This is a genomic window from Corynebacterium sp. NML130628, from assembly GCF_001875665.1.
In the GTDB taxonomy this organism is placed as follows: domain Bacteria; phylum Actinomycetota; class Actinomycetes; order Mycobacteriales; family Mycobacteriaceae; genus Corynebacterium.
This window is the reverse complement of record NZ_MLAL01000028.1, coordinates 1-187,425: the sequence shown is the minus strand read 5'-3', so window position 1 is coordinate 187,425 and position 187,425 is coordinate 1. Positions and strand designations below refer to the sequence as shown.

At 59.0% G+C, this 187,425-nt stretch carries 176 protein-coding genes, 2 tRNA genes, 1 pseudogene and 1 riboswitch; of the genes and pseudogenes, 99 read left to right on the top strand and 80 right to left on the bottom strand.

The genetic code is table 11. The features are described 5' to 3' along the window. Positions 1 to 320 precede the first annotated feature (320 nt). Positions 321 to 614: a hypothetical protein gene (locus BJP07_RS08390; RefSeq protein WP_071567025.1), complete on the top strand. Its 294-nt coding sequence runs from the start codon at positions 321 to 323 to the stop codon at positions 612 to 614. Positions 615 to 823: 209 nt separating this feature from the next. After that, positions 824 to 1,432: a cation transporter gene (locus BJP07_RS08385; RefSeq protein WP_071567024.1), complete on the top strand. Its 609-nt coding sequence runs from the start codon at positions 824 to 826 to the stop codon at positions 1,430 to 1,432. Here BJP07_RS08385 and BJP07_RS08380 read toward each other — a convergent pair. Continuing rightward, positions 1,429 to 2,034, bottom strand: a complete 606-nt coding sequence (locus tag BJP07_RS08380; RefSeq protein WP_071567023.1) for a DNA-3-methyladenine glycosylase I — start codon at positions 2,032 to 2,034, stop codon at positions 1,429 to 1,431. The genes BJP07_RS08385 and BJP07_RS08380 overlap by 4 nt on opposite strands. 53 nt (positions 2,035 to 2,087) lie before the next feature. On the opposite strand from BJP07_RS08380, the gene BJP07_RS08375 reads away from it, so the two are divergent. Together BJP07_RS08375 and BJP07_RS08370 are read left to right on the top strand one after the other, a co-directional pair. Further along, complete coding sequence (locus BJP07_RS08375) at positions 2,088 to 2,495, top strand: DoxX family protein (protein WP_071567022.1); 408 nt, start codon at positions 2,088 to 2,090, stop codon at positions 2,493 to 2,495. Beyond that, a complete protein-coding gene (locus BJP07_RS08370) occupies positions 2,488 to 3,156 on the top strand; it encodes a zf-HC2 domain-containing protein (RefSeq protein ID WP_071567021.1) in 669 nt (222 codons plus the stop codon). Before BJP07_RS08375 ends, BJP07_RS08370 begins: the two co-directional genes overlap by 8 nt. Before the next feature lie 4 nt (positions 3,157 to 3,160). On the opposite strand, the gene BJP07_RS08365 is transcribed toward BJP07_RS08370, so the two are convergent. Beyond that, a complete protein-coding gene (locus tag BJP07_RS08365; protein WP_071567042.1) occupies positions 3,161 to 4,720 on the bottom strand; it encodes a dolichyl-phosphate-mannose--protein mannosyltransferase in 1,560 nt (519 codons plus the stop codon). Positions 4,721 to 4,835: 115 nt separating this feature from the next. Here BJP07_RS08365 and rsmI point away from each other — a divergent pair, with 115 nt between their 5' ends. The 4 genes from rsmI to BJP07_RS08345 all read left to right on the top strand — a co-directional run bounded on the left by rsmI (position 4,836) and on the right by BJP07_RS08345 (position 10,801). Then, positions 4,836 to 5,711 carry a 16S rRNA (cytidine(1402)-2'-O)-methyltransferase gene (gene rsmI, locus BJP07_RS08360; protein WP_071567020.1) on the top strand — a complete coding sequence of 292 codons (876 nt, stop codon included), beginning with the start codon at positions 4,836 to 4,838 and terminating at the stop codon, positions 5,709 to 5,711. A 117-nt stretch (positions 5,712 to 5,828) separates the two neighbouring features. After that, positions 5,829 to 7,646, top strand: a complete 1,818-nt coding sequence (locus tag BJP07_RS08355) for a BCCT family transporter (RefSeq protein ID WP_083584164.1) — start codon at positions 5,829 to 5,831, stop codon at positions 7,644 to 7,646. Between the two features lie 89 nt (positions 7,647 to 7,735). Beyond that, a complete protein-coding gene (gene metG / locus BJP07_RS08350) occupies positions 7,736 to 9,580 on the top strand; it encodes a methionine--tRNA ligase (protein WP_071567040.1) in 1,845 nt (614 codons plus the stop codon). A 27-nt stretch (positions 9,581 to 9,607) separates the two neighbouring features. Continuing rightward, entirely contained in the window at positions 9,608 to 10,801 is a 1,194-nt protein-coding gene (locus BJP07_RS08345) for an MFS transporter (RefSeq protein ID WP_071567019.1), read from the top strand. Here the strand turns inward: BJP07_RS08345 and BJP07_RS08340 are convergent. Beyond that, positions 10,782 to 11,192, bottom strand: a complete 411-nt coding sequence (locus BJP07_RS08340) for a DUF3806 domain-containing protein (protein ID WP_071567018.1) — start codon at positions 11,190 to 11,192, stop codon at positions 10,782 to 10,784. The two genes, BJP07_RS08345 and BJP07_RS08340, sit on opposite strands and share 20 nt — an antisense overlap. A 12-nt stretch (positions 11,193 to 11,204) precedes the next feature. On the opposite strand from BJP07_RS08340, the gene BJP07_RS08335 reads away from it, so the two are divergent. From BJP07_RS08335 to BJP07_RS08315, 5 genes are all read left to right on the top strand, one after another. Beyond that, the gene (locus tag BJP07_RS08335; protein ID WP_071567017.1) at positions 11,205 to 12,041 is read left to right on the top strand and encodes a TatD family hydrolase; all 837 of its coding nucleotides are present in this window, start codon (positions 11,205 to 11,207) and stop codon (positions 12,039 to 12,041) included. Positions 12,042 to 12,232: 191 nt separating this feature from the next. Further along, a complete protein-coding gene (locus tag BJP07_RS08330; RefSeq protein ID WP_071567016.1) occupies positions 12,233 to 13,351 on the top strand; it encodes a resuscitation-promoting factor in 1,119 nt (372 codons plus the stop codon). A gap of 11 nt (positions 13,352 to 13,362) precedes the next feature. Beyond that, on the top strand, positions 13,363 to 14,208 hold the full coding sequence (rsmA, locus tag BJP07_RS08325) for a 16S rRNA (adenine(1518)-N(6)/adenine(1519)-N(6))-dimethyltransferase RsmA (RefSeq protein ID WP_071567015.1): 846 nt from the start codon (positions 13,363 to 13,365) through the stop codon (positions 14,206 to 14,208). Further along, positions 14,205 to 15,197 carry a 4-(cytidine 5'-diphospho)-2-C-methyl-D-erythritol kinase gene (locus tag BJP07_RS08320; protein WP_071567014.1) on the top strand — a complete coding sequence of 331 codons (993 nt, stop codon included), beginning with the start codon at positions 14,205 to 14,207 and terminating at the stop codon, positions 15,195 to 15,197. The genes rsmA and BJP07_RS08320 overlap by 4 nt, the downstream gene beginning before the upstream one ends. A gap of 17 nt (positions 15,198 to 15,214) precedes the next feature. Beyond that, complete coding sequence (locus tag BJP07_RS08315) at positions 15,215 to 17,029, top strand: ABC-F family ATP-binding cassette domain-containing protein (RefSeq protein ID WP_071567013.1); 1,815 nt, start codon at positions 15,215 to 15,217, stop codon at positions 17,027 to 17,029. On the opposite strand, the gene BJP07_RS08310 is transcribed toward BJP07_RS08315, so the two are convergent. Continuing rightward, positions 17,026 to 17,667, bottom strand: coding sequence for a GntR family transcriptional regulator (locus BJP07_RS08310; protein ID WP_071567012.1), 642 nt, complete (start codon positions 17,665 to 17,667; stop codon positions 17,026 to 17,028). The two genes, BJP07_RS08315 and BJP07_RS08310, sit on opposite strands and share 4 nt — an antisense overlap. A gap of 170 nt (positions 17,668 to 17,837) precedes the next feature. Between BJP07_RS08310 and BJP07_RS08305 the strand changes: the two genes are divergently transcribed. Continuing rightward, positions 17,838 to 18,161: a putative quinol monooxygenase gene (locus BJP07_RS08305; RefSeq protein WP_071567011.1), complete on the top strand. Its 324-nt coding sequence runs from the start codon at positions 17,838 to 17,840 to the stop codon at positions 18,159 to 18,161. A gap of 47 nt (positions 18,162 to 18,208) precedes the next feature. Further along, positions 18,209 to 19,075: a polyphosphate kinase 2 gene (gene ppk2 / locus BJP07_RS08300; RefSeq protein WP_071567010.1), complete on the top strand. Its 867-nt coding sequence runs from the start codon at positions 18,209 to 18,211 to the stop codon at positions 19,073 to 19,075. 151 nt (positions 19,076 to 19,226) lie between these two features. Here the strand turns inward: ppk2 and BJP07_RS08295 are convergent, their stop codons facing one another. Then, positions 19,227 to 19,787 carry a DNA-3-methyladenine glycosylase gene (locus BJP07_RS08295; RefSeq protein WP_071567039.1) on the bottom strand — a complete coding sequence of 187 codons (561 nt, stop codon included), beginning with the start codon at positions 19,785 to 19,787 and terminating at the stop codon, positions 19,227 to 19,229. Positions 19,788 to 19,943: 156 nt separating this feature from the next. Between BJP07_RS08295 and BJP07_RS08290 the strand changes: the two genes are divergently transcribed. Beyond that, a complete protein-coding gene (locus BJP07_RS08290; protein WP_071567009.1) occupies positions 19,944 to 21,482 on the top strand; it encodes an FMN-binding glutamate synthase family protein in 1,539 nt (512 codons plus the stop codon). A 39-nt stretch (positions 21,483 to 21,521) separates the two neighbouring features. Then, entirely contained in the window at positions 21,522 to 21,698 is a 177-nt protein-coding gene (locus BJP07_RS11240; RefSeq protein ID WP_177221731.1) for a hypothetical protein, read from the top strand. 13 nt (positions 21,699 to 21,711) lie between these two features. Here BJP07_RS11240 and BJP07_RS08285 read toward each other — a convergent pair whose 3' ends face one another. Continuing rightward, positions 21,712 to 22,512 (bottom strand): Cof-type HAD-IIB family hydrolase, encoded by an 801-nt coding sequence (locus BJP07_RS08285; protein WP_071567008.1) that lies wholly within the window; start codon positions 22,510 to 22,512, stop codon positions 21,712 to 21,714. Between the two features lie 409 nt (positions 22,513 to 22,921). Between BJP07_RS08285 and BJP07_RS08280 the strand changes: the two genes are divergently transcribed. The 7 genes from BJP07_RS08280 to BJP07_RS08250 all read left to right on the top strand — a co-directional run bounded on the left by BJP07_RS08280 (position 22,922) and on the right by BJP07_RS08250 (position 32,617). Beyond that, positions 22,922 to 24,316, top strand: coding sequence for a glyceraldehyde-3-phosphate dehydrogenase (locus tag BJP07_RS08280; RefSeq protein ID WP_369822344.1), 1,395 nt, complete (start codon positions 22,922 to 22,924; stop codon positions 24,314 to 24,316). 248 nt (positions 24,317 to 24,564) lie between these two features. Further along, the gene (locus tag BJP07_RS08275) at positions 24,565 to 26,502 is read left to right on the top strand and encodes a Rib/alpha-like domain-containing protein (protein ID WP_071567006.1); all 1,938 of its coding nucleotides are present in this window, start codon (positions 24,565 to 24,567) and stop codon (positions 26,500 to 26,502) included. A gap of 17 nt (positions 26,503 to 26,519) precedes the next feature. Further along, positions 26,520 to 28,886, top strand: coding sequence for a zinc-dependent metalloprotease (locus BJP07_RS08270; protein ID WP_143111756.1), 2,367 nt, complete (start codon positions 26,520 to 26,522; stop codon positions 28,884 to 28,886). Between the two features lie 160 nt (positions 28,887 to 29,046). Then, a complete protein-coding gene (locus BJP07_RS08265; protein WP_071567004.1) occupies positions 29,047 to 30,003 on the top strand; it encodes a metal ABC transporter substrate-binding protein in 957 nt (318 codons plus the stop codon). 3 nt (positions 30,004 to 30,006) lie between these two features. Then, positions 30,007 to 30,756 carry a metal ABC transporter ATP-binding protein gene (locus tag BJP07_RS08260; RefSeq protein WP_071567003.1) on the top strand — a complete coding sequence of 250 codons (750 nt, stop codon included), beginning with the start codon at positions 30,007 to 30,009 and terminating at the stop codon, positions 30,754 to 30,756. Positions 30,757 to 30,806: 50 nt separating this feature from the next. Beyond that, positions 30,807 to 31,709: a metal ABC transporter permease gene (locus tag BJP07_RS08255; RefSeq protein ID WP_255365956.1), complete on the top strand. Its 903-nt coding sequence runs from the start codon at positions 30,807 to 30,809 to the stop codon at positions 31,707 to 31,709. Next, entirely contained in the window at positions 31,706 to 32,617 is a 912-nt protein-coding gene (locus BJP07_RS08250) for a metal ABC transporter permease (RefSeq protein ID WP_071567001.1), read from the top strand. The genes BJP07_RS08255 and BJP07_RS08250 overlap by 4 nt, the downstream gene beginning before the upstream one ends. On the opposite strand, the gene BJP07_RS08245 is transcribed toward BJP07_RS08250, so the two are convergent. Both BJP07_RS08245 and BJP07_RS08240 read right to left on the bottom strand, forming a co-directional pair. After that, positions 32,511 to 33,221: a metal-dependent transcriptional regulator gene (locus BJP07_RS08245; RefSeq protein WP_071567000.1), complete on the bottom strand. Its 711-nt coding sequence runs from the start codon at positions 33,219 to 33,221 to the stop codon at positions 32,511 to 32,513. The genes BJP07_RS08250 and BJP07_RS08245 overlap by 107 nt on opposite strands. Before the next feature lie 5 nt (positions 33,222 to 33,226). After that, on the bottom strand, positions 33,227 to 33,670 hold the full coding sequence (locus BJP07_RS08240; RefSeq protein WP_071566999.1) for a hypothetical protein: 444 nt from the start codon (positions 33,668 to 33,670) through the stop codon (positions 33,227 to 33,229). On the opposite strand from BJP07_RS08240, the gene BJP07_RS08235 reads away from it, so the two are divergent. Then, a complete protein-coding gene (locus BJP07_RS08235) occupies positions 33,669 to 34,811 on the top strand; it encodes a YihY/virulence factor BrkB family protein (RefSeq protein WP_071566998.1) in 1,143 nt (380 codons plus the stop codon). The genes BJP07_RS08240 and BJP07_RS08235 overlap by 2 nt on opposite strands. Here BJP07_RS08235 and BJP07_RS08230 read toward each other — a convergent pair. Continuing rightward, the gene (locus tag BJP07_RS08230; RefSeq protein WP_071566997.1) at positions 34,808 to 36,454 is read right to left on the bottom strand and encodes a peptide chain release factor 3; all 1,647 of its coding nucleotides are present in this window, start codon (positions 36,452 to 36,454) and stop codon (positions 34,808 to 34,810) included. The genes BJP07_RS08235 and BJP07_RS08230 overlap by 4 nt on opposite strands. A 129-nt stretch (positions 36,455 to 36,583) precedes the next feature. Here BJP07_RS08230 and BJP07_RS08225 point away from each other — a divergent pair, with 129 nt between their 5' ends. Continuing rightward, positions 36,584 to 37,138 (top strand): NADPH-dependent FMN reductase, encoded by a 555-nt coding sequence (locus BJP07_RS08225; RefSeq protein ID WP_071566996.1) that lies wholly within the window; start codon positions 36,584 to 36,586, stop codon positions 37,136 to 37,138. A 9-nt stretch (positions 37,139 to 37,147) separates the two neighbouring features. On the opposite strand, the gene pth (BJP07_RS08220) is transcribed toward BJP07_RS08225, so the two are convergent. From pth (BJP07_RS08220) to BJP07_RS08185, 8 genes are all read right to left on the bottom strand, one after another. Further along, complete coding sequence (gene pth, locus BJP07_RS08220; protein ID WP_143111755.1) at positions 37,148 to 37,759, bottom strand: aminoacyl-tRNA hydrolase; 612 nt, start codon at positions 37,757 to 37,759, stop codon at positions 37,148 to 37,150. 63 nt (positions 37,760 to 37,822) lie between these two features. Further along, on the bottom strand, positions 37,823 to 38,398 hold the full coding sequence (gene pth / locus BJP07_RS08215; RefSeq protein WP_071566995.1) for an aminoacyl-tRNA hydrolase: 576 nt from the start codon (positions 38,396 to 38,398) through the stop codon (positions 37,823 to 37,825). Positions 38,399 to 38,482: 84 nt separating this feature from the next. Next, entirely contained in the window at positions 38,483 to 39,115 is a 633-nt protein-coding gene (locus BJP07_RS08210; RefSeq protein WP_071566994.1) for a 50S ribosomal protein L25/general stress protein Ctc, read from the bottom strand. Between the two features lie 140 nt (positions 39,116 to 39,255). Next, positions 39,256 to 40,320, bottom strand: a complete 1,065-nt coding sequence (gene hisC, locus BJP07_RS08205; RefSeq protein ID WP_071566993.1) for a histidinol-phosphate transaminase — start codon at positions 40,318 to 40,320, stop codon at positions 39,256 to 39,258. A gap of 23 nt (positions 40,321 to 40,343) precedes the next feature. Further along, on the bottom strand, positions 40,344 to 41,720 hold the full coding sequence (locus BJP07_RS08200; RefSeq protein ID WP_071566992.1) for an amino acid permease: 1,377 nt from the start codon (positions 41,718 to 41,720) through the stop codon (positions 40,344 to 40,346). A 161-nt stretch (positions 41,721 to 41,881) separates the two neighbouring features. After that, a complete protein-coding gene (locus BJP07_RS08195; RefSeq protein ID WP_071566991.1) occupies positions 41,882 to 42,859 on the bottom strand; it encodes a ribose-phosphate diphosphokinase in 978 nt (325 codons plus the stop codon). 9 nt (positions 42,860 to 42,868) lie between these two features. After that, positions 42,869 to 44,308: a bifunctional UDP-N-acetylglucosamine diphosphorylase/glucosamine-1-phosphate N-acetyltransferase GlmU gene (gene glmU / locus BJP07_RS08190; RefSeq protein WP_071566990.1), complete on the bottom strand. Its 1,440-nt coding sequence runs from the start codon at positions 44,306 to 44,308 to the stop codon at positions 42,869 to 42,871. 66 nt (positions 44,309 to 44,374) lie between these two features. Further along, a complete protein-coding gene (locus BJP07_RS08185) occupies positions 44,375 to 45,601 on the bottom strand; it encodes an MFS transporter (RefSeq protein WP_071566989.1) in 1,227 nt (408 codons plus the stop codon). A 54-nt stretch (positions 45,602 to 45,655) separates the two neighbouring features. On the opposite strand from BJP07_RS08185, the gene BJP07_RS08180 reads away from it, so the two are divergent. From BJP07_RS08180 to BJP07_RS08165, 4 genes are all read left to right on the top strand, one after another. Beyond that, positions 45,656 to 47,188 carry a multicopper oxidase family protein gene (locus BJP07_RS08180; RefSeq protein WP_071566988.1) on the top strand — a complete coding sequence of 511 codons (1,533 nt, stop codon included), beginning with the start codon at positions 45,656 to 45,658 and terminating at the stop codon, positions 47,186 to 47,188. 248 nt (positions 47,189 to 47,436) lie between these two features. Continuing rightward, a complete protein-coding gene (locus tag BJP07_RS08175; protein ID WP_071566987.1) occupies positions 47,437 to 48,069 on the top strand; it encodes a TetR/AcrR family transcriptional regulator in 633 nt (210 codons plus the stop codon). 47 nt (positions 48,070 to 48,116) lie between these two features. Then, positions 48,117 to 51,701 carry a transcription-repair coupling factor gene (gene mfd / locus BJP07_RS08170; protein ID WP_083584171.1) on the top strand — a complete coding sequence of 1,195 codons (3,585 nt, stop codon included), beginning with the start codon at positions 48,117 to 48,119 and terminating at the stop codon, positions 51,699 to 51,701. Between the two features lie 74 nt (positions 51,702 to 51,775). Further along, a tRNA-Leu gene (locus BJP07_RS08165) sits at positions 51,776 to 51,849 on the top strand. Between the two features lie 168 nt (positions 51,850 to 52,017). On the opposite strand, the gene BJP07_RS08160 is transcribed toward BJP07_RS08165, so the two are convergent. From BJP07_RS08160 to BJP07_RS08145, 4 genes are all read right to left on the bottom strand, one after another. Beyond that, on the bottom strand, positions 52,018 to 52,644 hold the full coding sequence (locus tag BJP07_RS08160; protein ID WP_071566985.1) for a class I SAM-dependent methyltransferase: 627 nt from the start codon (positions 52,642 to 52,644) through the stop codon (positions 52,018 to 52,020). 58 nt (positions 52,645 to 52,702) lie between these two features. Next, positions 52,703 to 53,356 (bottom strand): hypothetical protein, encoded by a 654-nt coding sequence (locus BJP07_RS08155; RefSeq protein WP_071566984.1) that lies wholly within the window; start codon positions 53,354 to 53,356, stop codon positions 52,703 to 52,705. Then, complete coding sequence (locus BJP07_RS08150; protein WP_071566983.1) at positions 53,353 to 53,592, bottom strand: hypothetical protein; 240 nt, start codon at positions 53,590 to 53,592, stop codon at positions 53,353 to 53,355. The genes BJP07_RS08155 and BJP07_RS08150 overlap by 4 nt, the downstream gene beginning before the upstream one ends. Positions 53,593 to 54,055: 463 nt before the next feature. Continuing rightward, positions 54,056 to 54,238 carry a hypothetical protein gene (locus BJP07_RS08145; RefSeq protein ID WP_071566982.1) on the bottom strand — a complete coding sequence of 61 codons (183 nt, stop codon included), beginning with the start codon at positions 54,236 to 54,238 and terminating at the stop codon, positions 54,056 to 54,058. 263 nt (positions 54,239 to 54,501) lie between these two features. Between BJP07_RS08145 and BJP07_RS08140 the strand changes: the two genes are divergently transcribed. Next, complete coding sequence (locus tag BJP07_RS08140) at positions 54,502 to 55,332, top strand: Bax inhibitor-1/YccA family protein (RefSeq protein WP_071566981.1); 831 nt, start codon at positions 54,502 to 54,504, stop codon at positions 55,330 to 55,332. A gap of 162 nt (positions 55,333 to 55,494) precedes the next feature. On the opposite strand, the gene BJP07_RS08135 is transcribed toward BJP07_RS08140, so the two are convergent. From BJP07_RS08135 to BJP07_RS08125, 3 genes are all read right to left on the bottom strand, one after another. Then, complete coding sequence (locus BJP07_RS08135; RefSeq protein WP_071566980.1) at positions 55,495 to 56,025, bottom strand: hypothetical protein; 531 nt, start codon at positions 56,023 to 56,025, stop codon at positions 55,495 to 55,497. 52 nt (positions 56,026 to 56,077) lie between these two features. After that, the gene (gene greA, locus BJP07_RS08130; RefSeq protein ID WP_071566979.1) at positions 56,078 to 56,599 is read right to left on the bottom strand and encodes a transcription elongation factor GreA; all 522 of its coding nucleotides are present in this window, start codon (positions 56,597 to 56,599) and stop codon (positions 56,078 to 56,080) included. Between the two features lie 107 nt (positions 56,600 to 56,706). After that, a complete protein-coding gene (locus BJP07_RS08125) occupies positions 56,707 to 57,171 on the bottom strand; it encodes a DUF4307 domain-containing protein (RefSeq protein ID WP_071566978.1) in 465 nt (154 codons plus the stop codon). Between the two features lie 105 nt (positions 57,172 to 57,276). Here BJP07_RS08125 and mca point away from each other — a divergent pair, with 105 nt between their 5' ends. Genes mca through BJP07_RS08110 form a run of 3 tightly spaced genes read left to right on the top strand, consistent with a single transcriptional unit; the run spans position 57,277 to position 59,334 of the window. Continuing rightward, complete coding sequence (gene mca, locus BJP07_RS08120) at positions 57,277 to 58,185, top strand: mycothiol conjugate amidase Mca (protein ID WP_071566977.1); 909 nt, start codon at positions 57,277 to 57,279, stop codon at positions 58,183 to 58,185. A 30-nt stretch (positions 58,186 to 58,215) separates the two neighbouring features. Beyond that, complete coding sequence (locus BJP07_RS08115) at positions 58,216 to 58,518, top strand: hypothetical protein (protein ID WP_143111754.1); 303 nt, start codon at positions 58,216 to 58,218, stop codon at positions 58,516 to 58,518. Between the two features lie 45 nt (positions 58,519 to 58,563). Then, on the top strand, positions 58,564 to 59,334 hold the full coding sequence (locus tag BJP07_RS08110) for an isoprenyl transferase (protein WP_071567036.1): 771 nt from the start codon (positions 58,564 to 58,566) through the stop codon (positions 59,332 to 59,334). A gap of 30 nt (positions 59,335 to 59,364) precedes the next feature. Here BJP07_RS08110 and coaA read toward each other — a convergent pair whose 3' ends face one another. After that, entirely contained in the window at positions 59,365 to 60,300 is a 936-nt protein-coding gene (coaA, locus tag BJP07_RS08105) for a type I pantothenate kinase (RefSeq protein ID WP_071566976.1), read from the bottom strand. A 187-nt stretch (positions 60,301 to 60,487) separates the two neighbouring features. Here coaA and glyA point away from each other — a divergent pair, with 187 nt between their 5' ends. Continuing rightward, positions 60,488 to 61,780, top strand: a complete 1,293-nt coding sequence (gene glyA, locus BJP07_RS08100; RefSeq protein WP_071567035.1) for a serine hydroxymethyltransferase — start codon at positions 60,488 to 60,490, stop codon at positions 61,778 to 61,780. Positions 61,781 to 61,783: 3 nt separating this feature from the next. On the opposite strand, the gene BJP07_RS08095 is transcribed toward glyA, so the two are convergent. After that, the gene (locus BJP07_RS08095; RefSeq protein WP_071566975.1) at positions 61,784 to 62,143 is read right to left on the bottom strand and encodes a DUF5997 family protein; all 360 of its coding nucleotides are present in this window, start codon (positions 62,141 to 62,143) and stop codon (positions 61,784 to 61,786) included. 22 nt (positions 62,144 to 62,165) lie between these two features. Between BJP07_RS08095 and BJP07_RS08090 the strand changes: the two genes are divergently transcribed. From BJP07_RS08090 to BJP07_RS08080, 3 genes are all read left to right on the top strand, one after another. Next, entirely contained in the window at positions 62,166 to 62,876 is a 711-nt protein-coding gene (locus BJP07_RS08090) for a LysR family transcriptional regulator substrate-binding protein (RefSeq protein WP_071566974.1), read from the top strand. Between the two features lie 49 nt (positions 62,877 to 62,925). Next, the gene (locus BJP07_RS08085; protein WP_071566973.1) at positions 62,926 to 63,522 is read left to right on the top strand and encodes an LGFP repeat-containing protein; all 597 of its coding nucleotides are present in this window, start codon (positions 62,926 to 62,928) and stop codon (positions 63,520 to 63,522) included. Positions 63,523 to 63,592: 70 nt separating this feature from the next. Continuing rightward, the gene (locus tag BJP07_RS08080) at positions 63,593 to 64,129 is read left to right on the top strand and encodes a GNAT family N-acetyltransferase (protein WP_071567034.1); all 537 of its coding nucleotides are present in this window, start codon (positions 63,593 to 63,595) and stop codon (positions 64,127 to 64,129) included. On the opposite strand, the gene BJP07_RS08075 is transcribed toward BJP07_RS08080, so the two are convergent. The 5 genes from BJP07_RS08075 to glpX all read right to left on the bottom strand — a co-directional run bounded on the left by BJP07_RS08075 (position 64,126) and on the right by glpX (position 69,364). Then, a complete protein-coding gene (locus tag BJP07_RS08075; protein ID WP_369822343.1) occupies positions 64,126 to 65,607 on the bottom strand; it encodes an MDR family MFS transporter in 1,482 nt (493 codons plus the stop codon). The genes BJP07_RS08080 and BJP07_RS08075 overlap by 4 nt on opposite strands. A gap of 50 nt (positions 65,608 to 65,657) precedes the next feature. Then, the gene (locus BJP07_RS08070; protein WP_071566971.1) at positions 65,658 to 66,284 is read right to left on the bottom strand and encodes a TetR/AcrR family transcriptional regulator; all 627 of its coding nucleotides are present in this window, start codon (positions 66,282 to 66,284) and stop codon (positions 65,658 to 65,660) included. A gap of 41 nt (positions 66,285 to 66,325) precedes the next feature. Then, the gene (locus tag BJP07_RS08065; protein ID WP_071566970.1) at positions 66,326 to 66,841 is read right to left on the bottom strand and encodes a hypothetical protein; all 516 of its coding nucleotides are present in this window, start codon (positions 66,839 to 66,841) and stop codon (positions 66,326 to 66,328) included. Between the two features lie 62 nt (positions 66,842 to 66,903). Continuing rightward, positions 66,904 to 68,304 (bottom strand): class II fumarate hydratase, encoded by a 1,401-nt coding sequence (locus tag BJP07_RS08060; protein ID WP_071566969.1) that lies wholly within the window; start codon positions 68,302 to 68,304, stop codon positions 66,904 to 66,906. A gap of 46 nt (positions 68,305 to 68,350) precedes the next feature. Further along, positions 68,351 to 69,364 carry a class II fructose-bisphosphatase gene (glpX, locus tag BJP07_RS08055; protein ID WP_071566968.1) on the bottom strand — a complete coding sequence of 338 codons (1,014 nt, stop codon included), beginning with the start codon at positions 69,362 to 69,364 and terminating at the stop codon, positions 68,351 to 68,353. A 260-nt stretch (positions 69,365 to 69,624) separates the two neighbouring features. Between glpX and BJP07_RS08050 the strand changes: the two genes are divergently transcribed. Continuing rightward, positions 69,625 to 70,197: a DUF4245 domain-containing protein gene (locus BJP07_RS08050; RefSeq protein ID WP_071566967.1), complete on the top strand. Its 573-nt coding sequence runs from the start codon at positions 69,625 to 69,627 to the stop codon at positions 70,195 to 70,197. A gap of 8 nt (positions 70,198 to 70,205) precedes the next feature. Here BJP07_RS08050 and BJP07_RS08045 read toward each other — a convergent pair whose 3' ends face one another. Both BJP07_RS08045 and xseA read right to left on the bottom strand, forming a co-directional pair. Beyond that, the gene (locus BJP07_RS08045; protein WP_071566966.1) at positions 70,206 to 70,478 is read right to left on the bottom strand and encodes an exodeoxyribonuclease VII small subunit; all 273 of its coding nucleotides are present in this window, start codon (positions 70,476 to 70,478) and stop codon (positions 70,206 to 70,208) included. Between the two features lie 39 nt (positions 70,479 to 70,517). After that, positions 70,518 to 71,780 carry an exodeoxyribonuclease VII large subunit gene (gene xseA, locus BJP07_RS08040; RefSeq protein WP_071566965.1) on the bottom strand — a complete coding sequence of 421 codons (1,263 nt, stop codon included), beginning with the start codon at positions 71,778 to 71,780 and terminating at the stop codon, positions 70,518 to 70,520. 112 nt (positions 71,781 to 71,892) lie between these two features. Here xseA and BJP07_RS08035 point away from each other — a divergent pair, with 112 nt between their 5' ends. Continuing rightward, a complete protein-coding gene (locus tag BJP07_RS08035) occupies positions 71,893 to 72,852 on the top strand; it encodes a 4-hydroxy-3-methylbut-2-enyl diphosphate reductase (RefSeq protein ID WP_071566964.1) in 960 nt (319 codons plus the stop codon). Between the two features lie 18 nt (positions 72,853 to 72,870). On the opposite strand, the gene BJP07_RS08030 is transcribed toward BJP07_RS08035, so the two are convergent. The 3 genes from BJP07_RS08030 to BJP07_RS08020 form a co-directional block, all read right to left on the bottom strand. Then, complete coding sequence (locus BJP07_RS08030) at positions 72,871 to 73,530, bottom strand: DUF6542 domain-containing protein (protein WP_143111753.1); 660 nt, start codon at positions 73,528 to 73,530, stop codon at positions 72,871 to 72,873. A 69-nt stretch (positions 73,531 to 73,599) separates the two neighbouring features. After that, positions 73,600 to 74,640: a DNA recombination protein RmuC gene (locus BJP07_RS08025; RefSeq protein ID WP_071566962.1), complete on the bottom strand. Its 1,041-nt coding sequence runs from the start codon at positions 74,638 to 74,640 to the stop codon at positions 73,600 to 73,602. A gap of 31 nt (positions 74,641 to 74,671) precedes the next feature. Further along, positions 74,672 to 76,027 carry an AI-2E family transporter gene (locus BJP07_RS08020; protein ID WP_255365955.1) on the bottom strand — a complete coding sequence of 452 codons (1,356 nt, stop codon included), beginning with the start codon at positions 76,025 to 76,027 and terminating at the stop codon, positions 74,672 to 74,674. Between the two features lie 101 nt (positions 76,028 to 76,128). Here BJP07_RS08020 and ychF point away from each other — a divergent pair, with 101 nt between their 5' ends. Both ychF and BJP07_RS08010 read left to right on the top strand, forming a co-directional pair. Further along, positions 76,129 to 77,214, top strand: coding sequence for a redox-regulated ATPase YchF (ychF, locus tag BJP07_RS08015; RefSeq protein ID WP_071566961.1), 1,086 nt, complete (start codon positions 76,129 to 76,131; stop codon positions 77,212 to 77,214). Between the two features lie 174 nt (positions 77,215 to 77,388). Beyond that, entirely contained in the window at positions 77,389 to 81,849 is a 4,461-nt protein-coding gene (locus tag BJP07_RS08010; protein ID WP_071566960.1) for a hypothetical protein, read from the top strand. A 588-nt stretch (positions 81,850 to 82,437) separates the two neighbouring features. On the opposite strand, the gene BJP07_RS08000 is transcribed toward BJP07_RS08010, so the two are convergent. Continuing rightward, a complete protein-coding gene (locus BJP07_RS08000; protein ID WP_071567033.1) occupies positions 82,438 to 82,683 on the bottom strand; it encodes a ribbon-helix-helix domain-containing protein in 246 nt (81 codons plus the stop codon). Between the two features lie 129 nt (positions 82,684 to 82,812). Here BJP07_RS08000 and BJP07_RS07995 point away from each other — a divergent pair, with 129 nt between their 5' ends. Together BJP07_RS07995 and BJP07_RS07990 are read left to right on the top strand one after the other, a co-directional pair. Next, complete coding sequence (locus tag BJP07_RS07995) at positions 82,813 to 83,094, top strand: type II toxin-antitoxin system RelE/ParE family toxin (protein ID WP_071566959.1); 282 nt, start codon at positions 82,813 to 82,815, stop codon at positions 83,092 to 83,094. A 34-nt stretch (positions 83,095 to 83,128) separates the two neighbouring features. Beyond that, positions 83,129 to 83,389 carry a HigA family addiction module antitoxin gene (locus tag BJP07_RS07990; RefSeq protein ID WP_255365959.1) on the top strand — a complete coding sequence of 87 codons (261 nt, stop codon included), beginning with the start codon at positions 83,129 to 83,131 and terminating at the stop codon, positions 83,387 to 83,389. A 54-nt stretch (positions 83,390 to 83,443) separates the two neighbouring features. Here BJP07_RS07990 and arfB read toward each other — a convergent pair whose 3' ends face one another. Then, the gene (arfB, locus tag BJP07_RS07985) at positions 83,444 to 83,887 is read right to left on the bottom strand and encodes an alternative ribosome rescue aminoacyl-tRNA hydrolase ArfB (RefSeq protein ID WP_071567032.1); all 444 of its coding nucleotides are present in this window, start codon (positions 83,885 to 83,887) and stop codon (positions 83,444 to 83,446) included. Between the two features lie 70 nt (positions 83,888 to 83,957). Continuing rightward, on the bottom strand, positions 83,958 to 84,269 hold the full coding sequence (locus BJP07_RS07980; RefSeq protein ID WP_255365954.1) for a putative glycolipid-binding domain-containing protein: 312 nt from the start codon (positions 84,267 to 84,269) through the stop codon (positions 83,958 to 83,960). A 359-nt stretch (positions 84,270 to 84,628) separates the two neighbouring features. Here BJP07_RS07980 and BJP07_RS07975 point away from each other — a divergent pair, with 359 nt between their 5' ends. Beyond that, positions 84,629 to 85,609, top strand: coding sequence for an NAD(P)-binding domain-containing protein (locus BJP07_RS07975; RefSeq protein WP_071566957.1), 981 nt, complete (start codon positions 84,629 to 84,631; stop codon positions 85,607 to 85,609). Between the two features lie 78 nt (positions 85,610 to 85,687). Here BJP07_RS07975 and BJP07_RS07970 read toward each other — a convergent pair whose 3' ends face one another. The 4 genes from BJP07_RS07970 to BJP07_RS07955 form a co-directional block, all read right to left on the bottom strand. Continuing rightward, positions 85,688 to 87,580, bottom strand: a complete 1,893-nt coding sequence (locus BJP07_RS07970; RefSeq protein WP_071566956.1) for a cation-translocating P-type ATPase — start codon at positions 87,578 to 87,580, stop codon at positions 85,688 to 85,690. Further along, positions 87,577 to 87,936 (bottom strand): helix-turn-helix transcriptional regulator, encoded by a 360-nt coding sequence (locus BJP07_RS07965; RefSeq protein ID WP_071566955.1) that lies wholly within the window; start codon positions 87,934 to 87,936, stop codon positions 87,577 to 87,579. The genes BJP07_RS07970 and BJP07_RS07965 overlap by 4 nt, the downstream gene beginning before the upstream one ends. A 187-nt stretch (positions 87,937 to 88,123) precedes the next feature. Then, positions 88,124 to 88,672, bottom strand: a complete 549-nt coding sequence (locus BJP07_RS07960) for a DUF488 family protein (RefSeq protein WP_071566954.1) — start codon at positions 88,670 to 88,672, stop codon at positions 88,124 to 88,126. Between the two features lie 10 nt (positions 88,673 to 88,682). Further along, a complete protein-coding gene (locus tag BJP07_RS07955; protein WP_083584155.1) occupies positions 88,683 to 90,173 on the bottom strand; it encodes an HNH endonuclease signature motif containing protein in 1,491 nt (496 codons plus the stop codon). 146 nt (positions 90,174 to 90,319) lie between these two features. On the opposite strand from BJP07_RS07955, the gene BJP07_RS07950 reads away from it, so the two are divergent. Both BJP07_RS07950 and BJP07_RS07945 read left to right on the top strand, forming a co-directional pair. Next, positions 90,320 to 90,712: a hypothetical protein gene (locus BJP07_RS07950; RefSeq protein ID WP_071566953.1), complete on the top strand. Its 393-nt coding sequence runs from the start codon at positions 90,320 to 90,322 to the stop codon at positions 90,710 to 90,712. A gap of 6 nt (positions 90,713 to 90,718) precedes the next feature. After that, positions 90,719 to 91,216: a 2'-5' RNA ligase family protein gene (locus BJP07_RS07945; RefSeq protein WP_071566952.1), complete on the top strand. Its 498-nt coding sequence runs from the start codon at positions 90,719 to 90,721 to the stop codon at positions 91,214 to 91,216. Here BJP07_RS07945 and BJP07_RS07940 read toward each other — a convergent pair. Together BJP07_RS07940 and BJP07_RS07935 are read right to left on the bottom strand one after the other, a co-directional pair. Beyond that, complete coding sequence (locus BJP07_RS07940; protein WP_177222545.1) at positions 91,143 to 92,252, bottom strand: FUSC family protein; 1,110 nt, start codon at positions 92,250 to 92,252, stop codon at positions 91,143 to 91,145. The genes BJP07_RS07945 and BJP07_RS07940 overlap by 74 nt on opposite strands. A gap of 123 nt (positions 92,253 to 92,375) precedes the next feature. Beyond that, positions 92,376 to 93,173 carry a spermidine synthase gene (locus tag BJP07_RS07935; protein ID WP_071566950.1) on the bottom strand — a complete coding sequence of 266 codons (798 nt, stop codon included), beginning with the start codon at positions 93,171 to 93,173 and terminating at the stop codon, positions 92,376 to 92,378. 37 nt (positions 93,174 to 93,210) lie between these two features. Between BJP07_RS07935 and BJP07_RS07930 the strand changes: the two genes are divergently transcribed. Beyond that, entirely contained in the window at positions 93,211 to 93,630 is a 420-nt protein-coding gene (locus BJP07_RS07930) for a GNAT family N-acetyltransferase (protein ID WP_071566949.1), read from the top strand. Here the strand turns inward: BJP07_RS07930 and BJP07_RS07925 are convergent. Further along, complete coding sequence (locus BJP07_RS07925; RefSeq protein WP_255365953.1) at positions 93,627 to 95,069, bottom strand: DHA2 family efflux MFS transporter permease subunit; 1,443 nt, start codon at positions 95,067 to 95,069, stop codon at positions 93,627 to 93,629. The genes BJP07_RS07930 and BJP07_RS07925 overlap by 4 nt on opposite strands. A gap of 63 nt (positions 95,070 to 95,132) precedes the next feature. Here BJP07_RS07925 and BJP07_RS07920 point away from each other — a divergent pair, with 63 nt between their 5' ends. Then, complete coding sequence (locus tag BJP07_RS07920; RefSeq protein WP_143111752.1) at positions 95,133 to 96,086, top strand: Dyp-type peroxidase; 954 nt, start codon at positions 95,133 to 95,135, stop codon at positions 96,084 to 96,086. Here the strand turns inward: BJP07_RS07920 and BJP07_RS07915 are convergent. Together BJP07_RS07915 and BJP07_RS07910 are read right to left on the bottom strand one after the other, a co-directional pair. Further along, positions 96,083 to 97,489 carry a DUF4185 domain-containing protein gene (locus BJP07_RS07915; protein WP_255365952.1) on the bottom strand — a complete coding sequence of 469 codons (1,407 nt, stop codon included), beginning with the start codon at positions 97,487 to 97,489 and terminating at the stop codon, positions 96,083 to 96,085. The two genes, BJP07_RS07920 and BJP07_RS07915, sit on opposite strands and share 4 nt — an antisense overlap. Before the next feature lie 105 nt (positions 97,490 to 97,594). Further along, the gene (locus tag BJP07_RS07910) at positions 97,595 to 98,092 is read right to left on the bottom strand and encodes a ferritin (protein WP_071566945.1); all 498 of its coding nucleotides are present in this window, start codon (positions 98,090 to 98,092) and stop codon (positions 97,595 to 97,597) included. Positions 98,093 to 98,246: 154 nt separating this feature from the next. On the opposite strand from BJP07_RS07910, the gene fdnG reads away from it, so the two are divergent. From fdnG to nrfD, 3 genes are read left to right on the top strand one after another with little or no spacing between them, the layout of a single operon-like run. Continuing rightward, a complete protein-coding gene (fdnG, locus tag BJP07_RS07900) occupies positions 98,247 to 101,516 on the top strand; it encodes a formate dehydrogenase-N subunit alpha (RefSeq protein WP_177222544.1) in 3,270 nt (1,089 codons plus the stop codon). Between the two features lie 9 nt (positions 101,517 to 101,525). After that, positions 101,526 to 102,524, top strand: coding sequence for a 4Fe-4S dicluster domain-containing protein (locus tag BJP07_RS07895; protein ID WP_369822342.1), 999 nt, complete (start codon positions 101,526 to 101,528; stop codon positions 102,522 to 102,524). Further along, positions 102,525 to 103,619, top strand: a complete 1,095-nt coding sequence (gene nrfD / locus BJP07_RS07890; RefSeq protein ID WP_071566942.1) for an NrfD/PsrC family molybdoenzyme membrane anchor subunit — start codon at positions 102,525 to 102,527, stop codon at positions 103,617 to 103,619. It begins immediately after the preceding gene. 81 nt (positions 103,620 to 103,700) lie between these two features. On the opposite strand, the gene selD is transcribed toward nrfD, so the two are convergent. After that, positions 103,701 to 104,690 (bottom strand): selenide, water dikinase SelD, encoded by a 990-nt coding sequence (selD, locus tag BJP07_RS07885; RefSeq protein WP_071566941.1) that lies wholly within the window; start codon positions 104,688 to 104,690, stop codon positions 103,701 to 103,703. A gap of 24 nt (positions 104,691 to 104,714) precedes the next feature. Here selD and BJP07_RS07880 point away from each other — a divergent pair. The 3 genes from BJP07_RS07880 to selB all read left to right on the top strand — a co-directional run bounded on the left by BJP07_RS07880 (position 104,715) and on the right by selB (position 107,908). Further along, positions 104,715 to 104,809, top strand: a tRNA-Sec gene (locus tag BJP07_RS07880). Positions 104,810 to 104,838: 29 nt separating this feature from the next. After that, positions 104,839 to 106,128 (top strand): L-seryl-tRNA(Sec) selenium transferase, encoded by a 1,290-nt coding sequence (gene selA / locus BJP07_RS07875; RefSeq protein ID WP_071566940.1) that lies wholly within the window; start codon positions 104,839 to 104,841, stop codon positions 106,126 to 106,128. Between the two features lie 7 nt (positions 106,129 to 106,135). After that, positions 106,136 to 107,908: a selenocysteine-specific translation elongation factor gene (gene selB / locus BJP07_RS07870; RefSeq protein WP_071566939.1), complete on the top strand. Its 1,773-nt coding sequence runs from the start codon at positions 106,136 to 106,138 to the stop codon at positions 107,906 to 107,908. Between the two features lie 19 nt (positions 107,909 to 107,927). Here the strand turns inward: selB and BJP07_RS07865 are convergent, their stop codons facing one another. From BJP07_RS07865 to BJP07_RS07850, 4 genes are read right to left on the bottom strand one after another with little or no spacing between them, the layout of a single operon-like run. Further along, complete coding sequence (locus tag BJP07_RS07865) at positions 107,928 to 108,353, bottom strand: cupin domain-containing protein (protein WP_071566938.1); 426 nt, start codon at positions 108,351 to 108,353, stop codon at positions 107,928 to 107,930. A gap of 46 nt (positions 108,354 to 108,399) precedes the next feature. Further along, entirely contained in the window at positions 108,400 to 109,410 is a 1,011-nt protein-coding gene (locus BJP07_RS07860) for a hypothetical protein (RefSeq protein ID WP_071566937.1), read from the bottom strand. A gap of 36 nt (positions 109,411 to 109,446) precedes the next feature. Continuing rightward, positions 109,447 to 110,334 carry a DMT family transporter gene (locus BJP07_RS07855; RefSeq protein ID WP_071566936.1) on the bottom strand — a complete coding sequence of 296 codons (888 nt, stop codon included), beginning with the start codon at positions 110,332 to 110,334 and terminating at the stop codon, positions 109,447 to 109,449. A gap of 10 nt (positions 110,335 to 110,344) precedes the next feature. Then, positions 110,345 to 111,262, bottom strand: coding sequence for a DUF808 domain-containing protein (locus tag BJP07_RS07850; protein ID WP_071566935.1), 918 nt, complete (start codon positions 111,260 to 111,262; stop codon positions 110,345 to 110,347). 267 nt (positions 111,263 to 111,529) lie between these two features. Here BJP07_RS07850 and BJP07_RS07845 point away from each other — a divergent pair, with 267 nt between their 5' ends. The 8 genes from BJP07_RS07845 to BJP07_RS07810 all read left to right on the top strand — a co-directional run bounded on the left by BJP07_RS07845 (position 111,530) and on the right by BJP07_RS07810 (position 120,230). After that, complete coding sequence (locus BJP07_RS07845; RefSeq protein WP_071566934.1) at positions 111,530 to 113,137, top strand: ABC transporter substrate-binding protein; 1,608 nt, start codon at positions 111,530 to 111,532, stop codon at positions 113,135 to 113,137. A 118-nt stretch (positions 113,138 to 113,255) separates the two neighbouring features. Next, positions 113,256 to 114,182 (top strand): ABC transporter permease, encoded by a 927-nt coding sequence (locus BJP07_RS07840; RefSeq protein WP_071566933.1) that lies wholly within the window; start codon positions 113,256 to 113,258, stop codon positions 114,180 to 114,182. Continuing rightward, positions 114,175 to 115,140, top strand: a complete 966-nt coding sequence (locus BJP07_RS07835) for an ABC transporter permease (RefSeq protein WP_071566932.1) — start codon at positions 114,175 to 114,177, stop codon at positions 115,138 to 115,140. The genes BJP07_RS07840 and BJP07_RS07835 overlap by 8 nt, the downstream gene beginning before the upstream one ends. Next, a complete protein-coding gene (locus tag BJP07_RS07830; RefSeq protein WP_071566931.1) occupies positions 115,137 to 116,816 on the top strand; it encodes an ABC transporter ATP-binding protein in 1,680 nt (559 codons plus the stop codon). Before BJP07_RS07835 ends, BJP07_RS07830 begins: the two co-directional genes overlap by 4 nt. A gap of 98 nt (positions 116,817 to 116,914) precedes the next feature. After that, a riboswitch (TPP riboswitch) is annotated at positions 116,915 to 117,030 on the top strand. After that, a complete protein-coding gene (locus BJP07_RS07825) occupies positions 117,026 to 117,625 on the top strand; it encodes an ECF transporter S component (protein WP_071566930.1) in 600 nt (199 codons plus the stop codon). It overlaps the preceding riboswitch by 5 nt. An 11-nt stretch (positions 117,626 to 117,636) precedes the next feature. Further along, entirely contained in the window at positions 117,637 to 118,989 is a 1,353-nt protein-coding gene (locus BJP07_RS07820) for an ABC transporter ATP-binding protein (protein ID WP_071566929.1), read from the top strand. Then, positions 118,986 to 119,747 carry an energy-coupling factor transporter transmembrane protein EcfT gene (locus tag BJP07_RS07815; RefSeq protein ID WP_071566928.1) on the top strand — a complete coding sequence of 254 codons (762 nt, stop codon included), beginning with the start codon at positions 118,986 to 118,988 and terminating at the stop codon, positions 119,745 to 119,747. The genes BJP07_RS07820 and BJP07_RS07815 overlap by 4 nt, the downstream gene beginning before the upstream one ends. A 3-nt stretch (positions 119,748 to 119,750) precedes the next feature. Next, a complete protein-coding gene (locus BJP07_RS07810; protein WP_071566927.1) occupies positions 119,751 to 120,230 on the top strand; it encodes a hypothetical protein in 480 nt (159 codons plus the stop codon). Here BJP07_RS07810 and BJP07_RS07805 read toward each other — a convergent pair. After that, positions 120,227 to 120,763: a DUF402 domain-containing protein gene (locus tag BJP07_RS07805; RefSeq protein ID WP_071566926.1), complete on the bottom strand. Its 537-nt coding sequence runs from the start codon at positions 120,761 to 120,763 to the stop codon at positions 120,227 to 120,229. The two genes, BJP07_RS07810 and BJP07_RS07805, sit on opposite strands and share 4 nt — an antisense overlap. A 7-nt stretch (positions 120,764 to 120,770) precedes the next feature. Continuing rightward, positions 120,771 to 121,460, bottom strand: a complete 690-nt coding sequence (locus tag BJP07_RS07800) for a hypothetical protein (protein ID WP_071566925.1) — start codon at positions 121,458 to 121,460, stop codon at positions 120,771 to 120,773. 182 nt (positions 121,461 to 121,642) lie between these two features. Between BJP07_RS07800 and typA the strand changes: the two genes are divergently transcribed. Genes typA through BJP07_RS07765 form a run of 7 tightly spaced genes read left to right on the top strand, consistent with a single transcriptional unit; the run spans position 121,643 to position 128,524 of the window. After that, on the top strand, positions 121,643 to 123,559 hold the full coding sequence (gene typA / locus BJP07_RS07795) for a translational GTPase TypA (RefSeq protein WP_071566924.1): 1,917 nt from the start codon (positions 121,643 to 121,645) through the stop codon (positions 123,557 to 123,559). A gap of 30 nt (positions 123,560 to 123,589) precedes the next feature. Further along, the gene (locus BJP07_RS07790; protein ID WP_071566923.1) at positions 123,590 to 125,269 is read left to right on the top strand and encodes an ABC transporter family substrate-binding protein; all 1,680 of its coding nucleotides are present in this window, start codon (positions 123,590 to 123,592) and stop codon (positions 125,267 to 125,269) included. Further along, positions 125,253 to 126,128, top strand: coding sequence for an N-acetyl-1-D-myo-inositol-2-amino-2-deoxy-alpha-D-glucopyranoside deacetylase (mshB, locus tag BJP07_RS07785; RefSeq protein WP_071566922.1), 876 nt, complete (start codon positions 125,253 to 125,255; stop codon positions 126,126 to 126,128). The genes BJP07_RS07790 and mshB overlap by 17 nt, the downstream gene beginning before the upstream one ends. Then, the gene (locus BJP07_RS07780; protein WP_071566921.1) at positions 126,125 to 126,502 is read left to right on the top strand and encodes a hypothetical protein; all 378 of its coding nucleotides are present in this window, start codon (positions 126,125 to 126,127) and stop codon (positions 126,500 to 126,502) included. Before mshB ends, BJP07_RS07780 begins: the two co-directional genes overlap by 4 nt. A gap of 13 nt (positions 126,503 to 126,515) precedes the next feature. Next, positions 126,516 to 126,842 (top strand): ferredoxin, encoded by a 327-nt coding sequence (gene fdxA, locus BJP07_RS07775; RefSeq protein ID WP_070362691.1) that lies wholly within the window; start codon positions 126,516 to 126,518, stop codon positions 126,840 to 126,842. 12 nt (positions 126,843 to 126,854) lie between these two features. After that, positions 126,855 to 127,955 (top strand): succinyldiaminopimelate transaminase, encoded by a 1,101-nt coding sequence (gene dapC / locus BJP07_RS07770; RefSeq protein WP_071567030.1) that lies wholly within the window; start codon positions 126,855 to 126,857, stop codon positions 127,953 to 127,955. Positions 127,956 to 127,960: 5 nt separating this feature from the next. Further along, the gene (locus BJP07_RS07765) at positions 127,961 to 128,524 is read left to right on the top strand and encodes a GtrA family protein (RefSeq protein WP_071566920.1); all 564 of its coding nucleotides are present in this window, start codon (positions 127,961 to 127,963) and stop codon (positions 128,522 to 128,524) included. Positions 128,525 to 128,538: 14 nt separating this feature from the next. Here the strand turns inward: BJP07_RS07765 and BJP07_RS07760 are convergent, their stop codons facing one another. From BJP07_RS07760 to BJP07_RS07750, 3 genes are all read right to left on the bottom strand, one after another. Then, positions 128,539 to 129,909, bottom strand: a complete 1,371-nt coding sequence (locus tag BJP07_RS07760) for an amino acid permease (RefSeq protein ID WP_071566919.1) — start codon at positions 129,907 to 129,909, stop codon at positions 128,539 to 128,541. Next, positions 129,906 to 131,336, bottom strand: a complete 1,431-nt coding sequence (locus tag BJP07_RS07755) for an amino acid permease (protein WP_071566918.1) — start codon at positions 131,334 to 131,336, stop codon at positions 129,906 to 129,908. Before BJP07_RS07755 ends, BJP07_RS07760 begins: the two co-directional genes overlap by 4 nt. Positions 131,337 to 131,429: 93 nt before the next feature. Continuing rightward, entirely contained in the window at positions 131,430 to 132,368 is a 939-nt protein-coding gene (locus BJP07_RS07750) for a succinyltransferase (protein WP_071566917.1), read from the bottom strand. A 116-nt stretch (positions 132,369 to 132,484) separates the two neighbouring features. Between BJP07_RS07750 and BJP07_RS07745 the strand changes: the two genes are divergently transcribed. Genes BJP07_RS07745 through BJP07_RS07720 form a run of 6 tightly spaced genes read left to right on the top strand, consistent with a single transcriptional unit; the run spans position 132,485 to position 136,308 of the window. Further along, positions 132,485 to 133,288, top strand: coding sequence for a TIGR00730 family Rossman fold protein (locus BJP07_RS07745; protein ID WP_071566916.1), 804 nt, complete (start codon positions 132,485 to 132,487; stop codon positions 133,286 to 133,288). Positions 133,289 to 133,291: 3 nt separating this feature from the next. Next, complete coding sequence (gene folP, locus BJP07_RS07740) at positions 133,292 to 134,128, top strand: dihydropteroate synthase (protein ID WP_255365951.1); 837 nt, start codon at positions 133,292 to 133,294, stop codon at positions 134,126 to 134,128. Beyond that, positions 134,128 to 134,901: a glucosyl-3-phosphoglycerate synthase gene (locus BJP07_RS07735; RefSeq protein WP_071566915.1), complete on the top strand. Its 774-nt coding sequence runs from the start codon at positions 134,128 to 134,130 to the stop codon at positions 134,899 to 134,901. The genes folP and BJP07_RS07735 overlap by 1 nt, the downstream gene beginning before the upstream one ends. Positions 134,902 to 134,910: 9 nt before the next feature. Then, complete coding sequence (locus tag BJP07_RS07730) at positions 134,911 to 135,267, top strand: hypothetical protein (protein ID WP_071566914.1); 357 nt, start codon at positions 134,911 to 134,913, stop codon at positions 135,265 to 135,267. Then, positions 135,239 to 135,406 carry a DUF3117 domain-containing protein gene (locus BJP07_RS07725; RefSeq protein WP_071566913.1) on the top strand — a complete coding sequence of 56 codons (168 nt, stop codon included), beginning with the start codon at positions 135,239 to 135,241 and terminating at the stop codon, positions 135,404 to 135,406. The genes BJP07_RS07730 and BJP07_RS07725 overlap by 29 nt, the downstream gene beginning before the upstream one ends. Positions 135,407 to 135,438: 32 nt before the next feature. Further along, on the top strand, positions 135,439 to 136,308 hold the full coding sequence (locus tag BJP07_RS07720; protein WP_071566912.1) for a methyltransferase domain-containing protein: 870 nt from the start codon (positions 135,439 to 135,441) through the stop codon (positions 136,306 to 136,308). A gap of 7 nt (positions 136,309 to 136,315) precedes the next feature. Here BJP07_RS07720 and BJP07_RS07715 read toward each other — a convergent pair whose 3' ends face one another. Then, a complete protein-coding gene (locus BJP07_RS07715; RefSeq protein ID WP_071566911.1) occupies positions 136,316 to 137,704 on the bottom strand; it encodes a GH32 C-terminal domain-containing protein in 1,389 nt (462 codons plus the stop codon). 24 nt (positions 137,705 to 137,728) lie between these two features. Continuing rightward, entirely contained in the window at positions 137,729 to 138,886 is a 1,158-nt protein-coding gene (gene glgA / locus BJP07_RS07710) for a glycogen synthase (RefSeq protein ID WP_071566910.1), read from the bottom strand. 121 nt (positions 138,887 to 139,007) lie between these two features. Between glgA and glgC the strand changes: the two genes are divergently transcribed. Then, entirely contained in the window at positions 139,008 to 140,231 is a 1,224-nt protein-coding gene (gene glgC, locus BJP07_RS07705; protein WP_071566909.1) for a glucose-1-phosphate adenylyltransferase, read from the top strand. A 77-nt stretch (positions 140,232 to 140,308) separates the two neighbouring features. Here glgC and BJP07_RS07700 read toward each other — a convergent pair whose 3' ends face one another. Continuing rightward, on the bottom strand, positions 140,309 to 141,001 hold the full coding sequence (locus BJP07_RS07700; protein ID WP_255365958.1) for an O-methyltransferase: 693 nt from the start codon (positions 140,999 to 141,001) through the stop codon (positions 140,309 to 140,311). Between the two features lie 101 nt (positions 141,002 to 141,102). Here BJP07_RS07700 and sigE point away from each other — a divergent pair, with 101 nt between their 5' ends. From sigE to tatB, 3 genes are read left to right on the top strand one after another with little or no spacing between them, the layout of a single operon-like run. Then, positions 141,103 to 141,726: an RNA polymerase sigma factor SigE gene (gene sigE, locus BJP07_RS07695; protein ID WP_071566908.1), complete on the top strand. Its 624-nt coding sequence runs from the start codon at positions 141,103 to 141,105 to the stop codon at positions 141,724 to 141,726. Between the two features lie 44 nt (positions 141,727 to 141,770). After that, positions 141,771 to 142,112, top strand: coding sequence for a zf-HC2 domain-containing protein (locus tag BJP07_RS11070; RefSeq protein ID WP_071566907.1), 342 nt, complete (start codon positions 141,771 to 141,773; stop codon positions 142,110 to 142,112). A 10-nt stretch (positions 142,113 to 142,122) separates the two neighbouring features. Continuing rightward, the gene (gene tatB, locus BJP07_RS07685) at positions 142,123 to 142,533 is read left to right on the top strand and encodes a Sec-independent protein translocase protein TatB (RefSeq protein WP_071566906.1); all 411 of its coding nucleotides are present in this window, start codon (positions 142,123 to 142,125) and stop codon (positions 142,531 to 142,533) included. A 17-nt stretch (positions 142,534 to 142,550) separates the two neighbouring features. On the opposite strand, the gene BJP07_RS07680 is transcribed toward tatB, so the two are convergent. Beyond that, positions 142,551 to 143,699, bottom strand: coding sequence for an Mrp/NBP35 family ATP-binding protein (locus BJP07_RS07680; protein WP_071566905.1), 1,149 nt, complete (start codon positions 143,697 to 143,699; stop codon positions 142,551 to 142,553). Between the two features lie 60 nt (positions 143,700 to 143,759). Between BJP07_RS07680 and BJP07_RS07675 the strand changes: the two genes are divergently transcribed. Beyond that, complete coding sequence (locus BJP07_RS07675; RefSeq protein WP_255365950.1) at positions 143,760 to 144,386, top strand: general stress protein; 627 nt, start codon at positions 143,760 to 143,762, stop codon at positions 144,384 to 144,386. Beyond that, the gene (locus tag BJP07_RS07670; protein ID WP_071566903.1) at positions 144,367 to 145,110 is read left to right on the top strand and encodes a hypothetical protein; all 744 of its coding nucleotides are present in this window, start codon (positions 144,367 to 144,369) and stop codon (positions 145,108 to 145,110) included. The genes BJP07_RS07675 and BJP07_RS07670 overlap by 20 nt, the downstream gene beginning before the upstream one ends. 99 nt (positions 145,111 to 145,209) lie before the next feature. Here BJP07_RS07670 and BJP07_RS07665 read toward each other — a convergent pair whose 3' ends face one another. Together BJP07_RS07665 and BJP07_RS07660 are read right to left on the bottom strand one after the other, a co-directional pair. Next, entirely contained in the window at positions 145,210 to 148,923 is a 3,714-nt protein-coding gene (locus tag BJP07_RS07665) for a multifunctional oxoglutarate decarboxylase/oxoglutarate dehydrogenase thiamine pyrophosphate-binding subunit/dihydrolipoyllysine-residue succinyltransferase subunit (protein WP_071566902.1), read from the bottom strand. A 598-nt stretch (positions 148,924 to 149,521) separates the two neighbouring features. Beyond that, positions 149,522 to 150,445, bottom strand: a complete 924-nt coding sequence (locus BJP07_RS07660; protein ID WP_071566901.1) for a hypothetical protein — start codon at positions 150,443 to 150,445, stop codon at positions 149,522 to 149,524. 96 nt (positions 150,446 to 150,541) lie between these two features. Here BJP07_RS07660 and BJP07_RS07655 point away from each other — a divergent pair, with 96 nt between their 5' ends. Together BJP07_RS07655 and BJP07_RS07650 are read left to right on the top strand one after the other, a co-directional pair. Next, positions 150,542 to 152,107, top strand: coding sequence for a carboxylesterase/lipase family protein (locus BJP07_RS07655; protein ID WP_071566900.1), 1,566 nt, complete (start codon positions 150,542 to 150,544; stop codon positions 152,105 to 152,107). Positions 152,108 to 152,161: 54 nt separating this feature from the next. Continuing rightward, positions 152,162 to 152,761: a hypothetical protein gene (locus BJP07_RS07650; protein WP_071566899.1), complete on the top strand. Its 600-nt coding sequence runs from the start codon at positions 152,162 to 152,164 to the stop codon at positions 152,759 to 152,761. Positions 152,762 to 152,770: 9 nt separating this feature from the next. Here the strand turns inward: BJP07_RS07650 and BJP07_RS07645 are convergent, their stop codons facing one another. After that, positions 152,771 to 153,232 (bottom strand): hypothetical protein, encoded by a 462-nt coding sequence (locus BJP07_RS07645; RefSeq protein ID WP_071566898.1) that lies wholly within the window; start codon positions 153,230 to 153,232, stop codon positions 152,771 to 152,773. A gap of 123 nt (positions 153,233 to 153,355) precedes the next feature. On the opposite strand from BJP07_RS07645, the gene BJP07_RS07640 reads away from it, so the two are divergent. Together BJP07_RS07640 and BJP07_RS07635 are read left to right on the top strand one after the other, a co-directional pair. After that, a complete protein-coding gene (locus BJP07_RS07640; protein ID WP_071566897.1) occupies positions 153,356 to 154,564 on the top strand; it encodes an MFS transporter in 1,209 nt (402 codons plus the stop codon). 9 nt (positions 154,565 to 154,573) lie between these two features. Further along, positions 154,574 to 155,386, top strand: coding sequence for a nucleoside hydrolase (locus BJP07_RS07635; RefSeq protein ID WP_071566896.1), 813 nt, complete (start codon positions 154,574 to 154,576; stop codon positions 155,384 to 155,386). Positions 155,387 to 155,450: 64 nt separating this feature from the next. Here the strand turns inward: BJP07_RS07635 and BJP07_RS07630 are convergent, their stop codons facing one another. The 6 genes and pseudogenes from BJP07_RS07630 to BJP07_RS07605 all read right to left on the bottom strand — a co-directional run bounded on the left by BJP07_RS07630 (position 155,451) and on the right by BJP07_RS07605 (position 161,994). Continuing rightward, positions 155,451 to 156,449: an L-lactate dehydrogenase gene (locus BJP07_RS07630; protein WP_071566895.1), complete on the bottom strand. Its 999-nt coding sequence runs from the start codon at positions 156,447 to 156,449 to the stop codon at positions 155,451 to 155,453. Positions 156,450 to 156,590: 141 nt separating this feature from the next. Continuing rightward, a pseudogene (locus BJP07_RS07625) lies at positions 156,591 to 157,426 on the bottom strand (NaeI family type II restriction endonuclease). Positions 157,427 to 157,512: 86 nt separating this feature from the next. Beyond that, positions 157,513 to 158,562, bottom strand: coding sequence for a DNA cytosine methyltransferase (locus BJP07_RS07620; protein WP_071566894.1), 1,050 nt, complete (start codon positions 158,560 to 158,562; stop codon positions 157,513 to 157,515). An 89-nt stretch (positions 158,563 to 158,651) separates the two neighbouring features. Next, the gene (locus BJP07_RS07615) at positions 158,652 to 160,034 is read right to left on the bottom strand and encodes an amino acid permease (RefSeq protein WP_369822335.1); all 1,383 of its coding nucleotides are present in this window, start codon (positions 160,032 to 160,034) and stop codon (positions 158,652 to 158,654) included. 84 nt (positions 160,035 to 160,118) lie between these two features. Continuing rightward, positions 160,119 to 161,003 (bottom strand): trypsin-like serine protease, encoded by an 885-nt coding sequence (locus tag BJP07_RS07610; protein WP_071566893.1) that lies wholly within the window; start codon positions 161,001 to 161,003, stop codon positions 160,119 to 160,121. 19 nt (positions 161,004 to 161,022) lie between these two features. Further along, positions 161,023 to 161,994 carry a hypothetical protein gene (locus BJP07_RS07605; RefSeq protein WP_143111747.1) on the bottom strand — a complete coding sequence of 324 codons (972 nt, stop codon included), beginning with the start codon at positions 161,992 to 161,994 and terminating at the stop codon, positions 161,023 to 161,025. A 116-nt stretch (positions 161,995 to 162,110) separates the two neighbouring features. Here BJP07_RS07605 and BJP07_RS07600 point away from each other — a divergent pair, with 116 nt between their 5' ends. The 5 genes from BJP07_RS07600 (at position 162,111) to BJP07_RS07580 (ending at position 167,335) form a co-directional block, all read left to right on the top strand. Continuing rightward, positions 162,111 to 162,794, top strand: coding sequence for a response regulator transcription factor (locus BJP07_RS07600; RefSeq protein WP_071566891.1), 684 nt, complete (start codon positions 162,111 to 162,113; stop codon positions 162,792 to 162,794). Continuing rightward, positions 162,791 to 163,933, top strand: a complete 1,143-nt coding sequence (locus BJP07_RS07595; protein WP_071566890.1) for a HAMP domain-containing sensor histidine kinase — start codon at positions 162,791 to 162,793, stop codon at positions 163,931 to 163,933. Before BJP07_RS07600 ends, BJP07_RS07595 begins: the two co-directional genes overlap by 4 nt. Then, positions 163,930 to 166,038, top strand: coding sequence for a DEAD/DEAH box helicase (locus BJP07_RS07590; RefSeq protein WP_071566889.1), 2,109 nt, complete (start codon positions 163,930 to 163,932; stop codon positions 166,036 to 166,038). Before BJP07_RS07595 ends, BJP07_RS07590 begins: the two co-directional genes overlap by 4 nt. A gap of 89 nt (positions 166,039 to 166,127) precedes the next feature. Further along, positions 166,128 to 166,946, top strand: coding sequence for a trypsin-like serine protease (locus BJP07_RS07585; protein ID WP_071566888.1), 819 nt, complete (start codon positions 166,128 to 166,130; stop codon positions 166,944 to 166,946). Positions 166,947 to 167,119: 173 nt separating this feature from the next. Beyond that, a complete protein-coding gene (locus BJP07_RS07580) occupies positions 167,120 to 167,335 on the top strand; it encodes a hypothetical protein (protein WP_071566887.1) in 216 nt (71 codons plus the stop codon). Between the two features lie 4 nt (positions 167,336 to 167,339). Here the strand turns inward: BJP07_RS07580 and BJP07_RS07575 are convergent, their stop codons facing one another. The 3 genes from BJP07_RS07575 to putP are packed head-to-tail and all read right to left on the bottom strand — an operon-like array spanning position 167,340 to position 170,080. Further along, entirely contained in the window at positions 167,340 to 167,825 is a 486-nt protein-coding gene (locus BJP07_RS07575; protein WP_071566886.1) for a DUF2269 domain-containing protein, read from the bottom strand. 30 nt (positions 167,826 to 167,855) lie between these two features. Beyond that, positions 167,856 to 168,491, bottom strand: a complete 636-nt coding sequence (locus BJP07_RS07570; RefSeq protein ID WP_071566885.1) for an HNH endonuclease family protein — start codon at positions 168,489 to 168,491, stop codon at positions 167,856 to 167,858. A 2-nt stretch (positions 168,492 to 168,493) separates the two neighbouring features. Then, positions 168,494 to 170,080 carry a sodium/proline symporter PutP gene (gene putP / locus BJP07_RS07565; RefSeq protein ID WP_071566884.1) on the bottom strand — a complete coding sequence of 529 codons (1,587 nt, stop codon included), beginning with the start codon at positions 170,078 to 170,080 and terminating at the stop codon, positions 168,494 to 168,496. Between the two features lie 105 nt (positions 170,081 to 170,185). On the opposite strand from putP, the gene BJP07_RS07560 reads away from it, so the two are divergent. From BJP07_RS07560 to BJP07_RS11235, 7 genes are all read left to right on the top strand, one after another. Then, the gene (locus BJP07_RS07560) at positions 170,186 to 173,311 is read left to right on the top strand and encodes a DEAD/DEAH box helicase (RefSeq protein ID WP_071567026.1); all 3,126 of its coding nucleotides are present in this window, start codon (positions 170,186 to 170,188) and stop codon (positions 173,309 to 173,311) included. Continuing rightward, the gene (locus BJP07_RS07555; RefSeq protein WP_071566883.1) at positions 173,308 to 174,171 is read left to right on the top strand and encodes a hypothetical protein; all 864 of its coding nucleotides are present in this window, start codon (positions 173,308 to 173,310) and stop codon (positions 174,169 to 174,171) included. Before BJP07_RS07560 ends, BJP07_RS07555 begins: the two co-directional genes overlap by 4 nt. Continuing rightward, positions 174,171 to 175,376 (top strand): metallophosphoesterase, encoded by a 1,206-nt coding sequence (locus BJP07_RS07550; RefSeq protein ID WP_071566882.1) that lies wholly within the window; start codon positions 174,171 to 174,173, stop codon positions 175,374 to 175,376. The genes BJP07_RS07555 and BJP07_RS07550 overlap by 1 nt, the downstream gene beginning before the upstream one ends. Then, positions 175,377 to 178,013 (top strand): AAA family ATPase, encoded by a 2,637-nt coding sequence (locus BJP07_RS07545; protein WP_071566881.1) that lies wholly within the window; start codon positions 175,377 to 175,379, stop codon positions 178,011 to 178,013. Between the two features lie 54 nt (positions 178,014 to 178,067). Beyond that, complete coding sequence (locus tag BJP07_RS07540) at positions 178,068 to 178,541, top strand: MarR family winged helix-turn-helix transcriptional regulator (protein ID WP_071566880.1); 474 nt, start codon at positions 178,068 to 178,070, stop codon at positions 178,539 to 178,541. Between the two features lie 21 nt (positions 178,542 to 178,562). Beyond that, positions 178,563 to 178,796, top strand: a complete 234-nt coding sequence (locus BJP07_RS07535) for a PspC domain-containing protein (protein ID WP_071566879.1) — start codon at positions 178,563 to 178,565, stop codon at positions 178,794 to 178,796. Positions 178,797 to 178,884: 88 nt separating this feature from the next. After that, complete coding sequence (locus BJP07_RS11235) at positions 178,885 to 179,043, top strand: hypothetical protein (protein WP_177222543.1); 159 nt, start codon at positions 178,885 to 178,887, stop codon at positions 179,041 to 179,043. Positions 179,044 to 179,252: 209 nt separating this feature from the next. Here the strand turns inward: BJP07_RS11235 and BJP07_RS07530 are convergent, their stop codons facing one another. The 5 genes from BJP07_RS07530 to BJP07_RS07510 are packed head-to-tail and all read right to left on the bottom strand — an operon-like array spanning position 179,253 to position 185,103. Then, positions 179,253 to 179,738, bottom strand: coding sequence for a hypothetical protein (locus BJP07_RS07530; RefSeq protein ID WP_071566878.1), 486 nt, complete (start codon positions 179,736 to 179,738; stop codon positions 179,253 to 179,255). Next, entirely contained in the window at positions 179,735 to 180,181 is a 447-nt protein-coding gene (locus BJP07_RS07525) for an HIT family protein (protein WP_071566877.1), read from the bottom strand. Before BJP07_RS07525 ends, BJP07_RS07530 begins: the two co-directional genes overlap by 4 nt. Then, complete coding sequence (locus BJP07_RS07520) at positions 180,162 to 180,650, bottom strand: TIR domain-containing protein (protein WP_071566876.1); 489 nt, start codon at positions 180,648 to 180,650, stop codon at positions 180,162 to 180,164. The genes BJP07_RS07525 and BJP07_RS07520 overlap by 20 nt, the downstream gene beginning before the upstream one ends. 23 nt (positions 180,651 to 180,673) lie before the next feature. After that, a complete protein-coding gene (locus BJP07_RS07515; protein WP_071566875.1) occupies positions 180,674 to 183,271 on the bottom strand; it encodes a DEAD/DEAH box helicase in 2,598 nt (865 codons plus the stop codon). Between the two features lie 2 nt (positions 183,272 to 183,273). After that, positions 183,274 to 185,103, bottom strand: a complete 1,830-nt coding sequence (locus tag BJP07_RS07510; RefSeq protein WP_071566874.1) for a site-specific DNA-methyltransferase — start codon at positions 185,101 to 185,103, stop codon at positions 183,274 to 183,276. Positions 185,104 to 185,361: 258 nt separating this feature from the next. Between BJP07_RS07510 and BJP07_RS07505 the strand changes: the two genes are divergently transcribed. Beyond that, positions 185,362 to 186,060, top strand: a complete 699-nt coding sequence (locus BJP07_RS07505) for a hypothetical protein (RefSeq protein WP_071566873.1) — start codon at positions 185,362 to 185,364, stop codon at positions 186,058 to 186,060. Here the strand turns inward: BJP07_RS07505 and BJP07_RS07500 are convergent. Beyond that, a complete protein-coding gene (locus tag BJP07_RS07500; protein ID WP_071566872.1) occupies positions 186,057 to 186,899 on the bottom strand; it encodes a TIGR02391 family protein in 843 nt (280 codons plus the stop codon). The genes BJP07_RS07505 and BJP07_RS07500 overlap by 4 nt on opposite strands. Positions 186,900 to 187,425: the final 526 nt, after the last annotated feature.

Below are 187,425 nucleotides of genomic sequence, written 5' to 3'. Positions count from 1 at the left end.
CAGCCTATAAGGCCCCACCGCAGTTGGTGGGGATTAATATAGGGCGTGATCTTGCTGTTTACCAGCGGGTATAGTAAGTTTTATTCAAACGAGTCGACGGGGGTTCACAACTCAACGGCGGGCGGCGGGCTGGGAACTTTTCGAGGTGCAGCTCGCCAGAGGCAGGAGCGCCACGAGAGCCGAGGCTCATCCTTAGCCCCGACGATTCGTATGGCAAGCGTGGCTACTGGGATCAGCCGTTTCAGCGACACTCTGGGTGCGACTGCACACAGATCGCTGCGCCCGAGGACTTCACAGACCGTATTCGCCCGTGGGTACGAATGTTTGCCGCACAGGCAGACGGCGGCGAACCCACCAGCACCGAGCAGGGCAGTGCCTTAAGCCAGCCTGCGCCCCAAGAATCTACCGGCGTCAAGGAAGAGGAAGCGGGCGTCGACAAGCCGCCAGAGGCCGAGTCGGACGATGACGATAACCTCGACGGGCGTGGCAGTAAACGCGCTGTGCTGAAAGACCTCGCAGAAGCAGCCCGCGACGAGTTCCGTAAAAGCTCCGGCATTCTCGACAACCTCATCTTCGACACCGCCGTAAACCTGCCGCTGGTGGCGCAGCGCTGACCTACTCCTACCGCTGACTCGCAACGCAGTGCGAAGCAGCATTCCGTGAGTGCATTCGATGTGTTTGGTGAGGATACATTCCCTAGCATTGGTTGCTTGCCATGCATTGTGGTACACGGTGAACAGTGAACATCCAGGGACGTTTAGTGCAGAGCAGTAGCCGTCGCTAGGGTGTTACACGCAAGACAGCTGAAGAAAAGGAGAACACCGTGGCCGCGCAGCAGATCCGCCGAGCAGTGCTGGTTGTTGCGCTGCTGAACCTTGCGTACTTTTTCGTCGAGTTTATCGCCGCGCTGGTGATTGGCTCTGCCTCGCTCGCAGCGGATTCCGCCGACTTTTTCGAGGACACGGCGATTAACTTCCTGGTGTTCTTCGCGGTTGCATGGCCTGCGGCGCGGCGTCGCACGGCGGGCAGTGTGTTGGCGACGTTGATCCTGATTCCGGCGATCGCGGCGGTTGTCATGGTGGTGACCAAGATTCTCAACCCGGTCCCACCTTCGCCGGAGGGACTCACGGGTGTGGCTCTGGGCGCGTTGGCGGTCAACCTCATCTGCGCGGTGATCTTGCTCAAGCTGCGTGACCAGGGTTCGTCGTTGGCGAAGGGTGCGTGGCTCGCCGCGCGTAACGACGCGCTGGCGAACGTGCTCATCATCGTTGCCGGTTTGCTCACGTTTGTTTGGCCGACTGCCTGGTTCGACATCGTTGTTGGCGTCATTATCGCGGCAGTGAACTTCTCAGCAGCGAAAGAGGTCTGGGAGGCTTCCCGCGAGGAGTATGACTCCGTGGAGGAAGCCTTCGCAGAGATGGACGACGATTAACTCCACACCCCGGATGCGCCGCGTCGCCAAGTGCCGATCAGGTTCGTGTCGATAATGCCGGTTGATTCCATGAGCGCGTACATCGTGACGGGGCCGACGAAAGTGAACCCGCGTTTCTTTAGGTCTCGGGCGAGGCGACGTGATTCGTCGGACTGGGTCGGTACTTCCTCCATGCTGCGGGGTGCAGGTGTGGTTTCTGGCTGGTAGGACCAGATAAAGGATGCGAGGTCCGTACCGGTTTCTCGTAACTCGCGGGTGGCGGCCGCGTTGGTGAGCACCGCTTGGAGTTTGCGGCGGTTGCGGATCAGGGAAGCGTCGTCAAGAAGGTGTTCGATTGAGCCCATGCGCGCGAGGACGTCGGGGTCGAACCCGTGGAACGCTTCGCGCAGGGCGTCGCGCTTTTGCAGGATCAGCCTCCACGACAGGCCAACTTGGAACCCCTCGAGGCAGAGGCGTTCGAACATGCCTGCTTCGTCGCGGATGGGCATGCCCCATTCGGTGTCGTAGTAGTGGCGCAGGAGTGGATCGTTTGCGGCCCAGGGTGGACGGCTGAGTCCGTCGTCGCCGGTGATTGGGAATTGTTGCTTTGTTTCGTTATCCATACGTAGTTCGACGTTTTTCGGCGTGGTTTGGTTCCTTGAGTACTCTAGTGTGCATGAACAGGCCAGCAGTTCGAGATTTTGCGCTCTTAGTCATCCGCGCGGTGCTCGGGATCGTGTTCGTTGCGCGTGGTTACCAGCGCTGGTTTGAGCTGGGCATGCGACGCACCGCGGAAGACTTCGCGGCGATTGGAGTCCCGCAGCCGACGCTGTCCGCGTACCTTGCGGGCTTCGTTGAGCTGGTTGGGGGAGCGTTCCTCGTCATTGGCTTGCTGACCACGATTGTCGCGTCAGTGCTCGCGTTATTGGTGCTGGCAGCGACCTATTTCGTGCACCTGAGCAATGGGTTCTTCATCGCCGATGGCGGCGTTGAATACACGATGGTGCTCGCCGCGGCGTTGTTCGTGGTCATCGTGTTCGGGCCGGGGCGCGCAAGTTTGGACGGGGTGCTCACACGTGATTAGCCACGATGAGATTCAGGCCTGTCTGTCCGCGCGGCTCGACGGTGAGCAAGCATCGCTTGACGACGCCGTCGTGGATGCCCACCTCGCGCAGTGCGAGGAATGTGCGGCGTTTTGGGAGCAGGCTCTTTCCTTGTCGCAAAGAGTACGTTTTGCTGAGGTCGACGGGCACGTGGCGCCACCGAGCGATCTTGCCGACGCTATCCTCGCCGGCGTCAATGACCCTTGGCACGCAATGATGCAGCGCCGCCAAGTCAACGTGATGATTGGCCGTGCCGCGCTGTGCGTGATTGCGGTGTGCTGGATCGTGTGGGCGGTCGTGGGGGTTGTCGGTGTTGGTGAGGCGTTGGCGCAAACGCCTGAGGCGGCCGCCGCCACACTGATGGGAGTTGCGGTCCGTTTCGGAGTGGGCCTGTCGTTGGGGCTCGCGTCGTGGAAGCCAGCCCAGATCCCGGGGATCGTGCTGATCGTGGGGACGATGTTCACTTTTACCCTCGGGTTCGCGGTGCTGGACGCGGTGCAGCGCATCGGCGTGGTCGAACCGATAGCGGTGATTGCGCCGGGAATTGCGCTGGTGGCGCTCGCCTGGACGTGGATCGCGGACAAGGGCGTGGCCATGCGTCGCGCTTGGCACCTGCTCAACGCAGACCCGACTGGCCTCTAGCGGGCTACTTCCAGCTTGGGAACCACATGAGGGAGTCGTAGTAGCCGTCGGTGACTCGCAAGCCGTACAGGATTGGGCCCCAGTAGACGAAGCTTGCCGCCACAACGGCGAGGTACACAATTACCGCGATTTGGCCGGTCCGAATTGGGGCGCCGGTGAGTTTCATGAGCCACGCAGGCTCGCGCAGCGCGCCCTTCTTCGCGATGTTGCCGAGCGCGAGTGCCAGCAGCACCGCGGTAAACGGGACCAGGGCAGTTGCGTAGAAAAAGTACATCTGGCGGTCGAACGCTGCGAGCCATGGTAGGAAGCCTGCTGCAAAGCCGATGACTGGCACGATGACGCGGAAGTCGCGGCGAGTGATCCAGACCCACGCCGCCCACAGCAACACCGGGATGGTCAGCCACCAGATAACAGGGGTGCCGAAGAGGGAAATCATTTCGCGGCAGGTGTTGCCGTCGCCGCACTCGATGTCAGTGGAGGAGTAGTAGAGGATCGGACGCGCCGCGACGAGCCACGCCCACGGCTTGGAGTCCCACGGGTGCGAGTGTCCGCTGGAGCTCGTGAGGGAGCCGTGGAATTCAAGCACCGAGAAGTGGTAGTACAGCCATCCAGCAGCTGCGTCTGGCAGGTTGGCGAGCCACGGCCAGTCGGAGCCAGCAATAGTGCCGTCTGCTAGAGAGTGGCGGTAGACGGAGGTTTCGGAAGCGAACCATGCGCGCCACGACCAGATATAGAGGAGCGCGGGCAGCAGCACGATTGAGGCGAGCGCCGAAGGCACGTCACGCAATAGCGCGCCAGCGAGGGGCTTTTCGACGCCATAACGCTTGCGCAGCCACAAATCCCAAAACGCAGACATCAGGCCGTAGAACGCGATGTAGTACAGCCCCGACCACTTAACGCCCAGTGCGAGGCCGAGCAGCACACCGGTAGCGAAGCGCCACCAGCGGAATCCGAGTCTTGGCCCGTACGGCCCGGCTGCCTGCACTGCGCCTGACAACCAGGCGTCGTGCCAACGCTGGTGTACCTGGCGCATGTCGCCTGCGATCGTCCACGCTGCGGCGACGATGAACAGCACTTGGAAAATGTCCAGCATGCCGAATTTGGCTGCGACCAGCAGCACGCCGTCGAAAAGCGCGATGACACCCGCGATTGCTGCGATGGACGTCGACTGGCTCACGCGGCGCGCCAACAGGAACGTGAACACGATGACTGCGGTACCAAACAACGCCGTCATGATGCGCCAGCCCATCGGGGTGTAGCCGAAGATCGTCTCACCAAGCGCGAGGAGCTGCTTCCCCAGCGGCGGGTGCACGACGAGCCCGTAGCCGGGGTTGGACTCGATCCCGCCGAGGATCGGGTTGAAAGAGCTGCGCACCATGTCCCAGCCCTGCGGCACGTAGTGCTTCTCGTCGAATACCGGGGTGCCGGAGGACGTTGGCTGCACCAGCCCGATGAAGCGCGTGAACAGCGCGAGAGCGGTAAGTACCCCCAGTGTGATTGTGTCCCGGCGGTGCCATGGCACGGAGACCGGCGCTCCCGGCTGGGGCCTGCCAGGCTTGATCATCGCGGACGTCGGCGACGCCTCGCTCTGGACGGTATCGATGGGCGCATTGGTATTCACGTGAATGGATACTACTGTGTTCGCTGCATTATCTGTAGCTACACCTAGTATCTATTGCATGGATAGTGCAGACACTTCAGCGACGTTGCAGCACCAGTTCCCTTCACGTGGGGTTGTGTTGGCTGCAACTCCACTCGGCAATATTGACGACGCCTCGCAGCGGCTGGCGTACGCGCTGGCGCATGCGGATGTGATCGCGGCGGAGGATACGCGGCGCACACGCGCACTGGCGGCGGCCCTTGGTGTGGAGCCGCGTGGTCGGGTGGTCTCAAACTTTGACCACAACGAAGATCAGCGACGAGGTGAGCTGCTTGCCGCTGCCCGCAACGGCGTTGTGCTCGTGGTGACGGATGCTGGCATGCCGATCGTTTCAGACCCCGGCCTCTCCCTGGTGGCTGCGGCACACGATGCTGGTGTTCCCGTAACGTGCTTGCCTGGCCCTTCCGCGGTGACGACGGCACTTGCACTCTCGGGGCTGCGCGTGGGGCATTTCATCTTCGACGGGTTCGCTCCACGTAAGGCAGGGGCGCGGGAGGCCTGGCTGAAGGAACTTGTGCACCAGCCCCGCGCCGTCTGCTTCTTCGAATCACCACACCGCTTGGCACAGACACTTGACGACGCCGCTTCGATCCTCGGGCGCGATCGGCGGGCCGCGGTATGCCGCGAACTGACAAAAACTTATGAAGAAGTGAAGCGCGGCCCACTTGGCGAGCTTGCCGAGTGGGCCGAGGACGGCGTGAAGGGCGAAGTGACCGTCGTGATCGAAGGCGGCGACGCTGCAGCGGCAGAGCCGGAAGAGCTCGTGGAAAACGTATTAGAACTGGTCAATGGTGGGATGCGGATGAAGGACGCCGTGAAGACAGTCGCGAAGCAATATGGGGTGAAATCGAGCGAGTTGTACGACTTGGCTCAGGAAGCGCGCAGCACGGAATGATCGCACTTTTCGGCCAAAAATGCGCACTACGTGGACGAATTGGATTAGATATAGCAGCCGAATTCAGTTAACCTGCTAACGCTTTCTTATTTTCTATGGAATTGAGGAGAATTTTTCATGTCTCAGGGAGACCTGACCCAGGATCCACACGATCCTGATGCAGAAACTCGGAGTACTGAACTGACAAATTCCGATGAAGTCGGCCCCGCAGCGCCATCTGCGACGAGTCAGCTCGCGGAGCTCATCGTTGCTGAGCGGCGAGGGGAGCGAAAGGAATCGGTCGGCGCAGAGGAGCAAGTTGAGCTCGCTGCGGAAGACGAGAATGCAAAGATTGACTGGAGCATCGTTGTTCCGCTTCTCGTCGTGGTGACGGCCGTTGTCGCTTGGGGCCTGTTGGCGAAGGATAGTTTCTCGAGCTTCGCAGATACTTCCTTCAGCTGGGTGATTAACAACCTTGGCTGGGCGTTCGTGCTTTTCGGCACGATTTTTGTGTTCTTCGTGCTCGTGATAGCGTTTTCGAACTTCGGGACGATCCGACTCGGCAAGGCGGACGAGCAGCCTGAGTTTAGGACGTCGTCGTGGATTGCAATGATGTTTGCAGCAGGCATGGGCATTGGTCTGATGTTCTACGGTGCGTCTGAGCCATTGTCGATGTACCGCGATGGTGTTCCTGGCCACCAGCCGCACGAGGTTGGCACTGCGCTCGCGCAGACGATGTTCCACTGGAGCCTGCACCCATGGGCGATTTACGCGATCTTGGGCCTTGCGATTGCCTACTCGACGTTCCGCCTCGGTCGCAAGCAGTTGCTCTCTAGCGCCTTCATTCCGCTGATTGGTGAAAAGGGCGTGAACGGTTTCTGGGGCAAGCTGATTGATGGTTTTGCAATTTTTGCAACGATTTTCGGTACCGCATGTTCGCTAGGCTTGGGCGCGATGCAGATTAGCTCGGGCCTGAACGCTTCGGGCTTTGTGGACTCGCCGTCGACGAAGCTGACGATCGGCATTGTGTCTGTCCTTACTCTTGCGTTCCTGCTGTCCGCGATGTCGGGCGTCGGCAAGGGTATTCAGTGGTTGTCGAACTTCAACATGGCGATTGCCGCGCTGCTGGCGATCTTCGTGTTCGTCTTCGGCCCAACCGTGAGCACCTTGAACTTCTTGCCGACGGGCGTCGGCGCGTACCTGTCACAGTTCTTCGAGATGGCTGGCCGTACCGCTGAGAACCAGAACGGTGAGGCTGGCGACTTCCTGTCCGGTTGGACCATCTTCTACTGGGCATGGTGGATCTCCTGGTCACCATTCGTTGGTACATTCCTGGCGCGTATTTCCCGTGGCCGCACCATCCGTGAGTTCTGCCTCGGTGTCATGCTGATCCCGGCCGGTCTGTCCACCGTGTGGTTTGCAATTTTCGGTGGTACTGCCATCAAATTCGAACAGGAAGGCCACTCCATCTACGGTGAGGGTACCGCTGAGGAGCAGCTGTTTAACCTGCTGCACGCACTGCCTGGCGGCTTCTACATTGGTATCTTCGCGGTGATTTTGCTGGGTACGTTCTTCATTACCTCGGCCGACTCGGCTTCGACCGTGATGGCATCCATGTCGCAGAACGGCAAGTCGGATGCGAACCCGTGGATCGCAGCAGTGTGGGGCCTTGGCACCGCATTCGTTGGTCTGACGCTCCTGATCGCCGGTGGCTCTGACGCGCTGGGCGCGCTGCAGTCCGTGACGATTGTCGCGGCGACACCGTTCTTGCTCATCCTGATCTTGCTGATGTTCGCGATTGTTAAGGACGTGTCGAATGACACGATTTACCTGGACAAGAAGGAGCAGGATCGCTTCAACCGCCAGCTGGCTATCGAGCGCCGTATGCACCGCGACCAGGTCGAGCTTGAGCAGAAGAAGGAACAGGTCAAGCGCATGCTGCGTCCTCGCAACTAGACGCTGATTCCCTGCGGATTGCTTCGCGTGTGGCCCCGATATGACCCGGAACATGGGTTGTGGCGGGGCCATAACTTATGCTTAAGGGCATGACTTCTGCGAAGACTCAAAAAGATATCCTTGTGTGCGTTGCGTGGCCGTATGCCAACGGCCCCCGCCACATTGGCCACGTTGCTGGTTTCGGGGTGCCGTCCGACGTGTTTGCGCGCTATCAGCGTATGGCTGGCAACAATGTCCTGATGGTCTCCGGTACTGACGAGCACGGGACTCCGCTGTTGGTGCAGGCGGACAAGGAAGGCGTGAGCGTCAAGGAGCTCGCAGACCGCTATAACGAGCAGATTGTGCACGACCTGGCAGGGCTGGGCCTGTCCTACGACCTGTTTACTCGTACGTCGACTCGGAACCACTATGCCGTCGTGCAGCAGCTCTTCAAGGGACTGTACGACAACGGTTACATGATCAAAGAGACGACGCAGGGCGCAATCTCTCCCTCAAACGGTCGGACCTTGCCGGACCGCTACATCGAGGGCACCTGCCCGATCTGTGGTGCGACTGACGCACGCGGTGATCAGTGCGATACGTGTGGTAACCAGCTGGATCCGGCAGATCTGATTAATCCTGTGTCCAAGATTAATGGTGAGACGCCAGAATTCGTCGAGACCGAGCACTTCATGCTGGACCTTCCGGCGCTGCACGACGCGCTGCAGTCGTGGCTGAGCACGCGCGAGAAGTGGCGCCCGAATGTGCTGAAGTTCTCGCTGAATCTCTTGGAGGATATGCGTCCGCGTGCCATGACACGTGACATCGACTGGGGTATTCCAATCCCCGTAGAGGGGTGGCAAGATAACCCTTCGAAGAAGCTCTATGTGTGGTTCGATGCGGTAGTCGGGTACTTGTCTGCTTCGATTGAGTGGGCGGAGCGCAGTGGCGACCCAGATGCATGGAAGACCTTCTGGCAGGATCCAGCCACGCCGAGCTACTACTTCATGGGCAAGGACAACATCACGTTCCACTCACAGATTTGGCCGGCAGAACTGCTCGGCTACGCGGGCAAGGGATCTCACGGTGGCGACGAACATGAGCTTGGCACCCTGAATCTTCCGACTGAGGTCGTGTCCTCTGAATTTTTGACCATGTCCGGTTCGAAATTCTCATCCTCGAAGGGTGTTGTCATCTACGTCAAGGACTTCTTGGAGGAGTTCGGTCCGGATCCGCTGCGGTACTTCATCGCGGTGGCCGGCCCGGAGAACAATGACACTGACTTCACCTGGGACGAGTTCGTGCGTCGAGTGAACAACGAGTTGGCGAACGGCTGGGGCAACCTGGTGAACCGCACCGTGTCGATGGCGTACAAGAACTTTGGTGAGGTTCCCGAGCCTGGGGAGCTCACCGAGGTGGACGAGAAGATTCTCGCGCTGGCGGAATCGACCTTCGTATCCGCAGGCAAGGACCTGGCCGAGGCACACTTCAAGAACGCGATCACCAAGATTATGCACGTGGTTGGGGAGACTAATGCGTACATTGCGGACCAGGAGCCATGGAAGCTGGCGAAGGATCCAGAGCAGCGCACCCGTTTGGCGACGGTGCTGTGCACCGCGCTGCAGATGGTCAGTGACTGCAACGCGATGTTGACCCCGTTCCTGCCGCACACAGCACAGAAAGTGCATGAAACCCTTGGCCGAACCGGGGTGTGGGCGGCAACGCCGTCCATCGTTGAAGTCAGCGATGACAAGGACTTTGATCTCGTTGGCGTGGGCCTGCCAGAGCGCGGCCAGACCTACCTCACGATTACCGGTGACTACTCCGAGCAGCAGGCGATCTGGCAGCGTGTGCCGATGGAGCCAGGTGTCGAACTGTCGAAGCCGAAGCCGCTGGTGGCAAAGCTCGACCCGGAGCTTGGGGAGACCGGTCCGGAGTGGGCGCCTGTGCAGTAACGCTGCGGCAGCGCTAGAGTGCTTTGAGTGTTTGCTCTTGTACTTTTCGTCGCTGTCATTAGTGCCTCACTCAACTTGCGTGCGGGCATTGCCTCCGTCGGGTCAGTACTTGATCAAGTCATTGCCCATTACGACGCCCCCGCGTGGATCGGGGGCGTGGTCACGGCGATTCCTGGCACGCTCTTCTTCCTGATCGGCATCTGTGCGGTGCCTATTGCTCGAAAGGCCGGCCTCACACCAGTGATCTTGGCTGCCGCGGGGCTTTTGACTGCTGGGTTGGGCTTGCGCCCTTTCGCGCCCGATATCGCGTTGTTTCTGCTGGCAACGGTGGGCGCCGCTGGAGCCATCGCGTTGATGAACGTGTTGTTGCCCGCATGGATCAAGCAGCATGGTGGACGCTACATCGTTGCCCTCACCACGGTGTACTCCGTAACGCTGGGTCTATCTTCGGCGGCCGGCCCGTTGAGCGCATTGGTGACCTCTTCGTGGCAGTCGGCGCTCGGTTTGTGGGCAGTTGCAGCGGTTGTGCAGGTAGCTGTTTGGGTTGTTGTGCTCTTCAAATTCGGGAAGGACGTGCCCGGGAGCAAGGCTTCGACACCGCAGGGCAACGAGGACACAGGGGCGTCGGCTCCGGTCTGGAAGTCGCTGACTGCGGTGGCTTTGATGCTGTTCTTCGGGCTTCAGTCGACTAGCGCGTACATCCAGATGGGGTGGTTGCCCGCCATATTTATCGACGCCGGCGTCGCCCCATCAACCGCAGCAGGAGGCCTCGGACTGCTGGGCTCGGTCGGCATGGTTGGTGGGCTTGTGCTGCCGACGATCATTTCTCGTGCGAGGACGCTGACGCCGCTGGTGGTGCTCTTCGCCCTTTCGACGGCGGCGGGGTATCTAGGTCTGTACTTCGCCCCGGCAGCGTCTCCACTTGGGTGGAGCCTCCTGTTGGGGTTCGGCGGGTGCTGCTTCCCTCTGGCGATTGCGCTGATTCCAGCGCGAACACGCGACCCGTTGGTCACTGCGCGGTTGTCTGGTTTCGTGCAGCCGGTCGGGTACGTGCTCGCGGCGACGGGTCCGCTACTCGTGGGCGTAGCCTATGACCGAATCGGCGCGTTCCAACCGATCCTGATTGCGCTGGTGGTCATGGCGCTGGTGATGGGGGTAGTCGGTATCGTTGCAGCGCGCCACGTCATCATTGACGACGAGCTCAGCGCTGCAGGCCGCTGAGGAACTGCTCCAAAAACGTGGTGAGTTTGCCGGTTGCGTCGTCGTCGAAGCGGGCGTCGACAACCATGATGGGCGCGGTGTATTTGGGGGAGTTGCTGTCGGGGTCGCGTGCGACGACGAGGTCTGTGCCGTAGTCATCCTTCAATAGCTTCCAGGCAAAGCCGTAGTCGCGTACGAAGGCGTCGCCGAGCGCGGTGCCGACAACGCGTGCAGTATCGCCGCGCGGGTAGCTGCGTTGTGTGTCACGCGGCAGTGCGAGAAAATCCTCGAGTATTCCCTCGAACCGTTCGACGATTACTCGCGCAGGGCCGTTGAGCCCCTGCGCTGCGGCTTCGGTGAGCGCGTTGTCGATGCTGGTTTGGGTTTGTGCGTCAATCGCGTGGAATGTCATAGGCTCTATCGTATGAGCAAAAAGAAACCTCGCCCGACACCAGTACCCGCAAGCCCGATACCAGGGCTTATCGACGCCCACACGCACCTGGCATCTACCGGGGCCACCACGCCAGTGGATATCGATGCGATCATGGGCCGCGCGGTGAGCGCCGGCGTGGAGCGAGTATGCACCGTGGGTGATGGGCTCGCGGAAGCAGAACAAGCGCTGGAGGCCGCGCATATGCACGAGCGCGTGTTCGCCGCGTGCGCGATTCACCCGACGCGAGCGGCGGAACTCGACGACGTGGCAAGGCAGCGGCTCACGCAGATGGCGGCGGACCCGCGCTGTGTCGCGGTGGGGGAGACCGGCATCGATACCTATTGGATCCGCCACGATGCCGAAAACACCGCTGACCTTGCTACGCAGGAGGAGGCATTCCGATGGCACATCGACCTTGCCTGTACGACAGGTAAAGCGCTGATGATTCACAACCGCGAGGGGGATGCGGACATGCTACGAATCCTTGCCGACGCGCCGAAACCGGAGCACGTTATCTTGCACTGCTTCTCCTCGCCGCTTGATGTGGCGAGGGAGGCGATTGAGCGTGGCTACGTGTTGTCTTTTGCAGGCAACGTGACGTTCAAGCGCAACGAGGAATTGCGAGAGGCTGCGGCCTTGGCGCCGGAGGGCCAACTGCTCATTGAGACCGACGCGCCGTACATGACGCCGGAGCCGTTCCGGGGATCGCGCAACGAGCCGTCGCTGATCGGACATACGGCGCATGTCGTCGCGGAGGCTCGGGGGATGGACGTCGAAACACTGGCGAGCGAGGTGTCCGCCACCTTCGATCGTGTCTATGGGCTGTGATGATTGCGGGCACGTGTCCGGAAACACAACGGAGACGGCTCTGCGTTGTCCCAGGTGGGCTGTAAGAGGTGTGAACCGCGTGGCGTGAGTGACTGTGTCCACCATGGTGTGCAAACATGTGCTGGTAAAACAGCAGAAGTTACCGTATTGTTATCGAAGTATTATTTCGTGACGAAGGGGAATGACGCTCTATGGGCTCGCGCATCCAGCACACCAACACCGCAACGAAGCGATTCGCCGTTGGCACGCTTGCAGGTGTTGTCATTGCGGCAGGCACCACGACGGCGCTCGCCGCGCAGAAGGACATCACCGTCGACGTGAACGGCGAGGCGACCTCACTGAAGACCTTCTCGGGGGATGTTGCTGGCGCGCTGCAAGCCGCGGGCGTTGAGGTGAAGGACAGCGACGTTGTCTACCCTGCGCCCACCGAGAAGCTCTCGAACGGCGACACGGTGACCGTTCGCACTGCAAAGCCGGTTGCAGTCGTCGTGGACGGCGTGGCGAAGGAGATCACCTCCACCGCGCTGACTGTTGGCGAGGTTATGGATGAGGTGGGGGTGTCCCCGGCGTCCTCGTCAGACTTGGACAAGGACACCAAGCTTGTCGACGGCCTCAACGTTGACGTGACCACCCCGAAGATCATCGCGATCAATGACGGTGGGAACGTCACCTACGCCTCGGTTGCGAAGAAGACCGTCGGCGAGCTCCTCGAAGAACGAGGCATCACGTTCGATTCTGATGACCGTCTCAACCACCCGCTTGATGCTGCCGTGTACCCGAACATGGAAATCGTGCTCGATCGCGTCAACGTGGTGAAGCGCGCGGAAGTCCTCCCGATTGAGGCCCCAGTGGAGTATGTCGACGACGCGGAGCTGGAGGCCGGGAACGAAGAGGTACTCGAGGAAGGCAAGGACGGGGAGAAAGAAGTACTTCACGAGACTGTCCTGGTCAACGGCAAGGTCGAGTCGGAGGGCGTCGCTGGGGAGCGTGAGCTTCGCGCGCCGAAGGCTGCGAAGGTGCGTCGCGGTACCAAGGAGTCGGCGAACGCTCCCGCTGTTGCGGCTGGGTCCGTGTGGGACACGCTGGCGCAGTGCGAGTCGGGCGGTAACTGGTCAATCAATACCGGCAACGGTTACCACGGCGGTTTGCAGTTCTCCGCGTCGACGTGGGCGGCGTACGGCGGTACCCAGTACGCACCAACCGCTGACCAGGCGACCCGCGAGCAACAGATTGCCATTGCGCAGAAAACCCAGGCGTCCCAGGGGTGGGGTGCGTGGCCTGCATGTACCGCACGGATGGGGTTGCGCTAACCTCGTCAGGTATGAGCGAATCCCAACTGCTTGGCCCGGTAGAAATCCGTGAGCTTGCGGCTGCACTCGATGTCACCCCGACGAAACGGTTGGGGCAGAACTTCGTGCACGACCCGAACACTGTGCGGCGCATCGTTGCTGCTGCCGAACTTTCCCCCGACGACCGCGTGATCGAGGTAGGGCCGGGGCTTGGCTCGCTCACGCTTGGCCTGCTCGATGAGGCAGCGCACGTGACCGCGCTCGAGATCGACGACAGGCTGGCCCAACAGTTAGGGAAGACGGTGGGGCTGCGAGCGCCTGCAGCTGCGCACAAGCTCGACATCGTGCACATGGACGCGCTGAAAACCACGCAGCGTGACGTGCCGGGGGAGCCAACGGCGCTGGTCGCGAACCTGCCGTACAACGTTTCGGTTCCGGTGCTGCTCCACCTGTTGGCGGAGTTCCCCTCCATCCGTCGTGTGCTCGTGATGGTGCAGAAAGAAGTCGCTGACCGTCTTGCCGCGAAGCCGGGCACAAAGATCTACGGTGTGCCAAGCGTGAAGGCTGCGTTCTACGGCGAGGTGTCGCAGGCGGGCACCATCGGCAAGCATGTCTTCTGGCCGACACCGAATATCGAGTCCGGCCTTGTGCGTATCGACGTCGATCCGCAGCGCGACCGAAGCGTGCGCGACAAAGTCTTCCCACTTATCGACGCTGCATTCGCCCAACGACGCAAGACCCTGCGCTCAACGCTGGCGTCAGTGTACGGTTCCTCGGCTGAGGCCGAGGCAGCCCTGCGTGAAGCAGGGATTGACCCCGGTCTGCGCGGCGAGAAGCTTGGCGTGGAGGACTTCGTCAGGCTAGGGGAGGCCCGATGAGCCGCAGTCCACGTGAGTTCGTTGCTTCCGCGCCGGGCAAGGTGAACCTGCACCTTGGCGTTGGAAACGCGCGTTCTGATGGCTACCACGAGCTGGTGACGGTCTTCCAAGCCGTCGAGCGCCGCGAACGCGTCAGCATTGTCGTCGAGGACGAGACGCAGCGTGTCCAGTCCGGTTCCGTCGTGGCCAGCATGCAGACGCGCTTTCACGTGGATGTGCCGGACGAGGACATTGATACGCCGCGCAACCTGACGTGGCGGGCGATCGACGCAGTCGTTGACGCCGTCCGGGCCCGCAGCGGCGCACAAGAGCTGGCGCTCCCAGAGGCGAAGCTGGTCGTCGATAAGTATGTGTTTGTGGCAGGCGGCATGGCTGGTGGCTCCGCCGACGCCGCGGCGGGCCTCGTGGCGGCGAACGCTTATGTCGAGCATTATTGCGGTGAGCGGCTTAGTACCGAGGAGCTCCACGACCTTGCCGTCGGCCTGGGCGCGGATGTGCCGTTCGCACTCCACGGCCATACCGCGCTGGGCACCGGGCGCGGCGACACGCTGGTGGAGGTCCTCGGGCGTGGTACGTACTGGTGGGTGTTTTGTAACCCGAAGGTTGGGATCTCGACGGGCAAAGCCTTCGAAACACTCGATGATCTGCGCCACGACAACCCGGCGCTCGTGCCGCATTTGGACACGGCGGCACTGTCGCAGGCACTCATGACGGGCGCCCCGCGCGAGCTAGCGAAACACCTACACAACGACCTGGAGGCAGCGGCGGTGACGATGCGCCCGCGCATCGCAGCGCTCATCCGACGCATCGAGGAAGAATCCGACCTGGTCGCCCGCGCGATTGTCTCCGGATCGGGGCCGACGATCGCCGCGCTGTGCTTCGACGAAGATGCCGCGAGGGCGCTGGAAACGGTGCTGTGCGACAACGTCGAGGGCGTCGAGGTGTTCTGTACTTCCGGCCCGTCAGCGGGAGCGCAACTCGAGGCGTAGGCTACGATGGGTTTGCTATGGCGAACCTGATCAACCTCGAAAACGTATCCAAAACCTGGGGCCTCAAAACGCTGCTCGACGGCGTTTCCCTCGGGATCCAGACCGGTGACCGCATCGGTATCGTAGGCGTCAACGGAGGCGGGAAAACCACGTTGCTTGAGGTGCTCACCGGCATCGAAACCCCGGACAGCGGGCGCGTGTCGCACAATTCCGACCTGCGAATGGCGGTGGTGACCCAACGTTTCGAAATTCACGACGACGCCACCGTCGGTGATGTCGTGGTCAAGCCCTTAGGCATGGAGACGTACGAGTGGGCGTCGAACAGCAAGGTGCGCGAAGTACTCCAGGGCACGGGAGTGGCTGAGCTTGGCCTGGACACTCCCGTGGGCGAGCTTTCGGGTGGCGAGCGGCGCCGCGTGAGCCTCGCCGCGGCTCTCGTGCAGGACTTGGATCTTGTGGTGCTCGACGAGCCGACGAACCACCTTGACGTCGAGGGCGTGCAGTGGCTGGCTTCCCACCTGATGCAGCGCAAGCTCGCCGTCGTGGTGGTCACGCACGACCGCTGGTTCCTCGACACCGTCGCGACACTGACCTGGGAGGTCCACGACGGCACCGTCGACGTCTACGAAGGTGGGTACAACGATTGGACATTCGCCCGCGCCGAGCGCGCCCGGCAAGCAGACGCCATCGAGCAGCGCCGCCAAAATCTCGCTCGCAAGGAGCTCGCCTGGCTACGTCGGGGTGCTCCTGCGCGCACCTCGAAACCGCGCTACCGCATTGAAGCAGCCGAAGCGCTCATCGCGAATGTCCCGCCGCCACGCGACAAAGTCGAGCTGATGGCGTTTTCCAAGCAGCGTCAGGGCAACGTCGTCATCGAGTTCGAAGACGCCCGCATCGACGCTCCCGATGGGCGCACACTCGTCGACCACCTGACGTGGCGGCTCGCGCCGGGCGAACGCATCGGCCTGGTCGGCGTGAACGGCTCCGGAAAAACAACGCTGCTGCGGGCGCTTGCCGGAGACTATCCGCTCGCTGCCGGAAAACGCATCGAGGGCCTGACCACTCGGATTGGGTGGCTGCGCCAGGAACTCGACGACCTCGACCCAGCCAGGACTGTGCTTGACTCCGTGGAGGACGTCGCGCACTACATCACATTAGGCAAGAAGGAGGTGTCGGCCTCGCAGCTCGCGGAGCGCCTCGGGTTTAGCCCGAAGCGCCAGCGCACCCCAGTGGGCGATCTCTCCGGCGGTGAGCGTCGCCGCCTTCAGCTCACTCGAGTGCTCATGAGCGAGCCCAACGTATTGCTTCTCGACGAGCCCACCAACGACCTTGACATCGACACACTGCAGGAACTCGAAGACTTACTCGATGGGTGGCCGGGAACGTTGGTTGTGATCTCACACGACCGCTACCTGATCGAACGCATCGCTGACTCTACCTACGCGCTGTTCGGCGACGGCACGCTGAGCAACCTGCCCGGCGGGATTTCGCAATACCTCGAGCAGCGAGCTGCAATGGACACCCAAACGGGCCCACTCGATTTGGGGGAGAAGTCTGAGGACACCGAGGGCGCTGTGCCTGCGAAGCAGCCTGGCTTGTCGTCGCAGGAGCAGCGTGAGATTCGCAAACAGATGAAAGCGCTGGAACGCAAGATTGCGACGGCGGAAAAACGCGCTTCGGAGCTGGAATCAGAGATTGCCACTATGTCTGGTGAGGCCACGCCGGACTTCGAAGCAATCGGTGCGAAGACGCAGGAACTTCAGCGAACCAACGATGGCCGCGATGAGCTAGAGATGGACTGGCTGGAGCTTGGTGAGAAGCTAGAGCACTAAATCGGGTACCCGTTGTTAATCTTCTCGATCAGGTCGTTGACAATACGGCCCTGCTCGAGAAGTGCTTCCTGCAGGTAGTCAGAAGCTTCGTGGCGCTTCTCCTCGCGCAACAGTTCTACAATGTGCTCGTTGACAGAAATGAACTGACGGTTGAACGATGGCTGCTGCTGAATAATCGGAAGCGTCGCCAAGCGCATGAAGGCGTCGAGCTGGTCCATGGTGTCACCGAGCGTCTTCGAGCCCATTGCGGAAAGCACCACGTGGTGGAATGCCTGGTTTACAGCAGTCAGCAGGTCATCATCGTCTTGTGCGATTGCTTCGCGCGCTTCGGTATTGAGTTCTTCAAGCCGGTCAACGTCGAGTTCATCGCCCCAAAGCAGTGCAGCAGGTTCGATGGCTGCGCGGGCGCGGTAGGTATCAGTAACGAAGTCCGCGGACGGGGTTGCGAGGAATACGCCACGGTTCGGGATACGCTCGCAGAGGCCTTCCGAGGTGAGCATCGCAAACGCTTCTCGGAGGGTGTTTCTGGATACCTCGAAACGCTCAGCGAGGGCAACCTCGTTGAGCTTCTGGCCTGGGGAGAACTCGCCGCGCGAAATCGCGCGGCGGACCTCAGAGGCAACGTTTTGAGCAAGCATGGTATCCGTAAGTGTAGAATTATTAATTTAAGCTAGTCAGCGATGGTAATTAGTACCATCACCGGACGGCTGTTACGAGTATAACGCATTCATTGTTGAACAATTAACTGGGCAGCTTCGAGGACAAAGTGGCGCCTGACAAATGGGGGAGATGTGCGTAGTGTGGTGGCATGATTTTGATTAACGTTCGTTTCAAGCCATTGCCCGAATACGTCGAGACATTCCGTCAAGAGGTAGAGGAGTTCACGAATGCAAGCCGTGCTGAACCGGGCTGCATCTTCTTTGACTGGTACCGCAGCGAAGAGAATAAGGATGAGTATCTACTCATTGAGGCATTCCACGATGACGCTGCGGAGGCGCACGTGAACTCCGATCACTTCCGAGCTGCCCAGGAGCTGTTCCCGAAGATCTTGAAGGAAACCCCAACCATCATCAACACCCTGATCGAGGGGAAGACGGAGTGGGACACCATGGCTGAATTTAAGGTGGACTAGCCGAATTAGCCCAAATTTTCCCCACTTTACGGGTACGGTGAGTACCTATGAGTGAAGAGAAGAATTCCACCAAACCCCCGAAACTCTCCAAGAAGGCGTACGAGAAAGAACTCGTACGCCTTCAGGCTGAGTTAGTAGCGATGCAGCAGTGGGTTGTGAAGACCGGGGCGCGCGTCGTTATCGTGATGGAAGGTCGCGACGCTGCGGGCAAGGGGTCCGCGATCAAGCGCATCACCCAATACCTTAACCCGCGTACGTGCCGCATTGAGGCGCTGCCGAAGCCCACAGAGCGCGAACAGACACAGTGGTACTTCCAACGCTATGTTGAAAAGCTTCCAGCCGCGGGTGAAATCGTCATCTTTGACCGCTCCTGGTACAACCGTGCGGGTGTTGAGCGCGTGATGGGGTTCTGCACTACGGAAGAATATCGTAGGTTCCTGCACCAGACGCCGATCTTTGAACGCCTCCTCGTTGAGGACGGCATTATGCTGCGTAAGTACTGGTTCTCTGTATCGGATGAAGAGCAGTACAAGCGATTCCAATCGCGCCGGAATGACCCGCTGCGCCAGTGGAAGCTCTCGCCGATGGACCTGGAGTCCATTACGAAATGGGAGGACTACTCCCGTGCGAAGGACGAGATGTTTATTCACACGGACATTCCAGCTGCGCCGTGGTACACAGTCGAGTCGGAGGACAAGAAGCGCTCACGCATTAACGTGATCTCTCACCTCTTGTCGACGATCCCCTACGAACACGTCGACCCGGACCTGCCTGAGATTCCGGAACGCCCAGCGATCATTGATTATGAGCGTCCACCGCGCGACGAGTTCCGCTACGTCCCCGATGCGGCCGCAAAGCTTGAACGCGCCAAGGTGAACGACAAGAAAAAGAAGAAGGGCAAGAAGCGCTCCTAATTCGGTGATTTTTCCAAACAAAGAAACCCAGCCATGACGTAAGCAGGCTGGGTTTTCATCTTGCAGCCTCTATATCAAGGGGCCGTAGGTGGCTGAATCTGAACTTGCCCCTGCGGTTCCAAGGCTCGCCGAATGTAAGACGCCCAAAGATTTAGGGTTTATAACCCCGTGGCGTGGAAACACTTCTGTCTCCGGGGATCCAAAACCGCCACGGTGCGTCAGTATTCTTTGAGATGCCAATGCGAGGGCCACAAACCCACTCTGGGGGAGTGGTAGGGGCTGTCAACGAGATACTTTTATGGTTGTCGGTGAGCTCGAACCCCAACGCTTCGCCCAGGTTCCCGGGGCCGCGCGCCAGGTTGTCCTCGGCGACGGGAAGGCGGTCTGGTTTTTGACGGCGTCGATACGCAATGTCGTGTCCCTCGATGACCCTGCCGCCCCGCAGCAGGCACCCCTGACCGATACCCTCCGGTGCGCACACAATATTGACGTTGTGGTGAATGCCATACGAAAGATAAACGTAGAAGCGGCCGGGAGGGCCAAACATCGCAGCATTGCGCTGTGTTTTGCCTCGATAGGTGTGCGCGGCAGCGTCCTTCTCACCGAGATACGCCTCTACCTCGGTGAGAACAATGCTGACTCCACCATGCGTCAATACGCACCCCAGTAGCTCTGGTGCGACGATGTTTGCAGGGCGAGAAAAGTCAATCACGGATCCAAGCCTAACTGGAGATCCCCGATGGTGGTCGAACGAAAGGGTGAAATACCACACGAAGCGCGGGTGGAGTTTGTTTTGATAATTTTTTGCGTACGGTGAACGGTGAACACAGAAACGCTTTTCTTTGGGCCTCGTAACATAAGGAGCATCATGGCAGGCAAGCGCAACTGGGCAGCAACAGCATCGATCGCGGCAGCGCTGGGCGTGGGGACCGTCGCAGCTGTTGATCTGACTCAGAAGAAACACTCAATTCGCAGGATTTACCCAGTGCTAGGGCGTGCGAGGTGGGCGCTCGAAAAAGTTCGTCCTGAACTCCAGCAATACTTTATTGAGCGCGATTGGGACGGTCGCCCATTTGACCGCCGTACCCGTAGCCTCATCTACTCGCGTGCGAAGGGGCAGACCTCGACCACCGCGTTCGGCACCCAAGAAAACGTCTACGAACAGGGCCACCGCTCCCTGGTGCACTCCATGCGTCCTGTGCCCATGCCTGAAGAACCACCTCGTGTGCTCATTGGCGGTCCGCAGTGCTCCCAGCCGTATAGCGCCGCGCTGCTGAACATTTCCGCGATGAGCTTCGGTTCCCTGTCCGGTCGTGCCGTGGAAGCGATGAACAAGGGCGCGAAAATGGGCGGGTTCTACCAGGACACCGGTGAAGGTGGCCTGTCCCCGCACCATGAAAAGTATGGTGGTGACCTGGTTTGGGAAATCGGTACCGGTTACTTCGGGGCGCGCACCCCACTGGGCGGCTTTGATCCGGACACGTTCGCTGAAAAGTCAAAGCGTCCGCAGGTGAAGATGACACTGCTGAAGCTGTCGCAGGGCGCGAAGCCGGGTCTTGGTGGCGAGCTCCCAGCTGCGAAGGCCACGAAGGAAGTTGCGGAAATCCGTGGCATCGAAGAGGGGAAGGCGTTTACATCCCCGGGGGCGCACTCGGAGTTTGATACCCCAATCGGCCTCCTGCAATTCATCGATCAGATGCGCACACTTTCCGGTGGCAAGCCGGTCGGGTTCAAACTGTGCATTGGTTCCCGACAGGAGTTCCTCTCCGTATGCAAGGCCATGCTCGAGACTGGAATTTTGCCGGACTACATCGTGGTCGATGGCTCTGAGGGCGGTACCGGATCGGCACCGAAGGAGTTCGAAGACCATGTGGGTCTGCCGCTCACGGAGGGGCTAACGTTCGTGAATAACGCATTGGTCGGCTGCGGTCTTCGCGACAAGATCAAGATCGGCGCTGCAGGCAAGATCGCCGCGGGCAACGACCTCGTCCGCCGTATGGTGCAGGGCGCGGACTTCCTGTTGAGCGCACGCGCAATGATGATGGCTGTCGGCTGTGTGCAAGCTATGGAGTGCCACCTCGGTACTTGCCCGGCGGGTGTTGCGACGCAGGACCCATGGCGTGAGCGCGGATTGGATGTCGAGGATAAATCGATGCGCGTGATGCGGTACCAAAAGGCCACCGTGGCTTCCGCACTGCGCCTCATGGCCGCGATGGGAGTACAGGATCCCAAGGACCTGCGCCCTGAAATGATTCGCTGTAACGATGACTATGGCAAGCCGCAGACGTATCGCGAACGCTACGAGTGGTTACGTGACGGTCAGCTCGTTGAGGGCGACATCCCATCGAACTGGGCAGACGACTGGGAAGCGGCGACTGCTGAGTCGTTTCTAGCGAAAGGAAGGTAGCGCTTAGCGTAGGCAGGGAAAATTTGCCACAATGGTGGCATGACCCTAGATGAATCACAACGCGCGAAAGAACTGGCCGAGCTAGAGGAGCGCCTCGAGCTCGGTCGAAAGCATCACGAAGAACTCATGGCGCAGATGAAGGCGAAAGTCCAGGAGTTCGAAGAACGTCAAGCTGAGCTTGAGCGAGCAATTGCGGAGCGTAAGTCCGCAGAATAAGCGGCCATAAGAGCTACTCCTCGTTGAGCCATGCAGCAAGTCGATGTACTGCTGCATGCTCAGCGTTTCTACCAATGACTTCGTCTGCAATCGCCTTGAGGTCTGGGTGTGCGTTGCCCATCGCAACAGCTGTGCCGGCCTGCTTGAGCATTGTGTAGTCATTAAGAAAGTCACCGATCGCTGCAGTAGCCGAGTGCGAGATGCCTAAGACATCAGCGATGGCGAGCAGCGCCTTGCCCTTATCTGCCTCCGGGCTCATGATGTCGATCCAGTGTTGGCCACTCACAACGTGGTGCAGCCCAGGGGCATGCTCCTGCACCCACGCCAGCGCGTCCCGCTCTGCATTCCCGTCCACGTAAAGAGCAACTTTCACCGGTGTATCGAAGGGGACGTCGACAAGTGAATCGACGAGCGTGTGTGCGTGATAGTACTTTGCGATTTCCCGCTCCACCTCCTCGGACGCTCCACGGACGGAGTAGGACTGTTCAGGTGTGCACAAGACAGCCGTTGCTGAAAACGGGGCTGATTGAAACGCATGGAGAAAATCCCGCACTGGCTGCTCCGGCATGGCAGTCACATCGATGATGCGGCCGTCGTGAAACACAACGGACCCGTTCTCGGCAATGAAGGTGTGAGGTTCGTGCGCTGTGAACATGTCTCGAAGCGTCGCTAGCTGGCGCCCGGATGCCGGTGTGATGAAAACGTTGTGTTCGTCGGCACGTCGAAGCAGGTCCCAAAACGCGTCGGGGATGTGTCCGTGCACGTCGAGCAGCGTGCCATCCATATCGAGAGCGATAATCTTCGGGCAAGGCATCAGTTCGTATTCCTCCAAAAACGTTGACGTACGTGCACAGGTTACCGAAGGGGAGTCAACGGCCGCTTGTTGACGCCACGCTGGACAAATACGACAATCCCGCTCCGGGGGTATGGTGTGGGGGTGAAAGGTGAACGGGTGTGGGTTTACACTATAAAGCCCACCTAAAGCGAATAATCGGACCTGTCCCGGTGGCGGTGCTTGGTCTAGCTGGCGAATTCGAGACAAAGATGGACCAATACACGCTACGATAAGTCTTTGGTTGGGGGTACAGCTGCTTGCGCTGTGCACCCCCAAGTCAAAGGTTTATCTATCGTTCAATTACCGCATGAAGAGGATGACTGTGTCTACGCCTACGAATACAACGCCCCAGAATGACTGGAATCACAAGCTGACGCTCGCGCAGGAAATGCTGCCGCTCATCAGCCAGCTGCACCGTGAAAACAACGTTGTTACCTCGATCTTTGGGCGCCTGCTAGTGGGCGTGACAGACATCGACATTATTAAGGCGCACCGATACGCGCGCCGCATCGTCGAGAAGGAGCTTCCGCTTGAAGATACGCTTCCGGTGCTCCGCGAGCTGGTCGAGATGAACTTGGGCACTGCCTCCATTGACCTAGGTCGACTCGCTAGCGACTACAAGAAAGCCGGAGCCAGCGACCTGCGGGCGTACCTCAACGAGGCACTCGCTGAAGTTGTAGACACTGATTCGGAGCTGGAACCACGTGATGTGGTGCTCTACGGCTTCGGCCGTATCGGTCGCCTGCTGGCTCGCATTCTTATTGCGCGCGAGGCGATGTACGGTGGCGCGCGCCTGCGCGCTGTGGTTGTGCGGAAAAAGGGCGACGATGACATCGTGAAGCGTGCATCGCTTCTGCGCCGCGATTCGGTGCATGGACCATTCGACGGCACCATCACAGTGGATCACGAGAAAGAGCTCATCTGGGCGAATGGCACTCCGATCCAGATGATCTACGCGAACGACCCTGCGGCTATCGACTACACCGAGTACGGCATCAATGATGCAATCGTCGTCGATAACACGGGTGTTTGGCGCGACGAGGCTGGCCTGGGCCAACACCTAAAGTCCAAGGGCGTCTCCCGAGTTCTGCTCACGGCGCCGGGCAAGGGTGATATCAAAAACATCGTCTACGGCATCAATCAGGCGGATATTACCGACGGCGACCAGATCCTGTCGGCGGCGTCGTGCACCACGAACGGCATCACGCCGGTGCTGAAGGTTATCAATGACCGCTACGGCGTGGTTCACGGACACGTTGAGACGGTGCACTCCTACACGAACGACCAGAATCTGGCCGACAACTTCCACAAGGGTGACCGTCGTGGGCGTGCTGCAGGCCTCAATATGGTGCTCACGGAGACGGGCGCGGCAAAGGCTGTTTCTAAGGCACTTCCAGAGTTTGAAGGCAAGCTGACCGGCAACGCGATTCGTGTACCGACGCCGGACGTGTCCATGGCTGTGCTCAACCTGGAGTTGGAAACCGAGACGACGAAGGAGGAAGTCAACAACTTCTTGCGCAAGGTTTCGACGGACTCGAACCTTCGCCAGCAGATTGACTACATCCAATCCCCAGAGGTGGTCTCGACTGATTTGCTCGGCACCACACACGCCGGTGTCGTTGACGGGCTCGCGACTATCTCCTCCGGTAAGCACCTTGTGCTTTACGTCTGGTACGACAACGAGTATGGCTACTCCCACCAAGTAGTGCGTGTTGTTGAAGAGATTGCGGGTGTTCGTCCACGTATTTACCCAGCGCGTTCGAACCCAGAGGATCTAAAGTAGTCATTTCATCCCGCGCCCCATGCTGTGTATGGCAGTCCCCGGGGCGCGGTGCACTTTTTGGGTGGACGTTTTGTGCTGGAAGTTCGCAAATTGACGTTCATACACTAAGTTAGAAGCGTACGTCATTCGGTTTGGGCGATTCGAAGAAGTGTAAGGCAGAGGCAATAGTGCGTCGAGGTAAGTGTAAAACTGGGCTCGCAGCCGCGACGGCGGCTTCAATCACGCTTGCTTCAGTAGGTGCAGTCCCTATGCGCGTTCATGCGCAGCATTTAGGCCCGGAAGTTATTCAAGAACATGCCGTCGACACTTCCAATGGCCTTGGGTTTGAAGAGTTGCCCGCGGGGAAAGCGAAGCGCTCCTATCTATTCCTTGATACAGATGGCTCTCCGCTGGCGAACACGGAAGTACGCTTCGTTAGCCAAGATGGAAAGACATCGCATGTGGGGCGCACTAATGAAAATGGTGCGGTCGCGTTTATTGTTGACCCGGGCTCGTATCGCTATCAAATCTATGGCGGCCGTGAAACGGGAAAACCACGGTTTGTGTCTCAGTGGATTACTGTCAAAGAAGACACTTTCATTATTACTTCGTTGAAGTTGCCGGCTGAGCAGACAATCTTCTACACGTGGCCGAGGATTGACTTAAAGCCCGGTGAGCACAAAGTTGTTACTCCGAACGAAGGAAACGAGACAGGTACTGAGTTCGAGAAGATCGGTGGTACTCCGGAATGGGTAACTGTCTACCGCGATGGCACGGTGGAGGTTTCTCCACTTGAAACGACCAAGCCTGGCGTGTACACCGTCAAGATCCGTGCTTCGAACGCGCCCGATTTCGCCGTCAGAATCGAATTGCAGGACGCAGCAACCGGTGCTGATCGGTATACGTTTACGTACCCTACAAGCTATGTCCGCCCGGGTTCTGTCGGTTCGAGTTTTAAACCCATCTTGACGCTGCGTAAAGATGGCTACGACTTCGTAAACCAGCCGGTGCCACCTGGGACCACGTTTGAGACCTCATCCTCAGAAGCGACGATCGACAAGAACACAGGTGAGGTCAAATACGTCGCTCCGAGAAATGCCAAGGTTGGAGGGGAGCCTGCTAAAATCCCCGTGGCTATCACAATGCCCGACGGCAGCCGTCTGGAGACGGAGGCCACATTTGAAGTGATTCCGCCACTGCTCAAGACAGTAGCGCAACTTTCTTATGATGAAGCGCGCGTCGCGCCTCGGGGAAAGTTCGTTGCGGATCTCAATGTTAAGGGGAAGCTACCGGTAGGGACGGAGTTCCGCTGGGATGCAAGAAAAAATGAAGACCTCCGTGGATGGAATGTCGCGGTCGACAGTACAACTGGAACTGTCGAAGCCGTGGTGCCAGAGGGGGTTGAGGAAGAATACAACTTACATATCCTGGCTAGCTACACGGATGGGTCGAGGGAGTATGTAACGTTGCCTGTCCGTATTGTGGAGCGGCTCAGTTCGGAAGAACTCGAGGCGCACAAGTTACGTTACACACAGCAGATTGTGACTCCCGGCAAGGCGTTTACTGCTGATCCCGTGGGTAAACCAGTCTATGGCAGCGTCTTCTCCATCGAAAACGACGGCGGTATTTCGATCACCATCGATCGCACGACAGGGCGCATCACCGCAAAAATCCCAGCCGACACCGAAGCGGACAGTACATACACCGCAAGGCTGCGTGTCGACTTTCCCGGTGGGCACCAAATCATCGAGTTGAAAGCAACTGCGAACTCATTGGCCAGGACGAACACAGTGAATTACGCTGTGCGAGAGGGATTTGCTAAGCCGAAAGATCAGTATTCTGGTGCCCGTTACGGGTTGCCTAAGAGCTATAAAAATCACGACGCCAAGGTCGAAATTAACCCCGAGACGGGTGAAGTTCGAGCAACAGTGCCACGCAGCCAAAAGCCTAAGGAGATCAACGTTCCCGTCGTTGTAACGTGGGAGGATGGTTCACAGCAACTTGTGGACCTGCACGTTGTGCCGAAACAGACAGCCAGTAAAAAGGAACTGACCTGGGAGCGTGTGTGGTGGATTGTGCCATTTATGATCGCAGCAGAGGGTTTTGGTATTTTGCTGTTTTGGATATGGGACAGCAATAAACACGTCGCACCGTTTACTGTAATGACGAATGCATTGAAGAACGCCGGATTTAACGTTTCGGGATAAAGGACGAGAAAGTGAAGATGAAACGAACTCTTGCTATCGTGCTGTGCGCGGGCCTAACTTTTGGTGGGGTCGAGCCCGTCGCGGATGCGTCCGTTCAAAAGAACCCCGGGGGAATCTGGATCGAAAATGAGTCGAAGACTGAGGGCTTCGCTACGGTAAACCTAGCATACGGGTCGAAACTGAATGCGACGTTCCAAAACCCTCAGTCAGTCGGTGGCCTGTTGGAGTGTGGCCTGGAGACTGTTTTGACTGTTGACGGGCAGAGCGTTGCGTTCTTGCCGACGGAGACAAAGGCGGTCGATGAACCGAGCGAGATCGGTTATAAAACTACGTTGACGCACTATGATGCGAACACCCAAATTGAGATTAAGCGCACAGTCGAAATCGGTACGAACTCGATGGATGTGACGGTTGAGGCCACGGACAAGTCGAAGAGAGACCGGCAGATCAAGGTTGAGATGTATTCCGCTGTGCCAAAATACGCAAAGGAAAGTGGCACATACCGGGGCAGCAGATTCAGCTTCGGCCCAAATGAACTCGGCTACGACGTGTCTGTGAACTTCCGTGGTGCTGATGCATCGAAGGCTGCGGGGCACGCCATCGAGACCGGTGAAGCGACCAGGGTCGGTGAGGTTGCCGGTGACGGTGCTGGTTATCAGTACGCAGTGTGGGATAAGAAGCTACCCGCTCAGAAATCGGTTTCTGTCACCGCAAACCTTTTTATCCAGACGCAGCCTACAGCCAAAGATACTGACCGCGATGGATTGCCGGATGAGTGGGAGCGCTACGGGTTTACTACTTCTGATGGCACCCCGCTGCCGCTAAATAGGTGGGGTGCGGATCCAGATAAGCCGGATCTGTTCCTACAGCTGAACTGGATGAAGTCCGAGTGGGAGACGCTGAACTGCAACGAAGTGAACAAGTTTGGTGCAAACATAGAGGATTTCCAAAAGTTTGCGAAGTGTGCTGAGGCAAACGCAAATGTGTACCGGCCGTCCCGAGAGTCTCTGATCGAGTTGGAAGAGAAGTTCGCGGCGCATGGTATCAATCTGCATATTGATGCAGGGGACCTCTATTCTTCCGTGTCGAGTTACGAAAAAAAGCATGGCGGCCCGACAGAGGACTACACGCCGCTTTATTTTGCAGATGGCATATCGAAGCGAGACAAGCTCGGGCAAAAACGCCAGGAGTTGCTGGGCGCGCGTGAATCAGTGTTCCGAGTAGGCATTATTGGTGACCAAATGGAGAAAGGCGATTGGTCGACAGGTACTGGCCTGGTCAATGACTCTGCGTTCTACGTGTCTTACCACGAGAACGTGACGAACCAGGAGCAGCTCCGCAACACGATCTTGCACGAGTTTGGCCACAACCTAGGCCTGACGCACAACGGTGCGCTGTCGACGAACCCTGTGAATACCGAGGAGTACCTGCCGACGTATAAGTCTGTCATGAACTACCTCTACCAGTGGTCGCACTTCGACTACTCAGACCAGCTTTATGAGTCGATTCCTAAGACGGACAAGAAGTACCCGAAGGAAAAATGCGAGCAGGACGGCGTGGTCTGCTACCAGGGCAAGTATTCTGTGCCCGCGGACTGGGAGAACCTGAACCTCAAGGGTAAGTACATTGGATCGGGTGAAGGCACGATTGGTGCTGAAGAGGCTCCTGAGCCGAACCATAACATTACCGCGCGCGAACTTGAAGTTATTGCGGCGGATCAAAATCCTGGCAAGGCTGGTTTCCGCTTGGCAGGTGGCGAAGACGCTGCAGTTGTCACCAACCGTTCGACCGATGTGCTTCACGGCGAGATTCGCAACCTTGGCCTGGACCTTCACAAGTTCACTGTGTACGCCAAATACCCAACGATCACAGGCGCGGAACCGATCGAAGTCACCGTGCCGGGGCAGATCAACGCGAACGGTGTGGAGCCCTCTGCACGAGTTGAAATACCGATTAAGAACGCAACCTCATTGCGTGACTCGACAATGCCGCTTGAAATTCGCATTGTAAATGCGGAGGGGAAGGAAGTATTCAAAGAGGAGTATCAGGTTTCTGTCCTCGACTACACGGCAGAAGAAATGGAGCGTATCCGTGAGGAGATCGAAAAGAATCCTGATGCCAGTGATCGCTTGAAAGAATCAGCACGTCGCATTTTGGATCCAAAGGCCGGTCGGCAGGCGCCGGAGGAACCGGACCGTATTGACGTGGCGACACCGACGCCGCAGAAGCCACCGAGCAATACGGGTAAGAACACGGTTGGCCAGTCGGAGAAGTCGTCCGCGTCTGACAACGTGGGGATGATCGTCGGCATTATTGCTGCGGTCGGTGGTGTGTTGGCTGCGGCGTACGCTGCGGCGTGGGCTTCAGGTCTGTTGAAGCTCTAAGCCTGTTGGCAAAGGCCCTGTGGGAATGCTCCCGCGGGGCCTTTTCTATTAGTGCAGTTTCATGGCGCAAAATCGTGAGTTTGCACACACCAAGTTGGAAGTTCGGCAAGGCGAACTTTAGAGTTAGTGGGGTACACCTGAGTTTGAAAGGAAACACTTCATGTCACGCACATCCAGGATCCTCACCGCATGCGCACTTGCCTTGGGCGTAGGGCTTGCAGGCTGCTCGTCTGCCGATGACCACCAGGCGGCACAAGACGGCATCAGCACCGACGGTGCGCTGCAGGTCTACGCAACGACGGGCTACCTGGCTGACGCGATCGCCAACATTGCTCCAGAGGCTGAAGTCACAACGATGGTTGGGCCCGGCGGGGACCCGCACACCTACCAGCCTTCAACGAAGGACATCGATAAGATTCAGTCCTCCGATGTGGTGTTCTGGAACGGGCTGCACCTGGAAGCCCAGATGATCAAACAGCTAGAGAGCCTCGGGGAACGCCAGCTGGCGGTAGGGGACCAGCTGCCGAACAACTTGCTGCTGGACTGGCCAGAAACCGATGCCGAGGGTAACCCGCTGCACGACCCGCACGTGTGGAACAGCCCAGAGGCGTGGAGCCTGGTCGTTGGCGAAGTAGCGGACAAGCTTGCAGAGGTCGACCCTTCCAAGGCTGACGAGTACCACGAGAATGCTGCGAAGTACCAGGCAGAGATCGCCGAGGCGAACGAAAAGGCAGCAGCGATGCTGGCGAAGATCACTGGGCCTCGAATCTTGATTACTGGCCACGATGCCTTTAACTACTTCGGTAAGACGTACGGGTTGGAGGTCCACGCCACGGACTTTGTTTCCACAGAGGCGAAGCTGTCGGCCGCGGAACTCTCGGACCTCGCCGACCTCATCGCGGACAACAAGGTGCCGACGATCTTCCAAGACAATCAGGCGAACCCCCAGGCGATCAAGAGCCTGCAGGAGGCTGTGCACGCTCGCGGATGGGACGTCACCATTTCTGACGAGGAGCTCTTCGCCGACACGCTTGGCCCTACAGCGCCGACGGATACGTACATCGGGGCGTTCCTGCATAACGCTGAGGCTGTCGCTGCAGCGCTTGGAGGTAAGTAACCCATGACTACACAGTCGTTCGCGTGCGCCACGCATAACCTGTCCGTTGCCTACCACCTCGATCCGGTCCTGGAACAGGTGAATGTGCGGGTCCCCAAGGGCGTCATCATGGGGATCGTCGGGCCGAATGGTGCCGGCAAGTCAACCCTGATCAAGGCGATGCTGGGGCTTATCCCGACGCTGACCGGGGAGACCGAGTTCTTCGGCCAGCCGCTCAAGGCAGTGCGCCACCGCGTGGGGTACATGCCACAACACGCGAGCGTCGACTGGGACTTTCCTACGACGGTGCTCGACGTGGTGACGATGGGTACATACGGGAAGCTGGGTTGGTTCCGCAGGGCGGGGAAGCGCGAACGCGCCGCCGCATACGGCGCCTTGGAACGCGTAGGGATGCAGGATTTCGCTGGCCGCCAGATCGGTGCACTCTCAGGCGGGCAGCGCCAGCGCGTCTTTCTCGCACGCGGGCTAGTACAGGACCCGGACTTGTTCTTCCTCGACGAGCCGTTTCAAGGCATTGACGCGAAAAGTGAGGCGACAATTATCGACGTGCTCCGCACCATGCGCGAGAATGGCACAACTATCGTGATGGTGCACCACGACCTTTCGACGGTGCCGACGTACTGCGATGCGGTGACGCTGCTGGATAAGACAGTGATTGCATCGGGGCCAGTCTCCTCCACGTTTACGCCGGAAACGATTGCGCAGGCGTACGGGTTAGGCGCGGACTCGATGGGATTGTTGGGTGTGCTGTGATGGGGACGTCGATAAGCCTTGGTGCGTTCTTTGCGAACCATACCTATGCCATGGTGTTTTGGGGGACCACCATCATTGGCGCAGTGGCAGGGATGCTTGGGACGTTCGCGTACCTGCGGAAGCAGTCGCTGACCAGTGATGTGATTTCGCACTCCGCACTACCGGGCACGTTGCTGGCGTTTTTGCTGTGCGTCGGGCTGGGAGTCGACGGCCGTAACATGGTTGCGCTACTGGTTGGAGCCGTAGTCACTGGTACGTGCGCGGTGATGGTGGCGAACATGATTACTGCCCGGACGCGGACGTCGATTGACGCGGCGATGGCGATCAGCCTGTCGTTCTTCTTTGGGTTCGGGATGCTGTTGCTGGACGTGATCACGAACAATCCGTTCCCAGGCAAAGGTGGGATTCAGGACTACCTGTTCGGCAACGCGTCAGTGATTACCAGGGCGGACCTGCGAATCAGTATCATCGTCGGGGTGCTCGCGGTCTGCGTGATGTGCGTGTTGTTTAAGGAGTTCGAGCTGCGCTCCTTCGACCCCGTGCAGTCCACGATGCTTGGGTTTCGCCCGAGGGTCATCGACACGGTGATGTTCATGACGATCGCGCTTGCGACGGTGATCGGCGTCAAATCTGTCGGGTTGGTGTTGATGGTGGCATTCGTCGTAACTCCGCCTGCCGCGGCGCGGCAGTGGGTGCAAACGGTGCCAGCGATGGTCGTGCTCGCGGGCGTGTTTGGAGCCGTCGGCAGTGGTGCTGGATCCTACTTGTCCATCGCGCTTGGCAACGTGCCGACCGGCCCCGTTATCGTGCTTGTCCTGTTCGCGATGTTTCTGGTGTCGTTCATCTTCGCCCCGAAGCGAAGCGTCATCGCCCGGGCCCGTTCGCAGCGGCGCGCGACGGCAGCGCTGCGTGCCCGGCTGGAAACAACAGCTTCGGCGGAGGTGGCGTCGTGAGTTTCATCGTCGGAACACTTTTGCTCGCGGTGGTCACGGCGTGCGCATGCGCAGTGCCGGGAGCATTCGTTGTGCTGCGGAAGCACTCCATGCTCATAGATGCTATCGGGCATGCGATCTTGCCGGGCATTGCCCTGGGGTACTTGTTTACGAACAACCTGAACTCACCGGTGGTGATCGTGTGCGCGGCGCTGGCCGGTGTGGCGGTGGTCCTCGGCGCACAGTGGCTCGGGGATTCGGGACTCGTGACTGGAGACGCCCCGCAGGGGTTGATCTTTCCGGCTTTGTTCAGCGTGGGCGTCATCCTGATTACTTCGCACTTTTCAAACGTGCACCTGGATACGCACGCAGTGCTCGTTGGCGACTTGAACCTGGCCGCGTGGCACCAGCTCACAGTCGGCGGTGTGCAGCTCGGGCCGGTGTATCTCTACATCATGCTCGCCGTGCTCGTACTCAACGTGGTTGTGATTAGTCTTTTCTACCCGCAACTTTTGGCGTCCACGTTTGATGGCCAGTTCGCACGCAGCATCGGTGTACCAGTGGGGGCCCTGTCCATCGCGTTTATGTTCTTGGTGTCGTTGACCGTCACGGCAGCGTTCAACGCGGTCGGGGCGATCCTGGTCATTGCGCTGGTGGTCATCCCTGCGGCAGCAGCCAAACAGTTGGCCACGACGGTACCGCGCATGATCGCACTGACGGTGCTGCTCGCCGCGGTTGGGGCAATCGCAGGCTTCGGCGTCGCCTACCTTCTCGACGCCCCTACGTCCGCCACAATGACCGTCATCTACGGGCTTGAGTTCCTCAGTTGTGCCCTGTGGGCTCAGCGGGCTCAGCGGGCTCAGCGGTCACCCAGACGGCGTCCGCTGCGCGTTTCCCGAGCACAAGTGGTGGATGCTGGCCGTCGATAAGCACCTCGACGGTGTCGGAAAATGGAGCTGCTTGCTGGGTGCGCAAGCGCGTGCCCACCGTGATCCCGGAGGTATCGAAGAACTGCAGCAGGCTCGGATCACCGTCAGAGACGCGCTGGACCACGACGCGGGTGTCCGGCGCAATCGTACTCAGCTGCTCAGCATGGAACTGTGGCACGGTGCCGTCGGCGGTGGGAATGGGGTCGCCGTGCGGGTCGCGCGCAGGGTAGTTGAGGTGTGCGTCGAGGCGCTGCAGCATAAATTCCGAAACGGCGTGCTCGAGGATTTCGGCGTCGTCATGGACCTGGTCCCACGTGTAACCGAGCGTTTCCACGAGGAACGTTTCGATGAGGCGGTGACGGCGGATCATCGCGACGGCGTGCGCGCGGCCTTCTTCCGTGAGCGTGATGGGCGCGTAAGGCTTATGGTGCACATACCCTTGCTGCGCTAGCTTTTTGACGGCATCCGAAACGCTTGAGAGCCGAAGTCCCATGTAATCCGCCAGCACCTTAGTGGTCACTTTCGTGTCTGACCATTCGGTCAGTGCCCAGAGCGACTTGAGGTAGTCCTGTGTACTGGTGGAGAGCTGGGAAACGGAATCCATGGTGCTCACTGTACAGACTCGAGAATGAAGGCGAGGCGCATGGTCTGCAGCTCGAGCTCGCCTTCGATCGCCGACAACGAAGCGATTTCCTTCCGTGCCTCGGCGGTCAGCGGTATGACCCATCCAGTGTTTGGGTCGAGTACGGGAACAGCGGACTTTTTGACGGGAACCCAGGTCACGGTACGCGATCCGGGGCAGATCATCTGGAGTGGGCCGTCGATACGTTGGAGCTCCGCGAGCGCTGCTGGTGTAGAGGTCACGACGACTAGTCGTTCGTCCGAACCTGGGGAGACTGCTGCGGTGGTCACCTTTAGCACCGGAAGTTCCACACGCTCGTACTCCGTCGGGTACTCAGCGAGCGCAGGAGAAGCGCCCGCCCCGAACCATTGCTTAATCTGACCCAACACGCTCATGGTGCACACGATACCCTGTACTAGGGTAAACGCCATGGAACACAGCCAATCGCCTCCGGCGACAGACTACGTCGTGCCCTACGGTCCGGGCGAACTCGTGCACGTGCCGCAACACAGTGACGGACCTGACGTATTCACAAAAGACAACCGGGTAACGCCACAGGGCTGGATGTACGTTGCCAAGCGCGTCATCGTGGACTTCTCGGTTGATGCAATGCTTGACCGTGCAGCTGCGCTGACCTACTACGCCGTGTTGTCTATCGCCCCGATGATTTTGGCGGTCTACTCAATCGCGACGCTGCTGCTGCCACGTGATGAGGCCGCAGTCAATGACATCATTGATGAATTCATTGCCCTCTACGTGCCCGAAGCACTGGAAGATGAGGCCTTGCGCTTCCTGCTGACGGTGATCGGCACTCCGGCGCAAAGCACGGTTGCGCTGGTGGTATCGATTGTGGTCTCGCTTCTTTCCGCATCCGCGTACGTGCGATCATTTTCACGTAACGCGAACGTCATGTACGGCCGCATGGAGGGACGTAACCTGCTTCGTACGTGGTTCACGATGTGGGTCACCACGCTAGTCATGGTGCTCGGAGTGATCGTGATCATCGTCGGCACGTTCCTGCGCGAGTCAATCGTGAACGGTCTACTGCAACCGGTCGCAGAACCACTAGGGATGACGGAGACCGTTGATTACCTCACAAAGATCTTCCTGCCTGTCTGGGACTACGCCCGCTTCCCGGTGATCATCGTGACTGCGATTGCGTTGATCTCCGTGCTTTACTACGTTTCGCCCAACGTACGGCCGGAGAAGTTCCGCCTACTCACCCTCGGATCCTCGATGGCGTTGACGGCGATTTTCATTATCTGGCTTGGCTTTTCGTGGCTCATCGGCACAATCGGGATTTCGAGCGCGTACGGTGCCTTCGGTACAGTAGGTGCCGTTCTTATCCTGGTGTGGGTGATGAACGTCGTGCTCCTTGAAGGCGTCAAGATCGACGCGGAAGTGCTTCGCGTCAAGCAATTGCAGGCAGGCTACGACGCCGAAGCAACAATTCAGGTCCCGCCGAGAAGCACGAAAGCGGTCGATTTCTGGCTGAAAGTGCAGCAGCGGATCGACCGCAGCGCTTCCGCGCTGAAAGCGCAGGAGGACGTCCAGGAAACGCCGGAGGCCTAGTCGGCCACGAGTGGTTCCATCGTCAGGCTCGGGTGCTCCTTCTGGATGAAAGCCAGGCGCCACTTATCGCCGAAGAGGGCGATCAGCTCGCCGTCGGAGCGCGTGAAGATTTCGACGCCACGCTGGCGCCCGAGCGTCTCCGCGGATTCGGCGTCGGTTCGGCGGGCCACCGAATAGGGGATCGGTTCCGTGATAGTTTCCACGTTGTACTCGAGCTCCATGCGGGCCTGCATCACTTCGAACTGCATCGGGCCGACCGCAGCCATGACTGGAGCGGCGTCACCACGCAGATCATTGCGCAGGATCTGCACCACGCCTTCCGCATCCAGCTGGTCGAGGGCCTTACGGAACTGCTTGTATTTGCCCAAAGACTTGGCGCGAAGCGTCTGGAAGTGCTCCGGCGCGAACTGCGGCATCGGCGGGTACTGCACCTTCTTGCCAGCGTAGATGGTGTCGCCCGGCGCAAGCGACCCGGCGTTGACCAAACCAATGATGTCGCCCGGGTAGGCAGTTTCCACGGTGTCGCGGTTTCGCCCGAAGACGGTCAGCGCGTACTTGGTGGAGAAAGTGCGCCCACTTTGAGCGTGGGTGACCTGCATGCCGCGGTCAAATTCGCCGGAGACGACTCGCATGAACGCCAGCGTGTCGCGGTGGTGCTTATCCATGCCAGCCTGCACCTTGAACACCACGCCAGAGAAGTCGTCGTCGAGTTCGCGCCGGGTATCCATCGCGGTGGTGGAAGCCTCAACAGCCTTCGGGTCCGCGTCGCGGCCCTGAGGAGCCGGCGCGATCGCGCACAGGGTGTCCAGGATTTGGTGGACGCCGAAGTTCAACATCGCGGAGGCGAAGATGATCGGTGAGGTTACGCACTGCTCGAACAGGGTCTGGTCGTGCACGGCGCCGTCGGCGGCGAGCAGCTCAGCTTCCTCGACGGCGACCTCCCAGGTTTCGCCCTCGCGGTCAGCGGCCTCACCAGGGGAGTAGTGCTCCTCTGGCGCGATGGTGGATCCGCCGGCTGTACGAATGAAGTGGACGTAGTTGTCTGCTTCGCCGTCGGCGTTGATGTGGGCGAGGCCGCGGAAGTCGCCAGCCTCACCGACAGGCCAGTACAACGGTGTCGGCTGCAGGTCGATCTCCTGGACAATCTCGTCGACCAGCTCGAGCGGCTCGCGGCCGATGCGGTCCCACTTGTTGACCACCGTGACGATCGGCAGGCCACGCGCCTTGCAGACGCGGAAGAGCTTGAGGGTTTGCGGCTCGAGGCCCTTGGCGGCGTCGATAAGCATGACAGCGGCATCGACGGCGGACAGCACGCGGTAGGTGTCTTCCGAGAAGTCGGCGTGACCAGGTGTATCAACCAGGTTGATCATGTACGGTGTGGTCGCTTCCGAGCCTTCGGGGAGGTACTCGAACTGGAGCGCGGAGGAAGCTACGGAGATGCCGCGTTCCTTTTCCATATCCATCCAGTCGGAGACCGTCGACTTGCGGTTGCCCTTGCCGTGCACCGCACCTGCCTCCGAAATAACGTGCGCGTGCAACGCGAGTGCTTCTGTCAGCGTGGATTTACCAGCATCGGGGTGGGCAATGACTGCAAACGTGCGGCGACGGTGGGCCTCTGCGCGGGTACCAGTAGACGTGCTCATAAGTGCTCAAGCGTAGTCGCAAGGTGGGGGAGATGGACAACCAGCAGCGGGTAGGGTGAGTAGCGCGGTGGTATAGTCGCCGAGTTTGTACACAGTAAGTTAACGCAACGCAACAATGTGAGGTTTGTGATGAAAGTCGGAATCGTGCTCGGGTCCATTCGCCAAGGTCGCTTTGGCGAGCAGGTTGCGAACTGGGTCGCTGACGCCGCGGCCAATAGCCCTGATGTCACCTATGAGATCCTTGACCTCCAGGAGTTTCAGGTGCCGCTGCTCGATACAGCGACGCTGCCTGGCGGCGCAAACAAGCAGTACGCCGACGAGCGCGTCGCCGCCTGGTCTCGCGCGGTCGACAGCTGCGACGGCTACGTTTTCGTCACCCCCGAGCACAACCACTCTGTGCCTGGTGCGATGAAGAACGCCTACGACAGCCTCAGTGGTGAGTGGGCCATGAAGCCGGTCGCATTCGTCGGATACAGCGCCGACGGCGCAATCCGCGCGGTGGAGCACTGGCGCCAGATCGTAGCTAACTTCTCCATGTTCGACGTCCGCAACCAGGTCGCACTTTCACTTTTCGACGACGCCACCAACGGCACCCTCACCCCGCGCCCTCAGAAAAACACTGACCTGACGAAGATGCTGAATGCGCTGGAACAGTTCCTGCGCCACCACCACACTGCTCAGTAGGCGCAGGGGCTAGCTGCGCGGGTGGATCTGGTTTTGCGCCTGCCCTAACCCTGATGTGGTGATCGCCCGGACAGCGTCGGCGGCGAGAGCGACTGCGTCGCTAGGATCGGAGGCGAACTCCGTGAGCACCCAGTCGGGGATTGCGATGCCACTTACCTTCGGTGGCCTGCCGATGCCGACGCGCACCCGCACGTAGTCGCGCGTCCCGAGTTCCTGCGTAAGCGACTTCAAGCCGTTGTGGCCGTTTTCGTTGCCACCCTGCTTCAGACGTACCTTCCCGGGAGGCAGGTCCAGTTCGTCGTGGACGATCACAATCCGCTCCGGAGGAAGACTGTAGCGTGCCGCCAGCGGGGCGATAGCCTTGCCGGACTCATTCATGTAGGTGTGTGCGCGGGCGTAGGCCACGCCGTCCTTGGCCGCGAAAGAATATTCACGGCCTGCGACGACAGGGAGTGCGTCCGCGAGTGCGTCCACAACCAGGTAGCCGATGTTGTGCCGTGTGTGCTCGTACTGAGCCCCCGGGTTGCCCAGCCCAACCACGAGCCAATCAATGTTCTCGGGGATCTCTGGGCTCTCTGCAGCAGAGTTCGTGCGCTTGCGGCGGCGGAAGAAGTTAAACACGGAGGCCAGTCTAAGGCAGAACCCCTCGATTCTCACGGCGAAGGCGTGGAGGGCAGGGGAGTGTTAACTCTGCGCGTGGGCGATGAACGCGTCGGCCGCATCAGCAACGGCAATCGCGACATCGATTTGCTCTTTCGCCGCGAACTGGCGCAGCACATAGTCCGCGGGTGGCATCTTGCCGGGCGGACGCCCAATCCCCACCGCGAGCTTGTGATACTGCTTACCGTTTTTCAGCTTCGACAGTGATTGGGTGACTGATTTCAACCCGTTGTGCCCATGATCGCCTCCGCCGGTGCGCAACTTCACGTCCCCCAGCGGCAGGTCCAGCTCGTCGTGGATCACGTACAGATCTGACGGGGAAGCGTCGAAGTAATCCAGCAGTGCCTTGACGGGACCCCCGGACACGTTCATATAGCTCTGTGTACGCGCCAGGACCACCCGGCGATCGGGGAGAAGCCTTCCCGCGGCAAGCTCCGCCACCTGAGTGTTGGTGCGCTTGTGTAGCGCCAGCGTCGCGCGGGATATCGTCGCTCGGCCCGCGAGCTCCTCGATAACATGCACGCCAACGTTGTGGCGCGTTCCCTCATATTTCGGGCCAGGGTTTCCAAGGCCTACGACGATGATTGGTGAAGCAGTCATTCCCACATCATAGGCACAAACGGCAAAACGCCCCGCTCACATGTGGAACGGGGCGTCGAAACGCTGTGATCAGCGGCGGGAGATTTACTCCTCAACCTCGGTGGACTCAGCGCCAGCCTCAGCGCCGCCCTCTTCTGCTTCCTCAGCTGCGGCCTCGAGCTCCTCGTCAACCTGCTCGTAGGTGAAGTTCACCAGCAGGTGATCCGGAGCGGAGACCAGCTCAGCGCCCTCAGGCAGCTTGACGTCGGCAGCGGTGATGAGGTCGCCGATCTCCTTGCCCTCGATGCTGACCTCGATCTCGTCTGGGATGTTCAGCGCGTCGATCTCGATCTCGATCAGGTCGGACTCGACCAGGACGACTGCGTCTGGGTGAGCCTCGCCAACGGTGACAACCGGAACCTCGACGACAACCTTCTCGCCGCGCTTAATGCCGAGCAAGTCGATGTGGTCGATGTCGAGGGTCAGCACATTCTGGTCGATGTGCTTGACCATGGCAAGCAGCTTCTCGCCGTCGAGCTCCAGCTCAACAATGGCGTTGACGCCCTCGTTGCGCACGATGGAGGTCATCTCGATGCGGTCGACGGAGAAGTGAATGTTGTCGATGCCGGCTTCGTAGAGAACGCCTGGGATGCGGCCGTCGCGACGCAGGCGACGTGCAGCGCCCTTACCGAACTCTTCACGCTTCTGACCTGGGACAACAATTGGGGTAATAGCCATGTTTGTGACTCCTTTGTAATCGGGCCACAAAAAACCTGTGACCACTGAACGGACAAGTTGCTCGTCGAGTGATCACAGGCCAAAGTCTGAGATACATATCGCGTCGATAACGGCCAAAATCAGCCCTCGCCGAGACTCAGCTAGCTTAGGTTTCGACGCCCACCATTGTCAAGCGCCTGCCAAGCAGCAATGCACGTGTCGGTTTCTGTCTCATTCGTGACCGTAATCCGGATGCCCTCATCGAATGCGCGAACAAGCACCCCATGCGACGCAAGCTGCGCTGCCAGTTCCTGCGGTGACGCGTTGAGGCTTTCCGCAGGCACCCACACGAAGTTTGCTTCGGAGTGCGGTGTGCCATACGCGGTGAAAAAATCCACCAGACGCTGGCGTTGCGCGCGAGTACGTGCGACACGCTCGTGGAGCTCGTCGTGCGCCGAAAGCGATGCGAGCGCACCGACCTGCGCTACCGAGCTCACGCTAAACGGAACCGCAACCTTATTGAGCGCATCGATCGTCTCCTCCTGGCCGAACGCGTAGCCTACGCGCGCGCCGGCCAGGCCGTACGCCTTGGAGAACGTCCTAAGGCACACGACATTTGGGTAGACCTGGATTTCATCCACGCCGCGCGGGGAATCCTCCGCAGCGTTGTACTCGAAGTACGCCTCGTCAAGTGCCACGATGACATCCTCAGGTACGCGAGCCATAAAATCTGCCCACTCGCGCTCCGAGATAGTGGTGCCCGTCGGATTATTCGGGTTGCACACAAACACCAGCGAAGTCCGTGGGGTGATAACATCCGCCATCGCCGACAGGTCCATTCGATGATCTGCGGTCAGGGGCACTGCAACAGGAGTAGCCCCGGCGATCTGGGCGAAAATTGGGTAGGCCTCGAACGAGCGCCACGGGAAGACCACCTCGTTGCCCGGCTGCGAGGTCATCGTGACAAGCTGCTGGCAGAGCGCCGACGAGCCGGTGCCGACAGCGACCTGTGCGGGGCGCACGCCGAGCGAAGCTGCAATCGCTTCGCGCAGCTCCATCGCGCCCATGTCGGGGTAGCGGTTCACCGTGCGCAGCGACTGCGCCATCGCCTCCTCAACTGCTGGCAGCGGGCCCTCAGCAATCTCGTTGGAAGAAAGCTTCACCGCACGCTCGTTCCTCTGCCCGGGGACGTAGGACGGCAGGCTATCAAGGTCTTTGCGAATCAACTTGGATGCTCCTTGCTTATTGCTTAGGAAATGGGATGGGATGAGGCACGCGACTTCGGCTTGAGCGCCCAGATAATGGTAAGTGCGATCACCCATCCGATCAGGGCGAATAGGCCGGTGCGGTAGTCAGGCAGGAACGCCATTAAGACCAGCACCAGGATGAAGAACCCAGCGCAGATCCAGTTTGCCACCGGGTACCACGGGGCGCGGAACGACACATCGGGGTGCGTCTTCCGGAAGTTCAGGTGCGCGAAGCACACCGCCGCCCAGGTGATGAGCTCAGAGCCTACAATGATGGCCAACAGGATGGCGAATACGCGGCCCTCAAAGAAGTAGTTCATGAAGACGACGATGCCCATGAGAGCGCCGTTGAAGAGCAGCGCGCGAAGCGGCAGGCCTTTCTTCGTCGTCGCAGCAAAGAACGGGGATGCCTGTCCGTTGCGCGCGAGATCGCGCAGCATTCGGCTTCCCGAGTACGTCATCGTGTTGCACACGGAAGCAACCGCCACCAAGATGACAAGGTTAAGCACATGCGCGGCGCCGTCGATGCCTACGGAGGAGAGCACCCTGACAAACGGGCTGGCGGAGATATCCTGCTCATCCCACGGCGCGAGGAGCAAGATGACGCTCATGCCACCGATGTAGAAGACCAGAATGCGCCAAATGACAGAGTTCACCGCGCGCGGAATGGTCTTTTCCGGGTGTTCCGTCTCGCCGGCGGCGGTACCGATCGACATGATGCCACCGAACGTAAAAGTCACCGCAACCAGGGAGAACAGCACGCCTGATGCACCGTTCGGGAAGAAGCCACCATGGACGAACAAATTCCCGAAGCCAACCGCTGGCTCCGGTCCTAGGCCAAGGACGAGCACAACGCCCAAAATGATCATCAAGATCAGCGCGATGACCTTAAACAAAGAAAGCCAGTACTCGGCCTCCGCGAACACACTGACACGTGCTGCGTTGATAAGCATCACAATGATGAGCGTGACAAGGGCGGTGAGCCAGTGCGGAATGTCCGGGAACCAGAAGTCAAGAAAGGTTCCCATCGCGGTGAGCTCAATCATGCCCACCACAATGGTCGTAAACCACCAGTTCCACCCCGTGATAAAGCCGGCGCGCGGCCCGATGAACTCACGCGCGTAGGCCGCAAATGAACCCGATACCGGGTGCGCAACTGCCATCTCGCCGAGCATGCGCATCAGCAGATAGACAATGAACCCGACAACCAAAAATGTCAGCAGGACCGCTGGGCCCGCATAGCTGATTGATTCCGCAGAACCAAGAAATAGGCCAGTTCCGATACAGGAACCGAATGCGATCATCTGCAGCTGACGGTTTTTCACCTTGCGCTGCAGACCACCATCGCTGGTGGCTTGGTGTTGTTCATCGCCGCTCATTGGCGTACTCCTTGCGATAAAGGTTGCCGGAAAGCCGGAGGTTCCTTCACACATTAATCAATTACTTGTGTTAGACAACCGTTGGGTGCGTACAAAGAACCCCCTTGACGCCGCTTCGCAGGGAAGCGCGCAAGGGGGGAAGCCGAAAACGAGGCGCGTGGTTATGCCTGGCCCTCAAAAAGGGTGGTCACTGAGCCGTTTTCGAAAATCTCGCGAATCGTCTTCGCCAGCAGTGGCGCGATGGAAAGCACGGTGAGGTTCTTCCAGCCCTCGGTGCTCTGCGGAAGCGTATCGGTGGTGATTACTTCCTCGGCGCCGCAGTCGCTGAGACGCTCGCGCGCAGGATCCGAGAACACGCCGTGGGTACACGCGATGACGACGGACTTCGCACCAGCCTCTTTCAGCACGCCGACTGCGCCTGCGATGGTGCCGCCGGTGTCAATCATGTCGTCCATGAGGATGCAGTCCTTGCCGTCGACGTCGCCGACAACGCGGTTGGAGACGACCTTGTTCGCGGCGTCGATGTCGCGAGTCTTATGCACGAACGCCATCGGCGCGTCGCCCAGCATGTTGGCCCACTTCTCTGCAGACTTCACGCGACCTGCATCAGGCGAGACGACCACGAGGTTATCCAGCGAGTACTTGGACTTGATGTAGTCCACCAGAATTGGCTGTGCGTGCATGTGGTCGACCGGGCCGTCGAAGAAGCCCTGGATCTGATCCGTGTGCAGGTCCACGGACACGATGCGGTCCGCACCAGCAGCGGTGAGCAGGTCAGCAACCAGACGAGCGGAGATAGGCTCGCGGCCACGGTGCTTCTTGTCCTGGCGTGCGTACGGGTAGAACGGCAGAATCGCGGTAATTCGCTTCGCGGAACCACGCTTGAGCGCATCGATCATGATGAGCTGCTCCATTAGCCACTTATTCAGGGGCTGCGCGTGTGACTGCATCACGAAGCAGTCCGAGCCACGCACGGACTCTTCGAAGCGAACAAAGATTTCACCATTCGCAAAATCGCGGGCGGTGGTTGGTACCAACTCGATGTTGAGGGACTTTGCGACGGCCTCCGCAAGCTCAGGGTGGGCGCGTCCAGTAAATAGCTTGAGGTCTTTTTGGCTTTCCGTGGAGTATCCAGTCATGGTGATCCTTTAGTTCTCGCGTGCTTTCTTTGCAGCATTCGCTGCGTCCGTACCCGGGCGGTTGGCCTCAACCCAACCTTCGATGTTGCGCTGATGGCCTTCCTTGATGGCCAGCGCACCCGCCGGCACATCTTTCGTTACCACCGTACCTGCGCCAGTGTACGCGCCATCGCCTACGGTTACTGGCGCTACGAACATCGTGTCTGAGCCGGTGCGGCAGTAGTCGCCGATCGTGGTGTGGTGCTTCTGTACGCCGTCGTAGTTCGCGAACACCGAAGAGGCTCCGATGTTGGACTCGCGGCCGACGGTGGCGTCGCCAATGTAGGTCAGGTGTGGCACCTTGGAGCCTTCCCCGATCTTCGCGTTCTTGGCCTCGACGAAGCCGCCGAGCTTGCCGTTCGCGCCAAGTTCGGTTCCTGGGCGGATGAACGTGAACGGGCCGACGTTGGCGTTCGCGCCGATGACGGAGAGGGAGCCCTGCGTGCGGACAACCTGTGCGCCCTCGCCAACCTCCATATCGGTCAACGTGGTGTCAGGGCCAATTGTGGCGCCGTCACCGATCACCGTTGAGCCCCACAGTTGCGTGTTCGGATGGATGATGACGTCCTGGCCGATCTCGACGTCCACCCCGATCCAGGTCGTAGCAGGGTCGACGACGGTAGCGCCGGCGCGCATGGCGCGCTCGACCAGGCGGCGGTTGAGCTCCTTGCCGGCTTCGGCGAGCTGCACGCGATCGTTCACGCCAGCCAGCTCACGGGGATCCTTCGCGACGTACGCGCTTACGGCCTTGCCGTCGCCGCGCGCGATGCCGAGTACGTCGGTGATGTAGAGCTCACCCTGCGCGTTGTTGGCGTCGATGCGGGTCAGCGCGTCGCGCAGTACGGCGGCGTCGAAGGCAAATACACCGGAGTTGACCTCGCGGACCTTCTTTTGTTCCTCGTTGGCGTCCTTTTCCTCCACGATTTCCAGCACGTTGCCGGAAGCATCGCGGATGATGCGGCCGTAGCCGGTCGGGTCGTCGAACTCGAGCGAGAGGACGGTGACGGCAGCGCTGGTGGTCTTGTGGGCGTCGATAAGCTCGGTGATTGTAGCTGGCTGCAACAGTGGCACATCACCGTTCGTGACAACGACAGTGCCCTCGAAGTCTGGGATGACCTCGAGCCCGCACTGTACCGCGTGCCCCGTGCCGTTTTGCTCCTCCTGAACTGCCTGTTTGATGCTGCGTCCCATCTCTTCGGCGATGGCATCAACAGCGGGGGAGACTTGATCGCGTTGGTGACCGACGACAGCGACGAGCTCCTGTGGCCCAACCGCATTAGCTGCGTGCAGTGAGTGCGCGAGCAGGCTGCGTCCGCCGATCTTGTGCAGTGTTTTCTGGATGCTGGACTTCATGCGCGTGCCCGCACCTGCTGCGAGGACAACGACTGCGCATTCAGGATGATTTACCACTGAACGGGTACTCCTTAATTCATCGGTGAATGAGGTATTAAACCAACTGCACAACAGCATAACGCGCTACGCGCGTGAGTTTGCAGACACATCCTTCAAACCTGCCGCGCGCCACACACCGACCGCACCGACTGCAGCTAAGAACAGCAGCGTCGCCTCAGATCCAAGGACCGAAACTGCCGAGGAAACAGCGCCAACAATCAGCAGCACGACGCCCATCGCAGTGTTCGCGGCCCCCGTGATCATTGTGCGTCGATCGCCTTCGGCCATGTCCACGAGGTAGGTCTTTCGGGCCACACGCACCGTGGTGTGCGCCAGGTTGACCAGGAAGAACCCGATCGGCATGACCCAGCGGTTCACATCGGGGGAAAGCCAATGCGCGGACATCACCAAGAGCACAAGCACGCCGGATGCGGCGGCAGCGGCCCACGCCATCGCGTTTTTCGACGACTTATCCGCCCACAAGCCTGAGACCTTTCCGCCGACGAGTGCGGCACCACCCGAGGCCAGGATGAAGCCGCCGAGGGAAGAAAGATTCGTGCCTTCATGCTGGGCGAGTACGACAATAAAAGGCGTCGAAAGGGCAGTGACCAGCATGAGCGATCGAACGATGAGGAATCTCTGGAGGTCTTTGTCGTCTTTGATGAGGTCCCAGGTTTGCCGGGCCCATCCCTTGCTGGAGGCCTTTGAAGGTTCCTCTTCCGGCTCCTTGATGGTTCCGAATACCAATGAGGCGAACGCCCAGGTTGAAGCGCCTACCGCGAGGAGCGTCACGAGCAACCATCGAGGCAGATCATTCGGCAGAATTGCGAACAGCACACCGATTGCGAGGGTGACTGCACCGGACAGTGCGGTCGCTTGTCCCGTGATGAGTCCGCGTCGGCCCTTCGAGATAGTTCGGCCCTGCACATCTTTGCCGGAGATTGAGCACAATGCGCGGAACAGAGACAGCGCCGCGAGCAGAACCACAACCGCAACGCCCAAGGCTGCACCGCTGAGTAGCGCTGCAGAGAGTGCAATGAGCCCAGCTGATGCAGCCTGGCCCCACGAACCAACCAACCACACCCACTTTCGTGAGCGCTGCGATGTGACCCAGGGGCTCAACGCGGCTTGCGGCAACATCGAGCCCGATTCGCGGATCGGCACCAAAAACGCAGTAAACAGGGCTGGAACCCCGGCAGCAGTGAACAGCCACGGCAGGACCGTCTTCGCGGCGACGATTTGGTCGCCGATGCCCTGCAGACCGTTGGACCATACGAAGCGGCGTGCGTTGTACTCCTCGTGAGACGTCATACCAAAGATAGTAGGGTCGGCAGCAGGGTTTATACATTCGGACGAGGAGAAGCAATGGCTTTGGCACGTGCCAACCGTAACGTCATCAGCAGAAGGACATTCTTCAAAGGGGCACTGTTAACGCAGGTAGCAGTGCTGGCAGCGTGCGCCGGGGAAGGGTCAGGCGGGGTACGGTCCGGCCAGGTGGCGCCCGCTGGCGCCGAGGCTGCGGCCCGGCCGCTGCCCATCCCGCCGCTCGAGCAGGGCACACTCAACGGCACCACGCGTAGTTTTGAGCTGACGGCGCAGCAAGGCGAGTACGAAATCGTGCCCGGCACCATCACGAAGACGTGGGGCTTCAACGGCCCCTGGCTTGGACCTACGCTGTACATGCGTCAAGGCGAAACGATCGAGATGAAGGTGAACAACGAGCTCGACGAGCCAACGGTGGTCCACTGGCACGGTCTACACCTACCCGCGGCGGCCGACGGCGGGCCAGCCCTCATCTTTGACCCCGGAACGAGCTGGGAACCGACCTGGCAGGTCGAACAGGCGGCGTCTACCTGCTGGTACCACCCGCATCCGCACGAGATTTCTGCGCTGCACGCGTACCGCGGTCTCGCCGGCGGCATCGTTATAGCCGACGAAGCAGCCGATGCACTCGGTCTACCGCAGGAGTATGGCGTCGACGACATCCCCGTCATCATCACGGATGCGAAGTTCACCGAGGACGGCCAGCTCGACGAAACCATCGACCCGACCTACGGTCTTCTCGGGACTACGCCACTGATTAACGGCATCACGAAGCCGCGCTTTGAGGCGTCGACAAGCCGTGTGCGACTTCGCATTTTCAACGGTGCAACGATGCGCTTCCACCACCTCAGCCTCGGCGTGCCGTTCAACGTCATCGCGACAGATCAGGGGCTTCTCGACGCCCCCATCGAAGCCGACGCAGTACTCCTGAGCCCGGGCGAGCGGGTAGAGATCATTGTTGACCTTGAGGCGGGCAAGGACCTGATGTTGCGCAGCGACGGCGTCCCGAACGGGGGAGGCCTGCCCGATGAAGAAGTCGCCAACGGGTTTGGTCTGCAAGACACCTTCGACCTGCTTGAGATCGCAGCCCCGACACACGACACTCCGCTCGACGCGCTACCGACGCAACTTATCCCCGTGGTGCGCCCCGATGTCAGCGGCGCGCCGACGCGTGAATTCCGACTCAACGGCTTCCAAATCAACGAGCAATCCATGGACATGGAACGCGTCGACTTCGTCATCGACCACAACGGGCCGGAAATCTGGCGCGTCACCAACGAGAACTCCGACTGGCCACACAACTTCCACGTCCACAACGCCAGGTTCCTGGTGGACAAGGTGGACAACGGCGACGTCGCATTCACCGAAGGCTGGCACGACACGATCTACGTACCGCCACTGTCAACCGTCACCCTCATCGTGGAGTTCGGCTGGCACCCGGATCCGACCCTGGCGTACATGTACCACTGCCACATGCTCTTCCACGAAGATGAAGGGATGATGGGGCAGTTCGTCATGGTTGAGCCTGGGCAGGAGGCGAGCCTGCGGCCGATGCCCGAGGGGCATCACCACTAGACAGTGTGAACATGCAACAAGCCCCCGTGACCAAGCGAAAGGCCAGGTGACGGGGGCTATAAAAAGCTTCCCCACCAGGACTCGAACCTAGAATGACGGTACCAAAAACCGTAGTGTTGCCGATTACACCATGGGGAATTGCTTGACCTAGTGTAACCGAAACCTCATGAAATGTTAAAAAGTGTGATGAGCTGGCAGTTTCGTGGGCTGTCGGGGTGATGTCCGGGGTGGGCTCTAAGCTAGAACGCATGGCTCGGCAACGAATGACAAGAATGCAGCGCAGGGACCAGTTGCTCGCAATTGGTCGCGCTGCCTTTGCGGAACGCGGGTTCGATGGAATCTCTATGGAGGAGATTGCGCTGCGCGCGGATGTGTCGAAGCCCGTCGTGTACGAACACTTCGGGAGTAAGACCGGGCTGTACGACGCCGTGGTGTCACAGGAGATGGCGCGGTTTGAACGCACGATTGTCGAGGTGATCCAAAACGGACGCTGGCGAGAGCGCATTGATAACGGCGTGCTGGCGCTGCTGACCTACATCGAAGAAGAGACCGATGGGTTCATCATCCTGGTGCACGGTAGGATCCTTGGGCGTGAACGGACGTACTCGACCGTGTTGAACCGGGTGACTGCGGAAGTGTCCTACCTACTCGAGCGCGCGTTTGAGCACCGCGGCCTTGATGCTTCCGTCGCGGCGTTGTACGGGCAGGCGTTGGTTGGGACGGTGTCGAATACGGCGTTGTGGTGGTTGGACCAGCGTGGCGTCGATACGCGGTTGGATAAGGCGACGGTGGCAGCGCACATTTCGAACCTGTGCTGGAACGGGTTGAAGGGGTTGGAGGAGCAACCCCGCATTAAGACGAACGAAGTGGAGGAACAGTAGTGGAAGAACAGACGGCTCAGGCGCCTGCGTTGGGTGGTTTGCTCACCATGGCGCTCACCGACCCAAAGCTGAAGGGGCTGGTGGGCAACATTGGCGTCGATTCGCTGCATGTGACTGGTATTGATCAGGTTCGTTCGTGGGCCGCCGGTGCGCTGGCACGCCAGGTGCCAGTGCTGCTGGTAACTGCGACGAGCCACGAAGCTGAGGACTTGACTGCTGAGTTGCAGGCGATGCTCGGCAAGAGCAAGGTCGCGAACTTCCCAGCATTCGAGACGCTGCCACACGAGCGATTGTCGCCAGCGCCTGACGTTGTGGGCGCCCGCGCGAAGGTGCTGTGGGAGATGCCACAGGTCATCGTGGCGTCAGCGCGTGCGTTCTGCCAGCCGGTGCTGCCTGCGGTGGAGCCGATCACGGTCAAGGTCGACACTGAGTGGGACTTCACGGAGCTGACCGAACAAGTCGTCAATTTTGCCTACGAGCACGTTGACATGGTGGCAAAACGCGGCGAGTTCGCCACGCGCGGCGGCATCATTGATATCTTTCCGACGACTGCCGAATACCCAGTGCGCCTCGAGTTTTGGGGCGACGAAGTCACCGACATTCGTAGCTTCGCAGTCGCCGACCAGCGTACCATTGAGGAGCTCACATCCGTCGAGCTCTTCCCGGCGCGTCAATTAATTATCGACGACAGCGTTGCCAAACGAGCCGACGAGCTCGCCCGCACGAATCCATCGAACTCTACGCTGGTGCAGCTGCTGACGCGGATCTCTGAGCGCACACACGCGGATGGGGAAGAAGTGCTTATCCCGGTGCTCAGCAACGCAAAGTTCTCGGTGCTGCCGGAACTCATGCCACCGGGCAGTATTGTGCTCGTCTCCGGTCCTGAGAAGGTGCGCACCCGTATCGCGGACCTTGAAGCGACCGACCAGGAGTTCCTGGAGGCTGGGTGGGAAGCCGCAGCGATGGGCGCGGAGGGCCCGCTCGCTGTGGAGGGTTTGGACGTATCGGCGTCCTCGTTCCGTTCGTTCGAATCCCTGGAGCGATCAGCGCGAAACGCGGGCAACGCGTGGTGGACGTTCGCGCCTCCTGGGATGTTTGCTGCTGACGACGCGATGACGCTGCCGCTGGAGTTCGAGGCGGCACCGGCACCGAAGGGGGAGCCGAAGGCGATCGAGCAGCTCTACGCGACGCTCAAGCTGCACGTGCAGACTAATGGCGGCAGGGTGGCGTTCGTGGCGCCCGCGAAGGGCACCGTTGAGCGCATGGCGGAGCGACTGAGGGAGCACGGCATTTCGGCGCGCATCGCTACGCCGGGCCTGGAGCCCGTCGACGGCGCTGTGACGGTGTACCAGTCCTTGTCACACGCAGGACTTATATTCCCCGGACCAAACCTGGTGGTAGTGACAGAAACCGACGTGACCGGCAACCGCGTCGGTGACATCGCGGGCGCGAAACGGCGTCGCCCGCGCCGCCGGAACCGGGTTGATCCACTTGCCTTGACTCCGGGTGATTTCGTTGTGCATGACACGCACGGCATCGGCAAGTTCATCAAGATGGCTGAACGCACCGTCAAAACCGGTGATGAAGACTCCCGGCGCGAATACATTGTGTTGGAATATCAGCCTGCAAAGCGCGGCCAGCCCGGCGACCAGCTCTGGGTACCGATGGAATCCCTCGACCTGCTGAGCAAGTACACCGGCGGCGAGAAGCCGTCACTGTCCAAGATGGGCGGCTCCGACTGGAAGAACACCAAGCGCAAGGCGCGCGCCGCTGTCCGCGAAATCGCCGGCGAGCTCATCGAGCTTTACGCCAAGCGCCAGGCCGCGCCGGGCCACGCCTTCGGCCCGGATACGCCGTGGCAGCACGAGATGGAAGATGCGTTCCCGTTTGTGGAAACTGAAGACCAGCTCGCCGCTATCGAAGCTGTCAAGGAAGACATGGAGAAACCCACACCGATGGACCGTGTGATCGTCGGCGACGTGGGCTTTGGCAAAACTGAGGTGGCGGTGCGTGCCGCGTTTAAGGCGGTGCAGGACGGGCAGCAGGTCGCGGTGCTTGTGCCGACGACGCTGCTTGCCCAGCAGCATTACTCCACGTTCAACGAACGTATGGACGGCTTCGGGGTGACGGTGCGCGAGCTGTCGCGCTTTACTTCGGCGAAGGAAGCCAAGGAAATCACGGCTGGGTTGGCCGATGGTTCCGTCGACATCGTGATCGGCACGCACCGCCTGCTACAAACAGGGGTGTTTTGGAAGAAGCTCGGCCTCATCATCGTGGATGAGGAGCAGCGTTTCGGCGTGGAACACAAGGAACACATCAAGGCTCTCAAGAGCCATGTCGACGTGCTCACTATGACGGCGACGCCGATCCCTCGCACCCTTGAGATGAGCCTGACGGGCATCCGTGAGATGACTTCGATTACGACTCCTCCGGAGGACCGCCATCCGGTGCTGACCTACGTTGGGCCCCAGGAAGAGAAGCAGGTTGCGGCAGCTATTCGACGCGAGCTGCTCCGCGACGGCCAGGTGTTTTACATTCACAACCGCGTCTCCGATATCGAGAAGACTGCGCGTTCGCTGCGGCAGCTCGTACCTGAGGCGCGCGTCGTTGTGGCGCATGGTCAGATGGGTGAGCAGCAGCTTGAGCAAACCGTCCAAGGTTTTTGGAACCGCGACTACGACGTGCTGGTTTGCACTACGATCGTCGAGACCGGCTTGGACATCGCCAACGCCAACACCCTGATCGTGGAGAACGCGCAGAACATGGGCCTGAGCCAGTTGCACCAGTTGCGCGGACGTGTCGGGCGCTCCCGCGAACGCGGCTACGCGTACTTCCTGTACCCGAAAGAGAAAACACTCACCGAAACGTCCTACGACCGCCTTGCGACCATCGCGCAGAACAACGATCTTGGTGCCGGCATCGCAGTCGCGCAGAAGGACTTGGAGATGCGCGGCGCCGGCAACGTGCTCGGCGCGGAGCAGTCGGGTCACATCGCAGGCGTTGGCTTCGACATGTACGTCCGCCTGGTCGGAGAGGCCGTCGAAACGTACAAGGCGCTCATGAGCGGGGACGTCGTCGACGCAACAGAGCAGGGCCCGAAGGAAATCCGTGTCGATCTGCCTGTCGACGCCCACATCCCCGAAAGCTACATCAACGCTGAGCGCCTACGCCTCGACGTGTACCGCAAGCTTGCTGAGGCCCGTGACGAACAGGACCTGCGCAAGGTAGCCGAGGAAATGATCGACCGCTTCGGTACGCTTCCGACCGAGGTTTTGCGCCTCTTCGCGGTCGCACGCGTGCGGCACCTTGCCCGCACTGCTGGGATCTCGGACATTTTGACCCAGGGCACAAGGATCAAATTCCACCCTGTAGAGCTGCCGGACTCGAAGCAGGTCAGGCTGAAGCGGCTGTACTCTGGAGCGAATTACCGAGCCGCAGCAAAGACGCTGCAGGTACCCATGCCACGCGAAGGCAAAGGTATCAACCAGCCGAACCTGCGCGACATGGAGCTGTTGCAATGGGTCGCCGACTTCATTGCAGGCATCTTCGATACCGAGAAGATTTCCGTCACGGGTCAGTCTGACGGTGATGCTGGTCGAAAAAAGAAGCGCATCATCAGCGTGAGCCAGTAGCGAGTTCTACCGGGTTCTGTCAGGCGGGGCCCATTGGGAGTTTTCCGGGTACTGCCTGTACTATGAGCCCGTGCGCCCCCATAGCCCAATCGGCAGAGGCAGTTGACTTAAAATCAATTCAGTGTGGGTTCGAGTCCCACTGGGGGCACAACGCAGCACCCCGCATACCCACAGGTAGCGGGGCCTTTTGCTTTTATCGACTATGTTTTTGCGCATCCCTTGTCGCCGAAGTCCGAGAGGATGCACGGTGCAGTTCTATCCGCCTGACTGGGATCACGCGGTGTCGAGGCGCGCGCGTAGCCCAGTAAGCACGCTGTTAGAGCAGGTTGGTCAACGAGCGCACGGCCTGCTCATCAACTTTTGGCTTTTGCAGAATAGCGACCAAAAACCCGGATTCCGCCGTGAACGGTTCCAAGTCCCAGCTCGCAAACTGGTGCTGAGGCCGGAACCCGACTTCGCGGCACATGGTGAGGAAGTCGTCGAACTCCCAGCCGCGCCCGCGCCCGAAGCCGACAACGAACCGTCCGCCTGGGCGCAACGTCCGGAAGATGTTCTCGAGCGCTGATTTACGCCCGTCGACGGCAAGGAAGCCCATGACGTTGCCCGCTGAGACCGCGATATCGATGTCGCGGGTTTCAATCGGGTCGGTGGAGAGGTCACCCACGGACCAGTTCGCGTCGGGGAAGTCCTGGTGCGCGTACCCGATCAGCACCGGGTCGATGTCCACACCGAAGACGGTGTGCCCGCGTTTTGCCAGATAACCGCCAAGGCGGCCGGTTCCGCAGCCCGCATCTAGGATGCGGGCGTGGCGGGCGGAGAGGGCGTCGATAAGCCGGGCCTCCCCGTCGATATCCTTGCCCTGCTGCACAAAGTTGCGCCACCGCTGGGCGTAGTTTTCGGAATGATCAGGGTTTGCAGAGACGATTTCTTTCCAAGTTGCCATGCCAAAAACTATAGCTTTGGCCCCTTGGAAGTGACTTCTGCGTCCATCGGGATGCTGTCTACCGGGACGTCCTTCGGGAACGAGTGAGCCAGTGCGGCTGCGAAGTGCTTGCCGCGGATGTCGTTGCCGGTGGCGGTGTAGTGCGACCTTGTCGCCTGCGAGGAATCAGTCTAGGTTGGCGCGGGCCTCGCTTGTCCAGTCGTAGACAACTACGTCTCGACGCTCCTTCGCAACCTTGCGCAACGCAACATTGAGTTGCCGCCGTCGGCCACATTACGCGGTAGCCCTCGAGCAGATCGAGCATCTTGCGGATGTTCGCCTCCAACTCGCCGGTCGGGGCATAGCCGTAGGAGCGGGCAGCATCCGCATTGACAGCATCATTCACACCGGTGGCGATGCCCCAGCAGGTGTCGTCGTCAGCCGCGCCCTGGGCGAGCAGCTGCTGTACAGATTCAATCGCTGACGCGTAGTTCTCCCCGTTGCCGTTGAAGCCCTGGTTCGTCGCGCGGGCACCAAACACACTCGTATCCACCTCGGCTGCACCGGCATCCAAGTAACGATCGATCGCGGTGACCGACCCCTCATGCAGCTGGTTGACATCGAACATGCCAATAGATGTCGAATCGCCGACGTGGATGACTTTCTCACAGCTCATCTTCACATCCGAAGGCTGGTCCTTCCACGTGGCTTTGTCAGAAGCGGACGTCGTCAAGCTTTCCGGAGCTTCCGCGGCGTTGTCCTTCTCCTTGCTGCGGTCGCGAGAACCGCGCGTGGTGCATTCTCTGGCAGCGACATGGTGGTGCTCGCCGCATCCATGGCGAATACTGCTGGGAGACCAATCGCGATGAGGGCAGCGAGCGTAATCGGCCGCATCGCCTCCAAGGGGTGCGCGCGGAACTGTTTCATCGGGCCGAATACACCGCTGCGGCGGATCGGATTCTCAAACATGGTTGACAGGGGGAGGAGCCCGTCGTCTTGCTTGCGTGCTTGCGTGTAGAAATTACGATCACCAACACCGCGCCAAGAAGCAGCCCGCCTGCGCGAGTATCGGTACCTTCGTAAACGCGGGTCGCATCAATGGTGGGGTCTGCGAGCACCTACATCCATGCAAAAGGAAATGTCGGCGAACACCGTGGTCACGACCGCTACGAGCTAGTCACGACGAAACACCTTCAACAGCACCCACAGCAGCAGTGGCCACAAGAGATAAAAATGCTCCTCGATAGCCAGCGACCACAGTGATCCAGCGGTCCTGGGCCATTGAACTGGTCAAAGTAGGAGGATCCGGCGGCGATGTTGTGCCAGTTGTTCACATTGAAGGTCGAACTCAACGCTTCAAACCAGCGGTCGCGAAGGTTGCCTGCATCGAACGTGACGGAAAGAATCACCACCGCCAACACTATGGTCAGCATTACTGGAATGAGGCGTCGGAAGCGCCTCCCCCAACAGTCTTCAGGTGCAGTGAGTTACCCCGATAGTGCCCGCGCATGAGGTTGAGCGTGACCAAGTACCCCGAGAGCGTGAAGAACACATCCACACCGAGCAGGCCGCCGCTGAACGCTGGGAGGTTGAGGTAATAGGCGATAACCAACATGACCGTGAGTGTCCGGATCCCGTCGATGGCGGGGACGTAACGGTGAGAACCTGATATAGGGGGCGACCATCCTGGTGAGCGACAACTGTCCAGGAGTATCGTCGCAGCTTAAAACACGCATACATTGCGCTGAGCATTTTCCACGCCCAGGGACGAGATTTAGGGAGGTTCCTTCGTGCGCATCTCTGTGCATGGAACTAAAACAGGTGCTGGTGCGTTGGAGTAGATGAACGATTGTTCTCAAAAGAAAGGATCAGGGGTCCGTGAGTAGCAACAACCCTGTATTGAAAACTCTGCCGGGAGTAGATTCCCAACGTGGCACTGGATACCAGGGGTACGGTGCCTCGAACCCATACGGGCAAACACCGATGGGTACATCGGTGGGCGCCGTGCCTGAAGACCGTCCGATGACGGTCGACGACGTGGTCACCAAAACCGGCATTACCCTCGCCGTGATCGTCGCGTTTGCGGTGATCAACTTCGGTCTTTTCGTTGGCGGGTACGGTTCCATCGCCGGCATCCTTACGTTGGTTGGTGCAGTAGCCGGTTTCGTCTTGGTAATGATCCATGCATTCGGCAAGAAGTACGGTTCTCCGGCTATCACCTTGGCGTACGCGGCTGCTGAGGGACTGTTCCTCGGCGGTTTTTCGTTCGCCGTTACCGGGCATTTCAGCGTTGCGGGTGCGGACGCCGGCGCACTGATCTTCCAGGCCATCCTTGGTACGTTCGGTGTGTTCGCGGGCATGCTCGTGGTCTACCGCACCGGCGCGATCCGCGTTACCCCGCGTTTCAACCGAATCCTCACGGCGGCCATCTTCGGCGTGCTGATTCTTGTTGTTGGCAACCTCTTGCTGAGCATCTTTGCCGGCATGAACCCGCTTCGTGGTGGTGGCACCATCGCCATCGTGTTCAGCCTGCTCTGCATTGTATTGGGGGCGCTCGCGTTCCTGCAGGACTTTGATGTCGCTGACAAGCTGGTCCGCATGGGTGCTCCATCTCAGGCAGCCTGGGGCGTTGCGCTTGGCCTGGCAGTGACCCTGGTATGGCTCTACACCGAGATCCTGCGCCTGCTGTCTTACTTCCAGCAGCGTTAACCTACCCGTAGCCTTAGCGAACACACACTAACGCAAGCACCCGGTCCCACAACAGTGAGGCCGGGTGCTTGTTTTGCTCATTGAGGAACAATGAGGAAGAACAAAACCCCGGTTCAACAACACAATGCGGAACCGGGGCTAAAGAGTAGGTGCACGCTACCGTTAGCGCTCACTCTCCGGGTTAATGGACGTGCCATCAACAGTGATCGTGTTAAACACCAGCACGCCATCGACGATGTCCGGGTTGCCCAGGACAACCTGTACATCTTCGATCTCGCGGTTCGGGTTCACCGTGGTGCGAGTAGCGGTGCCTTGTGCGAGCTGCTCAGACCAGGTGTCCCACACGATGTCCTGGAGGAAATCGTTCTGGTCGCTGCAGTTGAGGGTCAGCGAAGCTGGCCGCTCAAGGCCGATGCTGCCACAGTTGTTGACCAGTGGAGTTTTGTCCGAAGCGCCCATGGCGGTGACGGTCTCGGTGACTGCAGCCTCAGAGGTAGCACCTGCTGCCTCCGTCACGTTGGTCGGAGTTGCCTTTGCGCGCTCACCAGGAAGAGAGGTTGGGTCCTGGCTTTGAGCGGTGTCGACCTTTATGTCCGACGGGTTTTGATGAGGTGGGTGGCAGGCGGCCAGCCCAACCGCACCGAGTGCGACCACGCTGGTGAGGACAAGCTTGCGGGAAAAGAACGTATTCACAGAAATTCCTTCAATGTCAGCGATTACTGATAACGCCGATGGCGGCGGCAGGCTACTTCGCTCGTGGCGTGGAAGCCTTAACAGAATCATACGGCTCTGCGGTAACGATTGTTACCGAAATCTCACGGCCGTTTGGTGCGTTGTAGGTGCGCGTTTCGCCTTCGGATGCGCCGACAACGGCAGCGCCGAGTGGGGAGTTTTCGGAATAGGTCTCCAGATCCTCGTTGTCCGTGGATGCCGCACGGGTACCGATCAGGAACGTTTCCTTATCGTTTTCGTCATTGTTGTAGTAGACGTGTACAACGGAACCGACGTGGGCCACGCCCTCAACGATGCCGGAGCGCTCCGTCGTGGAGTTAGCGAGCAGCTCGGAAATCTGCTTAATGCGAGCTTCTTCCTGATCCTGCTGTTCACGAGCGGCGTCGTAGCCGGCGTTTTCCTTCAAGTCGCCTTCTTCACGGCGCTCGTTGATTTCGGCTGCGATCACAGGGCGATTGTCGATGAGCTGCTGAAGCTCAGCTTCAAGCTTGGCCTTCATCTCCGGGGTGATGTACTGCTGCTGAGTTTGCGCCATCAGGTAAAAACCTTCCCTATATATGTCAAACGAGCCCGCCGACCGGCGGGCAACTTTACCAGGCGGATAATAGCACAGCCATCACGCAGGTGGTGCACTGGTGAGGCTTAGCGGGCGTCGTAAAAGGTGCTGGTTGGGTCCATGTAGAAGGGGAGGTTGTCCGAACAGCCGTAGACGCGCCCCGATACAGCAGGCTCGCGCACGGGAAGCTCGACGGCGATGCGCTCGAGCCCTTGACCGCCAGCAGGGAGCACGACTTCGCGACGGCCAACTTCGGCATGCGCGTAGTCCACCGCGGTAACGATGCAGTAAGAAGGGGTTTCGACATTCTTGCGTGTTACATCGATCCACATGCGTGTGGTGGTGTCATCGACGGCTTCTAGCGAGATGAAGTCAGCGGTGACGGTGCGGGACTCCTGCTTTTTGAAGTAGTCGAAGACGCTGTAGAGGAGAACAACAACGAGCCCGATGGCGATCAGCGCGACGATCCGCCCGGTGGCGTTGCTGCGTTTCGTAGCTGTCGGGGTGGCGCTGGAGCCGTACCGGGATGATGGGCGACTGGGGGACGTCACGGTTACTTACCTCGCTGAATGACTCTAAAGCTGCAATCCGTTCCAATGGTACTAAGATGGCGCGGAGTTACGGAATCAGACCCCAGATACGTTCTAGGAGGAATAGTGGCCGGCTTGCGCTTGATGGCGATCCACGCACACCCTGACGACGAATCCTCAAAAGGTGCGGCAACGACGGCAAAATACGCTGCTGAGGGGAACCGGGTGCTCGTCGTCACTTGTACTGATGGGCGACGAGGCGACATCCTCAACCCTGCAATGGACCGCCCTGGCGTGCTGGAAAACCTCCTTGAGGTCCGCGAACAGGAAATGGCGGAGGCAGCTGAGGCACTCGGCGTAGAGCACCAGTGGATGGGGTATGAAGATTCGGGGCTACCGCAGGGTGACCCCCTACCGCCGCTGCCAGAGGGCTCATTCGCAACCCAAGACCCGGAGGCTGTGACAGCGCATCTCGTGGCGTCGATCCGGGAGTTTCGCCCCCACGTCATCATTACCTATGACGAAAACGGCGGTTACCCGCACCCCGACCACTTGATGGTGCACGAAATCTCGATGTTGGCGTGGGATAAAGCGGGCGATGCATCCTTTGCTCCAGAGGCGGGACCTGCGTGGACACCACTGAAGCTTTACTACAGCCATGGGTTTATCTTGCAGCGGATGCGCCTTCTGCAGGAGCGCCTATATGCGCAGGGGAAGAAGAGCCCGTATGAGCTGATGATTCAGCGGTGGGAGGAAAACAAGGCCGATGTGATGAGCCGTGTCACCACAAGAGTGGAGTGCGCGGAGTACTTCCCGCAGCGTGCAGCCGCACTGACGGCGCATGCGACGCAGATCGATCCTGCTGGTGCATTCTTGGCGAGCCCGGTCGAGGACCAACAGGAAGTGTGGCCGACCGAGGAGTTTGAGTTAGCCAAGACTCGCGTAGCATCAACGTTGCCGGAAGATGATCTCTTCACCGGCATTGACCCGGAGACCGCAGACGCGCTGGCCGAGGGTTACGGACAAGAGCGCTAATTTTCTCAGCACAAGGAAGACGAATTGAACATGATGACCACGGCACACGCGGCGATTATCAACACCTCTGCATATTTGGTGGCGCAGGCTCCGAAAGAGAACCCCGTCGGGCCGGACTTCGGCAAGGCCTCACCATTCGGTTTGTTGCTGCTTGTGATGCTGGCGGTGGTTGTTCTCTCGCTCGGCTTTGCGTTCCATCGTCGGTACTCTCGGTTCCGCCGCCGCAGCATTTTTGCGGAGAAGCATGGGATCGATCCTTTTGATCAAGAAGCGCTGGATAAGGCGATGGCTGAGGCAGGAGTGCTTGACCAGCGGAAGAAGCGGTGGATCTAAAACAGCTAACATACATACCGTTGATTGGTGAGTAAGGTTGGGTCCGTGAGTAGCCTCCAAAAGATTCTGTATCCGCTGTACGAAGCGCGCCTGAAGCGTGAGCTGAGAGGCAAGAAGCGTCCGAAGCACATCGCAGTGATGGCTGACGGCAATCGGCGTTGGGCGCGTGAGGCCGGATTTACTGATATTTCGCATGGTCACCGCGTGGGTGGAGCGAAAATTGGTGAGCTTGTGCGGTGGTCGGCAGAGATGGACGTCGACGTCGTTACGATCTACCTGCTGTCGACGGAGAACCTGCAACGGACATCAGAAGAAGTCGAGCTGCTGTTTGACATTATTTCCGAGGTCATTGAGGACCTAGCGACGCAGTCTTACTCCTGCAAGGTCCGTCTCGTGGGCCACCTTGAACTTCTTCCAGACGAGGTCGCAGAACGGATGCGCCGCTCCGCTGATACCACCACAGGCAAGGCGGGTCTCACCGTCAACATTGCGGTTGGGTACGGCGGTAGACAAGAAATTGTCGACGCCGTTCGCAGCCTCATTAGCGACGCCGCCGCCAGAGGCTGCAGCGTTGACGAACTCGTCAACGCGGTGACGGTTGAATCCGTCTCACAGCACCTGTACACGTCGGGGCAACCTGATCCTGACCTTGTAATTCGAACGTCGGGGGAGCAGCGTTTGTCGGGCTTCTTGCTGTGGCAGGCTGCTTATTCCGAAATTTGGTTTACGGACACGTACTGGCCAGCGTTCCGCAAGATCGATTTTTTCCGCGCGCTGCGGGAGTATTCGCAGCGCTCGCGTCGCTTTGGCAAATAGGTGGCTTGCCATGCCAGCCACGGCCTGGCGCTACATTTTGCGCATCCGGACCCATTGCACGGAATGATCAGGTCCCTTGCGTAGCACCAGCGATGCTCGGATACGCGTCGGTGCAATGTTCTCTACTAGGTTCGGCAGGTTGATGGACTGCCAAATATCTCGCGCCTCGTGTCGCGCTTGTGCGTCATCGATGTTGGCGTAATGCGCGAAGTGCGCGCCTGGCTCTCGAAAAGCGGTGTTGCGCAGCTTCAAGAAGCGGTCGATGTACCAGCGCTCAATGTCGGTGGCGACGGCATCGACATAGATGGAGAAATCGAAGAGGTCGGACACCATGAGCGTCGGGCCGGTTTGCAGCACATTGAGGCCTTCCAGAATGAGGATATCCGGTTGACGGACCTCGATGTACTCACCCGGGACGATGTCGTAGGCAAAGTGGGAGTAAATCGGCGCTTTCACCAGCGGCTGGCCTGACTTCACCTCGGTGACGAAGCGCATGAGGTCACGCCTGTTATATGACTCAGGGAACCCCTTGCGGTCCATCAAGTTGCGCTCTTGGAGCACCTTGCTGGGGTAGAGGAACCCATCGGTAGTAATGAGATCTACGCGAGGATGCGAGTCCCACCGTTGCAATAGCACCTGCAACACGCGGGCTGTTGTCGACTTGCCGACGGCCACCGATCCCGCAATACCGATAATGAAGGGCACATGGCCAGGATCGTCGCCAATAAATGTCTCGGTGGCTTTTGTGAGCTTTTGGCGTGCTCTTACTTGCAGGTGAATGAGACGAGAGATCGGAAGGTAGATGTCTTCGACTTCCTGCATGTCGAGGTTTTCGCCAATACCGCTGAGTTTAGATACTTCGTCTTCCGTCAACACTTGTGGCATTTGCGCACGACGTTGCCGCCAGTCGTCGCGGTGAAAGTCCAAGTAAGGGCTTGAATCTGAGGTGCGGGAAGATTTAGCCATGCGTCATATTCTTGCATTTGTTGGCGCGGTGCGGGGAACTGAGGAGTCGATACCTGGAAGTTCCTGAATAAAGTGGACTTCTATCCTAGCGTTGATGCTTATACTGCATAGCAGTGCCGGGCGAATGTGTGCCCGGGCATGAGCCAAAACATGATTGACTGTCTGATCTTGAAAGGACCCGGTGCACGTGTCTGAAGACCTCCGCTACCAGGATCTCGCTACTTTTGACCCCGAAGTGCATGAAGCGATCGTTCAGGAGTTGTCACGCCAGCGAAATACGCTGGAGATGATTGCTTCCGAGAACTTCGTTCCGCGAGCTGTGCTGCAAGCACAGGGGTCGGTGTTTACGAATAAATATGCAGAAGGCTACCCCGGCCGTCGCTACTACGGTGGCTGTGAACACGCCGACGTCGTCGAGGACTTGGCACGTGACCGCGCGAAGGAGCTGTTCGGCGCGAAGTACGCTAACGTGCAACCTCACTCCGGTGCGCAGGCAAACGCGGCCGTATTGATGGCGCTGTGCGAGCCGGGCGATACCATCTTGGGCCTGAGCCTCGCGCACGGTGGCCACCTGACGCACGGTATGAAGATCAACTTTTCTGGCAAGCTGTACAACGTCGCTGCGTACGAGGTCGAAAAGGACACGTGCACTATCGATATGAAGAAGCTGCGCGAGCAGGCGCGCGAAGTCAAGCCGAAGGTAATTATCGCGGGTTGGTCTGCGTACCCTCGCCATGAAGATTTTGCCGAGTTCCGCTCGATCGCCGACGAGGTTGGTGCGTACTTGTGGGTAGACATGGCGCACTTCGCAGGTCTCGTGGCGGCGGGGCTGCACCCGTCGCCAGTGCCTCATGCGCACGTTGTCTCGTCCACGGTGCACAAGACGATTGGTGGCCCACGCTCCGGCTTCATCCTGACGAACGACCTTGAACTGCACAAGAAGCTCAACTCCGCGGTGTTCCCTGGTCAGCAGGGCGGACCGCTGGTGCACGTGATTGCTGCGAAGGCGACCGCGTTCAAGCTTGCGGGGACAGATGCGTTCCGCAACCGGCAAGAGCGAACCCTGGAGGGCGCAAAGATCCTTGCCGAGCGTTTGACGCAACCGGACGCCAAGGAAGCTGGGATCGACGTCGTCTCCGGCGGCACCGATGTCCACCTTGTGCTAGTGGACCTGCGCAACTCCGCAATGGACGGCCAGCAGGCGGAGGATCTGCTGCACAAAGCTGGAATCACCGTCAACCGCAATGCGGTTCCATTCGACCCTCGTCCGCCAGCCGTGACCTCGGGCCTGCGCATCGGCACTCCGGCGCTGGCAACCCGTGGCTTTGGCAAAGAGGAGTTTGAAGAAGTGGCGGAAATTATTGCTGAGGCACTCATCCAGGGTGAACACGCAGACGTCGAGGCGCTGCATGCTCGCGTTGATGCCTTGGCAGAGCGCTTCCCGCTCTACCCGGACCTCGAAGACTGGAAGATGCTCTAGGAGCTATTGGTGTCGCTCGGCCTGGCGCTGCTCGGAAAGGGTTGTGCGGGCCGAGCGCAGCCATTCTGGCTGGTCTTTGAGCAGCTCGTTGATCTCCTCCGTGGTGAGAGGCTTATCCATGCCGTTGGTCTTCAACGCGGTGATCGAGATGCCGAGCTTGCGTGCAACCTCCGGGCGGGGGTGAGGGCCGTTGCGGCGCAGGTCCTGTAGCCACTCTGGCGGATTTTGCTGTAATTCGCGCAGTTGAGCGTGCGTCACAGCGTTGTCTTGGAACTCTTGCGGCGTTGCAGCCAGGTAGATGCCGAGTTTCTTTGCTGCGGTCGCGGCTTTCATGGCGGTACCGGATGGCTTCTGTGTAGTCATACACAAACGGTAGCATTAGGCCATGCTATCGCTCGCTTTCGTCACCGGTACTGAGCCTGGGAAGTGGTTCAAACGTTTCGTCCAGTCCACGCCTCATACTCTCGATACACAGGGTGTTGACGACCCCTTCGCCGCCCTCGTGGACCAGGCAACTCCCGCGTCGCTGGCGCTGATGCGTTTGCCGGATGCTCGGGTGACCGACGACTTTCACGTTGTTCGTCTCTATACGGAGGCGCCAGGGGTTGCGGTACCCAAAGATTCCTTGTTTGCCGAACTTGGTGAGCGCGTGGACTACGCGGATCTCGAGGGCGAAATTATCAATTGGACATACCAGCCCCAGGCGTCAATCGATGAATTGCGCGCGGCATTACAGGTAGTAGCTGCGAACGTTGGGGTGACGTTGGCGCCGTTACCACTGTTGAAGGTGCTTTCGAAAAAGCAGATCAAAGTGTTGGAGGTCCGCGACGCCCCACTTGCTGCAACGGAGATCGCACTGGTGTGGAGAAGGACTGATGACTGTGACGTGATTCAAGATTTTGTTGGCGTCGCAAAGGGGCGAACTGCGCGCTCGTCGCGGGGGAGTGAACAAGCGGCGTCGAAAAAACGACGCAAACAGGTGTCAGACTCCCGCAATGCCCAGGTAAAACGTCCATATACTAAACGGGGAGAAAAGCGCAAGGGGGCGGGTATGAAATCGCCCCGAACGGGGGTGAAAAAGAGGCGGCAGAAATGATATTTGCATAATGGGAACCGGACAAATTCAACAACGAAAGGAAAAATTGATGAACTACAAGAAAGTTTTCACCTCCGCAGTTGCCGCTACCGCTCTGGCTGCAGGCTTGGTTGCCTGCTCCGATGGGGAGGGCGTTGACACGGCAGCTACAACCACAGCAGCGGATGGCGCTTCCGGTACCGCAACAGTCACCAATATCGAGACCGCCACCGAGGCGGCGGAGACCGAGACCGCGACCGGCCCACAAGGCGCAGCTGCTACAGAGTCGGTAGAGTTGGCCACCGCTGACGGTGTAAGCACACTGGTTCCGACCGGCCTGGTTCAGGCAATCGGCCAGTATGCTGAGCCGGAGTGGGGCGAACCGCTGAAGGCCACCGAGCACGACGGTAGCTGGATCGTCGACTTCGACAACGACCACCACGTCGCTTGGAATGAGAACACAGGTGGCGCACCTATTTGGGGCGAGATCGCCAATGTATGGCTGACTCAGGAGGGCGTCATGGACAAGGTCGGCTTCCCAACTGAGGCTGAGACGCCACTTCCAAACGAGTCTGGCTGGTTCCAGAAGTTTGAGCACGGCACTATCGAGTGGACCCGTGAGAATAATGACAACGGCGCATTCGCTGCGAACATTATCGAAAAGTAAATTATAGCCCCAAACAGGCCTTTGTCCCCGTTGGTTGCACGATGTGTGACCAATGGGGACAATGTTTTTTATGACCAAAAAAGGGTTTACCATTCGACCAATCCGGCCAGAAGACTACTCGCAGGTGCGAGGAATCTACGAGATGGGGCTGAGTACCGGAAACGCAACCTATGAGACGCGCGGCCTGACATGGGAGCAGTTTTCCAGGGCGAAAATCATGGAAACGGTCTTTGTCGCAGTGGATGAAAACGACGACGCGCGCGTCTTGGGGTGGGTAGCTGCGGCGAAGGCGTCGTCGAGAAGCGTCTTCCACGGGGTGGTTGAGGATTCCATCTACGTGCATCCCGACGCGCGGGGCATGGGGGTATCCGGGGCGTTGCTGGACAAGCTCATCGCCACGTGTATCGAGCTCGATAAGTGGTCGATACATTCGTGGATCTTCCCGGAAAACGAGGGCTCGGCTGGGCTGCACAAGTCGCGCGGATTCCAAAAAGTTGGAACCCTCCACCACATGGCAAAGATGTCCTACGGAGAGCGGCAAGGGCAGTGGCGTGATACCGACATTTATGAGCTGCTGCTGCCGAAGCCAGAAGAAAAGCAGCCCTAGTCCAGCGTCTCCTTCAGTGGGTCTTCCTGCACTGGGAAGAGCAACGCCAATGCAATGGCTGCCAGCGGCACCATCAGCAAGAAGACTGGCGTCAAGCCATCGTTGTAGCTGCTGAGGACAGCGTCACGCAGCGTGTCTGGCAGTTGGATAACCAGGTTCGGCGTCAGTGAGTTGTGCCCGCCACTACTCGAGAACTGTTCTGCATACGGCGCGGCCTCCCGAGGATCCATCGTGGCCAACGCCGCTGGTACTCGTTCAGAAAGCTTTTGGGTCATGTTGTGGATAAACAGCGAACCAATCAGCGATGCGCCGATGGCAGAACCGATTTGGCGGAAGAAATTGTTCGTCGCTGTCGCGGTGCCAACCATAGCCAACGGGAACGAGTTTTGGACGATCAAGACAAGTACCTGCATGACTAGGCCGAGCCCGAAACCGAAGATGAACATGTAGATGCCCAGCGTGGTCAACGATGTGGTCACTTCGAGCTTCGAGAAGAGGAAGAGGCCAACCGCAACGATAGACATTCCGATGATCGGGTACATCTTGTACCGGCCCGTCTTCGAGATGACGAACCCAACCGAGGTGCCCGTCCCGAGCATGCCGATCACCATTGGCAGCATCATCAGGCCTGCGTTCGTCGGGGTAAGCTCGTGCACCATCTGTAGGTATGTGGGCAAGTACGCGAGCGTACCCGTCATCGCCAGGCCGAGCACCGTACCGGAGGCCGTCGTTAAGACCATGTTGCGGTTACGGAACAAATACATGGGGATGAGTGGGTTCTCGGCGCGCAGCTCGATGACAACAAACAGAATCGCGGTGACGACCGCAAGCGACGCAGTGCCCAATATGATCGGCGAAGACCACTCATATTGCGTGCCGCCCCATGTCGTAGTCAGAATGAGCGAGGTCGTTGCCACAGCCATGAGCACGGTGCCCAGCCAATCGATGCGCTGCGTCGAGCGGGTGCCTTGACGCAGATGCAGCACGATCGTACAGACTGTCATCGCGAGAAGCCCGAGCGGCACATTCATCCAGAGCCCCCAACGCCAGCCAGGTCCATCTGTGAACCAGCCTCCCAGCACCGGGCCAAGCACCGAGGAGACGCCGAACACGGCGCCCATGACTCCCATGTACTTTCCGCGACTTCGTGCGGGAACGACCTCAGCGATGATCGCCTGGGAGTTCACCATCATGCCGCCGGCACCGAACCCCTGCACGGCACGGCCAACGATGAGCAACTGCATCGACTGCGCAAGCCCGCCCAACGTCGAACCAATAACAAACAGGCCAATTGAGCAAATATATGGCCACTTGCGTCCGACTCTGTCACCGAGCTTGCCGTTGATCGGCATCGCGATCGTCATCGTGACCAGGAATGACGAAATCACCCAACTCATGTGGTCGACGCCGCCAAGCTCGCCGACGATGGTGGGCAGCGCAGTGGAGAAGATCATCTGCCCTAACGAGCTCATCAGCATCGTGATGAGCAGAGCCCCAAAAATAAGGCCGACATGCGGCTTTGCGTTGTTTACCACTGCAACTCCTTTACATACTTCGTGACGACGGCAGCTATGCGTCGAGCTTGTGCCTTGGGAGGTTCTTCCTCTTGGAAATGGGGGCTGCGCGCAAAAAGCACGAACGTCGTCCGAAACAGCTCCACGATGATTCGTGCCTCTGCGTCTTCGGAGGCATCGAGGCGCCGGTCCTCGGCATGACGCTTCAAATGCTCGCGTACAGCCAGTTCGAGATGGTGCAACGTGTCGCGTTTGCGGGCCAGCATTGCGTTAGCAAGCGACGGGTTGTCCTGCACGAGCCGCTGGAGGCGACAAGCATCTTCGACCCCAGCCGTTGCGTCCGATTCCTCCATCGCATCGATGATCAAAGCCAACATGTTTGTTGACTGCTCGTTGGCGATGCGGGTGAAACTCTCGCTAGTGAACTCGAGCGGGGACGGGCCAAGTATCGCCTCGTCCTTCGAATCCATGTAGTTGAAGAACGTCCGCCGTGAGATGCCAGCACCCTGACAAATATCTTCGACGGTGACGTTGTCGTAGCCCTCGCGCGCCACGAGAGACGAGGCTGTGTCGAAGATCCGTTGCCTGGTTTCGCGGCGTTTCCGCTGCCGCAGACCTTCTGTATGATTAGGAAAATTCACGGGGTGCAATATTACACCCCGTGCAAAAATATCAAAGAATCCTACTCAACCAGGAGAGATAGTGCGCCTTCCACGGATGGCGACTCCTCGTTGTGGTGCTCGTAAAACCGTGCTTCAACGATGCCAGGCTCCGGGCTGGAAAAGTCCCAAAAACCCTCATCAGTGCTTGGAGGGCACTGCTTCGTCAGAGCAGACGTCTTCCCGTCGAACCCAATCAGCGCAACGCAACCGTTCAAGGGATAGCTGACCATACCTTGACCCTCATGGAGGGAGAAAATGGCTGGCCACGCAGCTACGGTAGCGGCTGGATCGTGCGACTGGAGGGTGCCTTGGAAAGTTCCAGAGGGGGCGTCGTCACGCACTTGCGGTGTTTCAGGGAGCGCGGTCACCGTCACAACTGCAGGCGCCCCGCTTCGCTCCGGTTTGGGCTGCGCGGACCAGTACGCAGCAGCGAGTGCTACGCCAATGAGGGACACCACCAGCGCCAACACTCCTCCAACGACCCATGGCTTATTTGAGCCGCCAGCGGAACGGAGTTGAGAAAATGAATCAGACACAAAAAATCATCCCTGGTCGTGCTCATGGGTATAGGCAGTAGCAGGGATGATTGTAGCGAAGACTAGTTGCGCTCGGTGTGCGCCATCGACAAAACGTTCAGACGCTTGTCGAGCTCCTCCTCAGTCAGCGCAACGCCGTCAACGAAGCCGAGGTCGATCACGGCCTGACGGATCGTGATGCCTTCCTTTACCGCGTGCTTTGCGACCTTCGCAGCGTTCTCGTAACCGATTGCACTGTTCAGAGGCGTAACGATGGACGGCGACGACTCCGCAAGCTGCCTCATGCGGCCCTCGTTCGCCTCGATGCCGTCGACCAGACGGGTAGCGAACTGGCGGGAAACGTTCGCCAGCAGGCGAGCGGACTCCAGTACGTTGCGCGCCATCATCGGGATGAACACGTTGAGCTCGAATTGTCCCTGCGAGCCACCGAACGCCACTGCAGCATCGTTGCCGATGACCTGGGCGGAAACCTGGGTCGCTGCCTCGCACAGTACAGGGTTCACCTTGCCAGGCATGATCGACGACCCCGGCTGCAGGTCAGGCAGGTGAATTTCTGCGAACCCTGCGAGCGGGCCTGAACCCATCAGGCGGATGTCGTTCGCGATCTTGTACAGCGACACAGCAACTGAGCGCATCGCACCGGAGAACTCAACCAACGCGTCGCGCGCAGCCTGGGCCTCGAAGTGGTTCTTTGCCTCTGACAGCTGCGTCAGCCCGGTGAGCTTCACTAGTTCGGCCGTGACCTTTGCACCGAAGTCTGCTGGCGTGTTAATGCCGGTACCCACCGCGGTGCCGCCGATCGCAAGCTCGCCGAGGCGTCCAACAGTCGACTCGACGCGCTCAATGCCAAGCTCGATCTGGCGGGCGTAGCCAGAGAACTCCTGACCAAGCGTCAGCGGGGTCGCGTCCATCAAGTGCGTACGGCCCGACTTCACTACCTCGTGCCACTCTTTAGCCTTCGCAGCCAGGGACTCTTCCAGGACTTTCAAGGCAGGAATGAGCACCTCGATGGCTGCTTCCGTAGCAGCAACATGCGTAGCAGTTGGGAAGGTGTCGTTCGAGGACTGGCCCATGTTGACGTGGTCATTCGGATGAACCTCAACACCGTTCGCGAGCGCGATCGACGCAATCACCTCATTGGTGTTCATATTCGAGGAGGTGCCAGAGCCAGTCTGGAAAACATCAATTGGGAACTGGTCGTTGTGCTTGCCGTCCGCGATTTCCTTCGCCGCAGCGATGATCGCGTCAGCCTTTTCCTCATCGAGCTTGCCTGAATCCTTGTTGACCTGCGCGCACGCAGCCTTAAGAAGCCCAAGAGCGCGAATCTGTTGGTGCTCAAGGCCCCGGCCAGAAATAGGGAAGTTTTCTACCGCACGTTGGGTCTGAGCACGCCACAGCGCGTCAACGGGTACTTTGACCTCACCCATGGTGTCGTGCTCGATACGGTACTGCTTATCGGCCATTCAATCTTTCCTTTACTTGTTCTTTACAGACAGTCGATGTTTTGAATTACTTGATCGGGCCGGAGTAATCGACCACGGAGTACGCCTGAAGCTTCGGCAGCTGGTGGAGGGACTCCACGTAGCGCACTGTGCCAGACTTCGAGCGCATTACCAACGAACGGGTAGTAGCGCCATTCTTACGATAGGAGACGCCGCGGAGCATGTCGCCATTGGTGACACCGGTTGCCGCGAAGTAGCAGTTATCGGAGGCTACCAAGTCGTCGAGGCCAAGCACGCGGTCGAGATCATGGCCAGCTGCCAGCACGCGTTCGCGCTCCTCATCGGACTGCGGTGCGAGCTGGCCCTGGATCTCACCACCAAGGCACTTGAGTGCACACGCGGTAATGACGCCCTCTGGAGTGCCTCCGATGCCCATTGCCATGTCGATGGAGTTAGTGTTCTGAGCGGCGGCGATGGCACCAGCGACGTCGCCGTCCATGATGAAACGCACCTTGGCACCAGCCTTGCGGATCTCCTCAACCAGCTTGTTGTGACGTGGGCGGTCGAGCACCACCACGGTCACGTTTCCAACCCCGACCCCCTTTGCCTCTGCCACAGCCTTGACATTGAAATCGACAGATTGCGTAATATCGATGACGCCGACGGCCTCAGGGCCGACTGCGATCTTGTTCATGTAGAACGCATCTTGTGGGTTAAACATGGAGCCACGGTCCGCGGCCGCAATGACCGAAATGGCGTTCGGGCGACCTTCCGCCATCAGACGGGTACCGTCGACCGGGTCAACCGCGAGGTCAACCTGGGCGCCAAAACCGTTGCCGACACTTTCACCGTTAAACAACATCGGCGCCTCGTCTTTTTCGCCCTCGCCGATGACGATGACGCCGTCCATCGTGACGGAGTTGATCATCTTACGCATGGCGTCGACTGCGGCGCCGTCACCTTCGTTTTTCATCCCGCGACCTACCCAGCGTCCAGAAGCGAGCGCGGCAGCCTCGGTGACGCGCACGAGCTCCATTGCAAGGTTGCGATCAGGGAAGTTTTCAGAAGTTTGTTCAGACATGAAACAGTGCCCTCCTGCGGCAAACTAGTTTTAGTTGTGACAACATCGACATCCAGCCACGTTGCAAAGCCACACCACTGCGGTCTGGCACACCTCTATCATGGCACTTTTGTCAGTCATAAACCGTTGTTTCTACACCTAAAAGTAGGCAAAGGGGCAATTTAGGCGTTCTGAACTGGGGACTTCCTCAACAAAAAACCAACGCGCGGGGGTAAACCACGAATTCGGGGGTGTTGGGAATCCATGTCATACTGGAGCGCGTGGCTCAAGAAAACAAACCTCGCATTTTCCAAGACGGCAGAGACATGCTCATCAACGTCATTTTGATTGTGGTGGTCATGATCATTGCCGTTGGCGCGACCGGGCTTTGCACCTTCAATCCTGGTAAACCAGAAAACGGGCCTGTTCAAGAAGTCGATGCGAAGACCTTTCTTGGGCTAGAGGCCCGCGGCGTTGATTTCCCGGTGCGCTATCCAGAAATGCCGACGGGATGGGTGACGAATTCCGCACGGAGAAGCATGATCGCTCAGCAACCCGCCCCCGTCGTTGGGTGGGTCACACCCGATGGTGGCTTTATCCAGTTGACACAAACAGGTGCCGACAGTAACACCGTCCAAGACGCGGTCGACGGGAAGCAGCGCACGCTTGAGCGCCAGGAAACAATTGACGGCCACCGCGTTGAGATCTTTAAGGGTACGGAAGCCAAAACCCGCCCACTTTGGATTGTCGACGCCGGCGCTGCCCGATTTGCCGTAACTGGCGCTGGAACCGAGGCCGAGTTTGAAGAGCTCATCAGCGCTGCCCTCGGTACTCAGCCGCTGCCAGCGCAGTAGCTGCAGAGCTATTCCTGCTGAGGCGCCTGCGCAGTTGCATCGCGTTGCTGGATAGCGGCTTCGACGCGTTTGGACGCTCCTTCGAGAAGCTGTTCGCAGCGCTTCGCCAGTGCCTCGCCGTATTCCCAATATTTCAGCGACTCGTCCAAGCTCATTTGCCCAAGCTCAAGGACCCTGACTGTTTCTACGAGCTGCTGCCTTGCCTGTTCGAATGAAAGCGTTGCTGGGTCGGGGAATGCGGCGTCGGTGGGCTGGCCACTGCCGTAGGTGTTTTCGGACATGGATTGTCTCCTTGAAGTACTAGAAGTTGTTGTGTGGTGTTAGTCGGCGGGAGTAGTTCCCATTGCTGCAGCGGTGATAGAGCCGTCTGCGACGCGGATACGCAGCTGCGATCCAGGTGGTGATTGTTCGATGCTGGTCACTACTTCTGGATCGGAATGATCCCGGGGGAGGACCTGGACTACGGAGTATCCACGTGCCAAGGTCGCTGCCGGGCCCAACGCCGAAACCTGTGAGCGCAGCGCAGTGACCTGCTGTGTCTCTCGCGTCAACAGATGGCTGATTTCTCGTCGCATCGAGGCGACCTGTTGAGAGACTTCTTCGCTTCGACGCTCAATAGCCAGCAGTGGGTTCTGCATCACCGGGCGCGAGCGCCAGTACTGGATCTCTTCAGCTTTGGTGGAAACCCAGGTGCGCAGCGCCTGGGCACTGCGTGCACGAGCCTCAGACAGAAACGCAAGCTCCTGTGCAGCGTCGATGACGACGCGCTTCGCCGCATCGGTTGGCGTCGCAGCACGCAGGTCCGCCACGTTATCAAGCACCGGGTTGTCTGGTTCGTGACCAATGGCGGATACCACTGGCGTACCCGCTGCAGCTACAGCTCGCTGCAGCGCCTCCTCGGAAAACGGAAGGAGATCTTCGACCGAGCCTCCGCCACGGGCAATGATGATGACCTCAACATTGGGGTCCGCGTCGAGTGTTTGCAGGGCTTGAATGACCTCAGGTACCGCGTTCGGGCCCTGCACAGCGGTGTTAATCACGCGGAACTGCACTGCCGGCCAACGGCTTTGTGCTACGGAAAGCACGTCGCGCTCGGCAGCGGAGCCGCGACCAGTGATGAGGCCAATCGTATTCGGTAATAGAGGGATTGGGCGTTTGCGTGCCTGATCGAAAAGGCCCTCGCTTGCCAGCTGTTTGCGAAGCTGCTCGATCTTCGCCAGCAGCTCGCCAATGCCGACGTGTCGGATCTGCGTCGTCCACATCGAAAACGACCCACGCCCCTCGTAGAAGGCCGGCTTACCATAGATGACGACGCGGTCTCCGTCCTTTGGCGGCGTCGGCAAACTCCTTAAGTAGTCCGAGGAAACCGTAAGCTGTACACTCGTTTCCTGCTGTGTGTCACGGAGTGTGAGATAGGAGAACTTCCAGCTCGGCTTGTAATTAACTTGCGTGAGCTGCCCTTCAACCCACAAGTGACCCAGACGGCTAATCCATCCCTTGACCGACTTATTCAACTTTGCCACTGGCCATGGCTGCTCAGGGCTACTTGATGAGCTAGAACGCTCACCTTGCGCTTGTGTCACCACCGCTCCTTTCCCAGCGTGTCGATGGAATACGCTGTCATTGTTTCATAGATAGATCGCCACAAGTATGTGTACCTACTGTTTTAGACGTTGATTCGGTAGGGTCGGTTCCATGACAAATCAGGGTAAAAGAGTTCTTCTGGCAGCACCGCGTGGTTACTGCGCTGGTGTGGACCGCGCGGTCGTCACTGTAGAAAAGGCGCTGGAAAAATACGGAGCCCCAATTTATGTGCGTAAAGAGATCGTCCACAACAAGTACGTAGTGGAAACGTTAGAGAAGCGCGGTGTCATTTTTGTCGACGAAACCGACGAAGTCCCCGAAGGCTCGCACCTGGTCTTCTCCGCACACGGAGTGTCTCCTGCGGTTCGTGAGGCCGCAGAGGACCGCAACTTGCTAGCACTCGATGCCTCGTGCCCCCTCGTGACAAAGGTCCACAACGAGGTGAAGCGGTTCGCTAAGCACGGTTACCAGATTCTGCTCGTTGGCCACGAAGGCCACGAGGAAGTCGAAGGTACCGCAGGTGAGGCGCCGGAGGTCACTCACCTCGTTGACGGGGTGGAGGGTGTCGACGCCCTTCCCGACTTCCCGGAAGGCACGAAGCTGGTGTGGCTTTCACAGACCACGCTCTCAGTTGATGAGACGATGCTCATCGTCGAAAAGCTCCGCGAGCGCTTCCCGGATCTGGAAAATCCACCAAGCGACGACATTTGCTACGCGACGCAGAACCGTCAGGTAGCAGTGAAGAAGATTGCGCCGCAGACGGAACTGGTTATTGTGGTCGGCTCGCAGAACTCCTCCAACTCGAAACGGCTCGTGGAGGTCGCACTCGACGCGGGGGCCGATAACGCCTACCTCATTGACTATGCCCACCAGGTGCAAGACGAATGGTTCGAAGGCGTCAACACAGTAGGGGTGACCTCAGGTGCCTCGGTGCCAGAAATTCTGGTGCAGGAACTACTGGCAGAGCTTGCTGACCGCGGCTACGCCGACGTAGAGGAAGTCACCACCACGGTGGAAACGATTACCTTCGCGCTGCCCCGAGACCTGCGACTGCCGCGCCGCAACAGCTAGCGCTGGGCTAGCACTCGTCTAGCGCCCGTCGTTTTTATAGAGGTCTTCGCCCAGTCTCGAGGCGACTCGCCGGGCCCGCTCCCCACGGGGGCGGGCCTGACTGCGTTCTGCGTTCGTCCGCTTCAGCAGTTCAGCGACGGTGATGCCACCTTTGCTGCGCTCACGGGCACGGCGGCCCTCATAGTTAGTGCGACGGTTCGATTGGCTCATGCGGCGGCGGAGCGCGCGCTCGCGACGCAGCACCTCATCGTTATGCCGTTGAATCAGCCAATAACGCACGACTGCGATCACCAGAGCCCCAGTGGTTACCGTGAAGAGGATTGGGAAGTGCTCAATTACCGGGTAGAGCACCATTAAGAGTGCAGTCTTCCCGCCTGCGCCTGCTGCTCCGAGTTGGCCCCGCGCCGAGAGCACACCGAAACCAAGCAAGGCCGCGACGAACAAAAGCGGGGTAGCAGCGACGGTAAGGAACAATCCGCGAGGATCTACCAGTGTCGTCACGACGATGACCGCGACACTGAACAACACGAGCAAGGGCCACCCGATATAACCCGCCGACATTGCAATAACAACGCCTGTCAGCAATGCGGCAAAGATGATGCCGATGCTAGAAACGGTAGGCAACCCATGGAAGGTAGCTGCGCCAGAACGCGGGGATCGGAGAGAGTTTTGAGACACGCTGGGCATTCTACCCGGCCTCCCCATGGGTCTTGCCAGTTTGACCCGCTCCCGGGGCTATGAATTCGCCTATTCAGGATCTCGAAGGCGGGGGCGAGCATCGACGGGGCGCAGTTCCGGCGCACGCGACGTGCGCCCCGCGGCGCCCAGTTCTTCGAGTTTGCGGGCGGTCACCATCACGCGGCTATCGAGCGATGCCAACGTCGCGTTATATGCCTCGACGGCTTTCTCAAGGCTGCCGCCGACGCGGTTGTAATGCTCAGTCAACGTCCCGAGGCGGCGATACAGTTCCTCGCCGAGCCGCTGGATTGTTTGCGCCTCCCGGTTCATAGAGTCTTGACGCCACCCCAACTCGACTGTGCGCAGTAACGCGAACAATGTGGTCGGCGTGGCGATGACCACGTTTCGAGCAAATGCGTAGTCGAGAAGCTCCGGGTCAATCGCCAACCCAGCATCTAAAAACGGGTCGGCAGGCACGAACATCACAACAAACTCGGGACTTGGCTGAAAGGCTTTGATGTACGACTTCGAGGACAACGTATCGACGTGGCTTCGCAGGAGATGCGCATGCCGCCGCAAATAGCCCTGCTTCTCCTCCGGGTCGTCTGTATTGAGCGCATCAAGGTACGAAGAAAACGGGACTTTTGCATCGATGATGATGTTTCGGCCCTGGCTGAGCCGAATCACCATATCGGGGCGGAGGGAGGCGCCGTCGAAACGCATGTAGGCCTGAGTATCGAAGTCGACGTGCTCCACCATCCCTCCGAGCTCTACCACGCGTTGCAGCTGCACCTCGCCCCAACGGCCACGGACCTGTGGGGAACGCAGCGCGGTGATGAGTTGATCGGTTCGATCCCCGAGCCTGGACGATGTGCGCGCGATGGCCTGTACCTGGCCTGCCAATGCAGACTGCGCGACTGCCTGTTCTCTATCAATGGCGTCGAGACGCCCCTGCAACTCCCGTAATGCCTGCGCGAGCGGGCGCAAGTCAGTAGGAGACTGTTGCGGTGGATTGGCGCGCCGCATCCACGTTGTGCCAGCAAAAAAGCCGCCGATCGCCCCGATGAGCAGGCCGGTAATGATGAGTAACAGCGCAGTGGATGTGTCCATGTGGCCAGTAGAGCACATGGAAGCGACATTCTCACGGGGCAGGGCGGAAACGTTCGAACACTTGTTTTATTTTGTCTGGGGTGTAGCGGGGACGCAAGCGACGATCAAGCTGTTCCTCGTCGTCTTCAGTAGGTTCGGCCGAAGGATCCGAGGCTTCCGAGGGCACTGTTCCAGCCCATTCATCTTCTTCGCGCAGGGCATCGCGCTTGTGTCGACTCTCGACGCCCTCTAGCTCAGCAATCGCCCGTCCCTCCTCAGTAGTGAAAGAAAGATGCTCCGGGAGGACTTCACCAGAGTGGATGCGCACAATATCGAGTGCATAGCGGTAGCACACAGCGATCATCGCCGCGACCGGGACAGCCAAGAACGCTCCGATGAGGTTGAAGAGACCGCCGCCTACGGTCACGGAAACCAACACGATCACCGGGTGGAGGTTCATGGCACGAGACTGCAACATCGGAGACAGCACGTTGCCTTCCAACTGCTGAACCACAATAACGATCGCAAACACGATCAGCGCCTGCGTCACGCCAAGAGATACCAGCGCCACCAGGATCGCTAGAGCACCAGCCACAACTGCGCCCACAATCGGGATGAATCCCGCGATGAACGTCAACACAGCGAGTGTGAACGCCATCGGGACGCCCACGAAGTAAATACCGAGGCCGATGAAGATGGCGTCGACAAGCGAGACAACAGCTTGAGCGCGAATGAAACCACCAAGCGTGTTCCATGCTCGAGTGAAGAGCTCGGTGAAGTGCAGCCCAGTGCGGCCGCCGGTAGCGCTGCGGAGCCAAGGCAAAAACTTGTGTCCATCTTTCAAGAAGAAGAACGTCAAGACAAGCACCACAAACAGCGTGACGATAAGGCCCGCGGCAGTCCCGATGCCAGTGAACACGCCACCGGCGATAGCGCCCGCCTGATTCTGGAGCCACTGCGCGATTTCGTTCACAGCCTCGTTGAGGTCATCGGGGTTGACATTAAGTGGTGGACCCTGCAGCCAAAGCTGCAGACGCTGCACACCTTCGAGTGCTTGCAGATAGAGCAGCCTCGAATGCGCCGCAATGTCTGGAGCAATCAGCGAAACAAGAAACCCAAGAAATCCAAAGAAACCAAGCAGCGTCAGCAACGCAGCAAACCCAGCTGGTATGCCATGTTGGCGCAGCCAGCCCGCAACGGGCGCAAGCACAGTGCAGATGATGAGCGCCAGGACAATCGGGAGGATGCCCGCCCAAAACATGCCGATCACTTTGCCAAGCGCGGCCAAGAAGACCGCAACAATGAGGACGCGCAGCGTCAACGTTGCGGCGGACTTGATCCATGCGCGGTAGACAATGCCGCGATCGATCGGGTTGACGTCGTGGTCGAGAGGTTTCTGAGTGCTCACGCGACCTATTGTGCCCCATCCGAGGGAGAAAGAAACGTAACCCGACCGCGAGCTGCAAACTTTTCGACGGCAGCGTGATCGGTGAGCTAGGATTGGCCAGCGTGAGTCTTACACTTGGAATTGTCGGTTTGCCCAATGTCGGAAAGTCAACCCTGTTTAATGCGTTGACGCGGAATGACGTGCTCGCAGCGAACTACCCGTTCGCAACCATCGAGCCGAACGTCGGGCTGGTTGAATTGCCAGACCCGCGCCTGAAGCGCTTAGCTGAGATCTTTGAATCCGAACGCATCCTGCCCGCGACGGTGTCGTTCGTTGACATCGCCGGCATCGTCAAGGGGGCGTCCGAGGGCGAAGGCATGGGCAACGCCTTCCTTGCCAACATTCGTGAAGCAGACGCCATTTGCCAAGTCGTTCGCGCCTTCGCTGACGACAACGTCATTCACGTCGACGGCAAAGTAGACCCTGCTTCTGACATCGCAGTCATTAACACCGAGCTGATCCTCGCTGATCTGCAGACCATCGAGAAAGCGCTGCCGCGTCTGGAGAAAGAAGGCCGCAAGAACAACGACGTCGCAGCAGAAGCCGAAGAGGCCAAGAAAGCACAAGCAGTGCTTGAAGACGACCGCACCTTGTTCGCCGCAGCCAAGGCAGGGGATATTGACCTCGACTTGCTGCACCACTTGCACTTGATGACGGCGAAGCCATTCCTGTACGTATTCAATTCCGACGAAGCTGTGCTCACCGACGAGGCCCGCAAGCAGGAGCTGCGCGAACTCGTCGCACCGGCGGAGGCTGTCTTCCTGGACGCACAAACAGAGACTGAGCTGCTCGAACTGGACGAAGGGGATGCCTCGGAGCTTCTCGCGTCCGTCGGTCAGGACGAGCCTGGCTTGGAAACGCTCGCCAAGGCAGGCTTCGCGACCCTTGGCCTGCAGACCTACCTCACCGCTGGGCCAAAGGAAGCCCGCGCCTGGACGATCCACCAGGGCGATACCGCACCGAAAGCTGCGGGCGTGATCCACACCGACTTCGAGAAAGGCTTCATCAAGGCCGAAATCGTCAGCTTCGAAGATCTCGACAAGTTTGGATCCATGGCCGAGGCGCGCGCCAACGGCAAGGTGCGTCAAGAAGGCAAGGACTACGTCATGGAAGACGGAGACGTGGTGGAGTTTAAGTTCAACGTGTAGTTCCTGGACAGGGTTACTTTTAGTTGTAATCGCATTTTGGCCCGTAGTCGTTTGAGTGTACTTAAATAGACGCAAGTGCCTCACACTCGGTGCCCACACTCGGCCGAGCCTGCACCAGTCTGCTATGAGTGTCGCTATACGGCATCCCACGTTGAAAGTGATCTCGGAGGTCTGATGTCGCCTAGACCTGGCGGAGAAACAGACAAGCTTGGAAATAGGTACGAGCTCGCATGGGCTATCCGCCATGCCTTATATTGCATCGTCGACGATAGACGGGCGTTGACTGCGGAAGACATCGACGCCGAGCTAAATCGAGGTTCCGAGTTCACTTACGACGACGGTCTCGTTACCGAAGTGCACCAGTTAAAACGACAGAACGGCACTAGTAACAGTTGGACAGTCAGGGCTCTCGCCGATCAAAAGATCTTCGAGGCGGCTGCGGAGCATGTGGCGGCGGGCCGAAGATACCATTTTGTCTCCCTGGTGCCGTGCCGGCCCTTACAAGAATTGTCCGATCGTGCTCGCAAGTCAGATGATCTAACGAGTTTCACCGACTGCTGGCTTTCTAAAGAGCTAACACCGGTCTTTAACCAATTGGCGGCGGCCGAAATCCTGGGCAATCCCCAAGTGGCCTGGAACACACTTCGCGGAATGCGGTTCTTAGTTCAAGATGAACTCGACATCGTCCGCACGAACAGTATGCTTGCTGTGTGCAGTCTGAGGGGAGCTAGCGGCGACCTCATATCTCTTGCTATAGGGGATATCCTTCTCGACAACCTCGGTAAGCGGTTGACTCGAACTGAACTTTTTGCTCTTCTCGCTCAAAGGGGCATCAAGCCACTGGAACCTGGGTCGCATCTGACGTCGCACCAGCAGGTGTTTAAGATCACGAAAAGCTGGCGTCAGTCCGTTGAACGTGAACTCTTGCAACCACCGATTAAGCGTGCAGAGGCCGCCCACCTAGTGGAGGCGCTTGATAAATATCGGATCGGGCTCGTCGCAGGTACGGCGGGAGGTGGGAAGAGTTCCGTTCTCGAACAAACTGCTGCCGCTCTTGAATCGGCTGGTGCCGAGGTGCTGGCGCTACGATTGGACCGATGTGGTCCGTTCGCGTCGACTGTCGAGTTGGGGCATCAGTTCGGGTTCGAAGTCTCTCCCGCAGCCGCTTTGGCGAGGGCGGCTGACGATCGCGACGCCTTCCTGATTATCGACCAACTCGACGCGGTGAGTCTTGCCTCCGGACGTATGCCGGAGAGTTTCGATGTCGTTATGGATCTCATCGACGAAGCACTGTCAGTGTGCGGAATCCGTGTTGTTATGGCATGTCGCCAGTTCGACATCGATAATGATCACCGTATCCGCGCATTTGCGTCTCGTACCGACGTAACAACGGTGGAAGTCGACCGATTGTCGAAGGAGGAAGTCGAAGCGGTAGTGACGAGAATGGGACTCGACCTAGCGCGGTTAAATCCATCACAACTAGCCCTTTTGCAGACGCCGCTGCACCTTGTACTCCTGCAAACGATTTCGACTCAGGCTGACGCGCTGGCCTTCCATTCGCGCGGATCGCTCTTTGAAGCGTTTTGGGAGCGCAAGCGACGAGCAGTGCGTTCGCGGCGAGTGAATGTCAGATTCAACGACGTGGTCAGTCGGATCGCCAACGCTGCAAGCGATCTGCAAGCGCTGTCTGTCCCAATCGAGATTCTCGACGATGAGGACCTTATTGAAGACGCCAACGTCCTCGTTTCAGAACACTTGCTTGCGCAAGACGGCGGTCGCATCGCGTTCTTCCATGAAACGTTTTTCGACTACGCCTTCGCACGTCTGTGGGTGTCACGCGGGGAGTCACTCGTTGACTTCCTTCTCCGTGACGAGCAGGCACTTTTTCGACGTGCCCAGGTTCGCCAGGTCCTGCAACATCTCTACGAGCGAGCGCCGGATCGTTTCCATACCGAGGTCGAATCAGTACTTACCGCTAACGACATCCGATTTCACATAAAGGAGACAGTCCTTGCCGTCGTAGCTAATCTTCTTGCGCCGACGACTGCCGATGCCGAAGTGATGGTCCGGATCGCCGCGGGACATCCGGGCTTTGAAGACCGGCTCTGGCAGCAGTTGAGTAGACCACAGTGGTTCAGGCGATTCCTTGAGGATGGTCAGATTGCTGCTTGGCTCGATGGCCCGAACGAGGGTATGCGGAATCACGCGTTGAATATGATGGCTAGTGCGGTCAAAGAGCACCCGGTATCGATCGCAAAGCTGTTAGGGGACCGCAAGGCCCAGCCGGAATATCACCGCTGGTTGCGTTGGGTCAGCCGTTTTTCGGATGTCTTTCAGAACCGAGATTTGTTCGATTTGGTGCTCGAAGGAGTTCGCGAAGGCGCCTACGATGGGGCACAGCATGAACTTTGGCTAACGATGCACAACTTGCCTAAGCACGAACCACTTTGGGCGATCGAGTTGTTGCAGGCTCGGCTGATCGATCACGGGGATGCCCTGACGCTTAACGAGGAAGGCAAGGTGACTGTGCTCGGCATGCGAGAGTACAGCGCCGCCGAACTCGTTAGGTATACCGCACATGCTGAACCGTTGGCATTCGTGCTGGTCACGGTGCCGTATCTCCGACGAGTCATGGCGAGGACCGCGATCGAGCCTGGCGTCGACGGCCTGATTCGCGATCTGCACTTCAGCTTTCGCATCAAGGACGATGACCTCGGCAGCTACCGGCTTGATGGCATCCTGCTGGCGGCGTCGGTCCGAGCGCTGGAGAGTGTGGCAAAGAGCGCCCCTGAGGAGATCCGGTTCCTTCTCGAGGAACTGGCTTCCGATCCCTACGACGGATCGCAATTCTTGCTCTACCGAGCATTGTCAGCGGGCGCAGAGCATTTTGCCGGGTGGGCGGCGAGTCTCTTGCTCGAAGGCGGACGTCGTCTCCGTTGCGGCTATATCTCCGATTCCCTATGGGTTGCACGGGAGCTTGTCCTGGCGATTGCACCACACGTGTCCGACGAAATTCACCAGCGGCTCGAGAAGTTGTTTCGAGATTTGCCCTGCGAGTGGGGGAGTAACTGCGGCTCGGGACGCTCGGCTTTCACGTTTCTATCCGCCCTGGAAGAAGCGCGGCTTACTACGGTCGGTCAACGACTCCTCGGGGAATATCGACGGAAGTTTGGGGAGGACGCCCCTGCAGAGCCACAGGGAATTACCGGTGGTTCCATCGGTTCGCCGATCGGCCTTGGTGCCGCAAAGAAAATGAGCGATTCACAGTGGCTGAGGGCTATGTCAAAGTATGACACTGACAAGACGAATTGGGCGACCTTCACCGGCGGAGCCCATGAATTGTCCAGCGTGCTGGGCAATCAAGTAGCCGCAAACCCCGAGCGCTTCGCTAGGCTGGCGCTGCGGCTGTCCCCAGAGTTCAATGCGGCTTACTCCGGTGCGATGCTTAGGGGCTTTGGCGAGGCCGATGCGAGCGATAGCACCGCGCCGCTGATCTTCGACGCTGTCCGTCACATTGCTTCGCTGGGACAGGCAGAAAATGATCGGTGGCTCGGGATGGCGCTACAAAAATACTACCGCGAAGTGCCGCTTGACCTGGTCGAACTGATTAGAGACAGCGCTGTGCACGCGCTGGACCCGGCCGATTGTTCTCCTGTGATCGTTCGGGATGGAACGGACGCACCAAGTGCCGTGGATATGCAATTGAACGGCATCAACACGGCACGAGGGAGTTTGGCCGAAGCTCTCGGCGATCTTTTGGTCACCGACAGTGACGGCAAGAGAACTGCACTGGTCGCGCCATATCTCAACGCGATGGCCGGCGATCCGGTACTCAGTGTCCGTTCGTGCGTTGCCTACACCCTCGCCGCCGCGCTACGGCATGCTCGCCCAGAGGTCATGAGGGCGTTCTCAACCCTGATCAATACTGACGATCGTCTGCTCGCCGCCGGATCTGTTCAGCATTTGATGGTCTACATCGGCAACGTGAATCCCGAGGTTATAGATCCGGTAATTCAGCGCATGTTGGCATCGGATGATGCCGAAGCTCGTGAGGCTGGTGGCGCCGTCGCGGCGTTCGCGGCGATGGAATGGGACCGCCCCGATCTTATGAAACAAGCGCTGTCGGGAGACTTTCACGCCCGAAAGGGCATCGCTGAAACCTGTGTTCAGTGTGTCGATCGCACTTCGAATGTCCAACTGGCCACGGCGACCCTAACCCGGCTTATGAACGACGAGGCGGATGGGGTGCGTAAGGAAGCGGCTACTGTGGCGCTTCACCTCCGCGAGCAACCGCTCCAGCCATTCGTTAAACTACTCGCGGCTTTGATCGACTCGCCGGCTTACGAACACGCCACGCCCCAGTTGCTGGTCACGCTACAGTACGCGCCGGATAAGGTCGATGAACTGGTCTTGAGAGCTGCAAAACGGTTCGTCGATGTCTTCGGGCACGATGCCGCGGACATTCGCACCGGCGCAGCGGGAGATGCGCATTACATCAGTGAACTGGTGGTGCGTGGGCTAGCGCAGTGCCGGGATCGTACCCACCGAGCGGAGTTGCTCGACGTTTTGGACTCTCTCTTAGAGCTTGGCGCGTACGGCATCAGTGAGGCCATAACGGATTCAGAGCGGTTATAACCGATAGCGCTCGAAAGGGCCGCGGGTTTCATTGGAGCCAATGTCTCCTGGCGGGAGAGGTTGATCCGATTCGTAACGTGGTCGAGTTCAAGTTCAATGTGTAGCTAGGCCCCGGGGATACTCACGCAGAACTCGTTGCCTTCCGGGTTCTGCATGACAGTCCACACCAATCCCGGCGCCGGGATGGAATCAACCATCACAAAATCGCCGTAATCCGCGGCGATTTCGCAACCGGTTGCGGCGAACCAAAGCTCGCCGAGTTTTGAGACACTTGCAATGCCTTGGCGAGCGCATGATTGCTGTATCAGGTAAGCACACCGGGTTTCTTCGAAGATATTCGTGCCTAGTCGAGCAGGGCGCGGTACTGTTTGCGTGCCTTCATGGAGTGAATGATCGTTTCGGTGCCGTCATCCCAGATGAGTACGACAATCTCGAGTAGTCTCATTGAGCCGTCGAACCCGAGGCGCAGTTCCCTTTGAGGGTGTTCCTCATCGAGTGGGGTCTTAAAAACGCAGCCTGAAGTCGCGGCAGTAACGGAGTCGTCTGGCTAGATGCCGTGTTTCGTGGCGCTTCGGCGTACGTCCATTTCTAAATAGCATTCTTTAGCGCTTCGCGGATTGCCTGAGAGCGTGACCATCCGTTTTCAGCCGCAAACTTGTCGAGTTCCGATATCTCGCCGGGGGAAAGCCGAATGGAGATAACCTTCGCAGCATCTTCGTTTCGAGGTTTCCTTCCACGTCGACGAAGTGTCTCTACGTCGTAGCCTTTCTCGGCTTCGGTTACCCACGCATCGATTTGCTCTTCGCTGACTAGCTTCCCGTTGATAGTTTTCATGCACGTAATCGTAATACGGTAAAAGGGCTTGGCGGCTAGGGGGAGGTTATATTCTTTCGACAATCCGTCGAGTTCAAATTTAACGTGTAGCGTTATTGACGCTTCGCGTTATGGGGGATAGGGTGAAGCATGATCCAGTCGTTCGCTGACAAGGACACTGAGCGTCTGTGGAATCGAGAGCGAGTTCGCTCGATCGATTCCCGCATTCACTCAGTAGCGCTGCGCAAGCTTCGCCAGCTTGGGTACGCGCAGACTCTTGATGAGTTACGGATTCCCCCGGGGAACCGGCTTGAGGCGTTGAAAGGTGATCGGCGGGGTCAGTTCAGCATTCGAATCAACGACCAGCGGCGGATCTGTTTTCGGTGGTCTGCCGCGGGGCCAGAGGAGGTTGAGATCGTTGACTACCACTGACAAGCTCCCTCCGATTCACCCCGGTGAGATCCTCATGGAGGACTTTCTCAAGGAAATGAGGATCACTCAGCACAAGCTCGCAGTCTCCATCGGCGTTCCGCCCCGCCGGATCAACGAAATTGTTCACGGTAAGCGCGCTGTAACCGCGGACACTGCTCTTCGCTTGGCTAAGTTCTTCGGAATGAGCCCCCAGTTCTGGCTCGGGTTACAGACCCAGTACGACCTGGATGTGGCAGAAGACAAAATCCTCGCCGAGATCGAGAGGATTCAGCCGGTTCACGCTGTCTCGGCGTAGCAGTTACCCGAACCAGGTCCGTCAGCGTGAGGATATGCACGCGGATGGTTCGAACTAGGGAATTTGGGGTCGCCGTCGCGTGGACTTGAGCTCCGAGCGCCGCTTTTTCGCTTCGAGACGGCGCCGCACCGAGCCGCGCGTCGGCTTCGTTTTCCGCCGCGGGGGAGGCGGTGGGGCGAGCGCCTCGCGCAACAAGATGGCCATGCGTTCCCGCGCCTCGGCACGGTTGCGGACCTGCGACCGCTGCGTCGATGCGCTCACGGTGAGCACCGTGCCGTCCAGGCGGTGTTCGAGGTTGTGGAGGGCGCGGCGACGCTGGGCGTCGGAAAGCGATGCGCATTCCGCGATGTCGATGGAGAGCTGCACCTTACTGTCGGTGGTGTTGACGCCCTGGCCGCCCGGGCCCGATGCCTTCGCGAACCGCTCCGACAGGTCCGCCTCGGCGACGACGAGGCCACCGGGGATTCCCGGGCCAGGCGCGATGGTCAGATCGTTCATACCGCCCAGCGTAGTTAGAGTTGTTTCCGGATCAGACCCGACGTGCGAGATCAGGGTAATGTACGACCACTCAGCCACCGTCGACCTCCAACTCGACGTCGACTCCCCGTGTTCCGCTTTCGTATCGGACAGTTTCAGCATCGACGGAGCTGTAGTACTGGTCTGATGCGATCACCTGGAGGGACGGTATATCAATCCAAGCCATGATCAGCTGCATTTTCGGAACCTGAGTCTCAAGCAGCGTCAAGCGACGAATAGGCATTGTGATGGTGAGAGGACACAGACCGAGATCGCAATCGAGTGCGGTTTTCAGGTCGGCTGACTCGACGATACCGGGGGAGGGCAGATCTTCAGGCCGGGCGCCCTCTTCATTGGTTTCCACCGACCCCACGCCTTGCTCGGACCTAAACAGCTCGAGGCTTCACCCCATCCGTCGCCTTCAACGTTCACCGACACACGTTCGGTCACGCAGTTCTCCGCGGCGCGCAGCTCCCACTTATACGTGCGCACCGTGGTGAGGATTTTACTACGCTTGATGGTGCGAAAAGGCAGGTAGCTTTCGACTGAAACTCGGTCGAGTTCAAGTTCAACGTGTAACGCGGGGTATTAAGGTGGAGATCGTTGATTACCATTGACAAGCTCCCCCGTTGGGGAGCTCGCGGAGACACACCTGGGCGGGCATGTGCCCGATGAGAAACGACACTGAGTGGCGCTTCCGGGAGATTCTGGAGGGATGATCGATTGGCTGAGCATCACACGGCTATCGTCGTCGGTGGTGGCCAGTCCGGCCTAGCCACGTCGTACTACCTGCGGCGCTTCAAAGTGGACTTCTTGGTCCTAGACAACCAAGAGGAACCTGGTGGAGCGTGGTTGCACACGTGGCCTTCGCTGACGCTTTTCTCCGCCGCGGAGTTCTCCAACCTGCCCGGCTGGCCCATGCCACACTACCCGGGGTACCCGCCTGCAAGTCATGTCATCGACTATCTGGAAAGCTACGAAAAACGCTACGACCTTCCGGTTAGGCGCCCAGTGCACGTTCGAAACGTGTCCCATGAGGGCGGGATGTTCACCCTAGATTCGACCGCCGGTCAATTCACGGCGGAACACGTTGTCGCAGCCACCGGCACGTGGTCCGCGCCCTTCGTGCCCTACTATCCCGGCACTTTTCGCGGACGCCAGTGGCACTCGTCGACTTACCCCGGTCCCGAACCATTCCGCGGTGCGAAAGTCGCTGTGGTCGGTGGGGCGAACTCAGGTGCACAGATCGCCGCGGACCTCATCGGGACGTCGGAGGTCACATGGTTCACGCTTGAGCCGCCGCGCTGGATGCCTGATGATGTCGATGGTCGCGATCTCTTTCTCCGCAGCCGCCGCCGAATCCTCGGTGGCGATGCCGGCCCGAACCTCGGGGACATTGTCGCACTGCCTCATCTACGTGAGCTCCGCAACTCTGGCCAGCTCACCGCTACCCCGATCTTCGACAGCTTGAACGAGCTCGACCACGACCACCTGATCTGGTGCACTGGTTTCCGTCCAGCCCTCGGTCCATTCCGCCACCTCATGCGCGGCCGCGAAACCGCGGTGAAGAATCTGCATCTAGTCGGCTATGGCAACTGGACAGGCGACGGCTCGGCAACGCTAATGGGCGTGGGGCCCTTTGCCAAACACACTGCCCAGGTTGTCGCGGGCCGTGTCGATGAAGCTCGACATCAAAAGTTTTGAGATGATGCTTGGTTCCTGAGCAGATCGATCCTTCCAAGATCCGTGTCGGAGAGCTGGCGCGATGGACGAAAGTATGGCTCAGCGCTTCGCTTGTGCAGCCCGCAGGCCGTTCAAGATCACGATAACTTCGGCGACCTCGTGCACCAACACGACGGCGGCTAGGCCCAGCACGCCGGTGATCGCCAGTGGCATCAACACGATGATGATGGCCAGAGACAGCACGATGTTTTGGTTGATGATCCTGCTGCCTCGGCGGGCGTGTTGCAGTGCCTGCGGGATCAGCCGGAGGTCGTGGCCAGTGAAGGCGACGTCAGCGGACTCGATCGCGGCGTCAGAGCCGGTCGCTCCCATCGCTATACCCACCGTTGCGCCCGCCAGTGCCGGAGCGTCGTTGATGCCGTCGCCGATCATGGCCGTCGGCGTCTTGGAGGAGAGTTCGGCGACGATGCTTGCCTTGTCCTCTGGGCGTAGCTCGGCGCGCACGTCGTCGATCCCGGCGATTTCAGCCAGCGCCCGGGCGGTGCGAGTGTTGTCGCCGGTGAGCATGCTCACCTTCACGTCGTTAGCGTGCAGGGTCTGTACAGCTTCGGGCACCTCGGGCCGCAGCTCGTCGCGGACCCCGATCGCCCCGGCGAGGGCGTCATCGACGGTGACCAGTACGCAGGTCTGGCCCTCGGACTCCATGCGCTCAACGTCTGCCTTTAGTGGCCCGGCGTCGATCCACCGGGGGCTGCCCACCAGCACCCGTCGACCTCCGACGGTGCCGCCGATGCCACGTCCGGCTTCCTCGTTGATGTCCTGGGCGGCGGGCGGTGCGGGCACCGCTGCTGCGATCGCCGCGGCGAGGGGGTGCGTCGATTGCTGCTCAACTGCCGCCGCGAAGGCAAGCACCTGCGCCCGATCGAATCCGTCCGCCGGGACCACACCGGTAACCGCGGGCTGGTTGCGGGTAAGAGTTCCGGTCTTGTCCACCGCCAGGTGACGGATGCCGCCGAGCCGCTCGAACGCCGCGCCGGACTTGATGACCACACCAAACTGGCTAGCCGCGCCGATCGCGGCCACGACCGTCAGCGGCACGGAGATTGCCAGCGCGCACGGCGACGCTGCGACCAGAACCACCAACGCACGGGTGATCCACGTCTCGGGGTCGCCCAGCAGCGAGCCAATCACGCCGACCAGCACCGCCAGGATCATCACCCCGGGCACTAGGGGTCGGGCAATCCGGTCGGCGATCCGGGCGCGGTCGCCCTTTTCCGCCTGCGCCTGCTCGACCAGGTCCACGAGTGTGGTAAGCGAGTTGTCAGTTCCAGCTGCGGTCGTCTCGACCTCCAGCACACCGGCGGAGTTGATCGCTCCCGCGGGCACCTCGTCACCGGGTGCGACCTCCTCCGGAATGGATTCTCCGGTGATCGCTGAGGTGTCAAGGCTGGAGCGTCCGGAACGAATGATGCCGTCCGTGGCGATCCGCTCCCCGGGGCGAACGAGCATCAGCTCGCCAACCACGAGGTCCTTCGCTGCGACTTCGACCGCCGTACCGTCGCGCTGCACCGTCGCGGTCTGCGGCACCAACTTCAACAGTGCCCGCAGTCCGCTCTGCGCCCGGTCCATCGCCTTGTCTTCAAGCGCCTCGGCGATCGAGTACAGGAACGCTAGCGCCGCGGCCTCTCCGACGTAACCGAGGATCACCGCGCCGACCGCACTGATTGTCATCAGCAAGCCAATGCCGAGCTTGCGTTTCGTGACAAGGTTCCGGATAGCGCCGGGCGCGAACGTATACGCCCCTAGCAGCAGGCCGACCCAGAACAGTACTGTCGCGGGTGTCTCTAGCCCAGACCAGCCCAGCGCCAGACCTATGCAGAGGGCTACGCCGGAGAAGATCGGCAGTCGCAATGCGGGGTCCTTCCACCATGGCCGATCGAGCTCTTCGACCTCCGCGGCTGGTTCGTGTTCGCATCCACACGCTGAACTCATGCGTCCACTCCTTTTCCGCCACAGCCGGACACCGAACACTCAGGGTCGATGCACGGGGCGTTTTCGTCGACAGCCAGCGTCGCGTTCACTAGCGCGTTGAGCGCTGTCGCGAGGTGCGGATCGGCGATTTCGTAGCGTGTCTTGCGGCCCTCCGGCTCGGCGACGACGATGCCGCAGTCACGCAAGCAGGTCAGGTGGTTCGAGACGTTCGAGCGGGTCAGGTCTAGGTCGCGCGAAAGCACAGCCGGGTAGCTCGGGCCGTCGAGTAGGGTTATCAGGATTCTGGAGCGCGTCGGATCCGCCATGGCCCGGCCGAGCCGGTTCATGACATCGAGGCGTGAAGCAATAGTCAGCATGTGCTGAACTATACAGTCGGTACTGAACTATTCAAAATGCACTGAACTGACATTGAAGCGAAGAGCTTGCGACCTGTTCGATCAATGCAGTTTAAGAAGCATTTTGAGAAGTTAGCGCCACTATAGCTAAAAATTGGCGTGTACTGCGGAAATGGGAACAGGGGCAGTGGCGGGTAGTTGAGACTTGCTACTTGGTCTCTTGCTTCGGGTAGCGCACTTTCTTATCCTCGCCTACGACAGCTCCGTCGTTGAACTTCGCTGCACTTAGGGTGGGGCCGTGCTGCGTCATTCCCATAATGTGCTGCACGTCGTAGCCGTGGGCCAGGAGGTGGTCGGCGATGATGCGTCGGTGGCAACGCCACCAGACTGCCTCTGAGCACATGATTACTGTTGGGTATGTCCTGGCTTGTTCCCTGAGCGCTTGGAGTGACTGTGCGAATTCGTCGCCAAGCGCATGGTCCGCGTAGTTGTGGAAGCTTCGATTGCGCCAGTTGCCGTTCACCTCGAAAGGGACTGTTTTGGACACGTTGCGCCGCCCGGTGAGCCCTTCGTTCCGGGAATATGTGATGCCGTGCTCAGGTAAGTGTTCGGCAAGTTGATCGTCATTGAACCAGGGGTACTTTCTGGAGCCGGGAAGCTTACGTACGTCCACGACAGCACGCACGCCGGAAGCCTCGAGTATGCCCACGAATTGGTCAAACTCGAGGTTTGAATGGCCGACGGTAAAGATCTTCATGCCTCCGACCCTAGGCGCTTTGAGGTAGTGGAGCCGTAACGGGAGGTGAGAGGCCTGGCGGGTACAAGGCGGGGTCACGCTCTCCGGTTCGGGCGCAGTTGCACCTGCCTTTTGCCGCGTAGATTCTGCTGACCGCCGAGTGTTTCGCAGGCACCGAGTGGTTGAATTTCATTGGATCGGACGGGTGCTTTCGGTATCCCGCTTTGCCTGTTTGTGGGTCGAAATCCATGTAGCCCTTGTTAAAGGAACCGTCTCTGTTGTCGTTGTTGCATCTGTGGTGTTCGCGGCAGAGACCGGTGAGGTTTTCGGTATCGGTGTGTCCGCCCTTTATCCAGGCGAGGATATGATGCGCCTCGCACTCTGTCATAGGGGTGGTGCAGCCGAGCCAGGAGCATACTCCTTGGATGGCGAACATTGCGATTCGCTGTTCGACCGATGCGAGCCGGGTGGTTCTCCCCATCCACAGTGGTACTGAGGTGACGCCGTCTACTTGGAGGAGGAAGTCTGTAGTTCCGTCCATGCCGAGGCGCACAAGATCGAAACAGTCGACTTCGATGCCGGTGTTGGTGCCGTAAAGCATGGAAGCATCGCCGTCGGCGAGGTCGTCGAGAGTAAGTGCAATGATCACCGAGGCAGCGCCACCATGTACCTTCTGTTGTGTTTGCTCATGCTGCTGGAAAATGGCGAAGAACTGGTCGAAGCGTCGCTGCTGCGGGGTGCGGGAGTCCACTTCGTCGTGCATCGCTGCTGGAAGGTTGGAGTTCGGTGCAAGGCCTTTGTCCGTGTGCGCTTTGATCAAGGCGGCAGCTCCGGAGGCGGCGGTGATGTGGATATCGACGGTTCCGTCCGCTTTCCTGCGCCCAAACGAAAGGCCACGGTTCTCGTAGCCCGCATTAGGGTTTGAGTGCGGAGCATGTTTCCTGTTTACGTCGGCGACGGCACGGCGGACGAACTGTCGGAGGTCTTCGGGGTTGCGACGTAAGCTCTCGGCCATGGCTGTGGAGTAGATACGGGTGCGTTCGTCCACGCCAGCTTTGAGTAACTTGTCGAGTTCGCGCCGGATGATGTTTTGCTTCTCTGCACTAACCTGGGAAGACGTCTTTCTGGCAGTTGCCTGCTGTCGCTCTACCTCATGGGTGCGGGAGAAAAGGCCTTCGGTGCTTTCTTCACTCTCTGGATGAGCAGCGGGCCCCGGTGGTGGGCCGAAGAGGAGTCGGCCACGTTCGAGGCGGTTGTAGGCTTCGCCCTTCGATAAGTCGAGGCACTGCTGGAGGTACGCGTTGGGGTAGTTGGCACCGACGATTCGGCCGGCCTCTTCGCGCTCGGCGATGAAGGCGAAGGCGGCGTCGATAGTTGCCTTCTTTTTGAATTGCTCCTCGAGGCGTTCCATGTCCTCTCGGATGTCGTGGAAGGTGAGGGCAGAGGGGTTGTCGAAAAGCTTGCTCAATGTGCGCAGCGCTGCCGAAATATCGTTCACGCACTGGGTGATTGTGCTGGTCATGGCCCCTCCTTTCGTGAGTTGCTATCACCCTATCAACCCCCGCCGACACAAATCCGCACGATTCGAACAAATGGGCGAACCTTCTGACGGTTTGGTACGTTGAGACGAGACAGACAAGCACTTGATGACGGAGGCGCTCGAACAGCATGGCAAGCAATGACAGTGATGATCGTTACCAGTACATGGGCCTCGAGATGATTCCGACGCCACGCTACGACGCGAAAACCGACGAGCCCTGCACGGGGACGGCGTGGATGTGGCGGGTTGAAAACGGTGTTATAGCGCTCGAGTTCAACAACGACAAAGTGCTCACCGGCACTTCATATGGGTTTGAAGACTACAAAGATTGGGACCGTGGAGACGACCTACAAGACGTGATCTTAAGCGCTGCTGTCGACGGGCTGAGCATTCCCGAAGCACTCGAGCGCGTCCGCAAGGCATTCGGTAACCCCACCGTCATTATTGCGTTGAAAGACATCAACGAGTCCGCTGACGAGCTTGGCCCAACTGCACAACAACTAGTGCGTCCTAACGAATGAAGACGAATGTCCCCGGAGAATATTTTGCTGCGCCTGCCAGAATCGCAAGAGCAGGAGATTCGCAAGATTTATGAGGCGCTTGCGCAGCGCGGCTTTCCCGTACAGCAGCAGCGCCCTCACGTGTCGGTCACGTTTGCGCCTGAGATGTCACGAAAGGTGATCGCCAGGGCGGGTGAGCTCCTGCCGCAGCTCTTGCCTGCGCGTCTGGACAGGATGGGCACGGTGGTGTTCGGGATGAAGTCGAAGCAGACGGTGGCGTGGCTGCTGCAGGGTCCTGACGAGCTCGAGCGGGCAGCGCGAGCGCTCAGCGAGCTGAACGCCGATGGCCGTGGTGCTCGGTGGATTCCGCATCTGACGATGGGCTTGCGCCTGCCGAAAGTAATCGTAGGAGACTACATCCAGGCGCTCGCGGAGGTGACATCGCCACACTTCAGGGTTGTCGATGTGGAGTATGCAGCGCTATATCAGCCGAAGTTTGGCTCCGAGTATAGGTTCGAGCCCTAGGAGCTTGGGGCTTAGGCGCAGCAACGTTGAAGTGTTGGCGCACCAGGTGAGGGTTCGTTTTCGTGTACCCGATGGCAATAATTACGAGGGCTGACGCGGCGCCAAGGATGGTTTCCGCGCTGCGGGCGAGCAGCATAGGCGCGATGGGGGAAGGTTCGACTGCTTGGATCATCAGCAGAGCGGTCGGGGTGATGAAGCTCGCTGCCAGTGTGTAGTTGCGGGTGACGTAGGTTTCTGTCAAGAACTGCAGGATGATGATCCAGACCACGAACTGCCATTCCTGCATGTGATGTGACAGGAGGAACCCGGCGACGAGAATGCCGGAAAGGGTACCGAGCATGCGTTGCAGCGCCCGGAAGTACTGCACTCGGTAGCGGTTGTTGACCAGTGGCACTACCGCGGCGACCATCGCCCAATAGAAGTGCGACAGCGGGTCAATGAGAGCGACCGAGATGATGCCGATCGTTCCAGCGAGCAGGGGAGCGAGGAAGAATCGCGCTGCCTCTCGCTTCAGCGCCTGCTTATCGACGCCCACTTCCTCCCCTCGCGGTTCGCGCGCATTGGGGCCTTCCCCGATGAGGTGCGATATTCTCCCGAGTCCAAAGCAAAGTCCGGCGGTTGCCGCAGCGACTGCCGTTGCGATCAGTGGGTGTGCCGGGTGGGCGAGGGACCCCACCGCGGCGATTGCGAAGAGTACGAACACGGACCCGGTTGGGCGTGTACCTGACCACAGCGCGATGGTCGCCCACACCGAGGATGCGATTGCAGAGATGAGCATGATGAGCCACTGATTGGTGTGTGTCCAGGACATTGTCGCGCCGATGGCGATCGCGACCATGATGGCGGTACCTGCAAGGAGCTGATGGCGTGCCCTATCTGATCGGGTTTCATGGCGCCCATAGACGCCTGTGAACGCGCCGAAGTTGGCGTAGATGGCGAGGTCGAAACGGCCGATCCACAGCAAAAACAGTAGTGGGATGGCTACTCCGGCGGCTGTACGAAATGCGGGGATGTGGTCCCGTCGTGCGGGTGCCATCGTGAACATTGCGCGAAAATGGTTCAAAGATCAGCCCTTTCTCCCAGACGTGACAAAATTGTTACCTTAGTCCTCTATGACGCAACCCCAACAACGCAGGTCTGTCGAAAGTGGACGCACACTCTAGTCACGCCGGGCAAGGTGGCGATCGGAAGCGTCGGCGAGCAGCGTCGCACCATCCTTCATGGCAAGGGAGGCAGCGGTGGTGGCGTCGAAAATTAAGGGGGCGTTGCTCGCTGCGACGATGACATTGCCGTACTCGTGGCCGTCGAGCATCGCTGGTGCCGCGACGGCCACTACGTGGGAGTACACCTCGAGAAGCCCAGCGATCTCTGCGCGGGTGTTTGGAATCTGCTGTCGGTCGCCGATGTTTGCGATATAGATGCCGCCCGGGCGAAGGGCGGCAGCGCAGGCACGGAAGAACTCAACGGTGGTCAGCGGGCGAGGGGTGGAGGGGCCACTGAAAACGTCGCGAACAATGAGATCAAGGCTGCGTGGTTCGCAGGCATGAGTGAAGGCACGTGCTTCGGCGCAGCGGATTGTGACAGGTTCGAGGTTTTCCTGAAATGCCCAGCGCACGAGTCGTGCGAGTTCCCGGTCGATCTCCACCGCCGTCTGGTGGCTTTGGGGATAACGGTGTGCGAAGTATGCAGGCAGCGTGCACGCGGCCCCACCAAGGTGGACCGCGCGGAAATCCGAGGGCACGGTGTCGCCGGGGCGGATGAACCCCGTGATCCACTGCATGTAGTCGAACGTCAACACCTCCGGCGCGCCGAGCACAACGTACGAGCTTGGTACACGGTTGAGTTCGAGGGTGTAGCCGCCGTCGCGAAGCTCGTCGGCGATGATGGTTGCTGTGCCGGTGTCTACGGGGAATGTTCCCGTGATGATTTTCTTTTCGGTGCGGGGTTTGCGTCGCATTTCATGCTCTACCTTTCAGCGTTTATTCTTACCTGTTATGTACACATTGCGTGAAGCCCGCCCCGAGGATCGCCAGGCGGTCGTCGATGTTTGGGATGAATCTGGCATTACCCAGGAATGGAACGACCCGCCCACCGATTTCGATCTTGCCATGGAAAGCCCTGGTAGCACGGTGCTCGTCGCTGAATCGCCCGAAGGTGTCCTTGACGGTGCGACTATCGTAGGTTTCGACGGCCACCGCGGGTGGATCCACATGACAGGAGTGCGCCCTAGCGCTCGGGGAGGCGGCGTGGGGCGCTTGCTTTCCGACGGTTGCGTGGAATGGCTACGCGAACGCAAAGCCCCAGCAGTGCACCTGATGGTGGCAGAAGGCAACGACGCAGGCCGTGCTTTCTGGGAGCACCTCGGCTACTTCAAGATTGAGCCGCCTGTGTACATGATTTCTCTGGAAGATTAATCGCTCCAAGACTGGGTGCGCACGAACCTGGTGGAAACTAGTACGCCAATGATGACGACGCTCAACGGCAGAAGCATTGACGTGGACATCGCCTGGGCGAATGGCTGGTGAAGAAAGTCGGGGAGCGCTTGGGTGTTCCCTCCACCGGAAAAGTCGGCAGCCGCTGGCCCGAGCTGGTGCGTGAGCTGCCGCGACATCATTGCCGCGATACCTGCAGATCCAATGACCGCACCGAGTTGACGCACGGTGTTATACACGCTGGAGCCCGCCCCCGCCAGACGAGGGTCGAGGTTCCGCGTCGCAATCATGGACAGTGGCCCCCACACCATGGAGTTACCAAACCCGTTGATCACTGAGACCACGAGCAACCACATTGGGGAAATGTCCGGGTCAGTGATGAAGGTTGCACCACCAATCGCAACCGCGACGAGGGAAAGGCCCGCGATTGCGAACGGTTTAGGCTGATGCGTGTTCGTGAGCTTGCCAATCCAAGGGGAGAAGCAACCGGAGATTAATCCTGCGGGCAGTAGGAGCATTGCTGCCTGAGTCGGGGCGTAGTGCTGCACATTTTGCACGTAGATCATCCACGGAATGACGTAGGTGGACACCGCGAAGCCAACCGTGGAAATCGCTACGCAGGCGAGTGAGTAGTTCCGGTCCGAAAATAGTTCCAACGGCACCAATGGGTCCCGGGTGGTTCGTGTTTGCCACCATACAAAAATCGCCAACAGTGCGGCGCCGGTGAACATCAGTGCCACGATGGGGAGGCTCCAGGAGTACGTTTGCCCCTCTTGGATCCCAAAGACGAGACAAAACATGCCTAGTGCGGACAGCACGACACCGACCCAGTCGAACGTCCTTGCATTCTGCTCAAGCTTTGGCACGAAAAACCAAGCTAAGGTGACGCCAACAATGCCCACTGGGACGTTGATGATGAAGATCCATGCCCAGCCCCAGGCGTCGACAAGGAGGCCGCCGAGGAGAGGTCCGACAATTGTTGCTACTCCGGCCGTCGCACCCCAGACGCCCATGGCGCCACCGCGCTGCTTCGGTGGGAACGTGCGCAGCATCACCGACATAGTCTGCGGGGTCACGAGCGCACCTCCAAATCCCTGCACCGCACGAGCAAGGATCAGGGCCTCGATCGAGGTGGCCAAGCCGCACGCAAGTGAGGCTGCCGTGAACAGACTCAAACCGAACAGGTACACGGTCCGCGGTCCGACCCTGTCGCCGAGCCTGCCCGTCACTAACAGTGGCACCGCGTACGCAAGGAGATATGAGCTGTTTACCCAAATGATCTGGTTATACGTCGCGTCAAACGCGCTGGCAATCGCAGGAATCGCAACAGCGACGATCGTTGAGTCAACAAGGATGACGAAAAAGCCGACCATCATTGACCACAACGCCGCCCAGGGCGCTGTGCTGCGAGGAGTGTCCATCGCATCGACTCTACCGGGTGGCCACGGGTGGCGAAAGGGCACCTGGGTCTTATGATGGCACCTATGGACGATCTACATTCGACAAGAGTTTCTCAGAACGTCATTTTGCCGCAGTCGAAAGACGCGATCTTTTTGACGTTGACCATCGCGCCGGGGCATGAGCGGGAGGTGGTGGACATCATTGGTGGCCTCGCGGGGCTTGTCAACGGCGTCGGCTTCCGCTGGCCCGAGGCTAACTTGAGTGCAGTGCTCGGCATCGGTGCCAAAATGTGGGAGCGCCTGTTCGCGGTGGAAAAGCCTGAGGGGCTCCACGAGTTTGTTGAGCTACAAGGCGAGAAGCACCATGCGCCTTCGACACCAGGGGATCTGTTCTTCCACATCCGGGCCGATGAGTACGACGTCGCATTCGAGCTTGCGCGCCGCATCACGAAACAGCTTGGCGACGCCATCGAAGACTTCGACGAGACGCACGCTTTCCAGTACCAGGACTTCCGCGACCCACTCGGATTTGTCGACGGCACCGAGTCCCCGCGCGGCCAAGACGGCATCGCAACGGCGATTATTCGCGAAGGCGAATGGGCGGGAGGCAGCCATATCGTGCTGCAAAAGTACGTCCACGATCTGAAGTCCTGGGACGATTTGCCCGTCGAGGAGCAGGAGCGCGTCATCGGCCGAACGAAGCACGAAGACATCGAATATGCCGACGAAGCGAAACCGGCCAACAGTCACGTCGCTGTGAACTCGATCGAAGATGAAGACGGGGAATCGTTGGAGATCGTCCGCAACAATCTCACCTTTGGTGACGCAGCCGGCCAGCAAGGCACATTCTTTATGAGCTACGCGAAAGACGTTGCTATCACCGAGCGGATGCTGCGGCGCATGTTCATCGGAGAGCCAGTTGGCAACTACGACAGAATCCTCGACTTTTCCACGGCACTCACGGGGTGCAATTTCTTTGCGCCGCCGAAGGCGTTTATGGAAAACGTCGAGGAGTACGTCCGAGAAGAACTGCGCTAGCCCACAAGTTGCTGCAGCTGCGGTGGCAGGTACTGGCGGATGGTGGGCCACGCCACCGTGGCGATTAAGCCCAGCCCGGCAAGTACTCCGACCGTGATGAGCGCCGCCTTGGTCTTGGAGCTGCCCTTCGAGGACATCAGGTTATCTTCGGCGTCCATGTCGCCTGTCTGCGGTGGGTTTGGTGTGACATTGACGTCGATATCGTTCTGGTCGTGCGGGCGCATCGATTCAGGGTCGATGCCGAAGAACGTGTCCAGGCCCTTGACGTTGAACTGCGTGGACATATAGCGCTCGTTGGTGTTCGTGTTCCACTGCGAAACCACCACGTCGAGGTTCGTGATCGTGGAGCCGGGCACAATGTAGCCGCCGTAGGGCTGGGAGAAGTTCATCGGCGTCTGTTGGAACTCCCAGTAGCCGTTCTTGGCGATCGTCGCCACGGGGACGTCGTTCCAGCTTTGTGGCAGGGTATCCGAAATGCGCACCTCGATGGCGAGCGTGGCCTGGTTGAACATCACGAACACCCAATGGTTGTCGATGTAGCGAAGGTTCATCTCGCCCGCCTTGACACGATCGCCGAAGAGGATCGCGCCAGCCTCGTTGCCCCACTCACCGGAGTTCGGATTAAACAGTTCCCAGCTCTCCTGGTCACCAATCTGGCCCTCGGTAAAGCGGGCCAAGTACACGTCGTGTTTACGTTGGAATCCCGACATCACTGCGTAGATGTAGCCGTCTGGGCCCTTTTCCCAAGAAATGAGCTGCCCAAGGCCGTTGAGATAGTAGTTAGGAGTGCGCCCGATGCTCTTCCAAGTACTGCCGCCGTCTGTGGACTTCCACGTCTGAGTCTCGAGCACGTTGCCGATACCGCGGTTCCACATGCCTTGCATATAGAGCGTGCCATTAATGCTGATCACATCCGATGGAATGAGCGTGAGGTTGTCGCCCTCCTTGCGGTAGTAGTTGATCAGCCCGTATGCGTCGCGGCGGCCTTTCAGCGGTCGGAGGATCTCAATCTGTCCGTTATTCATCCTCGCAACTACGCCAACCGGGCTAATCCAGTCACCCTCGCCGAACTTTTTGCCGCGGAAAGAGTCGCCAAACACCATTGCGAACTCACCACCGCCAAGCGGGGTCATCATGCCCAGATCCCCGGCCCCGATACCGACGTGCGCCGCCCACGGGCCCAGCACATCGCCCATGATTTGGACGACGGTGCCATCCGGCATCTGCATCGGCTTTTGCTTCGGCTTCGGCGGAAGGTCTTCAGGGCCGTGCGGGCGAACAGTCGGCCACGTGGGCAGAATTGAGTTTGTTTGCGCCTGCGCGCAGGGAACAGAAATTCCCGTCGCGGCAAGAGCAAGCGTGGTAACGCAGGCGACAATTCGAGTCAAAGGCGGCAACGGCATGGGGCTCCTGGGATGAAACGTCGTGAGGCACAATATTCGACGCCCTCTTTCACCGCAGGAGGCTGTGGGGAAGTGGACGTCGATAATTATTGGGCGAATATTAGGTTAGTTTGAGGAATCGTTGCGCTGGCCAAGACCCGAGTCGAGACGCAGCAGTCCAGAACCATCATTGCCGACAAGTGTCAGCTGGTCAACAATCTCAGAGACCGTTGCTTCTTCGCTGATCTGCTCGTCGAGGAACCAAGTGATGAGGGAGCGGGAGTCGAAGTCCTTGACCTCATCGGCGATGCCGGCGATGTTTCGAATCATCGCGGAGACCTTGCGCTCGTGCTCAAGCGCAGCCTTGAACGCAGCTAGTGGGGAATCGATCGATGGAGCGTCGAGTGCGACGGTGTGCAAGGTGACGTCGTGACCCCGGTCGATGAGGTGCGTTGCGAACTTCTCCGCGTGGTCGCACTCTTCGTGTGCCTGCTCTGCAAACCAAGAGGCGAAGCCCGGGAAAGACTGTGCCTCCATGGTGTAGGCGAGCTGGCGGTACAGCAGTGCCGCCTGGTATTCCGCAGTGACCTGCTCGTTCATTGCATCTTGCAATTTCTTGTCCATAGTCAAGCTCCTTTGAAGGTGTAGTTGAAAACTGATGTTACGGCGCTATTTTACGCCTGCGAGGCAAAAATGCACCAAAAGTAAGGGTATCCTAATCAATGACCTGGGGGTATGTCGATGGGGAACCTCCGCGAAATGGGCTATTGTTGCTGATATGTCTCGTTTTAGTCCCCTAAATTGGCCGGTTGTGCGCCAGATACGCGGTGGTGACGCCTTCGCCCGAGGCGAAAACACCGAATCCGCGCGCAGTCAAGAAATGGAAGGCCGCATCGTAGAAGCGGACCGCGTCGTTAAGAGCGTGTGTCCGTACTGTGCCGTCGGCTGTGGCCAGCGCGTATATGTAAAAGATAATAAGGTCATTCAAATTGAAGGCGACCCGGATTCCCCGCACTCGCGTGGGCGTCTGTGCCCGAAGGGTGCGGCATCCGAGCAGCTTGTCAACGCTGAAAACCGCGTGACCGACATTCTCTACCGAGCGCCACGCTCGAAGGAATGGGTCAAGCTTGACCGAGAAACCGCCATGGAGATGGTCGTCGATCGCTTCCTGGAAGCTCGTGAAAACGGCTGGCAGGATTTTGACGACAAGGGACGCCCAGTGCGTCGAACCATGGGCATCGCAGGCCTGGGCGGCGCCGCGATGGACAATGAGGAAAACTACCTGATTAAGAAGCTGTGGACTGCAGCGGGCGCGGTGCAGGTAGAAAACCAAGCTCGTATATGACACTCCTCCACGGTTCCCAGTTTGGGATCCTCGTTTGGACGCGGTGGAGCGACCCAGCCACTGCAGGACATGGCAAATGCGGACTGCATTGTCATCCAAGGGTCGAACATGGCCGAAGCGCACCCAGTTGGGTTCCAGTGGGTCATGGAAGCGAAGGCACGTGGTGCAAGAATCATCCACGTTGACCCTCGATTCACGCGTACGTCGGCGATGGCGCATAAGCACATCCCGATTCGTGGTGGTACCGACATCATCCTGTTGGGTGCTGTCATCAACTACGTGTTGGAAAACAACCTGTACTTCGAGGACTACGTTAAGGCGTTTACGAACGCTTCGACGCTGATCAGTGAGGAGTTCCAGGACACGGAGGACCTCGAAGGTCTGTTCTCTGGATACGACCCTGAAACGGGTGGCTACTCCAACGAGTCGTGGCAGGTACGAAAGAAGTGGGATGCGCAGACCTCGTGGGACGTGGAGAAGGACGAAACTCTTCAGGATCCGCGAACTGTGTTCCAGATTCTGAAGCGCCACTACTCCCGCTACACCCCGCAGGTTGTCGCTGAGTCGTGTGGTATTTCCGAAGAGGACTTCTACTACCTTGCGAACTCGATTGCGGAGAACTCTGGCCGCGATCGCACCACCTGTTTCGCGTACGCGCTTGGCTGGACTCAGCACACGTTGGGTGCGCAGTTCATCCGTACGTGTGCGATTCTGCAGACGCTGATGGGCAACATCGGCCGTCCAGGCTCGGGCATTATGGCGCTGCGTGGTCACGCATCGATTCAGGGCTCGACGGACGTTCCGACGCTGTTCCACATCCTGCCTGGCTACCTGCCGATGCCGCAGTCCACGCACCAGACGTGGGACGAGTACTTGGCAGCAGTGTCGAAGCGTGATCAGAAGGGCTTCTGGCAGACCGGCGACACCTACGCAGTGTCGCTGATGAAGGCATACTGGGGCGACGCCGCGACCGAGGAGAACAACTGGGGCATGGATCTCATGCCACGGTTGACTGGTGCTCACTCGACGTACCACACGCTGCAGCTGATGAACCAGGGGCTTGTCGACGGCTACTTCGTCTTCGGCCAAAACCCTGCCGTTGCGCAGTCGAACGGTCGCATTCAGCGTATGGCGCTGACCAAGCTGAAGTGGCTCGTCGTCCGTGACTTCTCTGAGATCGAGACAGCGACGTTCTGGAAGGATTCGCCAGAGGTGCAGTCTGGTGAGATATCGCCGGAGGAGATCGACACGGAGGTGTTCCTCTTCCCAGCAGCGAACCACGTTGAGAAGGCTGGCACGTTTACCCAGACTTCGCGCGTGCTGCAGTGGCGCTTCAAGGCCAAGGACGCTCCGGGCGATGTAGAGAGCGACCTTGAGTTCTTCTACGACTTGGGCCTTCGCCTGAAGGAACGAGTTAAGAATTCGACTGACCCGCGAGACCTGCCGCTGCAGAAGATCACCTGGGACTACGAGTGCGATGAGCACGGTGAGATTCTGCCGGAGTCAGTCCTGAAGGAGATCAACGGCTACTACCTCGAGGGGCCGCGTAAGGGACAGCTCGTGGACAAGTTCGCGGATCTCAAGGCAGACGGTTCCACCTCATCTGGTTGCTGGATTTACTGTGGTGTATACGCCGACGACGTCAACCGTTCGGCGAACAAGCGCCCAGGCCAGGAACAGAACGCAATGGCGTTGGAGTGGGGCTGGGCATGGCCGATGAACCGTCGCGTGCTCTACAACCGTGCTTCTGCGGATCCGGATGGCAAGCCATGGTCGGAGCGCAAGAAGCTGGTTTGGTGGAACGAGGACAAGGAGCTGTGGGAGTCCGACGACGTTGTGGACTTCCCGGTCAACCGGGCCCCTGGTTTCAAGCCAGAGCGCGACGCGGTTGGCCCTGCAGCCCTTGCTGGTGACGACGCGTTCATCATGCAGGCTGACGGAAAGGCGTGGCTGTTTGCCCCAACCGGAATGGTTGATGGGCCGATGCCGACGCACTATGAGCCGCAGGAGTCCCCGTTTGCGAACCCGCTGTACAAGCAGCAGCAGTCGCCGTCGCGAATCGTGATGCGTGGAGAGGACAACCTTTCGGCGCCGAACTTCGGTGAACCCGGCGTGGGCGTGTACCCGTACATGCTGAACACCTACCGTTTGACCGAGGCGTACACGTCCGGTTCGATGACGCGAAGCCTGCCATTCCTGGCAGAGCTGCAGCCGGAGTTGTTCTGCGAGGTTTCGCATAAGCTGGCGGAAGCTGTTGGGCTGAAGAACGGCGACTGGGCGACGATCATCTCGCCGCGTAACGCTATCGAGGCACGTGTGCTGGTCACCGAGCGTATGAAGACACTGGTCATTGATGGGCACGAGTTCCAGCAGATCGGTATGCCGTACCACTTCGGCGCCGGTTCGTACGCCGAGGTTGAAGGCGATGGTCCGAACGATCTGCTTGGCATCATGCTGGACCCGAACGTCAACATTCAGGCGTCGAAGGTTTCTGCGGTGGACATCCGCCCGGGCCGACGTCCGCGTGGTGAAGACCGCATGAAGCTGGTGCGCGAATACCAGCGTCGTGCGCGCCTGACGGAGGACACCGGTACCAAGCTGACCGACGAGTCGAAAGACGTCATCGTTGGTGAGCAGCTCGGTGACACCGAGGCGGCGAAGCATGATTCGACGAAGAAGAACATGGCGGACGGGGAAGGATAGGTTTTGATGATGAAGACAAAGAACCAGATCACCGAATCCCCAGCCAACATCGGGTACGAGAAGGAGGCCCGCAAGGCTTTCTTCACAGATACGTCGATATGTATTGGCTGTAAGGCGTGTGAGGTTGCATGTAAAGAGTGGAACCGAAACCCGCAGGACGGCTACAAGTTGTCGGGTAACTCCTACGACAACACGGGCTCACTGAACGCGGACACGTGGCGCCACGTGGCGTTCATCGAGCAGGGCGAGGAGCGTATCCTGCAGGCTCGCGAGGAGGGCGCCAAGCTCGTTGGGCTTGGGATGCCGAGCGTGAAGCCGGCGGAGGAAACCTCGACCCGTGCCGTACTTCCGGATACCCCGGACTTCCGCTGGTTAATGTCCTCCGACGTGTGTAAGCACTGCACCAACGCAGGCTGCTTGGATGTGTGCCCAACTGGTGCGTTGTTCCGCACCGAGCACGGCACCGTCGTCGTACAGGACGATGTGTGCAATGGCTGTGGCACTTGTGTGGCCGGTTGCCCGTTCGGCGTTATCGAGCGTCGCAGCGACGGTGGTGTGCGCAAACGCAACGAGCGCTCCGGCACTGGCGAGGACTTTACACCAGGTGAGAGCGCTCCGATTAAGAACATCGGTGTCGCGCAGAAGTGCACCATGTGCTTTGACCGTCTCCAGGTCGGCGAACAGCCGGCATGTGCTAAGACCTGCCCGACAACCTCGATCAAGTACGGCACGTATGACGAGATGCTCGCGCTTGCGAAGGCACGCGTCAAGGAGCTGCACGCGCAAGGCATGACGGAAGCGCGCCTTTACGGCGCAAACGAGAACGACGGCGTGGGTGGAACGGGATCCATTTTCCTGCTTCTCGACGCGCCGGAGGTCTATGGCCTTCCGCCAGACCCAGTGGTTCCGACGGCAAACCTGCCGGAGCTTGCGAAGCGTGGCGTTATCGCCGCAGCCGGAATGGTTGGCACTATTGCAGCCGCGGTCCTGATCGGAGGTAGGAAGTAAATGGCTGAGTTTGATAGCTACCGCCCACCACAGGAGCCGCGTCGTCCGCGGCGGCGGGATGTAGCGGAAGGCGATCGCCCGCGCGGTCCTAAGAAGCGTCGCGGTGAGGAGCTGATGGTGCCGGAGGCGGACTTCGAGCACTTTGACTCCTACTACGGCAAGCCGATTGTGAAGTTCCCACCATGGGAGTGGCCGATTGGTGTCTACTTCTTCCTCGGCGGCCTCGCAGGCGGGGCATCCTTGCTGGCAGTGGGTGCTGATGCGACAGGCAACAAGGAACTCCGCCGCAACATGCGAATCACTTCGCTGGCTGCTGCCACGGTGGGCTCTGGCTGCTTGGTCCTCGACCTCGGGCGTCCGGAGCGGCTGCTGAACATGTTCCGCGTGTTCAAGCTGTCCTCACCGATGAGCGTCGGCTCCTGGCTGTTGGGTTCGTTCGCTTCGTTGCAGGGCCTAGCAGCTCTGCCGGAACTCGATGGACTGACGGGTAAGACACTGCCACTGCCGAGCCCGTTGCGTTCGCTTTTTGAGTTCGCAGCAACTCCGGCTGGCATTGCCGGCGGCGTGCTTGCTTCGCCACTCGCGGCGTACACCGCGGTGTTGATCGGCAACACGTCGGTTCCTGCATGGCAGGAGGCCGGGAAGAACCTCCCGTTTGTGTTCGTATCCTCCGCGACCGCCGCGACGGGCGGCATGGGCATGCTCGCAACCTCCACGGAGAACGCTGCAGTACCGCGCGCGCTCGGTGTTGCTGGTGCGGCCGCTGACGTCGCAGCAACGGCATACATGACGTGCCAGTTGGACGACGTTTCGAAGGAAGCGTTCTCTACAGGTAAGGCGGGTAAGCTCTTCAAGGCTTCTGAGATTTGCTTGGCTGTTGGCGGTGTCGGTGCGCTGTTCAGCAAGAAGAGCCGTGTGCTCGCCGGGGTTTCGGGGATTGCGTTGATGGCAGGTTCCTGCCTGACACGTTTTGCGGTGCTCGAAGCTGGTAAGCAGTCCACTGAGGATCCGAAGTATGTCGTTGAACCGCAGCGGGAGCGTCTGAGGAAGCGCCGTGAAGCTGGCAAGGTCGATGACGGTATCACAACCGCGTAGCCTCTAGCGGCACGAAGGCGCGAAGATGAAAGCTGCCCCTCCACCAACGTCTTGGTGGAGGGGCAGCTTTGTTATTGCTAGCTATTTCACCTGAACACGGCCGGTGCCGGCGACGGTTTCGCCGATGACGGGGTAGCCTGGGATCTCTCCAATGACGAGCAGCCCGCCTGAGGTCTGGGCGTCTGCAAGGAGCAGCAGTTCATCGCCGTCCAGGTCGGAATCGACATTGGGGCGGACCCAGTCGAGGTTGCGCTTCGAACCGCCAGGGATGTATCCGGCCTCGAGCGTTTCGCGAGCGCCGTCGATGAAAGGAACCTTGGTGTGGTCGATGACGGCGTCGATACCGGAGGCGCGTGCCATCTTAAACAGGTGCCCGAGTAGGCCAAATCCGGTGACGTCGGTTGCGGCCTTTACGCCTGCGGCGACGGCCTTGTCCGAGGCTTCCTTGTTCAGTGTGGTCATGACCTCAATGGCTTGCGGGAAGACGTCGCCGGTCGCCTTGTGACGGTTGTTCAGCAGACCTGAGCCAATCGGCTTGGTCAAGGTGATGGGCAGTCCGGCTTCGGCGGCGTCGTTTCGCATGAGCTTGGCTGGGTTCACGATTCCGGTGGCAGCCATACCGTAAATCGGCTCAGGCGCGGTGATCGAGTGCCCGCCAGTCACGCTGATGCCTGCTGCGGTGGCCGCGTCCATGCCGCCGTGGAGTACGTCGCGGATGAGTTCCGCTGGGAGGACGTCGCGTGGCCACGCGAGCAGGTTGATGGCGGTGATTGGGGTGCCGCCCATCGCGTAAACGTCGGAAAGTGCGTTGACGGCTGCGATTTTGCCCCAGGTGTAGGCGTCATCGCAGACGGGGGTGAAGAAGTCGGCGGTGGAGATGACCGCGAGGTCGTCGCGGACGTGAATCGCTGAGGCGTCGTCGCCGTCGTCGAGGCCAACAATTACGTTTGGGTCAGCGAAGCCGACGAGTCCTTTTACGGCCTCTTCCAGCTCGCCGGGGGGAATCTTGCACGCGCATCCGCCGCCAGATGCGTACTGGGTCAATCGAATCTTAGAATTATCGGGAGTCATACCTACATGGTAGCGTTGCTTTTTGGAGGCGTACGTGTCCTGGTGGTCACCCCAGTCTTCAAAACTGGTGAGGTCGAGCATCTCGGCTTGGCAGGTTCGATTCCTGTCCGTCTCCGCCAAAACGTTGTGTTGTTGTAAGGGGAAGCACATGAATGATCCTCGCCGTCGAATCCCTCGCACAGACGCACTGCTTGTGCTTGCAGCGCAGGAGCACACCGCGCTGGCGCCACACGCGCTCAAGGCGGTTGCAGGGAAGCTACAACAGCGCGCTCGCGACGGCGAGATTTCCCCCGAAGAGGTCACCCCGGAGTTTCTCCAAGCTTGTCGACGCCACCCCGGGTCTCTTACACCAGTCCTTAATGCCACTGGCGTGGTCGTGCACACAAATATTGGCCGGGCGCCACTTGCGCCGCAGGCAATAGACGCGATGGTGGATGCCGCGCAGTACGTCGACGTAGAGATGGATCTGGCAGCAGGTGTTCGATCCCGGGATAGGGGCAAGGCTGCCACGGATGCGATTTTGGCAGCGTGTCGTGCTGCCGAGGATGCACTTGTAGTCAACAATGGTGCAGCGGCGTTGCTTCTAGCTGTGGCAACGTTCGCTGAGGGACGCGACGTCGTCATCTCCCGTGGCGAGCTCATCGAAATCGGGGCAGGCTTCCGTCTACCTGAGCTCATTGAAAGCGCACGAGTGTCTCTCGTCGAGGTTGGCGCGACAAACCGTACGCACCCCTTCGATTACGAACGGGCGCTCGACAACGCGGGCGCGGTGCTCAAAGTTCACCCGTCGAATTACAGGGTCCACGGGTTTACTGCTGAAACCACCATCGGACAGCTTCGCGATATCGTTCGTCCACGTGGGTGCACCCTGATTGCCGATATTGGTTCAGGGCTGCTTCACCCAGATCCTTTGCTGCCAGATGAGCCAGATGCCACCACGGCTTTGCGCGAGGGCGCGGACGTCGTGCTGTTTTCCGGCGACAAACTCCTCGGGGGCCCACAGGCGGGCGTCATGGTCGGTACGAAGGAAGCAATTGCGAAGCTGAAGCGACACCCGTTGGCACGCGCTGTACGCATCGACAAGCTGCGCCTCGCAGCGCTGGAGGCGAGCCTGAATATCACCAGCACACCCGTCTACGACTACCTGCACGCGGAGCCTGACGTCCTCAAAGACCGCGCAGAAGCGCTGGCAGCGAAAATTGGAGGCAACGTCATTCCACACGACGGCCGCGTTGGAGGCGGCGGCGCGCCGGGCTTCCCACTGCCGGGATGGGCGGTTGCACTCGACCAGTCGCTTGCCGCCCCGCTTCGGACAGGTACGCCGGTTGTTCTCGGACGCGTGCACGAGGACAAGCTGATTATTGACTTGCGTTGCGTGCCACCCGAGCGCGACCACGAAGTTGCTACCGCAATTCAAAAAGCCCAGGGAAAGGATTAGTCCTCACGTGTTTGTTGTTGCTACAGCCGGCCACGTTGACCATGGAAAGTCCACACTGGTCAAAGCGCTCACCGGGATGGAACCGGATCGGTGGGATGCAGAAAAAGAACGAGGGCTGACGATTGACCTCGGATTCGTGTGGACCAACGTTGACGACGAGGACATCGCTTTTGTGGACGTACCGGGGCATGAGCGCTTCATCGCGAATATGCTCGCCGGTGTTGGGCCGGTGACGGATGTCCTGTTCGTCGTTGCCGCTGACGAAGGGTGGATGCAGCAAACGTTAGATCACAGGGATGCCATCAACGCGTTCGGCGTCGAGCATGGCGTCATCGCTTTGACAAGGGCGGATAAAGCGGAAGCTGGGCGTCGACAGGCGGTAGTTGAAGAAACCCGCCGGAATATAGCTGGTTCCTGCATGGAACATTGGCCCATTGTTGAGGTTTCTGCGAAGACGGGCGAGGGTGTCGAAGAACTCAGAAACGCGCTCGTGGCGATGTTGCGACACCAGCCCGCAGCGGACCCTGCAGGTCGGATACGCATGTGGGTTGACAGGGCGTTTCACATTAAAGGCGCAGGCACCGTTGTTACGGGGACGCTCACGAACGGCACGATCACACCCGGTCAGACGCTAATGCTCGAGGCTGAGACGGGTCAGCGCGAGGTCACCGTGCGCGGTATTCAGTCGGAAGACAGTGAGGTGAAAGAAGCAAAGCCGACAATGCGCGTCGCGCTCAACCTTCGGGGCGTGAGCGTCGACGAAGTATCGCGTGGCGCGGTCCTGTACACACCAGGGAAGTGGCACACGACCTCTGCGGTTGATGTGCGGCATGCCCATGGTTCAGCACTCAACGATGTGCCGCAGGAGGTTGTCGTGCACATCGGTACCGCGGGCGTCAGCGCGAAGGTGCGTCCGTTCGGTGCGGGACACGCCCGGCTTATCCTGGAACATTCCCTGGTACTCAGCATCGGGGACAGGTTGGTGCTGCGAGGCTCTGGAGCACAGCAAATTCTCGGCGGGGTAGAGGCTATCGACGTCGACCCGCCCGCCCTTCCCCGGCGTGGTGACGGACGGAAGCGCTCAGCGCAGCTAGAAACGCTGCCGGATATCAATGCGGAGATTGCTAGGAGAGTGGCCGCCCGGCCGGAACTGTTGGCGAGCCTCGGATTTGATGTGGCCGATCAGCCGCCGCAGGGCAACGTAGCATTTGCAGGGTACTGGATCCGCGCGCAGCAGGTCATGGAGTGGAAAGAAACGCTGCTGCGGGCCTTGCAAGATCACCTTGCGGTGCACCCCCTGTCGGTGGGATTGGCCACCGGAGCGGCCGTGGAAGCCTTGCAGCTGCCTGACGCGAAGCTGCTGCCACTCGCTGTCGCCGCAGCGAAACTACACACTCGCGACGGTTACGTTTGCAGTACCGCCCAAGTCGACCTCGGGGCGGCTGAACCCGCGGTGCAAAAACTGGAGGCGAGGCTTCGTGATCAACCCTTCCAGGCCCCCGAGGCGCGCGACCTTGAGCAGCTCGGGTTGGGTACGAAAGAGCTTGCAGCAGCCGAGAGGGCAGGCAGGGTATTGCGTCTTGGCGACGGTGTCGTTGTTGCTGCTGACGCGGCTGCTATTGCCACCGCGAGGTTGCGGGACTTGCCTCAGCCGTTCCGCACCACTGATGCGCGCCAGGTACTTGAGACGACCCGGCGTGTCGCCATCCCGCTACTAGAATTCCTGGACGCCCGCGGGGTCACCCGCCAAGTAGAGGCGGGTGTTCGAGTCTTGGTGTAGCGGGCCGGTGCAAACTGGCTTAGTGCTCGTGCTCGTCAGCGTCCGCATCTGCCTTCGTCTCATGGACGGTGCCCGGCTTGTGCTCTGGCGCGGCGTAGATGGAGTACACCTTCGCCGGGGCATCGGATTCATTTACGAAGTTGTGCCACTGGCCAGCCGGGACGAACGCTGCATCGTCGTCACCGATGACCTTGTCTACGGTCAAGTTGTCTTCCGATGGGCCGATCATCGCGCGCAGTTCACCAGACTCAACGCGAATGAACTGGTCGTGATCGTCGTGAATCTCAGCGCCGATTTCGCCACCCGCCGGGATGCTCATCACGGTCAGCTGCAGGTGCTTTCCAGTCCACAGTGTATCGCGGAACGCGCCGTTATCAAGCGTTGCCTGCTCAAGGTTGAATGTAACTGGATTCGGGCCGTGGTCGGTGCGCAAAATCTTGGACATAATTCCTCCTCGAAAATCGGTTCGGTTGCACCCTCAGCATAGCGCTTTATGGCTTGCGGTGGCGGCCAGCTTCCTGGCTGCGGCGCCGCTGCGCTTTTTGAACCTCGGTGAGGTAGTCGCCGTCCTCACTGTCAGGAGCATCAACCACGGCTGCCTCGGCAGGTATCGACGCCTCTTCGTTCTCCACGGCGTCCATATCCACCAGCGTCGCAGGCTTCGCATCCGTGGTGTTCGTTTTCGGGCGCGACGGGGTTGCGGCTCGGGAGCGGTCGATGGTCACCGCCCACGAGCCGTCCGGGAACTGGACCGTTTCGAAGGCTTTAGCGGAGTCCGCGCCAGATTGGGCCAGGTCAGGAACACGCAGCCACCGAGGGTCTGTTGCCTCCGCATAGTCAGCGATGTCGAGGGCCGCCATTCCGTCTAGCAAGAACGCTCGGGCAACGGTGATTGCGTTGTCGGTCGAGGGGGCGTCGAAAAGTATGGTGCGGACATCGTCGACGTCTGCAGCTGAGACGCAGCCGAGCACTCGCTCACCAAGCGTGACTACGACGTCGGAGTCAGCGATCTGGAGCCCAACGAACCACTGGCCCGGCGCGAGACTTGCGAGCTGCTCTGCGCTGAACTCGCCCCGTTCCGTATCGATGATCGCCATGTCGCCACTTGGCAGTACCAGGCTGTGCAGACCTGCGTTGTTGCGAGGTACCGCCAGCTGGGGCGGCGGCAGAATTACATCGACAGCGAATTTGCCTTGCTCGACGTCGAACTTGACCGCAGCTAGGGTCACCGGCAGGAGCTGAGACTGGTGGATCCGCTCCAGGTCGACATAGCGGGCCCTATCGAACTGAGAAATTTCTCCGACAATGCCATGGCCGAGCCTGCGCACCCGCCAGCTTTCCTCGACCGCATTCGGTTCAAGCGCCACCGGCACGTAGGAGGTATGATGTGTGCCCCCGAACTCCGCAAATAGGGGCGACTGCACGACGTCGGTCACGGTAATTTCTTCGCCTGCTCCCCACGTCGATGGAGCAAGCGGGTACACCGGGAGAGAAAGTTCCACTTCGTCATACTCCTAACTGCATCCGGAAATCCGAAATCATTGCTTCGGCCAACGTCGGGGCGCCTGCTGAACAGGAGGCGGGGGAGAAGCACCAAACCATGCGATCACCACGCCAGCTACCGTGACACACAAGATACCCAACACCAGATGAACAGTGAGCACGTCACCCCGAAACACGACACCCAGAATCGTGCCCAACACCGGCTCAATCGCAAACAACGTACCGACGATCTGCGCGGACGTAACCCGAGCAGCCAACGTGTCCGCCGTATACGGGATGACGACGCCAACGAAGCCCGCCAACGTCAACAGCATCCAGCTATGCGCATCGAGCTTGACCGCATCACGAACTGAGAACGGCAATGTGAGCAGGGCCGCAATGGCTATGGAGATAGCAAGCTCGCCCATCCCGCCCGAAGATTTGCCAACCTTCTCCGCAAAGATCGTATACAGCGCGCAAAACGCTGCGCCACACAATGCGAAAGCCACGCCCAAGGGATCCAATCCAGACGAAGGCCCCGCAATCAGCGCCACCCCGGCGAATGCGACTAGCGCCCACAGCCGAATCCACCACTGGCGAATGCCGAAAAACGTCACGCAGCAGGGGCCCAAGAAATCAATGGTAATCGCAGCGCCAAGCGGGATACGGGCGATAGCTGCGTACAAAAACTGGTTCATGAGCGCGATCGACGCGCCGAAAATGAAGGCCTGCTTCCATTGCACTTTCGACATCTCGCGCAGATTCGGGCGGAAGAGCACCAGAAGAATAATGGCGCCAAGTAGGAAGCGCAGCGTGGAAACACTGACAGTACTTGCGACAACGAAGAGGGATGCCGCGAGCACCGCGGAAACCTGATTACCCAGCGAACCAATAAAGATTAGCCCGATTGGGCGAACCAAGGTACGAGTCGCGCGCGCTGCCATGAACCTTACTTTAACTGCCTGAGCGGACCCGCTTCAGTGCGGAGACCACACCTACAACCAACAGGCCAACAACGAGACCTGCCGACAGGGAAATGCCTGTCTCCACGAACCAACCGAGGACGCCGTTATGCACGGCGTTTACGGCTCGCTCAATGACCTCGTGGATAACGTGCAGGCCAAACACCTCGTCGAGGCCGCGGAGGATGAGATGCCCGCCGACCCACAACATTGCCACGGTGCCGATCACGCCAATCGCAGAGAGCACGGCGGGCATGGATTTCACCATTGCACGTCCCAGCCCAGCTGCACGATCGCGTTGGATCATCGCACGACCGATGTCGTCGACTTTTACCAGCAGCGCCACTGCGCCGTAGACCGCGAGCGTGATAAAAATACCCACGGCGATCAGTACAGCTGCTTCTATCCAAATTGTCTGATCGGCCACCTCGTCGAGGGCGATGATCATGATTTCCGCACTCAGGATGAGGTCTGTTCTTATCGCGCTTTTCACTAGCGCGTCTTCGTCCTGAGCAGACCGGTGTAGGGCCGCTTCTTCGTCAGCCTCGGTATCACTGGTCAACTTATGCACGATCTTCTCGGCGCCCTCGAAACATAAATACGCACCACCGATCATCAAAATCGGCACCAGTGCCCATGGGGCAAACGCGTTGAGCAGTAGCGCAATCGGCAAGATGATGAGCAGCTTGTTGCGCAAGGACCCTTTCGTGATTTTCCAAATCATCGGGAGTTCTCGCGCCGGGGTCACGCCGGAAACGTATTGCGGAGTGACAGCGGCGTCATCAATGACAACGCCTGCGGCTTTTGCTGACGTTTTCGCCGTAAGGGAAGCCACATCGTCCGCAGATGAAGCTGCGGTCCTAGCGATGAGGGCGACGTCGTCAAAGAGGGCGAGTAGGCCTCCGGCCATGTGTGTTCCCCTTCCTAGGAAGCATGGTGATGTGCGGTCGATAGTTTACATGGTGAACCCTCCTGGCTGAATGCCCGCAGGGCTCGATGAGCTGTGAAAAAGCTGACGGAAAGTCCCCCCAAAAGTGTAAAACCGTGTCAGAAACCTGAATTATTTACCAATGTCTCAATCTTATGTGGTGGAATAGAAGGCACTAATTCAAGTGTGATGTAGTCCACTTGGGTGAATGCAATTGAAGCTAGCTAACAACAATCTGAAGGAGGCGCTGTGCGGACAGTAAAGGCAGCAGCGATCTTGGCGGTAGGAACCCTCACACTCGGATTGGCTGCGTGTGGTGGATCCGGTAACGATGAGGCCGCGAGCGGTCAGGGTGAATCGACCGGCGGTGACAACTATGTTCTGGTAAATGGCTCCGAGCCACAGAACCCGCTCATCCCAGGAAACACGAACGAGAACGGTGGCGGGCGCATCGTTGATGAGATCTTCTCGGGCCTTGTCTACTACGACACCGAGGGTAAGATCCATAACGACCTTGCGGAGTCCATCGACCTCGAGGGCGATACCCTCTACAAGGTCACCCTGAAGGACGGCATCAAGTGGCAGGACGGCACGCCGGTCACGGCGAACGACTTCGTTGATGCATGGAACTATGTTGTTGCGAACTCGCTGCTCGGCGAGAGCTTCTTCGAGTCCATCAAGGGCTACGATCCAGAAGGTGTGCCAACCCTCGAGGGCCTGAACGTCGTCGACGACAAGACCTTTACTATCGAGCTGGCTCAGCCAGAGGCAGACTTCCCAACCCGTCTTGGCTACTCCGCGTTCTTCCCGATGCACCCATCTGCATTCGAAGACATTGATGCATACGGTGAGAAACCAATCTCCAACGGCCCTTACAAGCTGGCGGAGTGGAACCACAATCAGGACGCAACCATCGTCCCGAACGAAGAGTACGCAGGTGACAAGAAGCCGCAGAATGATGGTGTGACCTACGTCTTCTACGCACAGCAGGACGCGGCCTACGCCGATCTGCTCGCGGGCAACCTGGACGTCCTGGACGCTATTCCGGATTCTGCATTCGCGAGCTACGAAACCGAGTTGGGCGACCGTGCGGTCAATCAGCCGTCGGCAATCTTCCAGTCCTTCACCATTCCGGAGAACCTTGAGCACTTCAACGGTGAGGAAGGTCAGCTGCGTCGTCAGGCACTGTCGATGGCGATCGACCGTGACGAAATCACGAAGACGATCTTCCAAGGCACCCGCACCCCGGCAACCGACTTCACTTCGCCAGTCATCCCTGGCCACTCGGATTCCCTGAACGGGGCAGAGGTACTTGAGTACAACCCAGAGGAAGCGAAGCGTCTGTGGGCTGAGGCGGACAAGATCAAGCCGTTTACCGGCGAGTTCTCCCTGTCCTACAACGCTGACGGCGGCCACCAGGCATGGGTCGACGCTGTTGCGAACTCTATCCGCAACACCCTTGGCATCGACGCAGTCGGTAACGCATACCCGGACTTCAAGTCTCTACGTGACGACGTCACGAACAGGACCATCAAGGGCGCTTTCCGCACAGGCTGGCAGGCGGACTACCCATCGCTGGGTAACTTCCTGAGCCCGCTGTACGCCTCCAACGGTGGCTCCAATGATGGTGACTACGCAAACCCAGAGGTTGACAAGCTGCTGAAGGAAGCAGCTGCTGCGGGCGACGTCGAAGCTGCAACGCCGATTTACAACAAGGCGCAGGAGCAGCTTCTGAAGGATCTGCCGGCAATTCCGCTGTGGTACGCGAACGTCAACGGCGGTTCCTCGGAAAACGTTGAGAATGTGGCGTTCAACTGGAAGTCCGTTCCGGTCTACACGCAAATCACCAAGAAGTAAGATATTCCCTACGCTCTAACCCATCCCCACCCCGCCTGCGTATAAGCATGCGGGGTGTTGGGTTTAGGTGCGTCCACAAGCTCATTTTTACTACGAAGAATAAGGAGAGCCTGCAACTATGTTGCGATATATCGGGCGACGGCTCCTTCAGATGATTCCCGTGTTCTTTGGGGCCACCTTGTTGCTTTACGCACTGGTGTTTCTCATGCCCGGTGATCCTGTCCAGGCCCTCGGCGGCGACCGTGGCCTTACCGAAGCTGCGCGAGCACGCATCGAAGCCGAATACAACCTCGACAAACCTTTCATCGTCCAGTACCTGCTCTACCTGAAAGGGATCATGGTCGGTGACTTCGGAAAGACGTTCTCCGGGCAACCAGTTGCTTCGGTGATGGCAAACGCATTCCCGGTCACCATCAAACTTGGCCTGATGGCGCTAGCATTCGAAGCGTTCTTCGGCATCCTCTTCGGTTTCTTCGCAGGAATTCGCCGTGGCGGTATTTTTGACTCCACCGTGTTGGTTGTATCGCTGTTTGTTATCGCAGTGCCGTCCTTCGTGATTGGCTTTGTCCTCCAGTACCTTGTGGGCGTTCGGTGGGGTCTACTACCGGTGACGGTGGGCAGAAACGAGTCCTTCATAGCCTTGTTGATGCCGGCTGTCGTTCTGGGTGCATTGTCGTGTGCTTACGTTATTCGACTCACGAGGCAGTCGATCAGTGACAACCTTCGTGCCGACTACGTCCGCACCGCCCGCGCAAAAGGCCTGTCAAAGGGGGCAGTGATGTCCCGCCACGTCTTGCGAAACTCCCTCATCCCGGTTGTGACATTCTTAGGCGCCGACCTCGGCGCGCTCATGGGCGGAGCGATTGTGACAGAGGGAATCTTCGGTATTAACGGCGTCGGTGGCACGATTTACCAGGCCATTATTAAAGGTGAACCTGCAACAGTTGTTTCCTTCACCACCGTGCTGGTGATTATCTACATCGTTGCCAACCTGGTTGTTGACCTGTTGTACGCAGTACTTGACCCAAGGATCCGCTATGCATAACCCTCAAGACCTCACAGCTGTTGCCCGCGCTGGGCAGGAGTACTTCATTGCGGAAACAGACGAAACTGGCCTCGGTGCAGTCGACGCGGTACAGGATGAGTCTGCCCCCACGAGTCAGTGGGGCGAAGCATGGCGTGCCCTGCGTCGACGCCCACTGTTTTGGGTGTCCGCCCTCCTGATCCTGTTCGCGATCCTGCTCGCGCTTGTCCCAGGACTGTTCACGAGCGTCGATCCACGCGAGTGCATGCTGTCCCGCTCACTCGGCGCCCCTGAGCCTGGCCACCCATTTGGGTTCGACCGTCAAGGCTGCGACATTTACGCCCGTACCATTTATGGTGCTCGCGCTTCGGTCACGGTCGGTGTGCTTACTACGATCGTCGTAACGATCTTGGGCTCCCTGATCGGCGCGATTGCAGGTTTCTACGGGGGGATTTGGGACACGCTGCTGTCCCGCCTGACGGATATCTTCTTTGCTGTGCCGCTCGTGCTGGCAGCGATCGTCGTGATGTCCATGTTCCAGAATCAGCGGTCTATATGGATGGTGGTTTTCGCACTGTCCATGTTCGGTTGGACGCAGATCGCGCGTATCTCGCGGGGTGCTGTGATGGGCGTGAAAAATGACGAGTTTGTGACCGCGGCCCGCGCATTGGGCGCGAGCGACGTACGGATTATCTTCTCTCACATCCTGCCGAACGCGGCAGCGCCAATCATTGTGTATGCCACTGTGGCGCTGGGCACGTTTATCGTCGCGGAGGCAACGCTGTCCTTCCTCGGTATCGGTTTGCCAACGACAGTCGTGTCGTGGGGCGGCGATATTTCGGCCGCGCAGGCATCCTTGAGGACCCAGCCCATGGTGCTGTTCTACCCTGCAATCGCTTTGGCACTGACGGTGCTGAGCTTCATCATGATGGGTGACGCTGTGCGCGACGCCCTTGACCCTAAATCGAGGAAACGATGAGCGAGTTACGAGATCAGCCGCTACTCGAGATAGCGGACCTGAAAGTTACATTTGAGTCCACTACCGGCGTGGTCGAAGCCGTCCGCGACTTTGATCTGACGGTGTATCCTGGCCAGTCGATTGCTATCGTCGGTGAGTCTGGGTCGGGCAAGTCCACTGCGGCGATGTCGATTCTGGGACTGCTGCCTGGGACAGGCAAGGTCACCAACGGCTCCATCAAGCTCAACGGCGAAGAGCTCACCGAGCTAGATGAGAAGGGGTGGCAAAAGGTCCGGGGTAACAAGATTGGTCTTGTACCCCAGGACCCGATGAGCAACCTGAACCCTGTGTGGCGTATCGGTACCCAGGTGGAAGAGTCCCTTCGCGCAAACCATGTGGTGGAGGGGTCGGAGCGCCACGCGCGGGTCGTCCAGTTGCTCGAGGAAGCCGGTCTTCCTGAGGCTGCACGAAGAGCGAAACAATACCCGCACGAGTTTTCTGGTGGTATGCGCCAGCGTGCGCTCATCGCAATCGGACTCGCGGCTCGTCCTGAGCTGCTGATCGCAGACGAGCCGACGTCTGCGTTGGACGTGACGGTGCAGAAGAAGATTCTTGATCACCTGGAGACGCTGACAGAAGAACTCGGCACGGCGCTGCTGTTCATTACGCACGACTTGGGGCTCGCCGCTGAGCGTGCAGATCACCTGCTGGTGATGCACCGCGGGCGGATCGTTGAGAAGGGGCCGAGCCTGCAGATTCTGCGCAACCCTCAGCACCCGTACACGAAGCGACTTGTTACTGCAGCTCCCTCCCTTGCCTCCGCGCGTATTCAGAGCGCGAAAGCAAAGGGGATTGAGTCAAGCGAGGAACTCGCCTCCGGCCGCCACGACTCTGAAGAAGTCGTGCTGAGTGTGCAGCATCTGGTGAAAGAGTTCGACGTTCGCGGTCAAAAAGGTAAGCAGAAGGTGCTGCGAGCTGTCGACGACGTCACGTTCGACGTTCGACGCGGCACGACGCTAGCGCTCGTCGGTGAGTCTGGCTCCGGTAAATCCACTGTTGCGAATATGGCACTGCGCCTGCTGGAGCCGACGAGTGGCCGAGTCTTGTTTGAAGGGCAAGACATCGCAGAGCTCAAGGGGCGCCAGCTGTTTGATATGCGTCGCAAGATGCAGGTGGTGTTCCAGAACCCGTACGGTTCGCTCGACCCGATGTACTCAATTTATCGATGCATCGAAGAGCCATTGACGCTGCATAAGGTCGGCAATCGCAAGGAACGCGAGGCACGAGTGGCGGAGTTGCTCGACTTAGTACAGATGCCACGATCGGCGATGCGTCGATACCCGAATGAGTTGTCCGGCGGGCAGAGGCAGCGCATTGCAATTGCTCGAGCAATGGCGCTGGACCCGGAGGTCATCGTTCTCGATGAAGCGGTATCGGCGCTGGATGTACTTGTACAAAACCAGATTCTCCAGCTGCTGACTCATCTTCAGGAAGAAATGCGGCTTTCGTACTTGTTCATCACGCACGACCTCGCGGTGGTTCGCCAGACGGCGGACGACATTGTTGTGATGCGGCAAGGCAAGGCCGTCGAGCAGGGGCGAGCTGATGACATCTTCGATAATCCTCAGGATCCGTACACTCAAAACCTGATTAATTCGGTACCTGGGCTCAACATCGAGTTGGGGGTTGGAGAGTAGGCCCTACCTGCTCATTTCTCCCTCAACGCTACGCCATAACCGCGCGCTGAAATACTGCGATTGTGGCGTAGCGTTGAGGGAATGTACAGTTTTGTCACAACTTCATACACGGGTGTTTTCGCTGGAGGGAGAAGCGAAGACTGAGATGCAAAAGCGAACCGTTGAACCTGATCCGGATAATGCCGGCGTTTAGGAAGGAAAGTAGGCGTATGAATACGCGTGGAAGCCATTCGTGGCGTGTCATTGATATCGTTACCGCTGCCGTTTTGGGGGTGGCATGTGGACTCATTTTTTGGATGTGGAACAGCGTTGGGTACGCGGGATTTAAAGCGTTCGACGCACTCACCCCAGGACTAGGTGGCCTCTTTACCGGTGTTTGGTTTCTGGGCGGAACGCTGGGGGGCTTAGTGATTCGCAAGCCTGGCGCCGCGGTCTTCGTAGAGGTAATTGCGGCGTCGGTGTCTGCTGTCATCGGAAGCCAGTGGGGAATTGAGACGCTCTATTCGGGGATTGCACAGGGTCTTGGCGCAGAAATTGTTTTCTTGATCTTCGCGTACCGTAAGTTTTCGGCGACGGTTGCAGTCCTTGCCGGTATGGGCAGCGCAGTTGGTGCGTTTGTGCTTGAGCTGTTCTTGTCCGCGAACTTTGCAATGGGTCTGGCGTTCAACGTGATCTACCTCACCTGCATGCTGGTTTCGGGAGCGCTGTTGGCAGGTTTGGTTGCAAAACTCCTCGTTGATGCGTTGGCGAAGACTGGTGCGCTTGACCGCTTTGGTGCAGGACGCGAGCGCTTCCAGCAGGAGGTGTAGCTCCGGTGGCCATGGGGGACCAGGTCATCCAGGCGCAAGGCCTGGGCTATAAGCATGCGACGCGCCCGAACCCTGCGTTTACGGGAGTGGACTTGTCGGTCTCCCGTGGGGAGCGAGTTCTGCTCACTGGCGACTCGGGGGCGGGTAAATCAACGTTGCTCGCAGTGCTTGCGGGGCTGGCAGCACACGGTGAGGACGGGCAAATCTTCGGCACGGTCAAGGTGAACGGTACGGTCGGCATGGTGTTGCAGGACCCAGAGGCCCAGACCATCTTGACCCGTGTCGGGGATGACGTTGCGTTCGGCGCGGAAAATATGGGGATTTCTCCTGAGGAGATTTGGCCGCGTGTGCACGAGGCGCTCGATGCAGTGGGGCTGCATGTGCCGTTGGACCACAACACTGCGCACCTTTCCGGCGGGCAGAAACAGCGACTGACGCTGGCAGGGGTGTTGGCGATGGGCGCGGACATTATTTTGTTGGATGAGCCAACCGCGAACCTTGATCCCGAAGGGCGCGACGATGTGGTGCGTGCGGTCGACGCCGTGTGCCGCCGTACAGGGGCGACCTTGATCGTGGTGGAACACAGACCTGCACATTGGGTTGATTTCGTGGACACCTTCTATCACCTCACTGCTGAGGGGCTGCAGCCTAGCGGCCCCGACCAACTGCCGATGCCGCCGCAGTTGCCGCCCGCGCTGGAAGTGCCAGCGAACGCAGACTGTGCGCTGCGTACACACGACCTTCAGGTGGCGTTCGGTTCTCCGCGTAACATCGTGGTGCCCGAGGGATATTCAACTGTGATTACAGGTAAAAACGGTGTTGGGAAAACGACGCTCGTTCAGGCGCTTGCCGGACTCGTTGCGCCGTTGAGTGGCGCTATCGAGTACTCTCCTCGTATTCGAAACGGTTTGACTGCGTCGTCGCACCGGTGGAAGTCGAGGGACTTAGCGCAGCGGATTGGCTATGTGTTCCAGGAGCCAGAGCACCAGTTTGTGACGGCAAACGTGCGCGAGGAGGTTGCCTTGTCGGGCGCCCCGAAACATCGCGTCGATGAGTTGCTGCAGCGTCTGCGGCTTGATCATGTGGCGTCGGCTAATCCTTTTACGCTTTCTGGTGGTGAGAAGCGGCGACTGTCGGTTGCGACCGCGTTGGTGAACGCTCCTGAGCTTCTCATTCTTGATGAGCCTACGTTTGGGCAAGACGATCGAACCTTTGTCGAGATTGTTTCGTTGATTCGTGAGTTGGCCAATGCGGGGAAGACAATTATGTCTATTACTCACGATGAGGCGTTCGTTGGTTCGTTGGGCGACCACATGGAGGAGCTGCGCAACGACGACGATCCCGTAGATGGGGTGAGCGTATGAACCTGCTGAGCGGGATTAACCCCGTAACCCGTATTCTCGGGCTGGCTCTGCTGACCACCCCGCTCATGGTGACAATCGATTGGGTTTCCGCAGTCGTGGCCATTGTGTTTACGCTGGCCGTCGTGCCGCTGTGTGGCATTTCGTTTGGAACCTTTTTCAAACGAGCACTGCCGATTCTTTTTATTGCACCGCTTGCGGGTATCCCGATGGCGCTGTACGGCCAATCCGGGGGAGTTACCTACCTGGAGTGGGGACTTATCCACGTGACGGAACTTTCCGTTTCGCTTGCGCTGTCCATGGTGCTTCGCGTGTTCGCGATCGCGCTGCCAGTAATTGTGTTGTCGGCTCATGTGGATCCGACTGATCTCGGTGATGGGCTTTCGCAGGTGCTGAAGTTGCCGGAGCGCTTTGTCTTGGGGTCCGTGGCTGCGTTTCGTATGTTGACGCTGCTTCGTGAGGACGTTGAGGCGATGCGAATGGCGCGTCGCGCCCGTGGTATTGCGGATACGGGCCGTGTGAAGTACTGGTTTTCGTTGGCGTTCGGCTTATTGGTGATGTCTCTGCGCAGGGCAGGCAAGCTGGCGACGGCGATGGAGGCTCGCGCATTCGGCGGCCCGCAAAAGCGTACGTGGGCTCGAGAGTCGCGGCTTAGCAGACGAGATTGGGTTGTCATGGTTGTATGCATCGCTGTTGCGTGCGTCGGGCTGGGGCTTTCGGTTGCCACTGGGTACTTCCGGCCAGTGTGGAGCGTCTCGTAGCTCATGGCTTACACACTGCTTATCGACGGCCTCTCCGGTGCAGGTAAAACCACACTGGCTGAGCAAATCGGTGCTGCGCTCGACATTCCGGTGGTGCATTGCGATGAGTTCTATCCTGGTTGGAATGGTCTTGGGGAAGGTGCAAGGATCGTGGCACGTGACGTGCTCGCACTGCGGGAACCAGGGTATTGGCGGTGGGACTGGGAACATGACTGTCGCGGGGAGTGGGTCAGTCTTGACCCAACCTCGGACCTGATCGTCGAGGGTGTTGGGTCTGTCACTGAGGGGTCGATGGCGGCGGCGAAGACGCGCGGCTGTGTAAACACACTGTGGGTGGATGCGGCGGAGTCGTTGCGCCGTTCGCGGGCGTTGGTTCGTGACCCGGGCTATGCACAGTTTTGGGAAATGTGGGCAGCCCAGGAACATGAACTACGTATGCGTCGGGGTGCGGTGTATTTTGATGCGGTTATCGAACGTCGCTAGTCAACTGGAGCGAGCGTAACGTTCTTTGCCCAGGTCAGGTCGATGTCGAGGGTGCTTAACCATCGCATTGCGTTGTCTCCGTGCCTGGTAATTCCCTCGACAGCGTTGAGGGTGACTTCCATCGCGCGCTCGGCTTCTTCGGCGGTGATGAGCCCGACGGAGGTTGCCGCGGCGAGCTCGTCGATGTCGAGGACTTCGATGGGACGGCCGGTCACCGAAACAAGGTCGACGTAGAGGTCGCGGGTCTGCCAGATGCCGTCGTGTTCGGTGATGTCTGCGACGTCGAAGTAGAAGTCTTGTCGGACGTCGACGCCCTCGCGGAAATGGAAGATGTTTGCGCGAAGACCGACTGAAGGTAGCAGCCAGCTTTCCAAGTATCCGAACCTCGGGTGGTTTGCGCCGCGGGCCATGTAAAGGCCGAAATCGGTTGTCGTGAATACATCCACGTCGCGCAGGAATCCCTTGGGGTCAGTGTTGATCTTCGACGAAGTGTCGAAGGTTTCCTGCTTCACTGGATGAAGATCGACGGTCATACGGCGCTTACCTCACGTTGAACTGTGCTGCGGTTGGGGCGAAGTGACAAACGTTGTTGTTGGTGCGTGCAGCACCGTCTATCACTGCGAGGACGTTGCCCGCTCCTGTTTTCGCGGTTGCGGACAGGGTGGTTGGTCCTGTTGGGTTTATCTGATTATTCGCGAGTGGTGTTACACCAGTCTTGCCTGTGTTGAGGTTGATCCAGTACGCGTTCATGAGGCCTTGACGCTGCGCTGCAGGTGGGGTGCCCAGGGCAGTAAATACGAAGGTGGCTTCTCCGGGCTTAGCCCCGGGGGCAGGTGACGTTGCAGGGCCCGGTACGACGAGTGCGGAGGCCGTGGAATGCAACCCTGGTCCGATACAGTTGCTGGACACTGTCGGCCAGTAGAACTGTGTAAACGCGGGGGCATCGTTCGGTAGTGGTGGACCGCCAAGTTCTCCTTTGCCAGCAAAGAAGTTCACGGCGGTGCGTAGGGCGTTTGCCACCTGGGTGGGGACGAAGGGTTGGTCTGCGAACTGGTTGACCCGAGCAACGGTGTCGCTTGTTGGGCGTCCGAGGCCGTCGACCGCGGAGGAGAGCGATGACGGGATGTTGGGCTGCTGCGCATTCGCGAGCGGCGCGGCGACTAGCGTGCACGCAGTGCAGAGTGCGGTAAGGTGTCTCGCGGCGCGACGCGTGAAGTTGGAGGGGTGCACGGAGTGACCTAACTTTCCTTCGCATGACAAGTGGGGTGGCCGTCGAAAAGCCATAACTCTAGTCACAATAGTCACTTTTGTCACGAGGTCAAGTAGAGGGACGTGCTCCAAGGTGCATGTTTACTGCTTTGCGAGTAGCATTTAACCGTTATTTCCACCTATGCGAAGGAGCACCGGTTTCAGTGTCGCATCCTGAATTTCGAAACGTAGCGATTGTCGCTCACGTTGACCACGGCAAGACTACATTGGTCAACGCAATGCTGGAGCAGTCCGGCGTATTCTCTGACCACGGCGAACACGGTGACCGCGTGATGGATTCCGGCGAGCTCGAGTCCGAGCGCGGCATCACCATTTTGGCGAAGAACACCGCTATCCGCCGCAAAGGTAAGGGTAAGGACGGCACTGATCTGGTTATTAACGTGATCGATACGCCGGGGCACGCTGATTTCGGTGGTGAGGTCGAGCGTGGCCTCTCCATGGTCGATGGTGTTGTCCTGCTTATTGACGCCTCCGAGGGCCCACTACCGCAAACCCGGTTCGTGCTGGGTAAGGCGTTGGAAGCGAAGAAGCCGGTCATCATCTGCGTGAACAAGACTGACCGTCCGGACGCCCGCATTGATGAGGTTGTCGAAGAGGCGCAGGATCTGCTGCTGGAGCTCGGCGCAAGTCTTGAAGATCCGGAGGCGGCTGAAGCTGCGGAGAACTTGCTTGAGCTGCCAGTGCTCTACACGTCGGGTCGTGCTGGTCGGGCATCGCTCGAGAACCCGGGCAATGGCAGCCTGCCTGACAACGATGACCTGCTTCCGCTGTTCAATGTCATCTACGACGTGCTTCCGGAGCCTTCCGCTGAGATTGACGCGCCGCTGCAGGCACAGGTCACGAACCTTGACTCGTCGTCGTTCCTAGGGCGTATCGCGTTGATTCGCGTGTACAAAGGCACCGTGAAGAAGGGGGACACGGTCGCGTGGGTGCACTACGATTCCGAGGGTGAACAGCACGTCAAGAACGTGAAGATCGCCGAGCTGCTGGTCACTGAGGGGCTTGACCGCGTGCCAGCGAAGGACGGCGTAGTTGCGGGTGATATCGCGGCAGTATCGGGCATCGACGAGATCATGATTGGTGACACGCTGTGCGACGTCAACCATATCGAGCCGCTCGAGCGCATCAAGATTGACGACCCAGCGATTTCGATGACCATTGGCGTGAACACGTCGCCGATGGCAGGCCGCAACGGCGGTGACAAGCTGACTGCTCGCATGGTCAAGGCGCGTCTGGACCAGGAGCTCATCGGTAACGTTTCCATTAAGGTTTTGCCGACCGAACGCCCGGATGCTTGGGAAGTGCAGGGACGCGGCGAGATGGCCCTGACCGTGCTGATTGAGACGATGCGTCGTGAAGGCTTTGAACTGACGGTCGGTAAGCCACAGGTTGTGACCAAGGAAATCGACGGCAAGGTGTACGAGCCGTACGACCACATGGTTATCGACGTCCCATCCGAGCACCAGGGTGCTGTTACCCAGCTGATGGCGGCGCGCAAAGGACAGATGACGGCGATGGGCAATACGGGCTCGGGTGACTGGGTCCGCATGGAGTTCGACGTCCCAGCTCGTGGCTTGATCGGGTTCCGCACGACGTTCCTTACCGAGACCCGCGGCGCCGGCATTGCGAACTCCTACTCGATCGAGCACCGTCCGTGGGCAGGTGAGATCAAGGGACGTCCTACAGGTTCGCTAGTTGCTGACCGTTCGGGCCAGGTCACCGCCTATGCACTGACGCAGCTCGCCGACCGTGGTGACTTCTTCGTCGAGCCTGGCGCAGAGACCTACGAGGGCATGGTCGTTGGTGCGAACAACCGTGATGAGGATATGGACATCAACATCACGAAGGAAAAGAAGCTGACGAACATGCGCTCTGCTACCGCCGACGCAACCGTCACCCTGGCGAAGGCCCGTACGCTGTCGCTTGATGAGGCAATTGAGTTTTGTGACGAGGACGAGTGCGTCGAGGTTGCTCCGGAAGCGATGCGTGTCCGCAAGATCATCCTCGACTCCACGGAGCGTGGCCGTGCCCGTTCCCGCGCAAAGCAGCGCAATAAGTAGTTTTGTGCTGGTGCGGTAGTATCTATTGCGATGAACCCGCACCACTTTTCAGCGCCACGCCGCTCGCGATCTCTGCGAGTCGGCGTGGCGCTGTTTGCGTGCTGTGGTGTGGCCGCGCTTTCTGCATGCGTTGCGTCGCCAGGGCCACCACCGCTGGTCGACCCAAATGATACTGCCGCCCTTGAGATGTATGAGCAGGACACAACGACGGCTACGTCTGTGGAGCAGGAGGGGAAGACGCGGGTGCGCTCGCAGGTGGAAGTTGGCGTCGATTCGCTCCGCAACGGGCTGAACCCGCATCTGCTCGCTGACGAATCTGCGGTTGTTCGAAGCGTGGCAAACCTTGTGCTTCCTAGCGCGTTTCCTAACGGGGTCAGGAATTCCGCACTGTTGAATGGGGCGACGGTCGTCGCTGGGTCGCCACAGGCAATGACGGTGCGCTACATCATTCGCGATACAGCGCAGTGGTCTGATGGCACGCCGGTCACTGGTGCCGACTTCGTGTACCTGTGGCGCGGGATGCGCTCCACACCAGGGGTGCGGAACCCGGCTGGGTACCGTGCGATTGAGGCGGTACGCGTCAGTGGTGCGACAGGCAAGGTTGTTGATGTCGACTTTTCGGAGCCTGTCGCTGATTGGCGTGGGCTTTTTGATCACTTGCTGCCTGCGCACGTGTTCGCGGCGGACGGCTCAGACTTCGGGGAGGCGTTGCGTGAAACGATTCCTGTCTCGGCAGGCCGGTACATGGTGCGCGGAGTGGACCGTGGGCGCGGAACGATCACCCTGAATCGTAACGACCGTTTTTGGGCGGCGAACCCGGCTAAGATTGATATTTTGACGCTCCACGCCGTGCGCGGTACTACGCAGATTGCGGACCAGCTGCGCACGGGCCAACTCGTGTTTGTTGATCGTGCGCCGGGTGAGACCACGAGTCGCGTTCTCAACCTGGTGCCAAACGTGCAGTCAAGGACGTTGGATACGCCTCGGGTGCTTGGCGCTGTACTGTCGGCTACTTCCGGAATGACTCCTGAGGTACGCGCGGAGCTGCGCTCACTGATCGATGTTCCCCTGCTTGCGAGTATCGCGCTGGACCGTACATCTGACGTCGCAGTCGCGGAGCACGGCAGTGTGAGTACACAGGACCCTCAGGTTGTACACCAGCATGTTGCGTCACATGGTGCTATTCGCATTGGCGCGGATCTGGCGGATCCAGCTGCGATTGCGGCAGCGAGGTCGATGGCCGACATGCTGCAAGCACGCGGGGTGAGCGCGAGAGTGGTGGCGACAGATTTTGGCTCGCTGATCCGTTCGGGCTTGGAAGAGAACACCGTTGATGTCCTGGTGACGTGGCAGCACGACCCGGAGAACCTTTCCGATGCGGCGAGCCGCTTGGATTGCGTTGCGGGCGCCCCACGTGCGGGCAATCTTGCCGGTTTCTGCGAGCCACATTCTGTCGCGCTTGCGAAGGAAATCCTGGCAGGTTCGTACGGGCTGCCTCAGGCCACGCAGGCGGTGAACGAGGTGCTCGAACAGGAGGCGTTGTGGATGCCGATTGCGCGCGAGCGTCGTATTATCGCGCTCGGGGAAGGCATCATCGGGCCGGATGCAGATTTGAATAACTGGCAGGCAGGCTTATCGACGGCCGCTTCGTGGCGCCTGCAACCGAAACGAGACGAAGGAGATCGGAACAACTATGCACAACTCCCGTGATCTACAGGGCTACCGTGTTCTTGCGGTACACGCGCACCCCGACGACGAGTCCATCACTATGGCCGGGACGCTTTTCGACCTCGCACGACGCGGGGCAGACGTGCTTGTAGTGACGTGCACCTTAGGCGAGGAAGGCGAGGTGATTGGTGAGCCTTACCAGCTGTTGACCAATGACCATGGCGACCAGCTCGGTGGGTTCCGTATCGCGGAGCTGCACGGTGCACTGGAGGCGATCGGCGTCCGTGGTGAGTTCCTTGGAGGTGCTGGCTGTTTCCGCGATAGTGGGATGGCTGGCTCGGATGCAAGCAAAAACCCGCGTGCGTTCGTCAACAGCGGACGTCGCGCAGTTGATGCATTGCTCGAGGTGCTGCGCCGGGAGCGTCCGCACCTTGTACTGACTTACGGTCCTGACGGCGGGTATGGGCACCCGGACCATATTCGCGCGCACGAGATTGTGCACGAGGCTGCAGAGGAATTCGATATCCCGCGCATCCTGTGGGCAGTGCGAAGGAGAGCTGAAACCGATGCACTCCTGCCAGAGGTAGCTCCTGACGGATGGCGACTGCCCGAGCCCGGCGAACTCGATGGTGTGGACAACGTCGACGTCTCGGTACACCTGGGGGACGAAGCATACAGCGCCAAGATCGCAGCGATGGCTGCGCACGCAACACAGATCTGGGTTGCGGACGGCCGGGCGAGTGCGACGAACCCCCATTCGGTGTTGGGTAATGGCCCGGTGATGTACTACGCACTGTCGAACCTGATTGTGCAACCAATTCAGCCCTTCGAGCACTTCCAGCTCGGTGGAGGCGAAGAGGTCGTCGATAAGGCTGACGTGCTCAGTGGCCTTGAGCGATGACTGACACCCGCGACAAAGCCGATATCCCTCGCGGTGAGAAGACGGCGGGGGTGATCTGGCTTTCCGTCGGTGCGCTTATTTCACTTTTGTTGGAAGCTGTCAACTTGGACACACGAATCGGTGGGATTGTAGTGCCGTTGAGCGTCGTTATCGCGGCGCTGTTGAACAGCGTGCTGACGAAGACCGCGGCGCTGTGGTCGGACCTTGTACTGGTCAGGCTTTTGCCGCTTGCCGTTTGGGTGGCAGGCTTCTTCGTCCTGCTGAGTGTATTCCCGGCCAGGGGAGCGATGGTGCTCCCGCAGAGCCCGCTGACGCTTTTGCTGCTTTTTGCAGGCTTGGGTGGGGGCGTTTGGCCCCTTTTCGGTCGAAAGTGACATACTGTAACGCATGACTTATGTGATTGCTCAACCTTGCGTGGACGTAATGGACCGCAGCTGCGTCGAAGAATGCCCAGTCGACTGCATCTATGAGGGCAAGCGCATGCTCTACATTCACCCAGACGAGTGCGTCGACTGCGGTGCATGTGAGCCAGCTTGCCCGGTAGAAGCCATCTTCTATGAGGATGACACTCCAGAAGAATGGGCAGAGTACTACGACGCCAACGTCGGATTTTTTGACGAGCTCGGCTCGCCAGGCGGGGCGACCAAGCTTGGGCCGCAGGACTTCGACCACCCGTTTGTGGAGGCGCTTCCACCGCAGAACCAGGACGGTTAATACTGCATGAGCATGCACGATCGCGCCAGCTTGGGGGAGCAACTGCCGGAGTTTCCTTGGGATACCATCCTTGACGTCAAGCAGAAGGCAGCCAGGCACCCCGGCGGGCTTATCGACCTTTCTGTCGGGACACCGGTAGACCCTGTAGATCCTTCTATCCAGCTTGCGCTGGCCGAGCATGCAGCACTACCCGGGTACCCGCCGACGCAGGGATCAACGGAGCTGCGCGAGGCGATCGCGGAATCCCTGAAACGGAGATACAGCATTGAAGGGCTGCACGCTGATGCGGTGCTGCCCGTCATCGGTACCAAGGAGGCCGTTGCATGGCTTCCAACGATGCTCAATCTACGCGGGGGCACCGTGGTGATCCCAGAGATCGCGTACCCAACCTACGAGGTTGCCGCGGTACTCGCGGACTGCGAGGTCGTGCGCTCGGATGCTCCGGTCGATGGTGCGTCCCTGGTCTTTTTGAACTCCCCAAGCAACCCGACCGGACGCGTGCTCTCAGTGGAAGAGATGCGTGTTTGGGTCGACTTTGCACGAGAAACCGGCGCGATCATCGTTTCCGATGAGTGCTACATGGGTCTGGCGTGGAACGAAGATCGTACACCGGTGTCCTTGCTTGACCCGGCAGTCAGCGGCGGTGATAACACCAATCTCTTGGTCATGCACTCCCTGTCGAAGACCTCCAACATGGCTTCATACAGAAGCGGCTTCATCGCAGGAGACGAAGCGCTTGTGCAAGAACTTCTGCTGCTGCGCAAGCACACCGGAATGATGATGCCAGGGCCGATCCAAGCAGCAACGCTGGCTGCACTCCGAGACGACCAGCACGAAACGCTCCAGCGACTGCGTTACGCCAATCGTCGCGTGACGCTGTTGCGTGCGCTGCTCGCTAACGGTTGCAGCGTCGATCATTCCGAGGCGGGGCTGTACCTCTGGACACGCCGGGATAGGGCAGACGCCCGCCAGACGCTCGACTGGTTCGCGCAGCGGGGCATCTTGGTCGCGCCGGGGGACTTTTACGGCCCAGGCGGCTCGCAGCATGTCCGAGTTGCCCTCACAGCTTCCGATGAGGCCATCGCTGAGGCCGCACAGCGACTCGCGGAGTAGCCACGGTGGATACCTCAACTGAGCGTCTTTCGACGCGTGTCTTTCGAAGCCTGCGTGAATTTCTCCGCTTCGGCATCGTGGGGGGATCCGGCGTCCTGGTCAACCTGCTGGTGTTCTACCTCACCAAGAAAGCTATCGACGTCGGCTTCGACCTTCACGAAGGCGACATCTTCTTTAACCTCTTCGGCACCCGCTTTAACATCCGGTGGTACCACGTGCTCGCAACCATGGCGTTCCTTGTGGCAAACACGTGGAACTACCAACTCAACAGAGCGTGGACGTTCCGCGGGCCTCAGAGGCGTTCGTGGATCCGGGGATTTTTCCCCTTCCTCGCCACGGGTGTGATGGCGTTTGTCGTTTCGCTGGTGTTCTTGACGCTGTTCATGAACCCAAACTCCCCAATTGGGCTGCCGGACCACATTTTCGACGACTCCACCGGCCTTCGTACGAAGTCCTACTGGTCGCAGGGCTTGGCGACGCTGATCGCGACGCCGGTGAACTACATCATCAATAAAATGTGGACGTTCTCGAAGCCGAAACAAGCTCCGAAAACGTCCGATTCGTCCTAGTCTCTGGCGCCTCTCTAGGCGCTTTCCTTCGGCCGACGCACCAGGAACGAAGCGCCGATAAGTACCGCCGAGACGATGAGGACTGCGATGATTTGGCCTCGGGTGGAGGCGTCGAAAAGCATCAGCACCGTGAGTCCCACAAGCGCAAGTAATGTCACCCACGGAACCCAGCTCGCACCGTGTACCTGCACTGCTGAGTTCTTGATCTGTGGGTGGAGACGGATGTAGCTCAGCGTGATCATCACCCATGTGACCATGAGGCAACCGCCGACGGCGTTCATGAGGAAATCGAGGAGCCCCGGTGGGTTCCACCACTGCAAGCCGACCGCAACGAAGGCGAAGAACATCGACACCAATACGGAGTTCATTGGGACGGCGTTCTTGTTCGTGGTGCGGAGCCAACGCGGCGCGTCGCCCTCGAGTGCCTGCTGGTAGGCGAGGCGGGATGTGCCGTAGATCTGGGCGTTGAACGCGGAAAGCAGTGCCAAGACGATGACGGCCTCCATGAAGCCCACAGCGCCTGGGATGTTTGCCATGCTGAGCACCTGCGTGAACGGTGAGTCCGCGGCCGAGTCAGCGCCGTCGATCTCTGCGTACGGGATCAACAAGATGATGACGATGATGCTTCCGATGTAGAACAGCGCGATACGCCAGATGATGGAGTTTACAGCGCGTTTGACAGCTTGCGCAGGGTTTTCCGATTCTGCTGCTGCGATGGTGACAACCTCGATACCGCCGAAGGCGAACGCCACGGCGAGCAGCCCAGCGGCGACACCGGCGAAGCCATTGGGCATGAAGCCAGAGTTGCGGATATTGTCCAGGCCCGCAAAATCATGGCCGGGGAGAATCCCGAGGAAGAGTGCAGCACCGATAACCAAGAAGAGAATGATCACGGCGACCTTGATCATGGCGAACCAGTACTCAAACTCGCCAAACCCCTTCACCTGGGCGAGGTTGATCACTGCGAAGAACACCACTGTGACGAGGGCTGGCACCCATTGTGGCACGTCAAACCAACCGGCCATGATTGCGGCGGCGCCGGTGATTTCAGCGCCACCGACCATGATGAGGAGGAACCAGTAGAGCCAGCCCAGCAGGAATCCTGCCCAGTGGCCGAATGCTTGGCGTCCGTAGGTTGCGAAGGAACCGGAAGAGGGGCGTGCTGCGGCCATCTCACCGAGCATGCGCATGACTGAGATAACAATCAGGCCTGCGATCGCGTACGCAAACAAGATAGCGGGGCCTGCGGCGCGAATGCCGACGCCGACACCAAGGAAGAGGCCGGCGCCTACGGCCATGCCGAGGCCCATGAGGGTCAGGTGGCGTGATTTGAGACCGGTGCCGAGCGTTGAGTCGCCGGTTTCAGTGTTGTGTTGTGTTGTCATCGAATGTTCCTCTCGGCGGCATCCTTAGCGCGCTGTTGAAAAGTTTCGGTCCGGGTCCAAAGGACACCAGCGATTGAAATGACTCCCACGACAACCGCTACTGCAAACATCTGAAAGCGGCCGTCAGGATTAGTCAGCATGAGTACTACGATGGTTCCCGCCAGAACAACTGTTGCCCACGGCAAGACGCCGGGCGCCCACATGCGCACGTGGGTGACCTCACCTTGTTTCACCAGCTGCGGGTGGATGCGCAAGAAGGAGAAGGTGATAGCGAACCACAACACGATCAGGCACCCGCCGACCGCGTTGAGCAGGAATGCGAGCAGTCCCGGTGGGTTCCAGTATTGCAGCGCGACAGCTACGAAGCCGAAGAATACGGAGAGGATTACGGCACGCATGGGGACGCCGCGGTGATCAGTGCGTGCGAAAGCCTCGGGGGCGTCGCCACGCAGGGCAAGGTTGTGAAGGAATCTTGAAGAGCCGTAGATCTGCGTGTTGCATGCTGAGAGCAATGCGATGACGATGACAGCCTCCATGATGCCTACCGCGCCCGGAATGTTGGCCAGGTGCAGCACTGCGGTGAACGGAGACTCAGATGCATCGTTAGCGCCACCGATGTCCTCATATGGCAGCAGCAAGACGATGAGCAGCACGGAGCCAATGTAGAAGATGCCGATTCGCCAGATGATGGAGCGGATCGCAGCGTGCACTGCGACTTCCGGGTCTTCAGATTCTGCAGCGGCGATAGTGACCAGCTCGATACCACCGAAGGCGAACGCAACTGCAAGCAGCGCCGTTGCGACGCCACCCCAGCCATTCGGCATAAACCCAAATTCGGCGATGTTGGTCGTTCCCACGAATGATGTGCCAGGCAGTAAGCCCAGCCACAGGGCCACACCGAGCGCGAGGAAGAGGCAAATCACGGTGACCTTGATCAGGGCGAACCAAAACTCGAACTCGCCGAGGTTGCGTACCGCAGCAAAGTTGATCGCCGTGAAAATGACAATGGCTGTCAGGGCTGGGATCCAGGGAGAAACCGCTAACCATGATGCAATGATGGCGGAGGCCCCGGTGATTTCGACCGCCATGATCATGATCATCATGAACCAGTACAGCCAGCCGATAGCAAAGCCAGCCCACGGGCCGAAGGCTTGCTCGGCGTAGGTGGAAAACGTTCCGGAGGACGGGCGGGCGGCAACCATTTCCGCTAGCATTTGCATGATGCAGACGGTGATTGCGCCGGCGATCATGTACGCAATAATGACAGCGGGGCCCGCTGCGGCGATGCCCACACCAGTGCCGAGAAAGAGCCCGGCACCAATCGCTGAGCCGAGGCCCATCATGGTCAGGTGCCGGGTTTTCAGCCCGCGCTGTAACGATGTCGATGCCCGGGTGGGGGCTACGACCGGTGAAGCTTTCAGTGACATGGCAATTACCTTAAACACTGATGTGGCTTCGTGCCTACCTATGTCGAATATATTGCACTGCGCCGCGTGAACTCAACGTGAAAGAATGTGGCGCTAGTTGCTCCGGGCGCGCAGCACTGGGGTGGTGCTTGAAGCCTCCTGGTGGATGCTGATATCACTCTGACCTGCAATCTCACTGGCCGGAATCAGCGTCTCATTTCTGGTGTCGTAGATAATTGTCGACGGCTCCAGCATCACGTTCACACCGATCTCACAGTTATCGCCGAGATCCACCCCGAGTACACCCGATGCGGGGTGAAGCACGCAGTTGCGCCCAACCCGGAGTGGTAACCGGTTATGGCCGGTGCCACGAGCGGCCATCAGCACTGCCGACAAGGCGACTTCGGTGCCTTCGCCAACTGTGACAGAGGAAGAGAGGCGTCCTTCAATTCGTGCCGAGCCAAGCGCGCCAGAGTTGTGCGAGACGTAGCCTTCTCGGAGCACGGAGGTTCCCGGAGCCAGGTAGGCACCAAGGCGGACTCGTTCCGCTTCCGAGATTGACACGCCCGTTGGTACGACGTAGTCGACCATGCGTGGCAAGCGCTCGATGCCGTAGACGTGGATATTGCCCCTGCTGCGCAGGCGCGTGCGTACAAACTCGAAGTTATCCGCCAAACACGGCCCCTTGTTTGTCCACACCACCGGTTCGAGGTGCTCGAGGCAGTTTTCCATATTGACCTCCATAGGGCGCACGAGACGGTGAGAGAGTAGATGGAGGCGCAGGTAGACGTCATGAGCGTCTAGTGGGGGTTGGGAGAGGTCTGCGATTGTGGTGCGCACTGGCACATGCTCGACAAGTCTGTCGGAGTCCATGCCGACCAGGCTCAAAAACGCGTCGCCGAGTTCGTGCGCGCTCACTCGTTGGGAGCCGGAGGTGACGCCGGAGGGGTCGTCGATAATTGAAGGTGAGGGGTACCAGGTGTCGAGTACCGTACCGTCCAGGGAAATATTGGCAATACCTGTGGCCTGCGCTCCTTGTAACATGCTTGTCATCTTAAACGCACAGGTGCGATGAGCCGGATTCGGTCGAGATGTAGGGGGAGGCGTTGGCCTCCTACGAGAGTTTTTGGCAGAGTCGAACCCAACGTGCACTGAGGAAGGAAGGAACCATGGCACCCCACAAGTCCCCACGTCCGGATAAAGGCCGAAAGCTCCGCGGACCAATCATGCTGCGCAGCGAAGACGCCGAACAGCCGACGACGCACGACCGGCGCCTCCTGGAATCGTTGGGATACAGCGATCACGACTGGAAGCATGCAGATCCGTGGCGCGTGATGCGGATCCAGTCCGAGTTTGTAGCGGGTTTTGATGCGCTGAGTGACCTGCCGAAAGCCGTGACCGTATTTGGCTCTGCACGCCTCAATGAGGGGACCGAGGAATATGCGCTGTCGTGTGAGGTAGGCAGAGCGCTGGTCGAGGCGGGATACGCTGTGATTACCGGCGGTGGTCCAGGTTTGATGGAAGGTCCGAACCGAGGCGCCCACGATGCAGACGGGATCTCGGTAGGGCTCGGCATTGAACTGCCGTTTGAGCAAAACCTCAACGATTGGGTCGACCTTGGTCTGAACTTCCGATACTTCTTTGCCCGCAAGACGATGTTCTTGAAGTACTCGCAGGCGTTCATCGCACTGCCAGGTGGGTACGGAACGATGGACGAGCTGTTTGAAACGCTTGTGATGGTGCAGACGCAAAAGGTGACGAACTTCCCGATAGTCCTGATGGGCACCGAATTCTGGTCCGGGCTGATCGCCTGGATCGAGCAGCAGCTGCTTGGTCGCGGCTTGATCTCGCCGGGCGACGAATCTCTGTTTTACGTCACCGACTCCGTCGACGACGCCATCGCACACATCGTGCACGCGCACAAGGTGATGACGGACGCTCGACTGCGAGACTCCGACAACGAGGACGCCTAAAACATGCACTGCCGCATTGCAGAGGTGATGGCCATCATCAACCGGACGCCCGATTCGTTCTACGACAAAGGCGCAACGTTTGTGATCGAGCAGGCGCTTGACCGCGCGGATATCGTGATTGCACAGGGCGCATCGATCGTCGACGTTGGCGGGGTGAAAGCGGGCCCCGGTGATGAGGTCGATCCTGCAGAAGAGATCGAGCGGGTGGTGCCAGTGATTCAAGGAATTCGCCAGCGTCACCCGTCCGTGCGTATCAGTGTGGATACCTGGCGTGCCGATGTCGCTGAGACTGCAATCGGTGCAGGTGCCGACCTCATCAACGACACCTGGGCAGGCTACGACCCCGAGCTTGTCGAGGTCGCAGGGGCGCACCGTGTAGGATACGTTTGCTCTCACACTGGTGGCGCAGTGCCCCGGACCCGCCCCCACCGTGTGCATTACGACGACGTCGTCGCTGATGTCATCCGTGAAACCACTGCCTTAGCCGAACGAGCAGTTGCCTGCGGAGTGCCAGAGGAACTCGTGATGATCGACCCGACCCACGACTTCGGTAAAAACACGTTTCACGGCCTCGAGCTGCTGCGCCGAGTCGATGAGCTCGTCGCCACAGGATGGCCAGTTCTTATGGCCCTGAGCAACAAGGACTTCGTTGGTGAAACGCTCGACCGCGCAGTCGGGGAGCGCGTCGCAGGGACACTCGCTGCCACTGCTTGGGCCGCCGCACGAGGCGTCGCAGCGTTTCGCGTCCATGAAGTCGCGGAGACTCTCGACGTCATTCGGATCACCGCCGCTATTCAAGGCAACATGGCGCCAATCAATACCGTGCGAGGGCTTGCCTAGTGCGCGTCAGTGTTGTCATTCCGGCACTCAACGAAGCCGCAACCGTCGGGCAGGTCGTGCAACGCTGCCTTGCATCCAACGTAGTCCGAGACGGCGGCGAGGTCCTCGTCATCGATTCAGATTCAGCTGATGGCACCGCGGCGGTTGCAGGACGTGCGGGGGCCAGGGTGGTCAACTGGCGCGAGGTGAGCCCGCTCGAGCCACAAGAAGGCAAAGGTGAGGCCTTGTGGAGAGGCGTGAAGGCAGCGCGCGGTGCGCACGTTGTATTTGTCGACGCTGACGTCACCTCCCTGCAACCGTGGTGGATTGACGCCCTTGCGGAGCCTCTCCAGACACCGGAGATACATCTCGTGAAAGCCCGCTACGTCCGCGCGTTACACGGAAACCCGTTGGGCGGAGGGCGTGTCACCGAGCTCACCGCCAAACCGCTGCTGCGCAGGTTCTTTCCGGAGCTGAGTGATATCGATCAGCCACTGTCTGGCGAATACGCGATTCGTCGGGACACAGCGTTACAACTGCCGTTTGTCGCTGGCTACGGCGTTGAGTCTGGCCTGCTTATCGACGCATATGTCACGTACGGCCGCAAAGCCATAGTGGAGGTGGACCTCGGAAGCCGAGTGCACCGCAACCGCCCGCTGGTGGAGTTGGGGCCAATGGCAGAGGTGGTGGCGTCGACAATTGTTGATCGAGCGTTGGCGCTCGGCCGCGCTGACTTAGGGCTGAATACAGCTCAACGACCGCCCTGGTGCGAAATTCCGCGCGCTGAACGCTAGTATGATGACATGCTTTCTTGGATCATCCTGATTATCGCCACCGCCGTCTTTTGCGTGCTCGGATTTTTGCTCTTTGCGCAGCTTTTTGGGCGTGGTGAACAGCTACCCCCGATCATGGAGACCGAGGACGTGAAATCCGCAAACCGTCTCGCCGTTGAAGAGGGCAATATTGGCGATGTGCACCTTGAAGTAGTGCATCGGGGCTACCGGATGGACCAGGTCGATGACCTGCTCACAGCTCTCGGGGAGAAGTACGGGTTTGCGCCCGCTATCAGTCAGCTAACCGAAAACAGCGTAGTATTGGATACAAACGTTTTAACTGAAGGAGAAGCGACAGATGGCAGCAATGAAGCCGCGCACCGGTAATGGACCAATGGAAGCCGCTGAGGAAAGCCGGAAGATCGTCATGAGGATTCCGTCCGACGGTGGCGGCCGTCTGGTTATCGAGATGAGCAAGGAAGAAGCCGCTGAACTCGGTAATCTTCTGATCGAGGCCGTAGGGTAAGAATTTTCTAAAATTAAGGTAATATACCCAGCATGCTCAAAGACATAATTGATGTGCTGGCAGATCCCGTAGACCTTACTCCTCTTCGTGGTGAGGAGGAGTTTTCACGCCTCGTTTCTGAGAGTGGCCACTCCTACGATGTGGCGAAGCAGGGCTACGTCACGTTGGCGAGTGGAAAAGGTCTGCAACATGTCGGTGACTCGTTGGAGATGGTGCTCTCCCGCGAGTCATTTTTGTCGCAAGGGCACTTCGCCCCCTTCGTTGAAGCGATGACTGAGCACGTAGAACATGTGCTTGATCTCAGTGCACCAGAGGAAGAACACCCGGTGATCCTTGAGGTCGGGGCGGGGACCGGATACTACCTTTCACACACGCTTGACTCCGTGCTGGGCGCCCGCGGTGTCGGGCTTGATATCTCTGTTCCAGCAGCGAAGTACTTGGCGAAAGCACACCCGCGCATTGGCTCGATCGTGGCCGACGTGTGGCAGCAGCTGCCTATTGCCACGGGAAGCGTTCACGCGATTACGGTAGTGTTCGCCCCACGCAACCCTGAAGAGTTCGCCCGAGTACTAGCCGACGACGGGCAGGTCGTCGCGCTCATCGCGGACCAGGGCCACCTCGACGAACTGCGCGAGCCTCTCGGTATCTTGGGCGTGGAACCGGGCAAGCTGGACCGCCTGGTTGAGCAGGCGGAAGGCCATCTGGAGCTCGCCGAGGAACCTAAAGAACTTGTCTTCCCGATGCGTCTGGACCGCGAATCGATCGCGGCACAGGTAGGCATGAGCCCGTCAGCACGCCATATCGAACGTGGTGAATTGGCGCGTCGCCTTGACGCCTTGCCAGATCACATGACCGTGACTGCCCACGCGCAGCTCGTGCGTCTGCGCAAGGCGTCCAAGTAGGGAGCCGCTACCGGCTCCGGCGCCACTCGTTCAAAATGGTGGCGCCATTATTCCCACGCGACCGGATTCCTATGGAGCCGCCTTCGGGCCAGATGCGCGAGGACATGACAACTGCGCCACCGTCAGCGTAGACCTCGAGGGTTGAACCGTCCACGATAACCGTGATGGTGTCCTCTTCGTCTTCGCTGATCTCCGCTTCGGCTACCTGGCCGTCGAAACGATCGATGGTGATTTTGGTGCCGACGTGAGTGACGCGAGCTGCGACCTCGCCATTGCCGTCGATGACTTCCGCGACGACACTGCCCCCAGTAGGGATCTCGCTCAGCGCAGTCCATAGGTGCGCGCCACGGGTGGTGCTCACTGCTTCGGGAAGCCCAGGCGCTGGCACCTGGTAGAGGTGGCCGTCCTGGAGCGTGACATAGCGCGGGAGGGTGAGCGTATTTGCCCAGCCTTCAGCCTCCCAGTTCGCTTCCTTTGTCGGGGAGCCCTGTCGGCCAGAAGGAGTCATAAAGCCATAAAGGTACGTGCCCTGGTATCGCTGCGAAGGGTCCATTGCCACCGGGAGATAGTTGGTGTTGCGGGGACGAGTAAAATCATGGCCGAAATCGAGCGCCTGCGCAGGCGTGGTGACTCGGAACGTGTTGCCCTCTAAAGTGCCGATGATGTAGGCAGAGCGGTCCTTGCCGTCTCTTTCTAGGGTAAAGAAGAAGACATCGTAGATCTTGGAGTCCACTTCGTCACGCAGCCTGCAAATTCGCGGCGCGACCAGTGTCTCGTCAAGATCGATGCCGGGATCGCCATCAAATGTGAGCGGTCCTTCGAAGCGCCACTCGATGCCGTCGACTGAACGTAGCACTACCGGTTTCGGGGTATCAACGTCCCCAGTTACAGCAAGCATGAGCCAACCGTCGTGCTCCTCGCGTTCGTCGTCTTTCCAGTCAGGAACGACACAAGGGGAGCGGAAGTTGTTGTACTCCAGTGTGTCCTCAACGATATCTCCAAGCCGCTGCACACCAGGAGCGAGGTTTGGGTCTTCGAGGAGTTCGTCGCACAGTCCTTCGAGCTCGGGTGCATGGGCCAGTTGAATGGTGTTGCCAGCAGCAGTTGCCGAGGTGAAGTACAGGTAGATGCCCTGTGGCGCACCAACTACAGCACCCGCTCGAACAGCTGATTCGCCGCCGGCCGGGACAACGGCGTCGTTACATTCGACCCAGTTGAACGGATCACCTTCACTGACGTTGTGCCCCCAACGGCTCGGAGAGTCGGGTGTTGGGCGGTACTGGTAGAACATATGCCAGCTGTTTTCGCCTCCGCGTCCATCGAAAATGACACCGGCTGGCCCCTCGAGGATGCCACTATCTGCGGTGACGTGAAGTTCTGGTCGGAAAGTACTCATCGTTACGTGGTGTTCACCCCTGCATTAATTCGTGAGCTGTTCGTAGATCTTGACCGTGTCCTGCGCGATCGTCTCCCAGGAGAAGTCATTGCGTGCACGCGTAAGACCAGCGTGCCCGAGCCTGCGGGACAGGTCCTTATCACCGGCGACGCGGTTCACTGCCTCGGCGAGGCTGCGTTCGAAGGCTTCCGGCTGCGTCTTGTCGTAGTCCACCAACACGCCAGTTTCGCCATCCACAACAACCTCGGGAATTCCGCCGACGCGGGATGCCACGACAGCGGTCTCGCACGCCATCGCTTCTAGGTTCACAATGCCCAGTGGCTCATAGATAGAGGGACACACAAAGACGTCGGCTGCGGAGTAGACTTCACGGATTTTCTCTGCAGGAAGCATGTCCTGCACCCAGAACACTCCATCACGTTCAGACTGCAACTTTTCGACGAGCCCCTTCGTCTCCGCAGCAATCTCCGGGGTATCGGGTGCACCTGCGCACAAAACGAGCTGGACATCCTCATCGAAGTGCGACGCGGCCTTCAGGAGGTGGGCGACGCCCTTCTGACGTGTGATGCGCCCAACGAACGCGACGATGGGCTTGGAAGGAACGACGCCGAGGTCGGTAAGGACTGCGCCCTCGGTCGGGTACCACTTTGCTGGGTCGATGCCGTTGAGCACGACGTGGATCTTGTCTGCCGAGATGCTTGGGTAGGCGCGGAGGATCGCTTCCTTCATGCCTGCAGAAACCGCAATTACTGCATCGGCGTTCTCGAACGCGTTCTTCTCGCTCCACGACGAAACGTTATAGCCCCCACCGAGCTGCTCACGCTTCCACGGCCGGTCAGGTTCCAAAGAGTGGGCTGTAACAACGTGCGGGACGTCGTAGAGGAGGCCGGTGAGATGGCCACCGAGACCGGCGTACCAGGTATGGGAGTGGGCGACGTCAACATTGTTGGCAGCGTGAGCGATCCGAAGGCCCGTCGATAAGGTCTTGATGGCGCCATTTGCATCTGCAAGGGCAGGGTCAACCCCATGGACGTAAACATCCTTCATATCGCGGGGAGTGCCCATGCAGTGAACGTCGACGTCAACGATCTCTCGCATAAAGCGGGTGAGCTCTGTGACGTGCACTCCGGCTCCACCGTAAATCTCAGGTGGATACTCTTTGGTCATCATTCCGACTCTCATACCGCCCGAGCATAGTGACGAATTGTCATCGGTGCAGGGAAGCGAAGACCAAAATGTAGCGCTGCCCACTTTAGGAGGGAAAACCCTGCAAGATCACGAATTTTTCAATAGGCTCGAAGTCGTGAGAAGTCAGCCTAGAGTACTTGCAATTGTCCTTGCCGGAGGCGAAGGGAAGCGCTTGTTCCCGTTGACCGCCGACCGCGCCAAACCTGCTGTCCCGTTTGGAGGCAACTATCGATTAATTGATTTTGTTCTGTCGAACCTGGTCAACGCTGGGTACATGCGAATCGCGGTGTTGACGCAGTACAAGTCGCATTCGCTGGACCGCCATGTGGCGACCGCCTGGAATGTATCCGGCCCGACTCCGCAGTACATCGCATCGGTGCCGGCACAGCAGCGTCGTGGCAAGCGTTGGTATAACGGCTCTGCAGACGCAATTGTGCAGTCTCTCAATCTTATCTACGACGATAAGCCTGACTACGTGCTGGTATTTGGTGCCGACCACGTGTACCGGATGGACCCCTCACAGATGGTGGAAGACCACATCAAATCCGGCAAGGCCGCAACGGTGGCAGGCATTCGCGTGCCGCGTGCCGAGGCAACAGCGTTTGGTTGTATCCAGGCGGAAGAGGACGGCACGATTACCGAGTTCTTGGAAAAGCCAGCGGACCCACCAGGTACCCCAGACGATCCGGATATGACCTTTGCGTCGATGGGCAACTACGTGTTCTCCACCGAGCCGCTGATTCAAGCGCTGCTCGAGGATGAGAAGAACGAGGACTCCGATCACGATATGGGCGGCGACATCATCCCGTACTTCGTGAGCAAGGGCGAAGCAAACGTATACGACTTCTCCCAGAACGAGGTGCCTGGTGCGACGAAACGAGACAAGGGCTACTGGCGCGATGTCGGTACCATTGATTCTTTCTACGAGGCACACATGGACCTCATTTCTTCGTACCCAGTGTTCAACCTGTACAACTCGGCATGGCCGATTCACTCCACCGAAGACGGTAACCTTCCGCCAGCGAAGTTCGTCATGGGTGGCATTGCACAGGAGTCGATGGTGGCGTCTGGATCGATTATCTCCGGCGCGACGGTGCGAAACTCCGTGCTCTCCACTGACGTGCGTGTTGAAGAAGGCGCGACGGTTGAAGGCTCCGTACTGATGCCGGGTGTTCGTATCGGTAAGGGGGCGGTGGTCCGCCACTGCATCCTCGATAAGAACGTCTACGTCGCTGACGGCGAAATCATCGGCGTCGACTTCGAGAAGGATCGCAAGCGCTATACCGTTTCGGACAATGGCGTAGTGGTCGTCGGTAAGAACCAAGTGGTGCAAGAATAGCTGCGCCACAGACGAGGCCCGCCCGAAATCCAGAGAAGAATCGGGCGGGCCTTGCTTGTGCTTGTGTGTACGTTGCTCTAGAGCTTGGTAACGATGGTCAGGCCACCATCGAGGGGAAGGCGAGCCACGAGTGCGCCGTGGTCGGCGGCGAGGCTGCTCACGTACCGGTCAGCTTCACGGGCGGCCTCGGTCTCACGGTCCCGGCGGGTGGCATCGCTGACGGTGCCGTCCAACAGGGAGTCGGCAAGAATGAGCGTTCCGCCCTCGCTCAGGAGAGGCCACGCGGCATCGATGACCGCCGTGAACTCGATGGGTGCAACATCGGCGTAGACGAGATGGTATGCACCGTTTGCCAACCGGCCCATTACTTCAAGTGGTCGCGCCGTCAAGAAGCGCGTGCGGGACGGCGGGTACTCGGCGACACGGAATGCTTCTTTCGCTCCTGTTTGTAGCGTTACTTCGGGCTCAATGCAGGTAAGGGAAGCACGCTCCGGCAGGCCACGCAGCACGTGCAAGCCGACCACCCCGGCAGCCGGAGTGATCGCAACAGCCCCCTGGGATTGACCGTTCGGACAAGCGGCAGCAAGCGTAGACAGCAGCGTGCCGACTATGACAGACGGCGCACGCACACCGTTTTCCTGTGCTTCGACGCTGGCGTGTTTCAATGCCTCGCGGAACGCAGCAGGAAACTGTTGCTGCTCGTCATCAGTGAAAGACTGATGGATGTAATTCGTCAACTGATCAAAAGCGGTCGCACTCACAGCCAACATCATAACCGGAACTACGCTCACAGCGTGTGCGCTACGCGCATGCAGTAACCTTTACGAGTTTTCGTTGGAGAATGCGAAATCAATCTGCCACAATATGAGATATGCAACCCGATGACGCCGTCGCCCAACATGATTCTGCCGCGCTGGAAGACCTCCGCGGGACGGCCGCATTCGACGCCGGGGTAGGGGCGATGCCCTCGTGGGAGGAACTCGTCGCAGAACACGCCGACAGTGTATACCGCCTGGCATACCGGCTTTCCGGTAACCAGCACGACGCAGAAGACCTCACACAAGAGACATTCATTCGTGTATTTCGGAACTTGAAGAGTTACCAACCGGGTGCGTTTGGTGGATGGCTGCATAGAATTACGACGAACCTCTTCCTCGATATGGTGCGCCATCGTGCGAAGATCCGGATGGAAGCGCTCCCGGAAGACTACGAGCGTGTTCCAGGAACAGACATGACGCCCGAGCAGGCGTACAACGTCGCGCACCTTGATCCCGCGCTGCAGCACGCACTCGACGAGTTGAGCCCTGATTTTCGTGTCGCGGTGGTTCTCTGCGATGTTGTCGGAATGACATATGAGGAAATCGCTGAAACGCTTGGCGTCAAGATGGGCACAGTTCGTTCCCGTATTCACCGTGGACGTACCCAATTGCGTGAATCGCTCGAGGAGCAGGCCCGGCACGACGTCGCCACGGAAGAGCTAATTCGACTACGCTAGGGCGCGAGATAGTGGCCGACCATTGATGCGAAAGGAGCGTTATCGTGCGAGCGTTTTGTTCCACTGAGCATTTGAACCCCGAAGCGATCGCAGCTTTCGCAGACGGTGAGCTCTCACGCGCTGCAGCCCGTCGCGCCATGAAACACATGGTGGAATGCCCGGAATGCTTCCAGGACGTCCTTGCGCAGCGACGGGCCTCCGCACGTGTGAAAGCCTGCAATAACGACGACCTGCGAGCACCCGACTCTTTAGTGGCCAAGCTCAGCGGACTGTGCCACGAGATGCAATCTGCCGAGGCGTGCGATGAAGAACGACACCACAAGGAGCGGTCCCCACTTGTCGCTGCTGTTGATGCCACGCTCCGAGCGCTGCGACACCGAGAGTAGGATGTGATCCGTGTTTTCCAGTATTGGCTGGGGTGAAATCTTTTTCATCCTGATCATTGGCCTCATCGTGATTGGACCGGAGCGACTCCCCAGCGTTATTGAAGATGTTCGGGCCGCTATTTACGCCGCCCGCAAAGCAATTAATAACGCGAAGCGTGAGCTCAATGGGGAACTCGAAGAGTTTGAGGAGCTGCGCAAACCGCTTGATACCGTGTCGCAGTACGCATCCATGGGGCCGAAGCGCGCGATGGCGAAACTATTCTTCGAGGACGACGAGGAGTTCTTGGAAAGCTTCGACCCTCGCAAGATGATGGAAGACGACGAACCCCCGACTCAACAGCCACCGCGGCCGTCTTCGAAGAAAGGGCCGGAGGATGGTGGCCAGCCCAGTGGTGGGTTTTCCTGGGCTGACGTTACCTAGTTTGGTGCTACACCTCGTTAGTTCTCGGAGTGCTTGACACCAAGATTGAGGGACTTGCCGGCAAGAGAATCGCGGCGAATCTTCAACTTAGCAACGATCTCCTGGAGAGCAGTTGCGGCAGGAGAATCCGGGTCAGCGGTGACGACTGGTGTTCCTGCGTCGCCGTTTTCACGCAGTTTCGGATCCAGCGGGATAGAACCGAGCAGCGGCACATCGCTGTCTGTGAGCGCAGTGAGGCGCTCGGCAACCTGCTGGCCACCGCCTTCACCGAAAATATTCATGACGGATCCATCCGGCATGGCCATCCCAGCCATGTTTTCAATCACGCCGGCGATGCGCTGCTCTGTCTGCTGCGAAATTGTGCCGGCGCGTTCAGCGACCTCGGCTGCGGCAGCTTGCGGTGTGGTGATGATGAGCAATTCGGCATTCGGGATGAGCTGCGCCACCGTGATCGCGACGTCACCTGTCCCCGGTGGCAGATCGAGGAAGAGCACGTCGAGATCGCCCCAGTAAACGTCGGACAAGAACTGTTGAATAGCGCGGGTCAGCATCGGGCCACGCCATACGACAGGGGCGTTGCCCTCCACGAACTGGCCGACGGAGATGTGCCGCACGCCGTGTGCGATCGGCGGCATGATCATGTCCTCCACGACGGTCGGACCCATTTCAGAGGAGCCGAGGAGACCTGGTACGGAATGCCCATAGATGTCGGCGTCGACAATTCCGACGCTGAGGCCCTGCGCAGCCATCGCGGTAGCCAGGTTAACTGTCATCGAGGATTTGCCGACGCCACCCTTGCCCGAGGCCACCGCGAACACACGGGTACGCGACGACGGGTCGGCGAACGGAATGTCTGGGCTGGGCTGTTGGGCCCGCAGCTTCGATGCCATTTCGCGACGCTGCTCCGCGCTCATGGTGTGTAGCGTGACCGTCACATTTTCTACGCCGTCAATTTCCTCAACGACAGCACGGACGTTGTTTTCGATAGTGTCGCGCATTGGGCAACCGGCGATGGTGAGATAAATACCGACGGCGACGTTGGGGCCGTCGATACGTACGGACTCGACCATGCCGAGCTCGGTGATGGGCTTGCCAATCTCGGGATCATCGACGCGGGCGAGCGCATCGCGGACTTGTGCTTCTGAAATGAGTTCTACGTTAGCCATAACGGGCTTCAGTATAGTCAGAGAAGCTGGATGATCATACGAGCAGAGGAGTGACGAGACATGGCCCAGGTCAACAACAGACTGGTAGCACGAGAAGTACCAACGGGGTGGCCAGTGGGAAGCTTCACGACCTACCAAGAGGCGCAAGAGGCAGTTGACACACTGTCAGACAAAGAGTTCCCGGTAGAAAAGCTTACGATCGTCGGCGTGGACTTAATGCAGGTTGAAAGCATCACTGGCAGGCTCACCTGGGGCAAGGTTCTCGGGGGAGGTGCCCTGTCTGGCCTGTGGATGGGTACGTTTATCGGCATCATATTCTCCCTGTTCGCAGAAGAAGGCGGCTGGGGTATCTTCGTCTCTTGCGTAGCAATGGGCGGTGTGTTCGGCGCAATCTTCGCGGCCATTGCCTACGCCTTTACGGGAGGAAAGCGCGACTTCGCTTCTGCGACTAGCATCGTTGCGCGCCGCTACGATGTCTTGTGCGCGCCCGACTCGGCACGGCGGGCCAGAGATATGATCGCCGCGATGCGCCCCAAAGCGGTGCGGTGCGACCAACGGGTACTGAGAACGACGACGCAACCAACGGTAGCGCAACCAACGGCGACGCTCCGCGCTAAACTAGCTCTGTTTCCTGGGCTCAATCGAGCGCACTACGAAGAAGGTGTTTATGGTATCCCTGCGTCCTAGCCGCACGCTGATCGCAGCAGTGTTGGCAACGAGCCTTGTAGGCGGATTGACTGGTTGCGCCGATGATTCAGATTCACCAATAAAGTTTGTCAACGGTGAATCGCGTGGCAGCATCGTCAAGATTGGGATTGATACCTCAGAGCCTGAACAAGTAGTGCTGGGGGAGATCTACTACGAAATCATCAAGGCAATGGGGCACTCGGCTGGAGTTGTTCCGTTGAATGATGTGTATTCCCGAAATGCGGCTGAACTGCTGCAAGAAGAGGACGTTGATCTGGTGGTGGCCTGCTCAGGCGTCCTGTTGCAGTCTCTAGATTCGCGCGGGGCGAAGGCGCTCGACAGCGACATTGCGCACGATCGTCTCGATGGCGAAGACCCATCAGAAGTGACGTTTGATCGGCTCGCTGGAGCGCTACCCGGCAACATTCAAACCGTAGACCCCTCACCAGCACAGGGATGTGCATCGCAGGTGGAGCTCGAACACCTTCCCAATAGCGTCATTCCGCTCTTCTACAAGTCCAAGTTCACTCGCAAAGAAGTCAGGCGTATCAACGCGATGACGCGTGTGCTCAGCACTGTCCAGCTGGAAGAGATGAGCGAAGAAGTGGCACAAGGTAAGCAGCCACGTTTCGTAACTGCGGACTGGCTACGTGAGTACGCAAGCATCAACGTTGAGAACCCAGACGCGAACGGTGGGGAAGCAGAGCCGACGGCCACCCCCTAGCCCCTAGCCAACCTCAGATGGAGCCAGCCCCGCCTGTGTAACAAAGCGAAGTGCCCCAACCGCGGTGAACGGTTGGGGCACTGTTGTGAGTAACGCTAACTACTGAGCGAACGCCGCATCCAGCAGAGCCTTCTCCTCTTCCTGATGCACCTTCGCCACACCGGTCGCAGTGGTGGACTGCGCACGGCGAGAGACGCGGACCATCTCAGGCATTTCAGGGATCAGCGTGCGCAGGTGCTCGTTGTAGAACGGCCATGCGCCCTGGTTTGCTGGCTCGTCCTGAACCCAGCGGATCTCCTTCACGTTCGGGTAATTCTCGAACGCGTCCCGGATACGGTTGAACGGGATTGGGTGCAGCATCTCGATACGGATGATGGCGACGTCGTCGCGCTTATCCTTCTTACGACGCTTCTCCAGCTCGTAGTAAATCTTGCCGGAGCACAGCAGGATCGTGGTGACCTTGTCATGATCCGCGCCGTCAACCTTGACGTTGCCGCGCTGAACGAATGCCGGGTCGTCGATAACTGACTGGAACTTGTCCACCTCGATGAAGTCCGCAGGCTGCGAGACCGCGGCCTTGTTGCGCAGCATCGACTTCGGAGTGAAGACAACGAGCGGACGTTTCATCTCGCCGAGTGCCTGACGGCGCAGCAGGTGGAAGTGGTTCGCAGGCGTGGTCGGCTGAGCAATCGTCATCGAGCCTTCAGCAACAAGCTGGAGGAAGCGCTCGATGCGAGCAGAGGAGTGGTCTGGGCCCTGGCCTTCGTAGCCGTGAGGGAGCAGGGCAATCATGCTGGAAAGCTCGCCCCACTTGGTCTCACTCGAGGACAGGTACTCGTCGATGATGGTCTGGGCACCGTTCGCGAAGTCGCCGAACTGCGCCTCCCATGCGACGACTGCGTCCTTGTTACCAAGGGTGTAGCCGTACTCGAAGCCCATACCTGCGTACTCGGTCAGTGCGGAGTTGAACACCTCGAAGCGGCCACCATTGCCCTGCGCATCCGCGTTCGCGTCGAGCGGGTTGTACGGAGTTCCGTTGTTCGGATCGTAGAGCACCGCGTGGCGCTGCGTGAACGTACCGCGCTGCGAGTCCTCACCAGCGAGGCGGACAAACTTGCCCTGCTCTGCAAGGGAACCGAAAGCAAGCAGCTCGCCCCAGCCCCAGTCAATGTTGCCGTCGTCGAAGGAACCGCCTCGCTTCTTGATCACGTTGTTGAGGCGCTTATTCGGCTCAAACGACTCAGGCAGTTTGCCGTACGCATCCGCGAGGCGCTTGAACGTTTCCTCGCTGATCGAGGTATCCAGGCCGCGGGTGAGCTCCTGCGAGTGCGTGATACCCGTCTGGTCGCTTGGCTTGCCCTCCGCAGATTTGACGTCAGAGAAGACGGCATCGAGCTGGTCATGGAAGTCTTGCGCAGCGATCTTGGCTTCTTCGTCCGTGATGTCGCCACGGCCGATGAGGTCCTTGGTGTAGCGGGTACGCACCGAGTCGTGGGAGTGAATGCGGTCATACATCACCGGCTGCGTCACGGTTGGGTCGTCAGCCTCATTGTGGCCACGCAGGCGGTAGCAGATGAGGTCGATGAAGACGTCCTTGCCGAATGCGCGTCGGTATTCGGTCGCCAGCTGAGCAACCCACGCAGCTGCCTCAGGATCGTCGCCGTTGACGTGGAACACCGGGCAGTTGAAGCCCTTTGCCAGATCGGTGGCGTAGTAGGAAGAACGGCCCGAGTCTGGCGTAGTGGTGAAGCCAATCTGGTTGTTGACCACGATATGGATGGTGCCACCGACGGAGTAGCCCGGCAGACGGGACAGGTTCAGTGTCTCCTGCACAATGCCGAGGCCAGCAAAAGCGGCGTCGCCGTGCAGCATGATTGGAACCACAGGGTTGTCGTCACGGACACCGTTTTCACGCAGGGTGTCGGCCTTCGCGCGGGCGATACCGACGAGCACCGGGTCAACAGCCTCGAGGTGCGATGGATTGGCTGCCAGCGACACCTTGATCTCGCCGTCGCCGAACATCTGGATGTGCTTACCTTCGAAGCCGAGGTGGTACTTCACGTCACCGGAGCCACCCTGCTGCGCTGACTGCATATTGCCTTCGAACTCGTTGAAGATGGTGGCAACAGGCTTGCCAACGATATTGAACAGCACGTTCAGGCGGCCACGGTGCGGCATACCGATGACAGCTTCGTCGAGCCCCTGGCCCGCGGCAGTATCGATTACTGCGTCCATCAGCGGGATGAGGGTTTCTGCGCCCTCGAGGGAGAAACGCTTCTGGCCGAGGTACTTCGTCTGCAGGAAGTTTTCAAACGCCTCGGCGGCGTTGAGCTTCTGCAGGATGTACTTCTGCTCAGGGTTTGTGGGCTTCGGCATGCCAGTTTCGATGCGCTCGAGGAGCCACTCGCGCTCGTCGCGGTCGAGAATATGGGTGTATTCGGCACCAACATGCAAGGTGTATGCGGCGCGTAGGCGGCTGAGTACCTCACGCAGCGTCATGGTTTCCTTGCCGCCGAATCCGCCAACGTGGAAGGTGCGGTCGAGGTCCCACAGCGTGAGGCCATGGGTTTCCATCAGTAGGTCGCGGGAATCTGGCTGCTGCAGGCCAGGCTGGCGCCAGCGAAGCGGGTTCGTGTCAGCAATGAGGTGTCCACGCGAGCGGTATGCCTCGATGAGCTGCATGACGCGAGTGTCCTTGTTGACGCCGGAGTTTGGCAGATCCTTCGCCCAACGCATTGGGTGGAACGGGATCTCGAGGGACTCAAAGATAGAGTCCCAGAATTTGTCATCGACGAGCAGCTGCGAAATGTCGCGGAGGAACTCGCCGGACTCTGCACCCTGGATAACACGGTGATCGTACGTCGAAGTGAGCGTCACAAGCTTGCCGACGCCCAGCTCTGCCAAACGATCCTCGCTGGCACCGGCGAACTCCGCCGGGTAATCCATCGCACCAACGCCGACGATGGTGCCTTGCCCCTTGGTCAGGCGCGGAATCGAGTGGCGGGTACCAATGCCGCCTGGGTTGGTCAGCTGGATAGTTACACCGGAGAAGTCATCCATCGTGAGCTTGCCGTCGCGAGCGCGACGAACAATATCTTCGTAGCTTGCGACGAACTCGGCGAAAGACTTATTCTCGCACTCCTTAATCGCTGCCACAACCAGTGAGCGGGACCCGTCTTTCTGGGGCAGGTCAATCGCTAGACCAAGGTTAATGTGCTCGGGTTGCACCGCGAAGGACTTCTTGCCGTCCTCCTTGTAGCTCTTGTTCATGTCCGGGTGCAGCTTGGTGGACTGAATAATGGCATAGCCGAGGATGTGGGTAAACGAAACCTTGCCACCGCGAGTGCGCTGGAGGTGTTCATTAATCAGCGTGCGGTTTTCAAACATGAGCTTGACCGGCATGTCACGCACTGTGGTGGCAGTCGGAACCTCAAGCGATTCGTTCATGTTCTTCGCGATAGCGCGGAATGCACCCTTGAGCTGTTCCTCGCCAGGGGTAACCTTCACGCTGTCAAGTTTGTCTAATGGGGAAGCGGTCGGCTTCTTCGCGCGTTTCGGTGCTGCCTTTTCTGCTGCACGGTCGACCTGGGTTGTGCGGCCGTCCTGGGTAGGAGCGCTCGTCGAGCTGGCAACGGTCGATGCAGTCTTCGAGGAACGCTTTGGCGCAGAGGTGTTTGCTGCCGCCGACGGGGTGCCCTTCTTCTCGAAAAGATCACGCCACTCCGGATCAACGGAGTTGGGATCCTGTTTGTACTGCTGGAACATCTCCTCAACCAGCCAGTCGTTCTGGCCGAACGTATCTTCGCTGCTCACGGCAGGTGCTCGCCTCTCTTCTTGGGTTGTATGTAACTTTTCATCGACTTTAATTGTCTGGGATTAGGTAGTGCTACCTTTACTCCCGAAAAGCCCTCGTACGTGTGAGATCTACCCCCTTTAGCGGTTGATAAGTCACAAATGGGCATATCTTCCGTTTTGAGTGAGAAGGGTCTCATGAGAACCGTCATCAATGATACGTCCTCAATCGCGAACAAGTACTTGAAAGGTATTCGGTGTTGGAAGAGGCGGGCTGCTCGTCTCACTGTCGGGGGCGGGTGAGACTGTTGCGGCGCTGCGAATGAGGCATAGGCCTAGGGGTGGTCCAGCGTGGGGCGCGAAGTGGGCGTCGAGAAGCATTCGTGGTGGCAGTTGTCGGGAAGTGTCCGCTTGGGGTCGCCTTGGCAGCCTCGTTACGGCGACAGAACGACCGACGATTGTGCCGACCGATTTTCGTACCTGGGGTCAGTGAGAGCGGGGAGTTGGAGATGTAGCTCTCCAACTAAAGCAGAGGTGCTACCGGGGGTAGGCAAAGGTTGGAAGCGTGTTGCCTCCCACCACGGTTATGGGGGAGGCGAGACGAACTATGCGCGCCAGGCTACCTCGTAATTTCTTGCGGGGCCTCGGCCTCGCGCGCATCGGCGATTTTGTCATCGTCGCCGAAGAGCTGGAGGACCCAGCGGAGCAGGTTCTTTGGGTTCGCACTCAATCCGGCTTCTTCCTTTTCCGGTTTCTCCGGAAGTGGGCTCAGGAAGTTCGCAGGAGGGGTGCCGAGTGCGACGGCGATATTGTCCATGAGGTGGTCCGCAAGCTTCCGATTCGCCGCGGTACCCGCGATCGCTCCAAGTCCGAGGGGGAGCATCTTGCCAATCCAGGCACGGCGGAACCGCTTCGTAAACGACTTCATTGCCACGCGCGAAAGGATTCCATTGGCTTCGGCAAGGCCAGGGCCAGCGAAACGGGTGAGCACATTTTTCGACGCCAGGTCCCTCGGTCGCGCCCGATCGGCACCAAGCAGCGTGTCTACTATCGCAACGCCTTGGGCGCCCATCAATACAGTAAGCACGCCGGTGCGTCGCCGTACCTTGTCATCAATATCGACGTCGCGAAGATACATCGAGGCGAGCGTGTAAAACGCGGCAAGATCCAAGAAAACAACCGATTCGCCGGCAACAGCTGCAGCTCCGGTGATGAGACCGACACCGGGGACTGCTGCCGCAGCACCGACGCTGGCGCCGGTTGCAGAGACCGCGTTCTTAAAGTGCTTATCCATTGTGTGCTGGATCTCCGCAGGGCTTTGCTCGGGCTCCTGGCGGCGAAGCCAGTGAACATACGCCCGAATGGCGCCCGATTGCAGGTCTACGGCTTTATCTACCGCAGCGATGAACGCTCGACCCGCTGGTCCGGCTTCCTCTTCGAGGGACCCCATATTCTCAGCGCGGGCGTCCTCAATAATCTCGACGACTTCGTCGGCGTCGTTGACTTCGTCTTTGCCGTTGTCTTTGCGGAACTTTTCTAACATGTGGTGTTCTCCTTTTATTTAATGGTACGGGCGTTCATCGTACTCGTCTTAGGAAGTTCCACGAGAATGGGCAGCATTGCGGGCTAGGCTAAAGGCATGCATGTCACCAGCCGTCATCCACAGGAACGCCTTCGGGTGCAGACGACGTCGGGGATCGTTGCTGGCACTATCGACCCACAAACCGGGGTCCGTACTTGGCGAGGAGTGCCTTACGGGGCCGACACGAGTGGCGAGAATCGATTCCGTGCTCCACGTCCTGCGCCTTCGTGGGCGGGTGTGCTTTCCACGACCAATTACCGTCCGCCAGCTATGCAGACAAGCTTCGGGTGGAAAGACACCGTGATCGGTACCGAGGACTGTTTGCACGCGGACATCGTGCGTCCAGATACGGACGATGTACTCCCCGTCGTGGTCTACTTTCACGGTGGTTCATTCGTGAGCGGGTCCAGCCACGAAAAGGTGCTCCAGGGCCACTTTCTGGCCAACGCCACCGACATTGTTTATGTATCGCTCAACTTTCGTCTCGGCGTGCTTGGGTACTTGGATCTGCGCAGCATCGGTGAGGACTGCGTTGCCAACCCCGCGATTTTGGACCAGATTCTTGCGCTGCAGTGGGTCCAGGAGAACATCGCGGGATTCGGTGGCGATCCGAACAACGTGACCATTATGGGCGAGTCAGCTGGTGCTGCATCCGTGATCCACATGATGTGTGCACCGCCGGCCCGCGGGTTGTTCCATCGAGCGATCGCTCAGTCCACTCCGCTTTCGTCCGTGCACACAAAAGCACAGGCTGCGATGTGGACGTTGACACTGTTGGATGGCATGGGACTGTCGCGGCTGTCCACCCTCGAGCACCTTCGGGAGGTATCCGCCAAAGAGCTAGTTCAGGTGGGGCAATCGATGCTGCTGACCAGCCGTGAGCTGCGCGAGCTGAACTTAAGCTTCATGCCGACAGTTGACGGCACGACCCTGCCCGCACATCCGCTAGATATATTCCGGGCAGGAAAGCAGGCGGCGGTGCCACTCATTATTGGCACGAATGCCGACGAAGCCAGCTTCGCTAAAGCGTTGTACCAGCGAACGAAAGCGCGGCAGCGCGCTGCGCGACGTCTGCTGGAAGCGTACGACGCGCAGAACGCGACAGCGGTAATCCAGGCGTACAGCGACGTCAGCCAGCGCACGGACTTCGCTGAGTTCCTCGCTGATGCTGTGTTTTGGGGACCATCGGTGATTGCAGCAGGGGAGCACCGCAAGGTAGCTCCGACGTGGATGTATCGCTTCGAATATGCCTCGGCGACGATGCGGCGGCTCGGGCTCGGCGCCATACATACAGCGGACCTCATGGCGGTGTTCGGCGATAGGGAGGGCACGCGATCTTCGAAGATTGACCGTTTCGGCTCCACCGTGGCGTTTGAGGCGGTAGTCGAGGTGATGCAACGCAACTGGGGATCGTTCTTCCATACCGGAGCGCCAGGGCCAAACTGGCCTCGTTACGATTTCCGTGGCGACGACCACCCTGGGCGTGCGACTGCGGTCATTAATGAGCATCCGTCGATTGTGTTTGACCCGAAGCGAAACCAGCGCCGGGCATGGGAGGCGTTTGACATGCGTAGCTGGCAAGGCGGTGAAGCGTGGATGCGCATCGTGGGGGCGGGGCAGTAGGCTTGGCTTCGTCCGACGGCGACAACCCCGATGACGAAAAGTAGAGGATACTTCGTGAGCTTTCTTGAAGATATTGCTGCGGCTCTAGACCGTGAAGGTATTGAGTCCCGTGTGCACGACGACACGATGTTTGTTCCTATCACCCCCGAGATTGAAATCCAGTTCGTTGTGATTGACGAACATCTGCCGGCAGCAAACGTGTATATCGCTGCTGCCGATGTAGACGAAGATGATGAGGACTTCGAGGCCGCACTCGTCGAAGTCATTTTTTCTGCAGAAGACGCAGTGTCCGCTGTCGCAGAACACATCGCGACTGATGAGGTTGTGACTGTGTTCCGTAGTCTGCTCGAAGGAGCTGATGAACGTATTGCCGGACTTGAGTTTTTGCCCGACGCTGAAAACAGCCAGCTTGTCTTCGCAGAAGTCGGCGAACAAGCGGAGGTACATGTGGAGGTCGAAGTAATCGACGCCACCGCAACCGCGCATGTGCAGTTCGTAGTTCCGGCAGAGGAAGAAGGCACGGACCCCGAAGAGCTTGATTTGGGCAGCTTCACGGAAATTGACCGGCTGTTCGATGTGCTCAACCTGGTTGCCGACCAAGCAGAAGACTGGGAAAACCAGATGCTCCCCCTGGACGACGAACCAGGCCGGTGATGCAGCAGTTTATGCCACGCTAAGCCCGGCGAATAGCGAGGAAGGTGAACGGACGGGTTCGAAGTGGCCGTCGACAAGCCAGACATACGTTGCTGCGTACGGGTGGGGTAGCAGATGAAGCATGTCTTCCGTCGCGTCCGGGTAGAGCGCATGCACCCAGCCCTCAGCGACTGCAGGGTTTACTGGTGCGCCTGACTGGGCGGTAAAACGTGCTTCGATGATGTAAGCGGGGCGTGCTGATGCGCCGTATCCCTGGACCATTGCTTGGGCGCGGGGGCCGACTCGCCGCCGTGTGAGTGCAAGGTTAATGTGCTCCTTGCCTATCACCCGTGGCAATGCGATAACAGGTGGGCGCCATGAGCCAGTTGGGCGTGCGAGTGAGCGCGGATGTTTCACCGTGGTGTTCAGCGCCTGGACGGTGTCGTAGAAGCGGTGCGTGATTTCTTGGGCGATCGTTGATTCGTAGAACATGCTTCGAAGCGTAGGAGAGACGGTGGACAGAAGACGCGCGAATACACCAAAAAATCGAACACGTGTGCTAATTTATACTGTCGGTAGGACGTCCTGACAAGAAAGACTAGGGTTGTCGCTGGTATGACGAAACAAACTTTGCAGAGCGATACCTCGCCGAAGCTTCCATCAGTGATCTGGGTGCTGTGCACCGCGGCGTTTATCATCGCGCTTGGATACGGGTTTATTGCACCGGTGCTGCCGCAGTTCGCAGCCAGCTTCAACGTATCGATGGCGGCAGCCGCAGCCGTGATCTCAGTGTTTGCAGCAGCTCGATTGCTAGGCGCGCCGGGCGCTGGTGTGCTGGTGGACAAGCTTGGATCGCGGCCGGTGTACCTTACCGGTCTGAGCATCGTGGCAACTGCAACGTTTTCGGTGGCGTTTGCGCAGGAATATTGGCATATTTTGGCGCTGCGCTTCATCGCTGGCTTCGGCTCCACGATGTTTACGCTCTCTGCTCAGGCCCTCATCGTTCGTGAGGTTCCGCCGGGAGTCCGCGGCAGGGCCAATGCTCTCTATGCCTCGTCGTTTCTGCTTGGCAATATTTTTGGGCCGATTATCGGAGCCGGTTTAAGCTTCCTCGGATACCGCATCCCGTTTGCGGTCTACGGAATTGGCGTCGGACTCGCAGCCGCCATTGTGTGGATTGCGACGTCGCGGAAACACGCTCCAGAAACCCCGAAAGCGCAGCTCCCGCCGATGCCACTTCGCAAAGCTTGGGAGCAGCCGACGTACCGCACGTTGCTCGCCGCAGCGTTCACGAATGGGTTTGTAAACTTCGGTGCGCGTGTCTCGGTCCTCCCGCTGTTCGCGGCGGCTATCTTCGCTAATGGTGGTGCAGCGTCTGGGCTTGCACTGACCGCGTTTGCGCTGGGCACGGGCGTCACACTGCAGTTTTCCGGGCGGTGGGCTGACCGGATAGGGCGTCGACCATGCATCCTGGCAGGTCTTGCAGTCTCAGCAGTGTTTACAGGCTCGCTAGGGTTAGCGACAAGCGTGTGGGTGCTGCTGCTGATCTCAGTATGCGCAGGTGTCGGCGGTGGCTTGATGAGTCCCGCATTGCAGGCAACGTTGGCAGACATCATTGGCAATGATCGTTCTGGCGGCAAGGTGATTTCTACCTATCAGATGGTGCAGGATTCCGGGCAGATTGCTGCGCCAATAGTGATTGGTTTCCTGGCGGAGGTGTTTGGGTTCGCTGTTGCGTTCGGCGCATGTGGTTTGGTGGCGCTGGTCGCTCTGCTGATCTGGGCGATGTACGGTAAGGAAACTTTGCACAAGTCGGCCGCGTAAAGGAGCACTGTGCGAATCATCGTTGACTGCACCCCGGGGGTCGAAGACGCCCTCGCATTGGCATATGTCGTGGCGGCGCACCACAATGGGCGTGCTGAGTTGGAGTGCGTGACAACTTCAAGCGGTGACGCTGCCTCTGAACAATGTGCGCAACATGCCGCATGGGTGTTGTCGAAATGCGGTGTTCCCGCCGTCGCCGTTGCAACTGGCTGTGATGTGCCAGGCCATCAACCACAGCAATCTGTCGGATTGGGGAACGCTCTTGTCCCAGCGCGGTATGTCGCAAATGACTGGGACCTTCTCTGGGCAGATGCGTGCGCGCGCGGTACGCACGACCTGCGCCTGATCTGCACCGGGCCTCTTACAAATCTCGCTGATTTCTCCCGACGTTACCCCGAGTATTTTGATGCGCTCGAGCACATCGTTGTGCTTGACTCTAGGCTTTGCCTGGACCAAGACGCCTCTGATGTAGTGCTGCAGGATACTCCTGTAGCGATCACCGTTTGCGCAGCTCCAGAAGCGCTGGGGTCATTGGATGTGCGAAAGTGCGCTCCGCTGGCAGAAATCGGGGTCGACGCAGTTGGCGGCGATGCGCTGTTTGCAGCTCAGGTCGCGCTTGGCGATATCCAAGCCGATGGCCGGTGGGCAACACTTGCACCAGCGGAGGAAGATGATGACCCAAATGTGTTCCTTCTCGATGTCGCGGATGTGGACGGAGGAGACGTCATCAAGCTTTTTGACGCCGGCTGCGCCACCTACGACGCGCTCGCACGAGGCGACGGCGCGCTCGATGCGACGCGGCACCTGCGGGCCGAAGACTAGCGCAGAACAAAGCGCCCACCACAGTGCAGTTGGTGGGCGCTATCGAAGGAGGAAAAGCGAGAGCTTATGCCTCGGTGAGGCCAGCTTCGACCATCACGCCGCGAAGGGTGGAAGCCGAGTGATCGAACTTTTCCTGCTCGGTGTCTTCGAGGTGCAGCTCGACAACCTCGCGGACACCGTTGCGGTTGATGACAGCAGGAGTACCGATGTAGATGTCATCCTGACCATACTGGCCTTCAAGGAGAGCAGAGACTGGCAGTACGACGTCCTCGTTCATCAGGATTGCGCGGGTGATGCGGGCAAGGCCTGCACCAATGCCAAAGGACGTGGAGCCCTTGGCCTCGATGATCTTGTAGGCGGCATCGCGGGTGGCGACGAACATGTCATCGATGCGCTCGTAGATCTTCGGGTCGGTTTCTGCTTCCTTCTCCAAGCGACGACGCAGCGACACGCCAGCGACGGAACCGGATGCCACGACAGGCAGCTCGGTGTCGCCGTGCTCACCGATGATGTAGGAGTGGACAGAGCTTGCGGAAACGCCGAAGTACTTGCCCAGGTTGCAGCGCCAGCGTGCGGTGTCCAGGATGGTGCCCGAACCCACGACTTGGGCGGAGGAAAGGCCGGTCTGCTTCCAGGTGGCGTAGGTCAGGACGTCGACCGGGTTGGTTGCCACCAGGTAGATGCCGTTGAAACCGTTGGCCATCACTTCCTTGTTGATGGACTCGAAGATCTTCACATTGCGGCCCACGAGCTCAAGGCGGGTTTCGCCGTCGCGCTGTGCAACACCTGCACAGTTGACGATGAGCGCTGCGTCGCGGCAGTCCTCGTAGGTGCCAACCGTGATCTTGGTGTTGTGGCCCGAGTACGGCATTGCGTGGTTGAGGTCCTCGACCTCACCCCACGTCTTCTTCTCGTTCAGGTCGATAATGGCGAGGTGGTCGCAGATTCCCTGGTTGAGAATGGCGTATGCGAACGCGACGCCGACATCACCAGCACCGATCAGGACAATCTTGTTGCCTGGTGTGATGTTATTCGACGGGGTAGACGGATTGGTGATAGTCATATGATCTCTCCTGAATCCAGTAAAACTATGTTCCGCTCTCTATCATTGCAGATTTCCCGCCACATTGGGAATACCAATCGAAATATGTAACCAAGATAACGGAAATAGGCGGGCGCAACCGGGCGTTAGGCTGTGGGGGCTCTAGAAAGGGAGGCGTGGTGCTCGATACACGGGATCGGCTTCGGTGGCGATTCGCCAAGACTGCCGTTCAATCTCCACCACCGGTCCTACAAAATCTGGTTCAGCGGGTACTACTCGTACCGCAAGGCTGTCACCATCTCTGCAAATTGGTAGCACGAGTGCTTCAGCGATAGCTTGGTGGCGACGATAGTCTCCCAGGATGAGAATTCCTTCGTCTTGGAGGCGTGATCTGGAGCCACCGTTGTATCGAATGCGTTTCATAGGGTCTTTCTGCTGAGCGACGGTGTAGACGATGCCGCGCGGAATGAGAACCTGCTGGATCGAGCGGAACAACATGTCGAGGCGTTGCTGCCCAGATGGTAATTGCATTATTGAGGCAACAGTCTCTGCATCCGCATGGAGCAGTACGTTGCTTGGGTATGGGTGATCGAACCATGCCCATTCGATATTTTTGCGCGCCGCTGCCTTGATGGTTCGCTTGCGGTCCCGGTTGCCACCAGCAGTGAGGATTTCATCGGTGATCTTGATGAAACCAACTCGAAAAGTCGAAGAGGCTTCATCTGCGTGGCAGAGCATTGCATGGTGGCCAACAGCCTCCATCGGGATCATCCAGCCATATGGGCTTTTGAGTATTTGCAGTCGACTTCATGACCAAGGATTTTGAAATCCATCTTTTCGCCATCAGTGATGGTGCCGTCAAATCCGCGTCGAATGTTGATCTCAACTAGTGAACCGATGTGGGCAAGTTCCGTCTTGCTCAGCTGGGCAGGGTCGAATCTGCCTGTGTGCTGACCATCAAAGGCTTGGTCGAACGTTTGTCGAAAAATTCTTCCCATCGCTTCACCGTCGGGAAACTTGCTACGAAAAGGCTCGGCGAGTTCGTAGGAAAGTCATCTTCATGCGACGTGGTCATCTGTTTGCCTTAAACGTGCGTTGGAAGTGCTAGCTGAGGTGAGACCTCGGGGGCTTTTGCCACGGCAGTGCAAGCAAGTAGTGCCTCCTTAATCGCGGTGCCTATCGCAGCTGCGACCGGTGGGGGAAACGCGTTGCCGACCTGACGCCATTGAGCTGTTTTTCCTCCTTGCCAGTCCCAATCCTCTGGAAAACCTTGAATTACACCGCCCATCCGGACAGTAAGGCGCGGCAGATTATCAGGATCGTCAACGGGGAAATCGGGGCCTGGTGCGCTATCTGCGATCGAAGTGCCCCGGACACCGAGTTTCTTCCAAGCTGCTTTCGCCCGGGTTGGGCCGACATCTGGGCCTCCGTGTTTCTTGGACCCGCCAACCAGAGTCGGTGCTACCGTATCAGCCTGGTCGGCCCAGGAATCTGCTCCCGGCCAACCGTTTTCACCCATCAGGTGGCGAAGGGCGCTGCCGACTGAGGTGTGGTGCATATTGGGAGTTGGCCACTCGAAAAACTCAGCAAACTCATGCTTCAGTGCCACCAAAATGAAGCGTGGACGGAGCTGGGGGACGCCGAAGTCTGCTGATTGAAAGAGTGACCAATAGGTGGTGTACCCCATGCGATCGAGTTCACTGACGATTTCGTTGCGGTAAGCGTCAAACCGTTTCTGTCCTAGGCCACGGACGTTTTCCAGCATTACGGCCTTCGGGTTGATTTCTTCCACCAGGCGAAGGGCTTGGGGGAACAGATCGCGTTCATCATCTGCGCCGAGCTGTTTTCCCGCAATGGAAAAAGGTGGGCACGGCACGCCACCGGCAAAGAGATCGACCTGGTCGCGCCAAGCGGTGCCGTCGAAGTCGTGGACATCCATCTGATGTACTGGCCAAGGGTGGGGGTGGTCGCTGCCGCGGTTGGCGCGCAGCGTCTCCGCTGCCCAGTTATCGATTTCCACAACAGCCAAATGGTGGAATCCAGCAGTCTCTAATCCAAGTGCTTGGCCACCGGCCCCTGCGCAGATCTCAATCGAGGTCAACGTCGGGCCGGAAGCAACCGTAGATTGGCGCATTGCGTCTCCTTCTGGCTCAGAGCTTGGAACATGTAGCCATAGGATAGCGTGCGCGCTCGACATTGGATACTTGTATTCGAAAGTCCGTGCTATTTCATGTCGTAGGTGACGTGTGCCTGGGCGACTGCCTTCGGGCGCCCGGTGGCGAAGTAGAGCACCGTCATGATTACAAGGAACGCAACGCCGACGGCGAGTGCCATGTGGTACTGCGGCAGCCACACCATGATGCCGAACGTGAACAAGATGAAAATGATCGCGAACCATTGGCCGTAGGGCCAGAACGGTACCGGGAAGCTTAGGTTTTCACGCTCTGCTGCGGACATATTTCGGCGGGATGCGACGTGTGCAAGCAGGATCATCAGCCAGACAAACACGGTGGCAAAAGTCGCCAGTGCCGCGATGGTTTCGAAGATATTCGGGTAACGAGCGTTGAGAATAACGCCGATGACGAGTACCAGGAGCAGGGTAATGGTTGTCATCACTGGGATATCGCGGATGGTGCGCTTCATCATCTTCGGTGCGAGGCCCTCCTTGGCTAGGCCTGTCAGGACGCGCCCGGTGCCGAACAGGTCTGCATTAATTGCAGAAAGTGCGGCGGTGATGACAACAAGGTTGAGTAGCGCGGCAGCCCAGTTCACGCCGAGCGTGTCAAAAATCTGAACGAATGGGCTTTCTTCGCCGGTCATTGCGCGCCATGGGTTGAGCATCAAAATGACCAGGATGGCCAGCACATAGAACAGGAGGATTCGCAGTGGAACGGTGTTGACCGCCTTCGGGATCGAGCGGTCTGGGTCATCGGCTTCAGTGCCGGCAACGCCGATGATCTCGGTGCCGCCGAACGCGAAAAGTACGAGGATGAACGCTGCGATCATGCCTTCAATGCCGTTCGGGAAGAAGCCGCCGTCGTTCCAGAGGTTAGAAATGCCGGTAGCCTCTGGATTCGTGCCCAGCCCGAAGGCGAGGATTGCAGCGCCACCAACGATCATGGCGACCACGGCTACGACTTTGATCAGGGTAAATGCGAACTCCAGCTCACCGAACCAGCGTACGGATGCGAGGTTGGCCGCCCCGATAACCAGAAGCGTTGTGGTAATCCACACCCACGCTGGGGTGTCCGGGAACCAGAACTTCATATAAATACCAATCGCAGTCAAGTCTGCGAGGCAGACGATCATCATCTCGAAGGCGAACATCCACCCGGTGATGTACCCGCCCAGGCCACCAAGGTGCTCCCTGGTGTACACCGCGAAAGACCCGCGAACTGGGTGCTGCACACTCATCTCGCCCAGGGCTCGCAACATGAAGTAAACGACGGCCCCTCCGAACAGGTACACGAGCAGTACTGATGGGCCGGCGGCTTGAATCGCACCGGCCGAACCGTAGAAGAGGCCGGTGCCGATTGCCGAACCGAGGGCGATGAAGTGAATATGGCGGTGTGTAAGCCCCTTGGGCTTCGACGAGCGGGAAGTCATGGCAGACATCATAACGTTTAATTACGCTGGTCTGTAAATTATTCACAGGTTTTTCTGTGAGTTCTATCGCCTTTGCTGCCAGCGCTACTTTGCGGTGTCAACATCACGCTTCCGTGAGCGGGCGACCGCGGCACCAATCAGGGCAATTACAGCGATGGCGCCTGCTGCGACGAGCAACCAGGTTTGTGAACCTTCGGTGCTGTCGTCGTTCGTTGCTTCAGCGGATTCATCCGCTGCATTGATCTGCTCACGGATCCAGTCCGTCTGCGAAGCAACAGGAGCGAAGGCAACCTTTGGGCTCACGCCCTCTTCGGCGGACTCCGGGTTGTCGGGGTCCATGAACAGCGACGCGGACGCGATGGCTGCTACTTTGCCCTCGCTAAAGAGTGCGCCGCCGGAATCGCCGGGCTGGGTTGCTGCTCCGTCTTTCATGGTGGCCTCGACGCCGTCGGTGCCTTCGAACAGGATCATCGGGGTCGGACCGTCGACGGTCGCCTCAGCGTACGGAAGGGTGCGTCCAGCGCCAGACCCGTCAGAGGACCAGCCGTAGAATTTTGCATCGCTTCCTGCGGCTGGGATGTCGTCGGAAAGCTCGGGGTAGGAATCGAGACCGAGGTCTTCGCTGGTGTGCAGCAGCGCGATGTCACCCTTCGGGGTGGTCATCCACTTATCGACGTCAAAAAACTTCTGGTCGTCGCCCTGGCCAGTACGCACGGATCCACCGGCTTTTGGAAGGTGGTCCATGCAGTGGCGCGCAGTAATAACCCAGTGCGACGCAATCGCGGTGCCGGTGCATACGCCGGTGTCCGGATCGTCGTCGGCGGTGCGGACTGAGACTACCGCGTTGGACTCTGCCGATGGCTCTGCGAAGGTATCGGACTGCATGGCGATCGCCGGAGATACTGGCAGCGCGATGAGCGCGGTAGCTACGCAGGAGCTGAGGATACGAGTCGAAGTGTTCAGTTTCATGGCTAAGTATTCCTTTTCTTTATTGCTTGAGAGGAGGGAGATCGGTACGGGTTGCACGGGCCACAATGGCGCGCATCGCTGCCTCAAGAGGGCCACGAGTAAAGAAACTGCGCCACAGTACGGCGAACGCGAATGCGACTATCACGGTGGCTGCTGCGAAGATCACCCCACTGTGCCCGTTCGCAGTGATGACGTGGAGACAGTACACAGTCAGCGGCATCCGGCCCATGTCGCAACCGAAAGGCACGAACTGCGTGATGATGAGGCACAGCGCCGTGACACCAGCCGCGACGGCGCACTCACTGACCACAGCAATGAGCCCACCAGTGTGCCCGTTCGGATCGATTGCCGCCACCAGAAGGCCGGCCCCTGCTGTATTGAGGTGTAGCCGCGCCGCAATTACCGCAGGCAGTGCTACGGCGGCAACGAGGACAGCAACCCAACGACGCCAAGTGTGGTGCAGCACAACGCGCCACGCCACCATGCCCGCGACCATGAGCGCGGCCCACGAGAAGACTGGGTAGGGAGCCCCGAAGACTGCTGCTGGCAGGGCGACAATTTTTCCGAGCGCAGCCGTTGCAGCAGATGCTACGAGCAGCCCCGCAAGCAGTAACCCTAAACGCGCGGTTGGCCAGTGGGGGACCGTCGCCAAGCAGAGGTGACAGATGCCAAAGACTAAGAGCACGACCTCGATATCGCCAGCAAACGGTACGAGGAGCACATGCAGCACGATGAGTAGCGTGCCGCGCACGTAAAAGCTATGGCGGCAGCGCGCGACCGCCTCGCCGCCTACTTTTTGGGCGCGGCGGGCCATCAGCTCCATCGAGATGCCTGCCAGGAACGCGAACGTCGCTGCGGGAAACCCATAAAGTAGTTGTCCCGCGACCCCAGTCGAATGAGTGAGGTGTGCAAATATCATGGCTGCGAGCGCGACTGCGCGTGCGTAATCGATGCCGTTCACGCGTAAGTCTGGTGTGGAAGTCTTTGACATGATGTTCATGCTATGAAGCGCTATGTTGCGAGAGCGTTAACATTGCAGCTCCGCACGAAACCCCAATTAGAATCACAGCAGAATGAGAGAACTCCAACGTGGAAGGGACAGTTGCGATGGCTGCGCCGCCGAAGATTTTGGTCGTTGAAGACGAAGCTTTGCTTGCTGATGCCTTGGGTAAAGCACTGCGCCGTGAGGAAATGATTGTCGATGTGCGTTACGACGGCCGCTCCGCGCTCGAACGTCTAGAATCCCAGCTGATTGATGTGATCGTGCTCGACCGCGACATTCCCGAGGTGCACGGCGACGATGTGTGCGCCACCGTGCGCGACCTGTACCCGAACACGCGGGTGCTGATGCTGACGGCGTCTGCAACACTTGAAGACCGCCTCGAAGGGTTTGAGGTGGGGGCGGACGATTACCTGACCAAACCATTCGAACTGCCCGAGCTGTTAGCGCGAGTCAAGGCGCTGCTGCGTCGCGGAGTGCCTGAACCAACGTCGGTGCTCGCCTGCGGAGACGTCATTCTCGATAAGGGCACCCGTCAGGTACGTCGAGGTGGTCGGTCGGTTGCGCTGTCACCGAAGGAGTTTGCTGTGCTGGCAACGTTGATGCACGCGCAGGGGGATGTCATTTCTGCAGAACAGCTGTTGGAAGAGGCGTGGGACGCAAACGCGGACCCGTTCTCTAACTCGATCCGCGTCACTATCTCCCACCTGCGGCGCAAACTGGGGCAACCATGGATCGTGCAAACGATGCCGGGTGCTGGGTATTACGTTGCTGAGGAGCCATACCAATGAGCCTGTCACTTCGTGCCCGCACGTCCTGGCTGTTCGTTGCGACAGTGTTTACAGCAGGGCTGAGTCTGACAGCGGTGGTGTACCTCTACCTGCGCCTGACCCCTGTGCCTGTGCAAGCAGTCATCGAGGGTGCCGAAGGAGGCCCCGGTGCTGACGGTGCGTTCATCGACGGTTCCGTGCCTATCTCGCACGAGGTGCTCAACGTGATGCTTGGTGCCTCACTCGTCGCTCTGTGTGTGCTGACCGCTCTAGCCGGCGCCATCGGCTGGTTCGTTGCAGGTGCGCTGCTCAAGCCCGTACGCACCATCGCGGCGACTGCACGTTTGGTCTCTGCCGGCGACCTTGACCAGCGGTTCGACTACGAAGGCCCTGCTGACGATGTCGCTGACCTCGCGCACGCACTCGATTCGATGCTGGAGTCCCTTGCACACTCCATTGCAGCACGGCAACGCTTTGCATCAAACGCGTCCCACGAGCTGAAAACCCCGATCGCCACCATCCAGACCATCGCAGATGTCGCACTGCTAGACCCGAATACGTCTGCCGAGGAACTACGCGATGCCATCCGCGACATCCGCACCGTCAACGCGTCATCCGCCGAGATGGTCACGTCACTTTTGAACTTCAGCCAGGCTGAGGCTAAGGTGCTCGAGGCTCGAGATATTGACCTGACACAACTCATCACTGCCATTACAGCGAGCACACCAGGTATCGACGCCACCATCGACCCAGACCTCCAGGTGCTCGGCGACGACGTACTGTTGCGCCACGCGATCCAAAACCTCATCGACAACGCCCGTATACACGGTGCTGATGGGGTTATTTCAGTCCACGCTCACAGCACCGGTTCTGACGATGGGGTCGAAGTGGTCGTCGTCAACAATGGTGACGTGTTGGATCCAGCAACAGTAGGGCAGCTCGTTGAACCTTTCAGTAGGGCGAATGGGCGAGTTTCCGGGGCGCGCCGGGGCCATGGGCTCGGTCTGGCGCTGGTGGATACGATCGCGCGAGCGCACCACGGGGAGCTCGCGCTCGAGGCGCGACGTGCTGAAGACGGCGGCGGACTTGTGGCGCGAATGACGTTGCCGGTGGCGAATAGGAAAAACACTGCAGGGTGGCGTACTGTTGGGAAACAATGATCACTTCCGAAAACGCCACCGGCGGCGAGAAAGAGCCGGATATGAATGTGTCGGAAAATCAGAAAAACCCGCAGGATGTCGCAGCTGATGCTGCACGTGATGACACCAGGGATGCGGGAGTTTCTGAGGAAACCGGCGCTGCGCAGGACGCAGCCAATGCCGAAACTAATGAGACTGAGCAGATTTTGAGCCTCGCAGATGTCGTTGGTAGCGACGCGGCGGATCTCGCTGGGAGCGAGGCAGACGAGGCCTCTGAAGAACCAACGAACGGGTTTGAGACCCTGAACCTGCCCGAAGAGGTCGTAGATGCCGTGAAGAAGGTTGGCTTTGAACAGCCATCCGCCATCCAGGCAGAGACCATTCCACTGTTGATGGAAGGTCGCGACGTTGTCGGCCTTGCACAAACAGGTACCGGTAAGACCGCTGCTTTTGCGTTGCCGATCCTTTCGCGGATTGACCGCAAGGAGCGTTACCCGCAGGCCCTCATCCTCGCACCGACTCGCGAGCTTGCACTGCAGGTATCGGATTCCTTCCAGTCGTTTGCAGACCACCTTGGTGGTATCTCCGTGCTGCCGATCTACGGTGGCCAGGCCTACGGCATCCAGCTGTCCGGTCTGCGCCGCGGTGCCCAGATCATCGTGGGTACACCGGGCCGCGTCATCGACCACCTCGAGAAGGGCTCGTTGGATATTTCCAGCCTGCGATTCCTCGTGCTCGATGAAGCAGATGAGATGCTGAACATGGGCTTCCAAGAGGACGTGGAGCGCATCCTGGAAGACACTCCGGAAGAGAAGCAGGTTGCTCTGTTCTCTGCGACGATGCCGAACGCGATTCGTCGTATCTCGAAGCAGTACCTCGATAACCCGACCGAAGTAACGGTGAAGTCGAAGACGCGCACCAACACGAACATCACTCAGCGTTACTTGTTCACTGCGCACCGTAACAAGCTCGACGCGATCACTCGAATTCTCGAAGTCACCGAATTCGAGGCCATGATCGTCTTCGTACGCACGAAGCAGGAGACCGAGGAGCTCGCCGAGAAGCTGCGTGCCCGTGGGTTCTCCGCTGCTGCAATCAACGGTGACATCGCTCAGCAGCAGCGTGAGCGCACCGTCGATCAGCTTCGCGACGGCCGCCTTGACATCTTGGTCGCCACCGATGTCGCGGCTCGTGGCTTGGACGTCGAACGCATCAGCCACGTGCTGAACTATGACATCCCGAATGACACCGAGTCGTACGTGCACCGCATCGGCCGCACCGGCCGCGCGGGCCGCACCGGTGAGGCGATCCTGTTCGTTACGCCGCGTGAGCGCCGCATGCTGCGTTCCATCGAGCGCGTGACCAACGCGACCATCGAGGAGATGGATCTGCCGACGGTTGACGAGGTCAACGACAGCCGTAAGACCAAGTTTATGGACTCCATTACCGAGTCGCTCGAAGCGAGCGATGTGCAGGTGTTCAAATCCATGGTCCGCGAGTATTCGGCCACCAACAACGTGCCGATGGACGACATCGCTGCTGCTTTAGCTACGCAGGCGCTGGCAGGCGACGAGTTCCTGATGAAGGAACCGCCGAAGGACCGTCGCGATCGCCGTGATCGGGACAAGTGGGACCGCGACGACCGTCGTGGCCGCGGTCGCGACCGCGATGACCGCCGCGGCGGCCGCAGCCGTTTCGAACACGATTCGGAGAACTTCGACACCTACCGCCTGGACGTTGGTAAGCGTCAGCATGTTCGTCCGGGCGCAATCGTTGGCGCACTCGCCAACGAGGGCGGTTTGAACTCGAAGGACTTTGGCCGCATCACGATCGGTGGGGACTTCACCCTGGTCGAGCTGCCGAAGAACCTTGATAACGCAGTGCTTGATCGCTTGACGGACACCCGAATCTCGGGTCAGCTGATCAATATTCAGCGCGATCATGGTGCGCCTCCACGCGGGCGTGGCGGCCGTGGTCGTGGCGGCTACGACCGTGGTGGCCGAAACCGTGGTGGTCGCGGGCGTGGCGGCTACGATCGCGATGATCGCCGTGGTGGACGTGGTCGTGGCGGCTACGACCGTGACGACCGTCGCGGTGGCCGCGGAAACAACCGCAACTGGGATTAATTTCCACAGATACTAAGCGCACCTGTCGAGTAATGATTACTTGGCAGGTGCGTTTTTCATTACCTGATTGTGCAGTAGACTGCACAGGCATGAAGTTGAATCGCAGTTTGCTCACGCTGGGGTGGGCGCTTGCACTCGGTGTGGGCGTCGTAACGAATATGCCGTCGGCGCATGCACAGAATGTGCAGCGCATTGAGCAGGGCGGAGCTGTGATGGTTGAAGGCGGCGGGTATTGCACCGTTGGATTCAACGAGCCTTCACGCAGGCGCAGCCTTGTTGCGGCACACTGCGGTCCCGAAGGTGCGCGTGTACGTATTGTGGACCACAACGCGCGGGTTGCCTCGCCACAGCTGGGAACGCTGTATCGCTCGAAAGCGTACGACGGGCGTCTTGGCAACGACTGGGCTGCGATCCAGTGGGACGCCCCGGTGCAGATTGGTGGTAACCGACTCTCGGGCGACGCGTGGGTGAACCCAAACAGCATCGCGGTCGGTGAGCGTGTGTGCTACTACGGGCAAACTTCGAACCGGCCGACGGGGACTCCTACCTGCGGGCGCTTCGGCGGGGCAGAGGGGAACACGTTCTTCGTTGAGGCACCAATGACCCGACCAGGAGACTCCGGTGGCCCCTTGTGGATTCCCGGTCGTGGATTCGTAGGCGTTGTTTCCTCGCAGTGGGTTGCACAAAAGCTTCCGGTATTGGGATCCCGTGACTTGGTGGTTGGGGTGCATGCTGCCGACGGGCCGCGTGTTGCAGAATCGCGGCTCTTAGGGCTGTACGCACAAAATCTGCTGATGCCGGCCTCTGGCTCGGCCGTGGGACCGGTTGCCGACGCCGTGCGTAGCGCCGTGACCGATGGTTCTAGCACGCTCGCTGGATTTTTGCCTGGTGTCGTAAATTACAGCTAGCTGGGGGCCTCTGGCGGTCTGGTCTGGATCGAAGAACGGGACGGCACGAAGAATTTTACAGGCGTGTTGTCAGCCGCCCGGCGTTTGGCAATGCTGGTGTTGCCAACATCAACGGCATCGAGATTAAAGGGAAAGCCTGGCTGTGGGCTGCGCCGATTGTCCAAGGCAAGAAAATGAGCCAATCCGAGGGATGGGACCTAGTGTCGGGTGCCGCTGGAATACATGAAGCCGGTCTCTACGACCGGCTGTTGTCCTCCGATAAAAGCTCGGAGCGGGACTCCTCGTCCAAGTCCGAAAGCTCACGCGATATGACCCCAGGCGAGATTGCGGCGATCGTTGTTCCGATCGTGCTGGCGCTGCTCGGCCTGGCGTCGTCGATAAAGTTCTAGGGGCTTAGAGGGTTGGTGCTGGCAAGAACATCAGCACCAACACGATGAACCAAAGCAGGTTAAATACACCGGCGAAGGCAGAGGCCTTCGCCTTGGACTTTTCGAAGTTCGCCGTGACGTCGGCAGGGTCGGCCTCGGACGGCTCCAGCTCGCCGAGCGTGCCTACCATCTTGCGCTGGGTCGGGATGACTACGAAGAGCAACAGTGCCCATGCGATAACCGCCAGCACGATGGAGGTGTGCAGGAAGTAGTTCGTTTTATATGCCGCCCAGTCGCCAAAGAGGATTGCGACACCGAGCAGCGGAACGAGCGATGACGCAATGCCGTAGGTGCGCGAAATGCGATACAGGATCGACGCGCGGCCCGCAGCAGCTGCGTCACCCGTGTGTGCCTCGGCGGCTTGGCGGGGGAACATCGAGGTAGACACAACGATAGGGCCCAGCAGCAGGATGGCTGCGGCGACGTGAAGGAAAGTTAACAGAGTAGTCATAGGCAACCACTGTACTTGATACGTCCACTATCACCTAGGTGAATTGGCAGTAGGGAACATGCCGATGCCTGCGAAGCGGGCGGCGACGCCCCTCCAGCCCTGGCAGGCGCGCCGCATGGTACGAAGATCCCTGGTGGTCACATGCAGGCCGTACATGTTTGCCACCCGCGCAAGTTGGCGTGCGTATGCGCATTGCTGCGCGACAGACGAAGGCATCCACTCGCTCGGCAGCATGTCCGATTTTTGTTGGTTCGCCGCGCGTGAGGTCACGATGAGGTTATGAGGATCGTTTGCGAATTGCAGGCGTTGCTCGTCGCTCCAGGCGTGCGCCCCCATGTCCCACGCTGCAGATAGCGGGAAAAGGTGGTCGAGCTCCACATCGCCTGGGCCAATTCGTTTGCGCGTATATGGATCGACGACGTCGACAGGGGCCCATTGCCGGTAGGGAACTCCGCAAACTGGTTGCTCGAATGCATACGCCATGGCATGCTCACGAGTTGTGCAACCAGTGGCATGGCGCTGCCAGCCTGGCCCGAAGTTGTCCCGTTTGTAGCCCACGATGGTGACACGTTGGTGGGCGGTGGGGGCGTCGATACGCGAAAACCCCGTTGGGAACGGGGTGTACGCAATGGTCAGAATGAGAAGAAGAGTCAGGTAAACACGCACGCCTAGTTAGACGCGCGTGAGGTCCCTTCGGTTCCCGTTGTTGCTTCGAGCGCCTCCGCGAACGTGGCGTCTGGGGTGGACAGCGCGAAGTCGGTCACGGCGACCGCACGTGTGAACTCGTCCTCTACGCCCTGCTTCGGCTTCGTCAGCAACGAGACGATGACGAGAGCAATGGACGCGAACGCGATACCAGGAACGATTTCGTAGATGATTCCGGACAGCGTGTCGGAAGAGCCCCACACGAACACAGTGATCGCGCCGACGAGCATGCCTGCGATAGCGCCCGGCGCGGTGAGTCGGCGCCAGTAGAGCGACGCAATGACGACTGGGCCGAAGCTTGCGCCGAAACCTGCCCATGCGAATGCGACGAGACCAAGAATCGTATCGGACGGGTTGATGGCCAGCACCATCGCGATCGCGGCTACCAATACCACCATCGTGCGGGAAAGCACGAGCAGTGCGGTCTGGCTCGGGCGCTGTTTCGCGACGGCGCGGTAGATATCCTCGATGAGGGCAGAGGAAGTGATGAGCAGCTGTGAGGACATGGTGGACATGATTGCTGCAAGTACCGCGGTGAGGACAATACCCGCGACCAGCGGGTGGAAGAGGATACGGGCGAGGTCCAGGAAGATGGTTTCGAAGCCGCTCTGGTCAGTCACACTGTGTGGTGTTTCAGCGAAGAAGACCGTCGAGACGAGCGCGGTGAACACTGCGCCTGCGAAGCAGATGGTGACCCAGCTGATACCTGTACGACGAGCGCTGGTTGCTTCAGCAGGAGAACGAAGTGCCATGAAGCGTGTGACGATGTGAGGCTGGCCCATGTAGCCGAAACCCCACGCCAGGTTGCCGATGATCGTTGCCAGCGACACACCGGCGACCATGTTGAAGTAGTCCGGGTTGCCGGACTCCCAAGGGCCGTAGGCGTTGTGAGATGCGAAAGAGAAAATGTCCCCAGGGTTGTCGAGGGATAGTAGGGCCATCAGCGGCACCGTGACCAGCGCAAGGAACATGAGGACGCCTTGGACAACGTCGGTGTAGCTGACCGCGAGGAAGCCGCCGATGAACGTGTAAAGCACCGTAATCGATCCCACGATCAGTACGCCGGTGAGGTAGTCACCGTGGAAGGTGGATTCGAAGTAGCGGCCGCCCGAGACCATGCCGGAGGAGACGTAGAACGTGAAGAAGAAAATAATGATCACGGCCGCGACGAATCGCAGGACGTGCGAGGAATCTCGGGTGCGGTTTTCGAAGAAGGAAGGCAGGGTGATCGAGTTGTTCGATACCTCCGTGTAGGCGCGGAGCCGTGGGGCGACGAACTTCCAGTTCGCCCAGGAGCCTGCTAAGAGACCGATGACGATCCAGAGTTCACTCATGCCAGAGACAAACAATGCGCCCGGCAGGCCCATCAACAGCCACCCCGACATATCTGAAGCGCCAGCCGAGAGGCCGGCCACGAATGGGTGCAGGCCACGGTCGCCGAGGACGTAGTCGTCATATTTGCTTGTCTGGATCCAGGAGTAGAACCCAATGGCAACCATGACTCCGAAGTACAACACGATGGCAAGGACAAGCCAGAAACTATCGGCCATGTTTGCCTCCCTAAAGCAATAGAAAAGATAAGCGAGTAGAGTTTTAAAGATTACCGTTAAAACCGTAGCCGATGTAGCCAATTCAAGGATGGTATAAGGGTGGGCATGCCAAGATTCCTTCTTCACGGACTGTGGCTGCCAGATTCTGGCTTGCAGGTCTGGGTCGAGCAGGTGGCGGGCCACAAGATCATTACTCTTGATGACGTGCCGAAGGGGACCTTCCCTGAACCGGTCCATACGCTGCTAGATGGGGTGAAGTTTCGACACCGCGGCAAGGTTTTGTTGCGCACGCCCAAAGGCAAACTTTTGCGTCTCCGGGTGCCGACGGCGGCTTTCGCGCCTGATGAGGCCGTGCAGTTTCTCCGGGCAATGGCCTTTCTCATGAGTCCCGAGGCCGAGGCACCGGAGGGCCTCACCGCGCAGCAGCAGGCGTCGATAGCGGCGGACCTTCTATGGCTGATTCAGATGTTCCTTGGCCTGGAGAGATTCGTTCGGGCGGGGAGAGTTTCCATTCACGTGCCCTCCCAGGACTTTCAGTGGTACGCGCAGTGGCAGTTGGGCACCGGTGTTGAGGAGCGCGGCTGGCTCGCGGACATGATCGCGGCCGCGCCTGGCGTGCTGACGGAAAATAACAGGAGGCTTGACGAGGACTGCTCGCGCACGTTCGTGCACTGGATTGCTTCTGCCCGGTTACGCAGCTCCTCGATGCTGCGGGGCGAGCGTCCTTTCCCGTGGCACGACTTTGTGCAGTCGTTGCTCAATGGGACGCCGTTGCGGCGAGGCTCGAGTGCGTTCGCACGCCAGATGAGCCAATGGAACGGGTCGATTACAGCTACGAACTTCCAGCTCGTGTTTATCGTGGAACAGCCCGCAGACCCAGATGAGGAGGTCGACGAGGCACTCACACAGTGGCCGATTCGGGTGAACGTGCGCTCCGGGGACGACTCGCCCCGACCTATCCGGCTGTCGGAGTACGACGCTTATACGGTGCAGCAGTTGCACTCCGTGCTTCGTGACGCGATCAAGGTCTCAGACCTGATTGATCCATCAACGCACCGGCGTGCGGCGACGACGCCGGGCTCCGCGCTCGACGGGGACTGGGACGTGTACCTGTCCGCGGAAGAAATTGTGCAGTTCGTGGAGACTGAAGTGAGCAAGCTACGACTGGCGAACTACGCGGTGATGCTGCCACGTGCGTGGACCACAGCGGAGACAACGTCGAAGCTGCACCTTTCGGAGGCGAAGAACCCGTACGACGCAACTGCGGTGACCCGGCTGGGATTCGGCCAGCTGATCAATTACGACTGGCGCGTGAGCATTGGTGGTACTGAGCTGACCGACGATGAGATGCAACGACTCGTCGAGTCCAAGTCCGGTCTTATCAAACTGCGCGGTGAGTGGGTGCTTGCCGATACGCGCCACCTTGAGCGTACGAAGCGCTACATGGAAAAACTCCACGGGAGCGCAGTCGCGCGGGCAAAGCGCGAAGCTGAAGAGGCTCGGATGACGGCACAGCTCGCAGCAGATGCCGGAGCGGACGACGCCGAGGCCCTGGCAGCTCGCGCAGATCAGCTTGAGGAGGAGTACCAAAAGCTCGAAGCATCAGAAGACCACGGCGCAGTCACCGCCGCGGAACTTCGCCAACTCGCGCTGGAAGGCGAGCCGGAATCGCCGCTCGAATTCACCGGTTCCCGGTGGTTTACGTCCCTGGTTGGTGGGATGGACCGACCTGCGCCGGAGCGCGTCGACATCCCAACGACCGTGCACGCCGAGCTACGCGAGTACCAACGCCGTGGCGTGGACTGGCTGTATTACATGTCGCGCAACCACCTGGGGGCAGTGCTCGCCGATGATATGGGACTCGGCAAGACGCTCCAGCTGCTCACGCTGCTTGCCGTCGAAGAGAAACGCGGTCAGCGCACTGGCCCAACGCTTGTCGTGGCACCGACCTCGGTGGTGGGCAACTGGGCCCGTGAGGCGGCGAAGTTCGTCCCGCACCTCTCCGTATATGTTCACCACGGCAGCGCCCGATACAAGGCCGAGGAACTCCGGGATGCCATCAAGAAACATGACATCACCATCACTTCCTACGGGATTGCGTCGCGCGACGTCATCGATTTGTCCCTGATCGATTGGGATCATGTGGTGCTCGATGAAGCGCAGGCGATTAAGAATGCGGGGACGAGGGCGTCGAAAAGCGTGCGAGCACTGCCAGCTCGCCACCGTATCGCGCTGACAGGCACCCCGATCGAAAACAAGCTCTCCGAGCTACGAAGCCTCCTCGACTTCGTGAATCCAGGCATCCTTGGCTCGCAATCCTTCTTCCGCAACCACTTCGCTCGAGCAATTGAGTCGCGCCGGGACGAGGGCCTTGCCGATGAGATGGGAGAGCGGCTGCAGCGCCTTACTGCACCGTTCATCCTGCGCAGGTTGAAGACGGATACCGCGATTATCGATGATCTGCCGGAGAAGGCTGAACATGTACTGACAGTCGACATGACCGCTGAGCAAGCGGCGCTCTACACAGCACTCGTCGACCGCATGCAACGCGAACTGCAGGAACGCAAGGGGATGGCGCGTAAAGGCCTGGTGCTGGCGACAATTACCCGCATCAAACAGATCTGCAACCACCCGGCACACTTCTTGGGCGATGGCTCACCAGTGCTTGCCGACGGCCACCATAGGTCTGGCAAAATCGCGCGCCTCGTGGAACTGCTTGACGAGGCAGTGCGCAGTGATCAACGAGTACTCATCTTCACGCAGTACAAGGCCTTTGGCGACATTCTGCGGCCATACCTGAGCGACTACCTCGGTGAGATCATCCCGTTCCTCCACGGTGGGGTAGGAAAGAGCGCGCGCGACGCAATGGTTGCGCATTTCCAGGAGCCGAACGGACCACGAGCGATGTTGCTGAGCCTTAAAGCCGGCGGCACCGGGCTGAACCTCACCGCCGCGTCGATGGTGATCCATCTCGACCGCTGGTGGAACCCTGCCGTGGAAAACCAGGCGACCGACCGCGCGTTCCGCATTGGTCAGAAGAAAGATGTCACCGTGTACAAGATGATTACGCGCGGGACCATGGAGGAGTCAATCCAGGACATCTTGGACGGCAAGATGCACCTCGCGGGCGCCGTGATCGGTGAAGGCGAAGGTTGGATCACCGAACTCGACGCGGACGATCTTGCTCAACTGATGAGCTACCGAGGCAACGGAGGCGAGCGCAACCTATGAGCACACAGCGGCCACATGAAGATAACGTCATCTATGCCAACTTTGGAGCACGGCGGCGCTCACCAGAACAGAAGCAGGCGGAACAAGCAAAAGCGACCCGCTCTCGTTATGGCGACGTGCCTGCGACATGGAATGCAGCAGGCCGCAGAATCTGGGAAGCAGTAGTACGCTACAGCGATGCTGGACGTATCAAGCGCGGTATTGCGTACGCCAACGGCGGTCACGTCGCTGAGCTTTATCCGCGGCTGAGTGGGATCGACGCGGTTGTAACGGGTTCACAAATCGAGCCGTTCCACACTGTGATCGAGCTGCCACGACGCACTGCTGCTGACATAGGCGGGCTGCTTGCCGAGATTGCCCATGATTCAGCCGCGCTGATGAAGGCACGCAACGGTGTGTACACCGATGAGGCGCTAGACACGCTGATCGCCAACGGGCCCGAAGAGTTTCGGCTGTACTGTAGCTGCCCTGACCCCGTCGTGGCCTGCAAACACATAGTGGCCGTGGGGTATCAGGCCGCACAGCGCATGAGTGAGCACCACGAGTTCATTCTGCAGCTCCGGGACAGCTCGATTGCGCGCTTGACCGGCATGGCACCACCGACCGTGCAGCACGAGGCGGCGCAGCCAGATGCGCCAGGCGAGGTTACTTCACCGGGGCCACGTCCAGAGCCTGATTTTTGGGAGGGCGGCACGCTACCAGATTTACCCACGCCTCAAGTTGCCCCGATGATTGAAGATTCCGACATTACGATGCTGCATAAAGCCATGCAGACGATCTCGTTTACGAATATTGATCAGCTTCGCGCGGTCTCTGATATCGAAGATTTGTTCTATGCCTTGACTGAAACTGAGGACTAATGTCCGGGACGTTTGGTAGAAGTGAGTGTGTGAACACTTTTCGATTTATCCACTCTTCTGACCTGCAGCTTGGCATGACTCGGAAGTTTCTGCGCGCCGAGGCCCAATCGAGGTTTGACGACACCCGCTTGCGCGCAGTCGAACGTCTTGGGCAGGCCGCCACGGAGCACGACGCCTCCTGCATCGTGATCGCCGGCGACGTCTTTGAACACAACGCGCTGGAACAGTCGACGTTGGGCAGGGCGCTCGAGGCGCTGAAGTGTCTCCCTGTGCCCGTATTTCTACTCCCGGGTAACCACGACCCGTTGGTGGCTGACTCGATCTTCAACGCGACTGAGGACTTGGAGAACGTTCAGGTGCTGGACTCCTTCGACCCCGTGGAGGTGGCGCCCGGTGTCGAGCTCGTCGGCGCACCGCTGAAAGCTCGGTATGCCTCCGAGGATCTCTGTGCCCGTGCCGTACGTGACTTAGAGCCAACGGATACGATTCGCGTCCTCGTCGGGCACGGCCAAGTCGACGGCTACGGAAAAGAGCAGTCCGAAGCGCTCATCGATCTGGATTTGCTGGAGGAAAAGCTGGACTCTGGGGTGATCGATTACGTCGCTTTAGGGGATACGCACTCCACGCAGTCACTCGGCACGAGCGGGCGCGTGTGGTTCTCGGGCAGCCCAGAAACCACTGATTTCCACGACTTCGCGGTAGGTGGCCCAGCCGGTGGTGGCGAGGTTGACTCCGGCAACGCACTCGTCGTTGAGATTACAAAGTCTTCCGCGGAAGACTGCACTGTGAACGTCGAGTCAGTTGAAACAGGAGCGTGGACGTTTGAGGCACTGGACTGGGAGGTCAGTGACGAAGGGGACGTCGAAAAGATTGTGGATCAGCTTGAACGCTACGAGCATAAGGACCGCACCGTGGTGAAGTACTCGGTGCGTGGCACGCTCGGCCTTGCGGCGATGGCGACCTTTGAGCAGGCAATCGGGCGGCTTGAGCCGGTGTTCGCCGCGTTGTACGAGCGTGAACGCCTCATGAGTCTGCATTTAGCGCCCAGCGATGAAGAGCTCGAAAACCTTCCGCTGAGCGGTTACGCGGCCGAGGCGATGCGGGACCTGATTTCCCAGGCAACCGCGCAAGATGATGCCACAGGCTCCGCGACAGCGCGTGACGCAGTGAACCTTCTGTTCCGATTTTCCAAGGAAGTGAACTAAATGCGCATCCATTCGATCACCATTGAAAACTTCCGTGGTATTCAGCGACTAGAGCTCCGAAACCTGCCAGATACAGGTGTGATCGTCATCCATGGCAACAACGAGGCAGGCAAATCTACCATCCTCGACGCGTTGACGACAGTGCTGAACGAGCGCCACACTGCCGGAGGTAAGAAGATAGGCGTGCTCACCCCGATCGGGAGGGACGTTTCGCCGGCGGTGAGACTTGAAGCGACGGTCGGCGATTACAACTTCACCATTGCGAAACAGTGGGGTAAAGGGAAGTACTCGGAGCTCAACATCACCAGCCCGCAGTTGCGCCAGTACACCGGGCGTGAAGCTGACGACGAGCTTGCACGGATCCTCGCGGAAAACCTTGACCGGGAGCTCGCCTCGACACTCTTCCTGCGTCAGGGGCAGTTCGCGGCGGGAATCAGCGCAGCTGGTATCCCAAGCGTTGTTCGGACCCTTGACGGGGATGCCGGACTCACTGCAGAGGAAGCTGCTTACGATGACACCGCGCTCATGCAGCGCGTCAGCGACGAATACGCAGCGTTCTTTACACCCACGGGCCGCCCACGTGGCGAATACGACAAGCTTCAGAAAGCGGTCGAAGGCGCACGCCAGCAGCATGAAGAACTGGTGAATCAGAAACGAAAGTTTGATGATGAAGTCGTAGAAGTAGAGCGACTACAGCAACAGATGCAGCAGATTCAGGATGAGCTGCCTCAAGCGCAGCGGGACCTCCAAGCCCGACAAGTCGACGCAAAACATGCCGAAGAGGTCGTCGCTCAGCGTCAGGCTGCGCAAGAAGCCGTGAAATACGCGGAACTTACAGCACAACGCGCTGCACAAGACGTAGAGAATAGGAAAAAACTTGAGCAGCGCCTTGCACAGCTACGTGAGCAACACGCCGCGCTTGAGAAGGAGAGAGCTCTCGCACAGCAAGCCAACGATGAGGAAGCAGCAACCATCGCCTCACTCACCGATGCACTCAAGCGGCACCAAATCGAGCTGGCAAAAGCGCGTGAGACCGCACGTCGTACCCGTGCCGTGCGAGAGTATGCACTGTGCCAGCAAGAGCTTTCAGAATTGCAAGCAGTGCTTGACCAGATCGAGGCCGCACAGACTGAATACCAAAAGCTCGTCTCCGAATCCCCCGTCCGACCTATCACCGACGCGGACGTGACTCGCGCTGAGGAAGCTGCAAGCGAGGTGAAAATCCAACGCACCATCCGCGCCGCAGCGACCGCAAAGCTGACCGTGCATGCCGAAGACGCCACGTTCGTCCACGATGACGCCCCCACGCACGTTGATGGGGAGCGCACCATCGAGCTTTTCGACGCCACCACCCTCCAATTCGGCGAATTCCATCTCACGTACAGCGCGGGTGCCAACAGTGTGGGTGAACACGGTGCGGTGGAGGCAGCAGAGCGTGCACTTGAAGAGGTGCTCGCGGAGCTCGGTTGTGAAGACGTTGCAGAAGTGCGTGCGAAGCGCGACGAGCACCGAGCTTTTGCCCAAGGCGTGGAGGACGCGAAGCGGCGTCGAGAAGATATTCTCGCAGGCAGGGAACTCTCTGCGCTCCAGGAGCGCCACGTGCGACTAGAGAAATTGCGCGCGGAACACGCTAAGACGCTGGGTGAAGACCCCACCGTGTTGGAACGGGACGCGGCAGAGCGTGAGTTCGAAGCGGCCGAAGCAGCCTTACAGACGGCACAACATGACGCAGAGGTAGCTGCCGCCACGTTGGAGCCTCACCAAGACCGCAAAGCGCAACAAGCGCTGCTGGTACTGGAGACGAAGCTCTCGGCGCACGACGAAGCTGTGCATAACGCAGATGAAGAGCTGCGCGCCGAGCAGGAACACATCACATCCGAAGAGCTGGATCAGGCTCAGAAAACCGCTGCAGAAGGCCTGAGCGCCGCGCGCACCAAGCTGGATGAAGTGACGGCGGCGGCACAGGACGCGAATGTTGATATGGCACAGGCACTACTCGAGAGTGCTCAATCCCGTTTAGTGAACCTGCAGGCACGCTACACAGCGGCCGACAAGCGCATCGCAGAGCTGAAAAGCTATTTTGAGATGGCCTCCGGCATCGCAGAAAAGGTCGACCGCGCTGAAGCCACCCTCGATGCTGCCGAATCTGAATACCACCGCACGAAGCGTCGCGCCGATGCAACCAGACTCTTATACGACACACTGCAGCGCTACCGGGAAGAAGCGAATGCGCGCTATGCTGCTCCGTTCGCTGCGGCGCTCGAAGTGTATGCGGGCGCGTTGTTCGGCCGAGACGTTGAATTTGAGCTGGATGACCAGCTCCAAATCACTCGACGAAACGTCGCGGGTGTGTCACTACCGATCGAAGAACTATCCGGTGGTGCGCAAGAGCAATTGGCACTGCTGACCCGCTTCGCGATAGCAGAGCTTGTCGCCCGCGATGGCACCTCCCCGGTTCCTGTGGTCATTGACGACGCCCTCGGAGCAACAGACCCGCACCGCCTACAATTGATGAACGCACTGTTTAATAGGGTGGGCAAGCATGCTCAGGTCATTGTGCTGACCTGCTATCCCAACCGTTACGACGGTGTGTCCAGCGACAACCGCTACGAAATTGAGCAGCTGAAGACTAATTGATGGATCCTATAAACATGATTGGGGAGCACTGAGATTTCTACTACAGTGAGAGATATGTCTGACGCACCACACTGGCTGAGCGACGCCGAACAGGACCTGTGGCGGCTCATGCTTGCCACTTCGCGGAAGGTTTCCCGCGCTCTCGACGACACCCTCCAGGCAGATTCCGATCTTTCTTCGCCGGAGTTCTCGGTGCTTGTCAGTCTGTCTGAAGCCGAAGAGCACACCATGCGGTTGCGTGACCTGTGCTGGGTTCTGGAGTGGGACCGTTCCCGCACTTCGCACCAGGTCACCCGCATGGAGAGACGCGGGTTGGTGGTAAAGCAGAAATGCCCTGGTGATGCCCGGGGCGTTCTCGTCACCTTGACTGACGACGGCCTGCATCGTTTGCGGGCGGCAGCCCCAGGTCACGTTGAAAGCGTTCGACGCCTCGTCTTTGATCACCTTGACCCCGACGATATTCCGACGCTGACCAAGTTCTTCCAAGGGATCCTTGGCGCTCAAACCAACTCCCAACTCCATAGATAACCAGAAGGAGAGCGAGCCACTATGTCCTTTTCAACGAACCAACCCCAGTACCAGCCAAATCCTGGGCCAAAGCGACTGCAGCGCTCCATGGTGGACAAATACATCGCCGGGGTCTGTGGTGGCATCGCGGAGTATGCTGGCCTCGATCCTGCACTTGTTCGCATCGGCGTCGTGCTCATCGGGCTCGTTACGGCGTTTGTGCCTTTGTTCATTCTGTATGTCGTGGCTTGGATCGTGATTTCACCAGAGTTTTAACGCGTCAGCGCTCTCTGACATTGCTGGAGTGCTACACTCGACTCGTTCTGTACCGAGCTGTCTATTTTGTGTAGGGGAGATGTTCGCGATGTCGGAAACCAAGGATGAGATGCGTAATCGCCGACCGGCCTCGGCCCGCCCGCTGGCGTTTGTAAAAGTCGACGCCGATGAGATTGATTCGAGTGATGATTTCCAGTGGATTGTAGATCTGGTCAAAAGGAGCGCAGTGAAGGAAAACGGGCAATAGCCACTGCTTTGTGCTAAGCCAAAACCCCGCCACCAGACAAAAACGCTAGGTGGCGGGGGTGAAGGCGGTTTCCGGAAATTAGATGACCAGGTAAATCATGCCTGGGGATTGAAAGCCAGTCTGTGGTGTAATCCCCGCCAGTCCACATCACGCTCCGCCGATGATCGAGGAGCCCTGTGGAGACTGTGTAAGCGCCTATTACGGTTTAGTCACTTACAGAAGAGAAGTCCGGAAACCACGGAGCCGGTAATAAAGATGGGGAGGTAGAAAGCGACTATCGACCACGAACGCCACACGCTCGGCCCGGGAAAAAGACGATCAAACCAGTGTGGCGTTGAAGCTGACCACGAACCACGCTCTTCTTGAGAAACGCAGTCTGGAAGTTCGTCGGGCTGTAAGCAGAATGAGCTGAAAGTTTCATCACCTTTAGCTACCACCCGGTACATGGCCCGATAGGCCTTTTCCTGACGCAGATAATTTGCGTCGATATACGCAGCGAGGATCGTGGCCCCAACACCAAGCATTGCCACCCATGGGTTATTCTGCGCAATAGCATATCCAAAAGCCGCAGTGGCAACAGGCAAGAACCACGCTTTTGTATTCGACGAAGCTGTCGACATTCGTGTGATGATTGCCTGAATAAAATCGAGGTGTTTGCGTCTATCCTCCCTGTCCTCTGAAGTGGATTCCGTCATGGCAACACCATCTTTCGTGCGTTGCGTCGGAGTAAGTCTTGTGCCTCGTCTTTCTGAACTTCTGAGAACGACGTCTCGTCGGGCCATATCTGCCCCATCGAATCACCCCTGTATCGAGGAACCAGATGAACGTGAAGATGAAACACAGTTTGGGTAGCAGCTCGTCCGTTCGACTGAATGACATTCAAGCCGTCCGGGTGGAGGGAATCATTTATTAAATCAGCCATCTTTTTGGTTGCAGTTGCCAATTGAATCCCTGTTCGGCAATCTAGCTCCCAAATGTCAGGAACATGCTGTTTGGGCACTACTAGTAAGTGCCCGAGTACGGCGGGTTCGGTCGGAAAGAACGCTACAACGTCCTCATCTCTGTATATCTCGCGAACGTAAGGATCATCGAGCGCTACAATTTCACAGAACGGGCACTCATTTTCTGCTCTTGGCATAGATTTCCACCCACGTCTCCAGATTGTTAGCGATGTTGTTGTATACCGTTTGGCTATCCGATCCCTCTGGGTCGATTAGATGAACTCGCTGATCCAGGTAAGTCCCATCTTTGAGGCGAATACTGGAGAACGGGTTCACCCCAGCAGGGCTGGTCTCGCCTTTGTTGTTTGTAAGTCCGTGGATACGGACACCAAGTAATGGGCGGCCGTCGTCCCAGGCCTTTCGAATTTCATAGTCAACCCACCGACTATCAGCGGTCGTTTCACCCACCAGAACTATGACAGCCTTGGTGTACTTCATCTGATCGTGAATCCATTCTTCAATAGCCGCATCTGACTGGAGTCGCACCTGTTCCCAATCTTGTGCAGTGAAAGCCGCACCGCCTGTGACTGCGCCCATCTGGATTACCTTTTGAACTCTCCAGTTATCAGGTTTGTACTGGAAGCTGTAGAAAACTGACTTAGCCATGAAAACTCTCCTTGTATGTGATCTTAGGGTGTGGGATTCGACTTTCGCTTCAAGTCTTCCCAAGACTCGGAAGATTTGATGTCCGACTCGTAGGCGATAACGTAGCCCCATTTCTGGTTCTCGAAACCGTCTTCGCCGAGTAGTTCTCGGACTAGCACCCGGGCCGCGGCTCGTTTCGCTTGTACCGTTTCGTCATCCCGGCCCTTGTCGGATTTGCCCTCGATAATCCACATGGTGCCGTCGGAGTCCTGGGCGACGAAGTCTGGGTAATAGGTGTCGCGAGTGGTGTACATAATCGATGCTCGGTCTGACACGTACAGCCGCTTCCACCAGACGATGTCCGAGGTGTAGTTCAGCAGCAGCGCCAAGAGGTACTCGCCGCCCCACGAGTCGAAGCTCGCAGCGGGGAACAGCCCGCGATTCCAGCCGTCATAAAACTCGCGTGGCTTAAACTTCGACTGTTGGTCCTTGGACAGTTGGTGGAGCACCTCTTTGCCAAACGGCAGGGTTACTACCTGGTCAATAGGCAGTTCAACCGGAACAATGGTGGTCTCAGTTTGAAGGTTGCTCGCGTGCTGCTTCGCCTTCTCGTTGACAAGAGCGACGAGTTCGTCAACTGCGGACTGCATGGCCTTCTCAGTCCAGTGGTCGATGCTCGCATTGTCCATGAAGGTTGGCAGGACGTACTTCGATAGCGCAACGGCGTTCTTTTTGTCTTGAGTTACTACACCGAGACCGAAGACCCGGCGGGTGAGTTCTTTAACAACGATGTCTTCCGCTACGGGTGCCGATTCGACTTCCGCGTCGGGGGTGCGTTTCGTGTCGAGTCTCGACTTCCGGACCACGATTTCTTCGCGGGTGAGTGCCTCCTTGGAGTCCGAAACACGCCGCGCCACCCTGATGATGTCCTCGTCGTCGATGTGAGTGAGGTAGAAGGGCGTTGTCGCCTTTGCCATGACGGTGGAGGGGAATAGGAACGTCTTGCCTGCGAACTCTGCGTTGACACGGATTTCAGTTGTCGGGATGTACGCGGCGTGCTCCATGGACTCGTCGTCTGAGAATCTGCGGAAGGAGACTCCACCACCGTGCCCACCAGTGACCTGTGTTGTTTCGCCCGCAGGTACGGTGCCAGCAGCCTGTGCTCCTGTGTTCTGTCCTTCCTGGGGCAGCTCAAGCCATGCGGTGGAGCCTGCTGCAGAAGCGGCCTGACTACCGGCAGTGTTTTCACCAGGCACACCGGATGGTTGAAGTTGCTTGCCATCTCGGCGAAAACTGTCCTCGACATCGATACCTGAGATTGCACCCTGGGCAGCGTCGCCGAGGCCGAATGAGCGGAGCACGTCCTCGTCCTTGAGGAGGGACTTGAACGACTTGTGGCTCAAAATGTCGAGCTGGTCGAGTTCGGCAATACCGGTGCGTGCTCCAAACGGCAGCCGCAGGCCACGACCCATGGTCTGCTGGGTGAGAATGCCCGACGACATGGCGCGAAGCGCGCACATGACTGCAACTCGCTTTGTGTCCCACCCTTCTTTGAGACGGTCAACTGAGACGATAGCCCTCACCGTCGAGGACGGGCTGTCAAGGGTGTCGAGGCGGCGCAGCGTCACCGCATCGTCGTGCTCGTTGTCGAATTGGAGCACTGCCTCCGGGTCGTCGAAATACCCAGGGCCTCGGAGCAAGGCGGTGACTTCGCTCGCGTGGGCGACGTTTTCGCAAATGACGAACAGCAACGGCTTAGTCCGCATTGCCTCCCCACTTTCGCCGGGGAAGTTTGCCTTGCCGTAGGCCTCGTACGCTGCCTCCTTATTACGAAGCAGCGACACAGCGTCGAGCAGTTGCCGTTCCTCGACTGAGTCCTTTGGGTAACCATTTTCGCGGTACACGAGCATGGGCGACTTCACGTAGCCGTCTTCAATAGCCTTGTAGAGCGGGTAGTGGAAAATCACGTGGTCTGTATCGGCAGCTGAAGCAGTCAGACCAATGGTCGCGGCAGGACGCAGGTCTTTTAGCGCCTGATTAAAGGCCCTAGCCGAGGTGCCGAATAGGTGGGACTCATCGGCAATCACTACGAGGTCTTCGAGCCCGACAAGGTAGTCGTAGAGCGAGCCCGATTCTTCCTGGTGGTCGCGAATCTTGCGGCGCATGCCGTCTTTAGTGTCTGCGCCAGCGTCTGCTTTCTTTGGCGCAATGAGCTGAGAAACGTTGAACACGAACACCATGGACCCGTCGGAGGAGTCGCGGAAGAGCTCGTGCTGGCCAGCCCGCCACGCACCATAGTTGCCAGGCGAAACCACCTGGGGAGCAGTAGAGAAGCCGTCCATGTAGCGACGCGAGCCTTGGGTGAAGTTCTGTACCGTCTTCTCCTGCAAGACGGTAGATGGCGGGACTACGACCATGACGTTTTTCATCCCGAAGCGTGACAAGTACTCGATAAGCGCCGCCATGAGGTAGGTCTTGCCAGCACCGGTGGCCATGTGCATGACCATGGGTTCTTGCGGGTCGAAGTCTCCGGTGAGGTGGTAGACAAGTTCGCGCAGCGCGCGTTTATTGGGGGCTCGTAGCTGGAACTCGGTCGCGATGGTCTTGATGAGTCCTTGGTCAAGTGCGATTGGAAGTGCCATGTCTACTTGCCCTCCTGCTTAGCCGAGTAGTTGAAAATGTCGTTCGGAATGTGGACAACCTGGCACGGCTTGTCCGTTGTCCTCGCGAACTGCTTGATGCCCGGTTCGAGCTCCGTTGCGGCCAGCGTGACGCCTTCGCCCTCATTGAGGTGGGCGAGGAGTTCTTCGGCCTTGTCTTTATCGAGGCGGCCTTCGACCACTTTGAGGAACATCGATCCACGCTTGCCGTCGAAATGGCGGTTGTCCGGTGTGAGCGAGAAGTTGAGGTTCGCAGCAACAGAATTGACGAGTGTCGCACCGGTCGCCGCTTCGGTTAGCGTCACGAGGTTCAACTCGGGGACGAAGTCGAAGCACTGCGGAGCCAAGTGGGCGACAGTGAAACCGCCACCGCCGCGCCAGTTGCGGACCGTGCTTGGGCGGGTGGCGATTAGCTTGAGCGCTGTAGCGACTGCCGCGCCTTGCTCCTTCGTTAGGTCTTGTTCTGAACGAACAGCGCGCAGGAGCTTAGCCGCGTCTTCCATGTCCGAAGTGTCGAACTTCGCTGGAACCTCGACCCCTGGCTTGGCTTCGCGCTCGCTCGTGAAAGTCACGCCGCCTGAGTCATTGTCTTCAACCACTTTCTCAAGGCGCGGCCGCGTAAAGCGGTTAAAGGTGTCATCCACTAGCTCACAGGTGACCCAGCGCCGGCCCATCTTCTGGGCGACCGCAGCGGTCGTTCCCGAACCAGCGAAGACATCGAGAACGATGTCACCGGGGTTCGTAGCAATGTGGATGACCCGTTCGAGGAGACGTTCGGGTTTGGGGGTGGTGAATTCCTCCTCGTCAGGAAAGAGAGACTGAATCTCAGATTTAGCGCGACGATTTGTGTCTGCAAAATCCTTCGTCCAGACACTGTCGGGGACTCTAAAGTCCGCAACTTCACTTCGAAAACGCTTAACTTTAGGAAGCGAATAGTTCCCGGTAGATCCCCACCAGAGACGGTTTTCCTCAACGTGCCTTTGGTGTGTCTCCAGAGAGAATCTCCACATTTGCCCTTTCGGAGGATAGATTTCAGCACCGGTCTTTGGGTGGAGGATTGGATAAGATGAGCCCTTCTTCATCTTGTAGTTGTCTTCTCGCCATGGGCCGCGAGGGTCGTTATCTGGGTTAACGTAGGCGGCTTCGCTGGCTTCGGTTCTTTCAATTCCATTCCAAATCGTGGAATTTTGTTTGGTGTAGACCAGGATGGAGTCGTGGTCTTGAGAAATTCCTGAGTTATCGTTTTTTGAGCTCGTCGTTTTATGCCAAGCGATGTCAGCCACAAAATTTTTGGAGCCGAAAATCTCATCCAGCACCGAACGTAAGCGGTGGTTCTCCACGAAATCCAGATGGACCCAGATTGACCCGTCTTCGCTAAGCAATTTGCGAAGGTGAACGAGGCGGTCGCGCATCATGGTCAGCCAGACGGAGTGTTCGAGGTTGTCCTCATAATTTTCGAAGGTCTGTGCCGTATTGAACGGTGGGTCAATGTAGATGCACTTCACCTTGCCCAGGTACTTCTCGCGCAGTTCGGGAACGCGGGTGAGCGCTTCAAGTACGTCGCCTGATTCGCCAAGTACGAGCAGATTGTCCTCGGTGAGTTCAAAGTCAGCCAGCTCTGAGTACTGGGTTCCTTCCTCCTTCGGCGACTGCACACCGGTAACCACCTCATCGACCACGAGCGTGCGCGTCTCGCAGTATCTCGGGTCTTTCGGGTCAACCCACTCGTATGCGTAGCGTCCCTCTTCACTAGGAATGAGCGCCTTATTCTTGTTGAACCAGGTCAACTCCAATAGCTGTTTCGAACCGGCCACCGTTTTGCTACCTCGTTTCGTCTGTCGGGGCTGTCAAATATTTCGCACTTTATGGTAGCCGCGGTAACGACCTACTCCGAAGAAAATGGCTCCGAAGTCGAACGCCTATTTGTGTCAATTGTTAGGCGCTCGCCCTTGCCCCGTCTGCGCCGAGTGTTGCATTACGCTCCAAGAGACGCTTTAAGCAGTTGCAATAGGTTTCTTAGTCGCGGGGCTAGTTTCCCGAAGGAAGACAATAGACCCATAAAGGAGACCACAATGCCAGCTCGAAAGAACACGGCCCACCGTCCAAGTCAGGCCCACTTGGAGTTCGTCACGACGAAGGATGGGCGCAGGGTTCGCAATATTGCCTATGCCGCCGGTGCCCCCAAGACTTCGCCTGTTTCGCGAAAGCCCCTCGCTCCGAAACCCGCATCGAATCCCGCCGACGCGGACGAAGCAGAAAATGTTATCGCCGCTGCGCTCGATCAGTTAGAAACATCCGCGTCGAAAACTGACTTTGTAGGAAGCTTGAAGCCGGGGACCGGGATTACGTCATCGGACGGTTCCGTTACGTCTGCCAGGTTCCTGAAGCCTGTTCGGGTGTACGCGGCTTCAGACAATCATTACAACGTCGAATCAGTATACGTCGTGGATGACACGAGTGATACAAAACAGGTCGCTGCTAGTCTTGCCGAGGCATTTCAATCGTTGAGAGTGAAGAAGGCAAAATCCGGGACACGGCCAACACAAGTGGGTGGGCGTAGCAAGCGACTCGTCATCACTTCAAAAGGTGACTATGCGGTTGACGCGGGAGTGTGGACGAGCCCGCTTAACGGCTCTGACATTGCTACCGCCGCGACCGTCAGCCTCCAGAACGACGATTGGGTGCGAACCTCTCATGGTGACCGCCGAGACGAAGCAGGAATTGCTCGTCTTGTGGCGGCGGAGATTGTTAAAGCCATGGAGGATGATTAGCCAATTGCATCACCACCACCGTTGCGAAGAATCTCTTCTGCGTCATCGAGGCGACGGTGGATTAAGGCGAGCAGCCCGAGGACGTCCTGGGCGTCTTGTTCGCTAACTTTCCAGACGAGGCGTGTTGTGTGCGCAGGAGGGTTTCGAAACCCTGCTATGACCCCTTCCACGAGCAGTCGCATGGATTCCTGCTCGTTTCGTTCCGTTTGAGTCTTTCCAGGGTTGAAAGGAATCGCCCGATTCTTCGCGCAGAGCACGTTCTGCGCAAGTTTGCGGCCGTCAAGTTCACTGTGGGACATTTTCCGCACTCGGTCCTCAAGTCCTTTAGCTGCTTCGAAAACTACCTCGTAGTAGTCGTCCTCTGTTTGAAGCAGCGAATCGCGACAGTGCTTCAACACCTCCTCGTGAGAACCGCGCTTGCGCAGATGCTCTCGGAGGCCGCGTGCTCTATTCCGAGCGTCCTCGTAGGAGGCCTTTTGCTTTGCGCGTCGAATGGTGCCGTCCTCGTCGAGAGCGTAGCCCTCGGTTGACAAGACCGTAGCGAGTTCTGCTCGTAGCCCTTCGGCGGCGTCCGCGTTTTTCGAGGAGAAAAGGCGCCCTGGTTCGATTGACTTCTTGACTACATACAGAAGCGGATTCCCGTCGCCCTGCGCCTTCTGCTTGCATTCAATAGCCTCAGCGATTCGCGCCCACTTTGTGTATGGCGGTCCAGAGTCAAACTGCGCGCATTTAGAGTCGATAAGAAGAGACGTAATCTGGCTGCCTGTATAGGTTTCACCCACTGCTCTCGCGACGGTTTCGACCGTTCCGGAGCTGAAGGCTGGAATCATTTTTCGCATCGCTTACAATATAAATGGTTTGAGGCCTACACCCCCGAAAATGAGGCGGAATGTTCCGCGCACGCCGCGAGGGGCAGTGGGTACCAAGTCGGCGGGGATTGCCCAAAATCGGCCCCGGAGAGGCCCGAATGGCAATTTTCTGATTCAGTGAAGATAGATTCTCGAAAACCGCCAAGAAATATTGTGTCCCCGACAATTGTGTCCCCGACAATTGTGTCCCCGACAGTGTCCGAAGCCACGACATAGTTGACACGGCGTGCCTGCGAGAACCTTCCTGATGGTTGACACCTCAGCCGCGACATGGTTGACACTTAGCTTGAGGAAACAACCTGGGGTGGTGGTTGACACCTCAGCCGCGACATAGTTGACATCGACCAGACACTGCGTGGCGCACACGCACATCGGGATCAGTCGGGACATCGTTGACAAATGAACAGCCCCAACCGCAACCTCGCAATCGTTAAAGCCGTACGAGACCAAGGCGAGCCAGCCGCAAAAGTCGCCAAGCGATTCGGAATCTCTCGCC

Excerpts from the sequence above, each read along its gene's own strand:
- BJP07_RS07670 (WP_071566903.1), top strand. The coding sequence starts at position 144,367 with ATGGTATCCCTGCGTCCTAGCCGCACGCTGATCGCAGCAGTGTTGGCA.
- mfd (WP_083584171.1), top strand. The coding sequence starts at position 48,117 with ATGGCGCTCACCGACCCAAAGCTGAAGGGGCTGGTGGGCAACATTGGC.
- BJP07_RS08090 (WP_071566974.1), top strand. The coding sequence starts at position 62,166 with ATGCTATCGCTCGCTTTCGTCACCGGTACTGAGCCTGGGAAGTGGTTC.
- BJP07_RS07815 (WP_071566928.1), top strand. The coding sequence starts at position 118,986 with ATGAACCTGCTGAGCGGGATTAACCCCGTAACCCGTATTCTCGGGCTG.
- BJP07_RS07580 (WP_071566887.1), top strand. The coding sequence starts at position 167,120 with ATGAGCCAATCCGAGGGATGGGACCTAGTGTCGGGTGCCGCTGGAATA.
- glpX (WP_071566968.1), bottom strand. The coding sequence starts at position 69,364 with ATGTCTGAACAAACTTCTGAAAACTTCCCTGATCGCAACCTTGCAATG.
- BJP07_RS07960 (WP_071566954.1), bottom strand. The coding sequence starts at position 88,672 with ATGAAGATCTTTACCGTCGGCCATTCAAACCTCGAGTTTGACCAATTC.
- BJP07_RS08080 (WP_071567034.1), top strand. The coding sequence starts at position 63,593 with ATGACCAAAAAAGGGTTTACCATTCGACCAATCCGGCCAGAAGACTAC.
- ppk2 (WP_071567010.1), top strand. The coding sequence starts at position 18,209 with ATGAGTGAAGAGAAGAATTCCACCAAACCCCCGAAACTCTCCAAGAAG.
- BJP07_RS07585 (WP_071566888.1), top strand. The coding sequence starts at position 166,128 with ATGAAGTTGAATCGCAGTTTGCTCACGCTGGGGTGGGCGCTTGCACTC.
- dapC (WP_071567030.1), top strand. The coding sequence starts at position 126,855 with ATGCACGATCGCGCCAGCTTGGGGGAGCAACTGCCGGAGTTTCCTTGG.
- BJP07_RS07760 (WP_071566919.1), bottom strand. The coding sequence starts at position 129,909 with ATGACAACACAACACAACACTGAAACCGGCGACTCAACGCTCGGCACC.
- BJP07_RS07520 (WP_071566876.1), bottom strand. The coding sequence starts at position 180,650 with ATGGCTAAGTCAGTTTTCTACAGCTTCCAGTACAAACCTGATAACTGG.
- BJP07_RS08240 (WP_071566999.1), bottom strand. The coding sequence starts at position 33,670 with ATGGCGTTTACCCTAGTACAGGGTATCGTGTGCACCATGAGCGTGTTG.
- BJP07_RS08150 (WP_071566983.1), bottom strand. The coding sequence starts at position 53,592 with ATGTTTGAGAATCCGATCCGCCGCAGCGGTGTATTCGGCCCGATGAAA.
- sigE (WP_071566908.1), top strand. The coding sequence starts at position 141,103 with ATGCAACCCGATGACGCCGTCGCCCAACATGATTCTGCCGCGCTGGAA.
- BJP07_RS07595 (WP_071566890.1), top strand. The coding sequence starts at position 162,791 with ATGAGCCTGTCACTTCGTGCCCGCACGTCCTGGCTGTTCGTTGCGACA.
- BJP07_RS07615 (WP_369822335.1), bottom strand. The coding sequence starts at position 160,034 with ATGACTTCCCGCTCGTCGAAGCCCAAGGGGCTTACACACCGCCATATT.
- BJP07_RS08145 (WP_071566982.1), bottom strand. The coding sequence starts at position 54,238 with ATGTTGGTTATCGCCTATTACCTCAACCTCCCAGCGTTCAGCGGCGGC.
- BJP07_RS07990 (WP_255365959.1), top strand. The coding sequence starts at position 83,129 with ATGGAGGACTTTCTCAAGGAAATGAGGATCACTCAGCACAAGCTCGCA.
- BJP07_RS07835 (WP_071566932.1), top strand. The coding sequence starts at position 114,175 with ATGCATAACCCTCAAGACCTCACAGCTGTTGCCCGCGCTGGGCAGGAG.
- BJP07_RS07955 (WP_083584155.1), bottom strand. The coding sequence starts at position 90,173 with ATGACCAGCACAATCACCCAGTGCGTGAACGATATTTCGGCAGCGCTG.
- BJP07_RS07555 (WP_071566883.1), top strand. The coding sequence starts at position 173,308 with ATGAGCACACAGCGGCCACATGAAGATAACGTCATCTATGCCAACTTT.
- BJP07_RS07995 (WP_071566959.1), top strand. The coding sequence starts at position 82,813 with ATGATCCAGTCGTTCGCTGACAAGGACACTGAGCGTCTGTGGAATCGA.
- BJP07_RS11240 (WP_177221731.1), top strand. The coding sequence starts at position 21,522 with ATGACCCTAGATGAATCACAACGCGCGAAAGAACTGGCCGAGCTAGAG.
- BJP07_RS08310 (WP_071567012.1), bottom strand. The coding sequence starts at position 17,667 with ATGCTTGCTCAAAACGTTGCCTCTGAGGTCCGCCGCGCGATTTCGCGC.
- BJP07_RS08315 (WP_071567013.1), top strand. The coding sequence starts at position 15,215 with ATGGCGAACCTGATCAACCTCGAAAACGTATCCAAAACCTGGGGCCTC.
- BJP07_RS07655 (WP_071566900.1), top strand. The coding sequence starts at position 150,542 with ATGCATGTCACCAGCCGTCATCCACAGGAACGCCTTCGGGTGCAGACG.
- BJP07_RS08160 (WP_071566985.1), bottom strand. The coding sequence starts at position 52,644 with ATGGCAACTTGGAAAGAAATCGTCTCTGCAAACCCTGATCATTCCGAA.
- BJP07_RS07560 (WP_071567026.1), top strand. The coding sequence starts at position 170,186 with ATGCCAAGATTCCTTCTTCACGGACTGTGGCTGCCAGATTCTGGCTTG.
- BJP07_RS07600 (WP_071566891.1), top strand. The coding sequence starts at position 162,111 with ATGGCTGCGCCGCCGAAGATTTTGGTCGTTGAAGACGAAGCTTTGCTT.
- BJP07_RS08285 (WP_071567008.1), bottom strand. The coding sequence starts at position 22,512 with ATGCCTTGCCCGAAGATTATCGCTCTCGATATGGATGGCACGCTGCTC.
- folP (WP_255365951.1), top strand. The coding sequence starts at position 133,292 with ATGCACTGCCGCATTGCAGAGGTGATGGCCATCATCAACCGGACGCCC.
- BJP07_RS07810 (WP_071566927.1), top strand. The coding sequence starts at position 119,751 with ATGGCTTACACACTGCTTATCGACGGCCTCTCCGGTGCAGGTAAAACC.
- BJP07_RS07970 (WP_071566956.1), bottom strand. The coding sequence starts at position 87,580 with ATGAGTTCAGCGTGTGGATGCGAACACGAACCAGCCGCGGAGGTCGAA.
- BJP07_RS07750 (WP_071566917.1), bottom strand. The coding sequence starts at position 132,368 with ATGACAAGCATGTTACAAGGAGCGCAGGCCACAGGTATTGCCAATATT.
- mshB (WP_071566922.1), top strand. The coding sequence starts at position 125,253 with ATGCACAACTCCCGTGATCTACAGGGCTACCGTGTTCTTGCGGTACAC.
- BJP07_RS07535 (WP_071566879.1), top strand. The coding sequence starts at position 178,563 with ATGTCCTTTTCAACGAACCAACCCCAGTACCAGCCAAATCCTGGGCCA.
- BJP07_RS07575 (WP_071566886.1), bottom strand. The coding sequence starts at position 167,825 with ATGACTACTCTGTTAACTTTCCTTCACGTCGCCGCAGCCATCCTGCTG.
- BJP07_RS07755 (WP_071566918.1), bottom strand. The coding sequence starts at position 131,336 with ATGTCACTGAAAGCTTCACCGGTCGTAGCCCCCACCCGGGCATCGACA.
- BJP07_RS08085 (WP_071566973.1), top strand. The coding sequence starts at position 62,926 with ATGAACTACAAGAAAGTTTTCACCTCCGCAGTTGCCGCTACCGCTCTG.
- BJP07_RS08000 (WP_071567033.1), bottom strand. The coding sequence starts at position 82,683 with ATGAAAACTATCAACGGGAAGCTAGTCAGCGAAGAGCAAATCGATGCG.
- BJP07_RS08340 (WP_071567018.1), bottom strand. The coding sequence starts at position 11,192 with ATGACATTCCACGCGATTGACGCACAAACCCAAACCAGCATCGACAAC.
- BJP07_RS07780 (WP_071566921.1), top strand. The coding sequence starts at position 126,125 with ATGACTGACACCCGCGACAAAGCCGATATCCCTCGCGGTGAGAAGACG.
- BJP07_RS07730 (WP_071566914.1), top strand. The coding sequence starts at position 134,911 with ATGCTTTCTTGGATCATCCTGATTATCGCCACCGCCGTCTTTTGCGTG.
- BJP07_RS08320 (WP_071567014.1), top strand. The coding sequence starts at position 14,205 with ATGAGCCGCAGTCCACGTGAGTTCGTTGCTTCCGCGCCGGGCAAGGTG.
- BJP07_RS07850 (WP_071566935.1), bottom strand. The coding sequence starts at position 111,262 with ATGGCCGGAGGCCTACTCGCCCTCTTTGACGACGTCGCCCTCATCGCT.
- BJP07_RS07720 (WP_071566912.1), top strand. The coding sequence starts at position 135,439 with ATGCTCAAAGACATAATTGATGTGCTGGCAGATCCCGTAGACCTTACT.
- arfB (WP_071567032.1), bottom strand. The coding sequence starts at position 83,887 with ATGAACGATCTGACCATCGCGCCTGGCCCGGGAATCCCCGGTGGCCTC.
- BJP07_RS07725 (WP_071566913.1), top strand. The coding sequence starts at position 135,239 with ATGGCAGCAATGAAGCCGCGCACCGGTAATGGACCAATGGAAGCCGCT.
- BJP07_RS07950 (WP_071566953.1), top strand. The coding sequence starts at position 90,320 with ATGGCAAGCAATGACAGTGATGATCGTTACCAGTACATGGGCCTCGAG.
- BJP07_RS07645 (WP_071566898.1), bottom strand. The coding sequence starts at position 153,232 with ATGTTCTACGAATCAACGATCGCCCAAGAAATCACGCACCGCTTCTAC.
- BJP07_RS07700 (WP_255365958.1), bottom strand. The coding sequence starts at position 141,001 with ATGTTGGCTGTGAGTGCGACCGCTTTTGATCAGTTGACGAATTACATC.
- BJP07_RS08355 (WP_083584164.1), top strand. The coding sequence starts at position 5,829 with ATGTCTCAGGGAGACCTGACCCAGGATCCACACGATCCTGATGCAGAA.
- selD (WP_071566941.1), bottom strand. The coding sequence starts at position 104,690 with ATGACTCCCGATAATTCTAAGATTCGATTGACCCAGTACGCATCTGGC.
- BJP07_RS07945 (WP_071566952.1), top strand. The coding sequence starts at position 90,719 with ATGTCCCCGGAGAATATTTTGCTGCGCCTGCCAGAATCGCAAGAGCAG.
- pth (WP_071566995.1), bottom strand. The coding sequence starts at position 38,398 with ATGACTGCTTCACCAATCATCGTCGTAGGCCTTGGAAACCCTGGCCCG.
- BJP07_RS07660 (WP_071566901.1), bottom strand. The coding sequence starts at position 150,445 with ATGTTAGAAAAGTTCCGCAAAGACAACGGCAAAGACGAAGTCAACGAC.
- fdxA (WP_070362691.1), top strand. The coding sequence starts at position 126,516 with ATGACTTATGTGATTGCTCAACCTTGCGTGGACGTAATGGACCGCAGC.
- BJP07_RS08290 (WP_071567009.1), top strand. The coding sequence starts at position 19,944 with ATGGCAGGCAAGCGCAACTGGGCAGCAACAGCATCGATCGCGGCAGCG.
- greA (WP_071566979.1), bottom strand. The coding sequence starts at position 56,599 with ATGGCGCAAACTCAGCAGCAGTACATCACCCCGGAGATGAAGGCCAAG.
- BJP07_RS07590 (WP_071566889.1), top strand. The coding sequence starts at position 163,930 with ATGATCACTTCCGAAAACGCCACCGGCGGCGAGAAAGAGCCGGATATG.
- BJP07_RS07745 (WP_071566916.1), top strand. The coding sequence starts at position 132,485 with ATGGCACCCCACAAGTCCCCACGTCCGGATAAAGGCCGAAAGCTCCGC.
- BJP07_RS08010 (WP_071566960.1), top strand. The coding sequence starts at position 77,389 with ATGTCGCCTAGACCTGGCGGAGAAACAGACAAGCTTGGAAATAGGTAC.
- BJP07_RS07505 (WP_071566873.1), top strand. The coding sequence starts at position 185,362 with ATGCCAGCTCGAAAGAACACGGCCCACCGTCCAAGTCAGGCCCACTTG.
- BJP07_RS08235 (WP_071566998.1), top strand. The coding sequence starts at position 33,669 with ATGGAACACAGCCAATCGCCTCCGGCGACAGACTACGTCGTGCCCTAC.
- glgA (WP_071566910.1), bottom strand. The coding sequence starts at position 138,886 with ATGAGAGTCGGAATGATGACCAAAGAGTATCCACCTGAGATTTACGGT.
- BJP07_RS08180 (WP_071566988.1), top strand. The coding sequence starts at position 45,656 with ATGGCTTTGGCACGTGCCAACCGTAACGTCATCAGCAGAAGGACATTC.
- BJP07_RS07805 (WP_071566926.1), bottom strand. The coding sequence starts at position 120,763 with ATGACCGTCGATCTTCATCCAGTGAAGCAGGAAACCTTCGACACTTCG.
- BJP07_RS08270 (WP_143111756.1), top strand. The coding sequence starts at position 26,520 with ATGAAACGAACTCTTGCTATCGTGCTGTGCGCGGGCCTAACTTTTGGT.
- BJP07_RS08245 (WP_071567000.1), bottom strand. The coding sequence starts at position 33,221 with ATGGATTCCGTTTCCCAGCTCTCCACCAGTACACAGGACTACCTCAAG.
- BJP07_RS08035 (WP_071566964.1), top strand. The coding sequence starts at position 71,893 with ATGACAAATCAGGGTAAAAGAGTTCTTCTGGCAGCACCGCGTGGTTAC.
- BJP07_RS08095 (WP_071566975.1), bottom strand. The coding sequence starts at position 62,143 with ATGACTACACAGAAGCCATCCGGTACCGCCATGAAAGCCGCGACCGCA.
- BJP07_RS07620 (WP_071566894.1), bottom strand. The coding sequence starts at position 158,562 with ATGCGCCAATCTACGGTTGCTTCCGGCCCGACGTTGACCTCGATTGAG.
- BJP07_RS07680 (WP_071566905.1), bottom strand. The coding sequence starts at position 143,699 with ATGGCTAACGTAGAACTCATTTCAGAAGCACAAGTCCGCGATGCGCTC.
- putP (WP_071566884.1), bottom strand. The coding sequence starts at position 170,080 with ATGGCCGATAGTTTCTGGCTTGTCCTTGCCATCGTGTTGTACTTCGGA.
- BJP07_RS08045 (WP_071566966.1), bottom strand. The coding sequence starts at position 70,478 with ATGTCCGAAAACACCTACGGCAGTGGCCAGCCCACCGACGCCGCATTC.
- BJP07_RS07925 (WP_255365953.1), bottom strand. The coding sequence starts at position 95,069 with ATGGACACTCCTCGCAGCACAGCGCCCTGGGCGGCGTTGTGGTCAATG.
- BJP07_RS07515 (WP_071566875.1), bottom strand. The coding sequence starts at position 183,271 with ATGGCACTTCCAATCGCACTTGACCAAGGACTCATCAAGACCATCGCG.
- rsmI (WP_071567020.1), top strand. The coding sequence starts at position 4,836 with ATGGATAGTGCAGACACTTCAGCGACGTTGCAGCACCAGTTCCCTTCA.
- BJP07_RS07540 (WP_071566880.1), top strand. The coding sequence starts at position 178,068 with ATGTCTGACGCACCACACTGGCTGAGCGACGCCGAACAGGACCTGTGG.
- BJP07_RS07820 (WP_071566929.1), top strand. The coding sequence starts at position 117,637 with ATGGGGGACCAGGTCATCCAGGCGCAAGGCCTGGGCTATAAGCATGCG.
- BJP07_RS08365 (WP_071567042.1), bottom strand. The coding sequence starts at position 4,720 with ATGATCAAGCCTGGCAGGCCCCAGCCGGGAGCGCCGGTCTCCGTGCCA.
- BJP07_RS07830 (WP_071566931.1), top strand. The coding sequence starts at position 115,137 with ATGAGCGAGTTACGAGATCAGCCGCTACTCGAGATAGCGGACCTGAAA.
- BJP07_RS08280 (WP_369822344.1), top strand. The coding sequence starts at position 22,922 with ATGCTGCCGCTCATCAGCCAGCTGCACCGTGAAAACAACGTTGTTACC.
- BJP07_RS11235 (WP_177222543.1), top strand. The coding sequence starts at position 178,885 with ATGTCGGAAACCAAGGATGAGATGCGTAATCGCCGACCGGCCTCGGCC.
- BJP07_RS08330 (WP_071567016.1), top strand. The coding sequence starts at position 12,233 with ATGGGCTCGCGCATCCAGCACACCAACACCGCAACGAAGCGATTCGCC.
- BJP07_RS08335 (WP_071567017.1), top strand. The coding sequence starts at position 11,205 with ATGAGCAAAAAGAAACCTCGCCCGACACCAGTACCCGCAAGCCCGATA.
- BJP07_RS07855 (WP_071566936.1), bottom strand. The coding sequence starts at position 110,334 with ATGGCAGCGCGCGCGACTCGTACCTTGGTTCGCCCAATCGGGCTAATC.
- BJP07_RS08255 (WP_255365956.1), top strand. The coding sequence starts at position 30,807 with ATGGTGTTTTGGGGGACCACCATCATTGGCGCAGTGGCAGGGATGCTT.
- BJP07_RS07610 (WP_071566893.1), bottom strand. The coding sequence starts at position 161,003 with ATGAAACTGAACACTTCGACTCGTATCCTCAGCTCCTGCGTAGCTACC.
- BJP07_RS08275 (WP_071567006.1), top strand. The coding sequence starts at position 24,565 with ATGCGCGTTCATGCGCAGCATTTAGGCCCGGAAGTTATTCAAGAACAT.
- BJP07_RS07605 (WP_143111747.1), bottom strand. The coding sequence starts at position 161,994 with ATGTCAAAGACTTCCACACCAGACTTACGCGTGAACGGCATCGATTAC.
- BJP07_RS07930 (WP_071566949.1), top strand. The coding sequence starts at position 93,211 with ATGTACACATTGCGTGAAGCCCGCCCCGAGGATCGCCAGGCGGTCGTC.
- BJP07_RS08390 (WP_071567025.1), top strand. The coding sequence starts at position 321 with ATGTTTGCCGCACAGGCAGACGGCGGCGAACCCACCAGCACCGAGCAG.
- BJP07_RS08230 (WP_071566997.1), bottom strand. The coding sequence starts at position 36,454 with ATGAGCACGTCTACTGGTACCCGCGCAGAGGCCCACCGTCGCCGCACG.
- BJP07_RS08185 (WP_071566989.1), bottom strand. The coding sequence starts at position 45,601 with ATGACGTCTCACGAGGAGTACAACGCACGCCGCTTCGTATGGTCCAAC.
- BJP07_RS07840 (WP_071566933.1), top strand. The coding sequence starts at position 113,256 with ATGTTGCGATATATCGGGCGACGGCTCCTTCAGATGATTCCCGTGTTC.
- BJP07_RS08175 (WP_071566987.1), top strand. The coding sequence starts at position 47,437 with ATGGCTCGGCAACGAATGACAAGAATGCAGCGCAGGGACCAGTTGCTC.
- BJP07_RS07550 (WP_071566882.1), top strand. The coding sequence starts at position 174,171 with ATGTCCGGGACGTTTGGTAGAAGTGAGTGTGTGAACACTTTTCGATTT.
- BJP07_RS08260 (WP_071567003.1), top strand. The coding sequence starts at position 30,007 with ATGACTACACAGTCGTTCGCGTGCGCCACGCATAACCTGTCCGTTGCC.
- BJP07_RS08075 (WP_369822343.1), bottom strand. The coding sequence starts at position 65,607 with ATGCTGATGAGCTCGTTAGGGCAGATGATCTTCTCCACTGCGCTGCCC.
- selA (WP_071566940.1), top strand. The coding sequence starts at position 104,839 with ATGAATGATCCTCGCCGTCGAATCCCTCGCACAGACGCACTGCTTGTG.
- BJP07_RS07895 (WP_369822342.1), top strand. The coding sequence starts at position 101,526 with ATGAAGACAAAGAACCAGATCACCGAATCCCCAGCCAACATCGGGTAC.
- BJP07_RS07865 (WP_071566938.1), bottom strand. The coding sequence starts at position 108,353 with ATGTCCAAGATTTTGCGCACCGACCACGGCCCGAATCCAGTTACATTC.
- BJP07_RS07640 (WP_071566897.1), top strand. The coding sequence starts at position 153,356 with ATGACGAAACAAACTTTGCAGAGCGATACCTCGCCGAAGCTTCCATCA.
- metG (WP_071567040.1), top strand. The coding sequence starts at position 7,736 with ATGACTTCTGCGAAGACTCAAAAAGATATCCTTGTGTGCGTTGCGTGG.
- BJP07_RS07790 (WP_071566923.1), top strand. The coding sequence starts at position 123,590 with ATGAACCCGCACCACTTTTCAGCGCCACGCCGCTCGCGATCTCTGCGA.
- coaA (WP_071566976.1), bottom strand. The coding sequence starts at position 60,300 with ATGGCTAAATCTTCCCGCACCTCAGATTCAAGCCCTTACTTGGACTTT.
- BJP07_RS07935 (WP_071566950.1), bottom strand. The coding sequence starts at position 93,173 with ATGCGACGCAAACCCCGCACCGAAAAGAAAATCATCACGGGAACATTC.
- BJP07_RS07965 (WP_071566955.1), bottom strand. The coding sequence starts at position 87,936 with ATGCTGACTATTGCTTCACGCCTCGATGTCATGAACCGGCTCGGCCGG.
- BJP07_RS07675 (WP_255365950.1), top strand. The coding sequence starts at position 143,760 with ATGGCCCAGGTCAACAACAGACTGGTAGCACGAGAAGTACCAACGGGG.
- BJP07_RS08210 (WP_071566994.1), bottom strand. The coding sequence starts at position 39,115 with ATGGCTATTACCCCAATTGTTGTCCCAGGTCAGAAGCGTGAAGAGTTC.
- BJP07_RS08305 (WP_071567011.1), top strand. The coding sequence starts at position 17,838 with ATGATTTTGATTAACGTTCGTTTCAAGCCATTGCCCGAATACGTCGAG.
- BJP07_RS07630 (WP_071566895.1), bottom strand. The coding sequence starts at position 156,449 with ATGACTATCACCAATCCGTCTACCCCGTCGAATAACATCACACCAGGC.
- BJP07_RS07940 (WP_177222545.1), bottom strand. The coding sequence starts at position 92,252 with ATGGCACCCGCACGACGGGACCACATCCCCGCATTTCGTACAGCCGCC.
- BJP07_RS07545 (WP_071566881.1), top strand. The coding sequence starts at position 175,377 with ATGCGCATCCATTCGATCACCATTGAAAACTTCCGTGGTATTCAGCGA.
- BJP07_RS07920 (WP_143111752.1), top strand. The coding sequence starts at position 95,133 with ATGGACGATCTACATTCGACAAGAGTTTCTCAGAACGTCATTTTGCCG.
- BJP07_RS07825 (WP_071566930.1), top strand. The coding sequence starts at position 117,026 with ATGAATACGCGTGGAAGCCATTCGTGGCGTGTCATTGATATCGTTACC.
- BJP07_RS08375 (WP_071567022.1), top strand. The coding sequence starts at position 2,088 with ATGAACAGGCCAGCAGTTCGAGATTTTGCGCTCTTAGTCATCCGCGCG.
- BJP07_RS08225 (WP_071566996.1), top strand. The coding sequence starts at position 36,584 with ATGAAAGTCGGAATCGTGCTCGGGTCCATTCGCCAAGGTCGCTTTGGC.
- BJP07_RS07915 (WP_255365952.1), bottom strand. The coding sequence starts at position 97,489 with ATGCCGTTGCCGCCTTTGACTCGAATTGTCGCCTGCGTTACCACGCTT.
- BJP07_RS07500 (WP_071566872.1), bottom strand. The coding sequence starts at position 186,899 with ATGCGAAAAATGATTCCAGCCTTCAGCTCCGGAACGGTCGAAACCGTC.
- BJP07_RS07530 (WP_071566878.1), bottom strand. The coding sequence starts at position 179,738 with ATGACGGAATCCACTTCAGAGGACAGGGAGGATAGACGCAAACACCTC.
- BJP07_RS08265 (WP_071567004.1), top strand. The coding sequence starts at position 29,047 with ATGTCACGCACATCCAGGATCCTCACCGCATGCGCACTTGCCTTGGGC.
- BJP07_RS08380 (WP_071567023.1), bottom strand. The coding sequence starts at position 2,034 with ATGGATAACGAAACAAAGCAACAATTCCCAATCACCGGCGACGACGGA.
- nrfD (WP_071566942.1), top strand. The coding sequence starts at position 102,525 with ATGGCTGAGTTTGATAGCTACCGCCCACCACAGGAGCCGCGTCGTCCG.
- rsmA (WP_071567015.1), top strand. The coding sequence starts at position 13,363 with ATGAGCGAATCCCAACTGCTTGGCCCGGTAGAAATCCGTGAGCTTGCG.
- BJP07_RS07525 (WP_071566877.1), bottom strand. The coding sequence starts at position 180,181 with ATGCCAAGAGCAGAAAATGAGTGCCCGTTCTGTGAAATTGTAGCGCTC.
- BJP07_RS07715 (WP_071566911.1), bottom strand. The coding sequence starts at position 137,704 with ATGAGTACTTTCCGACCAGAACTTCACGTCACCGCAGATAGTGGCATC.
- BJP07_RS08195 (WP_071566991.1), bottom strand. The coding sequence starts at position 42,859 with ATGACTGGATACTCCACGGAAAGCCAAAAAGACCTCAAGCTATTTACT.
- BJP07_RS07910 (WP_071566945.1), bottom strand. The coding sequence starts at position 98,092 with ATGGACAAGAAATTGCAAGATGCAATGAACGAGCAGGTCACTGCGGAA.
- BJP07_RS08025 (WP_071566962.1), bottom strand. The coding sequence starts at position 74,640 with ATGGACACATCCACTGCGCTGTTACTCATCATTACCGGCCTGCTCATC.
- BJP07_RS08115 (WP_143111754.1), top strand. The coding sequence starts at position 58,216 with ATGATGACCACGGCACACGCGGCGATTATCAACACCTCTGCATATTTG.
- BJP07_RS08200 (WP_071566992.1), bottom strand. The coding sequence starts at position 41,720 with ATGAGCGGCGATGAACAACACCAAGCCACCAGCGATGGTGGTCTGCAG.
- BJP07_RS08060 (WP_071566969.1), bottom strand. The coding sequence starts at position 68,304 with ATGGCCGATAAGCAGTACCGTATCGAGCACGACACCATGGGTGAGGTC.